We start from the raw sequence: 224709 nt of genomic DNA, 5'->3' as shown, positions 1-224709 counted from the left end.
GGAGGAGAAGTACGCGTACTCCGTGAAGGTCTCCTCCGGCTGGATCAGCGGCGGTATCTGGGCGAGCCAGCAGCTCGTGCAGACCCGCAGGTGCAGGGGGTAGGTGAGTTCGGGCTCGTCGAGCCGCTCCCTGGTGAGGAACAGCTCGCAGGGCGGCGTGGCACCGAGGTCGACCACGCTCGCCAGTTCGCCCGAGCCGCAGAGCCGGCAGACGGTCACCGGCCTCGGCCTCTTCCGCGCTGTAACCAACGAGCCATGGTCCCCTCCCGATGTGTGAAATTCAGTACGAACTACCGTTGGCTCGCTCCACGTGAGCCACGGCCTCCTTCTCGTACTCCGCCGACAGCTCCTCCGGGATGCGTGCCAGGTCCCCGGCGCGCATGAAGTCGCGCAGAGTGGTGCCCAGGCACGCCGCGTCCACGTTGGGCGCGCCCTTGCGTGATCTGACGTCGTCGATGTGGACGGTGCGGAAGTCGATGCTGAAGCGCGTCACGCCCGAGGTGTTGCGTACGGTCGAGTGCAGCTGGGCGCCCGAGAAGAGGAGCACCCCGCCCGGCTCCATGACGAACCTGAGCTCGCCGGACAGATCGAGGTCCTCTTCCGGCTTCGGCTGCTCGCGCGTGTCGCTGTAGATGTGCTGGGCGGCCGACGGGCGCTCCGTCCTGACCCACGAGGCGTAGTCGTAGCGGCCGCTGCCGTTGCGCACGGCCTGGGTGAAGTACTCCGGGTGCAGGGCGAAGACGTTCTCCGGCACCACGTCGTAGACGGGGATCCACCAGTTCACCTGGTTGAACGGCGCCGAGTACCAGCAGTCGCGGTGGGCGTGGTAGGCGTAGGAGATGCCCGAGTCGAGGTAGCCGTCGGAGGTCGAGGTCCGTAACCGCGGCACGTCGAAGTAGGTCTCGTCCGGCGCGAATCCCAGCTCGTCCAGCAGGACGGCGATGAGCTCCTTGCACCTCGGATGATGGATGAAGCGCGGCTTGACGTCGGCCAGCAGCGCGGCGAACCGCTCGACCGGCATGCTGTGCTGGGCGGTCGTGGGATCGGCGCCGCCGAAGGTCTCGGCGACCAGTTCGCGGGCGAAGGACACGAGCTCGCGGGACGCGGGCGAGGCCGTGTAGACGAAGACGTCGCCCTGGAAGATCCTCTCGCGTCGCGCCTCGTCGTTCATCGTGCTGCCGGTGAATACCGTGGTCATCTGGGCTTGCCCCTTACACGTGCATGGTGCGAGTCGAACCGATCTCCCCTCGTAGGTCTTGCGAGGCCGTGCGTGGGGCGGGATGGGTTGCAGGCTCCCGGAAACGTACTGATGGGGACGGTGATCCTGACCCCGCTCGGGATCACCTGCCTCAATCAACTGGCATTTCGCGACTGCCATATCCCGCGTTACACGCTCTGGTGGGAACGTTCCTGCTATGTCAGGATCCGGCTCATGGATCCCCTCGGTTTCGACGGCGCCTGGTTGTTCAGCCCGCGTATCCACAAGGACGGTCGCGGGCAGTTCCTGGAGTGGTTCAGGAGCGACGAGCTCGACCGCCCGCTGGACCTCGCCCAGGCCAACTGCTCGGTCTCGGCCAGGGGCGTGCTGCGCGGCCTCCACTACGCGGACGTGCCGCCCGGTCAGGCCAAGTACGTCACCTGTGTCTCCGGCAGCGTCCTCGACGTCGCGGTGGACCTCAGAACCGGCTCGCCCACCTTCGGCCAGTGGGCGGCGGTGCAACTGGACGACGTCTCGCGGCAGGCGGTCTACGTGGCCGAAGGGCTCGGCCACGCGTTCTTCACGCTCAGCGAGTCGGCCACCGTGATCTACCTGTGCTCCACCTCGTACGCCCCGCGGCGCGAGCACGGCATCCACCCGCTGGACCCGGCCCTCGGCATCGTCTGGCCGGAGGGCATCGAGCCGATCCTCTCGGACAAGGACGCCGCGGCACCCACGCTGGCGGAAGCCACCGAACAAGGTCTACTCCCCTCCTACGCCGACTGCCTGGCCCACTACGCGAGCTCCCCAGGCGCTCAGCAGAGCCGGCCAGGCCGCGTGTAGGGCGATGGACCACTCCCGCATCGGCGGCAGCCCGGCGGCCTGCCAGTTCCCGTGCGCCAGCACGCTGTTGGCGGGGCGTGGGGCGGGCCGGCGCAGGGCCGTGCTCGGGATGGGCTCGACCCGGCCGGGATCGGCCCCGAGCAGGGAGAAGAGCTCTCTCGCGTAGTCATACCAGCTGGTCCGCCCGGCGCTCGTCCCGTGGTAGACGCCGGGCGGGGCGTCCGCCCGGCCGAGCTGGACGATCCGCTCGGCCAGGTCACCGGTCCAGGTGGGCTGGCCGAACTGGTCGTCGACCACGGAGACGGTCGTCCGGGAGGCTTCGAGGCCGACCATCGTGCGGGCGAAGCTGCGGCCGTGGGCGCCGTAGAGCCAGGCCGTACGCACCACGTGGTGACCGTGCTCCAGGGCGGCGAGCTCGCCCGCGAGCTTGGTCCTGCCGTAGGCGTTGATGGGCCCCGTCGGGGCGTTCTCCCGGTACGGCCCGACCCCGGCGCCGTCGAAGACGTAGTCGGTGGAGAGCTGGATCAGCCGGGCACCCAGGTCGGCGGCGACCCGGGCGAGGACGGACACGGCCGTCCCGTTGATCGCCAGGGCCTCCTCCTCGCGCGTCTCGGCGTCGTCGACGGCCGTCCACGCGGCACAGTTGACCACCACGTCGGGCCTGGCCGCGCGCAGCACCCAGGCGACGGCACCGGCGTCGCACAGGTCCAGCTCGGACCGGGTGAACGGGCGGACCCGCATGCCCGGCATGGTCCGCAACAGCTCCGTCAGGTCGGTGCCGAGCATGCCGCCCACACCCGTGATCACCCACCTCATGCGCGCCGCCTCAACACCAGGTCGGTGACCGTGGCGCGATGGTCGGTCCGCGGGAGGGCGAGCGTCTCGAACGAGCGCACGGCCACCCCCTCGGAGGCCAGCACGTGGTCGATGGCGACCTTGGGGACGAGGGCGGAGCGCCCGTAGTACGGCCAGGTCATGACAAGTCCCTTCCCGGTGACGGACGCGGCGTCCTGATAGCCGGTGGCGATCAGCTCCCTCAGCACCGCGTGGTCGAGCGTGGAGTTGAAGTCGCCGGCCAGGACGCGCGGCCGCTTGGCCACCGCAGGCGGCAGGACCCGGATGCTCTGCGCCCAGCACCCCGCCAGCCAGCCGCCGGCCGGCGCGCAGGCGTGCACGCCGACGACGTCCACCTCCGAACCGTCGGGCAGCGTCAGCAGGCCGCCGACGTGCTGCCACTGGCCCGCCGCGAAGCCGAGCCCCGGACGCAGCGGGAAGCGCGAGTAGACGGCCGTGCCCAGCTGTTCCAGGTGGTACGGCAGCAGAGCGCGCAGGCCGCCCCGGTCGAGTCGCGCAGCGAGGTCCGGCGTGAGCTCCTGGAGGGTGAGCACGTCGGGGCGGCTCCGCTCGACCGCGCCGATCAGGGCCTCGGCGGGCACCGAGCCCACGCGCAGGTTCGCGGTCATGACGCGCAGCGGCTGCCCCTCCGCCTCGGGCGCGCCCTTCGGCACCGCGCGCGGCAGCACCACCGAGGCCAGCAGCCCGCCCACCACCAGCGCGGCGTACGTGGCGGGCCGGTTGCGCAGCGCCAGAGCGAGCGCCAGCGGCACCAGCGAACCCGCGGCGGCGTAGGGGGTGAACGACACGAGCTGGGACCACCTGAGCTTGGGCTCCCAACCGGCCACGCGGAGCACCGCCCAGCCGGCGAACGGCGACAGCAGTGCCCAGAGCGCGGAGGTGAGCAAGGTGTTCTGCTTCAAGCTCTCCACCACGCCGCGTTGCTCGCGTACCAGCTGACGGTGTCCTTGAGCCCCTGCTCGAACGGGATCTCCGGCCGGTAGCCGAGCGCGCGCAGCTTGGTGTCGTCGAGCGAGTAGCGGCGGTCATGGCCCTTGCGGTCCTCGACGGGCTCGACCATGCTCCAGTCCCGGCCGCACGCCTCAAGGAGCCGCTCGGTCAGCTCCCTGTTGGTCAGCTCGGCGGTGCCCGCGATGTGGTAGACCTCGCCCGGCGCGCCCTTCTCGGCCACCAGGCGGATGCCCGCGCAGTGGTCGCCGACGTGGATCCAGTCGCGGACGTTCCCGCCGTCGCCGTAGAGCGGGACCCGCTCGCCGCGCAGCAGGTTCGTGACGAACAGCGGGATGACCTTCTCCGGGTACTGCCTCGGGCCGTAGTTGTTGCCGCACCGGGTGATCGACACGTCGAGGCCGTACGTGATCGCGTACGCGCGGGCGACCAGGTCGCCGCCCGCCTTCGACGCGGCGTACGGGGAGCGCGGCACGAGCGGCGCGGATTCGTCCCATGAGCCGTGGTCGATGGAGCCGTAGACCTCGTCGGTCGACACGTGCACCACCTTCGGCACCCCGGCCTCCAGGCACGCCTGCAAGAGCGTCTGGGTGCCGAGCACGTTGGTGCGCGTGAACTCGGCCGGGCCGTCGATCGACCGGTCGACGTGCGACTCGGCGGCGAAGTTGACCACCAGGTCGTGGCCAGGCACCACCTCGCCGAGCAGCTCGGCGTCGCAGATGTCACCGTGGACGAAGGTGTGCGGCCTCCCTTCGAGGTTGGCCCGGTTGCCGGCATAGGTGAGCTTGTCGAGCACGGTCACGTCCGCGTCGGCCAGCCCGTGGACGAAGTGCGAGCCGATGAAGCCGGCCCCACCCGTCACCAGAATCCTTGTCATGAACTGATCTGCACCTTGCTGTGATCGCCCAGCACGAGGCGGTGGGCTTTGGGGGTGTCCGGAGCGGGGGTCACCTCGACGTCGTGGCCGATGAGCGACGACTCGATCCGGCCGACACCCTGGATGGAGGCTCGGGGCAGCACGATCGAGTATTCGATCTCGCTGCGGCCGATCGCGCAGTCGGCGCCGATCGAGGTGAACGGGCCGACATAGCTGTCCTGTACCCGCGCGCCGGGGCCGATGATCACCGGGCCCACGACGCGCGAGCGTTCGACCACGGCGCCCGGCTCCACCACGACCCGCCCGATCAGCTCGCTGGCCTGGTCCACCAGGCCGCTCACCCGACGGTCGAGCGACTCCAGCACGAGCCTGTTCACCTCCAGCATGTCGGTGACGTTGCCGGTGTCCTTCCAGTAGCCGGAGATCACCGAGGACTCGACGCGCAGCCCCGCCTCGATCAGCCATTGGATCGCGTCGGTGATCTCCAGCTCGCCGCGCCCCGACGGCTTGAGCTCGGCCACGGCGGCGTGGATGGCCGGGCTGAAGAGATAGACGCCGACCAGCGCGAGATCGCTCTTGGGCCGGTCGGGCTTCTCCTCCAGGCCGACCACCCGGCCGGCGGCGTCGAGCTCGGCGACCCCGAACTGGCGCGGATCGCCGACCCTGGTGAGCATGATCTGGGCGGTGGGCCGCTCCCTGGCGAACCGGTCCACCAGGCCGTTGATGCCGCCCACGATGAAGTTGTCGCCCAGGTACATGACGAAGTCGTCGTCACCGAGGAAGTCGCGGGCGATCAGCACGCCGTGGGCCAGGCCCAGCGGCGCCTCCTGGCGCAGGTAGGTCACCTGCAGCCCGAACGCCGAGCCGTCGCCGACGGCCGCCTCGATCTCGGCCTGCGTGTCGCCCACGACCAGTCCGAGCTCCCTGATCCCCGCCTCGGCGATCGCCTCCAGGCCGTAGAACAGCACCGGCTTGTTGGCGACGGGCACGAGTTGCTTGGCCGAGGTGTGGGTGATGGGCCGTAGCCGTGTGCCCGACCCTCCGGCCAGCACGAGTGCTTTCACCGCTAATAAGCCCCTTCTCCACGGGTGACGACGGACCAGGTCTTCCAGAGGATCTGGAGGTCGAGGATGAGGGACCAGTTCTCTACGTACCTCAGGTCGAGGCGTACGGACTCTTCCCAGCTCAGGTTCGAGCGACCGCTGACCTGCCAGAGTCCCGTCATGCCCGGCTTGACGACCAGGCGGCGGCGGACGTCGCTGCCGTACTTGGCGACCTCCTCCGGGAGCGGCGGCCGGGGGCCGACGAGCGACATGTCGCCGCGCATGACATTGACCAGTTGGGGGAGCTCGTCCAGCGAGTATTTGCGGAGGAAAGCGCCTACCGGCGTGATCCTTGGATCGTTCCTAATTTTGAAGAGCACCCCGTCCAGTTCGTTGGCATCGAGGAGCGCGCCTCTGAGCTTCTCGGCGTCCTCCACCATGGTCCGAAATTTCAGGACACGGAACTCTTTGCCGCGTTTACCGACCCGGGTCTGGGTGAACAGCGCGGGGCCCGGACTGGTGAGGCGGATCAGCAGCACGATCGCCAGCAGCGGCACGGCCATGAGCAGCAACGCGGCTCCCGCTACGAGCCGGTCGAAGACGGTCTTGACGATCTGCCTGGCACCGTCGAACTCGGGATGCCCCACGTGCAGGAGCGGCATCCCCGCCACCGGCCTGATGCTGATCCGCGGGCCGGCGACCTCCATGAGCGCGGGCGCGACGAACAGGTCGGTGCGCGCGGTCTCCAGGCTCCACGCCAGCCGCCGCAGCGCCGACCCGTCGAACTCCGGGCAGGCCGTGACGGCGACCGCGTCGGCTCCCATCCGGTACACCACCTCGGCGACGTCACCGAACGAGCCCAGCACCGGGATGCCGTCGAGGTCGACGTCCATCCGGTCCGGCGGCAGGCAGGCGCCTATGACCCGCATGCCGTGGTACGGCTGACGGCGGAACTGCATGACCAGGTCGAGGATGGATTCGCGATGGCCGACGGCGATGACCTCGCGCATGTAGTCGCCGACCACTCTCCGGCTGTGCAGCCGTTTTCGCAGCTTGTAGCGGAAGTACAACGCGGACAGAAGCGCCAGCGGCAGCATCGCCATCACGAAGCTGCGCGCGACGACGGTCTGCGTGGCGTAGGCGCCGATCGCGACCGTGGCCATCAACCCGGCGCCACCGTTGAAGACGGCCCTGAACTCCTCAGTGCCCTCGCCGTGCGCGCGCTGCCGGTACGCGCCACCCATCGCCAACGCGAAGGGCCAGGCGATGACCAGGCTCACTCCTAGAACGAATTCGGCCAACGGAACGTACGCGCCGGACAAAAGGCGGATGCCCAGCACGCAAACGCACGCGACCAGCGCGCACGCCGTGTCGCCACCCCACAGAAGCCGTAAGTACGCACGCGTCCAGATACTTGACGCGTGACGTGGTACAGCCTTGAGGAGTACGACATCGGACTCCTCAGTCCCCACCCTCATAGCACCACCCTGAAAACTTTTGTGCACCGCAAGAACATGACGTTCCTTGAACCTCATGGGTTGACAAGTCCCCCATGCACAATCAAGGGCGGCGGCCCCCACTAAAGAGTAAAGATCCACTCCGACAAGCGATATACCGTTAAATGTCCACAACCGGACGGAACTCGGGGCGGGGAAGGGGTTGACGGAACGATCCAAAAGTGCTGATCGACATGTCGGCAAATGTGAGGTTTATGGCAACATTTCAGCAGGTTGCCGGAATATTACGCCGCTAGTCATATTCCAGATCCGGCAGTGCGGATGGCGGGTCGGGGCTCCGCCAGACGACCACGACTCCGTCATGTGCCGACTCGGCGGCGATGTGCAACCGGTCGAGGTCGAAGTCGGGCAGGTAGCGCAGACGCGCCAGAAACGTGGCGTCGGTGGCCGACCTGGGTACCACGCAGCCTTCGCCGTCGCGGTCGAGCAGGATATAGAGGACGTCCTCTCCTGACTCGGTCACCACACGGACCTCGACCACGTCCTCCCAGGCAAGGGCTTCGACGCTCCCGTCCGCATAGTGACGGGTCACGCCCTCTTCCGTGACGTACACGTAGGAGTCCGGCATCGGGTTGCCGTGCATGGCCGCGATTCTTGCGACTCCTGGGGTCCCGCCGCAAGGGTTCGCGATATTGGGTGCGGATCTCCATCGCGAGATCGGCGCGGCAGAGGGTCAGGAGGGGCTCGGGAGCGGTCTCGTTACGGGCGGTCGGTCTCGGCTCGGGGGGATGCGTCGCCGCCCCACGTGTGGCCGAGGTGGGCGGCCACCGCGGCCCGCGCCGCATCGGCCGGGCCGTCGGCGATGGCGTCAAGCAGCTCCCGATGCTCGTGTACGAGCACCTCCCTGTCCTCGTAGACCTCACGCAGCCGGACGAGGCCGAGCCGGGTCTCCGCGGCCAGCGCGCCGTAGAGCCGTTCGAGCCGCGGGCTGCCCACGGCCTCGATCAGCGCCTGGTGCAGCGCCATGTGCTCGGCCACCGACTCCGACCACGGGGCGTCGGCGGGCAGCGCGTCCATCCGGGCCAGCGCCGCCTCCGCCTCCGGCACCCGCCGCCCCGCCACCGCCGTGGCCATCAGACCCTCCAGCGGCCGGCGTACGTACATGAGATCGTCGAGGTCCGCGATCGTCACCTCGGGGACATAGGCGCTGCGATTACGCTCACGCCTGAGCAGCCCTTCGTGCACCAGCACAGCCAGGGCCTCCCGGACCGTGGGCCTGGCCACCCCGTAGGTGGCGGCGAGCTCCTGCTCGGGCAGCGCCGTACCCGGCCCGATCTCGCCGGAGAGCACCCTGCGGCGCAGCGCGTCGGCGAGCGCGCCGACCGCGGAGACGGGTCTGAGCGGCAACGTCACGGCTGCGACTCTAACGCCTCATCGGGACACACCGTTTCCCCCCGCGACCGCCCGCGCCTCCTCAGACGCCGACCTCTCCGCGAGCGGCCTTTCGGATGGCCGCTTTTCTGGTACGGCCACGACCACCAGACTGATCGCCAGCAGGACGAGACCGGCGATGGACACCGGGGTCAGTCGCTCACCGAGCACCACCAGCCCGAGCAGCGCGGCGACCGCCGGCTCGGCCAGGGCGAGCGTGGCGGCCGTGGCCACGGGTGTGGTGCGCAGCCCTCGGCCGTACAGGAAGTAGGACAGAGCGGTGGCGCCGACGCCGAGGTACAGGGCGGCGAGCAGCCCGCGCGGCTCGGCCAACCACTCGGTACCCCGCCAGAGCAGGACCGGCACCATGATGGCGGCGGCGCCGCCGAACAGCACGCCCATGACCGCGTTCGACGAGGAGCCCGTGCTGATCGCCCGAGCGGCGGTGACGGCGTAGAACGCGTACAGCAGCCCGCCGAGCAGCGCGAACAGCACCCCGGACACCATCTGCCCACCCGCCTGCGCACCACCACCCACGATCAGGGCGGCGCACCCGCAGACCGCGGCGGCGGTGGCCATGGCCCACCGCCGGCTCGGCCGCTCACCGTGCAGCAACCAGGAGAGCACCCCGGTGAAGACGGGCCCGCTGCCGATCGCGACGACTGTGCCGATGGCCACGCCGGTGCGGGCGACCGCGGCGAAGAAGCACAACTGGTACATGGCGACGGCAACGGCGGCGGCCGGCAACGCGGGAGTCACCGGAAACCTGAGGGCCAGAGGCAGCCTGGGGGTGACCAACGGGCCCCGCCCAACTCCCGATCCGGCTCCCGATCCGGCTCCCGATCCGGCGAAGAGGCCGACCAGGGCGAGCGCTGTGCCGCCGATGACCAGCCGGGCGGCGGCCAGGGCGATCGAGTCGGCCGAGACGAGCAGCCCCGCCGTACCGGCCGTCCCCCAGAGCACGGAGGCACCGATGACGGCGAAAGGTCCGTTCTTCATGCCTACCATTGTCAGACAGTTAGACAATATTGTCCAACTGCTGGTCGATGAGCTGCCCGGCCGGGGCGGCCAGCTCGCCCGCATAGTCGTCGAGTACGGCGAGCCCGTCGTGGATGCTGGACATGGTCTTGCGCGGCAGCCCCAGCAGTACGTCACCCTCGACGGAGATCACCCCGTCGACGTGGAACTCGCCGTTGGCGGCGGAGATGGAGACGGCGAAGCTGAGCTCACGGCCGTCGGGGAGGGTGAACGCGGTCCCGGTACGTACGCCGGCGGGCGGAAAGAAATAGGAGAAGGGCTGGCTCCGGACGAACGGGTGCTGTAAATCGGCGAGAATCTCCGCCGCCCGGCTCAGTGCCGCCAGCAGGCCGGCCGCGGCCGAGCTCTCGCTGTCCACCCCCCGAGCCTAGATCAGCTCGCCCACCCATGACCAGGCGCGAGCTGTTCGGCACTCTCCGTCCCACATACCCAGCCGTCCGCAATGGGTGATGGCAGACAGTCAGTTGGCAGGTCAGTCCCGCAACAGGTCAGCGACCGTGCCGCATCGGTGTTGGCGGCAGGTCAGTCGGTGGCGAGGCGGGCGTGGCGTTCGACGTCGTAGCGGCGGCCGTCATAGCGGAGCTTCTGGCGTTCGATGCCCTCCGGACGGAAGCCCGCCTTGGTGGCCACGCGGCATGAGGCCGGGTTGTTGATGCGGTGGCCCAGCTCCAGCCGGTAGAGGCCGCGCTCGCGGAAGGCCCAGCGGGTCAGCTCGACCACAGCCGCCGCCGCGACACCACGACCCCTGGCCTCGGGCACTGTCCAGTAGGAGACCCAGCCGTTGTCGTGGCCGTCGATGCCCGTCACCGCGACGTTGCCCACGACCTGGCCGGAGAGCGTGACGGCGAACGCGTGGCCCGCACCGGGCCAGGACGCGATCCAGCCCACCGCGTCCTGGAGTGAGACGATCGGCCACGACGCCTGACCGGCCATGTCCGGCGCCTGGAACGCGCGCAGCACGATAGGAGCGTCGTCCGCGCACCACTCGCGCAGCTCGATGTCCATATCTGTCACGGTGCCTGATCCTAACCGCGACTTCCAACTGTTTTACGCCCTATTGCCCGATTTTATGAGCAGCCTCGAAGGGGGCGACCAGTTCCTTGGGTGCCGTCAAGCACCATGCCTCGGCGACCAGCTCGAACAGCTCGTCAGCGTCGATCCGCTTCAGGTGCACCACCACCCACCCGAACCGGCCGGCGGTGAACTGGATCTCGAACACATCGGGCCGTTCGGCGACGAGCGCCATCTGCTCCTCGATCGTCGCCTTGAGCCCAACGGTCTCGGTCTCTTCCCACAGATAACCGAAGCCCTTGTCACGCACCTTGAGGCTGACCCAGGTGCCACCGTGATCGCCCAAGCGCGCCTCGGGCAACCGGTCCAGCAGCTTGAGGAACTCGTCGACGCTCACACCCATGCCGTCTTGTGTAGCAAATCGCGCCGACAGTTTGCGCCCGGTCCCGTCCTAGCCTCAGTTGTAGTAGCGGGCTTCGATCACGTTCCCGTCGAGGTCGGAGAAGTAGATCACGCCCGGCGCGATGCCCCTGGCGCCGAACGAGTTGGAGCCGGTGCCGGTGACCTCCACGCCGTTGCGGGTCAGCCTGGCTTCGAGCGCGTCGAAGTCGTCCCGGCCGAGCGCCAGGCAGAAGTGGTTGATGGGATGACCGGCGCTGCCGCTGACGCCGGTGCCCTCGTCGACGCGGTTCGCCGCGTTCTGGGGCATCAGGTCGATGATCGTGTCACCGGAGACCCGTACGCTGGGGAACGGCGCCTTGCCGTCCCTGAACTCCTCAGCACGTACCCCCGGCAGGCCGATGACCTGCTCGTAGAAGTCGAGCGCGCGAAGCTGGTCCGAGACCCAGCAGACGAGATGGTCCAGACGCACGTCCATACAGACCTCCGGTGTGGGGGATGTTAACCCCGTCCAATATGAGTTGCCCGCTATATCGCTGTCCACTTGTCGGTTTGTGAGAGAGCCGTTCGTCGGTGGGGTGAAAACGACGAGCAGAAGGAGTCATCTGGTGAAATATCTGCTGCTGATCTGCGCGGATCCGTCCATCGAGGTGAGCGCGGACGAGGGCGGGGCCGAAGAGTGGGTCGAGGAGATGGACCGGCGCCGGATCCGGCTGGAAGGACACGCGCTGCGGCCCGCTTCGGAAGGGCGGTCCGTACGCGTGCGCGATGGGCGCGTACTCGTCGGCGACGGGCCGTTCGTGGAGACGAAGGAGCAGGTCGGCGGCTTCGACATCCTCGAGTGCGCGAGCCTGGAGGAGGCGGTGGAAGTGGCGGCCAAGCATCCGGCGGCCAGGTTCGGGACCGTGGAAGTGCGGGCGTTCCAGGCCGATTACGCCGTGACGGGAGCCACCACGGAGGTCGTGGTCCGGGTCGACAACTCGCCCGAGGAGGTGTGGGAGCTGATCACGGACGTCTCGCGCATCGGCGAGTGGAGCCCGGAATGCACGGGCGCGACCTGGCTCGACGATGGGGACGGCCCCGCGGTCGGCAGGAGGTTCGAGGGGCGTAACCGGTTCCCCAACGGCCAGACGGGGGTCGTGACGTGCGAGGTCACGGAGGTGGAGCCGGTCAGGCGGTTCGCCTGGGCGGTGCTCGACGGCCAGCGGTGGCGGGCCTCGTTGTGGAGCTACGACCTGACCCCCGACTCCGGACAAACCATCATCAAGCACACGTTCGTCCACGCGTACGGGAACAGTGGGCTGCGTCAGGCCGTACTCAACAATCCGGGGGACGCGAGCGCCATCATCGAGGGGCGGCTGGCCCAGCTGCGGACGCACATGGCCGAGACCATCAGTGCGATGACCAAGACAGAAGCTGATTAACCGTCCAGAAACCCTTCAGTCTGTCCCTATACGCTCGACGGCATGGGACGACCGCCTCGCCATGACGTTGACCGATTGCTCGACGCGGCCGCCGAACTGGTGGCCGCGAGCGGCCCGAGCACCGTGACCGTGGCGGCGGTCGCCCGTGCCGCCCGCGCGCCGAGCGGCTCGATCTACCACCGCTTCCCCAGCCGCTCCTCCATGCTCGCCACCCTGTGGCTGCGCACGGTCGACCGCTTCCAGGACGGCTTCCTGTCCGCGCTCAACACCGAGCCCGCCGCGCGGGCCGCCCCCGCCGCCGCGCGCCACGTGGTCGCCTGGAGCCGGGCGCATCCGCACGAAGCTCACATCCTGCTGTACGGCCCGGCGGACTTCGACGAACCCAACTGGCCGTCGGAGGCCCGCGAACGCCTGGAACGCAGCGACCGCCGGGTCCGCAACGCCGTCCGCGCCCTGGCCGAACGGCTGGACAGGCGCGAGCCGCAGGAGGTCGAGCAGTTGTTCCTGGCCACGGTCGACCTGCCGTACGCCACGGTCCGCCGCCACCAGAGCTTGGGCCGCCCGATTCCCGCCTACGCGGAGGACCTCGTCACCAGCTGCGCCGCCACGCTTGTGGGGTAGCCGGGTCAGCCCTTGATCGCGGTGCCCTGGGCGGAGGTGAGGCGCCAGGAACCGTGGGAGTCGGTGGCGTACACGTGGGTGTAGCGGCTCCCGGCACTGAACGTGGCGCCTTCGGGGCTGGTGAAGTTCATGCCGGTACGTCCGACGACGATGCCCACCTCCCCATGGAAACGGACGATCGCCTCGCCGGGAAACGAGTCGATCCGCGGAAACCGGAGGGACCCGGACGCCACCAGGTCGAGGATGACCTGCTTGGTGGCGACCGCCCCATCTTCGACCCCCACCAGGAGGAAGTCGTCCGCCAGCAACTCCGTCAGCCGGTCGAGGTCGTTGGCCACCAAGGCGTCGAAGAAGCTCTGGTCGTACTCGAGAAGAGTGTCGCGGTCCGTGCTCATGCGAGGCGTCCGTTCGTCGGCGGTCGGGGATCGACGATAAACGTTGACGCTGGTGACAAGGTCAAATGATGGCGGCACGCCCGCGGGTCTGGCGTTACGCGGGTCCGGGAATACGGAGACTGCCATGGCTGACATCGATGCCGCGATGAAGGGTTGGCGATCATGTCCGCTGCGATTCGTTCCAGAAGTGCGCCCCGTCTGGTGATCGGGCTCGTGGCCGCCGCGCTGACGCTGACAACGGTCGGCGCGGGTACGACTGCGGCTCGCGATACGTCTGTCACCGTGACCGAGCGGGAGTTCTCTCTCACGCTCTCGACGACCGACTTCAAGGCAGGGGCCTACACCTTCACGATCCACAATGCGGGGACCGCTTCGCATGGCCTGTCGATCAAGGGGCCCGGGGTCGACTCGACCTCCAGCATCGTCCCAGCCGGAAAGACGACGAAGCTCTCCGTCACGCTGAAGAAGGGGACGTACGACCTGTGGTGCCCGGTGGACAATCACCGCGCGATGGGAATGATGACGAAGATCAGCGTGAAATAGCGAGCCCCTAGCGGCGGTAGCGCAGGCCGTCCATCAGCAGGTCGAGCAGGCGGCCCGTCCGGTCGCGCTGCTCGTGCTCGCCGACGACCAGCGCCACGCCGCCCAGGCTGGCGAGCACGTCGTCCGGCTCGACGTCCGAACGCACGGTCCCCGCGGCGGCCCCGGCGGCCAGCAGCGACCCGATCGCGCCGACCATCCGGTCACGGCTCTCCGAGAACGGGTTGCCGCCGGACGCGATGACCGCGCGCAGCGCGTCGGCCATGCCGCGCTTGGTCGTCATGTAGTCGACGAAGCGATCCATCCAGGCGCGGGTCGCCTGGTCGGGCGGCATCGTGCGCAGCAGGCTCGCCGCGGCCTCGCACAGCCTGGTGAGCTCGTTGCGGTACGCGGCCTCGACGAGCGCCTCGCGGGTGGGGAAATGCCGGTAAAGCGTACCGATGCCGACGCCCGCGTCCTTGGCGATCGCGTCGAGCGTCACCTCGGGGCCTTCATTCGAGAAGGCGCGTACGGCGGCGTCGAGCAGCCGATCGCGGTTGCGGCGCGCGTCGGCGCGCAGCGGTCGGGATCCGGCCTGCACGGTGACTCCTGTGGATTTTCGGGGGCGAGATTTGCCAAACGGAGGAGACTCCGAATACAGTCGGAGTTAATTGGAGGCTCCTCCGTTTCACATCTTACCGTTTGGGGCTCTCCTACCGCATCCCTGACAGGACTGGGAATCATGACTGCGAACACCCGCATCACCACCCCGTTCACCGCCCGATCCACCGCGGCCGAGGTGCTGGAAGGCGTCGATCTCAGCGGCCGGCGGGCCATCGTCACCGGCGGGGCGTCCGGCATCGGCGTCGAGACCGCCCGCGCGCTCGCCGCGGCGGGCGCGGAGGTGACCCTCGCCGTGCGTAACCTCGACGCGGGCGCCGCGACCGCCGCCGACATCACCGCGACCACCGGCAACAAGCAGATCTTCGTCGCCCCGCTGGACCTCGCCGACCGCGGCACGGTCACGTCGTTCGTGGCCGCCTGGGAAGGCCCGCTGCACATGCTGGTCAACAACGCCGGCGTGATGGCCTGCCCCGAGGCGCACACCCCGGACGGCTGGGAGCTCCAGTTCGCCACGAACCATCTCGGCCACTTCGCCCTGGCCACCGGCCTGCACGCCGCGCTCGCGGCGGCCGACGGCGCCCGGGTGGTCTCGGTCAGCTCCACCGCGCACCTGCGCTCCCCGGTCGTCTTCGAGGACATCAACTTCCGTGAGCGCGCCTATGAGCCGTGGTCGGCGTACGGGCAGTCCAAGACGGCGAACGTGCTGTTCGCGGTGGAGGCGGCACGGCGCTGGGCGGACGACGGGATCACCGTCAACGCGCTGATGCCGGGCGGCATCCGCACGAACCTCCAGCGGTACGTCTCCGACGAGGAGCTCGACCGGCTGCGCGCCGCCGCCGCTACCTCCGGCGCGGACGTCACGTGGAAGACGACGGAGCAGGGGGCGGCCACCTCGGTGCTCGCCGCCGCGTCGCCGCTGCTCGACGGCGTCACCGGCCGCTACTTCGAGGACTGCAACGAGGCGCTGCCGAACGACACGCACTCGGCCCGCCACGGAGTCGCCTCCTACGCCCTCGACCCGGCGGCCGCGGCGCGTCTGTGGGAGCTCTCCGTCAACGCCTGACCTGGATCCCCGCCTGCTAAAGTATCTACTGGATCGATCGATCCCCGGCGCCGGTGAGTCTCCCCGCGCACTTCACTCCCCCACTGTTCCTGGTAGTCCGGTGCAGAGTCCCTTTTATGGATACCAACGGATTTCCACGTCAATTCGCCCGTACCCAGCGGTTCTCGCTCGGGGTGCCCCGGGCCTTCACTCTGTCGCCCGATGGCCGTCGGGTCGTGTTCCTCCGGACTCGCGGGGGTGAGGATCGGGGCAGCTGTCTGTGGGTCGCCGACGAGATGGGTGAGCGGCTGGTCGTGGCGCCGGAGACGCTCGGCGCGGACGGGGCCGTTCCGGAGGCGGAGCGGATTCGGCGGGAACGGGCTCGGGAGCGGGCGACCGGGGTCGTCGCCTATGCGGCCGATGCCGCCGTACGTACCATCGCCTTCGCCGTTGACGGGCGGTTGTGGGCGGTGCACATCGACGGCGGCGAGGCGCGGCCCGTGCCCACCGCCGGGCCGGTGGTCGATCCCCGGCCCGACCCCACCGGGAGCCGGGTCGCCTACGTGACTGGTGGCGCGCTGCACGTCGTCGAACTGGCCGACGGGCGTGACCGGCGGCTGGCCGTACCCGAGCACCCGGAGGTGGTCTGGGGGCTGGCCGAGCATGTGGCGGCCGAATCAATGAACAGGACGCGCGGCTACTGGTGGTCGCCCGAAGGCACCCGGCTGCTGGCCGCCAGGGTCGACAACCGTCCCGTACAGCGATGGTGGATCGCCGATCCCGCCAACCCGTCCCGGCCGCCGCGCGAGATCGCCTACCCGGCGGCCGGTACGGCCAACGCCGAGGTCACGCTGCACGTGCTCGACCTCGACGGCGGCTCCGTGGAGGTGCGCTGGGACCGGGCCGCGTACGAGTACGTGGCCACCGCCGGCTGGGACGCGCACGGCCCGCTGATCGGCGTGCAGAGCCGGGACCAGCGCACGCTGCTGGTGCTGGCCGCCGATCCGGACACGGGCCGGACGAAGCCGCTCCACGAGCAGCGCGATGCCGCCTGGGTCCAGCTCATCGAGGGCACGCCCGCACGTACGGCGTCCGGTGCGCTGGTGCACACCGCTGACCTGGACGGGACCCGGCGGCTGCTCGTGGACGGGCGTCCGGTCACCCCTGAAGGGCTGCAGATCCGCTCGGTCGTGGACGTCTCCGGCGAATCTATGCTCTTCACCGCGAATGACGAACCCACCGAACAACACCTGTGGACGTATGACGCGGAGCGCGGTCCCGTACGGCTGAGCGACGGGCCAGGGCTGCACACCGGCCGGCGGGCGAGCGACGCGCCGGCCGGTGTGGAGACGGGCGGCGCGCTGGTGCTCGCTTCCCATACCGAGGCCGGTCACTCGTTCCGCGTGGTGCGTGACGGGCGGCCCGACGTGGAGATCGCCTCGCTCCAGGCCGAGCCGCTGATCGTCCCGCGTGTCACGTGGTTGCGGGCGGGCGAGCGGGAGATCCGTACCGCGTTGCTGCTGCCCTCCTGGCACCGGCCGGGCTCCGGTCCGCTGCCGGTGCTGATGGCGCCGTACGCGGGACCGGCGATGCAGTTGGTGACCCGGGCCCGGCACTGGTGGCTGGCCGAGTCGCAGTGGTTCGCCGAGCACGGGTTCGCGGTGGTGACGGCGGACGGCCGTGGCACTCCGGGACGCGGTCCCGCCTGGGACAAGACCGTCCATGGCGACACGCTCACCGCGCCGCTCGAAGACCAGGTCGTGGCGCTGCGGGCGGCCGCCGAGCACTGCCCCGACCTCGACCTGGGCCGGGTGGGCATCCGCGGCTGGAGCTACGGTGGCACGCTCGCGGCGGCGGCGGTGCTGCGCATGCCGGAGGTATTCCACGCCGCCGTCTCGGGGGCGGCGCCGAGCGACCAGCGGCTGTACGACACCCACTGGCGGGAGCGGTTCCTGGGCCACCCGGACAAGGAACCGGAGAACTACGAGCGCTCCTCGCCCATCGGCGACGCGGCCCGGCTGCGCCGCCCGTTGCTGCTGGTGCACGGCCTGGCGGACGACAACGTGGTGGCCGCGCACACCCTGCGGATGTCGGCGGCGCTGCTGGCGGCGGGCCGCCCGCACCAGGTGCTCCCGCTGTCGGGGGCCACGCACATGCCGACCGCCGAGGCGGCTGTGGAGGGGCTGCTGCGGCACCAGCTGGAGTTCCTGCGTACGGCGTTGAACGTCTCTTCCGCCTGACCGCACGACCTGCGGCCGGGTCCGAAGCCCGGCCGCGGGCCCGCCACCAGTGACGTGACAGCGGGACAACAGCGACCTACCAGCGGGCGGGGCCATCGTCGGAGGACGACTTCCTCCGAAAGGACAGCTCATGACATCGACCGACAGCATCCGGATGGGCGTGGTCCGCAGCATCCAGTACGGCCTGGTCGCCAAGCCCGACACGTTCGCCCCGCAGGCCCGCGACCTCGGCGCCGGACTGCTGCGCGTGTTCTTCTACTGGTCCCAGCTCGAACCCGAACCGGGCCAGTACGACTGGAGCGCGGTGGACGCGGTCCTGGACCAGGTCGACAACGACACCGAGCTGTGGTTCATGCTCTGCGCGGCCTCACCCTGGGGCTCGACCAGATCGACCGACCTGCTCCCCGGCTCACCGCCCGCCGACCCCGCCGCGTACGAGGCGATGCTGCGCGCCCTGGTGACGCACTGCGCGGGCCGCGTGCGCTATTGGCAGTGCGAGAACGAGCCGTGCATCCCGCTGTTCTGGGGCGGCACCGCCACCGAATATCTCGACCTGCTGGCCCTCTTCCACCGGGCGGTCAAGAGCGCCGACCCACGGGCCGACGTCGTGCTCGGCGGCTGCCCGCCCGGTGTCTTCCCCGCCCCCGAGACCCCTGATGAGGAGCGGGACTTCTTCCTGCGGCTCGTCGCCGAGGGCGCTTACGACGTCTTCGACATCCATCTGTACGGCGACCCGTACCTGATTCCCGACACCATCGACGACATCCGCACCGTGATGCGCTCGTACGGCCCCGAGAAGCCCATCCTGGCCGGCGAGTACAACGGCCCCCTCCTCCTCCAATATCCGGAGGTGATGGAGCACCTGGCCGACGTCATGAACTCCGGCGCCATGACCCCTTGGCACACGTTCACGACCGAGGACTTCAGGTCAGGCCGGGTGTCGGCCGCGCCCGCCCGTGAGGCGATGGAGCGGCTGTACGCGCGGATGAGCGAACTGCCGCCCACCCTGCAGATGTTCATGACGGGCTGCCCGCCGGAGCTGGAGGCCGAGCGGCATCGGATCAACGCGCGGGACCTCGTGGTGCGCAACCTCCTGGCGATGTCCTGCGGCGTGCGGCGCACGGTCTGCTGGCAGCTCGGCCCCGACCCGTGCGAGCCCGCGGACCATCTCGAGTTGCTGCAGTTGATGTTCTCGAAGTTCGTGCTGCTGGAGTCCGACGGCGAGACGCTCGGTGCCCGTCATCCGAGCGCGGACGCCTTCGCCGAGCTGGCCGCGCGCCTCGACGGCGCCGAGAGCGTCCGGCGGGTCGACGTGCCGGACGCCTATCTGTTCGAGGTGACCCGGCCCGGCCGCCCATCGCTTTACGTGACCTGGGTACGCGGCGCGGAACAGGACATCGAATGGCGAACCGCCCCTCACGGAAGCAGCAGCCCCCAGTAGAGGGCCCACGGGAGGAACACCGCCCCACCGGCGAGCAGGAGGCCGAGCCGTACCCTCTCTCCTCTCGCCACAGTGGCGCGGGCCCGGCGCCAGGCCAGCGCCGTACGGACGGTGGCGACCACGCAGGCCACCGCGAGAAGCTGCAGCACCAGCCAGATCACCGGGTGACCCGCGACCATGGGCCCGGGAGCGGCCAGCTTGCCACCGGTCATGACCACGTAGAACAGGTAGGAGAACGCCCCGAGCACCACCCCGAACCCGCCCGCGCTCACCAGCCGGGCGGCCCTGGAGACCGGCGCCTGGGAAGCCCGGCGAAGCCGCCGCGCCAGCGCGACCACCGGATAGGCGCCGAACCCGACCAGGAATACCAGCAAGGCCACGACCTGCATAAAGGCCGACTCCCACCAGGCCGGAGGATCCATCGGAATGGTCAGCGACGCCTGCGTGGGGGCCGGTCCATTCGTCTGAGCTGTGGGCAGCTTGCCGCCGGTCACGTCCTTCACCCAGGAGCCGACCAGATCGGCGTAGCCGGGGGCGAGCTCCTTCAGCCGGGTGACGCCGCCGTCAGGGGTCTGGTGGGCGGCATGATCGGCATCGGGGAAGAACTGGAAGGTGTAGTGCCGATTCCCGCCCGCTTCGAGCGCCCTGGCGAACACCGGCGGGGTTTCCTTGGGCGGGGTCAGCAGGTCGTTCGTGCCCCAGATGCCGAGGACGGGCTGGCCTACCTTGGCGATGGTCGGCGCGGGATCGTAGTAGGGCTCGGGAAACATGCCGCCGTCGGCGATCACCGTGTACAGCTTGGGCTCGGCCCGCTCGACGAGCGACCCCGACACCCCCGCCTTCCGCAGCCCGGCCGCCACCGCCCAGGTCTGCTGCCGCAACGGCGCCAGCCCGTTGGCGCCCACGAGCACGATGAAGGCGACCTCCTTCGAGCGAGAGGCCGCGATCGGCACCACCCAGCCGCCCTCGCTGAGCCCCCACAGCCCGACTTTCGCCGGATCCACGCCCGGCCGCGTACGCAGCGCGGCCACGGCGCCGAGCGCGTCGTCGGCCAACTGCGAGTAGGACCGGGTGAAGAGCGAGTAGCCCTCGGACCGCTTGTCGTAGATCAGCACGGACAGCCCCCGGCGGGCGAACTCGACCGCCTCCCCCAGGAGCTGCTTGCGGGGCGTTCCGGTGCCCGCGCCGTGCACCAGCACGATCCCCGGCCGGTCGGCCTTCGCCCCAGCCGGGGTCAGCACCGTGCCGTGCAGGGCGAGCCCGCCGCCACCCCGGAAGCTCACCTCGGCCGCGCTCAGATCAGGGGGTACGGCGAGCGGGGATGGTTCGGTCACCGCGACAGCCGGCGGGACGAGCAGGCACAGGGCCATGGCCGCTGCCGCCGCTCCAGCAAGAATCCGTCTCATATGCCGAAGCTACTCTGCAGAGACATCTCGGCAAAGGCTTCTCTGCAGATATCGTTCGGCAGGAGGATAGGCTGCTCCTCATGAAGGATGACGAGGCGTTCACGCTCGACGACCCGGCGCGGCTCAAGGCCCTCGCCCATCCGATGCGCCGGCTCATGCTGCGCCACCTCAACGTGCACGGCCCCGCCACCTCGACCACCCTCGGCGAGCTCCTCGACGCCAAGACCGGAACGACCAGCTACCACCTGCGCCAGCTGGAGAAGTACGGCTTCATCGAGGAGATCCCCGAACGCTCGACCGGCCGGGAGCGCTGGTGGCGCCGCGCCCCCGACGCCCCGAGGGACATGCGCGTGCCCACTTCGGACCAACTCGCCCCCGAGGACCGCCCGGTGCTGGCCGAATTCCACCGGATCGGCATGGACGAGGACCGCGTGCTCTTCGAACGCTTCCCCGCCGCCTACCAACGCGACCCGGACTGGGCGAAGGCATCACGCGGCCTGGGCCGAATGACGAAGCAGGAATTCGCCGAGTTCTACGAGGAGTACATAGCCCTGCTCCTGAGGTACAGCCACCGCGCCGAGGACGCACCCCCAGACGCCCGCCCTCTGTACATCCGCCTCTTCGCCCTCCCCGCAGACGAGGATTGACCAAGTCCTCGCCAAGACAACTCACCTGCGGGCACGACGTGGCGGCATGTGCTTGTCGTACCTGGGGCTGATCCGGAGTGGCACCGGCTCTCGTACCATGACCCTGTGCGCGGTCTCATTCGTTCGGTGTGGGACGAGCCCCGCCCTCCCAACCCCGCGCCGCGGGGGTGGCGGGACTGGGCGCTGGTAGGGGTGTTGGTGGCGGTCGCGGTGCTCGAAGGAGTGCTGCGGCCGGATCTTCCGTGGCGGGCCCTCTCGGTGATCGTCACTGTCGGGCTGGCGACGACGTTGTTGTGGCGCCGCAGCAGACCGTTGCTGACGATCGTGATCGCCTTCGGTGCCATGACCCCGGTCCCCTTACTGACGGGCGGCTACTCGCCAGAGACGTACACCATGGCGTTTCTGCTGTTGCTGGCCTACTCGTTGTTCCGGTGGGGGTCCGGACGCGAGGCGGTAATCGGGTCGACGATCATCCTGGTCAAGATCTGCTTCTCGATGGTCTCCGACTACCCCGGTCCCAGCGATGCCGTCGGTGGGGTCACCGTGGTGTTCCTGGTCGGCGCCCTGGGCGTGGCCTTCCGCTATCGGGCCAAGGCCAGGATGCGCGAGCTCGACCAGGTCAAGCTGCTCGAACGCGAACAGCTGGCCCGCGACCTGCACGACACCATCGCTCATCACGTCTCGGCGATGGCCATCCGCGCGCAGGCCGGCCTGGCCACCTCGGCGTCGCGGCCGAGCGCCGCGACCGAGGCGCTGCAGGTGATCGAGGCGGAGGCGGCGCGCGCCTTGGCCGAGATGAGCGCCATGGTGCGCGTCTTACGCCGCGACCAGCCGGCCGGCCTGGCGCCCGGGCGGCGCGTCGCCGATCTCCGACAGCTCGCCGGTCCAGGCGGCTCCGGTCCCTCCGTTGACGTGGAGATCTCGGGCGATGTCGACGATCTGCCCCCCTCGGTCGGTGCCGCGATCTACCGCCTGGCCCAGGAGTCGGTCACCAACGCCCGGCGCCACGCGCGTCACGCCACCCGCATTCAGGTCCGCCTGACCGCCGACGACACCTCGGTGCACCTGCGCGTCAGCGACGACGGCGACGGTAGCCTCATCCGCCCGGCCGCGTCGCCGGGTTACGGACTCATCGGCATGATCGAACGCGCCGACCTGCTCGGCGGCACCTGTGTCGCCGGCCCGAACCCCGATCGGGGCTGGAGCGTGACCGCCGTACTCCCTCGAACCGGATCGGCCCCATGAGCATCCGCGTGATCGTCGCCGACGACCAGGAGATCGTCCGCACCGGCCTCATGATGATCCTCGACGCCCAGCCGGACATCGAGGTCATCGGCCAGGCCGCCGACGGGCGGCGAGCCGTCGAGCTCGCCCGGCGCCTACGCCCTGACGTGTGCTTGTTCGACATCCGCATGCCCGTCCTTGACGGCATCGAAGCCACCCGGTCCCTGGCCGGCCCGACCGTCGAGGACCCCCTGGCGGTCGTCGTCATCACCACGTTCGACCTGGACGAGTACGTCTACGCCGCCCTGAGAGCCGGTGCCCGGGGTTTTCTGCTCAAGAACGCCGGCGCCGACCTGCTCTCCCAGGCCGTTCACGCCGCCGCCAACGGCGACGCGCTCATCGCCCCCAGCATCACCGCACGACTGCTCGGAGCCTTCACCCGCGCCGGGCCCGCCGCACCACCGGTCCACCCCATCGAGGCGCTCACCGAGCGAGAAGAACAGATCCTGACCACCGTGGCACGTGGCCGGACCAACAGCGAGATCGCCGACCAGCTGCATATTTCCCTCAGCACCGTCAAATCCCACATCGCTAGCCTGATGGCCAAACTCGGCGCCCGCAATCGCGTCGAGATCGCCATGTGGGCGTATGAGACCAACCGCATCAAGAACTAACTCGGCGTGGATCGGCCGCTCGCCTACGGATGATCCATTCGGCCACGGCGACGTTGATCACCCATCCAGCGCCCATGAGCAGTCCTCTGGGCAGCTCGCCAGGTGTGCCGAAGAACAGGAACCACGGCAAGTGGGTCAGCGCCTGCGTCCCCGCGCCCAGGGCGATCGCATACCCGCGTATCATCCAGGCGCGGTGCCGGGCGAAGTCCCGCCGCCGGATCGCGGCGAGGCCGAGGCTGAGGCACAGGAACATGGCCGTGCCGAACACGAGCCGGAAGCCGGTGACGAGATCGCCATCCCCCTCAGGGCGGGGATAGAACAGGGTCATCCACAGGCCCGTCAGCGCTACGACGAATCCGCATGGCACCAGCACCCGCCCGGCGACGCGATGCCATCCCGGCCTCCGGCGGCGGAACCCGGAGGCGAACTGGAAAGCCCCCAGAAGGCTGTACACACTGACGCTGATGATGTGCAGCACCACGGGCAGGGGCATCGCGAAGAACCGAGCGTTCTCCGACGTGATCGCCGCACCGCCGGCCAACTGGGTCAGGCGGAAGGCACCGGCGGCTATGGGAATGGCGCTGAGCAAGATCAGCCCGGCGGGCACGAGCCATCCTGCCCGCCTGGCTCTGCGCCGATCATCCGTCGGCCTGCTGCCTTGAGAGGATTGCCGGAACGGGGGGCGTACCGTCGTGATCTCGTCGCTCATAACCCCGATTGTGCGGACTGAGGCGGTGGCGGCTCATCGATAGAACGGCCCGTTCTGAGCTGGCCGATCGTCCGGAAATCAGGCGTACTTTCGGCTGATTGGCGGGCCCGGGGTGCGGCACGTGTCCGCGCCGCACCCCCAAGCGCCTGCCCCCGCAGGCTAGGCGCGGCCCCCGTCCTTGATGGACACGATCGAAGCGGTCTGGAACCTCTTGTGGCCCTTCCCATCGGACTTGACCACCGCTGTGTAGTTCTTGTACGTCCAGCCGAGGCTGTACTTGATCTTCAGCTTGCGCTTGTTGCCGCACCGGTTGTGCCAGTACACCGTCACGGAGGTGTTGCCGTCTCCCCAGGACCAGGCGAAGCAGCCACTGACACCGCGATGGACGTCCGCCGCAGCCGGAGCGGCGCCAAGGCCGACGCCGAGTCCGGCGACGACGACGGATGAGGCGGCGACGACGGCGACTCGGGTACGCAGGCTCGCCATACGAGAACTGGTGGACATGAGAAATCTCCTCCTCTGGAATGATGCGGTCACTTCGCTGAGGCGAGGCAGCTGAGGACGACGCGCTTAGGAGAGATGCGCTTGGGGGGGCGCCGGTGCCGCGCGGGTGTGTTCGCCGAGGAACCTCCGCCACGATGCCATCAGGGGGACGGGGCCAGCCAGCGATCTTTGTCCAAGGCTGCTCCACGGGGCCGACGCTGGACATTGGACAAATCACGCCCGGACGTCGACCTGCGGTGATCTGAACTGATCGTTGACTTGTCGCGTCAGATAATTTGGGAGGGCACTGCCAGATGCGGAGGAATCGGCAGTGTCACGAGTGAACGGAGGGAAGAGTGAACGGGGGGAAGTGGGGCCGGGGTGCAGGCTCAGGATCGTAAGCGTCGAGGACGGCAGCCGATACGTCCTGATCCGGATTCGGGTGCGGTGGGCGCCTTCGCCGACCGGCTCCTGAAGCTGAAAGAGGAAGCCGGCGATCCCTCGTACGCCGAGATGTCCGCTCGGCTCGGCGCGGCGGCCTCGAAGTCGTCGCTGGCCAGCGCGGCCCAGGGGCGGAAGTTGCCGAGTTGGGAGACCGCGTGGGAGTTCGTCCGGGTCCTCGCGGTTGATCGACTGGGGCGTGATCCCGAGGAGACCGAACGGGAGTGGCGGGAGCTCTGGGAGCGCGCGAAGGCGGTCCCTTCGCCTGACGACACCGACACCGACACCGTCGACGGAGCGGCGGCCCCCATGGCGCACGACGACACAGCGGAGGCCGGCACGGCGCACGACGACGGAGCAAAGGCCAGCACGGCGCACGACGACGAGCCCGCGCCAGCGCCGCCGACCACCGCAGCCGAAGCCGTCAAAGCTCCAGCGCCGTCCGCGCGGCGGAACCGCGTCCTCGTCAGTGCCATGATCGCGGCTGCGATCATCTTGGTCGGCCTGACCGGCTTCTACCTGGCGACGACCACGGGCCAGGATGATCCCCCGGCGCGCACGCCCGCGAAGGATGACTCCGCATTCGTGGGTGACATCACGTACCCGGACGGCTCGGAAGTGCGGCCGGGCTCGTCGTTCAAGAAGGTATGGCGGATCCGCAACATCGGGACCACGTCCTGGGCGGGCAGGCGTCTGGCTCGTATCAACACCGGGCCCTGCCGATCCCCCGAAACGGTGCCCATCCCGCCGACCGCACCGGGCCAGACCGCGGACATCTCGGTACAGGTCCGCGCTCCGGACAAACCCGGCAACTGCCGCATCTACTGGAAGATGACCGATGCGCAGGGCCAGGAGCTGTTCCCGGACAAGCGGCCGGTGTTCCTGGACGTTCGGGTGAGCGCGCCCTGACTGACCTGCCGGTAAGGCGCTCTCAGCCGTCGACCGGCTGCCACTCGACCGGACGGTCGATACTCATCACACTCGGGGTGCGCGCTCTGACGTGGAACACGGTTTCGAGGCCGCTGCCCCATGGCGGCGCCGGTGAGGAGAGACGCATGCCAAGCCGCCACATCCATCTCGTCGGCAGCTATCCGGCAGCCGACACGCGCCAGGCCATGACGATCGTGGCGGACGTGGCGGGCCCGTATCTACGGGCGTTGGCGGACGGGGAGGTCGGTGCCCGCCGCAACTGGATCACGCACATCATCGACGGCCTCCGCGAGCATCCGGACATCGAACTGCGGACCGACGGCAACTGGTCCGGCTACGACAACCGCCCTGTCTTCAGGGTGAAGCGCGGACACCGGCTCACCTCCGGCTCTATGCGCCTCGGCCACGCGGCCGCCGCTGGGGAAGGCTACGAGGTGTTCAAGGAGATCCGCGCGTCACACCGTCTTGACGGTGTGTCGTTCCAGGTCGGGATCCCCGGCGACCTGGACCTCGCGCTCTTCGCCTTCGGCCCGGCGAGGGCGTTCACCCGCCGCCGGACTTTCCGGGAGGCGCTCGCCCGTGAGATCCGGGAGATCGCCGGGTGGGGCGGCCACGACGTACTGTTCCAGCTTGAGGTGCCCGTCGAGCTGGTCATGGTGGCGGGCGTTCCGAAGCCGCTGCGGACGGCGACCGCGCGCTCGCTGGTCCACGGCATGGTGAAGCAGGTCGCTACCGCGCCGCCTAACGCTCGCTTCGGCGTCCACCTGTGCGTCGGCGACCTCAACAACAAGGCGCTGAAGCGATTACCCACCGTGACGCCGGTGGTGTCCATACTCAACGCGCTTCTACGGGCCTGGCCGCAAGGCCGCCCGCTGGAGTACGTCCACGTCCCGCTCGCGGCGGGCGACCAGCCGCCGCCGCTGGAACCTGGCTTCTACCAAGATCTGGAATCCCTCGCCGCGTTGCCTCCGGACACCAGGTTCGCCGCCGGCCTCGTCCACGAGGCTCAGGAAGTGGACGACCAGCGGAAGATCCTCCGCATGGTGGAGAGCATCCTGTCTCGTACGGTGGACGTCTCCCCCGCCTGTGGCCTGGGCAGACGTTCGCCGCAGGATGCCCGGCGCGTCCTGGAAAGGGCGGTCGCACTGGCCGAATCATGATTCCGTGGTGGAAGGGATGCCCCGCCTTCCGCATCGCCGCCCCCGAACCGGCACTTTCCGACTTTTCCGGTGGCTGGATGAACCTACGAGCCCCGCGCCGCCGTACCCCTTTCTGAGCGGGCCGGTTCATCCCACGGCCCGCACCTCCCCCCGCACCCGATAACTGCCCGATCGAGTGTCCCGACCGAGGTGTCGACTCCGTCCACGGATGCCCCAACCGGCGGCATCCCACGCGGCCCACATCCCATGCCGCACAGACGAGTCGACGCCGACCGAGGGACGCCGGCATCGGGCGATCGGGGGCGGGGGTTCACGCGCTAGCCCTGCGGCTGAGCCACCGGCGTTGTGGGCCGAGAGCGGATCTTCGCCAGTGCCCGGGTGAGGTCCCGCGAGGACAGGTAGAGCTTGAACATGATCGCGGCCTCGAAGACCAGTAGGAGGGCCGCCGTGCCGACGGTCACCGGCACGATCCACCCGGTGAGCGGGCCGACGATGAACACCGCCATCTGGAACTCGATGCCGCTGATCAGATGAGCTCGGACGCGGTGGTCGCGCAGCCAGTCGCGGATGCGGATGTACCAGGCGAAGTGCGCGCGGAAGTTCTGCTGCAGGTCGACCGAGTCGGCGGAGCGGATCTCTCCCGATTCGAGACCCGTCTCCTCCAGGTCCGGACTCTCCAAGCGGACGGCCGGGACGCCGGTGACCTGCTCGATCGCGTCGTCCAGTTTGCGGCGCATCTGGCGGCGTACCTTCGCGATCTGGAGCGCGTCAACGTACCGGAGCATGTCGAGGAAGACGACGAGCATGCCGAGGACGAGGTAGAACTCCTCACCGGTGCTCTCGAAGCGCCCCCACATGAGCGCCAGGGCGCAGGTGAGCACCCGGATGCGGTCGAAGACGTAGTCGAGCCAGCCGCCCAGCACGGTGCCGGTGCCCTTGAGCCGGGCGATCTTGCCGTCCACGCAGTCCAGCACGAAGCTCAGGTGATACAGGACGGCGCCGGCGGCCAGCCATGCCCAACCGTCGGCCATCAGGAAGCAGCCCGCCGAGCCGAGCCCGAGTAAGAAGGCGCCCCAGGTGATCTGGTTCGGCGTGATGGCGGTACGGTTCGCCAGGCCGACCACCAGACGACCGGCGAGCGGATCGACCAGGAACACCGTCCACCAGGCGTCCCGCGCCTTGTAGGTCAGCGTGCGCACGTCGTCCAAAGTGAAGGTTGTCACTGTGCGGGCCCTTCGTCCGTCCATCCGATTTGCTGATATGCGATGAAAGAGCCAATTTCGACGTCCCGGCCGTCGGCCACCCGGCTGACGCTCCTCGTCTCCGTGGCCAGCGGCAGTCCGCTCTCCGCGTCGATGACGAGCCGTTCGTCGCTGAGGCGGCCGTCCCTCATCACCTGGTAGCTCAGGGCCTGACCGGCCCGGCCGAGCGGGTCGGTGACCGCGCCCTCCGGCTTCATGCCGGGCATCGAGGCCAGGATCTCGTACGCCGAGGCGCGCACCTCGGGCGAGACCGGCAGCCCGGTGATGATCTCCAGGCAGCTCTCGCGCAGCTCGGCCTCCATCTCGCGCCCGACATACGCGCCGTTCTCCCGGGCGATGTGGGTCACGAGGAAGGCGCGCAGCGCCGTGGGGTCGCTCGGGATCGTACTCAGGGCCGTCCAGCTGACCAGTTGCTTGGTCAGGATGCCGTCCGCGTTCCGCCACCCGACGCGGTGCGGTCCGCCCTGCGGCGGACCGGGCGCCGCCTCCACCAGCGCCTGCGGGGAGACGCGGCCCAGGCCGGTCACGTCCACCGGGTACTGCCAGCGGCTCGGCGACCCGGCCGTTCGCCAGGCAGCCTCGTCCTGGGGTGTCGCCGGTCGCGCGCCGAGGTACCGGCCGGTCCAGCGATCCTGCGCGCTGTTCTTCCTGGTGAGCCAGGTCTGACGGGTGGACTGGCGCTTGACGACGTACCGGCGGTCGGGAGAGAGGATCAGCTGCCCGGTCACGACGCTGGTGCGCCAGTAGGCGCCGTCGGAGGGTGCCGTGGCCATCGCGATCGCGGCGGCGAGCAGGATCTGCCTGGCGGTCGGCGGAGCGGAGGCGGACACGGCGGGAACGGGCGAGAGGTCGATCAGCGAGTTCGAGGGCACGGCCACGGCGAGCGCCAGCGCGACCGCCGACGCCGCCCCGATCAACCCGTTACGGACCGGCGCCCACCACCGCGACCGTCCTGCTCTTCGCGTAGTTCGAACCGGTAGGCGTTGCGGAGCTTCCGGTACGCGCTGAGGGGCTTGAGGTGGCGCGGCCAGCGCCGCCTGCAGCCTGGCCCGGCCCGAGTCGACGACCTCGGAGGAAGGCCCGGGCATCGAAAGGAGATCGCGTACGGCGGCCAGCTCGTCCGGGCGGTCGTTCAGCTCATCCATCGAACCCTCCGATCATCGGATTGACGCCGCCCAGGGCTCTGCGGAGCTTCTTACGCACCCGGTTGAGCCGGGAGCCGACGGTCCCGAACGGAATGCCGAGCGTCTGCGCGACCTCCTCATAGGTGAGGTCGGCGAGCGCGACGAGGAGGAGCACGTCGCGATCACCGGCGGAGAGACGTCCAAGCGCTGTCGCGAGCCGCCCCTGTGCGTTCGCGGCGGCTACTCTCGCCGTCACCCTGTCCTCGTGCCCGTCGTCTGCCACTTCGCCGGCAGGTGCCCGCTGAAAAGCCTCCAGCCTGCGCGTTTCGCTCCTTCGATGCTGAGCGAGCAGGTTGGTGGCGATCCCGTACAGCCAAGGCCGTACGGCACCGCGAGCGGAGTCGAACGTCTGCCGTTTCCTGAACGCCACCAGGAACGTCTCGGCGGCCAGATCATCCGCGATCTGAGTGCCGAGCCGTCCGGAGACGTACCGGTGTATCTCTTCGAAGTAGCGGTCGTAGAGCACGGCGAACGCTTCCGGGTGGTGCCATGACCGCTCGATGAGCGCGGCGTCATCGTCTGTCACGGGCACGTCCGGGGGAGCGGCCATTCGCATGGTGTCCCTTCTGTGGGGTACACCTCTATTCCGCCGAAGCCCCGCCTCCTCTTCACACTTCTTTCAAAATCAACACGAAGTTTCCCGAAATATCCCCTGGCGTCCCTTAAATGCCTGTACGGCGGGCCCCGCTCCGCAGCTCGGACTTTTACCCGCGCTTGCCGATCGAGCGGTAGGCCGGGCGACAGCGCGGTCCTATGGTCGCGTCCATGGCCTCTCCTGAAGAGAACGAGCGGGAGCTGATCCTGCGGGTGGCGACCAGGCTGTTCGCCGCGCTCGGCCACGACGGCGTCTCCATCGGTCAAATCGGTGAGGCCGCCGGGCTGACCACGGCCGCCATCACCCCGCTTTTCCCCACCAAACGCCACCTCTATCTGGCGGTCATGGAGCGCGCTCAGCAGCTCCTCTCGGCCGTCATCTACAAGAGAGCCGGCGAGCTGAAGGCCGCCGCACCCGAGGAGCGGCCGACCGCCCTCCACCGGTTCATCGACGGTTACATCGACCTGTGCGTCGAGCATCCCGAGGTTCCCGCGCTGTGGATGCACCGATGGCTCTCCGACGCCAGCGACATCGAAGAGCTGGAGTCACTCTCCGCTCAGCCGCTGGCCCAGTACGCCGTCGACAGCATCACCGCCCTGGCGGCGCCCGTGCACGCCGACGCGCAGTTCACCATGTACACGATGGTCTGGTGCATCCAGGGGTTCTCAGTGAGCGGGATCCTCGACACGACAGGACAACGCCGCCACCCCGACGACCCCGACGCACTGCGGCGCTTCCGCGCTCACATGCACCAGCTGCTCGACCGCCTTCTCGACCTCACGCCTTCCGCCGAGTCACCGTCCGACAGCTGATCCGGCCGAAGCTCATTAGGCTGACCGTGTGACACCGAAGGCCGCCGGACAGGGGACAGCGTTGCGCGCGGACGCCGCGCGCAATCGCGCACGGGTGCTGCGAGTCGCCCGCGAGCAACTGGCCGCAGGTGACGACTCACTCCAACTCAACACCATCGCCCGGCTCGCGGGGGTGGGCGTCGGGACCGTGTACCGGCATTTCCCCAACCGGCACGCGCTGCTGGAGGCGCTGTCGGCCGAACGCTTCCAGCAACTCGTCACCGAAGCGCAGAACGCGGCGGCCGACGAGGATGTCCTCGCAGGCCTGCACCGCTTGCTGCGGTTCACTCTTGGACGCGCGCTGGACGACGCCGGGTTCGCGGCCGTGCTCGAATCCGCCGGCGACGCCGGGGCACAGACCTCGGAGATGAAGATCGAGCTTGACCGGGCCCTTGAGGAACTGCTCGATCGCGCCCGCGCCGCCGGCGCCGTCCGGCATGGCCTGGAGGCGGACGACATCCGCCGCCTGCTCTGCGGCGTCCAGCACGCGGTCCGCTCCGGTGACGGCGACCCCAAGTACGCCGAGCTCTACCTCGACGTCCTCCTCCAGGGCCTGCGCCCGTCACGCTGACGGCCCGTTCCCCTCCCCTAACCGGATAACTATCCGCTTGTGCTACGGTACGCGAAGAGAAACGGATAGCTATCCGATTAGGCGATGAGGGGTGGGACCGTGGACCGACGGGCGGTAGTGACGGCGGGGACCGGCGGAATCGGCTTGGAGACCGCGATCGGGCTGGCGGCGGCCGGTTACGCGGTCACGGTGGTCGGCCGGAGCGCCGAGCGCGGCGCCCAAGCGATCAAGCGAATCGGCGCCGCGGCGCCCGGAGCGGAGGCGAGGTTCGTGGCGGCCGACCTCGCATCGCTCGACGCCGTACGAGCGCTCGCCGCCCGACTGGCGGCGGAGGGACCGCTGAGCGTTCTGATCAACAACGTCGGGGCGATGTTCGCCGACCGGCAGCAGACGACGGACCGGATCGAAGCGACGTTCGCCGTCAACCACCTCTCCCCCTACCTGCTGACCGAGCTGCTGCTGGCACCACTCCAGGCCGGCGGGCCGAGCCGAATCGTGAACGTCACCTCCGGCTCTATCAGGGTCGCCAAGCGCACCTTCGCGGCGGTCGAGCCGCCTGGCGGCTACTACGGCTTTCACTGGTACGGCCGGGCGAAGCTCGCCAACCTCGCGTACACGCTGGACCTGGCCGAGCGACTGCGAGGCACGGGCGTCTCGGTCTTCGCGGCCGATCCAGGCGGCGCCGCCACCGACATGACCGACGGCACCATGAGCTCACCCAAGATCGTCTCGCCGGGCCTGCGCCTGCTCTGGCCGCTGGTCCGCCGCACCTTCGAACGCGCCACCTCCGGCCCCGCGTCCGTGGCGGCCCGGCCATCGATCCTCGCCGCGACCGACGCCTCACTAGACGGGCAGACAGGCCTGGTGATCGGACCCGACACCCGACCCGTCGCCCCCTTCCGCGCCAGCCGCGACCCCCGGACGGTCCAGGCCGTCCTCAGACTCAGCCGGCAACTGGCTCCCCTCACCTGAGCTTCGCGACCTTGCCCCTCCGCCGAACTCGTCTGGCAAAGGGCGTCCTGCCAGACTGCGGGCGCCGGCTATCCGTCGCCCGCGCGCAGCACCTCGCTCAGCCGCCGACGGCGCCGCAGCGCCGACTCGATCGGCACCACGACGGCGACCGCCACCAGCAACGCCATGGCCACCAGGCCGAGCCGCCACCACGGCAGCACCAGGGCCGGGTCAGCAGCCTGCCCCGTGAGCAGCCGCAGCGCGAGCGAGCCGAGCATCAGGCGGGCGAGCAGCACCCCGAGCAGTGGACCGACCACGGCGGCGACCATCACCGGCGGCAGCAACTCCCCCGCGGCGATCCACCGGGCGTCCCGTGGCCGCAGACCGAGGGTGCGCAGCCGGGTCAGGGTCTGCCATCGCTCCGGCGCGCTCGCGGAAGCGCCGAGAGCCAGACCCAGCAGCCCCAGGGCCAGCAGAGTCGCGGCCGAGACCCACGCCAACGCCAGCAGCCCTGATGTCAGCGGCGCCGCGCGGCGGGCGCGCAGCACGTCCTCGCGCAGCACGGTGTGCGCGTCGACGCCGCTCGCGGCGACCGCCCGCGCCGCTCCCGGGCCGGTCACCCACACCGTGTTGGGTACGGAGGGCATGCCCGCGGCCTGGAGGGTGGCGGCGTCCACGAGGACGACGTCACCGGCGTCGCCGATGGCGGGTGCCGTACCGACGGCGGTGAGCCGGATGGCCGGAGCACCGTCCCGGAGCAATTCCAGCCGCATGCCTGGCCGCAGACCGCCGTCGCCGGAGCGCACCAGGGCGGGCACGTCCCCGTGACCGGTCGCCCCGAGCCGGGCGAGCGCCGGCGCGTCCGGCAGCGGGGTGGCGGCGAGCAGCCGCCGGAACGCGGAGGCGTCCACGATCACCAGACGCGGAGCGACGACCAGTGAGTCGGCGACGACCCGCGCCCGGTCGGTGACCTGCGCGGCGACGGCCTGCCGGACTCCCGGAGCGGCGGCGATGCGCCGGGACAGGGCGGGCGTGGAGGCCGCCGCGGCGGGGACGACGTCGAGGCGGGCATCGGCGCCGACGGTACGCCACGCGCCCTCGGCCAGGCCGTCGCCGGCGGTGGCGTCCAGGGTGAACGCGAACGACGCCAAGGCGGCGGAGGTCACCAGGACCAGAAGCGGCAGCGCACGCGCGGACGTCGCGACCGCCCGCGCGGTGCCGAACACCGCCAACGGACGGCGTGAGCGCAAGGCCCGCTTGAGCACCAGGCCCAGCCCTGCGGGGAGTAGCCGCAGCAGGACGAGCGTGCCGGCGAGAACGCCAAGAACGGGCGCGCTCGCGGGCAGCGGCCCGCCATCCCCCAGCCCGAGCCCCGGACCGGCCACGTCGCCGCCGGGAGCGGGGGCGGCCGGGAGGATCCCGCGCTGGTGCAGCGCCACGAAGGCGGCCACCGCGGCGATCAGTACCGCGGCCTCAAGGGCGGCGCGGCGCAGTTGGACGGTGTGACGGGCCCAGCGGCGCGCGGTCCGGTTGGCCGGGACCCGCCGGTCGCGGGTGGCGCGGGCGGCGGCGAGCGTACCGAACACCGGGCCGGCGACGACGGCGGTGAGCACCACGGGGACCACCCACTCCCAGGAGGCGCCCGGGACGACCGCGCGGGACAGCGCGAGCCCGGCCGCGGCGGCCGTCAGCGCCACCACGGCGGACTCGACCAGCAGCTCGGCACCGAGCGTCGGCAGGGCCGCCCCCCGTTGCCGTGCGGCCTCCAGCGCCGGGGCGCGGCGGCGCACCAGCAGGTCGGCGGCGAGCAGCAGGACCAGGACCGCGACGGCCAGCACGCCGGTGAGCAGGACCGACGCCTGCGCGGACGCGGCGCCGACCTGGGTTCGGATGTTCCGCAATACGCCGTCGAGCCCCGTCTCCCACTTCAGGGAGCCGTCGAGGGCGCCGGAGGAGCCGGAGGTCGCCTTGAGCGCGACCACCTTCGCGGAGACCACCTGGGCGGAGTCCCAGGTGATCCGGTTCGGGTCGGGGGTGAACCGGACGACGCGCCGTAGCGCGTCCTGGTCGAAGGCGAGGCGGGCGTCGGGCAGGGAGTCGGGTGACAGCAGGCCGGCGAATCGGGTGGAGCCCACACCATCCGCGCCGGAGACGGGACGCAGCAGCGCGGGAGCCGTCCGCCAGGCGGGATCGGTACTGTCCGTCGCCCGGAAGATGCCGCTGACCAGGACCTTCTTGACGGCTCCCGCGTCGTCCTTGAGTGGGATGCGCGCGCCGGGACGCAGCTTGAGCGCGTCGGCGTCCGCTTCCGAGAGACCGACCTGCACCGGCCAGGGCGCCCCCGTGACGGGAACCTCGGCGTGGTTGTCCGCCTCGCGGACGACGGACCGGGGCGGTCCGCCCGCGATCCAGGTCACCTGCGGCCCGCTGCCGATGCCGTTCCGGTGCGAGCCGCCGTCGGCGCCGTTCACGTGCGGGCCGCCGTCGGCGCCACCGCCCTTCGCCAGGTAGGCGAGCTGGAAGGTGCGCAGCACGCTGCCATCAGTGATCTTGAGCGTGGGGCTGATGACGGTGGCGACGGGCGGACGCAGCGCGGCCCGCAGGCCGGGTCCGAGTTCGTCCGTCGCCCTGTCGCGGAAGTCGCCGACCTCCTCGGCGAGCCGGGGAGCGCGGACGCGTCCGCCGTTGGGCCCGTCATCGCGTTCCATGCGGGCCTCTACAAGGACGTCGCCGTCGCCACCGGCGCGGCGGACCCCGTCCTGTACGGCCTCGTCGGCGGTCGCGCGCAGCAGCGGCGGTACGACGCCGGCGAGCAGAGTGACGGCCGCCACGACCGCGGCGGCCAGGAGCAGCGACCCGATGTCGGCACGGGCACGCCCACGGACGCTGGGCCAGTGCAGGGCGGGCGGCCACCAGCGACCGACCGGCCACAGGCCGGCGCGCCATCTCACGGCACCACTCGCGGATGCCTCCCGAGGCCGTGCCCGCATGCGCCTCATGACACCACCCGCAGATGCTTCACGACCCGTGTCCGCATGTGCTTCACGACGCCACCCGCAGGTACGCGACGTCGACGCGGCGGGCCTGTACGACGACCACGGCGGTCACCGCGAGCGTGCACCCGGCCAGCAACAGGGCGAGCAAGCCGACCTCGGTGACCCACGGCCAGACGGGCAGGGCGGCAGGCACGGGGACGGCGCCTGTCTCGGAGCGGACGAGCAGAGGCGCGACGACGCGGGTGGCGAGTGCGCCGACGGCCGCGCCTGCCGCGAGCAGGGGCAGCAGGACGCCGACGTGCTGGCCGAGCAGTACGGCACGTACCTCGCGCCGGGTCATCCCCAGGCCCCGCAGCCGCGCCACCTCGAGCGCCCGGGTCCGGAGGTCGAAGGTCACATGCAGGACGACGCCGGCGAGCAGCAACAGGACCGTGGCCGGGACGAGCAGCCGCAGCGCGGCCGGCAGTCCGGCGCGCAGGGGGCCCCCGGTGAGGCGGGCGGTCTCGGACGCGCGCGTGGTGACGGCGCCGAGGCGGAGGGCGGCGACGCGTACGGCGGCATCGGCCCGGGTGGGGTTGCCGACCCACCAGGCGTCCACGGGGAAGTCGAGGTTGCCGCTGACGACGAGGGCGCGGGAGAGGACGTCCGAGTCGGCCAGGATCGCCGCGGCGCCCGGGGCGGCTGGAACCGTGGGCAGCACCTCGGTCACCCTGACCGGGACGGGGGTGAGTCCGACGGTGAGATTGAGCCGGGAGCCGCGACGGGCACCGACCTCGTCGGCGAAACGGGTGGAGACGGCGACGGGCACCGGCCCCGTGGCCGGGAAGGCGGTGGCGACCAGGGTTCGGGCGGCGTCCGGGGGGCCTTTGAGTCCGACGGTGGTCGTCATTTTCAGCTGAACACCGGCCGGGGTACGGGCGAGGGCGACGGCCGGATCGCCGAGTTGGCCGGGGGCGGGCTCGACGGAGGTGGCGCTCCACGGTGACCCGGACGCCACACCGGTGGAGGCTGGGGCCTCGGGCACGGTGAGGGTGACGGCGACGCGGCTGTCGCCGGCCCCGGCCGGCAGCTCGGCCAGGGCATCGGAGTAGCCGAAGCCGACGTTCCCCAGATCGGGCGCGAACGGGAGAGACACCGCGACCAGCCGCAGCCCTTCGACGGTCGCGCAGGCTGGCAGCTGATGCGCCTTGCCGTCGAGCGGGATGGGCGCGCCGTCGCAGGGTGTCCGTAAGCCGGTGGCGTCCTGCAGCAGCAGCCGCGGGGTGACGGTGAGCGGGGTCGTGCTGGTCGCCTTTCCAGTGCCGGTCGCCTTCCCACCGCCGGTCGCCTTTCCGGCGAGGGTGAGCACGGCGCCTTTCGGGACGGGGACGCCGGTGGCGCGGGTCGGCGGCGCGAGCGCGGCGCCCACGTCCGTCCACCTGCGGCCATCGTTCAGCCGACCGCGCAGCAAGTACTCGGCGCGGGTGGTGTCGACGGCGACCAGCCGCGGTACGTCGCCGGCGTTGCCGAGCCACTGCCCGACGGCGACGCCACGGTTGGTGGCCGGGCTCACCGCGCCTCCGGTGGCCGCGCCGACAGCCGCGCCCTGTCCGGCCTCCGGCTGCGCGGAGAGGGTGAGAGCGAGATCGGTGCCGACGGCCAAGTCGGCCTGGTCATGCTGGGAGCGCTGCCACGTGGCGTCGAAGCCGACCCCGAACGTGGCGGCCGCGCAGGCCAGGCCGATCAGCAGCCCCGCGGCCACCGCCTGCGGCCGACGGGCGGCTTCGAACGCGGCCAGCGGGAGCGTCAGCCCACGGGCGCGGCGCGCCAGCCGCTCGACGCCGCGCAGCGCGGGCACCACCAGGCGCAGCGCCAGCGCGGAGCCGGCGGTGAGCAGCAGCGCGGGAGTGAGCACGCGGATGGCGTCGACGGAGGACCCGGAGCCGGTGGGCTGATCGCGCAGCTGCCACCAGCCGGCGACGGCGAACGCCACGAGCAGCACATCGGCCCCGGAGCGGGCCAGCAGTTCGCGCCGGTGGCGACGGTCGCCGACCACGGGCGTGGGCCGCACCGAGAGAGCGACGAGCACCGCCGCGAGCGCCAGCGCGCCACCGGCGACCGCGAGCACATGGACGCCGGTCACGACCGGATGGACGGCGAGCCCGGCCTCCGCCAGCGGCGGCAGGTGAGTCAGACCGGCGTGCAGGACAGAAGAGGCGGGGATCGCGAGCGCGGCGGCCAGAACGGCAAGTGCGCCGGCCTCGACGACGGCGGCGGCGGCGAACTGCCCTCGGCTGACGCCCAGCGCCGACAGCAGAGCGGTCTCGTCAGCGCGCACGCCGGCGGTGAGCCGCCCGGCGAGGGCGAGGGCGGTCGCGGTCAGGACGATGCCGAGGACAGCGACGGTGAGTACGGCCGCAGCGGTGACCTGCTGCTGGTCGCGGGCGGACAGCAGGGTCGACGGCAACCGGGAGGCGACGCGTTCGATCCGCACCCGGTCGCCGAGAGTACGCGCCAATATGCGGTCGGCGCCGAGAACCGCCTCGGCGACGGTGTCGAGGCCGCGGCGGGTGGGGGCGGACAGGTCGGGATGGGCGGTGATCTCCAGCCGGTCGATGGTGGAGCCGCCGGCGAGCAAGGCGGCGAGATCGACGATGAACGGCCCGTACGCGTGGACCGGCCGCACGGAGCGACCGTCGCGGTAGGCGAGGTCGTAGCCGGTGGCGGCGAGGGGGTCGCGGTCCCAGCCGGTACCCGGCAGCGGGCGTACGACGCCGACGATGGTTACGTCGACCGTCCGGGCGGGGTCGTCGCCCAGCTCCGCACCGAGGCGGACGCGTCTGCCGAGGGTGAGGCCGAGCAGCCGCGCGGTGGGCTCAAGCACGACGGCCTCCAGCGGCACGACACGGCGGACCGCGTCGGCCTTCGGCGGCACGGCGGGGTGCGCCGCGTCGGCCGCGCCCCGCGGCCAGCGTCCCGTGACCAACGCGGCGCGAGCCGGCAGATCCTCCACGCTCGACAGGTAGGTCTCAGCGGGTACGCCGTCGCCACCCGCCCGCGTCGTCGGCAGCGACCGCATCACCGACGACGCGCGCGCGGCCGTCGTCGCGGCGAACGGAGCCAGCGCCGAGGTCAGCACGCGGCGGGTGTCGGCGGCGACGGATCGCGCGTCCGGTCCGCGGATGGTGACGGTGTAGGCGGTGACGTCGACCTGGTCGGGAGTTGCGCGGGACGCGGCGGCCTCCAGCGCCTGCTCGGCGGTGCGGGTAACGAGGAGTGCGCAGGCGCCCAGCAGCGTGGGGCCCACCATGGCGACCGCCAGGAGGGCGGCCAGCAGCGGCCACTGCGCGCGGGCTCGGTGGGCGAGCAGCCTCAGCACGTGCGGCTCTGGACGATCACGAGGCTTCCTGCCCGTCCAACGGCCCACGTTCCTGGACGATCATGAGGCTTCCCGCCCGTCCAGCCGCCCGTCGTTGATCTGGATCACCCGGTCCGCCAGCGCGAGCATCGTCGGGTCGTGCGTGGACACCAGCGCCGTCACGCCCTCGGACTCCACGACTCCGCGCAACAGCGCCATCACCGACAGACCCGTCTCGGCGTCCAGCTGCCCGGTCGGCTCGTCGGCGATCAGCAGCCGGGGAGAGGCGGCCAGGGCCCGGGCGATCGCCACCCGCTGCTGCTGACCGCCGGACAGCTCACCCGGACGCTGCTGGGCGTGGTCGGCCAGGCCCACCAGCTCCAGCAAGAGCTCGACCCGACGCTCGCGTTCCGCCGCCGGGAGGCGCGCCAGCCGTAATGGGGCGCCGACGTTCTCCGCGGCCGACAGCACCGGGATCAGGCCGAACGTCTGGAACACGTAGGAGACCTTCTCCCGCCGTAACCGGGACAGGCCGTCCTCGTCGAGGGCTGTCACGTCGGTACCGTCGACGAGTACGGTCCCGGAGTCCGGACGGTCCAGACCGCCGATGACGTTCAGCAATGTGGTCTTCCCGGATCCGGACCGGCCGATGAGGGCCACCATGGTGCCCGCGGCGAGGTCGAACGACACGTCCCGCAGAGCGTGGACGGCGGTCGGCCCGCTGCCGAAGCGCCGATGGACGCCACGCACGGCGAGCAGCGGCCTGTCGGCCGGACCGGCGCTCACGCGGATCCATCGAGGTCAGGGCGGATCGCGACGTGATCGGCCGCGTCGAGATCAGGGCGGACCACATCGCGATCGGGTCCGTCGAAGTCGGGGCGGATCGCGACATGATCGGCCTCCAGCGCCAGTCGGACCCGTCTGGTCAGCGCCAATGCCTCCCGATAGTCGCGCGGCACCTGGACCCGTCCGGCACGGTCCATCACGGCGTACTCCTCGGCGATCATGTGCGTGTCGCCGTCGGCGCCGGTGGCGGTGCGGCGTAGTACCTCGCTGCTGGTGCGTCCATCGCGGATCGCCACGGTCCGCTCGACCTGGCCGCTGACCGCGGAGTCATGGGTCACGATGACGACGGTGACGCCGAGCCGGCGGTTGACCTCTCGTAACGTCCCGAAGACCTCGGCGGAGGTGGCGGTGTCCAGCTCGCCGGTCGGCTCGTCGGCCAGCAGGACGCGCGGCTCGTTGGCGAGGGCCACCGCGATGGCGACCCGCATCTGCTGCCCGCCGGACAGCTGCGCGGGACGCCGGTCGGCGCAGTCGGCGACGCCGAGGGCGCTCAGCAGTTCGGCGGCGCGGGCCCGGCGCCTGCGGGCCGGTGTGCGGGCCGCCGTCATCGGCAGGTCGACCATCTGCCGCGCGGTCAGGTAGGGCACGAGGTTGCTGGCCGTCTGCTGCCGGACGAATCCGACAGTACGCCGCCGGTAGTGCACACGATCGGCCCGGGACATCGCCAGCAGGTTCCACCGGTCGACGCGCGCCCGCCCGGCGGTGGGGGCGTCGACCCCGGCGAGGATGGACAGCAACGTCGACTTGCCCGACCCCGACGCCCCGACGACGGCGACCATCTCGCCACTGTCAACGAGCAGGTCCAGCCCTTGTAACGCCTGCACCTCGACCGACCCGGACTGGTAGATCCGCACCAGGCTCTCGCAGACGATCAGCGCGTCCCGCCCGAACTCCGGCGCCTTCTGAGGTGGCTGCGGCAGGGACAGCGGCTTGATGGACATCCCCCTCCTCCGGACCGGAGTCGCGCTCATCTCTGGCCAGACTCTATAGAGTCCCCATCCGCCCGGCCAACAGGCTCTCGTGAGCGCTCACGCCCCGCGAAGGAGCCGTGACGGGTTGCCCCGAACCGCGGTCCCCAATCGTGCACCCGACATCACTACTGCTACTTTTGTGCCCTTTAGTCCCATAGTGGTTAGAGGTACGGAAAGTGCGACGGTACGGCTGGACGATCAGCGCAGTCACGGCAGGGTGTCTGCTCGCAGGATGCTCCGCCCTGCCCGCCCTGCCGGGCATGGGCGGCACGAAGGCGGACCCTGCCGCGACGGGCGAACCCAGCGCGAGCAGTGCCCCGAAGCCGGCTCGGGCCGTCTCGGACCAGGAGGCCACCTCGGTCCTCGCGGACTACGTCAAGCGCAACAACGCCGCCAACAAGGCCCGGAGCGACGAACTCCTGGCCGGCTACGAGGGCGGCTCCAGCTTCGCCATCGACAAGGCCAGCTACGCCTCCAGCCGCATCCTGCGCAAGACCATCAAGTACCAGCCGTTCGGCTACACGGGCGCCGCGTTCCGCGCGCCGGCCGCCGGGCAGCAGCCCTGGTTCCTGGCCACGGCACACTGGCAGCGCAAGCCGACGACCTCGAAGGAGCCGACGTACCTGCTCTTCGCCCGGCAGGGGGACGGCTGGCGGCAGATGTACTCCCCCGACACCTTCGACGGCACCACCACCGATGAACTGCCCGCGATCGCCGCTGACGCCTCGGGCGTCGCCACGGCGGTCGGCCCCACGGACGGAACCGGCCTGCTGATGTCGCCCGCCGACTTCGCGAAGAAGTACGCCGCCCACATGGTCGGCAAGGGCACCGCCGCCGACAAGAGCCTCTTCGCCGCCGACAGCATCACCACCGGGGCGGCGAAGACTCGCCAGAGGATGAACCAGTACGCGCGCATCTCGTCCACCGCCCGCCCGGCCACCCGCTATCCGTCGTACACGCTGCGCACCACCGACGGCGGAGCGCTGACCTTCACCACGATCGAGCGCACGATCCGCTACGACGTGCGGCAGGGCCCGGAGCGTAACTACGTCTTCCAGAAGGACAGCGGAATCCTGCGCGGCAAGTACTACACGTACATGACGATCACCGATCTGTTCCAGGTCGCCGCCCACATCCCCGCGAAGAGCGGCAAACCAGACCAGGTCAAGGTGCTCGCCAACTACTCCGGCCTCGTAGCGGGCAGCGGCCGCTGACCCCCGGTCAAGCCTCGGCTCGCCGCTGTGAAGGCCCGGCCGGTGAGCCACGCGATGCCGGTGAAACGCTCACGGAAGCTCGCGGAGCGTCGGCACGTTGTCTGAGACATGCAGATCGGCGAAGCCGCCAGCGCCAGCGGCGTGAGTGTGCGGTCGTTGCGGTACTACGAGGATGAAGGCTTGATCGTCCCTGGTCGGTGCAGTAACGGATACCGCGACTACTGCCAGTCGACCATCGACCGCGTCCACGCTATTCGCTCGCTGCTGGAGTCCGGGCTGCCCGTACGGCTGGTCAAGGCAGCCCTGCCCCACCTCACCGACGGACCGGAAGCTGACCCGGATCCGCTTTTCCTGCATGAGGTGGAGAGCTATCGTGATCGGCTCACCGCTCGCATCGCCGCTCTCACCGCCCAGCAGTCGGCACTCGACGCCTACCTGCGCGAGGCCCGCCGGTGACCATGGCTTGACCCTCACGCCAGTGTGAGGCTCCTACGTTTCGGCGTATGGAGACCAACCACCAGACGATGCGGGCACTGCTTCAGCGGTCGCACCGCGGGCCGAAGGATCTGATCCTCACCAGCGACCGTCGTCGCCCCACCCCGGGCCCGGGCGAGTACTTGATCCGAGTCGGCGCGGCCGGGGTCAACTTCGCCGACGTCATGCAGACCCGTGGAACCTACGGAGGAGGGCCTCAGGCGCCCTACGTCGCGGGATTCGAGGCCGCCGGTGAGATCGTGGGCGTCGGACCTGACGTCGAGGCCCCACTTCCGCTCGGTACCCACGTCATCGGAGCCGGCCCTGGCGCCTTCGCGCAGTACATGGCGCTGCCGGCCGCAGAGGTGCTGCCCGTCCCGTCCGGCTGGACGGACGCCGAAGCCCTCGGAATGGTGCTGAACTGGGCGACCGCTTTGGCGGCGCTGAGGCCGCTGGGTGAGATCAAGCCAGGTGACACGGTACTCATCCACGCGGCGGCAGGAGGAGTGGGGCAGGCCGCGGTGCGCCTCGCCCGCCACTACGGTGCGCGGGTGATCGCCACGGCCTCACCGGCCAAGCACGACGTCGTTCGAGCGCTCGACGCCGACGAGGTTCTGGACACTGCACGCCCCGACCTGGCCGAGGAGATCACCCGTTTGACCGGCGGAGTCGACCTGGTCCTTGAATCGGTAGGACAGGCCACGTTCAAGACCAGTCTGTCGGTCGCCAAACCCTTCATCGGGCGCGTCGTCGTGTTCGGCGCCGCTTCCGGCGACGCCAGTCTGACCACGCACGACCTGGTCTTCACCCACCACGCGCAGGTGAAGGGCTTGCACATCGGTGCGCTGGCGAGCGCCGCCCCATCGATCTACCGATCGCTGTTCACGGAGATCGGGGCGCTCATCGCCCACGGCGTGTACCCGCCCGGCACCCCCCAGGTCCACCCCCTGGGCGACGGGCCGGCGGTGCTTCAGGAACTCGAAGCAGGCCGGACCCGTGGCAAGCACGCCCTTGATCCTTGGCGCTAGGAACCGAACTGCTTCTTGACCGCCGCCACCCTGTCCGGCAGCACGCCCGGAGCGATCAGCACACACTCGTACCCGAGTGAGGCATAGGCGTCCTGATGGACCCGCTCGAACCGCAGCGACTCCTCGAACGTGATCAGCCGCGCGTCGGTCGGCGTGACGAATCCGAGGTTCTGTACGAAGAGCACCTTCTTCTCGTAGATCTGCTGCGCTTCGATGCGTTCCAGTTCGCGGGTCAGCGCCGGCGAGACGGAGTGGCCGAGATAAGTGGCCAGGGCGTAGGTGCAGACCGGCGATCGATCGTAGATCTGCACCTCGCCGGGGAGGGCCGCGGCCTGTTCCTGCCGTCGGCGCTGCAAGGTGACGATCGCCTCAACGAAGGACGGCTTCGTCCACGGCTCGGACTCGCCCTGGGCCTGCCGCAGGGCGATGACATCTGTCGCCGCCTCCTCGACGACGGTGTAGCCGTCGCACTCCAGCCAACGCAGGATGGCGGTCTTCCCGGCTCCAGGCGTGCCGGTCAGGATGTAGCGCTTCATGAATCACTTCCCGTACATCCCGGATCTGGGCATGGGATGGGTTGATCTGCGGGCTGTCCGTCAGGTCTGGACGGATCTCCAGGACTCCACAGTCGCTTCGGCGATGGCTTCGATGTGGCGTCCGTACGCCAGATGCCCATCGGACACGAAGCTGCCACCCTTGACGGGCAAGCCGCAGAACGTAGCGCGGAAGCGCCCGGGAGATCCGCCCTGCGGGAGCGGCGCGTACTCCTCGAGCGGCGCCATGTCGTAGCCCGACCGTACCCCATGCTTGTTCCGCGCCACCTGATGAGCCGCCACGCGAAGCAGCGCGTCGAGGCCCTTGTCCACGTACAACTGCAGCTGGCGGAACTGGCCGTCCAGGTACTTCTCATTGGCTCTGGAAGGATGCTGCAGGAGGTACGCGCACACCACGGGCGCGTGCCACCTGTACATCTGCGGATCGGCCTGCTCTTCAGCCAGGATCGCGTGGTAGTAGTCGACGCACACACCCAGCGGGCCGGCACTCGCACCGCAGTCGCACTGGCGCATGCTGGGGCTGTCTGTCACGGTCCGCACCATAGGCGGTCGGCAACGGCCTTGTCGACGACATTTCGGCCCGACAGCCCTCACTCCACCCAACGTCGAAACCCGCCCTCAGAATTGATCACCTGCCCGGTGATCCAGGCGGCATCGTCCGAGGCGAGCCAACGGACCACCTTGGCGACCTCATCTGGCCTGCCCCACCGGCCCGAAGGCAGGGAACGGCCGATGTGCCGGGCGAGCTCGGGACCGGCCCAGCCGGTGTCCACCGGCCCAGGGTTGACCGTGTTGACGGTGATGCCTCGATCAGCGAGCGCGTCGGAGAGGCTGGCCGTCATCTGATGGATCGCACCCTTGCTGATCGGCATCGTGTGCGGTCCACGACTGCGCCACCACCTTCGCCCCGGCGCTCAGCAGTTCACGGGCCAGGGCGAAGCCGATCCCGGCCCGGCGACTCACTCCGGTCACCACCGCTACCCTGCCCGCCAGAGGCCCCTGTGCGCTCATGTCGATTCCCATCTGGAAATCTTCGCAAATCAGGTCCTTTGCTGTCCTCGCCCACGAGAAGCCCAGGTCACACCGCTGACCTGGGCTTCCAGGGACCGGGCGGGCCAGGCTAGATCGGCTTGAGCGCCCAGAAGTGGTTGGCGTTGTTGCCGGCCAGGACCTGCTGGTCCAGGGCGGACGACGTACCGGTCGTCATGTTGAGCACGCGTTGGCTGTGGACGTTGACGAGGACGTACGTGCCGTCAGCCGCACGCCGTACAGTCCACATCTGCGTGTTGCTCGCAGTGCAGGTCGACTGGACGATCTGAGTTCCGGCCGCGTCGCTCGGCGTCTTCAGGTCCAGGCACAGGCCGCTGTTGACGTTGACGAGGCGGGCGGGGAAGGTGTCCGAGGCGGCCTTGCGCAACGTCCACTGCTGGCGCGTGGCGCCGGAGTGCGCCTTATGCGTGACCACCGCTCCGGAGGTCAGCGCGCCGTTGAGCACCTCGGCGTTCTCGCGGTTGCCGATGCCTGTCAGGTAGTACTTCGCGCCGTCCTGCGGGCCGGGATCCGTGATCCGGTTGAACTTCCACCGCTGGTTGGTCGCCCCGGTGTAGGGCCGCTGCTCCAGCGGGGCCGGGTACGCGCCCGTGACCGTCAGGGCCAGACCGGACAGCCAGTTGATGATCGCGTAGCTGCCGTCCGCCTGCGGCAGGTACGCCCACCGCATGCCGTCCTGGCCGTTGCAGCCGTACTGCAGGACCTGGGTTCCCGAGGTGGTGCCGCTGTAGGCGCTGTCCACGCACATCCGGCTGTTCGCGTTGATGAACTGCAGGCCGGTCTTGTAACCCATGATCCACTTTTGGCTCGTCCCGTTGGTCCGGGCGCGCTGACTGAGCCTGACCAGTCCGGTCGTGGAGCCGTCGATCGGCTCGATGGCCCCGCCGGTGGACACGCTGGTGATCGCGTACGTGAAGCCGACCGTGGGATGGCCTACGACGTCGGCGGCGGCGCCCTTGATGAGGAAGTCGCTGTCCGCGCTGTTCCAATGGGTGGCTAGATAGCTGTCCGCCTCCGGGCTGACGTTGAAGTAGTCGTCGCGGTTGCAGTCGGGAACCCGGTAGTCGTTCCACTCCACGCAGTCCCAGGACGGCGTACCGCCGTAGCACATGAGGTCGAACTGGTCCGTGCAGTGCCCGCTGTAGGAGTGCGGCGCGCTCGGCTGCACCGCGCCGAACGTGTGGCCCAGCTCGTGGGCGATCGCGTTGGCGCCGAAACAGTTGGGTATCGCGTCGACCCGCGCGTAGGTGGTGCGATTGTTGTAGTTGGCGGCGTCGGGACGATCGTCGTTGTACCGCCCGCCCCGCCCGCATTCGACGGTCGCCTCGGTGAGCATGAGGTACTTGCGGTCCGCCTTGTCGTATCCCAGCGCCTTCACCGCGGTGATGCCACTGTCGAAGGTGGCCAGCGAGTCGGCGGGCACCGTGACCTGGCGTACCGCGACCTGGCAACCCCCGGAGACCGCCTCCGTCACATAGCGGATGTGCCGGCTCTGGCCGCCCTCTGCGGCGGCGTCGTTGTACGCGTCGTCGGCGTTGGCGAGCCACGCCTGGAACATCGGCATGAGCTGGGTGAAACGGTCGGGCATGCTGGACTCGCGGACGTACAGGACCTCGACGCGCTTGCCGCTCTCCCCGTCGCCATCGCAGAGGACCTTGGCCGTCGCCGCCTCCGCCGCCGCGTCGGCCTGGTCCGCCGTGAGCCGGGCCCCGTTCGCCTGGGGGCCCGTCCGTAACCCGAGCCGCGCGCCGGGGAAGAGGTCCGATGGCGCGCCGCAGCTCAGCGGCTCGGACGACACCGCCCGTACCGGAACATGGATCGAGCGATTCCGCCGCCACGGGACGGGCATCGAGCCCGTTGGCGACGAGAACCCCCGCCGCGACATAGAGGACAAGGCGTTTGAGAAGCATTCGGCGACCCCCGGATCGTGAACATCGCTCACCTTGACGATGAGGAAGATCAACGTACTGGGCCCGACCGGAATAGCCAATCCAGGCGTAATACGCGCTTCCCCCAGGCCACGCGAGGGGCGGGGGGTGCGACCTCGGGGCCGGGGAAGCGTCCAGAGCTCTCAGTCAGAGGCTGCGGGCGGTGATGTCGCCGCTGGAGGTGGTGGCGTGGATGTCGAGCTCGGCGGTGCCGTCGTTCTTGAGGGTGTTGGCGATGCGGCCGTGGGTGGTGCCGGCGTCGAGGGAGGCCGAGACGCCGGCGGCGGCGCTGATCGAGATGTCGCCGGACTCGGTGCGGAGCACGACCTTGCCGCCGGTGGCCTCGGCGATCCGAATGTCGCCCCGTGCGGTGCTGATCTCCGCGGCGCCGCCCAGCCGGCCGACCTCGACGTCGCCGTCGGTCGCGGTGAGGCGCAGGCTTGCGGTCTCGTCCAGCTTGATCTGGTGGTAGGCGCCTTCGAAGGTGACGTCGCCGAGGCGGCCGACGGCCCGGAGTTCGGCGCTGCCCGACTTCGCCTCGACGCGGGAACCGGTGGGCAGCTGGATCGTCACCTCGATCGCTCCGGTGGGGCCGAGGTACTGGTTCTTCTGCGCGGTCTCGATCCGCAGGACGCCGTCGGCGTATTCGACCGTGGTCTGCTCGGCGGCCTTGACGTCGCGGCCCTTGGAGGCGTTGGCGGGCAGCACCTCGACAGTGGTGTCGGCCCGGTCGGCCGCGATGAACTGGACGCGCCCGGCGGGGATGTCCAGGACGGTGGTGATCGCGGCGGGGGTGTCGAACTTCTGCATCGTGTGCTCCTGTTGAATCTGAGTTCGGCGTGGCCCAGTTCGCAAGCGCTGGACCGTTCATGGGATGAGCATCGCCGACCGTGCTGATACCGGGCCGTCGCCGTCCTGACGCGACCACTGACACACCACCCGCACGCTCGGCGTTGAGCCCGAGGGCGTCCATGCGGGGTTCGGTGGCGGGGTGGTGGAAATTCGCGATGAGCCGCCACGGCGGGGTCGGGGCGGACCCTATTCTGATCTTGGTAAGGCTTCCTTCCGACAGCCAGGAGAGATCACATGCTCGGCCGTTTCGTGTCCAGCCTGGTGAGCGCACTGGTGCTCACCACCGCCACAGCCGCCGCCACCGCCGCCTCGGCCGTCGCGCCCCCGCCTCAGCCGACCCGGGGCCCGTTACCTGGCGTAACGGAACAGACGGGAGATGGCCAGTTCGGCAAGGGTCAGGCCGCGGTCGTCGCCGACCTGAACGGCCGCCCTGTCCAGCTCACGTCGTACACCACCGTCGACATGCAAAACCACGGGGGCCTGTTCGCGCTGTGGGCATGGCAGCCGGACCGGCGGCGGTTCATCAAGAGCGACTATGGGGATTTCGCGGTCTCCCCCGACGGTCGCTGGACGGTCGGGCGACTGGAGTCGCGGGAAGAGCCAGCCAAGAGCCGCCTGCGGATCCTCGACCGGACCACCGGCAAGAGCCGAGACGTCGCGATCCAGCTCACCGACTACACCCCCGCCGACACCGAGAACGGCGGCACCCAGTATCCCCAGATGCGCTGGCCCAGGTGGTCACCGGACGGCAAGAGGCTGCTGTTCACCGTCAGCTTGGCCCGCCAGGGCGACCGCTCGGCAGGAGTCCTGATCCTCGACGTGCCTGACCTCACGCCCCGCTTCGTCAAGATCTACAAGGCGCTGGTCACCGTCGGCGGTTTCGAGTGGAACAACGACGGCACCCGCTTCCTGGTCAGACACGGCAGGCTCGGCAGCACAACCGTCCGGCTGTACGACCTCCAGGGCAAGGCCACCAAGGAATACCAGGTACGAGGCCGGCCGGGCGGCGACGGACGCGGCGGCTTCTCCCCCTCCGGCAAGCGGTTCGTCACCGCCTGCCTGCCACTGGAGAAGGCTGCCTGCGTGTGGGACGCGGCAACCGGCAAGGCCGTGACGAGACTGCCCATCGCCTCCAGCGGGCGGGCCACCACCCTCGGCTGGTACGACGAGAAGCACCTGCTCATCACCACCAAGGCCGGCGTCGGGATCGTCGACTTGAAGGGCCGGGTGACGGAGACGCTGCTCAAGCTCGGCAAGAAGTCCGAGATCTTCCCGCACTTCAGCGCGCTGAAATGATCAGTCGGCATGCGGATGTGGTCCACAAGATCGGGCTGGCAATGCCTCTAACCGGCTCGTAGGGCAGCGACCGACTCGACGAGGCCTGCCGTCTCCAATGCATCGAGCACGTCGTCCACAGTTTCCGGCGGGTTGGTACGCGAGTCCGCGATCTGCTGCACGCAAGCCCACACGACTCTCCCGTCGTGGTCAATTTGGTCCAGCACGAAGTCATCGGGCGATTTGGCCTCAATGCCCCATGGGGCCAAGTCCTCTGCCGGAAAGTCCTTGAGGTTCGACGTCACGATGATCTGTGCCCCTGCCTTGATCGCCGCCGCCAGCACATGCCGGTCATCCGAGTCGGGAAGCTTCAGCCCCTCAATCAGCGGCTCATACCCCTCAATCAGGGAATCCCGGACAGCCGAGTTCATCAGGAGCCGGAGTTTGCCAAACTTCTCTTCCGAAATATCGGGACGGTTGGCAAGCAGGTTGCGTTGCATCTCGTCGAGAATCCCGTTGGTCCATTTGGCCTGCGTCCGCCCCACCATGGCAAGGCGGATGAGCAGGTCGCGCAGCGTGTTGCCGTACAGCACGTTCGCGTCGTAGACCACCACGAAGGCCATGTTCAGATGCCCAGCTCTTGCCCCAGTGCAGCAAGTTGATCAGCAGCCGTCCGGCGCTTGACGTCGTCACGGCGCTTGTACTCCTGGAGGTCCTCATAGGTGATACGCCGATGCTTACCGATCAACCGGAAGGGCATCTCACCCGCTTCCAGAAGCTTGATCAGATAGGGTCGCGAGACGTTCAGCATGTCCGCTGCTTGCTGCGTGGTTAGCTCGGCATGGGACGGTATGACCGTTACTCCGCGCCCTTCAGCCGCCTGAGCGAGGACGAAGGCGAGCAGGCTCACAGCCTCGCGAGGCAGGATCAACGGGTTCTCGCCACCATGCTCGCCGTCGACGCGAATGGTCGACTGCTCGGGATACCGCATGAGGTAATCCTTGATCCGCCGCACCGCGCGACTGGCGAGCTCGGCGTCGATGATCCCGGGCTGAACACGTTTGGCCTGGACGTCTGTCATGACAACACCTCCCTATCGCAGTATCCGCAATAAACGAAACAATCGCAAGCACCCCTACGAGACCCCCTTGGGTAGCGATACCGCGCTCGGGCTGGCCGCTTTCCACCTCGCGCGACCTCGGAGAGCGCGAAAGACCACCGTCGGACGACGGCGACGACCAAGCGCGCGTCAGGAGCCGGACCGGGCCGAGCCGCCTGATCGTTCTGCAGGCTGAGCGTTCAACTCGTTCCACTTGTGCAGCAGCTGGGGGACCTCGCTCCGGAGAAACGCGAAGAAGCGCCGAGTCTCGTCCATCCGGGCGCCCGCGGGCGTGTCCGTACCGAGCACCTCGGCTCCGTCGCGCGCGCCCTCCTCGAAACGACGGAAAACCTCGTCACTCGACGCCGCCGCCCTGTACCACGCCGCCTGGTCGACGCGGTAATGATCACGGCGCTCACCGGGGTCCCGCTCGCGGGTCACCATCCCGACCCGCATCAGATATTTCACCGCGCCCGAGACCGCCGACGGGCCGACGTGCAGTACGTCGGCGAGTTCGCCGGCGGTGCGCCGGCCGTCGTCGGCGATGAGCAGCGCCGCGAGCACGCGGGCCGCCATACGCGGGTAACCCGAGTCGGACATGATCACGGCGAACCGTTCGAGGAACCGCAGCGCGTCGGCCGTGCGCACGTCCCCGGTTCTCTTGGTCATGCCGGTCTCGTCGTCGGCTCTCTCGGTCATGCACACCCTCTGCGCGTCGGCTCTGATGGCCACAGGCTACAGACTAACTGATGTTTCACGAATTTCGTGAAATTCATGTAGTGTCCGAAGTATGGCAAACATGATCTCCGCGTCCGGTCTGGTCAAGACCTTCGGCCGGACCCGGGCACTCGACGGTCTGGACCTGACGGTCCGGGCCGGTGAGGTGCACGGATTCCTCGGGCCGAACGGGGCAGGTAAATCCACGACCATCCGGATCCTGCTCGGCCTACTGCGTCAGGACTCCGGGACCGCTCGGCTGCTGGACGGCGATCCGTGGCGAGACGCGACCGCCTTGCACCGGCGGCTGGCGTACGTACCCGGTGATGTGACCCTGTGGCCGACCCTGTCCGGTGGCGAGGCGATCGACCTGCTCGGCCGGATGCGCGGCCGGATCGACCCCCGGCGCCGGGCCGAACTGCTCGACCGCTTCGAACTGGATCCACGCAAGAAGGGGCGGGCCTACTCCAAGGGCAACCGGCAGAAGGTGGCCCTGGTCGCGGCGCTGTCCTCGGATGCCGACCTGCTCATCCTGGACGAGCCCACCTCCGGCCTCGACCCGCTGATGGAGGCGGTCTTCCAGGAGAGCATCCAGGAAGAGCGGCGCAAGGGCCGTACCGTGCTGCTGTCCAGCCACATCCTCGCCGAGGTCGAGGCCCTGTGCGACAGGGTGAGCATCATCCGGCACGGCCGCACGGTGGAAACGGGCACGCTCACCGAACTGCGCCACCTCACCCGCACCTCGATCACGGCCGAGCTCGCCGGGCCCATCCCCCAGCTCGCCGGATCAGCGGGCGTACACAGCTTGTGGACACAGGGCAACCGGCTGCGCTGCCAGGTCGACGGCGACGCGCTGGACGCGCTGCTGCGTGAGCTGGTGAAGGTAGGTGTGCGGAGCCTGGTCAGCCAGCCGCCGACGCTGGAGGAAATGTTCCTGCGCCACTACGAAGACGATCTGTCCGGCGCGGGCTCGAACGGAAAGCACGCGGTGGCACAGCGATGAACACTCTCACCGGCACCGGCGGACTGATCCGGCTCATCCTGCGGCGCGACCGGGTGCGGTTACCGGTCTGGTACGGGCTCGTGGCGCTGCTCGTGATCGGCGTGGCCGGCTCGGTGGCCGCCGCGTTTCCCACGGAGGAGGCGCGCCAGACGTTCCTCCACACGACCAACGGCGACCCGACACAGCTCATGATGATCGGCCCGATCTATGACTCGTCCGCCGCAGGGCTCGCCGCGTGGCGAGTACGGGGGCAGGCCGCCCTGCTGATCGCACTGGCGAGCCTGTTCCTGGTGATCCGCAGCACTCGCGGAGAGGAGGAAGCGGGCCGTAGCGAACTGCTGGGCTCGACCGTGGTCGGCAGGCACGCGGCACTGACGGCCGCGCTGACCGTGGCGTTCGCCGCCGGGCTGATCACCGCCCTTGTCGTGGCACTGGGGCTCATGGGCCAGGGGCTGCCTGCACAGGGCGCCCTGGTGATGGGGCTGTCGGTCGCCGCCGTCGGCTGGGTCTTCGCCGCGCTCGCGGGCCTGGCAGCCCAGCTGACCGAAAGCTCCCGTACCGCCGCCGGCCTCGCCGCCACCGCGATGGCCATCCTGTACGCGGTGCGCGCGGTCGCGGACCTCGAGCAGAGTTCCTGGGTGTCCTGGCTGTCGCCGTTCGGCTGGACCCAGCGCATGCGTCCCTTCGCCGGTGACCACTACTGGCCGCTGCTGCCGGTCATCGGTCTGACCCTGCTGCTGGTGGCCGGCGCGTACCGGATGTCCGCGCGCCGGGACCTGGGGGCCGGCATCCTCCCATCCCGGCTCGGCCCCGCCGAGGCGGCGCCGGGCCTGCGTACCTCGTTTGCCCTGGCCTGGCGGCTGCAGCGGGGCACGCTGCTGTCCTGGGCCGTCGCGTCCACCGCGTTCGGCGCCGGTTTGGGCGGCGTGGCGCGGAGCGCCGCCGAGCAACTGAACGCGAGCGAGGCTCTCAGGGGCCTGATCGAGCGGATGGGTGGCGGCGGCCGTCCCGCCGACGGCTTCTTCGCCTTCGTCATCTACCTGATGAGCCAGGTCATCACGGTCTACGCGATTCAGGCGACCCTGCGCTTGCGTGCGGAGGAGACCTCCGGCCATGCCGACGTCATCCTGACCGGCCCGATCGGCAGGCTGCGCTGGGCAGGCGGTCACCTGGCCGTCGTCGCGGCCGGGTCGGCGATCGTGCTCGCCGGGCTCGGCCTCGGGATGGGTCTGGTCTATGGGCTCTCCACGGGAGACGCGGGCGGCGAGATCGCCCGGCTGTTGGGGGCGAGCCTGACACGGCTTCCTTCGGTCCTGGTGCTGTCCGCCATTCCGGTGCTGGTGTACGGCCTGCTGCCGCGGCTCGCCGCGATCGTCGCCTATGTCGCGCTCGGGTTGTGTTTCGTGCTCGAGTTCGCGGTGGAACTGCTGCACGCCGACCCGTCGATCTTGACGGTGTCGCCGTTCGCGCAGACCCCCGGGCTTCCGGTTGCCGAATTCACCATGACGCCGCTGATCCTGCTGACCGTCGTCGCCACCTCGTTCACTGCCGTGGGGCTGGCCGCGCTCCGCCGACGTGACCTCGGATAGCGCGACCGGCGCGGACCTCAGAGCGTGCGAATGACCCCCTCAGCGATGGCCCGAAGTTTGTCCGGGTTAGCGATGTTATGGAGGGCGGTGATGCGCCCGTCAGCATCGAAATCAAAGGTGACAGTGGCGATGACGCGCCCCAGACCGCTGAACACCATGCCCGGCCCGCCGTTGATCTCGACCAGTTCGGCGTTCATGTCGCCGGGCTCGACACCCTGGTACGTGACCTTCCCGATGGCGCCGAACCAGGCGGCAACCGTCTCGGCGCCCACGACCGGAAGCAGGGCCTGCCGAACCTTGCCTCCCCCGTCGGTCCACAGAGTGACGTCCGGAGACAGCAGTTCCATGAGGGTGTTGATGTCGCCTCCGGTCGCGGCGGCGAGAAACCGCTCCGTGACATCGCGCTGCCGCGACCGGTCGGCGGCGAAGCGCGGCCGCCGGGCCCGTACGTGCTCGCGAGCGCGGTGCGCGGCCTGGCGTACCGCCGTCTCGGAACGCTCCACCGCCTGCGCGATCTCGGCATGACTGAAGTCGAAGACCTCCTTCAGTACGAACACCGCGCGCTCAAGCGGACTCAGGGTTTCCAGCACCACCAGCATCGCCGTCGACACCGACTCGGCGCTCGTGATGTCATCGGCGGTGTCGCCGCTGGTGAGGATGGGCTCGGGCAGCCACGGCCCCACATAGGTCTCGCGCTGGTACCGGGTCGAGCGCAGCCGTTGCAGGGTCAGATTCGACACGATCCGTGCCAGATAGGCCTTGGGGTCGGCCACCTGCGAACGGTCGTCGGCCGACCACTTGATCCAGGCATCCTGTACCGCGTCCTCGGCGTCGGCCACGGTGCCGAGGACACGATAGGCCACCGAGAACAGCAGATTGCGATGCTGGTTGAACACCTGCTGGTCGTGCTCCCCGTACGGGCTGGTCATCGCACACCTCGGACACGGGTGAAGCGGCCGCCACGGGGCCAGAACGCACCTGAGGCCGGCATCTTCTTCATACGGCCGTACGTCGGCCAGGGCGAAGCGGTCACCGCCTCCTTATACCGTGCCGCCGTGCGGCCGGTCAGATGCACCCGTCGAGGGCTGTCGTCGGGGTGGGTGAACTGGACGACCGCATCGTGCCGTCCCAGGCTCACCGGCGTGTGGTAGTAGCCGAAGCGGAACGGCTTGGTCCGCTTCCCGTCCAACGCACGGACGATCGACACCGCAGCGTGTACACCGGTCGGCATGCCGCCCTGGCAGGTGCCATGCATGACGCCGTAGCCCTGGCGAATCGCGGCCGCGTCGCCCACGGCGTACACATCCGGGTGCGACACCGACCGTAGCGTCGCGTCGGTGACAATACGGCCGCGCTCGTCGACGGTCAGATCGGCGGCGGCCGCCAGCGGCGACACCCGCGTACCGCTCGTCCACAGGACGACGTCGGCGGCGACGCTCTCCCCGCCCGCCAGTTCGACGGAGTCGGGCAGCACCTTCGCCACCTCGATCCCGCTACGCACCTGGACACCCAGGCGCGTGAGCGCGGACCGCAGATAGGCCTGCGGCTTGGGGCTCATGGCCGCGCCGGGCTCCTGCCGGCCCAGCAGCACGACGGTCAGCTCGGGGTGCCGCTCAGCGATCTCCGCGGCCGACTCGACACCGGTCAACCCGCTGCCGCCGACCACGACCGTACCGCGACCGAGCCGAGCCAGCCGCTCGGCCAGCACCTCGGCGTCGTGGGCGCTGTTGAGGGTGTACGCGTACTCCTCCACACCCGGCACCGTCACCGTGTCGGCCACGCTCCCCAGCCCGTACACCAGCGTGTCGTAGCGCAGCACGCGGTCGTCGTCGATCCGCACGACCTTGGCGTCTGCCTCGATCGCCGTCACCCAGCCGCGCACGAACCGCGCGCCCGTACCCTCCAGCAACTCCGGGATGTTCATCTCGGCGACCTGCTGCCCGGTCGCCGAGATGTGCAGCCGCAACCGCTCGGTGAACCGCTCCTGCGGATTCACCAGAGTCACCTGTACGTCTTCGCGCCCCTTGGTCCGAGCGGCCAGTTGGATCGCCGCGGCCATGCCCGCGTACCCCGCCCCCAGAATCAGAACGCGGTGCGGAGCTGCCATGCCGGTTTCGTATCGCGTGGTCATTTTTGTACCTTTCGCTTGGTAGACAACCACGGGATGCAAGCAGCCCGCCGATCCGTGACATGCGATCGGTGTGACACGCGCCACAGACGCTCACTTCGAAAGGCAACCCATCCGGTGCGCGCGTTCTAGAGCCGGGCCGTACAGCTCCGGCACTTGGGAGGCGCCACCGGCCGCACATCGCTCCAGCCCGCCTTCCTGATGATCTCGGCTTCCCACGCAACGCCCTCGGGACTCAGCCCCTGTATCCCGAGCAACTGTCCAGTCCTGGGGTCGATCACCAGCTGACCTCCCTGGTACTGGAGAGCCAGCCCGTTGAGCCCAAACGTGCCGGGTACCTCGTCGACCACCTTGATGCCCGGCGCCTTCGCCAGGAGAAGGTAAGCGGCGGCCCTGGTGCCGGGCGTCGCCGGTGAATTGATGAGCCGCTTGACGGCCCCCGCGAGCCACGGCTCGCGCTCAGCGGCCCCCTGAGGGTCGTAACTTGCCAGCAGCCGCGCCCTGAGCGCCGCCGGCTCTTTGGGGAGGTTCCGCAGTTCCGTCATCGTCGGCTTCAACCCCTCGGCGAGCTCCAGCCCCAGCTTCAGGTCCGTCGAGGAGTACGCGGGCATGTTCTTGTCGCACCCCCGTGCGGGGCACAGCTTGGGCGAGCCGTCCCGTCGCCACGCCTTCAGGCCCTTGGCCGTGTACGGCTTCGACGACACCGGCTCGCGCCAGCCATAGACCTCGCGGCTGGGCCCGAAGGCGAGCACCTCCATGGCCCGTTCCTCCACCTCCATGGCCCGTATCTCGGCCTTGTAGTTGTACTCGGTCTTCGTCCGCATGACCTCCTCGGTGTCACGTCGCCAAAAACGACCCTTCGCCTCCGGTGTCGCCGCCAGCCTGGCGGCCGCGGCTTCCAGCTTCTGCATGGGCGTGACCGCGACAGGCTGCACCGCAGGCCGAGGTACGAGAACCGTCACGGCGCCGACCACGAGCGCCACGGCCGCCGCCACGAGCGCCATGCCCGTCCACGACCTCCTGCGCACCCGTGCCCTGGACGCAGGAGGAATCGGTGCGGCTGCGAATACCCGCGCCCGCGCCGCCGCCAGTTGGCCGGCCGACGGGGTCGGCGTGTCGGGCATCAGCGAGTCGATGACCTGGAACTCGTTCATTCCAACCCCTCACGAAGCTTGGTCCTGGCCCTGCTCAACCGGGACGCGACCGTCCCCGGGGCGATTCCGAGCGCCGCCGCCACCTCGTCGTACCTCAGCCCGGCGTACGCGATGAGCAGCACCACATCGCGCTCCCCCTGTGACAGCCGCGCCAGCGCCCCCGCCAGCCGGTCGACCGTCACCTTCGCGGTGAGCCAGTCCACGATCCGCTGATCGTGTCCTTCGTCGTCAGGTGGCGGCCCCGTCCGGGCTATGGCACGGTACCTCCGCACCTCGGCACGCCGATGCCGGCCGATGAGGTTGGTGGCGATGCCGTACAGCCACGGCCTGACCTCGCCTACGGCCGAGTCGAAGCGGTCGCGCTGTCTGAAGGCGATGAGGAACGTCTCCGCCGCCAGGTCTTCGGCTACGTCGAGGGCGAGCCTGCGGCCGATGTAGCGCCAGATCTCCTCGTAATGGGCTTCGAAGATGGCCTCGAAGACGCCAGGAGCAGTGATCACACCCTTGCTTGCCCGCAAGCGTGCGATTCTTCCAGAAAATCTTGAGTTGGCGTCGCAGAGGGATGGCGTCCCGGAAACACAGGCCAAGCCAAACGTTGACTTAATCTCCGTTGAGGACCTGCGTCATCCACTCCAGCGATCCCGTGCTGAGCACCTCGTCCGCGAGGCGCTTCGCGGAGGTCACACCCGGCTGGACTGGCGACGTCCGCACCAGGCTCTCGAACGGGTACGTCATGTGGCCTGGACCTGTTCTTGCCGGGCCACGGTGCACGAGCTGTGCGAGGGCGGCGGGCAGGCGTTCATCCGGCGGACCGTCCAACTCGACGGCACCCCCGAGGTCCGCAAGACCTCGCCGTGCTCGATCCATGAAGCTGGGGCGATCTGGACGGCGTTGCTGTCCGGGCAAGCCCGATAAACCGGGCGTGGCGGCGTGGGATCTGGAGGGACGGCGCCGCCACGCCCGCCAGAGGTCACGGGGTCACCCCGCGAATCCTCGGCCTATTCCTCCCCGGCGCTTGGGCGGTACGTGCTGGTCGGGACCGTGGCAAAGAGCCGCAGCGCGGTCCAACGACCGCCCGACGCGCAGCGGGCGCCCGTCGGCGGGCACGCCCTCGATCATGTAGAAAAAGTCGTCGCTGTAGCTACTAGCGACACCACCCCGGGGGTAGATCGTTCGGCCCTCGAGTCCACCACCATCGGGTCTCGTTCCCCTCCGCGAGGGGCCGCCAGTACCGTGCGAGCTGAGCGCCGCCGTCCTCGTGCGTCACGGCGCGATAGCGCTCGTCGAGGCGATCCAGCGTGCGGGTGAGCTTCGTGTGAGCCGTTCCTTGCAGAGCCTCGCAATACTCTTCCAGACCATCCCGGACAGTCAGGTCATTGAGGTACGTGTAGACAAAGTCCTGGCCTGGCCACCCATCCTCCATGTCGTTGATCAAGTCCTCCCATATCGCGAAAGAGGAGAGAACGCCGTAGATTGGATCCTTTGCCTGCGCCGCCTGTTCGGGCGTCCGGCCCTCCTTCTTCACGGCGAGGCGCTGAAGATCGAGGACCCTGATCATCTGACGTTCGTCGGGAGTGAGGCTTCCGGCCAGAGCCTCCGTCTCACTGCCACGCCGCGTAAGGCGAATCATTACTCCCCGTCGCTGATTGTCAGACCGACGGGGCAGGTCACGCCCGTCCCGCCGATCCCGCAGTAGCCGTTTTGCCGCAATATCCCAACGAGTCACTCATATTGGACCGACCCCAGTTAGGTGCGCCGCGAACCAATCACCATTCTCCTGGCAGGTGGGATCGCGAAGAGCAGGCCAACTGCTGCGGCCCACACGAGGAGAATGAAGATCGGATTACTACCGAACACGAGTCCCACAGCGTAGAAGACGACGAAGTAGAGGACGACTGCGGCGATAACCCCACGTAGAAACCGCACGACATCAACCCTACGTCGAGAAGAGGGAAACGGGCCGTGTCCAGAATCTCAGCCGCCTGCCGGATCAGGTGTCATGGGTGATCACAGGGACTTCAGGCCCCGCATGATCAGGTCGGTGGCGTGACGCCAGGAAGCCACAGCCTCCTCCTCTGACCGGCCCAGGCTGTGGCTGGCGAGCCCGGTCGCCTGGACGGCTCCCATCAGCGCGCCCACCGCGGCCGCGCGGCCAGCATGATCCCGCGCGTGAACCGCTCGATCCGCAGGTCGGACAGCTGCCGGTCGCCCGAGGCGATCAGCACGCCGAGGAGGTGTCACCCCCGTAGGTGAGCAAGAAGCTCGTCTCCAACGGGATATGAGCGTTCCTGGGGCAGCAGCCGGGCGGCGGAGTCCAGGTCACCGCCGCTGACGAGGGCGTGTATCTCGTGGGCGAGCGGGGTCATGTCGCGGATGGCGACCGTCCATTCGTCGGCGTAGCGTCGTACGGCCTCGCCCGAGAGGCCGAGTTGCAGGGATCGGTAGGGAAGAGGCTGCAAACGCAGGCCCCGCTCGGGGTCCCACTGCACGCGGGCGGGGGCGCGCTTCAACTGAAGCTGCCAGGTTTCGCGGTCGGGGTGTACGCCGCGCACGTAGGTCGACAGACACGCGTGCCGCAGCGCCCATTCGAAGCCGTCACGGTTGATCTCGACGGCGAGAACGGTCTCCTGCCCCGGCTTGGCGCCCCAGCCGCACCGGTACATCATCCACAGGAACGACGGCTTGATCCACGTCATCCTGTTCCGTTTCCACGCGGCAGGGAAACGGCCGTCGCGGATGGCGGGCAGGCCGATTTCCGGGTCGTACGCCTGGTAGACGGTGATCGTTGAGTCCGAATAGGCGGCACGGATCCCGCGTTGCGGTTGTTCCATGGGGTACAAGCGTGAGGGCGGACGGCTCAGACGGCCAGCGAATTTTCGGATGGCCGTTCACCGTGACGGAGAGACCGTGCGGATTGCCGGTGCCGCGACCCACCGCGCCGGCTCCTTGTCCGTGGCTTGCGGCCGCGCGGGCACGGAATCGCTCGGAACCCTCGCGCGTTGAGAAGAGCGGGCAGGCATGGGATGCCGGTGGTGCCCAAGCGACCGAGCTGAGAGATCGTGGAGGGGGTCGTCATGGCTACGCAGACGCAGAGGGCCGTGCTGGCAGGCGGATGCTTCTGGGGGATGGAAGAGCTGATCCGCCGCCTTCCGGGTGTGACGGCGACCCGGGTCGGATACACCGGGGGTGACGTGCCGAACGCGACGTACCGTAACCACGGGACGCACGCGGAGGCCATCGAGATCCTCTTCGACCCCGAGACGACCGATTACCGCGCGATCCTGGAGTTCTTCTTCCAGATCCACGACCCGAGCACCAAGAATCGCCAGGGCAACGACATCGGTCTCAGCTACCGTTCGGCGATCTACTACGTGGACGACGAGCAGAAGCGGATCGCCGAGGACACGATCGCCGATGTGGACGCCTCCGGACTCTGGCCGGGCAAGGTCGTCACCGAGGTGGAGCCGGTCGGCCCCTTCTGGGAGGCCGAGCCCGAGCACCAGGACTACCTGCAGCATTACCCGAACGGCTACACCTGCCACTTCCCGCGTCCGGGATGGCGGCTGCCCGCCCGCACGGAGGGCTGACCCCGTTCAGCCGTCGGTCGTGGTGCGCAGATACCGCCGGCCCAGAACCCCGGATCAGATCATGATGGGCATGTGGAGCGCGTGCCCGAGCTGTTCCAGTGCCCCCGTAGGGCCGTCGGTCCCTGTAGGCGTCGGCTGGGGCGGCCAGCTGAGTCAGTGCCAGGTTTCCGGCGTCATGAAGCAGACCGGTCAGCCCGGCGCCGGCCAGCGTGACCAGATACGGCCTTGACGTCTCGGCCGGGCGAGCGGCCATCACCAGCCCGGCCGCGGCTCGGCCTGCCACTGCGCCAGATCGCCGATCTGCTGGACGCTCCCGAGCCGCAGCTGCGGCAGGCGCTGACCGAGATCGTGGCGAACATCAGGCGTGACATCGCCACGCTGGCCGCGACCGCGGCTCACGCCGAGGACCACCTCGCCGTGCCGATGTCGATCCTGCCTCAGCGGACCGCAGCGAATTCGCGTCGACTCCGCGTCCGCCGCATGCGTCTCAACCATCCCGACGAACTGGCCGCCGTCTGCCCGGCGCCACCGGCGACCCTACTGACCAGAGGTCAATCTACGTGGGGGTAGGCGCGCTCTAGGTAGTCGTTGAGCTGTCGCCATTGCGTGGGGTGGATGTCCAGCGAATGAAGATCACCAGGGGCCACCCAGCGCACGTCGCTGGCCTCATCGTTGGCCCCCGGCCGACCACCGACCGGGCGGGCGATCAGCATCACCTCGTACTCCTGCCGGATCTCGCCATCGGTGTAGGCCACGATGTGACCAGGGTCGGAGTAGATGCCCAGGATGCCCACCGGCTCGACGCGGACGCCAGTCTCCTCTTCGGTCTCCCGCACGGCGCACTGAGACGGTGTCTCCCCGATCTCCATCTTGCCCATGGGCAGAGCCCACTGACCGGTGTCGCGTCGGCACTGCATCAGGATGCGCCCCGCGTCGTCCACCGTGACCGTCCCGCAGGCGGGTACCAGGCTGTTCGCCTTCGGCGCGTCCGGGTCGTTCCAGTGCTCGACTCGCCCCATGAGCTGCCTTTCAGATCTTCGCGCCGGACCACGGCACTGCCTCGGCCCAGACGCGCTCGAACGATGACATGTAGTGGTCCGCTATCGTCCCGCCGTCGAGGCGGCGAAAGTGGAAGGTCGGGTTGGCCGACGCTGGTTCACCGCACGCGTGTGGGTTGACCAGGATGTCGTCGTCGTAGCGGAACAGTGAGGCATACAACGTGGTGGAGTGCAGCCGCATCTCGCAGCCATCCAGGTCGGGCAGCGCCCGGTAGTAGGTCAGGGATGAGCGTATCTTGGCGGCCAGCGTCCCCCCGAGACCCTCTTCATGGTCACGCGTGTCGACGGGCTGAGCGTTGGGATCACCGAAGCACAACCTGATCGCGACACCACGTTCCACCGTCTCTCTGAGCAACCGTGCGATCTTGGGCTGCGTCTGGGCGTAGAACGTCCCTGAGAAGACCAGCACGTCCACCTTCTCCTGAGCATCGCTGAGAAGTCGCAGCCACAGTTCGCGTGGCACGCTGGCGCGATCGGGGAAGACCTCGACCAGCTCCGACCGGTTCGCCCTGCCTCGGCGCTCCTGGCTGCTTTCCAGCACGTCGGGCCACAGGTAGGTCTCGTCGGCAGTAAGCAACTTCGCAGCCGCCCACCGGTGCCGGCGGTGCGGGACCCGACCGGTGTTGATCCACCGCTCCACCGTCTTCGGCTCGACGCCACACGTCTCAGCCAGGTCTTCCATGCCCACACCATGACGGAGCATCGCTGTGCGTAGTCGCTCGTTCACGCACTCCAGTGGACGCGAACACCCCGGGACGTTTCAAGTCCATCCAGGGACGTTTCTCGGTAACCCAACACGTCCCGACGATGGGCTCCGGCGCAGTTCAAAGGTCCCGTCCGCCCGGCTTCACTTGGACTCACTGGTACCGCCGTCACTGGAGGTAGGTGGATGTACCCACAGCACGCGCTGTCCGACCCTGAGGTCGCCACATCGCTGGACGCTGCCGAGCAGTTGCGGCGGGAGTTGAGGCACCTCAACATCCTTAGCGACGTACACGACGGCTACGGGATCGCACTCGTCTCGGTGTGGGTCGGACTCATCGTCTGGTGCCACCATGACGGGTTCTGGTGGCGTACAGGCTGGGAACCGAACCGGAAGCGCGCCGTCTACGCCTGCCACCCACTCCTGGAGCCCGGAAGAGCAGCCCACCGCGTCGCCTTCCGCTACGCAGAGGTGCGCAGGTCTCACCCACTCTCACCGATGATCGATGGAGCACAGCCGTGCCGGTGACCTTGGAGCAGGTGGTCAGGCGCTTCCCTGGGTGGCAGATCTATGACCTGGCCGGTGGTTGGACGGCCATCCGCGTGAGCCTGGTCCCACAGAGCAGCAACCTCAACAACGTTCGCTGCGGAAAGACTATGGAAGAGCTGGTTAGGCACCTGGAGGCCGAGATCAGGGCAACGAACGCCGGCAAAATGGCTTGAAACCTCCCCCGTAACCATTTGCGCAGCAGCACCGGGCGAGCGCATTAGACGACCACTCCCTCGATCTCCCCATAGTCGCCACTCGTAAAACCGCCAAAAAGGCTGCCCTATAACACTAGGCACGGTCTCCGTAAAGTAAGGAGAGCGTTCTGCCGAGCGCCATTTTGCTAGCCCTCTGCTGCCTGCCGGCTAATTCTGTCGGAGCCGCCGCTTAACCTCGCTCCATGGTTTCCGTCAGATCGCATTGGCGATATCTCAAAAGCGGCAAGCGGACACGAGTGAGGGCTCACACTCGAAACTCCCCCACCGCCGACACCACCGACTCCGACTCCTCAGGCGCGATCGTGCTCGTAGCTCTGATCATCGGCTTTGTTCTCCTATCAGGCGGTGTCGCGGCCGTCGCGGGCTCCTCCCGCGCAGAGGGGAACACAGACAACGCACCCCGCCCGGTAGCCTCCAATCCGATCACGCTCCCGCCAGGCCCCAAGGGGCAACTCGCGGAGGCACTTCGCAGCGCTCGACCAAAAAGCGGGCTGTCGATAAACCAGGTTAGTGCGCGAACGGGAATATCCACATGGGCGCTTGAGGGGTTTGAACGAGCGCAGGTTATTCCCAATGCGAGCGATCTCAAGGATCTCACTCCGCTCTACGGGCTGACCGGCGAGCAATGGACCATACTCGAGGCCACAAGATCCGATATCGTTCGCCGACCATAGAATCTGTCCATGAACAGGGCCGCTTACCGGAGATCGCGCTTCGCGGCGACGCAGACGCGGAAGCATCCGTGGCGATCTCGCCGTAGCCCGGCCTCTTCAGGACCTCCTGGTACGCCTCCCGCGACGCCTCCGCCGCCTTCTGCTGCTCCGGCGAGCGCCAGTAGATCGCCGAGCGGTACTGGGTGCCGGCGTCGTTGCCCTGGCGCATGCTCTGCGTCGGGTCGTGAACCTGCCAGAAGACGCGCTCGGCGCCCCAGAAGCAGCCCAGGCCGAAGTCGGCGATCTCCGTGCCCACGGGGTACGTCGGGGCCAGGGGCGCGTCCAGGATCGCGTGTCGCGCCGGGACCGGCATCTCCGTGGAACGCCCGGTCAGAGCGTCAGCGGGACTGACCATCGATGTCTTGTCGCCGCCGAACAGCCAACCCACCGAGCCACCCCCGGACAGCCCCGCTACCTTTTAGCAGTCCTACATATTTCCGTACAGCAATACGCATTTGTGTTTAAAGGTGGTAATGCCCGAAACTGGACTACATGCCTGACCTGAGGCGCGGTGTGCTGTTCGGGGCTGCCGCCTACACGATGTGGGGATTGTTCCCCCTGTACTGGCCGCTGCTCAAGCCGTCAGGAGCCGTTGAGATCCTCGCGCACCGCATGGCCTGGTCACTGGTCGCGGTCCTGGTGGTGCTGGCCGTGCGGCGCCACTGGTCCTGGATGAGAGAGCTGCTCAAGGAGCCCAGGAAGCTCGCGCTGCTGACGCTGGCCGCCGTGATCGTCACCGTCAACTGGGGCGTGTACATCTATGCCGTCAACGCCGGTCAGGTGGTCGAGAGCGCCCTGGGGTACTTCATCAATCCGCTGATCAGCGTGTTGTTCGGGGTTGTGCTGCTCAAGGAGCGCCTCAGGCGGCTGCAGTGGGTGGCGGTGGGGTTCGGGACACTCGCCGTGCTCGTGCTGACCATCGACTACGGCCGGCCGCCGTGGATCGCGCTCGCGCTGGCCGTCAGCTTCGGTCTGTACGGGCTGGTCAAGAAGCAGGCGAACGTGGGCGCGGCCGAGAGCCTCACCGTCGAGACCCTGGTGCTGCTCACCCCCGCGCTGGGCTACATCCTCTATCTCAGCCTGACCGGGCAGTCCACGTTCGGAACCGAGGGGCTCGGCCACGCGGCGCTCCTGGTCGGGGCGGGCGTGATCACGGCGGTGCCGCTGCTGTGCTTCACCGCCGCCGCCATTCGGGTGCCGCTCAGCACGATCGGCTTGCTTCAGTACATCGCGCCGGTCCTGCAGTTCCTGTGCGGGGTGCTGGTGGCGAAGGAGACGATGCCGGCCAGCCGCTGGATCGGGTTCTCGATCGTGTGGCTGGCCCTGGCCGTCTTCACTTACGACAGCATCCGTACGGCCCGCGCCACACGGGCCGCGATCCGGAGATCACCCAGAACGCTCGACAACGTAGTCACATAGCGCCAAAAATGCGTTCTTGGCGGGGATGTCTGGGAGGCTGGAAAGGTCGGTACGAGCCCGGTTCACCCAGGCATCCAGCTCGGCCCGCGCCTGTCCCATGGCCGGGTGCGCCCGCAGCAGCGTCAGCGCCTCGTCCAGGTCCGACTCGGCCACCGGCCCCGACAGCAACTCCGCCAGCCGCGAGGACGGGTCCGAGGCCAGAGCGTAGAGCACCGGCAGCGTCCGGATACCCTCCCGAAGATCCGTCCCAGGCGTCTTGCCCGACTCCGTCGAGGTGGACGCCACGTCGAGCAGGTCGTCCCCCAGTTGCCAGGCCACCCCGACGGCCTCGCACGCCCGGCTGAGCCGCTCCTCGACGTCGGAAGGCGCCCCGGACAGCAGCGCCCCGAACCGGCCGGAGGCCGCGATCAGGGACCCCGTCTTGTCCGCGAGCACGCTGATGTAGTGCGCCACCGGGTCCTCTTCGCCGCGCGGCCCGATGGTCTCGCGGATCTGACCCTGCACGAGGCGGGAGAAGGTCTGGGCCTGTACGCGGATGAGCTCCGGCCCGAGGTCGGCCAGGAGGTCGGACGCCTGGGCGAACAGATAGTCACCGGTGAGGATGGCCACGGTGTTGTCCCACCGGGCGTTGGCCGACGGCGAACCCCGGCGTACCGGAGCCTCGTCCATGACGTCGTCGTGGTAGAGCGACCCGAGATGGGTCAGCTCGATGACCACGGCGCCGGGCACGACACCCGGCGCCGACGGATCCCCGAACTGGGCCGCCAGCAGCACCATCAGCGTACGGAAGCGCTTGCCCCCGGCCTCGATGAGGTGCTTGGACGCCTCCGTGACGAAGGCGTCCTCGCTCTCCACCGACGAACGCAGCAGCTTCTCGACGGCGGCCAGTCCGTTGGCCACGTCCTGCGCCAACCGTTCGTCCTCAATGGGAAGGTCAACCACGGGAGGCGCGGACATACAGATCCCCTTATCTGATGAACAGGCCGGATGCAGCCTGGTTGGCGAGGTCGAGCATGGGCTGCGGGAAGAGCCCGACTCCTACCGTAATCAGCAGCGCGATGGCGATGACGGCCACGGTCCCCATACTGGGCACCGCGATCGAGGGGCCGTCGGCCGCCGGGTCGCTGAAGAACATCAGGACGATGACGCGCACGTAGAAGAACGCGGCGATCGCGGAGGCGACGACGCCCAGCACGACCAGCCCGGTCATCCAGCCCCCGAGCGAGTCACCGGCCTCGGACCCACTGGCCAGCGCGGCGGCGAACACGGCGTACTTGCCGAAGAAGCCGCTGGTCAGCGGGATGCCGGCGAAGGCCAGCAGGAAGAACGCGAAGATGCCCGCCAGGATCGGCGAGCGCTTGCCCAGCCCGGCCCAGCGCGACAGGTGGCCCGCCTCGCCGCCGGGGTCGCGGACCATCGTGACCACCGCGAAGGCGCCGACCGTGGTGATGCTGTAGACGAGCAGGTAGAACATGATCGCTGACAGCGACTTGGCGTTCTGCGCGCTCTTGTCGAACGTGGCCATGACGCCGATCAGCAGGAAGCCCGCGTGCGCGATCGAGGAGTAGGCCAGCATGCGCTTGATGTCGGTCTGCGTGATCGCCAGGATCGCGCCGACCACCATCGTCAGAGCCGCCACGGCCCACATGACCGGACGCCAGTCCCAGTCCAGGTTGCCCAGCGCCACCCAGAACACCCGCAGCACGGCGCCCACGGCCGCGACCAGCGTGCCGGAGGCCATGAGCGCGGTGATGGGCGTCGGAGCGCCCTGGTAGACGTCCGGCTTCCACGCCTGGAACGGCGCCGCGCCGATCTTGAACAGCAGGCCGACGCCGAGCAGCGAGACTCCGAGCAGCAGGATCGGGTCGAGCAGCGAGCCGGTGGCCAGAGCCTTGTTGATGCCGGTGAACGACACGGTCCCGGCGTAGCCGTAGATCATGGCCGTGCCGTACAGGAAGAAGGCCGAGGAGAACGCGCCGAGCAGGAAGTACTTCATCGACGCCTCCTGCGACAGCAGGCGGCGCCGGCGGGCCAGGCCGCACAGCAGGTACAGCGGCAGCGACATGACCTCAAGGCCGACGAACATGGTCAGCAGGTCGTGCGAGGCGGGGAAGAGCAGCATGCCGCCCACCGCGAACAGGACCAGCGGGTAGACCTCGGTGTGCGAGCCACCGGCGGCCTCGGCCTCCTCCTCGTCGGCGCTGCCCGGCACGGCCGCCGCCGAGGCGACGAAGTGGCCCTCGTCGTTGATCATCAGCACGCAGACGAACGACAGGACGAGGATGACGCCCCAGATGAACAGCGAGGGTCCGTCGACCGCGACCGCGCCCATGGCGACCGGCGCCGTCGGCACGGCGCCCTTGAGCACCTGCACGATGACCAGCGCGAACGCGCCGGCCAGGGACAGCAGGGTGAGGGGTACGTGGATCGACTTGCGCATGTAGCGCGGCGCGAACGCCTCTACGAGCACACCGACGACGGCCGCGCCGAAGACCAGCAGCATCGGCGCCAGCGTGCCGTATTCGATGGTCGGCGCCACGACAGCGTCGTTCACTGGCCGGCCCCCTTCTCAGCGATAGCCGGGTTGTCCACTTTCACGTTGACCAGCGTCTGGGTGACCGTGGGGTTGATCACGTCGAGCAGCGGCTTGGGGAAGAAGCCGAAGCCGATGATCAGCGCGATGAGCGGCGCCAGGACGACGATCTCGCGCACGTTCAGGTCCTTGAAGGCCTTCACCGGCTCGGCGGTCGGCCCGTTGAGCGCCCGCTGCACCATCCACAGGATGTAGACGGCGGCCAGGATCACGGCCAGCGCCGAGACGATCGCCGCGACCGCGAGCGCACCGGACCCGAAGGCGGAGCTGGTGTAGGTGCCGATCATCACCATGAACTCGCTGACGAACGACGACAGCCCCGGCAGCGAGAGCCCGGCCAGACCGGCGATCAGGAAGAAGCCCGCGAGCAGCGGGGCGACCTTCTGGACGCCTCCGTAGTCGGCGATGTGCGGCGAGCCGCGCCGGGCGATGAGGAACCCGGCGGCCAGGAACAGCGCGCCGGTGGCGAAGCCGTGGTTGACCATGTAGAGCGCGGCACCGGACTGCGACACCTGCGACATGGCGAACACGCCCATCACGATGAAGCCGAAGTGCGAGATCGACGTGTAGGCGATGAGCCGCTTCATGTCGGTCTGCCCGATGGCCACGATCGCGCCGTAGATGATGCTGATGACCGCGAGGACCACGATCGGCATCGTGAACGCCTTGGCCGCGTCGGGGAACAGCTCCAGGCAGAAGCGGAGCATGCCGAACGTACCGACCTTGTCGAGCACGCCCACGAGCAGCACGGCGGCGCCGGCCGGAGCCTGCGCGGCCGCGTCGGGCAGCCAGGTGTGCACCGGCCAGAGCGGCGCCTTGATCGCGAAGGCGATGAAGAAGCCGGCGAACAGCCACTTCTGCGTCGCGGGGTCCTGGATGACGCCGACGAGCTCGGGGAACATGAACGTGCCCTTGCCCGCGACCACGTACAGCGCGATGACCGCGACCAGCATGAGCAGGCCGCCGAACAGCGAGTACAGCAGGAACTTGACGGCCGCGTACGACCGCTGCACGCCGCCGTACGACCCGATCATGAAGTACATCGGGATCAGCATGGCTTCGAAGAAGACGTAGAACAGGAAGATGTCGGTCGCCGCGAAGACACCGATCATCATCGCTTCCAGCACCAGCAGCAGCGAGAAGTACGTCTTGACCGACCGCTTCGGGGTGATCAGCGTGCCGTCGGCGCTCTGCGTGCCGTCGGCGTCGTGCCAGGAGGCGAGCACCACGATCGGCACCAGCACCGCCGACAGCGCGATCAGCACGAGCGCGATGCCGTCGACGCCGACCCCGAACTTCACGCCGAAGCTCGGGATCCAGTCGTAGACCGCCTGGAACTGGAACCTGGGGCCGCCCGTCTTGAACTGGACCGCCATCACGAGCGTCAGCGCCAGCACGACCAGGGACACCAGCAGCGTGGCCTGCTTGGCCAGCTTGTCACTGCCCTTGGGAAGCAGGGCCACCACGATGGCGCCCAGGACGGGCACCGCCATGAGTATCGGGAGCCAGGGTGACATCAGATGTTCCCAACGAGGAGCAGGGCGCCTGCCAGGAGGGCAGCACCGAACAGGATGGACAGCGCGTAGGATCTGGCGAAGCCCGTCTGGATCCGCCTGAGACGCCCCGAGGTCCCGCCGATGCCCGCCGCCAGGCCGTTGACCAGCCCGTCGATGCCGCGGTTGTCGAAGTACACCGCGAAGCGGGTCAGCCACTGGCCGGGGCGCATGAACAGGGACTCGTTGAGCGCGTCGCCGTAGAGGTCACGACGGGCGAACGTGGTGAGGAAGGAGCCGCGCGGCGCCACGGCGGGCACCTCGGCCCTGCCGTACCTGACCCACGCGAAGCCCGCCCCGACAGCGACCAGCGCCAGCGTGGCGAGACCGGGGACGCTGGTCCAGTGGAAGGTCGGCAGCTCCTCGGGCAGACCCACGGCCGGACCCAAGAACTTCATCAGCGTGTTGCTGAGGATCAGGTAGCCACCCAGGAAGATCGAGCCGATCGACAGGATGATCAGCGGCCAGGTCATGACGGCTGGCGACTCGTGCGGGTGCGCATCCTTCTCCCAGCGCTTCTCCCCGAAGAAGGTCATGAAGACCATCCGCGACATGTAGAAGCCGGTGATGCCCGCCCCCAGCACGGCCAGCCAGCCAAGCACCTGGTTGTGTTCCACGGCGGTCTCGATGATGCCGTCCTTCGTGAAATATCCGGACAGCAGCGGGAACCCGATGATCGCCAGGTAGCCGATGAAGAACGTCACGAAGGTCACCGGCATGTACTTGCGCAGCCCGCCGTACTTCCGCATGTTCACTTCGTCGTTCATGCCATGCATGACCGAACCGGCACCAAGGAACATGTCGGCCTTGAAGAAGCCGTGCGTGATCAGGTGCCCGATCGCGAAGGCGTAGCCCGCCGGGCCGAGGCCCGCGCCGAGCATCATGTAGCCGATCTGCGACATCGTCGAGCCGGCCAGGCCCTTCTTGATGTCGTCCTTCGCGCAACCGATGATGGCACCGGCCAGCAGCGTGGCCGCGCCGACGATCGAGACTGCGAGCGCCTGCGCCGAGTCCGGCGGGAAGAAGAACGCACCGGAGCGGACCACCAGGTAGACCCCGGCGGTGACCATGGTCGCGGCGTGGATGAGGGCCGAGACCGGGGTCGGGCCCTCCATCGCGTCCAGCAACCACGACTGCAGCGGGAGCTGCGCCGACTTACCGCAGGCGCCGAGGAGCAGTAGCAGGCCGATCGCGGTGATCGCGCCGCCGGACGGCGGGCTCTTGGCGATCTGCGCGCCCAAGTCGCTGAAGGTCAGCGTGTGGAACGTGGCCAGGATGATGAACATCCCGACCAGCAGGCCGAAGTCACCGACGCGGTTGACGACGAACGCCTTCTTGGCCGCGACCGCCGCCGAGGGCTTGAACTGCCAGAACCCGATGAGCAGGTACGAGGCCAGGCCCACGCCCTCCCAGCCGATGAACAGCCCGACGTAGTTGTCGGCCAGCACCAGCAGGAGCATCGCGGCGACGAAGAGGTTCAGATAGGAGAAGAACCGGCGCCGCTCGGCGTCGTGCGACATGTAGCCGATCGAGTAGATGTGGATCAGCGATCCGACACCGGTGATCAGCAGCGCGAAGCTGATCGACAGCGGGTCGATCAGCAACCCCATGTCGACCATGCCGGGAATGAACTCATACAGATGTACGGCCTGACGGCGCTGTTCAGCCGGTAGGCCGATGATCTCAAGGAAGGTCAGCACCGCCACGACGAACGAGGCGAGGGACATGGCCACGCCCAGCAGATGGCCCCACCGGTTCGTCATGCGTCCGAGGATCAGCAGGATCGCCGCACCCAGCAACGGGAAGGCGATCATCAGCCAAGAGGCCCCGATCATGCCGCCGGCGGTGTGCTGGACGATCTCAACAGGAGATTCCACCAGTCACCTCTAGTACTTCAGCAGGTTGGCGTCGTCTACCGACGCGGACCTGCGGGTTCGGAAGATCGTCACGATGATGGCCAGGCCGACCACGACCTCGGCCGCGGCCACCACCATCACGAAGAACGCGATGATCTGGCCCTCGAGGTTGCCGTTCTGCCTGGCGAAGGCGACGAACGCGAGGTTGCAGGCGTTGAGCATGAGCTCGACGCACATGAACACCACGATCGCGTTGCGCCGGATCAGCACGCCCATCGCGCCGATGGCGAACAGCAGGCCCGACAGGACGAGGTAATGAGTGGTCACTTGGACTCCTCCTCAGCCGACTCGACGGCGGCCCTGTGCTTGATGGCCTCGGCGAGCTTCGGATCCTCGGGCAGATGACCCTGCTCGACGTCGAACCGCGCGATGTAGCGGTTGACCGAGCTCTCCGCGACCGAGCCGTCGGGCAGCAGCGCCGGCATGTCGATGGCGTTGCTCCTGGCGTAGGTGCCGGGTCCGGGCAGCGGCGACGGGCGATCGCCGAGGAACCGGGCGCGGGACAGGTCCTTCTGCGAAGGCCGTACGGTCAGCCGCTCGCGGTGTGCCAGCACCATCGCACCGAGCGCGGCGGTGATCAGCAGCGCCGAGGTGATCTCGAAGGCGAAGACGTACTTCGTGAAGAGCAGCAGCGCCAGCGAGCGGATGTAACCGGCCTGCCCGATCGCCGAGGCCAGCCCGGCCTCCTTGGCGAAGACGGCGTTGCCGATGGCCAGGATGACCAGCGCGGCGAAGCCGACGGCGGCGATCGCGGCCCAGAAGCGCTGGCCCCGCAGCGTCTCCACCAGCGAGTCGGACGAGTCGACGCCGACCAGCATGAGCACGAACAGGAAGAGCATCATGACGGCGCCGGTGTAGACGATGATCTGCACCGCGGCCAGGAAGGGCGCGTCCTGCACCGCGTAGAGGACCGCGAGGCAGAGCATCACGGTGCCGAGCATCAGCGCCGAGTAGACGGCCTTCCGGTTGAACACCATGCCGAGTGCCGCACCGACGGATACGACGGCGAGCACCCAGAAGGTAATGGTCTCACCCATTGGTCCGTCCCAGCCGGTAGTAGTCCTCTTCGGTGTCCCCGAGCCGCATGGGGTGCGGAGGCTGCTCCATCCCCTGGGTCAGGGGCGCGAGAAGCATCTCCTTGGTGAAGATGAGGCTCTCGCGGTTGGTGTCGGCCAGCTCGTACTCGTTGGTCATCGTGAGGGCCCGGGTCGGGCACGCCTCGATGCACAGACCGCAGAGAATGCACCGCAGATAGTTGATCTGGTAGGTGCGGCCGTAACGCTCACCCGGCGAGAAGCGCTCCGCGTCGGTGTTGTCGGCACCTTCCACGTAGATGGCGTCGGCCGGGCACGCCCAGGCGCACAGCTCGCAGCCGACGCACTTCTCCAGCCCGTCAGGCCAGCGGTTGAGCTGGTGCCGCCCGTGGAAGCGAGGCGCCGTAGGCCTCTTCTCCTCCGGGTAGTTCACCGTGACGGGCTTCTTGAACATCGTGTGGAAGGTGACCCCGAAGCCCTTGACGGGGTTCAGCCAATCAGTTAGTCCCACTGGGAATCTCCTTGTGCTGCACCCCGTGGTAGTGCGGCAGGTCGAGCGGCGGCACAGGGAAGCCACCGGCCGTTGGCTCGTTGGACAGCTCCTCGAACTCCGCCTCGACCTCCGCCTTCTTCGCTTCCTTGCGGCGCTGGTTCACGGTGTCGAACCGGGCCCAGATGGCGAGCGCGCCGACGATGACGACCACCGCGACCACCATGACGGGTGCCAGGCTGCCCTGGAAGCCGGCTTCGCCGTTCTTGACGTACATGACGGTCCGGATCGTGGCGACCAGCATGATCCACGCCAGGTTGACCGGGATGAGAACCTTCCACCCCAGCGACATGAGCTGGTCGTAGCGGACGCGCGGCAGCGAGGCCCGCACCCACACCACGAAGCAGAAGACCAGCACGAACTTGACGAAGAACCACAGCAGCGGCCACCAGCCCTCGTTCGCGCCGGCCCAGAACCACGTGATCGGGAACGGTGCCCGCCAGCCGCCGAGGAACAGCGTGATGGCCATCGCCGAGGCGACGAAGGTGTGCAGGTATTCGCCCATCATGATCAGCGCGAACTTCAGCGACGAGGAGTACTCGGTCTGGAAGCCGCCGACCAGCTCGCCCTCGCCCTCGGGCAGGTCGAACGGGATACGCGCGGCCTCACCGAAGGCGCAGAACACGTAGATCAGGAACGACGGCAGCAGCAGGACGACGTACCAGGAGGGCATCGACATGCCCCACAGCTCGCCGCCGGTCGCCTGCGACTTGACGATCTCCGATGTCGACAGCGTCCCCGCGAACAGGAACACGCCGACGAACGACAGACCCATCGCGATCTCGTACGAGACCACCTGCGCCGCCGACCGGAGCCCGCCCAGCAGCGCGTACGGCGAGCGCGACGACCAGCCGGCCAGCACCACGCCGTAGACCGAGATGGCACCCATGGCCAGCATGAACAGCACGGCCACCGGCAGGTCGACCAGCTGCAGCGGCGTCCGCACGCCGAACAGGTTGACCATCGGCCCGAACGGGGTGATCGAGAAGGCCAGGAAGGCCGGGATCACCATGATGACCGGGGCCATCAGGTAGAGCAGCTTGTCGACGGTCCGCGGGAAGAGGTCTTCCTTCAGGCCCATCTTGATGCCGTCGGCCACCGACTGGAGCAGGCCGAACTTGCCCGCCCGGTTGGGGCCGAAGCGGTTCTGCATCCTGGAGATCAGCTTCCGTTCGAACCAGACGCCGAACAGGATGCAGAGCATCAGGAAGGCGAACAGCATCACTGCCTTGATGATGGTGATCCAGAGCGGATCCTTGCCGAAATCGGCAAGAGTCGGATCAGTCAGGAGAACAGGGATCATGAGGCGCTCCCGATCGTGACGATGTCGCCGGCCGCCGCGCCGAGATCGCGCGTGACCGAGCAGCCGCCGGAGTTCGCCGGCACCCAGACCACCCGGTCCGGCAGGTCGGCGACGCGCACCGGCAACGTGACCGCGTTGGGTCCTTGACCGCCGACGACCAGCTTGCCGCCGTCGACGACGCCGATCTCCGCCGCGGTGGCCTCCGAGACCAGCGCTTCAGCCGGCCGGGCGGTGCCCGCGAGGTACGGCTCGCCGTCCTGCAGGCGGCCGTCGTCGAGCAGCAGGTGCCAGCTGGCCAGCAGCGCCTCGCCGGTCCGCGGCGCGAGCTGCGAGCGGGTGGCGGTGCTGGGGGCGGCGACGCGCGTGCCGCGCCAGGAGCCCATCGCGCTCAGCTCGCGGCGGGCGGCCGCGGCGTCGGGCAGGCCCAGGTGGACGTCCATCCGGTCGGCCAGGTTGCTGATCACGGCCAGGTCGCTCTGCAGGCCGGGCACCCTGAGCGGGGCCCCGAACGAGCGGCCCCTGCCCTCCCAGTTGACGAACGTGCCGCCCTTCTCCTGCACGGCGGCGACCGGCAGGACCACGTCGGCCCGGTCGGTGACCGCACTGGCGCGGATCTCCAGGCTGACGATGAACGGGGTGTTCTCCAGCGCGGCCAGCGCCGCGGCGGGATCGGCCAGGTCGTAGGGGTCGACACCGGCCACGACCAGCGCGTCGAGCTTGCCCTCCAGCGCCGCGAGGAGCATGCCCGTGGTGTCGCGACCCGGCGCGTCGGGCAGCGAGCCGACGTTCCACGCCCTGGCGACCTCGGCCCTGGCGATCTCGTCGCCGACCGGGCGGCCGATGGGCAGCAGGTTCGGCAGCGCGCCCGCCTCGATCGCGCCCCGCTCGCCGGCCCTGCGCGGAACCCAGGCGAGCTTGGCGCCCGACGCGGTGCTGAGGCGTACGAGGGCGGACAGGGCACCCGGAACAGTGGCCAGCCGCTCACCGGCGAGCACGATCGTGCCCTCGGCCAGCGAGCCGACCAGCTCGCCGATCGCGTCGGCCTCCGCGCCCGGCGCGGTGCGGATGAGCGTGCCGCCCATCTTGGCCAGGCCGTTGGTGGCGAACGGAGCGATCGCCGTGACCTTCAGGCCCTTCTTCATCCACGCCTTGCGCAGGCGCAGGAAGACGATCGGCGACTCGTCCTCGGGCTCGAACCCGACGAGCAGCACGGCAGGGGCGCTCTCGAGGTCACTGTAGGAAACCTCGATGCCCCTGCCGGCCACGGCGTGGGCCAGGAACTGCGCCTCCTCGGCGGAGTGCGGCCTGGCGCGGAAATCGATGTCGTTGCTGCCGAGGGCGACCCGGGCGAACTTGGCGTAGGCGTAGGCGTCCTCGACCGTGACCCGGCCGCCCACCAGCACCCCGGCCCTGCCGCGCGCGGCGGCCAGGCCGCGGGCCGCGACGCTGAGCGCCTCGGGCCACGAGGCGGGTTCGAGCACGCCGTCCTGGTTGCGTACCAGCGGCGTCTTGAGCCGGTCGGGCTGCGTGGCGTAGGAGAACGCCCAGCGGCCCTTGTCGCAGTTCCATTCCTCGTTGACCTGCGGGTCGTTGCCGGCCAGGCGGCGGGTGACCCGGCCGCGCCGGTGGTCGGTGCGCAGGCTGCAGCCGGAGGCGCAGTGCTCGCACGCGCTCGGCGTGGAGACCAGGTCGAACGGCCTGGCCCGGAACCGGTAGGCGGCACCGGTCAGCGCGCCGACCGGGCAGATCTGCACCGTGTTACCGGAGAAGTAGGAGTCGAACGGCTTGCCGTCGGCGACACCCACCTGCTCCTTGGCCCCGCGCTCGAAGAAGTCGATGAACGGGTCGCCGGCGATCTGGTCGGAGAAGCGGATGCAGCGGGCGCACTGGACGCAGCGCTCGCGGTCGAGCAGGACCTGCGAGGACAGCGGCAGCGGCTTGGGGAAGGTCCGCTTCTGCTCCTGGAACCTGGACTCGCCCTGGCCGTTGGACATCGCCTGGTTCTGCAGGGGGCACTCGCCGCCCTTGTCGCAGACCGGGCAGTCCAGCGGGTGGTTCATGAGCAGCAGCTCCATCGCCCCGCGCTGCGCCTTCTCGGCGACCGGCGAGGTGAGCTGGGTCTGCACCACCATGCCCTCGGCGACCTCGATCGCGCAGGACGGCTGCGGCTTGGGGAAGCCGCGGCCGTTGCCGGCGTCGGGGATGTCGACCAGGCACTGGCGGCAGTTGGCCGCCGGGTCGAGCAGCGGGTGGTCGCAGAAGCGCGGGATCTGGATGCCCAGCAGCTCTGCCGCCCTGATGATCAGGGTGCCCTTCGGGACGCTGACCTGGAACCCGTCGATGCTCAGGGTCACCAGGCTGGTCTCTACGGCGGTTGTTGTCACTGGTCACCCCAGAGAGTGGACTTCTTCGCGTCGAACGGGCAGCCGCCGACCTCGAAGTGCTTGAGGTACTCGTCGCGGAAGTACTTCACCGAGGAGTGGATCGGGCTCGTCGCGCCGTCACCGAGCGCGCAGAACGAGCGGCCCAGGATGTTGTCCGCGATGTCGGTGATCGTGGACAGGTCCTCCTCGGTGCCCTGGCCCTTCTCCAGGCGCTTGAGCACCTGCTTGAGCCAGTAGGTGCCCTCGCGGCACGGCGTGCACTTGCCGCACGACTCGTGGGCGTAGAACTCCGTCCAGCGCAGCACCGTACGGACCACGCAGGTCGTCTCGTCGAAGATCTGCAACGCGCGGGTGCCGAGCATGGAGCCCTTGGCGCCGACCGACTCGAAGTCGAGCGGCACGTCCAGGTGCTCGTCGGTGAAGATCGGGGTGGACGAGCCGCCCGGGGTCCAGAACTTGATCTCGTGGCCCTCGCGGATCCCGCCCGCCATGTCGAGCAGCTCGCGCAGCGTGATGCCGAGCGGCGCCTCGTACTGGCCGGGCCGGGTGACGTGGCCGCTCAGCGAGAAGATGCCGAAGCCCTTGGACTTCTCGGTGCCCATCCCGGCGAACCAGTCGGCCCCGTTGGTCACAATTGAGGGAACACTGGCCACGGACTCCACGTTGTTCACAACAGTAGGCGAGGCATACAGGCCCGCCACGGCCGGGAACGGGGGCTTGAGCCGCGGTTGACCTCTGAAGCCTTCGAGCGAGTCGAGCAGCGCCGTCTCCTCGCCACAGATGTACGCCCCGGCGCCGCTGTGCACGACGAGTTCGAGGTCGTAGCCGGAGCCGAGGATGTCGGTGCCGAGGTAGCCCTTCTCGTACGCCTCGCGCACGGCCGCGTGCAGCCGCCGGATGACGTGCAGCACCTCGCCCCGTACGTAGATGAAGGCGTGGTTGGCCCGGATCGCGTAGGCGGTGATGATGACGCCCTCGACCAGCGAGTGCGGGTTGGCCATCATCAGCGGGATGTCCTTGCAGGTGCCCGGCTCCGACTCGTCGGCGTTGACGACGAGATAGTGCGGCTTGCCGTCACCCTGGGGGATGAAGCCCCACTTCATGCCGGTCGGGAAGCCCGCGCCGCCGCGGCCGCGCAGGCCCGAGTCCTTGACGGCCTGGATGACCGCGTCGGGGTCCATCCCCAGCGCCTTCTTGGCCGCCTCATACTCGCCGTAGCCGGCGAGGGTGAAGGAGTTGGCCTGGTCCCAGTTCGCGGTCAGGACCGGGGTGAGAGTCGTGCTCATGCCTCTGGGGCCTTCCATCCGTTGGCCTTGGCGACCTTGAGGCCCTCCAGCGAGGGGCCCGCGGCCGACGGGCCGTCGCCCGCCAGGTCGTCGGGCAGGCCCGCGAGCACCCGCGAGGCCTCCTTGAAGGTGCAGAGCTTCTTCGGCCCCCTGGTCGGCCGGACGTCCTTGCCGTCGCGCAGGTCGTCGACGAGCTGCTTGGCCGACTCTGGCGTCTGGTTGTCGAAGAACTCCCAGTTGACCATCATGACCGGGGCGAAGTCACAGGCCGCGTTGCACTCGAGGCGCTCGAGCGAGACCTTGCCGTCGGCGGTGGTCTCCTCGTGGCCGACGCCGGTGTGCTCCGACAGCTCTTCCCAGATCTGGTCGCCGCCCATGACGGCGCACAGCGCGTTGATGCAGACGCCGACGTGGTAGTCACCGGCCGGCTTGCGCTTGTACATGGTGTAGAACGTCGCGACGCCGACGACCTCGGCCTTGCTGAGGCCCAGCATCTCCGCGCAGAACTCCTGCCCGTCGTCGGAGACGTGACCGTCTTCGGACTGCACGAGGTGGAGCAGCGGCAGCAGTGCCGACCGCGTCTTCGGATAGCGTCCGATGATCTCCTTGGCGTCTCGTTCGAGACGCTCTCGGACTTCCGGTGAGTAAGTCACCGGTCCACACCTCCCATGACGGGGTCGATAGATGCCACCGCGGCGATCACGTCCGCGACCTGGCCGCCCTCCGCCATGGCGGGGAAGCCCTGCAGGTTGCAGAAGGACGGCTCGCGGAAGTGGACGCGGTAGGGGCGGGTGCCGCCGTCGCTCACCACGTGCGCGCCGAGCTCGCCCTTGGGCGACTCGATCGAGGCGTACGCCTGCCCGGCCGGCACCCGGAATCCCTCGGTCACCAGCTTGAAGTGGTGGATGAGGGCTTCCATGGAGCTGCCCATGATGTGCGCGATGTGATCGGGCGAGTTGCCGAAGCCGTCGGGGCCCAGCGCGAGCTGCGCGGGCCAGCCGATCTTCTTGTCCTCGATCATCACGGGGTCGCCCTTGAGCGGCCCGGCGATGCGGTCGAGAGCCTGCTCGACGATCTTGAGCGACTCCTCCATCTCCCGCATGCGGACCAGGTAGCGGGAGAACACGTCACAGCCGCGCTCGGTCGCCACCTCGAAGTCGTAGGTCTCGTAGCCGCAGTAGGGCTGCGACTTGCGCAGGTCCCACGGCAGTCCGGCCGAGCGGAGGATCGGCCCGGTGATACCCAGGGCCATGCAGCCGGTCAGGTCGAGGTAGCCCACGTCCTTGGTGCGGCGCAGGTAGACGGGGTTCTCGTCGAGCAGCTTGCGGATGTCCTTGATCCGCTGTGGCATGATCTTGAGGAACTCGCCGATCTTGTCGACCGCACCCGCCGGCAGGTCCACGCTGACGCCGCCGGGGCGGACGTAGGCGTGGTTCATGCGCAGCCCGGTGATGTACTCGAACAGGTCCATGATCAGCTCGCGGTCGCGGTAGCCGAACAGGAAGGGCGTGGTCGCGCCGAGCTCCATGCCGAACGTGCCCATCGCCACCAGGTGCGAGGAGATCCGGTTGAGCTCCATCATCATCACGCGGATGGCCTGCGCCCGGTCCGGGACGCGGTCCTCGATGCCGAGCAGCTTCTCGACGCCCAGGCAGTAGGCGGTCTCGTTGAAGATCGGCGAGAGGTAGTCCATGCGGGTGACGAACGTGGTGCCCTGCGTCCACGTGCGGTATTCGAGGTTCTTCTCGATGCCGGTGTGCAGGTAGCCGATGACGCCGCGCGCCTCGGTGACCGTCTCACCGTCGAGGGTCAGGACCAGCCTCAGCACGCCGTGCGTGGACGGGTGCTGCGGGCCCATGTTGATGACCAGCCGCTCGTCGTCGGACTCACGGACGCCGCTGACGACCTCGTCCCAGTCCGCGCCGGTGACCGAGTAGACCTTGCCCTCGGTCGCCTCGTCATATCCGGTGCTCACGAGTGAACCTCACTTCGTCCTGGCTCGATGTCACTCACGCGTACGACCTCCTCTGGTCGGGCGCGGGGATCGTGGCGCCGCGGTATTCGACCGGGATGCCGCCGAGCGGGTAGTCCTTGCGCTGCGGGTGACCTTCCCAGTCGTCCGGCATCATGATGCGGGTCAGGCCGGGGTGGCCGTCGAAGACGATCCCGAAGAAGTCGTACGCCTCGCGCTCGTGCCAGTCGTGGCCCGGGAAGACGCCGACGGTCGAGGGGATGTGCGGGTCCTCGTCGGGGGCGCTCACCTCGACGCGGACGCGCCGGTTGTGGGTGATCGAGCAGAGGTGGATGACCGCGTGCAGCTCCTCACCCTTCAGGTGCGGGTAGTGCACCCCGGAGACGCCGAGCGAGAGCTCGAAGCGCAGGGCCGGTTCGTCACGGAGCTTCTGGCAGACCTCGACGAGCCGCTCCCGCTTCACGTGCAGGGTGAGCTCGCCCCGGTCCACGACCACGCGCTCGATGGCGTCGTCGAGGGCCAGCGTGTCGACCAGCTCGTCGAAGTAGCCGCCGTAGGGGCGGGACGTGGACAGCTGAGGGGCCCGCCGTACGACGAGACCGCCGTAGCCGGAGGTGTCACCCGAGTCGGTCGTGCCGAACATGCCGCGCCGGGCGACGGGCGGCTCCACGACCGCCGGAACCTCGGGGAGGTTGTCGGGCGAGGTCACTTCGCGGCCCCCTGGTCGATCAGCGGCAGCGTACGCAGCGCCTGCAGTTCGAGCTCGTCGATCTGCTTGGCGCGGTGGGCGCCGAACTTCATGTTCTGGATCTTGTCGTGCAGCTTCACGATCGCGTCGATCAGCATCTCCGGCCGCGGCGGGCAGCCGGGCAGGTAGATGTCGACCGGGACGATGTGGTCCACGCCCTGCACGATGGCGTAGTTGTTGAACATGCCGCCGCTTGAGGCGCACACGCCCATCGAGATGACCCACTTGGGCTCGGCCATCTGGTCGTAGATCTGCCGCAGGACGGGAGCCATCTTCTGCGACACGCGGCCGGCGACGATCATCAGGTCGGCCTGCCGGGGAGACGCCGAAGCGCGCTCCATGCCGAAGCGCGCCAGGTCGTAGTGGGGGCCGCCGGTGGCCATCAGCTCGATGGCGCAACAGGCGAGGCCGAATGTGGCCGGCCATACGGAGTTCTTGCGCGCCCAGCCGGCGGCCTGTTCGACCGTGCTGAGGATGAACCCGCTGGGGAGTTTCTCTTCAAGTCCCATTTCTAGTCCCAGTCCAGACCCTTGCGGCGCCACACGTACGCGTAGGCGACGAGCACGGTGACGATGAACAGCAGCATCTCGACAAGCGCGAACACCCCGAGGCCCGAGGAGAGCACGCTGCCCGCGTCGTTCTTCAGCGGCGCGAAGGAGACTGCCCAGGGGTAAAGGAAAATGATCTCGATGTCGAACACGATGAAGAGCATCGCGGTGATCATGTATTTCAGCGGGAACCGTCCGCCACCGACCGGCTGGGGCGTCGGCTCGATGCCGCATTCGTAGGCGTCAAGCTTGGCGCGGTTCCAGCGCTTGGGACCGGTGAAGGGAGCGATGGCGACCGAGAAGATCGCGAAGCCCCCCGCGAGAACGGCGAGCACCAGGATGGGCACGTAAAGGTCCATCGCTACGCCTCCTCTGGAGTCGCCACGCGCGCGGGCGCGCAGCCTGATCTATGGGTGAGTCTGAGGTTCATGCTGGTGGCGCGACCTTCGAGAGTGCATTGATGATCTTGTCCGACGCATCCCCTCGCCGGTCGGTGAGATTACCAAGGAGTTTGAGCGCGAAGCGCATCAGCCTCGGGTGTGGCAACCCATGCCGCGTTCCGAAGCTCATGACTCCCGGCTTCCCAATCGCCTGGACGAACCACCTGCCAAGCGTGAAATATCCGCCGTAGGCGTCCTTCAACACCTGAGGATAGGTGCGCAGGATGCGTTCCTGTTGCGCGGGGGTGGTCTGGCGCAGCGCCTTGACGATGATCTCGGCGGCGATCTCGCCGGTCTCCATGGCGTAGGCGATGCCCTCGCCGTTGAACGGGTTGATCGCGCCGCCGGAGTCACCGACGAGGACGAGGCCGCGGGTGTAGTGAGGCTGGCGGTTGAAGGCCATCGGGAGCGCGGCGCCGCGGATCGGGCCCCGCATGTTCTCCTCGGTGAAGCCCCACTCGGCGGGCATCGCCTTGCACCACCGCTTGAGCAGGTCGCGGTAGTCGATGTTCTTGAACTGGTCGCTGGTGTTGAGCAGGCCCAGTCCGACGTTCGCGGTGCCGTCGCCCACGCCGAACACCCAGCCGTAGCCGGGCAGCAGCGTGTTGTCGTCCCACAGCTCCAGCCACGTCTCCAGGTAGTCGTCGTCGTGACGCGGGCTCTCGAAGTAGGTGCGTACGGCCACGCCCATCGGGCGGTCCTCACGCTTGTGGAGTCCCATCCCCAGGGCCAGCCGGGTGCTGTTGCCGTCGGCGGCCACCACCAGACGGCTGCGGTAGGTCGGCCCGTCCTTGGTCGTCACTCCGACCACGTGCCCGCTGCGGTCGTCGAGGACAGGCCCGGTGACGTTCACGCCTTCCATCAGCCGCGCCCCGGCCTTGACGGCGTTGGCGGCGACGATCTGGTCGAAGTCCTTGCGCGTGCGCACGAGGCCGAAGTCGGGGAAGCGCTCCAGCTGCGGCCAGTCGAGCTCGAAGCGGTGCCCGCCCCCCACGACCCGCAGGCCCTTGTTCCTGATCCAGCCGGGCGCGTCAATGTCGACGCCCATGTTGAGCAGCTGCTTGACCGCTCGGGGGGTCAGGCCGTCGCCGCAGACCTTCTCCCGGGGGAACCTGGTCTTCTCCAGGAGCAGCACGTCGAGGCCGGCCTGAGCGAGGTAAAAAGCGGTTGCGGAACCGGCGGGACCGGCGCCGACGACGATGACATCGGCGTCAGCCTGTGTGGCTGGTGGCTCGGTCACTGGACTGTCCTGTCCTACACGCTCGAAGGCCTCGGGGTGTGGCGCCTTCGTTCCTTTGTGAACCCCTTCACAAACTTGTCGGCCCGCAGTCTAACCCTTTTCTTGGACAAAGTGGCAGTCGGGGGCCGGTCTTCGCACAAACGAAAGCCCTCCGTCCGAGACGAAGGGCCCTGCGTCGTCGCCACGAGGAGATCAGACCGCGAACTCGCGGCGGCGCACACCCTCGATGAAGGCGCGCCACTCATCAGGCGTGAAGCAGAGCATCGGGCCCACCGGGCAGACTCCTTCGTAGCGTCACGGTTATATCCGAGCCTATCGCGAGAAATGTGACGCGGGTTACAGCAGTGCGGTCACGCTCCGTAAGCAAAACGCTACACCAGTACGGCCGGGAATTAGTCGAGAACCATCCTCGCCCAGCGCCGCGTTGCCGAACCCGCCGTAGGTCGGCCCGCCCCCACGGATAATTCCCGCGATAAACGATATCTCCGGACACGGAACCCCGGCCGGATCGCGGACTTGACGGCGTGAATGGCATCTCGCCTAATCGAGCCGCGCGGAACGGGGTTACGCGCGGCACAGAACGGGCTATCGAGCAGCACTGAACGGGCTTACGCGGGCTTGAATCCCCGGTGGATCGCGACGATGCCCATGGTGAGATTGCGCCAGGCGACCCGCTGCCAGCCGGCCTCCTGGATGGTGCGCGCGAGTGTCGGCTGGTCGGGCCAGTCCCGGATCGACTCGGCCAGATAGGCATAGGAGTCGTCATTGGACCCGAAGACCGTGGCCACTCGCGGCAGCAGCTTCATCAGATATTCGCGGTAGACCAGATCGAAGGCGTTGACCTTCACGTGCGAGAACTCCAGGATCACCAGCCGCCCGCCCGGCCGCGTCACGCGCAGCATCTCCCGCAGCGCCTGCGAGGTGTCGTGCACGTTACGCAGCGCCACCGAGATCGTCACGGCGTCGAAGGCGTCGTCGGCGAACGGCAGCCGCAGCGCGTCACCCGCGATGAACGGGACTCCGTCACCGCTCAGCGCGTTGCCGCCGTGCCGGCGCACGCCCGTGCGCAGCATGCCGAGGGAGAAGTCGGAGGCGATCGCGCGGGCGCCCAGCGTGGTGAACGCGTCGGTGGAGGTGCCGGTGCCCGCCCCCAGGTCGAGCACGATCTCGCCGGGCCCGGCGTCGACGGCGGCGGCCACCGCCTTGCGCCAGAAGCGCACCTGTCCCAGGGAGATCACATCGTTGACCAAGTCGTAGCGCCGGGCCGTGCGATCGAACATCGCGGCGACCTGATCCGGCTGCTTGTCCAGCTGAGCACGCGTCATGGCCCAAGCCTATGACCATCGCGACAATCAACAGAAAGTAGCCGCGTGATTACCCAATGTCTGCTAGAAGTTTGCGAATGCTGGTACGTGTCGCCCTTGCGGCGATCCTCGCGACGACCCCGGTCGCTCATTCGCGCGTCGTCTCGGCCGACCCGGTCGACACCACTCCGCACGTGCTCGACGGGATCGTCAACTCCATCACCCTGGTCGGCGGCACGGTCGTCGTCGGCGGCTCGTTCAGCGAGGTCGCCGACGCCTCACGGACCCACACCTACACCCGGGACAACGTCTTCGCCTACAGCCTCGCGACGGGGCACATCCTGCGTTACTTCGCGCCGCAGGTCGGCGGGCCCGTCTACAGCCTGGCCCCCGGCGACGGCGGCACGGTCTACGTAGGCGGCGACTTCCCCGCGGTCAACGGGACGCCGACCAGGGCGCTGGCCAGGCTCAACCTCTTCGATGGCTCGGCCGTACGGGACTTCAGGCCCGGCGTCTCCGGCGGGATGGTGACCACGCTGGCCAGGCGTGGCGCGCAGCTCTACGCGGGCGGCGACTTCACCAGGCCGCGCGCGGCGCTGGCCAGGCTCGACGCGACGACCGGCGCGACCGACCCGGCGTTCGCGATCACGCCGGGGGCGCCGCTGACGCCGACGCTGCGGGTCTACGCACTGGCCCTGACCGCCGAACGGCTCGCGGTCGACGGCAACTTCACCACGCTGGACGGGCTGTCGAGGCCGCAGCTGGGGCTGATCGACGTACGCGGCGGCGGCGCCAAGGTGGCCGACTGGCGTACCGAGGCGTACGTCCCCACCTGCATGGACGCCTTCCCCTCCTACGTACGCGGCCTGGACTTCGCGCCCGACGGCAGCTACTTCGCCGTCGTCACCACCGGCGGACCGGTGCGCGGGAAGCGGCTGTGCGACAGCACGGCCAGGTTCGAGACGTACAGCAGGGGCGAGCGGATCACGCCCACCTGGGTCAACAAGACCGGCGGAGACTCACTCTACGCAGTGGCGGTGACCGGCGCGGCGGTCTACGTCGGCGGCCACCAGCGATGGCTGAACAATCCGCTGGGCCACGACTCGGCCGGGCCTGGAGCGGTGCCCCGCGAGGGCATCGCCGCCATTCATCCAGTCACCGGAATGGCGCTGACTTGGAATCCTGGCAGGGAGCGCGGGATCGGGGTCAAGGCATTTCTGGCGTACAGCGGCGGACTACTCGTTGGTAGCGACACAACGAGACTCGGACGGGAGTACCATGCCCGGATTGGCATGTTCCCCCTGCCCTAGTCGCTCTGCGGCTTGGGCCGGTCGATCTTGTCGCTGATGCGAGTGCTAAGAGCGTCACGCTGCTTCGAGAGCAAGACGTAGCTGGCGATGCCGCTGATCAAGAAAGACACGATGATCAGTAGCATCGGGTTTTGCAGGCCAAGCAGTCGCAGGACGCCGAGTGTCACGACAAACAGGCCGATCCGCGACGCGGTGTATACGAGAACGGGATGCACAGATCGAGGTTACTCGCCCTGTGTGACACGGTCGCTCTTCGCATCGGGCGCCAGCACTGCTAGTGTCCCAGTTAGGGTGTTTCGTAAAGAAACACCCACGAGAGCCCCAAAGAGGCTCTATCATATAACAATCGGGCAGTCAGCTGATAACAACCCGTGATCTTTGTCGAAAACCACGGATAAATCAGGCTTCGCTCGACACACTGGTTACCTGTCCGCCCGCTGGCAGGAAGCGGGATGCGAGGGGGAGAGATTGGTGGAGAGTAGCAGCGAGCGTCTGCTGACCCCAGGAGAGGTTGCCGCCCTCTTCCGGGTAGACCCAAAGACGGTTACACGCTGGGCCGCGGCAGGTCGCATCAGCAGTATCCGCACCCCCGGGGGGCATCGTCGGTTCCGCGAGTCGGAAGTGCATGCCCTTCTTCGAGGCGAGGACGTTCTAACGGCCGACAGGTCGGGCGAGTCCCCGCGTGTTTGACGTTCCATCAGACGGTGATCCTGCCCGCAGGGTCGCCGTCTCCCCCTGTCTGTAAACGTCATCAGCGGCCCCTCGACCTCTGACCCGGGCCGGCCTAGGCGTCTTCCTGCTCCGCCTTGAAGGCCAAGAACTCCTGCTCCAGGTCGTCGTTCTCGATCAGCCAGCGCTCCCGGCGATCCGCCGCCTCCTCCTCCGTCAGGGACTCCGGAAGCCACGTGTCGTAGTCGGGGTCGCCAGGTTCGAGTTCCACGTACGCGTTGCCGATGAGACGCCCGTCTTCGCTGGTCAGGCTCTGCGGCACGCGCAGGGTCCCGTCAGCGAGCCGGATGACGTACATGGCTCATCACCTAGATTCCGTAGCGCCGGTTGAAGAACAGCATGACGTTGAGCGCCGCGCGGGTGTCGCCGCCCAGCATGTCGACGAGGGCCGGTCGCTGGCGCGAGGCGATCGCGGCGAACGCGTCGGCGAAGAACTCCTTGCGCCCCAGCCCGTCCCCCTGGCGGTGGAACGCGGAGACCAGGAGCGGCGTGATGTCCTCGTACAGCTTCGCGAATTCCCGCGAATCGGAAACCCAATCGCCGTAAGCCGAGTCGACGTCGTCGATGGCGTGCCCGACCTCGTGCATCATCACGTCGGGCGTGGGTGAGGGGCGGTCACCCACCACGATCTTCCCGTCGCCGTAGGCTCCGGCGCAGATGTCCCATGAGGCCCGGCCGGACGGCAGGGGGGCGCCGCGCAGGTAGCCCATGTCGTCCAGATCCGGTACGCCGCCCGGGCCCACGTAGATGCCTTCGAGGCCCGCGGCGAGCTTCTCCTTCAGCAGGTCGGGCAGCATGGCCAGACTCTCGACGGCCCGCACCACCTCCGGCGACGGCGGCCCCTCCCGGGCGTCCCACTGACGGTGCAGGATGGTCTCCAGCTTCCCGCAGTGCCGCAGGCCGTCGCCGAGCGAGGGAGCGTCGGGGCGGTTGGGTCGCGCCCGGAGCACCACGTCGTCGAGCTCGAAGTCGTGCCACGTGTACTGGGGGCGGTCCACCACGGCGGCCGACAGCCGCTCCCCTGCCTCCCACCGCCGCGGCTCTCCGGCTTCGGCTGCATCCCAGCGCCGCGGTTCTCCGGCTTCAGCGGCCTCCCAACGCTGCGACTGCCCGGCTTCGGCGGCGTCCCACTGCCGGAACTCCTCCGCCTGCCGGAACCTCTCCTGTCGGTGGAACTCCTCCTGCTGGCGGAACTCTTCCTGCTGGCGGAAGTCCTCCTGTTGGCGGCGCCCCGCCCAGGGCCACCCCTCGGAACCGTCTCCGCCGGCCTGGCGCCGCTCGCGACCCCGCCAACCGAACAGCGCGAAACTCCCCTCACTCCCGATCGAGTCCCGTTCGGCTGGCTCCCGGCCCGGCCACATGCGTCCTGGCCAATCCCGATCGGCTCGCTTGCGCTCCACGTACTCGCGGTCCGACCGCTCGTGATCCGGCCGCTCGGACGCCAGGCGGTCGCGACGCTTGGCCCCGCCCTCGGAACCGGGCCACCCGCGCCTGTCCCCGCCGCTTCTGTCCCCGCCGCGCTTGTCGCCGCCGGGCCACCCGTGCCTGTCCCCGCCGGCGCCGGGCCGCCACGGCCAGCCCAGCCGTCCCGCGCGGTCTTCGCGGCCCCGGTCCGGCCGTCCGGCAGGGCTGAGTCTGCCGGGAGGCGCACTCCGATCGTTCGTCCAGAAGGAGCGATCCGCATCGGGGGGCGCCTCACTGCGGCGGGAGAAGAGATACGACCCGCGCCGCCACCAACGACCCCGCCGATGGCGGCCCTTGTCGTTAGAAAAGGCCATCGCACCCCTCAACGCCGTGGGACGCCCGCGCGCATGGCACCCGGCCGCCCCGAACGGCGGTCCCAGCGGGCGGACGCCGCTGAATCGAGTCCACCGTACGACGTAGGTCTCGCTGGAGTCACCTGAAATGGGACAACGGGAAAACACGATCACGACGCGAATGGCTTACAGTTCGGACATGGTAGGTGTCGTTATCGGCTTGGCGCTGCTGGCCTTCTGGCTCTACTCGTTGTTCGACGTCATCACCACGCCGGAGGAAGAGGTAAGGAACGTACCAAAACCGCTCTGGGTGCTCGTCGTCGCGCTGGTTCCCCTGGTGGGCGGGGCCGTCTGGATGATCCGCGGCCGCCCCCAGAAGCCCCGCGAGACCTGGCCGGTCCCCCCGCGACCGGGCTCCCGCCGCCACTCGGCCCCCAAGGGCCCGGACGACGACCCCGAATTCCTCCGCGACCTCGACCGCCGCATGCGCGGCGACGACAGCTAGAGCGGCGTCCCCGACCGTCCGCTCTCCGTCGCCCATGACGGGGGCGTCCCTCCATGGGCCCTTGCCACAACGGGGTACCCCTCCAAGCAACCCCAGCACCACGGACCAGCTACTCCCGCTCCCCGGACGGGGCAACCTCCAAGGGCCACCACGGATCGTCTTCTCCCTCTCCTCCGGAGGAGGCATCCTCCAGGGGCCCTAACCACGACGGACCGACTTCTTCCGCGCCCGAAGGGGCATCCCCACAGGGCCATCAGCCACAAGGGGCCGCCCGCTTCCCTGCCCCCGAAGGGGGTATCCCCTCAGGGACCCCAGCCACCACGGACCGTCACACGAAAGGAGACGGCCGTGGCACAGACGATCACCCCGACGACACATCCGCGTAGCTGTGCAGCCCCGAGATGAACATGTTGACTCCCACCAGGTTGAACAGCAGGCACCCGAACGCCAAGAGCTGCACGATCGTCGCCGCTCGCCCGCGCCATCCGGCGGTGACCCGAGCGTGGAGGTAGGCGGCGTAAGCCACCCACGTGATGAAGGCCCAGACCTCCTTGGGGTCCCAGCCCCAGTAACGGCCCCAAGCCTTGTCGGCCCAGAGAGCACCGGCGATGACGGCGAAGGTCCACACCGGGAAGGCGAAGACGATCGCGCGGTGGGCCGCCCGCTCCAGGTCGGCCCGCGACGGCAGCCGTGACATCCCATCGCCGCGGATCAGGTAGAGGATGCCCGCCACACCGGCCACGATGAACAGGCCGCTCGCCAGGATCGCCGCCGTCACGTGGATGGCCACCCAGTACGAGTTGAGCGCCGGCACGACCGGACCCGCCGCCGTGTAGAGGACCTTGACCGCGAAGCCGAGCCCCAGTGCGGCCGTCACCATGACGAAGGCACCGAGGAAGCGGACGTTCTGCCGGAGCTGGGTGCCGAGGAAGGCGGTGACCGCGGCGAAGCAGATGGCCACCACGAACTCGTACATGTTGCCCCAGGGCCACCGGTCCACGGCCAGGCCCCGGGTGACGATGGCGGCCAGGTTCGCGGCCCAGCCGAGCCAGCCGAGCGTCATGGCCGCCCAGCCGGCCTTGCCCGCCCAGGCCGGCGGCTCGACGACTGTCTCCGGAACGACAGGGCCGTCCGAAGCGGCAGGGGCGTCTGAGGAGCCGCCCGCCGAGCCGACTCCGGCTCCCACGGGCTGCCTGGCGGGTACGGCGGCCGAGTCGGCCTTGGAGCGACCGAAGGCCAGCTCCAGCGCGAACCCGATCATGGCGGCCAGATAGAGCAGGACGGCGGCGACGACGAAGAGGTCGCTCACCCCGGCCAGTTGCTGCTCAGCGGGCATCCTTGCCTCCAGCTGATAGGACCTTGACGATGTCGGCGAACTCCTCGGTGAAGCCCGCCGCGGACCCTTCGGTACGGGTAAGACCGCCGACCTCGGCCACGCCGTCCTTGACCCGCACCCACACCCGGCGGCGGCGGATCATCAGCGACAGCGCGATGGCGACCACGGCCGTGCCCGCGGCGATCAGGGCGGGCAGCCGCCCCGGGTCATAGGCGATCTGGAGCGTCATCCACTCCTTGACCCCGGTGAACTCCAGCTTTCCCGCCCCCTTGGGCAGGGGGAGCGACCCCCCGACCGCGAGTGGTGCCTGGCCGGTGCCCATGACCAGCGGGGTGAGCTTGCGCATCACCTCGGGCGGCGCGAGCTCGTAGACGGACTGCGGCCGCCCGGAGCGTACGCCCAGGTCACCGGAGAAGGCCCCGAGGAGCTGGACCTGGGGGTTGAGCGCGCCGGGGAACAGAGAGGCCCCCGCGCCGTCACCCGTGGGCAGGAAGCGCAGCAGGAACCCGAGCTGCGACGGCTGGGCGTCGGGCACCTTGACCACGCAGCCCGAGGTGAGCGTGAGCTTGATCTCGATCAGGCAGGGGACGGGCCCTTCGAAGGCGACCTGCCCCTTGCCGTCGGTGACCTTGAACACGGGCGCGTAGCCGTGGCCGAGGAGGTAGGTCTGCGTGCCGTTGACCTCCAGCGGCTCGTTGACCTTGAGCGTGTAGTCGCGCGTGGGCGCCCCGGGCGCGTCGTTGACCTTCATGTAGGCGGAGTAGTCGAGCTCCTGCCCCCTCTTGGGGCCCTCGACCTGGTAGGTGGTCTGGAAGTCCGTGAGCGTGAACGAGAACGGCTCCAGCGACTCCGCCGACACCTGATTGCCCGGGATGAACCGGTCGTAGGCGGCGACCGTGTTGGCGAAGCCGTCGCCCTCGACCACCAGCACGTTGCCGCGGTAGCCGTACAGGGAACCGAACCCGATCGCGACGAGCAGGGCGAGCAGGGATACGTGGAAGAGCAGGTTGCCCGTCTCGCGCAGGTAGCCCTTCTCCGCGGCCACCCAGCCGTCGCCGACCTCGACGCGGAAGCGGAGCCGGCGCAGCCGCCCGGCGGCCTCCTCGACCGTCAGCGGGTCGTCCAGCCGCGAGAAGTGCGGCAGGCGCGACAGGTTGCGCGGCGCGGCCGGTGGGCGGCGGCGCAACTCGCGCACGTAGGTGGCGGTGCGCGGCAGTACGCAGCCGATCAGCGAGGTGAACAGCAGCAGGTAGATCGCGGCGAACCAGGCCGAGGTGAAGACGTCGAACAGCTGGAAGCGGTCGTACCACTCGGCGAGCGTCGGGTCGTTCTGGAAGAGCGCCGCCACCTTGTCGGGATCGACGCCGCGCTGCGGCACCAGCGAGCCGGGCACGGACGCCAGCGCGAACAGGAACAGCAGGATCAGCGCCGTCTTCATCGAGGTGAGCGTGCGCCAGCCCCAGCGCAGCCAGCCCATGGGCCCCATGCCGGCGGGCCGCGCCCGCTCCTTCTCGAGCTCGTCGACGGTCATCAGATCACCGGCCTGAAGGCGCCGATCAGACCCTGCATGGTCGCGATCATCTCTCCCCAGAGGCCGGTCACCAGCATGATGCCGACGGCCACCATCATGCCGCCGCCGATCCGGGTGATCAGCTGTGAGTGCTTGCGGATCGCGCGGAACGTACGCAGGGCCTTGCTGTAGGCGAGGGCGGCGGCCACGAAGGGCAGTCCGAGGCCCAGCGCGTACGCCACGGCGAGCAGCGCGCCACGCGAGGCGCTGCCCTCGTTCAGTCCGAGCGCGAGCACGACGGCCAGCGTGGGCCCGATGCACGGCGTCCAGCCCAGCCCGAACACCACGCCCAGCAGCGGCGCCCCGGCCAGCCCAGCGGCGGGCAGCTTGTGGATGCGTACGTCGCGCATCAGGCCGGGCAGCACGCCCAGGAAGGCCAGGCCGAGCAGGATCGTCAGCACGCCGAGCACCCGCGTGATGATCTCCGCGTTGCCCAGCATGACCGCGCCGAGGCCGCCGAACAGCGCGCCGCTGAGCACGAACACCAGCGCGAAGCCGGCCACGAACAGCACCGTGCCGAACACCAGCCGCCCCCGCTTGGGGTCCTCGCTCATGCCCGTCACGTACGACAGGTAGCCCGGTACGAGGGGCAGCACGCACGGCGACAGGAACGACACCACCCCGGCCAGCACCGCGATGGGCACGGCCAGGAGCAGCGAGCCCGAGGCGACGACGTCATTCATCGCGCACCTTGGTCACCGCGTCCATCAGGTCGGTGTACTTGACCGCGCCCAGCGCCCTGGCGGCGACCCTGCCCTGCGCGTCGATGATCAGCGTGGACGGGATGGCCGCGGGCGGCACCGTGCCCTGGAAGCGCAGCGCGACCTGCCCCGGCTGGTCGAAGATGCTCGGGTAGCCGGTCTGCTCGGTGCGTTCGAACGCCTGCGCGTCGGCCTTGCGGTCCTTGAAGTCGACGCCGAGGAACTCCACGCGGCCCTTGGTCTTGGCGGCGACCTCCTTCAGCACCGGCGCCTCCGCCCGGCACGGGCCGCACCACGACGCCCAGAAGTTGAGCACCACGACCTTGCCCTTGTGGGCGGCGAGCGAGGCGGTCGCGCCGTCGAGGGTCTGCCCGCCGATCTCGGGGGCGGCCTGGCGGTCGGCGACGTCGAACACCTGCATCTTCCCGTCGCCCGCGACGAAACGGGTGTCGCCCGCCTGCGGCTGGCCTGACTGGTTGGCGCCCGCGCAGCCCGCGAGGCCGCCCGCGACCAGGACGGCCGAGAGGACGAGGGAGATGGATTTGGCGCGCACGGAGGAAGATCTCCTTGTACTACGACCGGTAGAGCTTGCAACTCTACCGGCGAGGTCAGGCGCCCGGCACGCTGGGGCCCGTCGCCAGTGATCCGGCGGGCTCGCTGTAGCCGACGCTGACCAGACGATCGCCGTCGAAGGTGAGCGTGGTGAGGCTGGCCAGATTGCACTGCCTGCGCCGGGGGTCATGCCAGAGCCGGCGACCCTCGGCCGCCATCCTGATCGACCAGATCGGCAGCTGGTGGCTGACCAGCAGCGCCTCGTGCCCGCGCGCCTCCGCCCTGACCTCCTCGATGATCGAGCGCATCCGCTTGACGATCGCCGGATAAGGCTCGCCCCAGGACGGGCGCAGCGGGTTCCAGAAGTAGCGGTAGTTCTTGGGATCGCGCAGGACCGCCAGGCCCTGGCCGACCTTGCGGCCCTGGAGCATGTTGGCGGCCTCGATCAGCCGCTCGTCGGTCTGCACCGGCAGCTCCAGCAGCGCGGCCAGGGGCGCGATGGTCTCCTGCGCGCGTTCGAGCGGCGAGCTGTAGAGGGTGACGATGTCACGGCCCGCCACCGACTTGGCCACCGTCTCGGCCATCAGCCGGCCGGTCTCGGACAGGTGGTAGCCGGGCAGCCTGCCGTACAGGACGCCTTCGGGATTGTGCACCTCACCGTGGCGCATCAGGTGAACTACGGTGGTTTCAGCCATGGTGTGCCACAGCCTATCCCGCTCTGCCCGTTCCGCGATCTCAGGCGCCCCGGACGCTAGGCGACCGCCCAGGCGTTCTCCTTCGTACGGCTGGCGTCGGCGAGCGCCTCGACCGCGGCCCGGATCGCCGGCCGCCGGGCCGCGTCGCTGCGCCAGATGACGTAGATGCGGCGCGACTGCCGAGGCCGCAGCGGCACCACGGCCACCCCGTCGGGCACGCAGTCGCGTCCCAGCCGGGGGATGATCGCGCAGCCGAGCCCGGCCGCCACCAGCGCCATCTGGGTCGGATATTCGTCGGCCATGCAGGAGATCTCGGGCTCCAGCTGGGCGTTACGCAGCGTGTAGACCAGCCAGTCGTGACAGACGGTGCCGGGCGAGGAGCTGATCCACCGCTCGTTCGCGGGCAACGCCGCCAGCTCGACCTCCTTGTTGCCGGCCAACGGATGGTCCGCGGGCAGCAGGAGGTCGGCGATGTCGTCGAGCAGCGTGGACCGGGACAACCCTTCGGGCAGGGCGATCGGCCGGTTGAGCCAGTCCTGGATGACACCTAGGTCGAGCTCACCCCTGGCCACGTCGCGCACGATGCGCTCCGGCTCGCGCTCGTGCATCTGAACGTGCAGGTCGGGATGGCGCCGCTTGAGCGCGGTCAGGGCGGAGGGCATCAGCCCGCGCGCCGCCGTCGGAAACGCGGACATGTTCAGCCGCCCCACGACCTCGCCGCGCAGCGCCTCGAAGTCCGCCTCGGCGGTCTCCACCAGGGCCAGGATCCGCTCGGCGTGGTCGGCGAGCAGCCCGGCGGCGTCTGTCAGCCGCACCCCGCGCCCGTTGCGCTCCATGAGCCGGGCACCGGTCTCGCGCTCCAGCTTGGCGATCTGCTGCGACACGGCCGACGGCGTCACCATGAGCGCGTCGGCCGCGGCACCCACCGAGCCGTAGATGTGCACAGCGTGAAGGGCCTTGAGACGGTTCAAGTCCAACATGTAAGCCAGTCTAAAGGGTTTAGCGTAGAAAGTCTCGCTTGTCCTTCACTCTGTAGCAGGAGAAAATATATGCATGAGAAACAACAAGGCGCAGAAGCAGCAGACGACCACCATCTCCTACCTCAAGACCCTCGCCGAGCAGGCTCGGGACCAGCGCGTCCGCTACCAGAAGCCGGCCGCCAAGTAACCGAGCGTCAAGTAACCGAGCAAGTAGCCGATCAGAGGACCGCCGCGGCAGCCTTGGCGGCTGCCGGCAGGGCGTCGGCGATCTGACCGAGCGCCTCGTCGTCGTGAGCGGCCGAGAGGAACCAGGCCTCGTACGCGGACGGCGGCAGATAGACCCCGCGATCCAGCATCGCGTGGAAGAAGGCGGTGTACGCCGCGGTGTTCTGGGCCCGCGCACCGTCGAAGTCCGTCACCGGCGCATCCGCGAAGAACACCGAGAACAGGCTCCCCGCCCGCTGCAACCGGTGCGGCACACCCGCCGCGGCGAGGGCGTCGGAAGCGGCCTGGCCGACCGCCAGCGCCGCCGCGTCCACCTTGGCGTAGGAGCCGGCGTCGAGCGCGCGTAGCGTGGCAAGTCCGGCGGCGCAGGCCAGCGGGTTTCCCGACAGTGTGCCCGCCTGGTAGACCGGCCCTTCCGGTGCCAGGCAGGACATGACGTCGGCCCGCCCGCCGAAGGCCGCCGCCGGCAACCCGCCGCCCATGACCTTGCCGAAGGTCATCAGATCGGCGTCGACCGGGTCCAGCCCGTACCAGCCCGAGGGCGAGACCCGGAAGCCCGTCAGCACCTCGTCCATGATCAGCAGCGCGCCGTTGGCCGTGCACAGCTCGCGCAGGCGGGCGTTGAAGCCGGCGAGCGGCGGCACCACGCCCATGTTGGCCGGGCACGCCTCGGTGATGACACAGGCGATCTCAGCCGACGCGAACGCCTGCTCCACCGCGCTGATGTCGTTGTACGGCAGCACGATGGTGTCGGCCGCCGACGCCCCCGTCACGCCAGGCGTGTCCGGCAGTCCGAACGTGACCACGCCCGACCCCGCCGAGGCCAGCAGCGCGTCCACGTGACCGTGGTAGCACCCGGCGAACTTGACCACCTTCGACCGCCCGGTGAACCCGCGGGCCAGCCGCACCGCGCTCATCGTCGCCTCGGTGCCCGAGCTGACCAGCCGGAGTTTGTCCACGGGCGCCACCCTGGCGACGATCTCCTCGGCCAGCTCGACCTCGCCCGGCGTGGCGGTGCCGTACGAGAGGCTGTGGGAGAGCGCCGACGAGACGGCCTCGACGACGGCGGGGTGGCGGTGGCCGAGGATCATCGGCCCCCACGAGCAGACCAGGTCGACGTAGCGGTTGCCGTCGACGTCGGTGAGATAGGGGCCCTGCCCGGAGGCCATGAAGCGCGGCGTGCCGCCGACCGCGCCGAACGCGCGGACCGGGGAGTTGACGCCACCCGGCACGATGGCACGGGCGCGGGCGAACAGGTCCTCGGAGTTCTGTGTACGGCTCACGCGCTCCAGGTTAGTCCTGGGCCACGGCGGTCTAGTCGGCGAGCCAGTCGAGGATGCGCAGCGGATCGGGCAGCGGACGGCCGTCCGGCGGGCGCAGCCAGGAGACGGGCTGGCCGGTGGGCAGCGTGGAGGGCGGGGCCAGGACGTAGCTGTCGCGGCAGTGCCAGCGCAGGCCCGGATTGTCCTCGATGGTGCCGGGCTCGCAGTCGAGCTGGCAGGACCACCACTCGTCCTCGTCGTCGGGATTGCCACGCGTGGCCACATAGAACAGGACCCGGTCACCGTTGGCGGCGACCGGGCCCGAGTGCGCCGAGGCGCCATCGATGCGGGTGAGGGCCGACAGGCCCGTGTCGAGCGGTACGTCGAAGACGTCGAACACCCGGCCGGTGGGCAGAATCACATTGGCGTCGGGGTCCATCCGCCACCAGCGCGTGAGCTGCGTGGCGTCCGTCGTGGCCTGTAGGTGCCAGGCGGGAGACAGCGGATGCGCGCCCGGGTCGGGGCAGCCGAGGCGGTCACAGGAGCAGGAGCGGGCGCCCTGACGCAGCGGATGGGCACCCGGCACGCTCGGCCAGCCGAGAGCGGCATAGCCCAGGACGGTATCGATCCGTGTCGGGCGCGGCCGTTTCTTGGTACGCCGAGCGAGTGGTACCCCCACCATGGTGTCTCCCGTCGATCCAAGCGCCTGAAGAGGCCCCGGCTCCTGGCTGCAAAGCACACGCGGGACACACCAGCACTTGTTATTGCACTCTAACGCACAGGCCTCAGCGATCGACGGGAAACCCCCTGGTTCACAGGCGGCGCGCCACCTCGGTGGCCCAGTACGTCAGGATCAGGTCGGCGCCCGCGCGCTTGATCGCGACCAGCGACTCCATGATCATCCGGTCGCGGTCGATCCAGCCATTGGCCGCGGCGGCTTCGATCATCGCGTACTCGCCGCTCACCTGGTAGGCCGCCACCGGCACGTCGGCCTCGTCGCGGAAGCGCCTGATGACGTCCAGATAGGCCATCGCGGGCTTGACCATGACGGCGTCGGCGCCCTCCGCGAGGTCGAGGCGTAGCTCGCGCATCGCGTCCCCCAGCGGCCCGGCCGGGTCCTGCTGGTGGGTGCTGCGGTCGCCGAACTGCGGCGCGCACTCTGCGGCCTCGCGAAAGGGGCCGAAGAAGGCGGAGGCGTACTTGGCGGTGTAGGCGAGGATCGGCAGGTCACTGAAGCCGTCGGCGTCGAGCGCCGCCCTGATGGCTCCGACCTGGCCGTCCATCATGCCGCTCGGCGCGATCATCTGGGATCCGGCCCTGGCCTGGGCGACCGCGATCGACGCGTAGCGCTCCAGCGTCGCGTCGTTGTCGACGTCGCCGGAGGCGGTCAGCACGCCGCAGTGGCCGTGGTCGGTGAACTCGTCGAGGCAGGTGTCGGCCATGACCACCACCGCGTCGCCCACCTCGGCGCTCACGTCGCGCAGCGCGACCTGCAGGATGCCTTCGGGGTCGTCGGCCGCCGAGCCCCGCGCGTCCTTGACGGCGGGGATGCCGAACAGGATCACCCCGGACACCCCGGCGTCGGCGGCCTCGTGGGCGGCCTTGCGCAGCGAGTCGCGGGTGTGCTGGAACACGCCGGGCATCGAGGCGACCGGCTGCGGCTGGTCGATGCCCTCCTTGACGAACAGCGGCAGGATCAGGTCCGCGGGGTGCAGTCTGGTGCCCGCCACCATGCGCCGGATCGCGGGGCTGCGGCGGAGCCTGCGCGGCCGGGCGACCGGGTAGTCAGCACTCACTTGGCTCTCCTTCTGGCGCCTCTGCGGTTCTGCGACGGCCGCCGCGGGCTGTCGCCGGCGGCGAGGGCCGCCTGGCGTTGCTTGGCACCGTACGCGGCCAGCGCGGCGGCCAAGGCGGACGCCGACGGCCGGTCGGCCATGACGTCGACGCGCAGCCCGAACTCCTCGGCGGTCTTCGCGGTCTGCGGCCCGATCACCGCGATCACGGTGACGTTGTGCGGCTTGCCGGCGATGCCCACGAGGTTGCGGACGGTCGAGGAGGAGGTGAAGAGCACCGCGTCGAACCCGCCGCCCTTGATCGCCTCGCGGATCGGGGCGGGGGGCGGTGCGGCTCGTACGGTGCGGTAGGCCGTGACGTCGTCGCACTCCCAGCCTAGCTCTGTCAGACCGGCCACGAGGGTATCTGTGGAAATGTCCGCCCGCGGCAGAAGCACTCGGTTGATCGGGTCGAGCATCGAGTCGTACGGCGGCCACTCGGCCACCAGGCCCTCCGACGACTGCTCGCCCGAGGGCAGCAGGTCGGGCTTGACGCCGAACTCGACCAGCGCCCGCGCGGTGGCGTCGCCCACGGCGGCCACCTTCAGCCCGGCGAAGGCGCGGGCGTCGAGGCCGTACTCCTCGAACTTCTCGCGCACCGCCTTGACCGCGTTGGAGCTGGTGAACGCCACCCACTCGTAGCGGCCGGTGACCAGGCCCTTGATCGCGCGGTCCATCTGCTGCGGCGTGCGCGGCGGCTCGACGGAGATGGTCGGCACCTCTTCCGGCACGGCGCCGTAGGAGGTGAGCTGCTCGGACAGCCTCTCGGACTGCTCCTTGGTGCGCGGCACCAGCACCCGCCAGCCGAACAGCGGCTTGGTCTCGAACCACGACAGCTTGTCGCGCTGCCCGACCGCGTCGCCGACGACGATCAGCGCGGGCTCGGTGAAGCCCGCGTGCTTGATGTCGGCCTGCAGCCTGGCCAGAGTCGAGACGACGGTGTACTGCTCGGTGGTGGTGCCGCTACTGCTGACCGCCACGGGCGTGCTGTCGGGCTTGCCACCGGCCACCAGCGCCTTGCCGATCGCCACGGCCCCGGCGAGGCCGTTGTAGATGACCAGCGTGCCCTGGCAGGCGGCGTGGGCGGCCCAGTCCTGCTCGTGCGCGGCGTCGACGATCCGGAACTCCGGCACGTCGGCCGCCGGCGGGATGCCCGCGTAGGTGAGCACCGCGGTCGCGGGCGGCACGCCGGGCACGATCTCGAAGTCCACCTCCGCCGCGGCACAGGCCGCGACCTCCTCCTCGATCGACCGGGCGATCGAGGAGAACAGCATCGGGTCGCCCTCGCACAGGCGTACGACGAACTGCCCGGCCTTGGCGCGCTTGACGAGGTCGCCGGACGCGATCTCCACGCCTTCGCGGCAGTGGCGCAGGAACGAGCCGAACAGCTCCTCGTCGAGGGCGACCGCGTCGGCCTTGGCCAGTAGTTCGGCGCCGCGGAGCGTGAGAAGGTTCGGATCGCCGGGGCCCGCGCCCACGAACGCGAGGAAACCGGAGGTTGGACTATCGGAGCTCAACGGGATTGCTCCCCCATCAATCTGTCGGCCCCTTCGGAGATCATCTCGGCCGCGAGGAGCTGGCCGAGTTTCACAGACTCGGAAGGAGAGCCGGCGGCGGACTTGCGCACCGCCTGCTGGCCGTCGATAGAGACGACCATGGCGGTGAGGTTCAGGGTCTGTCCGTCATCGACGGCGAAGGCACCCACGGGGGATGAGCAGCCGGCCTCGAGAGCGGACAGGACGGAGCGCTCGGCCGACACTGCGGAGCGCGTCCGCGGGTCGTCGAGCACACCGAGGAAGGAGATCAGGTCGGCGTTGTCGGAGAGACACTCCACGGCCAGGGCGCCCTGCCCTGGCGCGGGCAGCAGCTCCTCGACCTCGAAGATCTGCGCGATCTCCACGTCCCGGCCGATCCTGGTCAGGCCCGCCGAGGCGAGCACGACCGCGTCGACCTCGCCGGCGGCGATCTTGCCGATCCGGGTGTCGGCGTTGCCGCGGATCGGGACGTACTCGAGATCGGGACGCAGCGCCCTGAGCATGGCGATCCGGCGCAGCGAGCCGGTGCCGATCCTGGCCCCGGTGGGCAGGTCGGCGAACTTCGCCGGGCCGACCAGCGCGTCGCGGTGATCGTGCCGGGCCACGATGGCGGCCAGTGTCACCCGCGGGTCCGGCTTGGTCGGCAGGTCTTTCAGCGAGTGGACGGCGAAGTCGATCTCGCCTTCGATCAACTTGTCACGCAGCGCGCTGACCCACACGCCCGTGCCACCGAGCTGCGCCACCTGAGCCTTGGTCACGTCACCGAACGTGGTGACGCCGACCAGCTCGATGGCGCGCCCGGTCCGTTCGGTGTAGGAGTCGGCGACCATCTGCGACTGCGTGGTCGCCATCAGGCTGCGCCGGGTGCCCAAGCGCAGTGTCACAACTCCACCTCCCTCACGGCTTCGGGCATCTTCGGATCCAGGTCGAACAACTCGCGCAGCGCTTCGGCATAATGATCGCCTCCCGGGCTGGTGGCGAGCTGTTTGACACGCACGGTGGGCTCGTGAAGCAGCTTGTCGACGACCCGCTGCACAGTCTGCGCCACCTCGTCCCTGGCCTTGCCGTCGAGCTGGGGCATGCGCATCAGGAGCCGGCCCAGCTCAGCCTCGACCACGGACGCCGCCTTGCTGCGCAGCGCCACCACGGTCGGAGTGACCTTGGCGGCCCGCTCGGCGGTGAGGAAGGCGGCCAGCTCCTCGGCGACGAGCCTGCGCACCGAGTCGACGGTGTCGCCCTCCCTTGAGCCTATGCCCGATTCCTGGATGGTCTCCAGGTCGACCAGCGTGACGCCGGGCACCTCGCGGACAGCGGGGTCGATGTCGTGCGGCAGTGCCAGGTCCAGCAGGAACGCGCCTGGGGAGACGATGTCGGGGGTGATGACGTGCCGGCCGCCGCCCGTGCAGGAGATGACGATGTCGGCCGTCGCGAGCTCTCGGGGAACCGCGGCGAACTCCACCGCCCTGCCGCCTACGGACGCCGCCAGGCGTACGCCTCGTTCGAAGGTGCGGTTGGCGACCACGATGTCGGTCACGCCCGCGCGGGCCAGCGTGGTGGCGGCCAGCGAGCTCATCGAGCCCGCGCCGACCACCAGCGCCCGACGCCCGGTGAGGTCGCCCGCCAGCGCCAGTCCGGCGGTGACGAGGGAGGCGCCCGCCTTGTCGATGTCGGTGTCGGCGTGGGCGCGCTTGCCGACCCGCAGCGCCTGCTGCACCAGCTCGTTGAGGGTGGCGCCGATGGTGCCCTGCTTCTGCGCCAGGGTGAGCGCCCGGCGAACCTGGCCGAGGATCTGCCCTTCGCCCACGACCATCGAGTCGAGGCCGCAGGCCATCGCGAACAGGTGCTCGACGGCCTGGTCTTCGTAGTGGACGTAGAGGTGCGGCTGCAACTCTTCCACGGGGACGCCCGAGTGGACGCCCAGCAAGCGACTGATCGCGGTGACGGCGCCGTGGAAACGGTCGACGGCCGCGTAAACCTCTACTCTGTTGCACGTCGAGACCACCATGGCCTCGGCGACGCACACGTCCTGCTGCACGTCGTGCAGGAGCTTGACGAGCGCCTCGCCGGACACCGAAACGCGCTCGAGCATGGCCACCGGAGCTGTCCGGTGGCTGAGTCCGATGGTGAGAAGACTCATTGACTGTCCACGGCCATAAGTGGCCCCCCTGCTTTGCGCTGCTCATGGAACGCAAGGATCTGCAGTTCTATTGATAGGTCGACTTTACGGACATCCACGCCATCTGGTACAGAAAGCACTACGGGCGCGAAGTTCAGGATGCTGGTGACCCCGGCCGCCACCACACGATCGCAGACTTCCTGCGCCGCTATCGCGGGTGTCGCCAGAACCACGATCGAGACTCCACGCCGTTCGATGACGGCTTCCAGGACGTCTATGTGCTCAACATTCAACCCCGCTATATCGTCGCCCACGACTTCGGGGTCGGCGTCGAGAAGCCCGGCCACACGGAAGCCCCTGGAGACGAAACCACCGTAATTGGCCAGTGCCCGGCCCAGATTACCCACTCCTACGATGGCCACGGCCCAGTCTTGGGTCAGGCCCAGCTCGCGGGAGATCTGGTAGACGAGGTATTCGACGTCGTAGCCGACGCCTCGCGTGCCGTACGAGCCCAGATGGGACAGGTCCTTGCGGAGCTTCGCGGAGTTGACGCCCGCGGCCATGGCCAGATCTTCGGAGCTGACGGTCGCGATGCCGCGTTCGGCCATCCCGTTCAACGCCCGCAGGTACAACGGGAGCCGGGCGACCGTTGCCTCGGGGATCCCGCGGTCACGGGACTGGGACGGGCTCTTCACGTGCCGGAGCTCCAGGGGACGAGCGGCCTGCCGGCCGCGTGAATGAAATCGAACCGCCTTTCAGGTTAATCCCTTTGTGAAGCGATGCACAAAGTCGGCACGATACGGTTGGGTGCATGCACCGCATCACGCTGCTCGGCAGGCCGGGCTGCCACCTCTGCGACGACGCGCGCGAGGTCGTCTCCCGCGTGGCAGGAGACCTGGGTGTGCCGTGGGAGGAGGTCGACATCGACTCCTCCGAGGAGTTGCGGGAGAAATACTGGGAGATGATCCCGGTCACTCTGGTCGACGGAGTCCAGCACGACTTCTGGCGGGTCTCCGAAGACCGGCTACGCGCCGCGCTGAGCGGCTAGTAGGACCCTGAGCAGCTAGAACATCGCGGTCGGGAGCGGTACGACCTTGGCGGCGTTGACGTTCAGCTCGATGATGTTGGTCGCCAGCACCATGGCCTGGCGCTCGTTGACGAACCGCTCGACGTGCGGCTGCCGCTGGTGGTCGCGGTAGGCCACCTCGTCGCGGTAGAGCTCATAGACGATGCGCTGCAGCGGGGCCGATTTGACCGCGTGGCAGGCGTAGATGAGCGTGTCGGGCTCGCCCCGTCGTACGGCCTCGACAGTGAGCTCCGCCAGGCGGTCGAACGCCTCGCCTGAGCCGTCCATGAGGGTGAAGACCGTCAGCATGCCGTAGATGCTCGGTGAGGGCCTGCTGGAGGCCGCCTGCTGCTGAGGCTGGGCCTGCGGGGCCGGCGTCCGCACGGGCTGAGCCTGAGGGGGCTGGCCCTGAGGGGGCTGCTGGGCCGCGCGGGAGCCGGTGGCGAACAACTCGGCCCCCGGGTAGACCGCGCCCGTGCCGGGCATCCCGAAGTCCTGGGGACCGGTCTGCGGCCCGGCGCCGTGCCCGCCGTTCATGATGTAGCCGGTCGAGGGGCCCTGGTCGGGCGGCGGCGCCATCCGGGCGGCGTAGTCGACCGGCTGGTCGCCCGCCCGGTATTCGGCCACCAGATCACCCAGGCCCGACCGGCGGGGCTGACCGGGAGGCGGCTGCTGCTGTTGCTGGGGCGGCCCCTGCATCGGCATGTCGGCGAGCGGCTGGGGGAAGGGCTCCGACCGAGGGAAGGAGTCCGAGGGGAGGAACGGCTCCGAGTGGGGGAAGGAGTCCGGCTGGGGGAAGGGGTCCCGATCCCGCATGGCCCGGCGGCCATGAGAGGACCGCTCAGCCGACCGCTCGCCGGACCGCTCGCCGCGGTGGCCCTCGAGCTCGTCGTCCTCGTCGTCGTCCTCGTACGGCGCCAGGGGGCGCAGCACGGCGTACCAGATGCCCGCGGCGGCCACCACGAACAGCGCGGTGGCGAAGAAGCCCGGCACCGCGAACCTCATCGCCCCGATGATCGCGATGCCCGAGGGCGCGATGACCATGACCGCGTGCAGGTTGTCGGTGTCGAGTTCGTCACCGTTGCGCCAGCGCAGCGCCGCGATCACCACGGCCGCCAGCATGATCAGCCCGGCGATGGAGTGCGCGCCGATCAGCAGGTAGTTCGGGATGAGGTTCCAGTGCCCCTCGGCCGCGGGGAGCAGCTTGCCCATCTCGTCGGCCCTGCTCACCGGGTCGAAGATGAGCACCACGGTGGCGACGATGGTGAACGCGATCCCGAGCAGCCAGCCGGCGAATTTCGGCGGCACCTTCTCCGACAGGAGTTGGACCAGTCCGATGGCCAGCCAGAAGGGCGCGAGGAGGGATCCGGTCAGTTGGTAGACCTTGAAGGTGACGTCCCCGAATCCCATCAGGTAGCCGACGCCGATCGCACCGAGCGCCAGGCAGAGCGCGACGGCTGAAACGGTCCAGGCGATCAACCACCCCTCCACCTCGTCACGCAGGCGCCGGACCAGGGCGACTGCGCCGATCGCGGCGAGGAGGGCACCGACAAAGGCTAGGACAGCAACGAGGATCTCCATGGTGACTCCAATGCTGCCGGACTATGCCTCCCAGCCGGTAGCCGAAGAGGGAACGGGTCGGTCCACACGGTATCGGCCGATTACGGCTAGTCATGCCTTCACGAAGCGGATTGTGGAATTTCCGGTTGATTTCTAGAGTGTTCGAGCACGCCGCACCCCTTACCCCTAGGGATACCGGATGCCTGACTCGTGGCCGTTCGCCGGGCTGCTCCCACCAGCGGTCGCTGGTCCCGCCCGGACGAGCGAGCTTGCCGTGCGCGAAGAGATTCCCGATGACCTCCGCATGCTGGTGCTGCACGCCAAGACCGGAGACTCGGATGCCTTTGGCACGCTCTATGACCGATACGTGGATCTTGTCTATCGCTATATCTACTTCCGCGTCGGCTCGCATCCGCTGGCCGAGGATCTCACCAGCGAGACCTTTCTCCGCGCGCTTCGCCGGATCACCGACTTCACCTGGCAGGGCCGTGACTTCGGCGCCTGGCTGGTCACCATCGCCAGGAACCTGGTCACCGATCACTTCAAGTCCGGCCGCTATCGCCTGGAAATCCCGACCGGGGAGGTGATCGACGTCCCGCTCGACGGCCCGCACATCCCGGAGAACGCCGTCGTCACGGCCATCATCAACGACCGGATGCTCCGCGCCGTCCAGGATCTGAATCCCGAGCAGCAGGAATGCGTGGTTCTGCGGTTCCTGCACGGCCTGTCGCTCGCCGAGACCGCGTTGATCATGGGGAAGAAGAGTGGAGCGATCAAAGCCCTGCAGTTCCGAGCGATCCGGGCCCTGGCCAGGGCGCTCAAGCACGACCTGGCGTAACCTCCACCAGCGGCACGTCGTTAGGCAGATGTCACGATCGGATTCCCCGGCGGCGTCAGGGAGCTGTCATGGGTAGGGCGCGCAGATCGCGCGAGCGCGTGCTCGAACACCTCACAGAGCTGCGACGGCTCCCGCTGGGCGGGGGTCCGGCCGCCGCCTTCCGCGAACGTCTCCGCGCCGAGCTCCTATGCGCACAGCGCCTCCCCGAGCCCGTACGGGCCCGCCGTTCCCATCGCCGTCCGGGGCGGCGGCTCTCCTGGCTCTCCCAGGCCGCCACGTTCGGCCTGGCGGCGGCCATGATGCTGTCGGCCTTCGCCACCTACCACGCACTGCCCGGCGACACGCTTTACCCGCTCAAGCGCGCCGCGGAGAGCACGCTGGTCCGGCTCAGCACCGACGACGTGCAGCGGGCCGAGCGCGAGCTGGTCTCGGCCAAGACCCGGGCGGCCGAAGTCGCCCAGTTGCTCGGCTCGTCCGGCGACGGACCGCTGGTCACCAAGACGCTCAAGGAGATGGAGGACTCGACCCGGTCCGGCATCAGGAGGCTGGAGCGGGCCGAGCCGCGCTCACCGAAGATCAACCGGTTCGCGCGCGACCAGAAAAACATGGTCGAACCAATGCTCGAACGGATGGACGGGGATCAACAGGACAAGGCGACGGGCTACCTCGACTATATAGACGGGCTTGTGGCCCCGCGCTAGTTGACCTGCTCTCCGCTCTAAAGGGACGGAGGTTCCCGTGCCGCTTACGCGGCAGCTCATGCTCCTTGCGCGGCTCGTGCTGTGGAACGGGGTGCTTGACGCTTCACGGACCCGGATGGGTCTCCACGCCCTGGAACGACCAGCCCGGCCGCCCGATATTTGGCCAACGTGTTCTTCGCCCCGACGATGTCGGCGTGCTCGGTGTGCCCGCAGGCCTGCGCCGCACGCTGGTGGTCATGCCGTCGATGTTGAGGTTCTCCAGGACCACGATGGCGTAGCGGTGGGTGAGGCGGTGCGCAGTCTGGGCGTTGAAATCCGCGCGACGCCACCGGACGCGGCGCATCATGTCGCCCATCGCCGCGACGACATGTTCACGCTGCCGGGAGCCCTTCTTCGACCGGGCAAGCCGCCGCTGAAGCCGCAGATAGCGTTCCGCCTCGCCCGGAGTGAGGAACCCCAGATCGGGCTGCCTGTCCTGTTTGCACTCAGGGGGTGGCACCAGACTGGACAAACTACCGGTTCCGGCGTGGCGGCGGTCGAAGAACTCCCCGTCGGAGGTGACCGCGGCCGTGACCACACCCCGGTCCACCCCGGCGTGCGCATCGAGATGAAGGTGGTGTTCAACCCGAGTGAGGCCGTCCTGCACCAGGAACGAGATGAACCAGTGCCTGCCGTCGCGCGAGACGGTCGCGGACTTCACCGTCCCCCCAGAGGGCGTGACATCCGGAACTTCACCCACCCGAATTTCGGCAGCAGCACCCGGCCCCACCCGTCCTTGATCCGCTCGACGGGGATGTGTTTCGCGGTGGGGAACCGAAACGACGGCTTCCACTTCGTCCGCGACTTCCAACGCACCTTCCAGGTGCCGTGCTGTCGGCACGCCTGGTCCAGGTCCTTCAGCGTCTGCTGGATGACCTGGGCGGGAGCGTCGGCGAGCCAGTCGCAGTACGGATCCTTCTCCGCCTCGGCGAGTTGTGCGCACTGCTCCTCGTAACTGAGGTAGGCGCCTCACCCCCGGTATTCGCGGCCGGTGTTCCACACGCTGCGGCAGATCCCGCCCAGCCGCTCGGCGAACATCTGTTGCCCGAAGTCGAACTCCAGCCGGTACCTGCGACCCGCCAACACGACCTGACCGCTTCCGGGTCCGCGCTACTTACCCCGGGCTGTCCCGCCTCCGGCGGGCCATCTGACAGGACCGCATTCATCCCCGGCCCGAACCGAAGGCCGAGGCTTTCAGCGGACCTTCGATAAGCTGAGGCGCATGTGGCGGCTAATGCGACGACAGCGCGAGGCGGAGGCGGAGCTCGCCGGCGAGGCCGCAGCGGCGGCCGCGGTGACGGTGACCCCTACGGAGCCCGACCAGCAGGCGGCCGCCTTCTTCGACGTCGACAACACGATGATGCGCGGCGCCTCCATCTACCACTTTGCCAGGGGCCTGGCGACGCGCGGCCTGTTCACCACCTCTGACCTGTTCAAGTTCGCCGTCGGCCAGGCGGTGTTCCGGCTGCGCGGCAACGAGAACCCCGAGCACATCGCGGTGGCCCGCGAGACCGCGCTGGCGTTCGTCGCGGGCGCGAAGGTCGACGACGTGATCCGGCTGGGCGAGGAGATCTACGACGAGGTCATGTCCGACCGCATCTGGGGCGGCACCCGAGCGCTCGCGCAGAGCCACCTCGACCGCGGCCAGCGCGTCTGGCTGGTCACGGCCACGCCCGTCGAGCTGGCCAGGGTCATCGCCCAGCGCCTCGGCCTGACCGGCGCGCTCGGCACCGTGGCCGAGACCACCAACGGCGTCTACACCGGTCGGCTGGTCGGCGACCTGCTGCACGGCCCGGCCAAGGCCGAGGCGGTGCGGGCGCTGGCCCGCCGGGAGGGCCTCGACCTCACCCGGTGCACCGCCTACAGCGACTCGGCCAACGACCTGCCCATGCTGTCGCTGGTCGGCAAGCCGGTGGCCATCAACCCCGACAGCGAACTGCGCGAGCACGCCAAGAAGCACGACTGGCCGATCAAGGACTTCCGCACCGGCAGAAAGGCGACACTGACCGCCCTGCCGATCGCCGCGGGCGTCGGAGCGGTGGCCGGCGGCATCGCCGCCGGCATCGCCCTCCGCAAGCACTACCGCTCAACGCAGTAGCCGACCCGGGCATCCCCTCCAGGAGACCTCGGCCACGACGGACCGGCTGCTCCCTCTCCCCGGAGGGGCATCCCAACAGTGCCCCAGCCACGACGACCCGGTTCCTCCTCCTCTCCCCGGAGGGGCGTCCCCAAAGGCCCCCAGCCACGACGGACCGGCTGCTTCCCTCCTCCGGAGGGGTATCCGTCCAAGGGACCCGAGCCACCACAAACCGGCTTCTTCCGCCCCCGGAGGGGGTGTCCCTCCCAAGGACCTCAACCACCACGGACCGTCGCAGGGATCGAGACGGTCATGTGGACGAACCCCCAGGGGCAACTACCGCAAGCTGGCGAAGAGCTGCTCCGCCTCCGGTTGCTTCCACACGATCCGGTTCCGGTCGTCGGGATCGGGCTCCCAGGGGACCATGACGAAGGGCATCTTGGTCTTCTCCAGCGTCCCGGCGATGCCGATCATGGTGTCGAGGTCGAACTCCGGGTCGGTCTTGAACGACTTGCCGGCCGTGGTGAGGAAGGAGCGCAGGGCCGCCGGATCCTTCAGCCGCTGCTTGGCCTTCTTCAGCATCGACATCATGAGCACCTGCTGGCGCTTGATGCGCTGGATGTCCGACCCGTCGCCGTAGTGACGCAACCGGATGTAGCCCAGCGCCTGCTTGCCGTTGAGCAAGTGCTTGCCCGCAGAGAGCCTCAGCTTCGTGTTCTTGTCATCCACCGCCTGCGGCAACGTGACCTCGACCCCGCCGAGGGCGTTCACGATGGCCTCCACGCCCGAGAACTCGACCTCCATCATGTGGTCGACACGCACCTTCGTCAGCGTCTCGACCGTCTTCACCGAACAGGCGAGACCGCCGATACGGAACGCCTGATTGATCATGTCTTTCCTGGCCGGCTGGGACCCGCAGGCGGGGATCCGCACCATCGAGTCCCTGGGGAAGGAGATGATCGTGGCCTTCGTCCGGTCGGCCGGCAGATGCAGCAGCAGGAGCGTGTCGGAGCGGGCTCCGTTGTCGAACCTGTCCGAACCTCCCTGGCTGTCGCTGCCGACCAGGAGCACGTTCAGCACGCCGCTCGTGTTGGCTGGGCGGGCACCTGCCGGTTGTGGCACGGTCTGGCGGCCCGCCAGCATCAGCGTGGGCACGGCGACGGTGGCCACGGTGGCCATCGTGGCCACCGCGACGAGACCCGTCAGCAGCCACGTCAACCGCCTGCGCCGCGGTCTGGCCTGGAGCAGGCGCTGCCGCTGGCGGACCAGCGTCGCCGGAGGCTGGTGTTCGAGCTCCCTGCCGAGGTCGCGGAGCATCTTCAGGTCGTCCATCGTCACTCCTCCTCAAGCATCGGGTTGGTGTCGCCGAGCGCCGCGCGTACCTTCCGCCTGCCCCTGTTGAGGCGGGAGCGTACGGTGCCGATCGGGATGCCGAGCGCCCGCGCGACCTCGTCGTACGTCAGATCGCCCCACGCGATCAGCAGGAGCACGTCGCGGTCCTTGGCGGGCAGGGCGGCCAGCGCGCTGGCCAGCTCGGGGCGCGACGCCTGCGCGGTCACCCCGGCGGCCACGCGGTCGGCCGGGGACTCCACGTCGGCGTCGACAGGGGCGCGCTGCAGGGCGCGGTAGCGGGCCGCCTCGGTGCGGTGATGCCGGGAGACGAGCTTGGTCAGGATGCCGAAGAGCCACGGCCGGGCGTCTGGATAGCTCGGGTCGTAGCTCTTCCTGCGGGAGAAGGCGACCAGGAACGTCTCGCCGACGATGTCCTCGGCGGGCTCGGGGCCCAGCCGTTTGGAGACGTACCTGTAGAGCATGGCGGAGTAGCGGTCGAAGAGCTCGGCGAACACTTCAGGATCGGTCAGCGAAGCGTGCACGAGCTCTGCGTCCGCACCCCTGGTGGCGGGTTGCGTGATCATCTCCGCCCTTCTGCGGGGGGAAGTCGGTCAGGGATGTATCACCACAACCCGCCATTCAGGTTCACGGTGGTCCACGTTCAGCGGGCCGCCGCAAGCCGCGGAGTTCGCGCTCACACCTCCTTGACGCAACCTCCGTCGATCACGAGGTCGGCGCCCGCCGTGCTGCCAGAGCGGGGCGAGACCAGGAGCGCGATCGCGTCGGCGACCTCCTGCGGGGTGACCAGGCGGCCGGTGGTCAGCTTCATCATCTCCGGGGCCACCTTGGTGATCACGCTGTCCCGGTCGGCGCCGACCATGCCCCCGAAGACGTCAGCCGCGCCGCCCTCGTCGGTCCACCAGGGGGTGAGCACGGGCCCGGGAGAGACGGTGTTGACCCTGATGCCCTGCGGGCCGTACTCCTCGTCGACCGCCTTGCTGACGAAGGTGAGGGCCGACTTGGCCGCGCCGTAGTCCATGTTCACCGCCGAAGGCTGCCGGGCGGTGACGGAGGAGACGTTGACGATCGAGCCGCCGCCGCCCTCCAGCATCACCGGTACGGCGGAGCGGATCATCCGGATGACCGAGAACAGGTTGAACTCGAACATCCCCCGCCAGGTGTCGTCGTCCGAGGTCATGAACCCGGCGTGCGGCAGCGTCACGCCGGGCGGCGGGCCGCCGGCGTTGTTGACCAGGATGTCCACCCGCCCGAACTCCTCGACCGCGCGGGCGACCACCTCGGCGGGCGCCTGCGGGTCCATCAGGTCTACCGGCACGTGCACCGCCTTGCCGGGCAGCTCGGGGGTGCGGGTCCTGGAGGCCGCGACGACGTGGGCGCCCTCCTCGATCAGGGTCTGTGTCACGGCCAGGCCGATGCCCTTGGACGCCCCGGTGACGATGGCGACGCGGCCGGTAAGTTGCAGATCCATAGTTTTCCTTCGCTTCCGGTGTGCTCTCAGTCGGAGAACACCGGCGGCCTCCTACTGGTTGCAGGTGCAGCGGGGACCGTCGAGGAAGTGCAGCTCACCGTGGGCGAAGTCCAGGTGGGCGCGGCGGTTGAGCGTGGGGCACTCGGACGTGGCGATGTACTGGACGATGTCGTGCACGGCCCAGGCCGCGATGACCGTGTTGGTGGCGCCGAACGACCACGGCGTGGGACCGTGGCCGCCCTCCAGCCGCCGCTCGCGCGACAGCCCGGCCTCACGGGCGTGCTCGAAGCAGATGTGGCAGTGTCCCTCGCGGGGCGACAGCAGCGGGCCCCAGTGGCCGTGCTCGTGGGCGACCGCCGCACGGCTCATGGCCACATCCCGTTCGCGGCACCACCGCCAGACCGTGTCGGCCAGCTCGGCGGGCTCGTCGGCGCCGATGAGGACGAGATCCACGTGCGGCAGGCCGTCAAGGTCGGCCGCACTGGCGACACGCCGCCGTACGGACAGCACCTCGGTCTCGGGCGCGAAGTCACGCAGCCGCGCGCTGAGCGCGTCGACCTTGGGCACGCCCACGTCCCTTGTCGTGTACGGCAGCTGCCTGTTGAGGTTGTGCAGCTCGACCACGTCGGGATCGACGGCCACGATGCGGCCGACCCCGGCGGCGCCCAGGTGCTGGGCCGCGACCGCGCCGATGCCGCCCACGCCGAGGAGCATGATCGTGCAGGTGGCGATCCGCGACTGGAGCTCGCGCGCGTCGGGGGCGAAAAGTGTCAGGTAGCCGTGCTGGCGGGCGAGCCGGCCCGTGGACTCGGCCGCCGACTGCGGCGGCTCCGAGGTGAGCCACCCCATGTGCGTCAGCGCCGCCACCAGGTCGGCCAGCAGCCGGTCCGCGTGGATCTCACTGTCGTCGACGCCGTCCCGCAGCAGCGTGACCGCCTGCTCGACGCGGTCGAGGTCGCCCCGCAGCGATAATCCGTCACGTGAGCCGGTCGACAGGATCACCTGGTCGCCGGCGTTCGTGACGAGCACGGAGTCGACGAGCCGTCTCATGCACGCTCCCTAGGTGTCGAACCCATGGGTGTCCAGCCGCCGTCTTGCCTTGCTCGGTTTCCCCATCCTTGATGGCTTGACCGATCATGTCAAGATTCTGTTGAGTTCAGAAGAATGGCGGAAAGGCGGGGCCGCGGCGCAGCCTCAGCTCGTTGAGCATCTGCTGGATGATCTCGCGGATGTGATCGGTGAGGTTGAACACCAGCACCGGATCGTCGGCGTCCGCCGCGTCGTACTCGTCGGTACGGATGGGCTCCCCGAACTGGATCATCCACTTCGACGGCAGCGGCACCAGGCCGAGCGGGCCGAGCAGCGGGAAGAGCGGGGTGATCGGCAGATAGGGCAGGCCGAGCAGCCTGGCCAGCGACGGCAGATCGCCGATCTTGGGGTAGATCTCCTCGGCGCCCACGATGGCGGTGGGCAGGATCGGCACCCCGGCGCGGATCGCCGACGCGACGAACCCGCCGCGGCCGAAGCGCTGCAGCTTGTAGCGTTCGGAGAACGGCTTGCCGACGCCCTTGAACCCCTCGGGGAACACCCCGACGAGCTCGCCCTTGCGCAGCAGCCGGTCGGCGTCCTCGCGGCAGGCCAGCGTGTGGCCGGTCTTGCGCGACAGGTGGGCGAGCATCGGAAGCTGGTAGACCAGGTCGGCGCCGAGCAGCCGCAGCGGCCGGTCGGCCTCGTCGTGCAGCGCCACCTGCATCATCAGCGCGTCGACCGGCAGCGTGCCGGAGTGGTTGGCCACGACCAGCGCGCCGCCCTCATCGGGCACGTTCTTCAGATCGACCGTCTCGACCCTGAACCAGTGGTGGTAGAGGGGCCTGATCAGCTCCAGCAGCACCTTGTCCGTCAGCTCGGCGTCATAGCCGAACTCGTCGACCTCGTAGTCGCCGGTGATGCGCCGGCGGATGAAGGCCAGCAGCCTGGCCAGCGGCTCCGGCTCCTCGAAGGAGGGTGCCGAGCTGATGGGGATCACGCGGGCCTCGTCGTCCGGAACGCTCAATGCCGCACACCTCCGAGCGGGTGCAGCCCCCGCGAGCGCAGAAAGTCGTCGAAGGCCGCTCCGGTGGTGAACTTGGGCTTCCAGCCCAGCTCGGCCTCCAGCCTGGAGCAGTCGACCGCCCGGCCATGGCTCATCAGCCGGACCTGCTCGGGCGAGTAGTCGACCAGTCCGGCGCGGCGCGCGGCATCGCCCAGCAGACGGAAGGCGGGCGCGAACAGCGGCAGCGACGGCCGCCCAGCCCGGCGCGCGCACTGCGACAGCAGCAACACGCCTGCCCCGGCCACGTTGTACGTGCCGGGGTGATCTTCGGTCGCCATCCGCCGCAGCACCTCGACGGCGTCGTCCTCATGGACGAACTGCAGCCGCGGGTCGAAGCCGAACACGGTCGGCAGCACCGGCTGGGTGAAGTAGCGGGTGAGCGGCGAGTCGACGCCGGGACCCATGAAGTTGGCGAAGCGCAGCAGCGAGACCGCCATGTCGGGCCGACGACGCGCGAAACCGCGCACGTAGCCCTCCACCTCGACGGCGTCCTTGGCGTAGCCGTGGCTCGGGCCGTCGTGCGGCTCCAGGTCCTCCGTGAACACCGCCGGATCCCGTGGCGACGAACCGTAGACGGCGGTGGTCGAACGGACCACCACGCGCCGCACGGTCGCCGACCGCTGGCAGGCACCGAGCAACTGCATGGTGCCGATGACGTTGTGCTCCTTCATCACGGCCCTGCCCGCGCCCCGCGACGGAGCGCTGACCAGGCTCATGTGCACAACGGTGTCGATGTCGGCAGCCGCGATCACCTGAGCGATGTCGGGGCTGCGCAGATCGACCCGGACGAACTCCGTCCGGCCGAGGGAGATGCCGCCATCTCGCGTCAGCGAGGGGGGCGGCACGGTGTCCACTCCGATGACGCGACTGATGTCCGGGTCGGCGGCGAGCACGCTCGCCATCCGAGCGCCCACGTGGCGCGAGACCCCGGTGACGAGCACGGTGTGGGTCATCAGCGCCTCGCAGCTGCGTCTGTTACTTCTTGTTGCGCCGCTGGATGCGCGTCTTCTTGAGCAGCTTGCGGTGCTTCTTCTTGGCCATCCGCTTGCGGCGCTTCTTGATCACAGAGCCCACGGGACCCCCAGGTACTGATAGCAGATCTGAACCGATGCGCGAGCGCACACCGGATCACAGCCTACCGGCGATCGGCTGTGGATCGCCCCCAGGGGGTGAGCCCGGCCGCTCGGTGGCGGCCGGGCGTCTCCCACGACGGCATTCACGGCGTGTGGCATACGCCGCTACCTCAAGATCTACCCTGCCTCGATGTAGGCCTCCCGCAGATAGTCGTGGACCGCCTGCTCGGGCACCCTGAACGACCGGCCGACTCGGATGGCCGGCAGCTCGCCAGAGTGCACCAGGCGGTACACCGTCATCTTGGACACCCGCATGACCGTGGCCACTTCCGCCACCGTCAGGAACTTCACCTCACTGAGAGGTCTTTCGCCTGCACCCATCGGACGCCTCTTCCGCACGTGTTTACGGGTTATCCCCACTGGTGCCACTGCTCACGCACGTGTACTGCCGTCAGCGTAAGTCGGGACTCCGACAGCGCAAACCCCCTATTTTCTCAGCTGACGGAGCTACCTGTCAGCCAAACCAGCAAAATCGCTGGTTAACCACCGGCTTGAGCACCTCGCCTGGACGTTGGAACTGTCCAACTTGTCACACATAAGAGTCGCCCAGGCCCCCTCAAAAGTTGGCAAAGGGACTGCGAGCCTCTTGGAATGCAGGCGCGAAAAGACAGTATGGGGATGACCGAATTGAACTCAAAGGGCCTGTGAGGCTCGTGTGACCAGATGGGCGATCAGCGGCTCGTAGTAGCGCGGTAGCACATTGTCGTCGAGGGGTACGACCACATCGATCTTGCCCTCGGCCTCGCCGAGGAAGAGTCCTGGGTCGTTGCTGTCGGCGAACGCCACCGTCGGCACACCCGCCTCTCCAGCCGCTCCCGCCCAGCCGTGGTCGGCGATGACGAGGTCCGGCGTGACCTCGCCCAGGACGGTCAGCATCCGCTCCATCGGGGCGGAGTCGTGGGTGTGCACGAATCCGCCCTTGTCATCGAGCATGGCGATGTCCTGGAGGTAGCGGATCTTACGCGCGCGTCCGAAACCCGATCCGGAGTAGGTCCAGCCCTCGGCCGGCGTCAGCAGCGTCGCCCCGCGCTCCACGGCGAACCGGGCGAGCGCCAGGTGGACGACGAGCAGGCCCGTGGGGTGCCCGGTGGCGAACAGCAGCCGCGGCTTGTCCCGCGACAGCACGCCGGCGATCCGGTCGGCCATGGCGTCGAGCGCGTCGATCGTCAGATCGGGGTCGATGGTGTCCTGGCCCCAGCGGTGTCCCGCGTCGGCCTGCACGCCCGCCGCCTTGACCATCTGCGCGAGGACGTCACGGAACGACCACGGCTGTTCCAGGGTGAGTCCCAGCATGTAATAGGGATCGCGGTTGGCCACCGAGCTGTAGTGGTCGAGATTGTTCTCGCGCGACGTGGCGACCTCGCCGGCGATCCGGGTGCGGACCAGGTGTTCGCGGAATTGGTCGCGGCTGAGCACAACTCTCCCTAAGGCATCGGGTCGAGGCCGTGCAGGGGGAAGACCGCCTGTCGGGTCGCCATGACCGCACGGTCGATGGGGTCTGCTGGGTCATAACCACCAGCTAGGTCGCGAAATTCCGGATTTCTGCCGTCCGTCATGGTCAGCGGGGGCGTCTCGCCCGTCCGCTCCCGTACGAACGCCCGCCAGGCCGGGGGTGTCTGGGTGGCCGGGTCGAGCGGATGCCCGGACAGCTCGGCCATCAGGTGCGTCCAGGCCCGCGGCACCACCTGGACCAACTCGTAGCCGCCCCCGCCCGTCGCGAGCCACCGGCCGCCGGCCGTCTCGTGCGCCAGCCGGTGCAGGGCGGAGTAGGCGGTGCGCTGACCGTCGAGGCTGAGCATCAGGTTGGCGAGCGGGTCGAGCGCGTGGCTGTCGCAGCCGTGCTGGGTCACCAGGATCTCCGGCCGGAACTCGCGCAGCAGCGGCGGCACGACCGAGTCGAAGGCCCGCAGCCAGCCCTCGTCTCCGCAGCCCGCGGGCAGCGCCACGTTGACCGCCGTGCCCTCCGCGCCCGTCTCCCCCGGGTAGCCGGTGCCGGGGAACAGCGTGCGCGGGCTCTCGTGCAGGCTGATCGTCAGCACCCGGGGATCGTCGTAGAACAGCGCCTGCACGCCGTCGCCGTGGTGCACGTCGACGTCCACATAGGCGATGCGGCCGACCCCCTGCGCGAGCAGCCAGGCGATGGCCAGCGCCGGATCGTTGTAGACGCAGAAGCCGCTGGCGTTACCGGCCATCGCGTGGTGCAGACCGCCGGAGATGTTGACCGCGTGCTCGGCCGTGCCCTCCCAGACCGCGCGGGCGGCCGCGAGCGTCGCGCCCGCGATGAGCGCCGAGGCATCGTGTACGCCCTTGAAGGCCGGATTGTCGGACGTGCCGAGCCCCACGGACAGGTCGGCCCCGCCGGAGGCGGAGACGCGCTTGACGGCCTCGATGTAGTCGCGCCGGTGCACCAGGGCCAGTTCGTCGTCGGTGGCGGGCACACAGCCGACCACCTCGATCTTGTCCAGCACGCCGAGCTCACGGGCGAGCGCCATCGTCAGCTCCACCCTGACGGGCGCCAGCGGATGACTCGGCCCGAAATCGTAGGAAGTGAGAGCATCGTCCCAGATGGCCCGTGCCGTAGAACTCATTCTTGCTCCCGTCCCTCGCCCTTGAAGCGACGTTACCGCAGCGTCAACTGGCCGCGTCCAGACGGTGACGGGGGCTGTTCCGGCGAAATATCGCCGCTTTTCAATAACTGCCACATAGGGTTGGATCATGCGCTTCATGCGACGCGTCACGGCCGCATGGCGCTTCTTCAAGCGTCCGCGCGTCTTCGACATCACGCTGGTGACCGTGCTCGTCGGGGCCGCGAGCGTCGGCCTGGTCTCCGTGCTGCGCCAGGGCTACCCGGACGTCGCCATGGGCGCCGGCCTCTTCATTCTCAGCACGTTCCCGCTGCTGTTACGGCGGACCCGGCCCGTCACGGTCGCCGCGATCGAGACCGCCGGTGAGGTCTTCGGCATGGCCGCCGGCATCATGGCGTCGGCCAACATCTCCTCGACGATCGCCTTCTACAGCGTGGGCCGCTACACCCCGGGCAGGACCGCCGCGCTCACCGCCGTCGGCGGGGGCGTGGTCTACGCTCTGGCCAACCACCTGACCAGGCCGGTACCCGGCGCTTGGATGATCGGGTTGTACCCGCTGGCCCCCATAGTCGTCGGCCAGTTCGTCAGAGTCCGCGCCGAGCTCAGGGAGCGCGGCCAGCGGGAGGCCACCGAGAGCGCGGTCCGCGCCGAGCGGCGGCGCATCGCCAGGGAACTGCACGATGTCGTGGCCCACCACATCAGCGTCATCAACGTGCTGGTCGGCGGCGCCAGGGCCACCCTGCCGCCGAGCGAGGACGCCGCCCATGACGCCCTGGCCGGGGCGGAGCGGACCGCGCGTCAGGCACTGGCGGAGATGCGCCAGCTCCTCAACGTGCTCAGGGCCGACGACCCGGTCGGAGCCGGCGGCGTGTTCACCACGGACGGGCTGCTCAGGGTCGAGGGGGGCGCCGACGCCGCGACCGGGGTGGGCGCCGCCCGGCTGCCGGCGCTGGTCCAGGAGGCCGCGACCGCCGGACTGCCCACGAGCCTGACCGTGATCGGCGAGCCCGTCACGCTGCCGACGACCGTCGACCACGCCGTCTACCGGATCGTGCAGGAGGCGCTGACCAACACCCGCAAGCACACCGTGGGGGCGCGGGCCAGCGTCCGGCTGGCGTACGAGAGCGGGGCGGTCGAGGTGGAGGTCATCGACGACGGCCTGCCCGCGGCGGGCAGCCGGAACGCCCCGGCTCCGGGGTTCGGGCTGGACGGGATGGCCGAGCGCGTCACGCTGTGCGGCGGCCTCCTGAGTACGGGCCCCCGTTTGGAGGGCGGCTTCCTGGTACGCGCCCGCATTCCCCTGGAGACGACATGATCACCGTACTGCTGGCCGACGACCACGCGCTGGTGCGCAAGGGCTTCCAGCTCATGCTCGACGCCCAGCCGGACATGCGCGTGGTGGGCCAGGCGGCCGACGGCGCGGAGGCGGTCGCGCTGTGCGAGCGGCTGCGCCCGGACGTGGTGCTGATGGACCTGCACATGCCGGGCCTCGACGGGGTTCGCGCGACCGAACGGATCACCGTGGAGTCGCCCGGTGTGCGGGTGCTCGCGCTGAGCACGTTCGACCTGGACGAGAACGTGGTGGCGGCCCTGCGGGCGGGCGCCGCCGGGTTCCTGCCCAAGGACGTCTCCCCCGAGGAGCTGGTCGAGGGCGTCCGCGTGGTGCACCGCGGCGAGTCCGCCGTGGCGCCGCGCCTGCTGACCCGCCTGATCGGCACGTTCGTACGGGCGGCGCGACCGCGCCGCCGGGCGGCTCCCACGAAGCTGGACGGGCTGACCGAGCGCGAGCGCGAGACGCTCGTCCTGATCGCCCGCGGCAGGTCCAACGCGGAGATCGCCGAGGAGCTGGACGTCTCCCCCTCGACCGTCAAGAACCACGTGACGAGCCTGTTCGCCAAGATCGGCGTCCGGGACCGGGCCCAAGCGGTGATCGTGGCCTACGAGGCGGCGCTGATCACCCCTGGAGAGTAGGAGCAGGGTCCCAGAGACCGCGCCCACGAACGGTCCTCCAGCAGGACGAAATCCCGTTCCCGCCCGGCCACGCTTGGATCATGACCGCGATCCGGGCAACGAACCTGAGCAAGCGCTACGGCGGCACCGTGGCCGTGGCGGACCTGTCCTTCGACGTCGAACCCGGCCAGGTGACCGGGTTCCTGGGACCGAACGGCGCCGGGAAGTCGACGACCATGCGCATGATCCTCGGCCTGGACCACCCGTCGGGCGGGTCGGTCCTCGTGGACGGCAGGCCGTACGGGGAGCTGCGGCACCCGCTGCGCAAGGTCGGCGCGCTGCTCGACGCCAAGGCCGTGCACGGCGGGCGCAGCGCCCGCAACCACCTGCTGGCCATCGCCCAGACCAACGCCATCCCGGCGAGCAGGGTGGAGGAGGTGCTGGAGGAGGTCGGCCTGACCAAGGTGGCCAAGCGGCGGGTCGGCGGGTTCTCGCTCGGCATGTCGCAGCGGCTCGGCATCGCCGCCGCACTGCTCGGCGATCCGGAGATCCTGCTCTTCGACGAGCCCGTCAACGGGCTGGACCCGGACGGCATCCTGTGGATCCGCACGTTCATGCGGAAGCTGGCGGCCGAGGGGCGCACGGTGTTCGTCTCCAGCCACCTGATGAGCGAGATGGCGCAGACGGCCGACCACCTGGTGGTGATCGGCAAGGGCGCGCTGATCGCCGACACGAGCATGTCGGAGTTCATCGGGCGCAGCTCTCAGTCGTACGTACGGGTGCGCTCGCCCCGCCTGGCCGAGGTGGCCGATCTGATCAAGGTCGGTGACCTGCACGCCGACCACCTGAGGGTGACCGGAGTGACGCCGCTGGAGATCGGCACGATCACGGCGCGGGCCGGGTTGCCGCTGGAGGAACTGACGTTCGTCCAGCCCTCGCTCGAAGCGGCCTACATGGAGCTCACCAAGGACAGCCTGGAGTACTCATCATGATCGACATTTTCCGGTCCGAATGGACCAAGATCCGCTCTGTCCGCTCGACGGTGTGGACCCTGGCCACCACCGCCGTGCTGATGCTGGGCTTCTCCGTCCTCCTCAACGCCTCGGCCAAGGGCATGGCCAAGGGGCCGGTCCCGGGCTCGGAGGCGATCATGTTGAGCCTGACCGGGGCGATGATGGCCTCGATCTCCATGGCCACCCTGGGCGTTCTGGTGATCTCCAGCGAATACCGCACCGGGGGGATCCGCACCTCGCTCATGGCAGTGCCCCAGCGCATGCGCCTGCTGACCGGCAAGATCGTGGTGTTCGTCGCGGTGTCGCTCGTCGTGTGCCTGGTCGCGTCGGCCGTCGCGGTGGGCGTCGGCTTGGCGATCGCCCAGCCACCGTCCATCGAGATGGGGGAGGTGGCGCGGGCTACGCTCGGGTCCGGTCTCTACCTGACCGCGTGTGGGCTGTTCGGGCTGGGACTGGGCACACTGATCAGGCACACGCCGGGCGCGATCGTGTCGGCCATCTCACTGATCCTGGTACTGCCCAGCGTCGCGATCCAGCTCCCGGGCGAGTGGGGCAGGACCGTGGCCGCATACTTCACCACGAACGCCGGCTTGCTGGTCGTGTCCGGCGACAGCCGCGGCTCCCTGGGCCCGTGGAGCGGGTTCGCGGTCTACCTCGCCTGGGTGGCGGTCGCGGTGATCGCGGGCGCCGTGCTGATGCGGCGCCGCGACGCGTAATCGCCGTTGATCCCGTTACTCGGCGCGGAGGGCGATGACCGGGTCCAACCGGCCGGCCCTCCGCGCGGGCGCGACGCCGAAGAACACGCCCACCGCCGCCGAGACACCGAACGCCAGCGCGATCGACCACCAGGTGATCGAGGCGGGCACCGGCGTGAGCGCCTGGATGGCGAGGGCGCCGCCGACGCCGAGCAGGATCCCGATGACGCCGCCGATCGTCGTCAGCAGCACCGCCTCGATCAGGAACTGGGTCAGCACGTCGCGCTGCCTGGCCCCGAGCGCCTTGCGCAGCCCGATCTCACGGGTCCGCTCCCGGACGCTGACCAGCATGATGTTGGACACGCCCACGCCGCCCACCAGCAGCGAGATGCCGGCGATCGCGGCCAGCACGCCGGTGAGCATGCCGAGCACGCTGCCGATCGTGCCGAGCAGCTGGGTCTGCGTGACGGCCGAGAACTTCTCCCCCGGATACCTGTCGGTCAGCGCCGCCACGACCCGGCTCTGGAGCGGCTCGATCTCGTCGGGCCCCGACGCGCCCACCGCGATGCCGTTGACCCTGGCGATGCCGAGCAGCCGCTGGGCCGTCGTCACCGGGATGTGCACCTCCTGGTCGCGCGAGACCCCGAAGGTCTGGCCGATCTTGGCGTAGACGCCGACGACCCGGAACCGCGCCCCGGAGATCGTCAGCTGCCGCCCGATCGGATCGAGGTCGCCGAACAGCTTGTCGGCCACCTCGGAGCCGAGCACGGCGACCCGGCGCCGGGTGTCGACGTCGGTCCCGCTCAGGTGACGGCCCTTGTCGAGCGGGCGGTCGAAGATGTTGGTGAGGTTCTGGTCGGTGCCGACGACGGTGACGAACGCCTCGGTCCCGCCGACGCGTACGGTCTCGCCCGACTGCAGCGACACCGTCACCTTGGCCGGGTCGCCGACCACACGCCGCACGTACGCGACGTCGGCCAGGTTGAGCTTGCTCTGGGTCGGCGCCGCGCCCACAGTGAGCCGGCCAGGGACGACCAGGATGATGTTGGTGCCGAGGCCGGAGATCTCCTTCTCCACCGCGTCCTTCGCGCCGGTGCCGACGGCCACCAGGATCACCACGGCGAGCACGCCGATGACGACCCCGAGCATGGTCAGCACGCTGCGCATCCGGTTGACCCGCAGCGCCTCCAGCGCCATGCCGAACGCCTCTCGCCCCCTCACCCCGCGCCGCCGCCGTCCCTCTTCTCCCTTTCGCCCTGCTCGCTCCTTTTGCTCTGCTCGCTCTCCTTGCTCTGCTCGCTCTCCGCGCTCTCCTGGGCGCCGGTGTCCAGCTCGATCAGCCCATCGCGTACGTGGATCTGCCGCCGGGCGTGCCCCGCGACCTCCGGCTCGTGCGTGACCAGCACCACGGCCACCCCGCTGTCACTGTTGAGCCGGTCGAGTATGGCCATGACCTCGGCGCCGTTGCGAGTGTCGAGATTGCCCGTCGGCTCGTCGGCCAGCAGCACCTTCGGCTCGCCCACCAGCGCCCTGGCGATCGCCACGCGCTGCTGCTCGCCGCCGGACATCTGCGAGGGCCGGTGCTCCATCCGGTGCCCCAGACCCACCGCCTCCAGCGCGGCCCGCGCCCTGGCCCGGCGCTCGGCCTTCCCCACCCCCCGGTAGACCAGCGGCAGCGCCACGTTCTCCAGCGCCGAGGTCCTGGCCAGCAAGTGGAACGACTGGAACACGAACCCGATCGTCTTGTTGCGCAGCTCGGCCAGCTGGGTGTCGGACAGTTGCGACATCTCCACCCCGTTCACCCGGAGCCGCCCGGACGTGGGCCGGTCGAGGCAGCCGAGTAAGTGCATCAGCGTGGACTTGCCGGACCCGGACGGCCCGATGATGGCCACGAACTCGCCGCGGCCGATGCGCAGCGACACACCGCGCAACGCCTCCACGGCGACGCCGTCGAGCTGGTAGCGCCTGGTGAGATCGACGGCTTCCAATGCGGCGTCCGACGCGGCGGCGGTCATGGCAGTCGCTGCCCTTGCCGTACCGAGTCCGCGCCCTTGACCACGATCCGGTCACCGACCGACAGTCCGTTCAGCACCTCGACCACCGCCTCTCCCTGGGCGCCGAGCTTGACCACGCGGCGCTCCGCCGTACCGTTCCTGACCACCCAGACCACGCTCTCGCGCCCGCTGGAGACGATCGCCGAGGCCGGGGCCGCGATGGCGGCGGGCGACTCGCGGACCGTCAGCCGCGTCACCGCGCTCATACCCGGTTTGGGGGTGGGCGCCGCGGCGCCGTCGTCGAACCGGCCCGCGCCGAGCGTGAGCTGCACCGGGTAGCTGACGCCGCCCGTCGTGCCGGGCATCGGCGTCACGCCGACGCCCGTGACCCGCGCGGAGTAGGCCGCGCCGGGAACCGCGTCCAACTCGACCGTGGCCTTGGTGCCCTTCTTGACCAGCAGCACGTCGGTCTCGTCGATGTCGGCGGAGAGGGTGAGCTCCGAGACGTCCGTGACGGTGACGATCGGGTCGCCCACCGACACGGGAACACCGGTCGCCACCGGCGTGCCGCCGCTCGCCGAGCCGCCGGAGGTGTCGGCGGGCAGCTGCTGGCCGCCGGTGGGCAGCTGGCTGAGCAGGCCGTTCAGGCTGCTCGCGGCGCCGCCGCCCGAGGGCCGGCCGAGCGTGACCACCCCGCCGAACGGCGCCTTGACGGTGAGCGACTTCACCGCGCTCTCCGCCGCCCTGACCGCGGCCTTCGCCTGGGACCTGGAGGCCGCCTGCAACGACGCCATGGACGACGTCAGCCCGCCGAACCCGCTGGTGACCCCGGCCAGCACGCTGTTGATCGACCGGTTGAGCTGCGCGGTGATCGACTTCAGGGCCCTGGACTGCGCCTTGTGCTGGGCCTCGGCCAGGCCGATGGCGCTGAGCAGCTGCCTGCGGGCCTGAGCGTCGTCGATCTTCTTCGCCTCCCTGCGCGCCTTGGCGAAGTGCGCGGCCACCTTGCGGTCGAACGCGCCGGTGTCGAAGGAGGCGAGCCGGACGTTCGGGCGGCCCAGGCTCGGGGTCGCGGGCGCGGCCGACTTCGACGCCCGCCGGGCCTGCTTGAGCTGGTCCTGGGCCTGCGGCGAACGGATCTTGGCCACGATCTGGCCCTTGCGCACGTGGTCGCCCTCGCGTACGTACAGGTGAGCGATCGTGCCCTGGGCGGGCGAGCGGAGGGTGGCCGTGGCGCGGGCGCCGATGGTGGCGGGCGCCTCGACGACCTCGGTGACGGGGGCGCGCTTGACGTCGGCCAGTTGTACGGCGGCCGGTGCCTCGGCCGAGCAGCCGGTCAGCGCGAGCAGGACGAGCAGCGGGGGGATGCCGCGACGGATCGTCACCCGACCCATCGTAGGAGCAGGGTGCCCGGGGTGGCTTGGGCCTCCCGAACTCGGGCCGGACACAGCCCGGACTCACTCCGGCCCCAGCCCGAGGCCGGCTCGCGGCTCCGGTCGCGGGCGGCTCGCGGCTCCGGTCGCGGCTCAGCCTGAGGCCAGCTCGCGGCTCCGGTCGCGGGCGGCCTCGATGGCGGCCAGGAAGGCGGCGCGGACGCTGTGGCGTTCGAGCTCGGCGATCGCCGCGATCGTGGTGCCACCGGGCGAGGTGACCGCCTCGCGCAGGATCACCGGGTGCTCGCCCGAGTCGCGCAGCATCACGGCGGCGCCGACGATCGACTGGGTGACCATGTCGAGCGCGGCCGCCCTGGGCATGCCGAGCAGGATCCCCGCGTCGACCATGGCCTCGACCAGGTAGAAGAAGTAGGCGGGCCCGCTGCCCGACAGCGCGGTGGCCGCGTCCTGCTGCGACTCGGGGATGCGCAGCACCTTGCCGACCGGCTTGAGCAGGTCCTCGGTGTGCTGGAGGTGCTCCTCGCTCGCGTGGGCGCCCGCCGAGATCACGCTCATCGCCTCGTCGAAGCGGATCGGCGTGTTGGACATCACCCTGACGACCGGCACTTCGACGCCGAGACGCTGCTCGACGAAGGCGCTGGTGATGCCCGCGGCGGCGGTGATCACCAGTCGGTCGGCGGGGACATAGGGGGCGATCTCGGCCAGCAGCGCCGCCATGTCCTGCGGCTTGACCGCCAGGATGATCGTCTCCGCGGCCTTGGCGGCCTCGGTGTTGGTCACGGTCCGCACGCCGTAGGCCTCGCGCAGCGCCTGCGCCCGCTCCGGCCTGCGGGACGTCGCCATGATGTCGCCCGGATCGAACCCCGCTCGCAGCAGCCCGGACAGGAGGGCCTCGCCCATCTTGCCCGTGCCCAGAATCGCAATCACCCCAGTAGCCTACCGAGCCGCTGCCTGCTGACCGGCGACCCGGGCGACCCAGACGACCGGGCGACCCGGAAGACCCAGAAGACCCAGGCGACCGGGCGACCGGGCGACCGGGCGACCGGGCGACCGGGCGACCGGGCGAAGCTAGTGCCGGCTCAGCAGCGACCGGGCGAAGAAGGCCAGGTTGCGCGGGCGCTCGGCGAGGCGGCGCATGAGGTAGGCGTACCAGTCGGCGCCGTAGGGCACGTAGACGCGCACCTGCGCGCCGAGCCCGGCCAGCCGGGCCTGCTCGGCGGGCCGCACGCCGTACAGCATCTGATACTCGAAGCCCGTCGCGTCCCGCCCGGTGAGTACGGCCAGCGCCGAGGCGATCTCCACCAGCCGCGGGTCGTGCGTGGCGACCATGGGATAGCCGGTGCCCGCCATCAGCACCTTGAGGCAGCGCGCGAACGACCGGTCGATGTCGGCCCGGGAGGTGAGGGCGCCGGGCGCGCTGTAGGCGCCCTTGCAGAGCCGTACGCGGGCGCCGTCGAGCCGCTCGCAGCGCTCACGGGCGTCCGGCAGGTACGCCTGCACCACGATGCCCACGTCGGGATACTCCTTGCGCAGTGTGGCGTGCACGGAGTCGAGCCTGGGGATCGTGTCGTGTTCCTCGGCGTCGAGGGTGACCGTCACTCCCCCGGCCGCGGCGGCCTCGCAGACGGTGGCCGCGTTGTCGAGCGCGAGCTGCTCGGACAGCCGCAGCCCCAGCGCGGTCAGCTTGACCGACACGTCGGCGTCGCGAGGCAGCCGGCCGAGCAGCGTGAGGTAGCCCTGGACCGCACGCTCGACCTGCGCCCGGTCGGTGACGTCCTCGCCCAGGCAGGCGATGGTGACGAGCAGCCCGTCGCGGGTCAGCCGGGCGACGACCGCTTCGACGTCGTCGGCGACATAGCGCTTGACCACGTCTCTGGTCAGCGGCGAGGTGGTGACGACCCGCTCGACGAGGTCGCTCCTGGATACGGCTAGCAGGGCCTGACGCAGCACATATTCCACCCTAACTTCGCCGGCGCGAAACCCGCCGGATTCGGTAGCTGAACCTGCGAGCCGTCCCATTCGTCCAAGAGGTATGCGCACAATGACAGCGACTCTTCTGGCCGGATGTCTGGTGCTTGCGACGAGTTGCGGGGCCCCCGCGCCTGCCAAGCAGGCCACCGCCCCCGCCCCACAGACGCCGGTCACCACTGACCCCGTGGCGAGTGTTCCCGCTGAGACCACTCCCACGAAGGCTCCGAAACCGGTCAAGCCCACGGGCGACACCATCAACACGCACAAGGTCCGCTGGACCAAGGCGCAACCGACGTCCCACGGCCGCAAGCTCAAGCTCATCTGGTGGTCGGGCGTGGCCCCGTGCACCGTCCTGGACCGCGTGAAGGTCAAGGAGACGCGCAAGAGCGTCAAGGTCACCCTGTACGAGGGCACCGCCCCGAAGGCCAAGGACGTCGCCTGCATCATGATCGCGGTGGAGAAGACGACGACGGTCAAGCTCAAGACCCCGCTCGGCAAGCGCAAGGTGCTGGACGGCGCCAAGCCCTGAACCTCAACCAGACCCAGACCCCGGCACACGACCCTTGTAGCGCCAGGGTCCGCCAGTTTCGAGTGGGGGACTTTCGGGGGGAACGACCAGACCCCGGCACACGACCCTTGTAGCGCCAGGGTCCGCCAGTATCGGACGGGAGACTTTCAGGACGGAACGACCAGACCCCCGCACACGACCCCTGTCGCGCCGGGGTCTCGTCAGGGTTTGAGGGGGGAACTCTCAGGGGGAATACGGGTGCCCGGGGTCGGGTTGAGTCGAGTAGGCTCAAGCTGTTTGACAAACACCCCGGGCATTCGTACCTTGAGTCTGACCGACTCAACTTTAACTACAGGGACGTACTCATGGCACGTGCGGTAGGTATCGACCTTGGGACGACCAACTCCGTCGTCTCGATCCTCGAGGGCGGTGAGCCCACCGTCATCGCCAACGCGCAGGGCTCGCGGACCACGCCGTCCGTGGTCGCCTTCGCTAAGAACGGCGAAGTCCTGGTCGGCGAGGTCGCCAAGCGACAGGCCGTCACCAACGTGGACCGGACCATCCGCTCCGTCAAGCGGGAGATGGGCACCAACTGGTCCCAGGAGATCGACGGCAAGAAGTTCTCCCCCCAGCAGATCAGCGCCTTCGTGCTGCAGAAGCTGAAGCAGGACGCCGAGGCCTACCTGGGCGAGAAGATCACCGACGCGGTGGTCACCGTCCCGGCCTACTTCAACGACGCGCAGCGCCAGGCCACCAAGGAGGCCGGCACGGTCGCGGGCCTCAACGTGCTCCGCATCATCAACGAGCCCACCGCGGCGGCCCTCGCCTACGGGCTCGACAAGGAGCAGGACCAGACGATCCTGGTCTTCGACCTCGGCGGCGGCACCTTCGACGTGTCCCTGCTCGACGTCGGCCAGGAGGACGGCCACGGCTTCGTCGAGGTCAAGGCGACCTCCGGCGACAACCACCTCGGTGGTGACGACTGGGACCAGCGGGTCGTCGACGAGCTGGCCAACCGGTTCAAGAACGCCCACGGCGTCGACCTGTCCAAGGACAAGATGGCGCTCCAGCGCCTGCGTGAGGCCGCCGAGAAGGCCAAGATCGAGCTGTCCAGCCAGGCCGAGACCACCATCAACCTGCCCTACATCACCGCCTCCTCCGAGGGCCCGCTGCACCTCGACGAGAAGCTGACCAGGGCCGAGTTCCAGCGGCTGACCGCCGACCTGCTCGAGCGGACCAAGGGCCCGTTCCACCAGGTCATCAAGGACGCCGGCATCAAGATCTCCGACATCGCCCACGTGGTGCTCGTCGGCGGCTCGACCCGCATGCCCGCCGTCTCCGAGCTCGTCAAGGAGCTGACCGGCGGCAAGGAGCCCAACAAGGGCGTCAACCCGGACGAGGTCGTCGCCATCGGCGCCGCCCTGCAGGCCGGTGTGCTCAAGGGTGAGGTCAAGGACGTCCTGCTGCTCGACGTGACCCCGCTGTCGCTGGGCATCGAGACCAAGGGCGGCATCTTCACCAAGATCATCGAGCGCAACACGACGATCCCGACCAAGCGCTCCGAGGTCTTCACCACGGCCGAGGACAACCAGCCGTCGGTGCAGATCCAGGTCTACCAGGGCGAGCGCGAGATCGCTTCTTACAACAAGAAGCTGGCCACCTTCGAGCTGACCGGCATCGCCCCGGCGCCGCGCGGCATCCCGCAGATCGAGGTCACCTTCGACATCGACGCCAACGGCATCGTCAACGTCTCCGCCAAGGACCTGGGCACGGGCAAGGAGCAGACGATGACGATCACCGGCGGCTCCGCGCTGCCGAAGGACGACATCGAGCGGATGATGCGCGAGGCCGAGTCCTACGCCGACGAGGACAAGAAGCGCCGCGAGGAGGCCGAGGTCCGCAACAACGCCGACGGGCTCGCCTACCAGACGGAGAAGTTCCTCCGCGAGAACGACGACAAGGTCCCCGGCGAGATCAAGACCGAGGTCGAGGAGGCGCTCGCCGAGCTGAAGAAGGCTCTGGAGGGCACCGACACCGACGTCATCCGCAACTCGGCCGAGAAGCTCGCGACCGTCAGCCAGAAGATGGGCTCGGCGATCTACGCGCAGAGCCAGGCCCAGCAGCCCGGCGGCGAGGGCGCCCCGCAGGACGCCGCGGCCGGCGAGCAGCAGAAGGCCGATGACGACGTGGTCGAAGCCGAGATCGTCGACGAAGACCAGCCGAAGAAGGACAAGTGATGCCGACGCGTGACAACGGGCACGACGAGCCGGTGATCCGCGACAACCGCAAGATCGACCCGGAGACGGGCCAGGTGCGCGAACGACCGCAGGACCAGGACACTCCCCCTCCTCCCGCCGCCAGTGAGGCGGCGGCGCAGGACGGGGACCTGCTGGCCCAGCTCTCCGAGCGGACGTCCGACCTGCAGCGCCTCCAGGCGGAATACACCAACTACCGCAGGCGGGTCGAACGCGACCGCGGAGCCGTGCGGGAGCAGGCCGTCGCGAGCGCCCTCCAGGAGCTCCTGCCCGTGCTCGACGACATCGGCCGGGCACGTGATCACGGCGAGCTCACCGGTGGCTTCGCGAAAGTGGCAGAGTCACTGGAAGCGGCCGTCACCAAGCTCGGGCTCAACTCCTTCGGCCAGAAGGGCGACCCGTTCGACCCGACCGTCCACGAGGCGCTGATGCACAGCTACTCGCCGGACGTCACCGAGCCGACCGCGATCGAGGTGCTCCAGCCCGGTTACCGGATGGGTGACCGGGTGCTCCGCCCGGCGCGGGTGGCCGTGGCGGAGCCAGAAGACGCCCCCCCGGCGTCCGACGACGACAACTGACGAAGAACGAAGGGCGATAGATGAGCACCAAGGACTACCTGGAGAAGGACTACTACGCCGTCCTTGGTGTGCCCAAGTCAGCCACGGCCGAAGACATCAAGAAGGCCTACCGCAAGCTGGCCAGGCAGTACCACCCCGACACCAATCAGGGCGACGTGGCCAAGGAGACCAAGTTCAAGGAGATCTCCGAGGCCAACGACATCCTGTCCGACAGCAAGCGCCGCAAGGAATACGACGAGGCGCGCACGCTGTTCGGGTCCGGGGTGGGGGCCCAGCGTCCCGGCAGTGGCGGCTTCCCGTTCGACTTCGGCGACCTGTTCGGGGGCACCGCCAACCAGCAGCAGCAGGGCCACGGGGCGGGTGAGCGGCTCGGCGACCTGTTCGGCGGGCTGTTCAACCGCGGTGGCGGCGGCTCGGCCCGTACGACCAGCGCCACCAGGCCGCGGCGTGGCCAGGACGTCGAGTCCGAGGTCACGCTCACGTTCTCCGAAGCGGTCGAGGGCTCCACGGTGTCGCTCAGAATGACCAGCTCGGCCGCCTGCACGGCCTGTAGCGGCACCGGGGCCAAGGCCGGCACCACCCCACGGGTCTGCCCGACCTGTGAGGGCACGGGGGCGGCCAGCCGTAACCTGGGCAACTTCGCCTTCTCCGAGCCCTGCCGCGACTGCAAGGGCCGCGGCCTGCTCGTGGACGACCCCTGCCCCGTGTGCGAGGGCAGCGGCCGGGCCAAGAGCACCCGCAACATCCAGGCGCGCATCCCCGCGGGGGTGGCCGACGGACAGCGGGTCAAGCTCAAGGGCAAGGGCGCTCCGGGCGAGAACGGCGGCCCGGCCGGCGACCTCTACATCCTCACGCACGTCAAACCGCACGCCGTCTTCGGCAGGACGGGCGACAACCTGACCATCACGGTGCCGGTGACCTTCTCCGAGGCCGCGCTCGGCGCCGAGATCAAGGTGCCGATACTCAAGGGGCTGCCGGTCACGCTGCGCATCCCGACGGGCACGCCCAACGGCCGCACGTTCAGGATCCGTGGCAGAGGCGTCGCCCGCAAGGACGGCACCAAGGGCGACCTGCTCGCCACCGTCGAGGTGCTCGTCCCCAAGACACTGGACGACAAGTCCCGCGAGCTCCTCACGGAGTTCAACACCGCGACGGCGGGCGAGGACCCGCGGGCTGATCTCATACAGAGAGCCAGAAGCGAGTAGCCGATGGACGCCAACTATTTCGACCTGTCAGACGAGACTCCGGTCTATGTGATCTCGGTGGCCGCACAGCTGTCGGGCCTCCATCCGCAGACCTTGCGGCAGTACGACCGGCTCGGACTGGTCTGTCCAGGCCGCACGGCGGGGCGCGGCCGCCTCTACTCCACCCGCGACATCATCCAGCTCCGCGAGGTTCAGCGGCTCTCCCAGGAGGAGGGCATCAACCTCGCGGGCATCAAGCGGATTCTCGAGCTCGAGAACGAGGCTCTGCGGCTGCGTGAGGAGGTTCACCGCCTCCGCGCCGAGATGCAGATGGTCAGGGCGCTGATCCGCTACGAGCTGCCACCGGGGGCCTAGAACACATGGACTACAAGCTCACCCAGAAGAGCCAGGAAGCTCTCTCCGGGGCCATGCGGCGTGCCGCCGCGGAGGGCAATCCGGAGATCGCGCCCGCCCATCTGCTGACCACTCTGCTCGCCCAGACGGGCGGCACCGCCATTCCGCTGCTCGAAGCCGTCGGCGCCGACTGGAAGACGCTGCGCGCCAAGGCCGAGGAGCAGCTCGCCGGGCTGCCGAAGGCGCAGGGCTCCACCGTAAGCGCGCCGTCGAGCTCCCGCCAACTGCTCACCGTGATCAACACCGCGGCGCAACGGGCCAAGCGGCTCGAAGACGAGTACGTCTCCACCGAGCACCTGCTCGTCGGCCTGGCCACCGACGGCGGCCAGGCGGCCGAGCTGCTGAAGTCCCAGGGTGCGACGCCTCAGGCGCTGCTCGACGCCTTCGAGAAGGTACGCGGTCACGCCCGTGTCACCAGTGAGACGCCCGAGGACACCTACCAGGCGCTGGAGAAATACGGCGTCGACCTGACCGAGCGGGCCCGCAACGGCAAGCTCGACCCGGTCATCGGCCGCGACTCCGAGATCCGCCGGGTCGTGCAGGTGCTGTCGCGGCGCACCAAGAACAACCCGGTGCTGATCGGCGAGCCCGGCGTCGGCAAGACGGCCGTCGTCGAGGGCCTGGCCCAGCGCATCGTGGCCGGCGACGTGCCCGAGTCGCTGCGCAACAAGCGGCTCATCTCACTCGACCTCGGCGCGATGGTCGCGGGCGCCAAATACCGCGGCGAGTTCGAGGAGCGGCTCAAGGCCGTGCTCTCCGAGATCAAGGAGAGCGACGGGCAGATCGTCACGTTCATCGACGAGCTGCACACGGTCGTCGGGGCGGGCGCCGCCGAGGGCGCGATGGACGCGGGCAACATGCTCAAGCCCATGCTGGCCCGCGGCGAGCTGCGCATGATCGGCGCCACGACGCTCGACGAATACCGCGAGCGCATCGAGAAGGACCCCGCGCTGGAGCGCCGCTTCCAGCAGGTCTACGTCGGGGAGCCCACGGTCGAGGACACGATCGCGATCCTGCGCGGGCTCAAGGGCCGCTACGAGGCCCACCACCAGGTCCAGATCGCCGACAGCGCGCTGGTCGCCGCCGCCGCGCTCTCCGACCGCTACATCACCAACCGCTTCCTGCCCGACAAGGCCATCGACCTGGTCGACGAGGCCGCCTCCCGGCTGCGCATGGAGATCGACTCGCGTCCCGTCGAGATCGACCAGCTCCAGCGCAACGTCGACCGGATGAAGATGGAGGAGCTGGCCCTTTCCAAGGAGACCGACGAGGCCTCCATCCAGCGGCTCGAACGCCTGCGCAAGGAGCTGGCCGACCGCCAGGAGGAGCTCAACGCCCTCGTCGGCCGCTGGGAGCTGGAGAAGGCCGGTCTCAACAAGGTCGGCGAGCTGAAGAAGCAGCTCGACGAGGCCAGGAGCGGCGCTGAGCGGGCGCAGCGCGACGGCGACTTCGAGGCCGCCTCCCGGCTCATGTACGCCGAGGTGCCGCGCCTGGAGCAGGCTCTGCAAGCCGCCTCCGACGCCGCGACGCCCGACCACGCCATGGTCAAGGAGGAGGTCGGCGCCGACGACATCGCCGAGGTCATCTCCTCCTGGACGGGCATCCCGGCGGGGCGCCTGCTGGAGGCTGAGACGGCCAAACTGCTGCGGATGGAAGAGGAGCTGGGGCGGCGCCTCATCGGGCAGCAGCAGGCCGTACAGGCCGTCTCGGACGCCGTACGCCGGAGCCGGGCCGGGATCTCCGACCCCGACAGGCCCACGGGCTCGTTCCTGTTCCTCGGCCCGACGGGTGTCGGCAAGACCGAGCTGGCCAAGGCGCTGGCGGAGTTCCTGTTCGACGACGAGCGGGCGATGACCCGCATCGACATGAGCGAATACTCCGAGAAGCACAGCGTCGCCCGGCTCGTCGGCGCGCCTCCCGGCTACGTCGGCTACGAGGAGGGCGGCCAGCTCACCGAGGCCGTCCGGCGGCGGCCCTACACGGTCGTGCTGCTCGACGAGGTGGAGAAGGCCCATCCCGAGGTCTTCGACATCCTGCTGCAGGTGCTCGACGACGGCCGGCTGACCGACGGCCAGGGCCGTACCGTCGACTTCCGCAACACGATCCTGATCCTCACCTCCAACATCGGCTCGCAGTTCCTGGTCGACCCCAAACTGGCCAACGGCGCCAAGCGCGAGGCCGTGATGGGCGCGGTGCGCAGCTCGTTCAAGCCGGAGTTCCTCAACCGGCTCGACGACGTGATCCTGTTCGACGCGCTCGGCTCGGAAGAGCTGACGCGCATCGTCGACCTCCAGGTCGAACGCCTGGCCCAGCGGCTGGCCGACCGCAGGCTCACGCTGGAGGTCACCGACGCGGCCAGCGAGTGGCTGGCGCTCACCGGCTACGACCCTATGTACGGGGCGCGCCCGCTGCGCCGCCTGGTCCAGTCGGCGATCGGCGACAAGCTGGCCAAGGCGGTGCTGTCGGGCGAGGTCGTGGACGGCGACCGGGTGCTGGTGGACCTGGGCGACGACGAGCTGTCCATCGTCCGCGGCTGAGGTCTGATACGTGACGCCCGGGAACCGATCGGTTCCCGGGCGTCACGTATCACGGCAGGTGGGCAGGCTCACGCCACCACCGGGCCGGTCACCTCCGCCCTCTCGGGACGTCCCTGGTCAGGACACCAGGGCGTCGAGGTCGTCCTCCGGTAGGCCGAGGTCCACCCTGATGCGGTAGCGAGTGCGTAGCAGGGCCACGTGCTCGGGGTCGTCCTCGTCGCAGGCCAGCACCGCCTGGGTCGCCCACTCGTGCCCAGCCCGCAGGTCACCGTAGGCGACCAGGGTCTCGGCGATCGTGTGGGCGGTCGCCGTGGTGGCTCTGCCCTCCGCACGGATGGTCTCGATGACCTCCCTGGCCTCGTCCGGCCTGTCGAGCTCGAAGAGCGTGTCGGCGATGCCGGCTCGCGGGTCGATGCTCGACTCACCACCGTCCTCCATCGCACGCTGGAAACACTCCATCGCACGCGCGGGCTGTCCCGCCGCCCGCCATTCCTCGGCGGCCAGGACCAGGATGGATGCCCTGGAAACGTCGCCCGTCGAATAGCCGAGCGCGACGTCGTACAGCCGCTTGGCCAGCGAACCGTGGTCGTCGGCCAGCAGTGCCTGCTCTAGCAGGCGATCAAGGTGCTCACGGGTCACATGCGCCACACCGCGAGACTACCGAGCCGCTTGCGGTTTTGCCCGGTCAATACACATCGCGGATCTCGCACAGGTTCGGCAACGTAGCGTTAAAGTGTGCCTACAGTCAGCGTGTCTGTGCTGGTCGGAGGGGATATTACCGTCGCGCTCGTCCGCTAGTGGAGGGAGTCGCGATGGGCCTGTCCAGGCAGATGACCTTCATTTTGGTCTGCCTCGTCGTACTGTCCGCCGTGATTCCCGGGGCGGTCGGCTACCTTTCGGCCCGGCTGGAGGCCATCGAATCGGCGGAGCGAAACCTGCACGCGCTTGAGGCGAGGCTGCACACCAGGATGATCCGGGAGGCCCGCGACGCACGGTCGGTGACGTTCCTGACACCGTGCGCGCCGGGCACCGACACCTCTCGCACCCAGCCGCACCCGCCGCCCGCCTCCGCGCTCGTCCCGGAATCGGGCGACCGGCTCCAGTCCAGGTACGACCCTCGCGGCTCGACTCCCGCCTGGCTGCCGGAGCTCCTCAGAGAGCTGCACGCGGCCCACTGACGGCCCAGCAGCCCGGCGCGTGACCCTTCACGAGGGCTGTGACCCTTCATCGAGGGCCCGGGCGCCTCCCGAAGGCCACGACTTGAGCTGGCGGGACAGGAAGCCGCGGATCAGCTGTTTGGCCGCCTCGATGATCTCCGGCGCGCCGTCCGGATCGCGGCGGAAGGCCAGCTTCAGCACGGCGTCGCCCGCTTCGACCGCGACCAGCACGGCCATGTCGAGCTCCTGGCTGTCGGCCAGCCCGAACTCCTTCAGCAGCAGCCCGCGCAGCCGCCCGGCGATCACCATGTTGTTGTCGGAGTCGGAGTCGAGCAGGTTGAGGTCGACCACGTCGCCGAAGCGCAGATTCCTGAACCCGGGCACGCTCCGGTGCATGTCGACGAACTCGTCGATGATCGCGTCGACCGCCTCCCACCAGCCGCGGTAGTCCTCTTCGAGGAACCGGCGGCCGACCCGGGAGACGAACTGCTCGACGTTGCGCCGGGTCAGCTCCTGCGTGATGGCCCGCTTGTCGGGAAAGAACTGGTAGACCGACCCGATCGCGACGCCGGCTCTCTCGGCGATGCGGGTGGTGGAGAGCCCTTCGTAGCCGATCTCGTCGAGCAGCTCGGCGGTCGCGTCGAGCATCCGCTCGACGCGGCGGGCACTGCGGCGCTGCGTCGGCTGCCGCCGGAGCGGTTTGGGCGCCGCGCAGCCGTCTTCAATCATCGGGGAGGACACGTGCTCCATCTTCCCCCCAAGTGCACGATCGTTACCTGGCGAATGGCGGATTTCTCGTGACGCCGGTCACTCTCGCGAACCGGCGCAGCGCTCCCGGCGAGATCCTCGACAGCGCGTAACCGATCTTCCCTTCCGCGTTGACCGGCACAACGGCCTGGTCACGGTGTACGGCCCGGAGGATATGAGCGGCGACGCGCTCGGGCGGGTAGCCGCGGCGGGCCAGCCCTTGTTCGGCCGAGTCCCTCATGTCCGGTCCGACGTACGTGGCGTTGTGCGCGATGGGCGTGGACACGAAACCGGGGCAGATCACGCTGACCCCGATGCCCTGTCCGGCCAGCTCCGCTCTCAGGCAGTCGCTCAGCATCTTCACCGCCGCCTTCGAGGTCGAGTAGGCGGGCAGCAGCCGCGACGGTACGAACGCGGCCAGCGAGGCGATGTTGATGATGTGGCCGCCTTCTCCGCGTTCGACCATCTGGGCGGCGAACAGCCGGCAGCCGTGGATGACGCCCCACAGGTTGACGTCGAGGGTTCTGCGCCAGTCGTCGACCGAGTGGTCGAGGAACGGCCCGCTGACCGCGATCCCGGCATTGTTCACCACAATGTCCGGCACTCCATACTCAGTGCGGATATTTCTGGCGAAGTCTTCCATCTGGGTAGTGTCGGCGACATCGACTCGTACGGCGTGTGCCGTACCGCCGAAGTCCTTGGCGATGCCGTCAGCCGTACGAGCCGCCGCCTCGCGATCGAGGTCCGCGCAGACCACCTCGGCGCCGTGCGCCGCGAAGGCCCGCGCGGTGGCGCGCCCGATGCCGCTGCCCGCGCCGGTGATCACCACCAATTGCCCGTCGAACGCCTTGCGTCCCTCCTCGACGCGGGCCCCGCGCAGGCTCCTGGTGGGCGCGCCGCCATCGGCGTGGGTGGCGAACTCGGCGATCATCCTGGCGATGACGTCGGGGTGACTGCGCTGGACCCAGTGCCCGGCCGCGATCTTGCGATGCCAGAACCTGGGAACCCCCTCCCCCAGCGAGGCCAGCAGCGCCGGGCCGACGAACGGATCTCGCGTCGCCTCGATGAGCTGAACGGGCACGGCAACGTGGTCGGGCACGTCGCCGCTGGGATGGCCGCCCATGTTGCTCCGGTAGAGGTGCAGTCCGTTGCGGGCATCGCTTCTCAGGGTGTCGGCCGGGTGGCCCGGTCTGGGTTCGAGGCCCTCGTCCCGCCGCATCGACCGCTCCAGGACCCGGGGCATGAACGTGCTCCAGGCCAGCTCGGGCAGCACTGGGAGCCGGAAGGCGCCGATGTACCAGGACCTGACCGCCTGCGCCAGGACGTCGCGCCGCCTGCCGTGCCGCATGAAGTGGCGTGCCTGCGCGAGACCCGGACCGCCGAAGCTGGTGAAGGAGGCGATGCGATCCCGGATGCCGGGACGGGACACGGCGTCCCAGCCCTGCAGCGAGCCCCAGTCGTGCCCGACCAGGTGGACCCTGGGCTTGCCGATCGCGTCGAGCACCGCCGCCAGGTCGGCCGCCAGCCGGTGGAAGGCGTAGTCACCGGCATGGCGTGGGGCCGTCGAGGCGCCCGCACCGCGTACGTCATAGCGGACCACCTGGAAGCGGTCACGCAGCCGCTCGGCGACCTCGTCCCAGACCCGGTGCGTGTCCGGATAACCGTGGACGAGCACGATCGTGGGGTCGCCGGGATCGCCTTCCTCGAAGACCGCCAGCCGTACGTCATCGGACTCGACCCAGCGCATGGCGACCTCCTATTGGACGTGGAGTCCAATGATAGATCTCGTCAAGGGCGGGCTGCCAGCCCCGTACAGGATCGCAGGGCCCGCCAGTCGGCCACCGCCTGTGTCTTGGCCGTGCCCGTCATCGGGATCGGTATACCCCCCTGGATGGTGGCGGGCGTCCACTGGTCCTTGAGCACCTTGCGGCCCTTGATGGTGAGCGTCAGTACGCCGGTCCTGCCGGTGGTGCCGGGCGTGGAGTTGTAGAAGACGAAGTTGCCCAGGCCGTAGCTGACGTAGCCGTTGCCGATGTACCCGGCGCCGAGCAGGATGTGCGCGTGCCCGCCGACCACGACGTCGGCGCCCGCCTTGACCAGCTTCGGGCCGAGCGCGAGCTGCGCCGGGTTGGGGCACTTCTGCATCTCGGTGCCCCAGTGCAGGTGCACGATGACGGTGTCGGAGTTCTTGCGTGCCTGCCGTACGGCCTGGAGCAGGCGATCCTCGTCCTTGGCCGACGCGAGCCCGCCCTTGTCGGACGTAGCCGTCCAGGCCTGGACGAACTCGGCGTCGAGCACCTGCGTGGCCCCGATGATGGAGACGCGGTTGCCGTTGACGGTCTTCCTGTACGGCTTGTAGGCCTGGGTGGAGTTCGCCCCGATGCCCACGATCGGGAACTTGCTCCGCTTGATCGCCGCCAGCGAGTCGGCGAGCCCGGTCTCCATGTAGTCCATGCCGTGGTTGTTGGCCATCGACGCCACGTCGACGCCGGCGGCCTTCAGCGCGCCGAACGCCGTCTCGGGCGCCCGGAATGTGTACTGCTTGCCGGGTGCGGGCGTGCCACCCGTGGTGATCGCCGTCTCCAGGTTGACCATCGCCAGGTCGGACGAGCGCAGCACCTGCGCGATCGGTCCGAGCGCCGTGCGCGGCGCGGCGAGCCGGTTACGAAGCCCGCCCTCGAAGTGCACGTCCCCGCCGAACGAGATCGTGTACGGCTTCCGGGCGGGGGCGGCGGGGGTGGTTTTGACGGACGCGTCCTTCGGTTTCTCCGCCGCCTGTTCGCTCTTCGGCGGCTGCTCCGACTCGGCCGCCGAGCACGCGGCGGCCGAGGCCAGCATCACGGCGAGGGGCGCCGCGAGAAGGGGGCGGGGGACTCTCATGTGCGGCTACTTCCGCTCGATCCTGACTTTCAGCCATCGAGCATGCCATGAGCGGATGAATCGCGCGCGGCCTAGGGGCGCTGACCTTCGGTCATGAGGCCGGTCATGAGGCCGAGGCACCGCAGGGTCACGGCGAGGCAGCGCCGGCCGTAGAGCGGGGTCACGACATCGAGGCAGCGCCGGCCGTGGAGCGGGGTCACGACATCGAGGCAGCGCCGGCCATGAGGCGGGTCATGGCGTCGAGGCACCGCTGGTCCTGCGGCGAGTAGACGATCATGCGGGTCTCCGGCGCCGAGGAGAGGTGGAAGCTGGTCGTGCTGAAGCCGATCCGGCCCATCTCACGGTGCTCGTACGTCTTCACCCGCGGCCCGGGCTCGGCCACGTCCTGCCTGGCCCACAGCCTGGCGAACTCGGCGCTCTCCGCGGCGAGCCGCCGGACGAAGTCCTGCCAGCACGGGTCGTCGGTGTGGCGGCTGTAGGCACCCCTGAAGACGGCGACGGCGCGCGGCAGCTCATGGTCGCGGTTGACGAGCATGGTCGTCCATGAAGGGCTGACGAACGTCTGCCAGAGCGAGTTGCGCTCGCCCTCCGGGGCGTCGACGATCTCGGGGAAGATCGTCGCGTAGGCGGGGTTCCAGGCCAGCACGTCGCAGCGGCTGTTGGTGATGCACGCGGGCATGGCGCCGAGCTGGTCGAGTATGGCCTGCATCTCCGGCGTCACCGGGGTGGAGCCGGCCAGGACGGGTGTGCCCGGCTGGCCCGCCAGCCGGTAGAGATGCTCCCGCTCGGCGGTGTCGAGCCGGAGCGTACGCGAGATCGCGTCGAGCACCTGGCTGCTGGCGTTGATCGGCCGTCCCTGCTCCAGCCACGTGTACCAGGTGACGCCCACCCCGGCGAGCTGGGCGACCTCCTCACGGCGCAGGCCGGGAGTGCGCCTGCGGGGCCCGGGCGCCAGATCGACCATCTCGGGGGTGATCCGCTCGCGCCGGGTGCGCAGGAACGCCGACAAATCGGAGCGCCTTGCCTCTGTCACGGTCACCCCTTCACTATGGTGGAGCGGGCGTAAGCCATCCAGGTGCTGTTAATACCAGTATAAAGGGGCTCTCGTTACTGGTACTGGTTTGCCGCCAGACTCTATCTATGACCCAATCTGCCCATCTTGCTCCCCCGATCCCGGCCGTACAGCCGGAGAAGGGCAAGGCCAGCGGGCTGCTCCTCGCGATCATCCTCGTAGGACAGTTCCTGGCCATCCTGAACGTCAACATCGTCAACGTGGCCACCCCGACCATCGAGGCCGATCTGCACTCATCAGGTGCCGGGCTGCAGATGATCGTGGCGGGATACACCATCGTCTACGCCGTCCTGTTGATCACCGGCGCCCGGCTCGGCGACCTGCTCGGCTACCGCAAGGCCTTCCTCGCCGGGCTCGCCTTTTTCACGATCACCACGCTGGCCGCGGGGCTCGCGCCCACGACCGGCACGCTGGTCGCCGCCCGGCTCGCCCAGGGCGCCGGGGCCGCGCTGATGATGCCCCAGGTCATGACGCTGATCCAGCGAAACTACCAGGGCGCGGCCAGAGGCCGGGCGCTGGGCCTGTGGTCGGCGGTGGTGAGCGGTGGCATCGTGGTCGGCCAGGCGCTCGGCGGGATCCTGCTCGGGCTCGGCGCCGGCTGGCGGATCGTCTTCCTCGTGCTGGTGCCGATCGGCGCGCTGCTGTTGATCGCGGGGCTTCGGGTGCTCCCCGCCGACCATGGTGGCGGCCAGGGCGGGCTCGACCCGTGGGGCCTGGTGAGCCTGTCGGCCGCCGTGCTGCTGTTCGTGGTGCCGCTCGTGCTGGGCAGGGACCTCGGCTGGCCGCTGTGGGGCTGGGCCTCGATGACGCTGAGCGCGGTGGTCTTCGTGGCGTTCGTCCGTGTCGAGCGTTGGGTGACGGGCCGCGGCGGGCGCCCGCTGGTCAACGCGGGCGTGCTGCGCGCCCCCGGCATGCGGCCGGGGCTCGCCGTGCTACTGCTCGGGCCGGCCACCTGGGGCGCGTTCCTGTTCACCTCGGCGCTGCACCTCCAGGGTGACCTGCGCCTGTCGCCGCTGGCCTCGGGCATGATGCTGGTGCCGTGCGCGCTGGCGTTCGCGCTCGTGGGGCTCTGCTGGCCGCTGCTGCCGCCCGGTCTGCAGCGCTCGCTCGTGCCCTTCGGCTACGTGGTGGCCGCGCCGGCCTACCTGGGCCTCGGCCTCGCCTCCGGAGGCGGCATCCTGTACGCGGTCATGAGCGCGCTCATCGGCGCCGGGCTCGGCGTGCAGGTCGCGGTGACCAACATGGCGACCCAGCAGGTGGACGACGTCTACGCCGCCGACGCGAGCGGGGCGCTCCTCACGGTGATGCAGCTCGGTCAGGTGATCGGAGTGTCGACTGTCGGCACGCTGTTCATCTCCTTGAGCCAGGGCGGGGGCACCGGCTCCGCCTCGATGGCGACCGCCGTGGCGCTCGCGGCGCTGGCCGTACTGGCCGGGGTGAGCTCGATCTTCCTGGTACGGCGCCGCTGAGACTCTTCTTGGTACGGCCCGACCGAGACCTGTACCAGTCCTTTACTTGAATCATTCAGGTTTAGCACTAGCGTGTCCGGATATGGGGGACAACGACCTAATTCGCCAGGCAGGGCTGCGGGTGACCGCAGCCCGCTTGGCGATCATGCGGACCGTGCGCGAAGGCGACCACCTCGAGGTGGAAGCCGTTCACCGCGGCGTGCTCGACCGTGTGGGTCAGGTGTCCCTTCAGGCCGTCTACGACTCGCTGCACGCGCTGCACCAGGCCGGACTGCTCCGCAAGATCGAACCCATGGGCAGTCCGGCGCGCTACGAGGCCAGGGTGGGTGACAACCACCACCACCTGGTCTGCCGGCGCTGCGGTGCCATGACCGACGTCGACTGCGCGACCGGGCTCGCCCCGTGTCTGGTGCCCGTCGACGCGGCCGGATACGTCGTGGACGAAGCCGACGTCACCTACTGGGGCGTCTGCCCGAGCTGTCAACGATGATTTTCGGAGGACCGCGCTGATGACGAACAGGCCTATCTCCACCGACGACGCCGGCATTCCCGCGCCGAGCGACGAGCACTCGCTCTCCGTCGGCCCCAACGGCCCACTTCTTATGCAGGATCACTATCTGATCCAGAAAATGGCGCACTTCAACCGGGAACGTGTTCCCGAGCGCGTCGTACACGCCAAAGGCGGCGGCGCCCACGGTGTCATGCGGATCACCGAGGACGTCAGCCAGTTCACCAAGGCCGGCCTCTTCCAGAAGGGCAAGGAGACCCCGCTCTTCCTGCGCTTCTCGACCGTCGCCGGCGAACTCGGCAGCCCCGACACCGCCCGCGACCCACGCGGGTTCGCGATCAAGTTCTACACCGAAGAGGGCAACTACGACCTCGTCGGCAACAACACCCCGATCTTCTTCATCCGCGACCCGCAGAAGTTCTCCGACTTCATCCACAGCCAGAAGCGCCGGGCCGACACCCACCTGCGGGACAACAACATGCAGTGGGACTTCTGGACCCTGTCGCCGGAGTCGGCGCACCAGGTCACGTTCCTCATGACCGACCGCGGCATCCCCGCCTCGTGGCGGAACATGCATGGCTTCGGCTCGCACACCTTCCTCTGGTACAACGCCGGAGGTCAGAAGTTCTGGGTGAAGTACCACTTCAGGACCGAGCAGGGCATCAAGAACTACACGGGCGAAGAGGCGGCCGCGCTGCTCGTCGACCCCGACCACCACATCCGCGACCTGCACACGGCCATCGAGGCGGGCGACCATCCGTCGTGGAAGGTGAACGTGCAGATCATGCCGTTCGAGGCCGCGGCCGACTACCGCTTCAACCCGTTCGATCTGACCAAGGTGTGGCCGCACGAGGACTACCCCGAGATCACGATCGGCCGGTTCACCCTGAACCGCAACCCGCGCAACTACTTCGCGGAGGTGGAGCAGGCGGGCTTCGAGCCGTCGAACCTGGTGCCCGGCATCGGCGCCTCACCGGACAAGATGCTGCAGGGCCGCCTGTTCTCCTACCCCGACACGCACCGCTACCGGATCGGCCCCAACTACCTGCAGCTGCCGATCAACCAGCCGCGGGCCGCGGTCAATTCCTACAACTTCGACGGTCCGATGACCTTCAGCAACTCGCAGGACCCGGTGTACGCCCCCAATAGCGTCAACGGCCCGGCGGCGGACCCGGCGTTGTACGCGGGCGAGAACTACCAGGTGGCAGGCGAGATCATCCGGTCCGCGTACACCAAGCACGCGGAGGACGACGACTACGTCCAGCCGCGCGCCCTCTGGGAGAACGTGCTGTCAGAAACGGACCGCGCGCACCTGGTGAGCAACATCGTCGGGCACGCCTCGGCCCCCGAGGTCACCTCGGAGATGAAGCAGCGCGTCGTGGAGTACTGGAACAACATCCACAAGGACCTGGGCCAGGGCGTCTCCCACGGCCTCGGCCTCTCCTGACGCCGCACGTGAAACAGCCCGCGCCCATGTGCGGCGCGGGCTGTTCCCGTTGTGGGCGGTCCAAATGGAGGGCAGAGGGCTCTTCGGCTGGAGTCGTCAGACCGTACTCCGCGATTGAGGACTGATCCCCTGCTTCGAACCTGGTGTGGCTAGTTGATCTCCAACGCGGTTCAGGCCAAGATATGAAGATCTTCAGATCTCGCGTACAAGGTCGAACTGGAGTGCGTGGCGGCCCTGATGGTGTTGTGCCAGCAACCTGCCAGGGCCGTTTTTCATGAAGCGGTAGCGGCAAGCGAGGTCAGGTCGAACTCGCCATCGCGGACCCCGGCCGTAAAGGCGGCCCATTCACTCGGCGTGAAGACCAGGACGGGACCGTCCTGCTCCTTGCCGTCCCTCAAAGCGACGTTTCCGTCGGCAAGGGGTGCGACTTCGACGCAGCTGCTCGCGCCGTTGCAGAAGCTGCTCTTCTGCCAGGTCGCTACCACGGGATCGATGTACATTTTCTCCCCAAACGGGCGAAAGGGGCACCATTGCCCCTTGTTGTGATCTTTGTCGCTAGCCCCGCCACATCATGGCCTTGCGCTGGATGAGGACACGTGACTCGTCCTCGTCAAGCGCTTGGGACTCGATGTAGTCGAAGGCCGTCTCATATCCGGCTACACGTTCGAGGTCTTCGACGAAGTTGGCCGTGTAGAGCTGCTCCAGGTATACAACATCGTCGAATTCCGCGAACTTCAGATGGATGAACGCCCCCGTGTTGACGGGGTGCACCGCATCCGTCGCCAGTATCTGCACACTGACGTGCGGTAACAGCGACATCTCCAGGAGATGCTCCATCTGCGCACGCATGACCGAGGGCTCACCGAAACGACGCATCAGCGCCGGCTCGTCGAGCACGAAACGTAGCTGGGACGGCTGTGGGCGATGCAACACCCGCTGCTGCCGATCCAGGCGCGCCTCGACCCGGCTCCGGACACCGCTGTGCGTGATCCGTGAGATGCCACGGACGGAAAGGACGACCTCCCGTGCGTAGTCCTCAGTCTGGAGGAGACCAGGCACGATCTGGGGTTCCCAGTTGCGCTGGAAGGTCGCCTCCGCTTCCAGCCCGAGGAATCTTGTGTATTCCTCCGGGAGGGCGTCTTCGTAATCTTCCCACCACCCACGCTGATCCGCATCCCTCAGCAGGGCGAAGAGTTCGTCACGTTTCTCACTGTCGATCTTGTAGAGCTCTGCCAATGCCTTGATGTCCTCGGCACTTGGCATGGTCTTGGCCGCTTCGATCCGGCTGATCTTGCTGGGACTCCAGCCCAGATCGCCGGCCGCTCTGGCTCCCGTCAGCTTCCTTCGCTCGCGGAGGAGGCGTAGCTCCTGACCGAGTCTGAGCCTGCGAACAGTCGGACTGCCCTGCTGCGATGGCACCGTCCACTCTCCTCGTCGGGAATGAAGGTGAAGGTGAAACGGGGAAAGGTCACTTAGCCGTTCGGCCAATCTTACACTGCAACTTGCACGAGCACTGCCACTGAGGCTTGCCGTAAGGGTTTCACGGAGTGAGCTTAAGGGGCAAGAGGGGGCCCAACCCGGAGCGGGACGGCAGCCGACGACCTCCCTGAACCGCTCATGCGCCAGGAGCGCCTAACAGTTGACGTGCAAGTTGCACCGCAAAATATCAAGCAAGGTCCGAAGAAAACTAAATCTTCTCTTGCTGAATGTATTGCACCAGGCCCATCCGGGAGAGACGATCGAGCCCTGGAAGGTAACCGACGGATGGGGGGCCGAGATGACGACATGGCCTACCACACCGGGCCTACCGCTCTTCATCGCTGGCGGCCACGCGGGCCGCACCTCCGGCAACGTCGCCGTCCCGGATTTGAATCTCTGCCCCAGGGAGGCCGCTTGCCGGAAGGACCCCGCACGCATCTGACTGACCACAGCGCATGTCGCTCATTCGAGCGCGCAGAAACACCAAGAAGCCGGACCCAGGCTGACCACCTATTAGCCGCTCAAAAGGGCTGCCACCCTGCGGCGCCACCGGTCATCAGCCTGCGATCCGGCGAAAGAACCCACCTCGAGTAATGCCGCGAAAGAGGTGTTCCATGTACTCACAAGGTACCAAGGGACTCAGCCGAATCAAGACCCGGATCCGGGAACTCATGGCATGGGCGGATCGAGAAATCTGCATGGAGCCGGATGAGTTCGCCTACCGGCGCGGCTGGACCGTCGACAAGATCGGATTCGGCGCTCGTCGCTACCGCGACCCCCGATTCGACCAGCTCACGATCCCCTCCCGAATCGCCGAGGAGGTGTCCTGAGATGTCGAGGAACCCGCGCAACCAGATCTACCCCGCCAACGAGGACCTGCCGCCCACCCGTACCGGCCTGCTGGCCAGGCTCTGGCGGATTCGTACCGAGTTGCTGCTGATCGGGGCGCTCAGCCTGTTCGTGCTGACCCTCCTGGGCGCCACCCAGCAGGGCCGGTGGTGGCCGTTCATCATGCTGACCAGCGCGATCTCCGCGCCCGCGGTGACCAGGACCGGTCGCAACTGGGTGATGGCGCACTTCTGGTGCGTGGCGTCCAGGCACCGGCTGCAGAAGACCTGCCTGGAGACCACCATGCACACCCGCGCGGGCCGGATCCCGCTGGTGTTGTGGATCACGCCCACGCGTACGGGCGAGAAGGCCCTGGTGATGACCAGGGCGGGCATCTCCGCCGCGGAGTTCGAGGCGTACGCCGAGGAGATCGCGGCGGCGTGCTGGGCCAGGAGCGCCAACGTCTACCGGCACCGCAAATGGGCGCACCTGCTGATCGTGGAGATCGTCCGGCGTGAGGAGCTGCCCGGCGCCGTCTCCCCCGGACTCGACCGGCTCTACGGCCGCGCCTGGGCCTCTCTGAGGACCGACCTCGAGGAGCCCCCTGATCTGGCCAGGCCGTTCGCCCTGCCGCAGGTCGGCTGACTGCCTGCCCATGACCTGGGGAGTGGCGGCTCGGGCCTGGGCCGAACGCTCCCCAGTGCAAGCCCCGGAGACCGCGGGGGCTCCGGGGCTTCCCCATATGTGTCGTACGAGCAAAGATGAGTTCCACCGACGAACTCAGGAGCCGTGATGACGTCGACCGTTCACCGGACCTGTCCCCTGTGCGAGGCCGTGTGCGGCCTGACACTCACCCTCGACGAGGGCGGGCACGTGACGAGCGTGCGGGGCGACAAGGAGGACCCGTTCAGCAAGGGCTTCATCTGCCCCAAGGGCGCCAGCCTGGGCCGCCTGGACGAGGACCCCGACCGGCTGCGCAAGCCGCTGATCAGGGAGGGCGAGCTCTGGCGCGAGGTCGGCTGGGACGAGGCGTTCGCCGCCGTCAAGCAGGGCCTCGACCAGGTCACGGAGCGGCACGGCCGCCAGTCGGTCGGCGTCTATCTCGGCAACCCCAACGTGCACAACATGGCGGGCCAGCTCTACGGCACGCCGCTGCTCAAGTCCCTCGGCACCCGCAACATCTTCTCGGCCAGCACCGCCGACCAGATGCCCAAGCACGTCGCCAGCGGACTGATGTTCGGCCATCCGCTCGCCGTCCCGGTGCCGGACCTCGACCGGACCGACTACCTGCTCATGCTGGGCGCCAACCCGTTGGAGTCCAACGGCTCGCTGTGCACCGCGCCCGACTTCCCCGGCCGGCTCAAGGCGCTGCGCGCCCGCGGCGGCCGGCTCGTCGTGGTCGATCCCCGCCGCACCAGGACCGCCGGACTGGCCGACGAGCACGTGTTCGTACGTCCGGGCACCGACGCCTACCTGCTCTTCGGGATCACGCACACGCTCTTCGCCGAGGACCTGACCACGGTGTCCCATGAGGTCAACGGCCTGGAGGAGTTACGCGAAGCGGCCAAGCACTTCCCGCCCGAGGTGGTGTCCCGCCGCACCGGCGTGCCCGCCGAGGTGATCGTCCGGCTGGCCAGGGAGCTGGCGGCGGCCAGGACGGCGGCCGTCTACGCCAGGATCGGCACGTGTACGGCCGAGTTCGGCACGCTGGCCCAGTGGCTGGTGGACGTGCTCAACGTGCTGACCGGCAACCTCGACCGGCCCGGCGGCGCCATGTTCGCCAAACCCGCCACCGAGTTCGGCCTGGCCCGCCGCCCCTACACCGTGGGCCGGTGGAAGAGCCGGGTCAGGGGCCTGCCCGAGGCCAACGGCGAGTTGCCGGTCGCCACGCTCGCCGACGAGATCGAGACGCCCGGTGACGGGCAGATCCGGTTCCTCCTCACCGTGGCCGGCAATCCGGTGCTCTCCGCGCCACACGGCACCCGGCTCGACGCGGCCCTCGAGCGGCTCGACTTCATGATCAGCGTCGACCCCTACCTGAACGAGACCACCAAGCACGCGAACGTCATCCTGCCGCCGCCGCGGGCCCTCCAGTCGGGGCACTACGACTTCGCCCTGCTCAACTTCGCGGTGCGCAACTACGCCCGCTACTCGCCGCCGTCGCTGCCGCTGGACGGGCAGCCGTCGGAGGCGCAGATCCTGGCCCGGCTGACCATGATCGCCTCCGGGCTGGAAGGCGATCTCGACGAGTTCGTCCTCGACCAGATGCTGCGCAAGGCGGTCGGCCTGCCGGGCTCGGGCGTGGAGGGGCGCGACGTGGCCGAGCTGCGGGCCGCGCTCGAAGGCGATTGCGGGGCCGAGCGACGGCTCGACCTGATGCTCAAGCTGGGCCCGTACGGAGAGTGGACGGGCAAGGGCGACCTGTCGCTGCGCAAGCTGCTCGACAACCCGCACGGGCTGGATCTCGGGCCGCTGGAGCCCCGGCTGGGCGAGGTGCTGAGGACCGCCTCCGGGGTGATCGAGCTCGCGCCACCGCAGCTCATCGAGGACGTGGAGCGGCTGCGCGCCGGGCTGGAGCAGGAGCCGCCGGAGATCGTCCTGATCGGGCGGCGCCACCTGCGCTCCAACAACAGCTGGCTGCACAACGTGGGCCCGCTGGTCGGCGGCAGCAACACCTGCACGCTCCAGATCAACCCGGCCGACGTGGCCAGGCTCGGGCTGGACGGGGAGGCCCTGGTCCGCTCGGCCACGGGGGAGCTCAGAGTGCCGCTCGAACCCACCGACACGATCATGCCGGGCGTGGTCAGCCTGCCCCACGGCTGGGGACACGCGGGCAGCGCTCAGCTGATCGCCGCCGAACACGCCGGGGTGAGCGCGAACATACTGACCGATGAGTCGACAATCGACGTTCCGTCGGGAAATGCCGTGTTCAATGGGGTTCCGGTGACGATTTTGCCAACCGGGGTGATCACCGCACATTAAGGTGTCGCGCGTGACTATCGCACCAGAAGAGGACCGCCTGACCGCCCAGATCGCCTTCGCCGTCGAGATCGACAAGTTGAAGCGGATCATCCGCCGCAACCATCTCATGGACGGCTCACGGCGAGAGAACGACGCAGAGCACTCCTGGTACGTAGGCATGCTGGCCATGGTCCTAGCCGAGCACGCGCCACCCGACACCGACATCCAACGGGTGGTGTCCATGCTGCTCGTGCACGACCTGGTCGAGATCGACGCCGGTGACACCTTCATCTACGACACGGCCGCGGTGGCCGCCCAGCCCGCAGCGGAACGGGCCGCCGCGGACCGCATCTTCGCGTTGCTCCCGGGTGAGCAGGGGGCGGCGATGCGGGCACTCTGGGATGAGTTCGAGGCCAGGGAGACGCCGGAGGCGAAGTTCGCCCGAGCGCTCGACCGCTTCGCGCCGATCCTGGCCAACCATCACACGGAGGGCGGCACCTGGCCGCTGTTCAAGGTGACGGCCGCGCAGGTCAAGGAGAAGGTACGGCTCATCGAGGACGGCTCGCCGTCGCTCGGGGCGTACGCGCTCGAGCTGGTCGAGCTCTCCATCGCCAGGGGCCACCTGTCCGAGTGATGCCCTTATGGCCGGGGTAGGGGACTTGTCGTGAAAGAGAAAGTACGAGCGAGAAGGCGGCAGTCGCGGCGTTTCGTGGGGCCGGTCGACCTGGCCGACCGGCTCGAGAGGTCCAAAGCCATGGACGAGCCGATCCGAGTGCTGGCCAAGGCCATACGCAAGGGGATCCGGCCGGGACGGCTGCGCGACTGGCTGCACGGCGTGCCCACGGGCAAACCGCTGCACCCGCCGCTCGCCACCTTCAGCCTGGGCTGCTGGACGTCTACCGCGGTGCTCGACTGGACCAGCACCGATCCCCGGGCCGCGCGACTCCTGCTGGCCACGGGCATCGGCAGCGCGCTGCCCACCGCGGCCGCCGGCCTGACCGACTGGTCGTCTCTCCATCGCGAGCAGCAGCGTGTCGGGTTCGTCCACATGCTGTCGAACGTGACCGCGCTGGGGCTCTTCTCCGCCTCGCTCCTGGCCCGGCTGCGCGGGAACGAGCGCGCCGGCAAGATGCTGACCATCGCCGGTCTGAGCGTCGGCGGTCTCGGCGCCTACCTGGGCGGGAATCTGGCCTATCGGCAGGCGGCGGGCGCCAACCACGCGCCCCAGGTCACCCATCTCGTACCGTTGGGCTGGCACGACCTTTGCCTGGTCAACGACCTGCCTCAGGGTCGCCCCGTGTCGCGGCGGCTCGGTTACATCCAGCTCTTCGTGCTGCGGCACAGCTCGGGCGTCACCGTGCTCGCCGACCGGTGCTCGCACCTCGCGGGCCCCCTCCACCAGGGCCGGCTCGTCGTGGAGAACGGCGAGGCGTGCGTGGTCTGCCCCTGGCACGGCAGCACGTTCCGGCTGGTAGACGGGTCTGTCAAGCACGGTCCGGCGACCGCGCCCGCGCCGACTTTCGAGACCCGGATCCGCAGCGACGGCACGCTCCAGGTACGGCCGAGCATGACCTGAGCAGCTCTACGTACGGCCGAGCATGGCCTGGACACCGCTTGACCTGAACATTGGTTGAAGTTCTACGGTCCGTCCATGAGCAGAATTCTGGTGACCGGCGCGACCGGCAACGTAGGCAAGCACGTGGTCTCCCAACTGGCCGGGGCGGGCCTCCAGGTCCGCGCCCTGGTCCGCGACCCGGACCGGGCGAAACTCCCGGAAGGGGTCGAGGCGGTCAAGGGCGACCTGTCCGTCCCCGAGACCCTGGAACCGGCGCTGAAGGACGTCGAATCCGTTTTCCTGATCTGGCCCGGCTTCGCCGCCGAGACCGCCCGGGACGTGGTGGAGGTCATCGCCGCCCACGCGCGCCGGGTCGTCTACCTGTCGGCCGACGTCGAGGATCTGGCCGATGGTGAATCGCCGACGCTGTTCCACCAAGAGGTGGAACGCCTGATCAGGCACACCGGCCTGAGCTGGACGTTCCTCCGGCCCGTGGGTTTCGCGGCCAACACGCTCGGCTGGGCCGACCAGGTCAGGCAGGGCGTGGTGCGCTGGCCGTACGGGGAGGCGCGCAGGTCGTTGATCCACGAGAAGGACATCGCGGCGGTGGCCGTGCACGTGCTCACCTCGGCCGGGCACGGCGGGGGCAAGTACGTCCTCAGCGGGCCCGAACAGCTGTCACAGGCCGAACAGGCGCGGATCATCGGCGAGGCGGTCGGCCGGGAGGTCCGGTGGGTGGAGCTGCCGCTGGACGTCGCCCGCGAGCAACTGCTGGCCGCGTGGGGCGACGCCCGGTTCGTGGACGGCGCGCTCGCGGGCTGGGGCGCGTTCGTGGACACGCCGGAGCGGATCACGGACACGGTCCCGAAGCTCCTCGGCCGCCCCGCGCTGACCTTCCGTCAGTGGGCCACCGACCACGCAGACGACTTCCGCTGACTCAGCCCTCGTCGGCCGGATGTTCCACCAGGGCCAGGATCCGGCTGGACATGAACCGCGCCGTACGCACCGCGGTGCCGCTCCTGGTCACCTCACTGACCTCGACCAGCCCCCGCCGCGTGGCCACCTCGACACGGCGGCCCGCGCGGGTGGCGGCGATCTCGTAGGTGCGCGGGGATGAGTCGCCCGCGTCGATGACGATCTCCACCCGATCACCCTTCATGTACGGATTTATACCCAGAATGCCTGGTATTTATCCGTACACCAGTTTGATAATCGCCACGATCCCCACACACACGATGATGCCCCGCAGCACCGGAGCCGGGATGCGGCGACCGACCTTGGCCCCGACGAACCCACCCACCGTGGCGCCCAGCGCCACCGCCAGCACCGCCCACCAATCCACGTGGGCGATGAAGACGAACAGCACGGCCGCGGTGCCGTTGACGATCAGGGAGAGCACGTTCTTGGCCGCGTTCACCCGCTGCAGGGGTTCGGTCAGGAAGCTGCCGAGCAGCCCGATCAACAGCACGCCCTGGGCCGCGCCGAAGTAGCCGCCGTAGATTCCCGCCCCCAGCACGCCGAGCCAGAGCAGCACCCCGCCGTGGGGATCGTCGTTCTCGCGCCGGGCCGACAGCCAGCCGTTGAGCTTGGGCTGCACCACGACCAGTACGCAGGCCAGCCCGATCAGCACCGGGACCACGACCTGGAAGACCCTCGGGTCGAGGAACAGCAGCAGGATCCCGCCGATCAGCGAGCCGATCGCCGAGGCGGGCCCGAGGCGCAGCAGCCGTTCGCGCTGCCCGGCGAGCTCGGCGCGGTAGCCGTACGCGCCGGTGAAGGAGCCGGGCACCAGGCCGATGTTGTTGGAGACGTTCGCCACGACCGGGTCGATGCCGACGGCCACGAGCGTGGGAAAGGTGATCAGCGAGCCCGACCCGACCACCGCGTTGATGGCTCCGGCCGCGACCCCCGCCGCGAACACCGCGACCGCCTCCCACACTGTCATCCGACAGAGCTTAGAGGCGGATCCTTTCCCGGCTACCGGTCGGGGTCATCCTTGGGCGGCGAGAAGAGACCGCCCAGATTCTCCAGTGCCCGGCCCATCTCCGACGGGACGATCCAGATCTTGTTGGCGTCACCCTTGGCGATCTCGGGGAGCATCTGCAGGTATTGGTAGGCGAGCAGCCGCTGGTCCGGTTTGCCCTCGTGGATGGCCTTGAACACCATCCCGATCGCGTCGGCCTGCCCCTTGGCCCGCATGGCCTGAGCCTCAGCCTCCGCCTGGGCGCGCAGCACGGCAGCCTCCGCCTCGCCACGGGCGCGCAGGACTGCCGCCTGCTGCTCACCTTCGGCCGTCAGGATGGCCGCCTGCCGCTGCCCCTCCGCGGCCAGCACCGCGGCCCGCTTGTCGCGGTCGGCGCGCATCTGCTTCTCCATCGAGTCCTGGATGGAGGACGGCGGGTCGATGGCCTTGAGCTCGACCCGGTTGACCCGGATGCCCCACTTGCCGGTCGCCTCGTCGAGCACGCCGCGCAGCTCGGTGTTGATCTCCTCGCGGGAGGTCAGCGTGCTCTCCAGGTCCATGCCGCCGACCACGTTACGCAGCGTGGTGACGGTCAGCTGCTCGACGCCGACCAGGAAGTTGGCGATCTCGTACGTGGCCGCCTTCGGATTGGTCACCTGGAAGTAGATGACGGTGTCGATCGAGACCACCAGGTTGTCGGAGGTGATCACCGGCTGTGGCGGGAACGAGACGACCTGCTCGCGGAGGTCGATCAGATCCTTGATCCGGTCAACGAACGGCACCACCAGGTTGAGCCCCGGCTTCAGCGTGCGGTGATAGCGGCCGAGCCGCTCGATGATCGCCGCGGTCGCCTGGGGGATGATACGGACCGTCCGCGTCACCCCGAACCCCACCGCGGCGACGACGACGATGGCGACGATGAGCTGCTCCGTGGACATGCCAACGCTCCGAGGCCGAGGGAATCGCCTTCGTAAATGCTAATGGTCGTTCAGCGGATTGACGCGATCTAGTGCGCGCGGGCGTAGCAACGTCTAGTGCGCGCGGGCGTACCAGCGCCCTTCGGCGCTGCGATCGAGCGTCAGCGGCACCCCGAACGTCTGCGACAGGTTGTCGGCCGTCATCACGTGCTCCAGCGGCCCCTGGGCCACGACCGAGCCGTGCTTGAGCAGCAGCCCGTGGGTGAACCCGTTGGGCACCTCCTCCACGTGATGCGTGACCAGCACCAGCGTGGGTGAGCGGAGGTCGTTGGCGAGGACCGACAGCCGGCGTACGAGGTCCTCCCGGCCGCCCAGGTCGAGCCCGGCCGCCGGCTCGTCCAGCAGCAGCATCTCGGGATCGGGCATCAGCGCACGGGCGATCTGCACCCGTTTACGCTCACCCTCGGACAGAGTGCCGAACCTGCGCCTGATCAGATGCGCGGCACCCATCATGTCGATCAGCTCGACGGCCCTGGTGACATCGTTGGAGTCGTACTCCTCGGTCCAGCGGCCCATGATCGCGTAGGACGCCGTCAGGACCAGGTCGATGACCTTCTCCTCCGGCGGAATGCGCTCGGCCAGCGCGGCGCTCGCCAGGCCGATGCGGGGCCGCAGGTCGAAGACGTCGGCCTGACCCAGCCGCTCGCCGAGCACCTCCACGATCCCCTCGCTCGGATAGAGCAGCGTCGCCGCGACCTGCAACAAGGTCGTTTTGCCCGCTCCGTTCGGCCCGATGACGACCCAGCGCTCGTCCTCGTTGACCGTCCAGTCGATGCCGCGCAACAGGGCTGCTCCGTCGCGCCGGACGGCGACGTCCTGGAGCCGCAGCACCTGACCACCCATCCCCGTATCCCTCCTTTAGGAGTAACGCTCGGGACAAACCTATTGCAGGGCGAGCGCATATCGTGGATCGGTGCCTCCTGAATCACCTGTCTCTCCTCCGCTGGTCGCCTGGGGCAACGCCTGGCTCGCCGGTCACGTCGGTCTCGACGAGGCCGTGGACCGGGTCGAAGCCGCCGCAGGTCCAGCCGTCGTGGGCCCCGCCGCGAGCCCTGCCGTGGATCCCGTCGTGGGCCCCGTCGTGGGCGATCTGCCGTTGCGTGCCTACCTCGCCGAGCTGCGATCCGGCGGGCTGACCGAGCTCCGGCTCGCGCTGCCCGCACCCGGCGACCCGCTTGGGCTCTCCGGACCGCCCGCCTTCAACGCGGCCGCGGTGGAGGCCGGTCAGGCGGTCATCGCGGTGCTCTCCGGCCACTGCCTCGGGCTCGTGCCCTCGCCCGACCTGCGCGGGTCGTCCTATGTGGGGGTACGCCTGGCCGTACACCCCTCGGGGCCCGTACGCCTGGACCTGCCCTCGGTGGCCGAGGCGGAGCGGGAGCTGTCGATCGCGATGCGGTCGGCGACAGACGCGCTGGCCTCGGTCGACGGCCCCGCACCGGAGCGGCCCGACCGGCTGGGACGGCTCGGTGGCGAGCTGGCCCCCGGCTATCCGGGACGGGCGCACCGCGTCTCCACCCTGGCCACGCGGCTGGCCGCGGTGCTACGGGCGGCCGACGAGAGAGGGCTCACCTCGGGGCAGATCGCGGCGAGCGGCGAGGCCCTGCGGGAGCTCGACCGCGCGGTACGCCGCGCCCTCGTAGCGGCGCACCACTCCATCTTCGAGCCGGTCAGGCCATAGCCGCACGCGGGTTTCCGTAACGGTCAGGCGGCGGCCGTGACTTCCCTCACGCGAGACCTCCTCAGGTAGACCGCGAGGGCGCCCGCGCACAGGACGGCCAGCAGGAGCGTGGTCGGCAGGCCGGTGAAGGGTCCGGCCAGCGCCGCCTCCCCGGCCAGCGGGCTCGCCTTCGGCTGGCTCAGCAGGAGCACGGCCATGTCCGGCAGCCGCTGCCCTGGCACAGCCACCACGAAGGCGTAGGTGGCCAGCCAGAGCGGGGTCGCGTGGAACGCCATGGCCGCCCACAGACTGCGCCCGGTCAGCGTGAGCAGCGCCGCCAGCACCGACCAGAGCACCAGGTTGGTCGCGAGCACCCAGTGGAAGGTGTGCAGCGGCGCGATCAGCATCAGTGGCCCGACGAAGTGGAAGAGCGCGAACGCCGCGGACGACACGGCGATGCCCGCGGGCACACCCCACCGCGCGCCGGCGCTCTGCAGGATCCAGCCCCGGTAGAGGATCTCCTCGATGGCGATCATGACGACCCTGGCCAGGTAGGCCACGGGCAGCAGGTAGAGCAGGGCGAAGTTCCACCGCGATCCGTCCACGCGCAGGTTGCCCGTGGCGTACTGCAGGGCCAGCCAGCCCGCGATGAAGGCCGCGCCCAGGCCGAAGCCGATCAGGTGCTGCCGCCAGGCGCCGCGGCTCCAGGTGAGGCCGAGCGAGACGAACGGGCGCTTCTCGTAGAACCGCGTCCAGAGCCACAGCAGCACGAAGATCGGCGCGTGCTGGATCACGTTCGTCAGCAGCAGCAGGACCGCGAAGAGCGGGCCCGACTGCCTGCCGGGGAAGAGCATGCCGAGAGGCAGCAGGAGCGCCATTCCGATGACGATCCCCGCGGCGTAGATCAATTGCGCCAGCAGGACCGTCACGAGCGGATGGGTGCCGCGTTTCCCGGCCGTCGAAGCATTGACGAAAGCGTTGTTCATTTCACCGAACGTAAAGATCGGCCGAGCCGGGCGAATCCTGCCCCAGACCGATCACGGCCTGTCTTCGTATGTGTCGCAGGTCATGTTCGGCCGCCGGCCCCGAGGGCTTCGCCGTCCCCGCTGTTAGCGTGGAAGCGTGGCCGGAAGTGATCGTTGGACACATGGCACCGATGAGCGGGCCCCGTACATTCTGAGCGCCCTTTTCGGCGGCTCGGACCTGATCCTTCTCTGGTCCGCGCTCCAGATCGCGGCCGGTGACCACAGATTGTGGTTCTTCTGTGTGCCGCCCCTGGCGATGCTGGGCATGTGGCCGTTCCTGCGGTGGAATCGGGCGGCCTCGCGGACCCATGGAGCGGTCAGCCTCCTTTTCGTGCTGGCCGCGCTGGGTGGGATGGGCACCGGGAGCGCGATCACGACCATCCCCCTGGTGGTGGTGGTGCTCACGCACATCGTCTCCGTGTTCGGGTTCGGCGGCGGCGTGTGGTTCAGCGCGGTCGCGGTGGGTTTCACCCTGACCGCGAATCTGATGATGGGGCGAGATGCCTGGCGGTCGCTCGCCGAGACGATCGTGATGGCCGTGTTCACGGTGTGGGCGCTGATCGCCACCCGCGTGCTGCTGGGCGCCAGGCAGCGCGCCGCCGACAACGAACGGCTGCTGGCCGAGCTGACCGACGCCCACGCCAAGCTGCGGCGGTACGCGGCCAGGGTGGGCGAGCTCACAGTGGCCGAGGAGCGGGCTCGCATGTCGCGCGAGATGCACGACTCCGTCGGCCACTACCTCACGGTGATCAACCTCGGCCTGGAGAACGCCCAGCGCTACCGCGCGGCCCGCCCCGACGAGGCGTGGGCCGAGGTGCGGCAGGCCCAGCAGCTCACCGTGGAGGCCCTGGCCGACACCAGACGCTGGGTGCGGGCGCTCAAGCCGCTGGCGCTGGAGGGCAAGGCGGGCGCCACCGCGCTGGCCGAGCTGGCGCGCTCGTTCGAGGGCACCGGACTCGACGTCACGTTCCAGGCGGAGGGCGCGGGGCCGGCGCTTGACGAGGAGGCCGAACTGGTCATGTACCGGGCGTTGCAGGAGGGGCTGACCAATGCGGCGCGCCATTCCGGGGCGCGGCGTGTGGAGGTCGTGCTCGGCGCCTCGGACGGCCGCGTCGAGCTGGCCGTCACCGACGACGGGCGCGGCGCGGCGGACGAGGAGGTCTGCGGCGGGCACGGCCTGGCCGGGCTGCGCCAGCGGGTCACCGCGCTCGGCGGCTCGCTCCACGCGGGGAGCCGCGCGGAGGGCGGCTTCGCCTTACGGGTCTACCTGCCTGCCGGTACGGGGGCGGGCCTGTGATCGTCCGGGTGCTGATCGTCGACGATCAGGTGCTGATGCGCCAGGGCCTGCGCAAGCTCCTGGAGCTGGAGGAGGGCATCGAGGTCGTGGGCGAGGCCGCCGACGGGCTGGCCGCGCTCGACCTGCTCCCCTCTGCCAGGCCCGACGTGGCGCTGGTGGACGCGCGGATGCCGAGGATGGACGGGATCGAGCTGGTCGGCCGGCTCGACATTCCCGCGATCATCCTGACCACGTTCGACGACGACGACTACATCTTCGGCGGCCTGCGGGCCGGCGCCCGTGGCTACCTGCTCAAGGACACCCCGCCGGACGAGCTGGTGGCGGCCATCCGCAAGGCGGCCAGGGGCGAGACCGTGCTGGGCGGAGTCGCCGCCGAGCGGGTGGTCGCCGAGCTGCGCAGCGCCCCCGCCACGCCGGACCTCGCCGACCAGCTCTCCGAACGCGAGCACGAGGTGGCCGTTCTGGTCGGCGATGGCGCGACCAACCGGGAGATCGCCAGGCGGCTGTTCATCACCGAGGGCACGGTGAAGAACCACATCTCCAGCATCCTGCGCAAACTGCGGCTACGCGACCGCACTCAGCTGGCCATCCACATCGCGAGGTCATCCTGAATCGCGAGGTCAAGCTAACCCGTGGCGAACGGCGTACAGGGCGGCCTGGGTGCGGTCCTGGACGCCGAGCTTCATCAGCACGTTGGACACATGCGTCTTGACCGTCTTCTCGGCGACCGACAGGCTCCTGGCGATCTCCCGGTTGGAGTGGCCGGCCGCGATCAGCGCCAGCACCTCGCGCTCCCGTTCGGTCAGCGGCACCGGCCCCAGCGTCGGCGGCGAGCCGTTGGCGCCGGCCAGCATCGCCTCCGCCGCCTCGGGGGCGAGCAGCACCTGCCCTCCATGTACGGCCCGCACCGCCTGCACGAGCGCGTTCGGATCCACGTCCTTGTAGAGGAACCCGGAGGCGCCCGCCCGCATCGCCGGACCCACGTCGGACCGATCGCTCACCGAGGTCAGCACGATCACCCTGGGGAGCGTCCCCGAGAGCCGGGCCAGCGCGCCGAGCCCGTCGAGCACCGGCATCTTCAGATCGAGCAGCAGCACGTCGGGAACGAGTTCGTCGGCCAGCTCCACGGCCTGGGCCCCGTCGGCCGCCTCGCCGACGACCGTGATGTCCTCCTGGAGGTCGAGGAAGGTCCGCAGGCCCTGTCGTACCACTGGGTGATCGTCGGCGATCAGCACCCGGATCACACGCCCACCTCCACGCGGACCGTCGTCCCCTCGTCGCGGGCCGAGGCGACGGTCATGACGCCGCCCACGGACTCCGCCCTGTCCCTCATCGACACCAGGCCCAGGCCGCGCGACTCGGCCTGCTCGAAGCCCTTGCCGTCGTCGCGTACGGTCAGCACCAGCTTGCCGCCCTCGTCGGCCAGCCGCACTTCGACGTGGCCGGCGTCCGAGTGCCTGAGCGCGTTGTGCAGCGCCTCCTGCGCGACCCGCAGCACGGCCACCTCCACCGCCGACTCGAGCGGCGGCAGCTCGCCGCACTCGAAGGTGACGCTCGCGGGATGGAGCCGGTCGAGCAGGCGTACGTGCTTGCCCAGCGTCTCCGCCAGCCCGTGCCGGTCCAGCTCGGCCGGGCGCAGCTCGACGATCACCGCCCGGAGCTCGGCCAGCGCCTCGCCCGCCAGGCGCTGCACGCGTTCGAGCTCGGCGGCGGCCTGGTCGGGGGCGCTGGGCAGCAGGACGGCGGCGGACTGCGCGGTCAGCCTGAGCGAGAACAGCTTCTGGGTGACGGCGTCGTGCAGCTCGCGGGCCATCCGGTTGCGCTCTTCGAGCATGGCCAGCTCGCGGCCCCGCTCGTACAGCCTGGCGTTGGTCAGCGCGATGGCGGCGTGCGCGGCGAACAGGGTGAGCAGGTCCTGGTCCGCCTCCGTGAACCCGTCGGGCGAGCGCTTGTTGGCCAGGAAGATGATGCCGAGCACCTCCTCGCCGTCGCGGATCGGGGCGCCGAGGAAGTCCTTCATCACCGGGTGCGCCTTGGGCCACCACTCGAACCTGGGGTCCTCGCGCAGGTCGGGCAGGCGTACCGGAGCCCCGTCGCGGAGCATCGCGCCGAGCATGCCGTGCTGCCTGGGCAGCGGGCCGATCGCGTCCCACTGCTTGTCGGTGAGCCCTTCGGCGACGAACTCGGCGAACGAGCCGTCCTCGTCCGGCACGCCGAGCGCGGCGTACCGGGCGTCGAGCAGCCGCTGGGCCGAGCGGACGATGACCTGCAGCACCTCGCGCACCGAAAGGTGCCGGGTCACGGCGAGCACGGCGGTGCTCACCGCCTGCATGATCTCGTCCCTGTCGGAGGCCACGGCACCCACTCTATGGTCCCGGGCCCTCATGCCCGGGCGCCATTGGTCCTAGGTCCATATGCCCAGGCGGAGGCGGCCCCTCAGCCCGATGTACGGCCGGTTCCGCGCTCCTACCGTCAAGACATGACGAACACCGCACTGATCACCGGTGCCTCCCGCGGCCTCGGCCTGGCCTTGGCGACGACACTCGCCGGCGCCGGATGGGAGCTCCTGCTCACCGCCCGCGGCGCGGCGGATCTGGAGCGGGTCGCGGCCGAACTGGGCGCCACCGCCATCGCCGGTGACGTGAGCGACCCGGCACATGTCGAGCGGCTCGCGCGGGCCGTACCCCAGCTGGACCTGCTGGTCAACAACGCGAGCGGGCTGGGCGTGACCCCGCTGCCTCCGCTGTCGGTGTACCCGAGGGACGAGTTCAGGGCCCTGCTGGAGACCAACGTGATCGCTCCCCTGGCCCTCATCCAGGCGACGCTGCCCGCGCTGCGCGCCACGCGCGGCGCGATCGTGAACATCACCTCCGACGCCGCCACCGGCGCCTACGAGGGCTGGGGCGGCTACGGCGCCACCAAGGCCGCCCTGGAGCAGCTGTCCAACGTCCTGTCGGCCGAGGAACCCGACCTGGCCGTCTGGTGGGCCGACCCCGGCGAGATGAACACCCGCATGCTGGCCGACGCCGTCGGCGCGGAGGAGGCGGCCGGCGCGGCGGACCCCGCCAAGGTGGCCGCGGCACTGTACGACCTGGTCAGGGCCCGTCCGGCCAGCGGCCGGGTGAGCCTGCAATGACCGCCGCGCTCGACTTCGCGCTGCCGGACACCCTGTCGGCGCACGAGCCGCCCGAGGCCCGAGGGCTGACCCGCGACTCGGTACGGCTGCTGGTCTCGCGCGGCCATCTCCCGCCGGAGCACCGCCGCTTCACCGACCTGCCGGGGCTGCTCGACCCCGGCGACCTGATCGTGGTCAACAACTCGGCGACGCTGCCCGCCGCCATCAGGCTCGACCGGCTCGCCGTGCACTTCTCCACCGCGCGCGAGGACGGCACCTGGCTGGTCGAGCTGCGCCGCCGTACCTCGAAGTCCTCCGAGCCGTACGGCGGCGGCGAGCCGGGCGAATGGCTGCCGCTGCCCGGACGAGCGACGCTGCGGCTCATCGAACGCGAGACGCCGCGCCTGTGGCGAGCCAGGCTCGACCGTGACGTGGAGGCGTACCTGCGCGATCACGGCGTGCCCATCCGCTACTCCTACGTGTCGCGCGACTGGCCGCTCGACGCCTACCAGACCGTCTTCGCCACCGTGCCGGGCAGCGCGGAGATGCCGAGCGCGGCCCGGCCGTTCACCGCCGAGCTGGTCACGGCTCTGGTGGCGCGCGGCGTCGGGATCGCGCCGATCACCCTGCACACCGGCGTCGCCTCGCCGGAGAAGGACGAACCGCCCTACGCGGAGCGGTACGAGGTGCCCGCGGCCACGGCCCGCCTGGTCAACCTGACCACGGCGAACGGCGGCCGGGTGGTGGCCGCCGGCACCACCGTGGTGCGCGCGCTGGAGACGGCCGTCGGCGGCGACGGGCTGGTGGCCGCCTCGGCGGGCTGGACCAGGCACATCGTGACGCCAGACGTCGGGGTCAAGGCCGTGAGCGGGCTGCTCACCGGCCTGCATGAGCCCAGGTCAAGCCACCTGATGATGCTCACCGCGATCGCCGAGCGGGAGCCGCTCGCCCGCGCCTACGAGGCGGCGTTGCGGGAGGGCTACCTCTGGCACGAGTTCGGTGACACCCACTTGCTGCTGCGCCGATAGTGGCCCCTCGTGCTCATGTGTCAGGGTACGCCCAGTAGCCTGGCTCAATGTGGACCAGCGCACCCTCCTGATCACCCTGACCGGCCCGGACCGACCGGGCGTCACCTCGAGGCTCTTCTCAGTTCTGTCGGGTTTTCCGGTGACCGTGGCCGACATCGAGCAGGTCGTCATCCGCGGGCGGCTCACACTCGGCGTGCTCGTCGCCTACGCGGGCGGTCCGTCGACCGGCACCGGCAGCACACTCGGCGCCATGTGGACCGCCGTCGAACGGGTGGCTGAGGACCTCGGCCTGGAGCTGGAGCTCTCCACCGGCTCCCAGACCAAGGAGCAGCGCCGGCGCGGCCGCCTGTCGGTCAGCGTGCTGGGCGCGACGCTCCAGCCCGCCGCCATCGCGGGCATCGCCGGACGCATCGCCGCCGCCGGCGCCAACATCGACCGCATCGAACGCCTCGCCCAGTGGCCGGTCACCTGCATCGAGCTGTCGGTCTCCGGCGCCGACCCGAGCGCGCTCCGCGTCGAACTGGCCGCCGAGGCCGCCGCCCTGCACGTCGACGTGGCCGTGCAGCGCACCGGTCTGTCCCGGCGGGCCAAGCGGCTGGTCGTCATGGACGTCGACTCGACGCTCATCCAGGGCGAGGTCATCGAGCTGCTGGCCGGCCACGCGGGCTGCCTCGAAGAGGTCGCCCGGGTCACCGAGGAGGCCATGCGCGGCGAGCTCGATTTCGCCGAGTCCCTGCGCCGCCGGGTCGCGCTGCTCGAAGGGCTGCCGGCCGAGGTGTTCGAGCAGGTACGGCAGCAGGTCGTGCTCACCCCCGGCGCCCGTACGCTGGTCCGCACGCTCAAGCGGCTCGACTACCGCTTCGCCATCGTCAGCGGCGGCTTCACCCAGATCACCGACAGCCTGGTCGAGGACCTGGGCATCGACTACTCGGCGGCGAACGTGCTGGAGGTCGTCGACGGCAAGCTCACCGGCCGCGTCGTCGGCGAGATCGTCGACCGGCCGGGCAAGGCCCGCGCGCTGGAGCGGTTCGCCCGCGAGGCGGGGCTGCCGATCAGCCAGACGGTGGCCATCGGCGACGGGGCCAACGACCTCGACATGATCGCGGCGGCCGGGCTCGGGATCGCGTTCAACGCCAAGCCGGTCGTCCGGGAGGCGGCGGACACCGCGGTCAACACCCCCTACCTCGACTCGATCCTCTACCTGCTCGGGATCTCCCGGGACGAGGTGGAGGCGGCGGACGCCGAGGACGGCGTGCTCACCCGCTGACCTCTCCCTCCTTGGGGTCCCAGCGGGTGATCAGCTGCGCCTCGCCCGGCCACAGGTCCACCCAGTTCGCTTCCGTACGGATGACCGCGAACGACCCCGGCCGGAACCCGTAGTCGCCCCCGGCCAGCGAGATCGCCAGCTCGTGCACGCCCGGGTTGTGGCCGCACAGCACGACCGTCTCCAGCTCCGGATCGGTCAGTTTGACCAGCGCCAGCAGCTCCTCGGGGTATGCCTGGTAGACATCACGCTCGTAGCTGACCGCCACCTCGGGGAAGGCCAGCTCGGCGGTGCGCTTCGTACGCAGGGACGGGGAGCACAGCACCAGGTCGGGAGCCAGCCCGAGGGCCCGCACCTCGTCGCCGGCCCGCTTCGCGTCGCGTTCGCCCCGGTGCGTCAGCGGACGCTCACGGTCCTCCAGGCCGGGCACCTGCGCGGCCTTGGCGTGGCGGAGCACGATCAACGTACGCACGTGCTCATGTTCCTCTCGTCGCCCACACACCCAGCGCGACGATCACCGCGAGGATGGCCAGCATCGCCAGCAGAATGTAGGCCAGCGCCTTGCCGCCGCTGGGCCGCTTGTCTTCCATCCGCCCAGTTTCCCACCGGGGGCGGCGGGTGCCGCACCTGACCCGCGATCCTTCTCGTTTCTTGAAATGTGGAACGCCCGCTCCCCCAGACCTCGGAGGAGCGGGCGTCCGGACGGGGTCGCTAGGAAGCCACCGGCTGCTGCTCCCGGTTGTTGTCGTTGCTGGCCGACTCGCTGGTGACCGAGCGGCGCTTGAAGACGAGGATGGCGCCGACCACCACGCCCACGGCCACGACCGTGATCCCGATGCGCAGGGCCGGGTTGCCCGCGTACAGGACCACCGCGGGCGCCACCAGGAGCGCCACCAGGTTCATCACCTTGATCAGCGGGTTGATGGCCGGTCCGGCCGTGTCCTTGAACGGGTCGCCGACCGTGTCACCGATGATCGTGGCTTCGTGGGCCTCGGAGCCCTTGCCGCCGTGGTGCCCGTCCTCGACCAGTTTCTTGGCGTTGTCCCAGGCACCGCCCGAGTTGGACAGGAAGACCGCCATGAGCGTGCCGCAGGCGATGGCCCCGGCCAGGAACGCGCCCAGCGGCGCGTACCCGAGGGCGAACCCGACCGCGATCGGCGTCATGACCGCCAGCAGGCCGGGCGTGGCCAGCTCGCGCAGCGAGTCACGGGTGCAGATGTCGACGACGCGGCCGTACTCGGGCTTCTCGGTGCCGTCCATGATGCCCGGGTGGTTGCGGAACTGGTCGCGTACCTCGAAGACCACGCGCATCGCGGCCCGCCCGACCGCGCTGATCGCCAGCCCGGAGAACAGGAACACGACCGCCGCGCCGATGACCAGGCCGACGAGCACGTTGGGCTGGTCGATGCTCAGGCTGAAGGTGGAGAACGCGCCGAGCGCCTCCTTGGCCGCCTGGCTCGCCTTGCCGAGCTCCAGCTCCACGGCCGTGCGGAACGCGCCGAACAGCGCGGTCGCCGCGAGCACCGCCGTGGCGATCGCGATGCCCTTGGTGATGGCCTTCGTCGTGTTGCCGACGGCGTCGAGGCTGGTGAGCACGCGCGCGCCCTCACCCTCGACGTCACCGGACATCTCGGCGATGCCCTGCGCGTTGTCGGATACCGGGCCGAAGGTGTCCATCGAGACGATGACGCCGACGGTGGTCAGCAGGCCGGTGCCGGCGAGCGCCACCGCGAACAGCGCGATCGTCACGTTCCCGAAGCCCAGCAGGAACGCGCCGTAGACCGCGCCGGCGATGATCAGCGCCGAGTAGACCGCCGACTCGAGGCCGACGCTGATGCCCGCCAGGATGACGGTCGCCGGCCCGGTGGCCGAGCTCTCGCCGATCTCGCGGACCGGACGCCTGGTCGTCTCGGTGAAGTAGCCGGTCAGCAGCTGGATGGCGCCGGCCAGAACCAGACCGATGATCACCGCGCCGATGGCGATGAGCCGCGGGTTGGCGGTGGACTGCACGGCCGAGCCGGTCAGGTCGCTGAAGGTGCTGGGCAGGTACCAGAACGCCGCCGCCGCGACCAGCACGGCGGAGATCCCGGCCGAGATGAAGAAGCTGCGGTTGATGGCGGCCATGCCACTGCGGTCGCCGTCGCGCATCCGGGTGACGAAGATGCCGATGATCGCGGTGAGCACGCCGATCATGGGCACGATCAGCGGGAAGATCAGTCCCTGCTCGCCGAAGGCCACCTTGCCCAGGATGAGGCTGGCGACCAGCATGACCGCGTACGACTCGAACAGGTCGGCGGCCATGCCCGCGCAGTCGCCGACGTTGTCGCCCACGTTGTCGGCGATCGTCGCCGCGTTGCGCGGATCGTCTTCGGGAATGCCCTGCTCGACCTTGCCGACCAGGTCGGCGCCCACGTCGGCGGCCTTGGTGAAGATGCCGCCGCCGACTCGCATGAACATCGCCAGCAGCGCCGCGCCGAAACCGAAGCCCTCCAGGACACCGGGCGCGTCACCTTGGTAGACGAAGACGACGACGGCCGCACCGAGCAGGCCGAGGCCCACGGTGAACATGCCGGCCACGCCGCCCGTACGGAAGGCGATGCGCATGGCGCGCTTCTCGCCCGCCTCACGGGCGGCGGCCGCGACGCGTACGTTTCCGCGTACGGCCAGCCACATGCCCATGAAGCCGGTCAGCGCGGAGAATACCGCCCCGACCACGAAGAAGATCGAGCGGCCGATGCGCACATCGGTCTCACCCGGTAGCAGGAGCAGGAGGAAAGGGATCACGACGACGAAGACCGCCAACGTGCGGAACTGCCGCGCGAGATAGGCGGCGGCTCCCTCTTGTACGGCACGGGCGATGTCCTGCATGCGCTCCGTGCCGGGGTCGGCGGACAGCACCTCGCGCACCAAGCCGCCGGCGACGGCTAGGGCGATCAGTGCGACCGCGGCGACCACGATCACGATGGTGAGATTGTTACCGCTCAGGGCCAGATTGGACGCTGGCTCCACCGCCAGCATGTGCCTAAACATCGTTCTCCTCGGCAAGACCGGTCGTCCTGCCCGGGCGGTGCGCAAAGATCGGCGGGCTGGTGCGGCACCATCCGGGTTGTGGGTGCCGCTTCCGGTTGAGTCCGCAGTTTCGCCGGATCACCTTGGCCGGTGCCGGGAGTCTACGCACGGGCTGCGCGGATATGAAGGCTCTGCCGGTCGCTATTTGGCCACGCGTCCAGTAATCCCCCAGTAATCCCCAGCCAGCAAGGCGATTTGCCATCTGACAACCGATATTTCCCCGGGTTTACGGCCATGACAAGGTGCCCGATACGACACGCCCGAAACATGGGTTTGGGACATCCCAGAGGGACGACACGCCGAAGCCGAGCTGTGGGGCACGGCCCGCAACCGGCTGGGAGATGTCCTCAGCGGCCAACGGCCGGGATGACATGCCAGAGCCGGGCCATGGATACCCACGACCCGGCCGGTCACTAGGAAGGGACGGCGACGGCCCTACGGCTGTCGGCTGGTGCCCTTTGGCCGTCGGGTGGCTTGGTGCTCTCTGGCTGTTGGCTTGTGGAAGCCATGGGTGCCGTGCCTCGTATCGGTGCCCAGCCCCGTATCACCAGAGGAGCGTATCCCTGGACAGGGCTCAGCCACGGTCGGCGGGCGGGGCCCACCGTGCCGTGCCGTAAAAGAAAGATTGTCTTAAATTGGCGCGTGACCATTGGTGGCGGCGGGCCAGCTCATGCGGATGCGCATCCCCTTCGGGCTGGGGAACACCTCCACGTCGTCGGCCAGCCCCGCGATCACCGCGATGCCGAACCCCGACATGAACGAGTCAGAGAGCATGCCCAAATCGAGAGGTTGCTCCTGCTTGATCTCATCGCTGGGGGCCTGATCGCTGACCGTGACCTCGAACCGTCCCGAGTCGTCTTTCAGCTCGATGCGGATGGGCTCTCCCGGACAGTGCGCGCGATGCGCCTCAACCGCCCGGGAGCAGGCCTCACCGACGGCGAGCCTGACCTCGTCCAGCAGTGACTCCTCCACGCCGGTGCGCCGGGCGATCGCCGTCGCGACCAGCCGGGCGGTCCGCACATGCGCGGGGAGGGCGCTGAACGTCAGCTCGACGGTAGCCATGACTACTTGTCTTTGCCGTGAGCTTCCTTGGCCTCGTCGACCGAAGCGTAGATCCCGAAGACCTTGGTGAGTCCGGTGATCCGGAAGATCTTGAGGATGCGCTCCTGCGTGCACACCAGCTCGAGCGAACCGTCGTGCGCCCGAACCCGCTTGAGCCCCCCGACCAGGACACCGAGGCCCGTCGAGTCGAGGAAGTCGACCTTCTCCATGTTCACGAGAAGGTGGAAGTTGCCCTTGTTCACCAGGTCGATGAGGAGCTCACGCAATCTCGGCGCCGTGTAGACATCGATCTCACCCTCAACCTCGACGATGGTGAGTCGGTCCTCGTTGTGGTGATCCAACTTCAGATCCACAGATCCTCCAGCGCCTCGCCTGCGAAAGTACCCTTGCGGGCCTGGCAGTCTGGAACGGGGCTCCAGACCGTCTGACCCTGACGCGCGGCATTCAACCACGCGTCTGGCTTGTGTCTATACGAAATCACGATTCCCGGCGACTTTGCCCACGGATGCAGACTGGAAACAGTGACTTCCTCCGCTTCCTCCCCACACCGGCCAGGTCCACTCCTCGGTCACCTGCTCGGTGTTCCCGCACGTCATGAGCGCGTCACTCATGTGGAGCATGTTCCAGCACGTCAGGCGGGTCAAGTGGGTTGGCCGAAATGGGCGCCGGAACTCCTGGTTACGCGCTTGGCGAACCGCGGAATCCCGGGATTGTGGCCACACCAGTACGAAGCCGCTGATCTGGCCCATCGTGGCCGAAATGTGATCATTTCCACCGGAACGGCATCCGGGAAGTCGCTCGCGTACCTCACTCCGGCGGTCACTTCCTGCCTCGACGGCGGCACGGTCCTTTACCTCACGCCTACCAAGGCCCTGGCCGCCGACCAGCTCCGCGGCCTCCGCGAGCTCCGCATCACCCAGCTCCGCGCGGCCTGCTTCGACGGCGACACGCCGTTCGAGGAACGTACCTGGGTCCGGCAGCACGCCAACTACGTACTAACAAATCCCGACATGTTGCACCGCAGCATCCTGCCCCGGCACGCCCAGTGGTCGTCGTTCTTCCGGCGGCTGCGGATGGTCGTGGTGGACGAGTGCCACGGCTACCGCGGGGTGTTCGGCTCGCACGTGGCTCAGATCCTGCGCCGCCTGCGCCGCGTCTGCGCCCGCTACGGCTCGCAGCCCGTCTTCCTGCTGGCCTCAGCGACGGCCAGCGAGCCGGGGGCGTTCGCGATGCGGCTGACGGGGCTTGAGATGGCCGAGGTGACGTCGGACGGGTCTCCCAAGGGTGCGACGACCATCGCGCTCTGGGAGCCGCCCCTGACCGAGCTACGGGGCGAGAGGGGGGCTCCGGTGCGCCGCACGGCCACCGCGGAGGCCGCGGACCTCCTCACGGACCTCGTCCTGGCGAAGGTCCGCACCCTCGCCTTCGTCCGCTCCCGACGCGGCGCCGAGACAGTCGCCCTGACCGCCCGCGCCAAACTCGCCGACGTCGCCTTCTCCCTGGCCGGGACCCCGATTGGCGGCTCATCGAGTACGGCCTTCGCCCCGGCAGGAGGTAATCCCGGCGCGCTCCCCCTGTCTGGTGGCCACGCCATCCCCCCAGAGCGGGACATTTCCCCGCTCCCCTCTGCCCCTCACCCAGGGTCTCCAGACCACGACGTCCCCATGGCGTCCCGGGACCACCGCCCTTCCCTGTCATCCCCCACCCAGGACACTCACCCAGCGTTTTCCACCCCACCGCCCTCAGACCAGGGCACTCGGCCGGCACCCTCCACCCGCAGCACCACCACACCGCTCCCAGACCAGGGCACCGCTCCACCAGGCGCAGACCAGGGAACGCTGTCCTGGGGAGCGTCCGTGTCCGTGCCCGAGTCCGAGTCCGTGTCCGAGTCCGAGTCCGCCGACTGGGCCGACCTTCCAGACCGGATCGCCGCCTACCGGGCCGGATACCTCGCCGAAGACCGCAGGCTCCTGGAGAAGGCCCTCCGCTCGGGCTCCATCATGGGCCTGGCCACCACGAACGCCCTTGAGCTCGGCGTGGACGTCTCCGGCCTGGACGCCGTCCTGATCGCCGGCTGGCCGGGCACCCGCGCCTCCCTCTGGCAGCAGGCGGGCCGAGCCGGCCGCGACGGCCAGGAGGCACTCGCCGTACTCATCGCGAGGGACGACCCCCTCGACACCTACCTCGTACACCACCCCCAGGCCCTTTTCGGCCAGCCCGTAGAGGCGATCGTGCTCGACCCGGACAACCCGTACGTCCTCGGCCCCCACCTCTGCGCGGCCGCCGCGGAGATCCCGCTGACCGACGCCGACCTGCCCGTCTTCGGCCCCACCACCCCGAACGTCCTCGACGACCTGGTGACCGAGGGCCTGCTCAGAAAGCGCCCCGCAGGCTGGTTCTGGACCAGGCGCGAACGTGCCACCGACCTGGCCGATATCAGGGGCGGCGGAGGGGCGCCCATCCAGGTCGTGGAGTCCGCGACCGGCCGTCTCCTCGGCAGCGTGGACGAGCCGTCCGCCCACACCACCGTCCACACCGGCGCCGTCTACCTGCATCAGGGTGAGACGTACCTGGTGGAGCTCCTCGACCTCGAAGCCGGCGTCGCCCTGGTGGGCGGTGCGGAGCCCGACTACACGACGTTCGCGCGCGACGTGACGGAGATCTCGGTGCTCGCCTCCCTGCGTTCGCACGACCTCGGCCCCGGCAGCCTCCACTTCGGTGAGGTGGAGGTGACCAGGCAGGTGGTCTCGTACCTCAAACGCCGCCTCCAGTCCGGCGAGATGCTCGGCGACGAGCCCCTGGACCTCCCGCCGCGTACCCTCCGCACCCGCGCGGTCTGGTGGACGCTCCCCGCCTCAGAAGTCGCCACTCTGGCCCAGGAGGGCTTCGACCTGGGCGGCGCCGCCCACGCCGCCGAACACGCCGCCATCGGCCTGCTCCCCCTCTTCGCCACCTGCGACCGCTGGGACATCGGCGGCGTGTCCACGGAACTTCACGCGGACACGGGCCTGCTGACGGTGTTCGTGTACGACGGTCACGAGGGAGGCGCCGGATTCGCCGAACGCGGCTACGCCCGTGCCACCGACTGGCTCACGGCCACCCGCGAGGCCATCGCCTCCTGCGAATGCGAACGCGGCTGCCCATCCTGCATCCAGTCCCCCAAATGCGGCAACGGCAACGAGCCCCTGGACAAACGCGGTGCCATCCACCTGTTGGACACCTTGCTACGCTCCGCTTCCGCCGCAAGCTAGTCCGGTGTCGACGGACGTTCGCCGGGTGTCCACTCTCCCTCTCCCTCGAAGGGGGTATCCCGCCCGGGTGGCCCGGAGGTGCAACCCCTCCGGGCCACCCGGGCGGGGCAAACCTTCCAGGCCCCTGACACGACGGACTGTCGCAGGGACCGGACCAAACCCAGGGGCCACTGTGGCCACCGCACCAGGCAGCGCGCGACCGCCCGAACCTCGATAAGCCCAGGTGAGACCACCGGCTGACCGCTTCCTCCGGGTCCTTGGCGGGTTGGTCGAGGCAAGACCACCCGCTGACCGCTTCCTCCGGGTCCTTGGCGGGTTGGTCGAGGCGAGACCACCGGCTGACCACTTCCTTCAGGGTCCGTGGCGGGTTGGTCGCAAGACCACCCGCTGACCGCATTGCCAGACCCACTCGTAGAACACAACGATGCGCGCACTCACTCGAGGCGCAACCCCTGCAGGATCCGGGACAAGGCGGCCCACACGTCGTCCAGGTCGCCGGGATCTCCGGAGCCGGCCAGCCACAGGGCGGCCTCGTTCATCGCCCCCGACAGCAGGTGAGTCAGCGGGGCGACCGGCTGTCGTGCGATAACCCCTGCCTCGATGAGGCCGGAAAGCGCCTCGGCCAGATGGCGGGCGGAGGCGGCCTCGTCCAGCGCGCGCCACTCGCTCCAGCCCAGGACTGCGGGGGCGTCGATGAGCATGATCTGCTGGATGTCCGGCTCGGTGCAGGCTGTGAGGAACGCCCGGCACCCGGCCACCAGTTGCTCCCACGGGTCGTCCTGGACCTCGGCGGTCGCGGCCACCCTCTCGGCCACCTCCCCCTGCACCTGCTCCAGGACCGTACGGAACAGGTCGGCCTTGCTCTCGAAATGGTGGTACAGCGCGCCCTTGGTCACCCCGGCAGCGGCGACGATCTGCGACAGGCCCACCGCCCCGTAACCCCGGCTCGCGAACAACAGCCTGCCCTCGCGCACCAGAATCCGCCGGGTCTGCTCGCGCTGCTCGATCCTGCTGCCCTTGTGCATCGCGTCACCCCTGTTGACGTACCGATGGTATGCCAATAGCGTAGCTTGACATACCAACGGTATGCGAAGGAGCTTTCCGTAATGCTGACCAGCTTCTATCCGGTCCTCTGCACCTCCCTGCTGCAGGAGTCCCGGGACTTCTATGTCGGGTGGTTCGGGTTCGAGGCGACGTTCGAGGCGGACTGGTACGTGAGCCTGCGCCGGCCGGGGACCCCGCCGTACGAGCTCGCGCTTCTCGACCACCGCCATCCGACGCTTCCCGAGGGCCACCGCGCACACGTTCAGGGGCTGCTGCTCAACTTCGAGGTCGAGGACGTGGACGGGGAGTGGGAACGGCTCGTGGTACGGGGAGGTCTGCCGGCCGTGCTCGAACTGCGCAGCGAGGATTTCGGGCAGCGGCACTTCATCGTGGCCGACCCCAACGGAGTGCTCATCGACGTCATCACACCCACCGTTCCCACCGCCGAGTACGCCGGCCAGTACCAGACTCAGGATTCACAAGGATCCGCAGCCCTTTGACGCACAACAGAGCCCGTCCGGCCTCGGCTCAACAACGGCTTGCTCGCTGCGCCAGATGACCTCACCCACCACATCAGTGCCCATGCCAGGGACTCAAAGTCCGACGGCATACCGATGATCTCGGCAAGACCGGTCGCATCAGGCACGCCCTCGACACGGAGGAACCCGCCGAAGGGCTAGCGCCGGCCGAGGCAAGTGCTCCCCACCGGCCGACTCCTTCGGAGGGCTTGGTGGGTTGGTCGTGGGTTAGCTGTCGCCGCCGCGATGGCGGTGGCCCGCGAAGGCGTTCTCGTCGTCGTCAGCCGCCCAGAAGTCACCCGCTCCGGGCTGCGGACGCTCCCAGAAGCCACTGTCCTCCATCGCCCTGGGCGCAGGGGGCAGGTAGTCGTCCCAACGCTCCTCGATCCGTACTGCGGGCGGCGTGACGGCGGCGGCCGACTCGGGCACCTCGATCACGGCCGAGCTGGGCAGCGCGATCCGTACGGGCTCCTGACGGACCGTCCGACCGTCCAGCTCAGCACGCATCCGACCGGACTGGTCGAGAGGCTCTCGATCACCCTGAGCCGCTCCTCTCCAGCCGTCCTGATCAACGGAAACCAGGTCATATCGACCGGCATCCGCCCGGCCATCCCGCTCCCCAGACACCCACGAAACCTGCCCAGCGCCCGCCTGGCCATCCTGCTCGCCGGACAACCAGGAAGCCTGTCCAGCGCCCGCCTGGCCATCCTGCCCGCCGGACAACCAGGAAGCCTGCCCAGCGCCCGCCGGGCCATCCTGACCGCCGGACGCCCAGTCATCCGGATCAGCAGCCCCCATATCGGCGTCGCTGAGGTGCAGCGGGAGGGCGGCGCGTACCTGCGCACGAGCCTGCCCCGGCACCGGCCCGTTAGCCCGACCGGCACTCGGCCCCTCTGCGTGACGCCGTGCTGCGGACGGCGTGGCCAGCAGGCCAGACGCTGTCGAGTTGAAGCGATCGGACGACACCACACCGAGCTGTTCGGACCCACCCGAACCAAACCCGTCGGACCCACCCGAACCGAACCCATCGGACCCACCCGAACCGAACCTGTCGGAAACCCCCCGACCAGATCTGTCGGACATCTCCGGACCGAACTGGTCGGACGCCCCTGGAGCGAACCGATCGGAGCCGCCCGAACCGGCCACACCAGCAACCCCCTGACTAAACCGATCGGACACCCCCAGACCGGAAACCCCTGGAGTGGACCCTCCCAGGGTGGACGCTTCCAGCCCAGGTGCTCCCGGACCGGGCCGGTCGGACACCCCCGAAGTGGGTCGGTCGGACGCCGCCGAGCCAGGTTGTTCCAGCGCCTGCATGTGGGATTCCAGTGCCCGCATGCGAGACCGTGCGGGCGTCTGCGCACCGGAACGTCCTGGTGGCGTACGCGAGGCTCCGGGAGCCTGGGCGCCAAGCCGCTCTGACCCGCGCGAACGCTCAGACACCTGAGCACCCGACCGCTCCGGCGCGCGGGACTGTTCAGGGGACTGCGTACGAGGATGCTCACTGGCCGGTCGGACCTTGGCGACTGCCAGCACCACGGCAGGGCGTCGGGGGACCGAAGCGGTGGGCGGGACGCTATCCGTACTGGGTTGAGCGGAAATGCCGAGACTTGGCGAAGCGGCAGCCGAGTGCGGCACCGAACCCCCAGCACCAGCGGCGGCAAGAGACCGGCGACGCGCCCACGCGCCTCCGTGCGCGGCCAGCAGCAGCAAGACGAGCCCGCCTGCGACGTACAGGCCGTACTTGCCGATGCCTCCGGCGGCCGACTCCGACGACTGGGCCTTCACCTTGGAATCGATGGCAGCAGAGTCGGCGTCGCCTGTGGAGCCGTTCGGAGCGAGGCCGTCGGTCCTGCTCGAATCTCCGGTCGTGTCGGCGGTCGGGATCGGGAGATTGCCCTTGGGGTCGGTGTCGGGCATGGCAGGGAGCTTGTCGGTTTTCTTCGTCGTGGTCGCCTTGTGCGTGGGCGCGACCGTGGACTGCGCGTGCTTCTTGGCGGGCAGCGTAGGGAGGGTCTCGACGCCCTTCTTGGTGCCCGTGGTCTCCTGTTTCGTGGCCGTCTTCTTCGGCTGGGCGGCCGGCGGTGCGGGGATGGTCACGTACGCGGCGCCAGAATTGTCGGACTCGATCGACCCGCCATCGCCGTCGCCCCTGAACGCCTTCACGGTGAAGCCCACCCGCTGCCCGGCCGCCTTGGTCGGTACGGCGAGCACGGCCTTGCACGATGATCCGGAGCAGGCGCTGTCGGCGGGCAGCCTGCCCACAATGCCGGACTGGCTGGTTGCCACCTCGTACGACTGGAGGTCCGGCTCCGAGCCCTTGCTCCAGGTCACCACGATCTTCTCGGTCCCCTGCAGGGCCGCGGCGACGTTGTCCGGCGCGGCGGCGGGCCGCCTCAGCTTGAAAGTGCTCGTCGCGTAGGTGCTGCCGGTGATCTCACCCTTGAGGACCACGTTGAAGGTCCCGTTGGGTGCGCTGCCCGCGTCGAACGTCCCGGAAATCGTCTGGTTGGCACCCCCACCGGCGACCTTCTGCCTGGTGGTCGAGGGGCCCTCCACGTACACGCCCATGTTGAGCTGCATTAACCCGGTATGCGCTGAGATCGGCACGGATCCACTCGTGACCACCTGACCGTCGGACGGAGACGTGATCTCCCCCGGGCCCGCACCTTGCCGCGCCACCACGGCCGCCTGAGCGGACCCACCGAGCACGATGGTTCCCGCGACGACCGCCGTCGCGACTATCGCTCTGCCAACCGTCACGGCGCTTCCCTCCATAGAGAGCCTCGCGCCGCCTGACCGCCCTGGGGCGTTCACGCGACGACCGGAATGCAGTCCGCTTGGCCGATGTCGATCACCGACCGCCCCTGAACCCGCACCCTAACGGCTCAGGTCCGGGCTATCCCAGACTCCGGCCCCAGACGGCATGGACTCACGAGTAAGCGGCACCTTATGTGAGCTATCTAACTCTTGGACACTCTGTCTAAGAAGTCGTAATTCGATTGCGACCTAGCCCCGGCAGCCCCAGAAGCCGCATTGTTCGCAAAAGTGAAAAAAGGCCTCTGCTTTCACGAACAATGCGCTAAATAACGGCCCACCCCGCCCTGCGGGAGCGAGGCTCAGCCCTCAGCATGGGCCGGGGTCCACTCCCCGGCCCAGAACCAGGAGCCACCTAAACCAAGGCTCACAGCCCGCAGCCTCACAGCGCAGGTCGGGGCATACGAGGCGAGGACCCAGAATTGGGCCCTGGGACCGGGATCGGAACCCAGGGCCGGATCGGGGCCAGGGCCAGGACGAAGCCAGGGGCCAAGACGGAAGCACACCCACACCTCCGTCCACCTCAGCGCGTCGTCATACCGGCCGATCGATCTACCAAGAGGTGGGCCAGTGCTCCCGTCTTCAGGCGCGATGGTGTAGACCCGCGCGCCAGCGCCCTCTGGGGCGCGAGCGTGCAGTGCTTGGAACTGTTTGCGACGGCTCAATCACGTACGGTAAGGTTTCCGTGATCGAACGGGCAAGCGACAACCAAGCCGACCGTAAGATCACTTCCTGGATTCATCGGTACAACGAGGCCGCCGGACGGGCGGTGACAGGACATGGAGACTTGCCGATAGGCGGGTCAGTGAAGCGTCAAGCATCCCGTTCCACAGCTCGTGCTGCTTGCGCAGCATGGACTGCTGCGTGAGCAGCACGGGAATCTTCGCCGCTTCAGGGCGAGGAGCATGTCAAACTCCGCATCGTGACTGCTGCATCTCAGCGTGGTGGCTCCTTCTACGACTCACCCAAGATCTCCCAGAGGTATCGCGACCATCGGCACAGTGGAATAACGAGCCCAAACCACGTCATGGAGGAGCCAGCGCTACTGGATGCCCTTGGCACGGTCACCGATCTGCGCGTTTTGGATCTCGGCTGCGGGGATGCGGCCATCGGGCGGACTCTGCTGGACGCCGGCTGCCGTAGCTACCTGGGCCTGGATGGCTCGGCAGCCATGGTGGAGGCTGCCAGCGCGACCCTTCGAGGCACCTGTGGGCGAGCCGAGCGAGCGGACATAGAGGACTTTTCCGCCCCGCCGTCTTCGTTCGATCTGATCATTTCTCGTCTGGCCCTGCACTATGTCGAGGATCTGGAGGCGGTGCTGACGGCTTGCCACACATGCCTTTCGCCTGGTGGGCGGATCATTCTTTCGGTTGTTCATCCCGTTCTCAGCTCATATGACGCCGGGACGGGAAAGCCGCGCACGAACTGGATCGTCGATGACTACTTCCTCAAGGGGCCACGGCGGCGGAACTGGTTGGGCGGCAGTGTCGTCTGGTTTCACCGGACTGTTGAGGACTATGTAGATGCGCTGATGAACGCCGGGTTTGCACTGTCGGCTCTACGTGAGTGCGCCCCTCAGGAAGAGCGGTTCGACGGCGACTTGGCCGAACTGGCGCGCCGCCGCCGCGTGCCGCTCTTCCTGTTGCTCAGTGGCACAAGGATCTGACCGGCCAGGAGAACTGCCGGACAAGGTCTTCCCTCTCCGTATGCACGCGGTCATCAAGGAGGTCACCCCGGCCGAGCGGGTATAGAAGTCCCGTTCCGGCCGAGACAGGAACCGACATTCCTGTTCCGGCCGAGCAGGAACCGACGTCCCTGCCGACCGAGCTCCGTCCGGCTCACTCGCTCCTCACCCGCTCGCCCGCTCTTCGTTCACTTGGCCTGTCGGCCTTGCTCGTGCGCATCCCCACCAGGTCCACCCCGCCGCAGGCCGTCGCGTTCTACCGGGTCTGCACGCTTACTCCTGTCGTGAGTGCTCTATCGGGCCCACACCCTTCGGCCTTTGCCTGCTCTGTCTGGCCTGCGTTCCTGCTCCCGCTTGTTGCGCCCTGCCATGGCTCGCATCCCTTCTCCGGTCCGTGGGGTGCTCTGCACAGGCCGCACCCCCTCTCCGGTCGGTGGGGGCTCCGCACAGGCCGCATCCCTACTTCGGACTGTGTGCGCACCCTGCACAGGCCACATCCCTACTGCGATCTGTGGGGGTGCTCTGCCGAGGCCGGGTACTTGCTTGGGCCGGCGCGGGCCCTACCCGTCAGGGTTCGGGTTCCTAAGGCGGGCAGAGTGATGGTCAATGAGGTTCGGACATCCGCGATTTCACCTGTGAGCGTGCATTGAAGGAGGTGGGCGCCGTTTTTCGCGGCTACGGTCTTCGCTCTGTCGCAGGCTGCTTGGGGATCGAAGATTGCCAGCCTCGCCGCCGCAAGTGCGCTCAGGTCGGCTGCGTCGTGTACGTGATGGCGGGCGACGCGTACGGAGCCCACAGTAGCGAGGGCCGTGGCGACCGCCATGAGCAGGCCCATGAGCGCGACTCCCCACAATGTCGCGGAGCCCCGGTCTGCTCGCTTGACGAACGTTGCCGCTCGATCCTTCTTCGCCGAGGTGCGCCAGCGTGTCATGACTCCGTGTCGGCTGTCGCAGAGGCGGCCACTTGTACTGCGGGCAGGGACGCTCCCCATGCTGGTCGTACCTCCACCGAGATCTCTACTTTTGTGCTCTCCGGGCTACGGCTGATGTCCACCTGCGCGTTGGGGCGGGTGGCGGATCGTACGAGTTCGCGCACTTCGTCCAGTGGCTCGCCTCTGGCTGCGGCCCGGGCTGCGGCGCGAGCCGCGTCGACGCATTCCAACTGGACCCCGACTACTTGGATCGTCCACAATGCGGCGGCCAAGACGACCATGAGCGCGGGCAGGACCATAGCGGTCTCGGCGGTGACGGAGCCGCGCGACGTCGGCCGCCGCTTCAGCCGCGATGTCGGCCAATTACAACGCCATACGAATCGTTTCACGAGCGACACCGACCGCCTCGAACCTGATGTCGGCCAATTGCGACGCCATAGGCATCGCTTCGCGAGCGACACCGACCGCCTCGAACCTGATGTCGGCCGTTTACGACGCGCTACGGATCGCTTCGCGAGCGACACCGACCGCCTCGAACCTGATGTCGGCCGTTTCACGCGCTTGGAGGTCTCGGCTTGGGGCGCGGTCATCCGGCTGTGTTGAGCGCCTTGTCGATGAGTTTCGAGAGCATCTCATGCACCTCGGGACTGGTGACCACCTTGAACAGCAACGCCGCGAAGGCGCACGCGGCGATTGTGCCAACGGCATATTCGGCTGTGGACATGCCGCGCTCGCGGTGTGGTCCCGAACAACGGGCCCACCTGTCGGCGAGCCAGCCGTGGTGGCGGATGGCTGGGCTGGTTGCCTTGGCGGTCGGGGGGCCTTGTGGCGGTGTGGCGGTCGGCGGGTCTTGTGGCGGTGTGGCGGCGGCGTTCGGGGTGGTTGCCGCATGATGCATGGTGCCTCCAGGTGATCGGAGCCGGGTGTCGTCCGGCGCGGGTCCAACAGTGGCTCAAGGCTGCGTGCGTCGGATGAGCCGAACGACGTTCTGTGGAAAACGTTGGACTGCCCCATAAGCAGGGTGCTGACCTGGAGGTTTACGGGCACGCTGCCCGTCTTGCGACAGTTGGTCTCTCCGCGTGCTCCCGACGTCGATCCGGTACGTGTAGGTGCTCGGCAGCCCTCCCCCGCGCATGTCCATGCCTGTGTTAATGAGCGCGCAGGCGTTCATGAGCGCGCAGGCGTTCACGCATCCCAAACCGGCCATTGATTGGGACGCCCGGCGGCCTCAAAAGCGTGCAGGGCGGCCTTACGAGCCATGTGCGGGCCTTCCGAGTGCCGGTCGTCAGGGTGCGGGCCTTCCGAGTGCCGGTCGTCGGGGTGCGGGTCGTCGGGTGGAGCACAGCAAGGCAGGTCAGGCCGTGAGAGGCGTATCCGTCGCGTTAGCGGTGGACACAGTGGTGCTGTGCTCCTACGCGATGCGGTGGCGTCAGTAAGCGTCGAGGTCACCGCTGGCAACCGGGCACCGCGTAGGCGTCGAGGCCACCGCTGGCGATCGGGCGCCGCCAAGGCAAGACTAGGAGGAGCCGGCCGGGCCGGTCAGCGAAGACTGCCCTGTTCTTACGCCAGCTCGGATGGCCATCGAGGAATTCGGGGCTGAACGGCCGACGAGGCGCTCGCCGCGTTTTCCGCGCATGCGTGATCTTCAGCTCAACCGTGCATCCGTTTGCCCAAGGCGGTCTCGTAGGCACGCATCGTCCGCACGATCGTGGCGCGTTCGGACGGCGTGAGGTCGGACAGGACCTCGGTCCACGCCAGTGCGCTGCCCGACAGCCACTCGCGGATCGGCTCAACGTACTGCGGTGCGATCGCGACGACCCGCCGTCGCCGGTCGGCATCATCCTCTTCCCGTGTCAGGACGCCGCGGCGAGACAGATCACCCACCATGAGGCTGACGGTCGTCGGAGCGATCTCCAGTCGCTCCGCCAGCTGGCTCACCGTGAGAGACCCGTCGTACTGCAGATAGGCCAGCAGTGACAGGTGGCGGGGTGCGAGATCGAGCGTCCGCAGTGCCTCTGGGACGGGCAGCCGCTTGGCTCGCCCGACCATCCTGGGCATCAGCAGCAGCATGAACCGCACCGCCTGGTCAGTGGTCATGCCGTCCGCGTTGTTGACCATCTGGCGCTTCACCAATTACCTTTGAGATTAAAGCTAATTTAGGAACAAACAGGAGGTCCATCGTGCCACACCTGACGGTCCGGGTCCTGGAGTCACAGCTGCAGGGCAACGAAACGGCCCTGATTGCCGCGCTGACCGACGCGGTGGTCGACGTATACGGCGAGTGGGCGCGCGACATCGCGGTCATCCACCTCGACGGCGTACCCGCCGGACGACTGGGTCTGCGGGGCAAGCCAGTCGACGAGGCGCCACCCGCGATCATGTTCGGCATCCGCGAGGCGGCGTTCAACCGTCCCGACAGCGACGAGCTCATTGCCAAGCTTGTACGAACCGTCACCGATGCCGTCGCCGACGTCCTCGGAGCGCACTTGCGCGACACCATCACGGTCGAACTCATCGCCACCCCGGCCGGCCGCACTGCGCTCGGAGGTGTGATCGTCGACGGCTAGCCCCGTTTTCGCATGTGAGTGATCTTCAGCGGAGGTCTCGTCGATCGATGTCGAGCAGGTCCAGGCCAGTGGACTGCGGGATGCTCGGTGGTGACTGGCCGATCCCCAGGATCTGACGGATGCCGGCTGGCGGCTCCAGAATGAGCCGACCAGTGGGGACAGCAGTTTGACCGGCATACAAGCCGTCGGGCCTTGGTGACGCCTCGTGCGGTCAGTACTTGGCGAACCTGGCGTTCGACCAGCCAGAAGGCGGGCACCGAGCCAGGCAGATGACCGTGATCAGCGCGGCGATGCAGGCCCCGAACGCCGCGGCGTCGGGGTAACGGCGGCTGTCCAGCTCACGCTCCAGACGAGCCAGATCCGCGCGAGTACCTCCCACCATCGAAAAAGCGGCCAGCCTGATGAGTTCCGCGCCTGTAATCAATCAGGCCTTCCAGATTCGGTGGCCCTAGGTCGTCGGGCTGGTCAGGACGTCGATGAGGGTGGCGGCGAACTCGTCGGGCTGGGACCAGTAGCCGGTGTGGTCGCCCGGGAAATCGATCATGGGTTTCCCCAGCGGTCGGCCAGGGCGAGGCTGGGACGGTAGGGGAAGTGCTGGCGGGAGTCCCGGCCGCCGGCCAGCACGATCCGCTCCCGCTGGGCGTCCAGGGTGGCCAGGTCGGGACGGTAGCCGGGCGCCTGCCGTACTTCGTGATCAAGGAAGAAGCCGATATTGAGCGACAAGCGGCGGATCAGATCGCCTGGGGTGATGGCTGGGTCCGCCCACAGCACCTGGCAGACCTTCCCCCGTTGACACCTGACGCAAGTGCCTTGCTCGCGTCCAAGATCGACTACCTGTCCAACGTTCGGTGATGGGTCACTAGGTGTTAGGGGACGGTGATGGCGGTGGCGAGGCCCGCGACGACGGGGATGATGCCCAGGAGGACGAAGGCCGGTAGGAAGCAGAGGCCGAGGGGTGCTACCGCCTTCACGCCGACGCTCCTGGCTGCGGCCACAGACGTGGCGCGGGTGGATTGGCGGGCGTCGTCGGCAAGGCGCGTCAGGACGTCGGCAACCGGGGCGCCGGTCTGAGCCGCTCTGCTCATCGCTCGTGACAGTTGTGCCGTGGCGGGTTCTTGGGCGAGGAAGGCCCAGGTGGGGTCAGGGTCGGCGCCCAGTCGGAGTTGCCGGCTCACCCACGACAGGCGTTGGCCGAGCGGGCCGCCCAGCGCGCCAGCCGCTATCTCGGTGGCTGCGCTGACCGGCTGCCCGGCGAGGAGGCAAGCTGCCATCAGGTCGGCGGCGAACGGCAGGTCAGTGGTGATCTGTTTGCTGTCTCGGCGGGTTTCCGGGTCGACTTGTCTGTGCAGGATCACGCCGACGATGGGGGTGGCGAGTAGAGCGGCCATGAGTCCGGCTCCCCCGCCGATGAGTAGGCCGGTGATGAGGGCGGTCCCGAGTGCTCCGACCAGCGTGCGGCGGTTGATGCGGCGAGGTGAGGCCGCGGGGTGATCTAGCCAGGTCGGTGGGGCGAATGTGTCGGCATCCGGGTCCGTGGAGCCTGAGTTCGGGAGTCGGTGTGTTCCGGGTGAGTGTAGATGTCTTCCGGGTGGGTGCAGGTGTCTTCCGGTCGGGTGCAGGGGCATGCCTGCCCTCGGCCCGGGTTGGGGGGCGGCTTCTGGTGGTAGCAGGCGGGTCAGGCGTTCGGCCGGAGTTGTCGGGGGGATCCACAACCAGGTCGCCACGCAGGCACAGACTGCGGAGAGCAGCTCGAACATCGTCTGGGGTCCGTTCCGGTTGGTTGCGCCGCGCGATCATCTGAGGGAGCCGCGTGATCACCCGAGGTAGCGCCGTCATCGTCCGAGGTAGCGGCGTGATCGTCCGACGGAGATCCGGGCGGGCGACGGAGATCCGGGCGGGCGACGGAGATCCGGGCGGGCGGTGGTGGAGCGGGCGTCGCTATGAGTTTTCGGCGCGAGTTGCCATCTGGTGGGTCCAAAACAGGCCGCAGGCGTCGAGGGCGATTCCGGCCGTGAGGCAGGCGAGGCCGGGGAGGTTGCCGAAGAGGAAGGCGAGCGGGCGCATGCCCAGCGCACTTCCCATGAGGAGGCCCAGGGCAGGGAGCGCGGCCAGCATTCTCGCGGTGGTGCGTGGGCCTGCCAGTTGTGCCGTGACGTCCCGGCGGTGAGCTTGGGCTGAACGTAACGTGCTGCCGACGCGCTCGACGAGGGCTGCCAGTCCCGCGCCTACGGTCACGCTGACGTTCCAGCAAGCGGCCAGGCGGCGTAGTCCCTCGCCGCCCTGCTGGGGGGCCACTGACAGAAGGGCTGTGGACACGTCGCCGCCATCTCTTGCCGCCGCCACCACCGGGCGTAGGGCTTCCGGGTCGGGGAAGTCGACTGCGGTGATCGCTCTGGTGAGGGCTTCGCCCGGAGTACGGCCTGCGGTCAGTTCGGCTGAGAGGGCTTGGCAGAGTTCGATCGATGCCTGACGCCAGGCGTCGGCGCGACGGGCTGGGCTGGGGCGGGTGATCAGGTGCTTTATGGATCGCTGCGGGAATGGCTCGCGGACTGAGGTCAGCCTGTTGAGGCGGGCTGTGGCGGTGTTCGGGCCGGTCCACAGCCATACGGCGGCTGCTGTGGACAATGCGGCCACCAAGGCTGCGATCACGGCTTTGGGCCTCCGTTCGCTCGTCGCGGGTCTGCTCGGGTGAAGCTCACCGGTGGAAGTACAGGTGGATGGTGGGTGGAGGTACGGGTGGGTGGGTGGCGGCCCGCGTGCGGCTGGGTGGGATGGGTGGCGGCACGGGTGCGGGTGGGTGGGATGGGTGGCGGCAGGGTGCCGGTGGGTGGGATGGGTGGCGGCAGGGTGCCGGTGGGTGGGACGGGTGGCGGCACGGGTGCGGGTGGGTGGGATGGGTGGCGGCAGGGTGCCGGTGGGTGGGATGGGTGGCGGCAGGGTGCCGGTGGGTGGGACGGGTGGGGTTGGGGGCTGGTTTGGAGGGTGGTTACGGAGGCGTTCTCTGCGCCAGGGTGTTGTATCCCGGCCCGGTTTGGGGTCGGCCATGCGCGTCGAAGGTCAGGGCGGGCAAGGATTCGACGAAGCCGGTCGGGGTTCTCGACAGGAGGCAGATCTCCGCTACGCGGCGGCGGCCGTCGGAGTGGTTGCGGGTCAGGTGGATGACCACATCGAGGGCGGCGGCGAGTTGGCTGTGCACGGCCTCCCTGCTCAAGCCCGCCGCGCAGCCCAGCGCCTCCAGCCGTGGCGGTACGTCGGCGGCCGCGTTGGCGTGCAGGGTGCCGCAGCCGCCCTCGTGGCCGGTGTTCAGGGCGGCCAGCAGGTCCACCACCTCTGCGCCCCTGACCTCTCCGACCACGACTCGGTCGGGACGCATGCGCAGGGCCTGGCGTACCAGGTCTCGTAGGCCGACACCGCCGGCACCTTCGAGGTTTGACGGACGGGACTCCAGGCGTACGACGTGAGGGTGGAGCGGGCGGAGTTCGGCCGAGTCTTCCACGAGCAGTAGGCGTTCACCCGGATCGGCCAGTGACAGCAGCGCGGACAGAAGCGTTGTCTTGCCTGTGCCGGTGCCACCTGTGACCAGGAATGCCAGCCTGGCCGTCACGATGGCCGTCAGCAGCGGTACCGCCGACTGCGGGATCGTGCCCGCCGCCACGAGGTCGGGCAGCGTGAATGTACGTCTCGGTGGCAGGCGCAGTGACACGCAGGTGCCGCCTGAGGCGATGGGTGGGAGTACGGCGTGCAGGCGTACGCCTCCGGCCAGTCTGGCGTCCACGTACGGCGAGGCGTCGTCCAGGCGTCTGCCCGCGGCGGCGGCCAGGCGTTGGGCCAGTCTGCGGACGGCGCCGTCGTCGGCGAACGTCACTGGGGTTCTGCGCAAACCGTGGCCGTCGTCGACCCAGACCTCGCGAGAGCCGTTGACCAGGACGTCAGTGACGTCGGGCTCCGCCAGGAGGGGCTCCAGGGGGCCGGCTCCTATGAGGTCCGCGCAAAGGGATCGGGCAACGGCAAGGATCTCCGCGTCGCCGTAGACGGATTTTTCGGCTCGTAGGGCTACTGCCACCTGGGCGGCGCTGGGCTCGACGCCGGTCCGTGCCAGCCGTACGCGGACGGCCTCGATCAGCTCGGGTGACACGCCTCCTGCATTCATGGGCTCACCTCTGTTGTCCGCTCCAGCAGTTCCGGCAGCCCCAGCGCGAGTACAGAGATTGTTGAGGCGGGCACAGGCACGAACGCGGATGGGGGGCCGAGTACGGACCCGGACGCCCACGTCGGCAACGGCGTCGGCGCGAGGGTGGGAATGGGGGTGGGCGTCGGCGCCAGCGTGGGGGTGGGCGTGGGCACGGATGCGGACGTCACCGCGCTCCTCATTGCGGACAACTGAAGACCGTGCGCAGCGGACCTGTCAGGGCGTAGGGGGTGCTGGGGGTTCGTCTGGCTGGTCACGATGGGAGTAGGTCGCGTAGGAGGGAGGTGCAGAGGGCGCCGAGGACGGTGCGGGGGCCGAGTTTGGGGAGTTCGCCGCGATTGAGGGTGGTGGGGAGGCGGGGCTGCTCGGGTAGGTGGCCGGCGGAGGGGATGCCGAGGGAACTGGCCACCACGGCGTCGTCGAGGATTCCGGGACGGATGACCGCGCGAATGTCCGAGGTGTGCTGGTTTACCGCTGTGAGGACCTGGGCGGCCGCCAGCACGCCGCGTACGTCGGCCATGGCCACGAGCAGCGTGCCGCTCGCCCTGGTCAGTGCCTCGACGGCGGCGGGGTCGAGGTGGCGTGGGAGGTCGACGACCACCACGTCGAAGCCGCGGCGTCCGGCTTCCAGCACCGAGCGCATGGCCTGGGCGGGGATCGCCCGTACCTCTCCGCGGTGAAAGGACAGGACCGTCAGGTCGCCGAACGCGGGCAGCGCGGCCCGCAGGGCTGCCGAGCCGACCCGGCCTTCGCGGGCTACCAGGTCTCCCCAGCGCGCGCCGGTGGCCTCCTCCTGCCCCAGCAACGCGTCGATGCCGCCGCCCAGCGGGTCGGCGTCGATCAGCAGTGTGCGCAGGCGGTCGCCGGAGGCCCGCAGGGCCAGGCAGGCCGCCAGGAAACTCGCTCCCACCCCGCCCCGGCCGCCGATGACGCAGAGCACGACGCCGGAGCGGGGATCGGGCTCCATGGCGTCGGCGAACTCCTCCACCAGGCGCCGCTCACCTCCCGGCAGGTCGACGACGGCCTGGGCGCCCACGGCCACACATCGTCGCCAGCTGTCGGGATCTTCAGGGCCGCGGGTGACCAGGAGCACGCCGTCTCGGGCGGGTGGGGAGGTGGCGGCCACCGCGTCGGCCAGGTCGCCGCCTATCACCACCAGGGGCGCGAGGTTCCAGAAAGGGCGCGCGTGGGCTGGGGCGTGGGCCACGTCGAGCTGGGCTCCCGCTGCGGCAGCCATGCGGACGAGGTCGTCGAGCAGGTCGCGGTCTTCGGTGATGACGAGTGGGCGGTGCATGAGGGGCCTCCTGATCTGCGGATCGGGAGGTACACCATGCGTCGCGAGGGTGGGGCGGCGGGCCACCGAACGTGGTTCTGTGGATGAGAGGGCTGGAGGTGGGGAGTCCCTGTGGATAACAGACGACCGGCCTGAAGGCGCGAGTCCCTGTGCGACGACGCGCGGCCCTCAGGGCGGATCCAGGCGCAGAGGGACCCACCCGGAAACGGCCCCGGGCAGAAATGGGGCGACCCCCGCCGGGGGGGAGAGCGGGGGTCGCCTGATCGGTCCGGCTCCGGGGGGGTAGAGCCGGTCCCGTTTCAGAAGAAAGCTTTCATCACTTGACCGGAGCATGGCAAGAGACTGGCAGACCAAACCCATGCACAGTCGCCCCAGTTTCCGGAGATACCCCCGTATGCTGCCCGATCGACTCGAGTTTCGTCGAGGAGCAATCTCGCATTTTCGCCAAGTTTTTTTCGTGCCCCCATAACGATCACATAAAGCAGATCACTCTGCGTGATCGTCACAGGTTGATAACCGTAACAAAACCCACGGGCCCCCGAAATCTTCACCCCCGCAGAGCCCCGCACGGGTAAAGGTCTTGGTTCTAGGGGTTCCCATCAGGGCGGATCCGTCGTACAAAGGGGACACGGACCACTTGTCCGGGTGCGTCAACCAGGCACCCACGCGCGACCAGCCGCGGGAGGCGCGTCGTGACGGGCTTGTCCCGCTCCGACGAATAGAGGTGCACGCTTGGTAACCCGGTGTGACGTATCGGCAGACGGCGTCTCATGACTGAGACGCCGTCAGCTATGTCAGGACCCTTGCGGCGCCCCAAGATCGGCCCCTCCGCGGCACCGCGCAGGTCAGCGCCTCGCTGACCAGACCCTCTTGCAGCTCAACCCCTCTGCAGCGCCTCGCAGATCGCGGTCGTCTCGCGTACGCCGAGGGTGACCGCGGCGGCACAATGTCGTACCCACTCCGCCACCCCCTCGGGTGACCCCGTCAGGTACGACCGCAGGCCATCGGCATAAGCCAGCTCCAGATGCCCCACCTCGACGGCCACCAGCGACTTCGGGTCGAGCCCGTACTCCACCAGCGTGAGCCGTCCGGCCGAGCGCGCGACCACGCCGTCGGCCGTACCGAAAGGCCGCAGCACGGCCAGCTCCGCGTGAACGACGGCGGCCAGGACGAGCGCGGGCGCCTTCGTGGGCGCTTCGAGCAGCCCGAACAGGCTCTCCAGACGCGCCGCCAGCTCCTGGTCCTGGGTGCGCGGGCGGCCGAGTGCGTCCGTGAGACCGGCCGCGGCGAGCGTGTGCAAGCGGGCGAGCACCTGGCGGGGGGCCTTGCGCCAAGTGGCGCCCAACCGGCCCAGCTCCGCCGACGCTCGCAGGGCGCCCTGGACGACGGGGTCCTCGATCGAGCCCCGGCGCAGCTCGTCCAGAGGTACGTCGACGCCCTCGATGGCCGCCGACGCCCGCGCCCCGCGCAGGGACGACTCGGCCGAGACCGCCGGGCTCGCGCGGCGCAGGACGCGATGGCGATAGAGCCCGTCGACGGCCTTCCTGGCCTCCTCCACCGCCTCGGGAACGCCGGGAAGTGCCGCGATGACAGCCAGTGGATCACTCACGGCATTCCACCCTAGCGGGGGACCCAATAAACCCACCCATTGGCCCGTTCCATATTGGTGTGGTGCCAAAATGACAACAGTTCAATAGCAGTTGTTAGTCCCGTTGATAACCGGATCACCCTCGCGGCGCCACATGTACAGACCTGTCTAGACCTCTTGTGTGCGGAGCACGTGAGCTGGTGGAGTGGGACTCGACCTGTCCGATCTGGCCCTTGAAGGAGCACGAGGTGGCCCCGGAAACCCCTGGCAACGAGCCCCAGGCGTTGTCGAACCTGCTGCAGGAGAACCGCCGGTTCGCACCGCCGGCCGACCTGGCGGCCGCGGCGAATGTGACCTCCGCCGCGTACGCCGAGGCGTCGGCCGACCGGCTCGCGTTCTGGGAGAGTGCGGCCGACCGGCTGACCTGGGCCAAGCGGTGGGAGACCACGCTTGAGTGGAACGCGCCGTTCGCCAAATGGTTCGTCGGCGGCGAGCTGAACGTCGCCTACAACTGCGTGGACCGCCACGTCGAAGAGGGTCGCGGCGACAAGGTCGCCTATCACTGGGAGGGTGAGCCCGAGGGCGACACCCGCACCCTGACGTACAACGACTTGAAGTCCGAGGTCAGCAAGGCCGCCAACGCCCTGCTGGAGCTCGGCGTACGCAAGGGCGACCGGGTCGCCGTCTACATGCCGATGATCCCCGAACTGCCGATCGCGATGCTGGCCTGCGCCAGGATCGGCGCGGTGCACTCGGTGGTGTTCGGCGGGTTCTCGGCGACCGCGTTGAAGAGCCGCATCGACGACGCCGACGCCAAGGTGGTCATCACGGCCGACGGCGGCTACCGCCGCGGCGCCCCCTCGGCGCTCAAGCCGACCGTGGACGAGGCCGTCGCCGAGTGCCCGCAGGTCGAGCACGTCCTGGTCGTACGGCGTACCGGTCAGGACGTGGCGACGAACGACAAGGACGTGTGGTGGCACGACCTGGTCGAGCGGCAGAGCGACCAGCACACCGCCGAGCCGCACGACGCCGAGGACCCGCTGTACATCCTGTACACCAGCGGCACCACCGGCCGGCCCAAGGGCATCCTGCACACCTCGGGCGGATACCTGGCCCAGACGGCCTGGACGCACCACGCGGTCTTCGACCTCAAGCCGGAGACCGACATCTACTGGTGCACCGCCGACATCGGCTGGGTGACGGGACACTCCTACATCGTGTACGGCCCGCTCGCCAACGGCGCGACCAGCGTCATCTACGAGGGCACTCCGGATACCCCGCACCGGGGCCGGTTCTGGGAGATCGTGCAGAAGTACAAGATCACGATCCTCTACACCGCCCCCACGGCGATCCGGACGTTCATGAAGTGGGGCGACGACATCCCCGCCAAGTACGACATGTCCAGCCTGCGCATCCTCGGCTCGGTCGGCGAGCCCATCAACCCCGAGGCGTACGTCTGGTACCGCGAGCACATCGGCGACAACCGCTGCCCGGTCGTCGACACCTGGTGGCAGACCGAGACCGGCGCCATCATGATCAGCCCGCTGCCGGGCGTCACCAGCGGCAAGCCGGGCGCCGCGATGCGCCCGCTGCCGGGCATCAGCGCCGACGTGGTCGACGACCAGGGCAACAGCGTGCCCGACGGGGGCGGCGGCTTCCTCGTGGTACGCGAGCCGTGGCCGGCCATGCTCCGGACGATCTGGGGCGACGACCAGCGCTACATCGAGACGTACTGGAGCCGGTTCGAGGGGATGTACTTCCCCGGCGACGGCGCCAAGAAGGACTCCGACGGCGACCTGTGGCTGCTCGGCCGCGTCGACGACGTCATGCTCGTCTCGGGCCACAACATCTCCACGACGGAGGTGGAGAGCGCGCTGGTGAGCCACCCGAAGGTCGCCGAGGCGGCCGTCGTGGGCGCGACCGACCCGGTGACCGGGCAGGCCATCGTGTCGTTCGTGATCCTGCGCGGTGCCGCGGAGGAGGGTGCCGATATCGCCTCTGAGCTGCGGAATCACGTGGCAAAGGCGCTTGGGCCCATCGCCAAGCCGCGCCAGATCCTGGTGGTGCCTGAGCTGCCCAAGACCCGCTCGGGGAAGATCATGCGCCGGCTGCTCCGGGACGTCGCGGAGAACCGGAGCGTGGGCGATGTCACCACGCTGGCCGACAGCACGGTGATGGACCTCATCTCGGAGAAGCTCCCGTCGGCGAAGAGCGAAGACTGACGGGGGAAACGAAGGGCGAAGGCGAAACCCGCTCCTCTACAGGACGGCGATCTGAGGCCACCCGCCGTGGGTGGCGGGCGGCCTCAGATCTCGCACAGGGTCGGGCGCCGTGACGTGCGCATTCTTGGCCGGTTACCGGGTTAGGGTGGATATCGGTGTGCCGGGAAGTCGGGTCGGCGTCACGGGGAAGCGATCCTCGCGACAGCCGCCAAAGGAGACCTCGTGCGCCCAACCGCCGAAATGTGGCCTTTCCAACCGACCGTTCGCTACGCCCGTACCGTGGCCGAGGCGTTGCGTGCCGAGACGATCGGCGGCATCGTCATGCTGGCGGCCACGGTCGCCGCGCTGATCTGGGCGAACGTCGCTCATGAGGGCTACACCGCGCTCCAGCACACCGCGCTCGGCCCGATGGAGCTCTACGAGTGGGCGCAGCACGGCCTCCTGACGATCTTCTTCTTCGTGGCGGGGCTGGAGGTCAAGGAGGAGTTCGTCCACGGGGAGCTGGCCAACCTGCGCAAGGCCGTACTGCCCATCTTCGCCGCCCTCTGTGGCATGGCCGTGCCCGCGCTCGTGTACCTCGCGGTGAGCTGGGGAGCGCCGGGCGCGGCGCGTGGCTGGGCGATTCCCACCGCCACCGACATCGCCTTCGCGCTCGCCGTGCTGGCCGTGACCGCGAGCTCGATGCCTCCGGCGCTGCGGGCGTTCCTGCTGACCAGCGCGGTCGTCGACGACCTCGGCGCCATCACCATCATCGCCGCCTTCTACACCGCCCATCTGAACCTCCTCATGCTGCTGGCCGGCGCCGCCCTGATCGCCGTCTACTGGGTCCTGCAGCGCTCGGGCGCCGGACGGCTGTGGATGTACCTACCGCTGGCCGTAGGCGCCTGGTACGCGGTGGAGGCCAGCGGCGTACACGCGACCGTGGCCGGAGTGGCGCTCGGCCTGCTCACCCGCGTCACGACGCGAGAGCACGAGACCCGCTCCCCGGCGGAGGCCGCCGACCACTATCTCCGCCCCATCTCCGCGGGCCTCGCGGTGCCGGTCTTCGCGTTCCTGTCGGCGGGGGTGAAGCTCGACGGCTCCAGCATCGGCGGTATCTTCTCCGATCGGGTAGTTCTGGGAGTGATAGCCGGGCTCGTGATCGGGAAGTTTGTGGGTGTGTTCGGCGGTGCCTGGCTGTCCGTACGGCTTGGCCTGGCGAAACTGTCCAAAGAGCTCCACTGGCGGGACATGGCGGCGGTGTCGCTGCTGGCCGGGATCGGGTTCACGGTGTCGCTGCTGATCGGCGATCTGGCGTTCGGCGCCGACCGGGAGCGGGTCGACGCTGTGACGACCGGGATCCTGTTTGCCAGCCTCACCGCGTCCGTCCTGGCGGCGCTACTGCTTCACGTACGGATGCGCAAGCGGCGCATCGCGCTGGATGATGTTTGACACGGCCACCAGGCCTCGATAGGAGACGTTCATGCCCCAGACTCCCGAGGAAGAATCCCTGGGCTCGCTGGTCGCCCAGGCGAGCGATCAGATCTCGACCCTGATCCGCTCGGAGATCGAGCTGGCCAAGGCCGAGTTCAGGTTCGACGCCAAGCGGGTCGGCACGGCCGGCGGCCTGTTCGCCGCCGCCGCCTTCATGGCGCACCTGTGCCTGATCCTGGCCTCGTTCACGATCGCCTACGTGCTCGCCCAATGGTTGCCGAACTGGGTGGCCTTCCTCATCGTCACCGTCTTCTATCTACTGGTGGCCGGGCTGCTGGTGTTCATCGGAATCCGTAGGCTTAAGGGGCTGGCCGGGATGAAGCGTACGGCCAGGTCGATCAAGGGACTCAAGGAGATCGCCAGTCCGGAGAAGGAGATAGAGCCGGTGACCAGTGATGGCACCTGACGAGTCGGTCGTCCAGATCGAGGGACCGTGGAAGCACCGGCAGGTGCACGCCGGCGGCACCCGCTTCCACGTCGTGGAGGCAGGTGAGGGGCCGCTGGTCCTGCTGCTGCACGGGTTCCCGCAGTTCTGGTGGACATGGCGCAACCAGCTGCGGGCGCTGTCGGCGGCGGGATACCGCGCGGCCGCGGTGGACCTGCGTGGCTACGGCGGCAGCGACAAGCCGCCGCGCGGCTATGACCTGCCCACACTGGCCGGCGACGCCAGCGGCCTGATCCGGGCGCTCGGCGAGACCGGGGCCATCGTGGTCGGCCACGACTGGGGCGGGCTGCTCGCCTGGACGATGGCGGTGCTCGACCCCAAGTGCGTACACCGTCTGGTCACCGTGTCCGCGCCGCACCCCCTGCGGCTGCGCAGGTCGCTGCTGACCGACCCGCTCGGCCAGCTGAGGGCGACCAGCCCGGCGATCGGCTACCAGGTGCCGTTTCTGCCCGAACACCGGCTCACCCGTAACGGCGGCTCGCTGGTCAGCAAGATGCTCGACGCCTGGTCGGGGCCCGGCTGGCCGGACGAGCAGACCGCTGACGTCTATCGCGAGGCGATCCGCATCCCGACCGTCGCCCACTGCGCGCTGGAGTATCACCGCTGGTTCGGCCGCTCCCAGTTCCGCCCCGACGGCCTGCGTTTCGCCAGGACGATGCGCGCCGAGATCGAGGCCCCCACTCTGCACCTGCACGGCGCCCTCGACCGCCGGGTGCTGCCGCGTACGGCCCTCGGTTCGGGTCGCTACGTGGCCGCCCCATACCGGTGGCGGCTGATCGAGGGCGCAGGCCACTTCCCCCATGAGGAGACCCCTGACGTGTTCGACGCCGAGCTGATCGGCTGGCTGTCCGATTCGGAGCCTGGCCGATGAGAGACCGCGACCCCGAAGGCAAGCCGCGCAACGCCCGGCCACGCGACGCCTATGGCCGGCCGATGCCTTACGGCTCGACCGGTGTGGACCGAGTGCCCGACGACTACGCGCCCACCACGCCGCAGGCCCTGTCCGACGGGCGCCGCTTCCTGAGCGAGGGCCTGCCGTTCAACGCCCACGAGGTGTTCGAGGGCCGCTGGAAGTGCGCCCCCGACGACGAGCGCGAGCTGTGGCAGGGGCTGGCGCAGATCTGCGTCGGGCTGACGCACCTGCAGCGCGGCAACGGGCGCGGGGCGCTGACCCTCTTCAGCCGGGGTGCCGCGCGCGTGCAGTCGTACGGGGTGCCGTACGACTCGGTGGGACGGGCGGCGTCGGGCCTGAGCGACGACAGCGACCCGGCGCAGGCCATCGAGCTGATCCTCAGTCAGCTGCCTGGCTAGTCGCACTCCTGCGTGCCTGCCGGGGTGGTGTCGTTTCGGCCCTGGTCGGCGTCTGGCCTGACCTCGTTGGCCGTCAGTACGTACCCCGTGTCCTCCTGGCTGACCGCGGCGGCGAAGACGACGCCGAACACCTGGCCGTTGACGGTCAGGAGCGGGCCGCCGGAGTTGCCGGGGAGCACCTTGCCGCGGATCGCGTACACCTTCCTGGTGACGTTGCGGCTGCGGTAGATGTCGGGGCCCTCGGCGTTGAGCTGGCTGCGGATGCGGGCGGGCTCGGCCGTGAAGCCCTGGCCCTTGGGGAACCCGGCGACGATGGCGTTCTCGCCCTTCTCCGCCTCGCCGTCGAAGGAGAGCTGCGGCAGGCCCAGCCCCGGCACGTACAGGATGGCGATGTCGCGCTGCGGGTTGTAGCGCACGACGGTGGCCGGGTGACGCTTGTTGTCGTAGGCGAGGACCTGCAGGTCACGCGTCACACCGGCGACCACGTGCGCGTTGGTCATGATCCGGTCCTTGGCGTAGACGAAGCCGGTGCCCTCGATGAGCTTGTTGCAGCTCTCGGCGTTGCCCTGGACCTTGACGATGGCCCGTTGCGCCCGTTCGAGCTTGGCGCCCTGGAGGATGCTGCGCGCCGGCGGCGGCACGTCGACGAGTTGCCCCGCGCCGATGGCGTCGAACACCGGCGGGAACTCCGACCGGTCGATGAACTTCTTGAACGGCTGTTGCCAGTTGCGCGCGGTCTGCGGGATCGAGTCGTCGACCGTGGTGAGCAGCATGGAGTTCTTCACCTGGTCGACGAGCGGGGTGAAGGCCGTCGACACGATCAGCGAGCCGATCAGCCAGGCGATCACCAGCACGGACAGCGCGCTGGCGAACGTACCGCCGACCGCGTCCGCGACCTTGGCCGGCTCCCAGGTGACATGGCTGCGCACCACGGCGCCGATCGTCGAGGAGGCGAACTGGCCGATCGTCGCGGCCAGGAACACGATCACGATGGCCAGCAACGCCTGCGGCGTGTCACCGTCGACGACCGCCTTGGAGATGGGGGGCGCGATGAAGACCCCGAGCACCGCCCCGCCGACGAAGCCGACGAAGCTCATGGCACCGATGATGAAGCCCTGCCGGTAACCCGAGACGCCGAAGGCGATCACGAGGCCGATCAATATGAGGTCAAGCAGATCACCGCGCACGTTTCAAAGGTAACCAGCGATTCGGTCAAGTGTGCACGTCTTCCTCAGGACGGCGACACGCGCTGGTTACGTTGGGCGGCATGCCGCCCAACGACGAAACAGTGCGCGGCCTCATCGAAGCGGCTCTCGACGACGACGATCCCGACGGGGCGGTGCGCTGGCACGCGATCTCCGTACTACGGCAGCGCGGCGATCTTGAGTCCTTCATCGAGGCACGGCGGCTCTGCGCGGCGGACGACGTCACCCAGCGCCTGCTCGGGGTGGACATCCTGGGCATGCTCGAGGCGTACGTGGATCGGATCCTGCCCGTCCTGCGCTACCTGGCGGCCAGCGAGGACGACGTCATGGTGCTCTACTCGGTGCTCATCGCCTTCGGCCACCTGGCCGACCCCCGGTCGCTACCATCGGTGATGGATCTGGCCGGGCACGAGGACCCACGGGTCAGGTACGGCGCCGCGTACGCGCTCCAGCATGTGCTGGGCGACCCGCCGGACCGGGCCGGGCTGAACGCGCTGCGGGCGCTGGCAGCCGACAGCGACGCCGACGTGGCCGACTGGGCCTCGCTCGGTGTCGCCCTGGTCACAGGCGACCAGGACCGCCTGGACCCGCTCGTCTGAAGCGGGCCGCCACGGGAAGCGGGCCGCCCACAGCTCCGTCTGAAGCGGTGCTTCAGCCCCGTGAGGCCATGTCCAGGACGTCCGGCGGCATCTCCTCCACCCTCTCGGGATCCCACGGCCGTTCCAGCCCGCCTTCGCGCAGCACCCCGTCGAGCACCATCGCGGTGAACCCCCACACCAGCATCCCGCGCACCCGGAACGCGGGCCCGGCGTAGCCGCCCGGATGCCGCAGCGTGAACCGGTTGCCCGGATCGACCAGCTCGGCGATCGGCACCCGCTCCACGGACTCCACCTCGGCGGGCGAGGCCGCGTGCACCGCCGACGGGGTGCGCCACCAGCCGACGACCGGTGTGACCCGGTTGTCGCTGCGCCAGATGTAGAGCTCGGGCATCGTGCAGAGCACGGTCACGCCCCGCGGATCGAGACCGGTCTCCTCCTCGGCCTCGCGCAGCGCCGCCCCGACGGGCCCGCCGTCCTCCGGGTCCACGCCGCCGCCGGGGAAGGCCGGTTGGCCCGCGTGCCTGCGCCCGCGCGAGCTGCGCTGGATGAGCAGCACATCGGGCCCCAGCGGCCCCTCGCCGAACAGCAGCAGGACCGCCGCGGGCCGCCCACCCTCAGCGGGCGGGCGCAGCCCGGCGGGCACCGAAGTGAGTACGGCCTGCGCCGCGAGTGTGTCGAGCCAGTCGGGCACCTGAGTCACGCAATCTCCAACACACCAGGGGTTCGGGGACTTCCCTACTTAGGAAAACGGGCCCGGTCTGACGAGCTTCTGGGCCTTGACGGCGTCCGTGGGGCCGGTGCCGTACGAGGGGCAGAGGGCGGCCAGCGGGCAGACGCCGCAGGCCGGCGTACGCGCGTGGCAGATGCGGCGCCCGTGCCAGATGACCCGGTGCGAGAAGATCGTCCACTCGCGTTTGGGGATCAGCTCCCCCACCACGTGCTCGATCTTGACCGGGTCGGTCTCGTCGGTCCAGCCGAAGCGGCGGACCAGCCGCTGGAAGTGGGTGTCGACGGTGAGCCCGGGCACGCCGAAGGCGTTGCCGAGCACCACGTTGGCGGTCTTGCGGCCCACGCCGGGCAGCTTGACCAGGTCTTTCAGCTTGCCGGGCACCACCCCGCCGTGGTGCTCGCACACCGCCTGGGCCATGCCGATGATGCTGTTGGTCTTGGCGCGGAAGAACCCCGTCGAGCGGATGATCTCTTCCATCTCGGCTCGGTCGGCGCCCGCATAGTCATCCACCGTCGGGTACTTGGCGAAAAGTAGCGGAGTAACCATGTTGACCCTCTTGTCCGTACACTGCGCCGAGAGGATCGTCGCGACCAGCAGTTCGAGCGGGGTACCGAAGTCGAGCTCGCAATGAGCCTCGGGGTAGGTTTCCGCCAGGATGCGATTCATCCGGCGTGCGCGACGCACGAGGGCGAGCCTGGACTCAGTGGGCATTCCCATAGCCTACGTGCGCCGCCTGGAGTGGGGTGCGTCACAATGGCAGCAGAGGAGGCAGAGTGAACACCGAAGATGTGCTGGGCAAGGCCCCCCTGTTCGCCGCGCTTGACCGCGAGAGCGCCGCGGCGCTACGGACGAGCATCACCGAAGTCCAGCTGTCCAAGGGGCAGACGCTCTTCCACGAGAACGAGACGGGCGACCGGCTCTACGTCGTGCTCGAAGGCAAGATCAAACTGTCGCGCACCTCGCCCGACGGCCGCGAGAACCTGCTGAGCGTGCTCGGCCCGAGCGAGATGTTCGGCGAGCTGTCGCTGTTCGACCCGCGCCCCCGTACGGCCTCCGCGACCGCGCTGACCGACGTGCGCCTGGCCGGGCTGGGCCATGACGACCTGCGCCCCTGGCTCACCGGCCGTCCCGAGGTGGCGCTCCATCTGCTGCGGGCGCTGGCCCAGCGGCTGCGGCGCACCAACGACGTGCTGGCCGACCTGGTCTTCACCGATGTGCCCGGCCGGGTGGCCAAGCAGCTGCTCGACCTGGCCGAGCGGTTCGGCACCAAGACCGACGACGGGCTGCGCGTCCACCACGATCTCACCCAGGAGGAGCTGGCCCAGCTCGTCGGCGCCTCCCGCGAGACGGTCAACAAGGCCCTCGCCGACTTCGCGCAGCGCGGCTGGCTGCGCATCGAGGCCAAGGCCGTGGTCATCCTCGACATGGACCGCCTCTACAACCGCTCCAGGTAGCCGCTACAGGGAGTCGAGATAGTCCAGCTGGGCCCGTACCGACATCTCGGCCGCGGGCCACAGCGACGTGTCGACGTCGCTGTAGACGATCTCCACGATCTGGCGGGGCGTCTTGGCGCCCTGGCGCAGCGCCGCCCTGATCTGGTCGAGGCGCTGGCGCCGGTGCGCGATATAGCCGTCCAGTACGCCGATCGGGTCGGCCAGCACCGGTCCGTGGCCCGGCAGCAGTGCCGCCACGCCCAGCTCATCGGCCATGACCCTGAGCCGGTCGAGGCTGCGCAGGTAGTCGGCGAGGTCGCCGTCGGGGGCGATCACCGTGGTGCCGCGGCCGAGCACGGTGTCGCCGGTCAGCATGGCCTGGTCCTGGGGCAGCCAGAAGCAGAGCGAGTCGAACGAGTGCCCCGGCGTGCCGTACACGCGCACCTCGACGTCACCGGCGGTCACCACGTCGCCGTCGCCCAGCCCTTCATCGCCGAGCCGGTGCTTGGGGTCGAGCGCCCGCACGGGCGCGCCGACCAGCTCGGCGAAGCGCCGGGCACCGCCGCTGTGGTCGTGGTGGCCGTGGGTGAGCAGGATCCAGCTCACCCGGCGCTCGGCCAGATGGTCGGCGACCCGGCGCAGGTGCCTCTCGTCGTCGGGGCCCGGGTCTATGACGATGGTGTCCCGGTCGCCGATGATCCAGGTGTTGGTGCCGTCGAGGGTCATGGGCGACGGGTTGGGCGCGAGCAGGTTCTCGGCGTGGGTCGTACGGGATCCGTCGGGCGAGCCGGCCGGAATGTGCAGACCGCTCATGTCGTCACCAACTGGAACTCGCCGTCGACCTCCACGACCCTGGGCAGGATCGTGACGATCTCCCGCCGCGCGGCCAGGACGTCCGCCACGGAGTCGCAGGCGGCCAGCTCGGTCAGCGTGCGATAGGTGGGTGGCATCAGGAAGATCTTGCCCTCGTGCGCCAGCTCGAGGGCGTCGGCCGGGCGCTTCCAGTCGACCTGGTCGGCCTCGCCGCCGACGTCGCGGGTGCGCTGCCCCTCGGGGAGTACGGCGGCGAAGAAGCGGGTGTCGAAGCGCCGGGTCTCGATCTCCGGCGTGATCCAGTGCGCCCACGGCTTGAGCAGATCCGAGCGGAGCACCAGGCCGCGCTTGGCGAGGAAGTCGGCGAAGGACAGGCTCCGGTCGATCAGCGCGAGCCGGTCGGCCTCCCAGTCGTCTCCCGTGGTGTCGTCAACCACGGAATCGGGCCCCGGCCCCGCGAGCAGCACCCCCGACTCCTCGAACGTCTCCCGTACGGCCGCGCAGACCAGCCCGCGCGCGACCCCCTCGTCCGCGCCGAAGACCGTGCCCCAGTCCGCCGGAGACGGCCCGGCCCAGGCGACGGCGTGGTCGGTGTCACGGGGATCGACCGAGCCGCCGGGGAAGACGTACGCGCCCGCGGCGAAGGCCATCGTGGACTTGCGCCGGAGCAGATAGACCTCCGGCCCCTCACGCAGGATGACCACCGTGGCGGCGTCCCGCGCGGGGACCGGCTGGACGCGTCCGGCGAGGATGTCCCTCGCCCGCTCGGCGAGCTCGTCTGGGAGTTGCAGACCCGTCACATGACCTCCTTCTAGAACAACTCGGGCTTCTAGAACATCACTCGGGTCATCGTGACATATCCGGACTCTCAGGAGACCTCGGCGATCAGCTCCACTTCGACCGGGGCGTCGAGCGGCAGGGACGCGACGCCCACGGCGCTGCGGGCGTGCTTGCCCGCATCACCCAGCACCTCGGCGAGCAGCTCACTGGCCCCGTTGGCGACCTGGGGCTGCTGCGTGAAGGCCGGGTCGCTGGCCACGAACGCCACGACCTTGACGATCCGCACGACGTTGCCCAGCTCGCCGACCTCGGACTTCAGCGCGGCCAGCGCGTTGAGCGCGCAGATCCGGGCCAGCTCGCGGGCGTCGTCGAGGCCGACCTCGGCGCCGACCTTGCCGGTCTGCGCGAGCTTGCCGTCGACCATGGGCAGTTGGCCCGAGGTGTAGACGAGGTTGCCGGTCCGTACGGCCGGCACATAGGCGGCCAGCGGCGCGACGACCTCGGGCAGCGTCAGCCCGAGTTCGGTGATCTTCTCTTCGGGCGTCACTGCTTCTCCCTCTTGAAGTAGGCGACAAGCTGCTCGGGCGTGGCACCCTGCAGGATCTGGACCAGCTCCCAGCCATCGGCCCCGAAGTTGTCCAGGATCATCTTGGTGTTGTGGATCAGCACCGGAGCCGTCAGGTACTCCCATTTCTTCATGAGGGCCAGCGTAGGAGAAGCTCAACCCGCGGCGCACCGCACGCCACGATGTGAGCAATCTCAAAGGGTGGTCGTCGGCTTTCGACAAGTGACCGTTCGGTAGCCTCGAAACGTGGACTCTCGGGACACCGATTGGGACGGCGTGCGACTGCACGTGGTCACCGGCAAGGGCGGCACAGGCAAGACCACGGTCGCCGCGGCCCTCGCCCTGGCACTGGCCTCGGGCGGGCGCAAGGTGCTGCTCGTCGAGGTGGAGGGCAGGCAGGGCATCGCGCAGATCTTCGACCTGCCACCGCTGCCGTACGAGGAGCGCCGGATCGCCGTGGCCCCATCAGGCGGCGACGTCTACGCGCTGGCCATAGACCCTGAGGAGGCCATGCTCGAATACATGGAGATGTTCTACGGCATGCGCAGGGCGGGGCGGGCGCTGACCAAGATGGGCATCGTCGACTTCGCGACCACCGTCGCCCCCGGATTCCGCGACGTCCTCGTCACCGGCAAGACCTCCGAGGCCGTACGCAGGCGCGGCAAGAACGGCAAGCGGATCTATGACGCCGTCGTACTCGACGCGCCGCCGACCGGTCGCATCTCGCGCTTCCTGAACGTCACTCAGGAGGTCGCCGGGCTGGCCAGAGTCGGCCCGATCAAGAACCACTCCGATCTGGTGAGCAAGGTCGTGAAATCTCCGGAAACGGCGGTGCACTTCATCACCTTGCTGGAGGAGATGCCGGTTCAGGAGACGCTCGACGGCATCGCCGAATTGCGGTCGGCGGGGCTGCCGCCCGGCGGAATCTTCATCAACATGGTTCGTGAATCACTGCTTCCACAGGCCGCACTTGACAGTGCTGTCAAGGGCCGATTCGACGTCGCCGAGCTCACGCTCGGGCTCAAGGCGGCCGGTCTGTCCGACGGCGCCTCCACGGTTGCGGAGGCTCTGGCGGAAGAGGTCGCCGAGCATGCCCGCCGTACCGAGCTGGAGCGGGCCGAGCGCGCTTCTCTGGCGGAGGCGACGCTGCCGTCCTACGAGTTGCCGCTGCTGGCCGACGGTGTCGATCTGAGCGGCCTGTACGAGCTGGCCGAGGCCATCCGCACCCAGGGAGCAGCGTGAAGAAGCCCCCCGTACTCGATGTCGACGCCATTCTCGACGACCAGGGCACCCGGATCATCGTCTGCTGCGGCGCCGGCGGCGTGGGCAAGACCACGACGGCCGCCGCGCTGGGGCTGCGGGCCGCCGAGCGCGGCAGGTGCGCGGTCGTGCTGACCGTCGACCCCGCGCGGCGGCTGGCGCAGTCGATGGGGCTCACCGAGCTCGACAACACCCCGCGCCTGATCAGCTCACCCGAGGGCGGCGGCCAGCTGTTCGCGATGATGCTGGACATGAAGCGTACGTTCGACGAGATCATCGAGGCGCACGCCGACCCCGACCGGGCCCGCCAGATCCTGTCGAACCCCTTCTACCAGTCGCTGTCCTCCAGCTTCGCCGGCACCCAGGAATACATGGCGATGGAGAAGCTGGGCCAGCTGCGCCGCTCGGACGAGTGGGATCTGATCATCGTCGACACGCCGCCCTCGCGGTCGGCGCTCGACTTCCTCGACGCCCCTGAGCGGCTCGGCCGCTTCCTCGACGGAAGGTTCATCCGGCTGCTGACCGCGCCGGCCAAGGCGGGAGGGCGGAGCGCGTTCCGGCTGCTCAACGCCGGGTTCGGGATCATGGCGGGCGCGATGACCAAGCTGCTGGGCGCGCAGGTCATCAAGGACCTGCAGACGTTCGTGTCGGCGCTGGACGCGGTCTTCGGCGGGTTCAGGCAGCGCGCGGAGATGACCTATCGGCTGCTCCAGGCGCCGGGTACGGCTTTCGTGGTGGTGGCCGCGCCGGAGCGCGACGCGATGCGTGAGGCCTCCTACTTCGTCGAGCGGCTCGCTGAGGAGCGCATGCCCCTGGCCGGCCTGGTGGTCAACCGGGTGCACGAACCCACCGCAGCGGCGCTCTCGGCCGCGCGCAGCGCCGCCGCGGCGGAAGACCTGGAGTCGCGGGGCGAACACGAGTTGACCGCCGCCGTACTGCGGCTGCACACCGGCAGAATGCAACTCGCCGCCCGCGAACACCGGGAGCAGGACCATTTCCTGTCGGCCCACCCCACAGTGCCGGTCGTCCAGGTACGTGCGATGTCGGAGGATGTCCACGATCTAGCGGGTCTGCGCCGGATCGGGGAACTCCTCGCGAGCACATGAGAGTACGGCCGGTGCGAGCACCGGCCGTACGCCCGAGGCTAGGGTCAGCCTGCGATCAGCTCGTTAGTCCGTTCGTACTCTTCCTTGGCAGACTCGAGCAGCTCTCGCCATGAGTCCACGTCAGGACGCCGCCGTAGCAGAGCCCGTCGTTCCCGTTCCGTCATGCCGCCCCACACGCCAAACTCGATGCGGTTGTCCAGCGCATCGGCGAGGCATTCGGTACGGACCGGGCATCCTCGGCAGATCAGCTTCGCCCTGTTCTGGGCGGCTCCCTGGACGAACAGTGCGTCCGGGTCCGCTCCTCGACAGGCGGCACGGGAGGTCCAATCCGTGATCCACATTTCGACCCCACTCCCCTTAGGTGGTCAGTCGTCATTTGGGGCCGACGGGCGCGGGCGCCGAGCCTCCGTATTCAGTTGCCGCAGAGGAGAACGTACGCAACTAGACGTTCGGGCCGACAGACCCCAGAGGACCAATTTCTCGCTGGAGTCTTGACCGGGAATGACTAGTCACCCCCGTCAGTCAAGGCGAAATGGTGCCGAGTTACCGATAAGGTCACTCATTCGACGTACTCTTGGACTTGTGCAAGCTCAGGGCAAAGATCGTTCCTCGCCGATCTTGAACATCGTGCGGCTGATCGCCGCAGGCGCGGTCGCGGGAGTGCTCACGGCTGCCATAGCCCTTCCCGCGGTCGGTGGAGCGGGGATGTCCGCCAAATCCGCGATGACAGGGATCAACCTGAAGCCCGAGGACCTGGCCGAACCCCCGTTGCCCGAGCGCACGGAGCTGCTGGACGCCAACGGCAAGAAGATAGCCCAGTTCTTCTACGAGAACCGCGAATCGGTGAGTCTCGACAAGGTCGCCCCCATCATGCGGACGGCGCTGATCTCGATCGAGGACTTCCGGTTCTACCAGCACGGCCCGATCGACGTGGAGGGAACGGCCCGCGCCCTCGTCAAGAACCTCACCCAGGGCGGCGTGACCCAGGGTGGCTCGTCGATCACACAGCAGTACGTCAAGCAGGTGCTCCTCAACTCGGCCGAGACCAAAGAGGAGCAGGCCGCGGCCATCGAGACCAGCGTCGGCCGCAAGCTCAACGAACTGCGCTACGCCATGGCGGTCGAGAAGAAATACTCCAAGGACCAGATCCTTGAGAAATATCTGAACATCGCCTACTTCGGCGCCGGCGCGCACGGCATCCAGGCCGCCGCCAAGCGCTTCTTCGGCAAGCCGGCCTCCGCCCTCAACCTCGTCGAGGCGGCCACGCTCGCGGGCGCCGTCCAGAACCCCAACAGAACCGACCCGAACGTCAGCAAGGCGTCCAGGGAGCTGCTGAAGGCCCGCCGCAACGTCGTCCTCGACCGGATGGCCGAACTCGGCAAGATCACGCCGCAGGAGGCCGCCGAGGCCAAGGCCAAGAAGCTCGTCTTCAAGGACACCAAGGTCGAAGGCGGTTGCGAGGAGAGCAAGTACCCGTACTTCTGCCTCTACGTCCAGAACGAGATCCTCAACGACGAGGATTTCGGCAAGACCCCCAAGGAGCGCCTCAAGCTGCTCCAGCGCGGCGGTCTCACCATCAAGACCACGATCGACCCGAAGATGCAGAAAGCCGCCGACAAGGCCATCAAGGAGTACGTCAGCACCAAGGACAAGCCGGTGGCCTCGCAGGCGATGGTCGTGCCGGGCACCGGCGAGATCAAGGCGATGGCGGCCTCGCGCAAGTTCGGCGGCAGCAAGAAGAAGAACGAGATGAGCTACAACGTCGTCGCCGACGCCAAGCACGGCGGTGGCGGCGGCTTCCAGCAGGGCTCGACGGCGAAGGCCTACACGCTCGCCACAGCGCTCGAGGAGGGCCTGAAGTACGGCGACGGCTACCCGGCGCCGGCCGGCTTCACCGCGTCCGGCTACGGCGCGTTCAAGAACTGCGACGGCAAGCGGGTCGGCGACCCCACGCACGAGGTGCGCAACTCCAGCGAGGGCGGCGGCGGCTTCAAGACGCTGCAGACCGGCACCTGGGGCTCGGTCAACACCTTCTTCATGCGGCTGGAGGAGCGCGTCACGCTCTGCAAGGTGGTCAAGCTGGCCAAGCGGATCGGGCTCAAGCGGGCCGACGGCTCGAAGCTACGCGAGTTCGAGACGTTCACGCTCGGCATCAACGAGGTGGACCCGGTCACCGTCTCCAGCACCTACGCGGTCTTCGCCTCACGCGGCCAGTACTGCAAGCCACTGGCGATCACCGAGATCAAGGACCGCAACGGCAAGGCCACCCAGTACAAGCCCAAGTGCTCCAAGGTCATGGAGGAGGAGGTCGCCGACGCCGTCACCGGCATCCTCTCGGGCGTGTTCACCAAGGGCACGATGCAGGAGGTCGGCGGCATCGGCCGGGACGCGGCGGGCAAGACGGGCACCACCGACGGCTACACGGCCGCCTGGTTCGCCGGCTACACCCCGAACCTCGCCTCCGCCGTCAGCCTCGGCGACCCGCGCGGCGCCTTCACCCACCCGCTGATCGGCGTCACCATCGGCGGCCGCAGCTACGGCTACGTGTACGGGGCGACGATCTCGGGCCGCATCTGGAAGCAGGCGATGATGGGGGCGCTCAAGGGCGTCGAACCCACCGAGTTCACGCCGGTCAACCACGAGCGGTTCGGCGGCTGCGCCGACAACTGCGCCCCCAAGCCCAAGAAGGAGAAGAAGGACGACGAGCGGGGCGGCCCGCAGGACGACTTCTTCGACCAGTTCGACCAGTTCAACCGCGACGACAACGGCCGGGGACGCGGTCGCGGGCGCAACTGACCTGAGTGCCCTGGGTGCCCGCGATCGTGGCGGGCACCCGAGACCTGGTTAGGCGGACAGTCGCGCGCGAACGGCGGCGGCGACCCGTCCCCCCTCCGCGCGACCGGCGACCTTCGGGTTGACGACCTTCATGACCTGGCCCATCGCCTGGGGGCCGGCGGCGCCCGTCTCGGCGACGGCCTCGTCGACGAGGCGGCCGAGCTCCTCGTCGGAGAGCTGCGCCGGCAGGTATTCCTCCAGCACCGCCTGCTCGTCCAGCTCCGCCTGCGCCTGCTCCGCGCGCCCGGCGTTCCCGAACGCCTCGGCCGCCTCTCGGCGCTTCTTGGCCTCCTTGGTCAGCACCTTGATGATCTCGTCGTCGGAGAGCTCCCTGGCCGCCTTGCCGGCGACCTCCTCGACGTTGACCGCGGCCAGTGCCATACGAATCGTCCGGAGACGTACCTCGTCCCGGCTCTTCAGCGAGGCCGTGAGATCGGCCTTCAGCTTGTCCTTCAATGCGCTCATGCGGTCCATCTTGCCGCTTGTACGGACGGCTACGCGCTCACGTAGCCCCATCTCACGTACTCGGGACGCCTGGCGCCGGATGTCGGGCATCATGAATGGGTGAGGAAAGCTGCCGCCATACCACTGTCCATCCTCGGCCTCGGCCTGGCCGGTCTGGGTTACGCCTCCGTCGTCGAACGCAACTGGTTCCGGCTGCGCCGCTTCGACGTGCCCGTGCTGGAGCGCGGGCAGCGGCCCGTACGCATCCTCCACCTGTCCGACCTGCACCTGACGCCGGGCCGCAGGATGCTGATCAACTGGGTCCGCTCGCTGGGCTCCCTGGAGCCCGACCTGGTCGTCAACACGGGCGACTCGATCGCCCACCCTGAGGCCGTACCCGCGCTCCTGCACGCCCTGGAGCCCCTGCTGGCCCGCCCCGGCATGTTCGTGTACGGCTCCAACGACCTCTACGCGCCCAAGCCCAAGAACCCGGCCCGCTACCTCTGGCGCACCTCCAAGAACGAGCGCCGCCAGCACGTCCCGACCCTCCCCTGGGAGGAGCTCGGCGCCGGCATGGCGGCCGAGGGCTGGCTCGACATGAACAACACCACCGCCCGCCTCAAGATCGGCGACCTCGACGTGGCGGTGGCGGGCATCCACGACTCCCACATCGACCGCGACCGCTACGACCTGGTCGCCGGCCCCGCTCCGGCCGACGCCGACCTCCGCCTCGGCGTCATGCACTCCCCCGAGCCCCGCAACATGACCCGCTTCGCCGCCGACGGCTACCAACTCCTCCTGGCCGGCCACACGCACGGCGGCCAGCTGTGCATCCCGTTCTACGGCGCCCTGGTCACCAACTGCGGCATCGACCGACCTCGCGTCAAGGGCCTCAACCGCCACGACAACGCCTGGCTGCACGTCTCGGCCGGCCTCGGCACTTCGCCGTACGCCCCGGTCCGCTTCGCCTGCTTCCCGGAGGCCTCGTTGCTCACGCTGGTCCCGCGCCGATAAACGCGGTCACAAGCACCCGCGAAGTCAGCTAGACTTCTCAAGCACGCGCAAGAGGGCGTGCACCGGGGTGTAGCGCAGCTTGGCAGCGCGCTTCGTTCGGGACGAAGAGGCCGTGGGTTCAAATCCCGCCACCCCGACCCGCAGGTCAGAGGCCCTTTCCGGAGCAATCCGGGGAGGGCCTTTCACATGATCGTGCGTCACACATGCGTCAAGATCGCTAATTTGCGGTGTCGGCGGTACGCCGCGCCCACGACTTGATGACCTTCTCGTGCGCGTCCGGAGCGAGATGGCTGTAACGCATCGTGGTCTCAAAACTTTCGTGGCCGAGCAGCTCCTGAAGGATCTGTGCCCGACATGATCTTTCAGCGGTTGGTACTCGTGGTGGTGGATGCTGTCGTGAGCAAGTTCTGTTGATCAATCACTCCAAAATTCGTTGGACGTCTGCCGGGCATTCTGCGAGCATCCGCACGGTGACAGATGAAGCCGATCGCCAGATGTCGTTCCCCACCAGTCCGAAGCATGTGCGCTTTGTCGAGTTGTCGAGCACCGCGATGTCCGCCCTGCTCGATGGGGATCTGCCCACAGCCAGCAATACGACTGGGGTCGCTCTGACCGAGTACTTTGTGACAGACACGGCACGGGAGCTGTGGCGGTTTCGGATCGACCAGATGGCCGCCGATCCCGGCCACGCACAGTGGATGGTACGGCAGGCGGTAACCGGGCCTGAAGGTGTCGTCATCGGTCACGCCGGGTTTCACGGACCGCCCGATGAGGCGAGCATGATAGAGATCGGATACGCGGTTGCTCCCGACTTCCGTCGCCAGGGGTATGGCCGAGCCATCCTGATCGAGTTGCTGCGTCGGGCCGCGGACGAACCGGCGGTCAAGACCGTACGGGCGACGATTAGCCCCGATAACGTGGCGTCCCTGGCCACGATCGCCGGCTTCGGATTCGTCCAGGTCGGAGAAGACTGGGACGAACAACTCGGTCTCGGGCTCATCTTTGAAGTCCCTGCCAACCGCAGCTGCTAGGTGCAACCAGCCGGTGAAGGTTACCGGTCACAGCATTAACGACCAAGGGTCGGCATTGGCAGCGGACCGCGTGGGCTTGTCGTTGATCGCAGTTCGCCGCCAGCCAGCCAGCCAAGATCAAAGGCTTGGGATGATCCCCGACCTGATCCTCATCCCGAGCCCCGCTCTCATCCTGTTGCTTTCAGCGGTGAAGCTGGCTCGGCATACAGCTCCTAACACGGGAAAGGCCCCGCGATCACGTTAGTGATCACGGGGCCTTTCCCATTCGATCTACTTCGCCAACGGCGTCTTCCCTCAGGAGAGGCGGGGCGGCCCCATCTCTCACGGCTGGAGGGCTTCCAGGCGGGGCCTCCCCAACCCCACTCAAGGAGCTTTGAATGGACCTACAGATGGTGTTGAACACCGCAGCGACCAGCAGGGCTGCGAATGGGTCCATCGGGAGTCTCTCCCAGATTAAGTTCTGGAGTTACAGAGTTGCGTTCTTAATCCGGCTAGTTACGGGGCGAATCCGGCCCAGCTAACTGCCCCGCCGGGGTCCGGCCAGACCGACCACTTAGCGAAGTCGGGCTCGCGGTCGACAACCATGCTGGTGCTGTCGGTTATGGTGGCGGCATGGGTTGTTTCGCCGCTATGAACATCCGCGCCGCTGCTTAGCGGCGGTATCGCGGTTGCCTAAACCGCGGCCTCATTGCCTGCCCCGCTGGGGTCAGTGCCAGGGCGTACCGCCGGATCAGTGTCCCGCCGGCAGCCCAATCGCGTGTCTCGCTGTGCTGCCGGATCGTCCTGCGTGATCCGGGGAGCACATCCATGTCGCAGCAGTTCCATCCAACGCACCAAGATCCTTTCCCTCGTACGTCCGAGGCATCCCTCACCGTCGCCGACAAGCCGGCCGCAGCCACCGCGAAAGCGAAGCCGGACCATGACGTGCGGCCCGAACCCGCCAAGCTTCTCCTGATGGTCGGGCTCCCCGGCGCCGGAAAGACCACCCGGGCCGCAGAACTCGCCGCGGCGCACCGCGCGCTGCGGCTGACCCCGGACGAGTGGATGATCTCCCTGTTCGACGGGTCGCAGCCCGACGGCAAGCGCGACATGCTGGAAGGACGGCTCATCGCACTAGCCCTGCAAGCGCTGCGACTGGGCACCAACGTCGTGCTCGACTTCGGGCTCTGGAGCCGCGACGAACGGTCGGCACTGCGCTGGCTGGCAACATCGGCCGGGGCATCCTGCCAAGTCATCTACCTGCCTATCGACAAGGACGTCCAACGCGCCCGGATCGCACACCGCCAAGTCACCGCACCGCACACGACATTTCCGATGAGCGAGGCGGACATCGACAATTGGCGGAAGCAGTTCCAGGCACCAGATGCCGCCGAACTCGGCGGCGGCGACATCCCCGGCCCGCCACCGGGGTGGCTGGGCTGGCCGGAGTGGGCCGCGGACCGATGGCCCTCGCTTGCACACGGCAACGCCTCCGGGTTCCAACTGGAGGACGGGATCGCCGTCACCGAGCAGGGGTGGACGCGCGACCTCTAGGCCACCAGTTGAGCGGTCCGGCCAGGCGCATAAGGCTCGGCACCAGCACCGCCCTGATCACGGTCGCGTCCACCAGCACGGCCACCGCCATACCGACGCCCAGCATCTGCACGAACATCACCTGCGCGGTGGCGTACGCGGCGAAGGTGAGCGCCAGAATGCCGCCGGCCGCGGTGATCAGCGGAGCGCCCCGCTGCAGGCCGGCGGCCACCGCCTGCTCGGTGTCCCCGGTCCTGTCGTACTCCTCCTTGATCCGCGACAGCAGAAACACCTCGTAGTCCATCGACAGGCCGTAGGCCACACAGAGCATGAGGATGGGGATGCTGGGGTCGAGCGTGCCCGTCGGGGTGAAGCCGAGGAGACCCGACAGGTTGCCGTCCTGGAAGATCCAGACGATGGCGCCGAACATGACGCCGAGGCTGAGGACGTTCAGCAGGGTCGCCTTGATCGGGATGATCAGGCTGCGCGTCATGAGGAACAGGACCACGAATGTCACGCCCAGCATGAGCGCGAGCACCAGCGGCAGCCGTTCCACCACCGAGGCCCGGTAGTCGGACAGCTCGGCGGGATAGCCGCCGACCAGCACCTCGAAGGGCGGCGGCACCGCGCGTACGGCCTGGACGAGCCGCACGGGGTCGTCGGCCAGCGCCGCGGCCGACGGGACCACCGACAGCCACGTGCCCTCGCCCTGGAACCTGGACGGGTCCCCGTCACCCACCCGCTGCCCGCCGGCGAACGACCCGGCGGCAGAGTCCACCTGGGCCACGCCGGGCAGCCGGGACAGGCTTGTCGCGTACGCCGTGACGTCCGCCGTCACCGCCTCGCGCGAGACCAGCTGGATGGCGTCGGTCTCCTCGGCGGGGAACGACTGACGCACGACCTCCTGCGTCTGCCGGGAGGACGCCTCCAGAGGCAGGATGCGGTCGTCGGCCACGCCGAAGCGCAGGCCCAGGAAGGGCGAGGCCAGCACCAGCAGCAGCACGGTCGCCAGGCCGCCGAACACCAGTGGCCGGCGCATCACGCGGGTGGCCAGCCCGTGCCAGAACCCCGCCGCCCGCTCCGGCCGCTCCCGTCTGGGCAGCATCGTGCCGCCGATGGAGGCGAGTACGGCGGGCAGCACCAGCACGGCCGCGACCAGGCCGCCGATGACGACGGCGATGCCCGCGTACGCGAAAGAGCGCAGGAAGTCGAACGGCAACGCGAACAGCACGGCCAGTGACGTGGCCACGGTCAGGCCGCTGAACAACACGGTCCGGCCGGCGTGCTCGACCGCCCCCGCGACGGCCGCCGCCCGGTCCTTGCCGCCCCGCGTCTCCTCGCGGAAGCGCTGGATCACGAAGAGGCAGTAGTCGATGCCGAGGCCGAGCCCCATGGCCAGCGTGAGATTCAGAGCGAACGTCGAAATTTCAGTAAATGTCAGGACGCCACGGAGCAGCGCGAGCCCGATCATCATCGCGAACAGGCCGGCCAGGATCGGCACCAGGGCCGCCATCGCACGCCGCTGGTAGAGCCAGAGCAGCATGAACGCCAGCGGGAAGATGACCAGCTCGGCCCGGACGAAGTCCTGCCTGGCCAGCGGCACGGTCTCACGGAAGACCTCCTCCCCTCCCCCGGCCCGCACCTGCAGCAGGTCGGTGCCCCGGGTGATCTCGGGGATGAGCCTGGGCAGCACCTGTGCCCGCACGTGGTCGGCGTCCCCCGGGATGCGGACCACGATGAGCGCGTGCCTGCCATCCTCGCTGCGCATCGTGGCGGGTCTGCCGCGGGTCCAGTACGAGTCCGCCTCGGCGACGTCGGCCTCGTCCCCGATCCGGGCGGTCAGCTCCCTGCCCGCGGCCTCGACCGCCGGAGCGTCCACCGTCCCGCTCTTGGCGGTCACCAGGAAGATCATGTCGGGGTTGCCGGTGTCGAACCGCTCGACCAGCTCGGCCTGCGCCCGGTCGGACTCCGAGCCCGGGGCTTCGAACCTGGCCAGCGACAGCCGGGGCACCGCGCCCGCGGCGAGCACTCCGGCCGCGATCAGGCCGAGCAGGGCCAGCGTCAGGACGAGCCGACGGCGGCGTACCAGAAAGTAGCCGAGCCTGCGCAGCGGCGGCTCCGCGGTGGCCGCGTGGACGGGGCGGAGCCGCGCGCTGACCGTCATCGCGTGAGTCCCAGGGAGGTTCGCATGGGGTCTCCGATCAAAACTCGGTAAACTACTCGTGTTTGCTGTCCCGAACCAGAAATACAAGTAAATGCTCGTATTTGTCAACGAGGTGCCGCATGGCTGAACGCACGGTCCGCCGACAGGCGCGGGGTCTGAAGCGCATGGCGGAGATCCTCGACGCCGCCGAACTGGTGATCGCCGAGGTCGGCTACCCGGACATGACGACGAACCAGGTCGCCGCGCGGGCGGGGATGTCGCCGGGCTCGCTGTATCAGTTCTTCCGCAACAAGGAGGAGATCCTGGACGGGCTGGTGTCCCGCTACACCGACGACCGCCAGGAGTTCTGGGCCGCCAGGCTGGCCGAGGTCACCCCGGACGTCCCGCTGGAGGTGCTGGTGGGGCAGCTCGTGGACGAGAGCGTGCGGTTCAAGAGCCGCTCACCGGCATACTGGTCGCTGCTCTACGGCTCGGCCACGGGCGACAGGTTCGCCGGGGCCTCGCAGCGGCTGCACGAGGACATCGCCGGGCAGATCGCGGGCATGCTGCGCCGCCTGCGGCCGGGACTGTCCGAGCACCGGGCCCTGCTCATGGGCACGATGGTGTTGTCGATGGTGAAGGCGGTGATGCCTATGATCACCACCGGGTCGCCCGAGCGCAGCGCCGAGCTCGTGGACGAGCTCAAGCACATGCTCGTGAGCTACCTGAGCTAAGGGCCGTTTCCTGGGTTCTGTGACTACTCGACGGATTCTCAACAAATCCTCAACACCTGTAAACCTACATTTCCGGACATGAGATCCGTAGGAAAGATCGCCACGCTGGCCGTGGCGACCGCGCTCACCTCCGGCGTGCTGGTCTCCTCAGCGCACGCCACCAGCGCCACCGAAGGCGCCACCAAGGCCTCGGCCGCTCTGTGGCCCTGCGTCGTCCAGGCGAAGTGGGCGGTCAAGGTGCACAAGCGCCAGAGCCTCAGCTCCGGCTACCGGGTGGCCAAGAAGGGCACCAAGTTCCACGGCTACTGCTGGGACAACAAGCCCACCTGGAAGTGGACCGAAGTCTGGAACCTGGGCGGCGGGGGACACGGGTACGTCTGGCACACCGGGCTCAAGATGGTCCGCTAGGTCGAATCGCGCAGAGCAGCCCGCGACCGCCCGCCGGACGGGCCTGATCAGGCGTACTCGACTTATTGCCCAGAAGTGGAAGAAGCAGATGATCAATAGCTCTGAATCAGGCAGTCGCATGGCCACCTCACACGCCCTGGAAGATCACCTGGCGGAGTGGTCGCTGCAGACCGGGATCACCGTGGAGATATGGGCTCTGCCGGAACAACCGCTTCCCGCCCTCATCACCGAGATCGTCCATGGCACGATCCGTGACGTTCTGCAGGAAGTGGAACGGCAGGCACGGGCCCGTACCGTCTCCATCGCCCTCACCGTGGCTCCCGGCGGGCTGCGCTTGACCATCAGCGATGACGGCCTCGGCACGTCGGCCAAGGCATATGGGGCCAGCCTGAGCGGCAGACGGGACGAGCTCGCGGGAATAGGCGGCCGCCTCACCGTCAATGGCGTACCAGGAAATGGCACCACGGTGAGCGCCACAGTACCCCGAAGGGCCTTCGGCTAGCTTTGCGCTGGCGCGTCCGTCTCGATCCAAGGTCGTGGAAACAGAGCGGAGGGGCTCACCAAGGCCCTACTGGCTAGGGGCACATCGTGAATGGTTCGATGCCAGGCAGGTGGCGGGACCATTCACTGGCGGTGAGCGTACGACCGGCGCGCACGCACAGGGTCGCGGCCACGTGCCGCTCGTCCACGTCGAACACACGGATCGTGCCGTCGGGGGCGGCGGTGTGGAGTTTCGTGCCGTCCGCGGAGAATGCCACCCACCCGCCGTCGGCGCCGTCCGCCGCCTGCTTGCCGTCGAAGACGACGCCCAGCGGTCGCCGGCTCGGCACGTCCCAGAGACGTACGCGCAAGCCCTTCTCGTACGTCGCGATCGTGCGCCCATCAGGCGACCAGGCCAGCATGGTGACCTCGCTGCCCGGCACCGCGGGGAACTCGGCGATTCTGGTCCTGACGTCGCCGTCCCACAGAGTGAGCCGGCCGGGCCCGGAGAAGGCCACCTGCCGGCCGTCCGGGCTGAAGGCGAAGGCGCCGGCGAGCTGCCCGGTGCCCTGTTCGGGAGGCAGGGTGGCGTCCTTCTCCGGATCGATGAGCTGGAGCGGGTTTCCGGTCACGAGCAGCCGTCCGTCGGGGCGGAAGGCGAGGTCTTTCACGCCTGTCCCGGTCTCCGCTCGTCGAGATCCGCGTTCGAGGTCCCACAGTTCGACGCGACCGCGCTCCCCAGAGCGCGACACGGCCAGCGTGCGTCCGTCCGGACTGAACGCCAGCGCTTGGGCGCCCTGCTCGACACCGCCCCCCAGCTTGAGCCGGGCCGACACCTTATACCCGGGCAGATCCACAATGTGGACTGTGTCGTCGGCGGCCAGGGCGAGCCGGCGGCCGTCGGGGCTGAAAGCGGTCGCGCCGCCACCGCCCGACCGGCTGATCAGTTTCAGCAAAGCGCGGCCCGTCGCCGTGTCCCTGGCCTCTATCCGGTCCCCCCAGATCGCGGCCAGCACGTGCGCGGAGGGGGCCAGCCGTACGTTCCCGCTCTCGCTGCCGCCGCCGATCGGCCGGTCGAACACCATCGAGACGTCCTCGGTGTGGACGGCGCCATGTTCGTCCAGATAGCGGACGGCCCGGTCGGCGAGGTCGAAACGGAGCCCGCCGACGAAGGCGGGCATGGCCTGGCTGTACACCGAGTCAAAGAAGCTGGGCATGGCCTGGCTGTCCACCGTGTTAGGGGTGGAGCGCCGCTGCAAGGTCAGTCGCTCCCGGCCGCCCCAGTTGGCGATGAATGCGTCGCCGAAGACGAACCCGGCCTCCGGGCCCACCCCGCCCCCCGGGCCCGCCCCGCCCTCCTGGCCCATCACCCCCTCGCCGGACGGCAGCTCGAACATACGGATCCTGCTCGTCTCTCTCGAATTCACCAGCTCCGTGGTCATCATCATCTTGCCGTCGTCGCTGAAGGTGGTCTGGTTGATGACGCCCTTGTCCCGCTCGGGCGGGATCGGCGTCCTCTTGCCCCGGCGCAGGTCCCACAACTCCGCGTTATAGCCCTTCACCACGTAGCCGAAGCGGCCGTCGCGGCTGATCGCGTTGAGCGCGGCTCCCGAGGGAGCGGTGAGCCGCTTACGCTTGGCGACGTCCCACCATTCGGGCAGGGCCTTCGCTCCCCAGGGGATAGCGAGGTAGCGCCCGGAGCCGTCGAAGCTCAGTGTGCCGCCGCCCGATCGCCTGCCTTGACGGGCGATGGGGGCGCCGAGCGGTCTTCCGGTGCGCGTGTCCCACAGCCGTACCCCCTCCTGGTCGAGGAGGGCCAGGGTGCGCCCATCGGGGGCGAGCGCGGCTTGGAACACCCCCGCGCTCACCCCGGACAGCACGCCGATCCGCCGTTGGCCGGTGACATCCCAGATCCTGGCCGTCCCGCCGTCCACGGACACGAGCACACGGCCGTCCTGGCTGAGGTTCTGCACGGTCGCGGCCGTGTAGTCGGGGTCGAGGAAGACGGAGACCGCCGTCTGAGAGAGCGAGTCGTAGAGCGCGCCGCGGGTCTCGGGCAACTCCGGGCTCAACCGCCAGCCGGCCACGCTCAGCAGCTTCGCGACCTGAGGATCGCTCTGCCGCAGGTCGGCGGCTCGCAGCGCGAGCTCCCGCGCCAGCGCGTCGTCGCGCTGGCGGCTCGACTCCCTGCGCAGGTACTCCGCGGTGCCGAGCCCGCCGAGCGCGACCACGAGCAGTACGGCCAGGGCCGCCGCGACCAGACGGCGTCTCCTCGCCCTCGTACGGGCCAGGCTCACCGCCTCGTCGAGGAACTCGCGTTCGCGCCGTCCCAGCGTGAGGTCCTTGTGCGCGGTGGCGGCCCACTGCAGCGTCCGGTCGAGTGCCGAGCCGTGCAGCAGGTCGGCCGGTCTTCTGCCGTGCTCATTCCACAGCGCGGCCGCCTCGGCGAGTCGCCGGTGAACGGGCAGCCCTTCGCGGTTGCCCGCCACCCAATCGCGCAGCCGGGGCCAGGCGTGCAGGAGCCCGGGCGTGGCCAGCTCGTACGCGGCGCCGGACCGCGTGACCAGGCCCGCGGCGCCGAACACGGTGAGCATCGCGTCCACGGCCTGCGAGTCCGGCAGCTCGTCCCTGCCGACGGGCCGGAGTTCGTCGCCGTCGATCATCCGCAGGAACACCTCGGGCGCGGTCGCACGCTCGGCCTCGGTCAGCTCACCGTAGAGCTCCTCCGCGATCGCGCCCAGATCGGGCTCGGGCCGTCCGGTCAGTGCACCCGCCTGTGTAAGGCCGCGTTCGAGCAGGTCATCGCCGCGGCCGAGCGGCGCCTCACCGCCATGGCCCAACAGCCGCAGCAGCACCTCCCCGGCGGCCGGCCGCTCCGTGGGATCCCGGGCAAGCGCTGCGGCCACCAGCGCGTTCAGCGGTTCAGGCAGGCCGTACACGTCCGGCTCGAACTCCATCACCCGCCCAATGACGGCGGCCGGATCCCCCTCCTCAATCACGTCCTTGCCCCGGGCCGCGAACAGCACCACCATCGCCCACGCCCACAGGTCGGCCGCCTCGCTCGCGCCCCGCCCCGAGAACACCTCCGGCGGCATGTATCCGGGCGTGCCCATGATCGGCCCGCTCGTCGTCGGCCCCACCTCACGGGCCACACCGAAATCGATCAGGCGCGGTCCGTCCGGCCCCATGATGATGTTGTCCGGCTTGAGATCGCGATGCACAATCCCGCACTGGTGGATGGCGGTCAGCGCGGTCGCCACCCCGATCGCCAGCCGGCGCAGCGCGTCCTTCTCGTACGACCCCGACTCCGCCACCACCCGCCGCAGGCTCGGCCCTGGCACGAACTCGCTGACGATGTACAGCGGCGCTGAATTGACCTGTGCCTCGATCACCTTGGCGGTGCAGAACGAGGCCACCTGCTGGGCCGCCGCCGCCTCCTTCGCGAGTCTGGCGCGTGATTCGGCGCTGTCGTACCGGGGGACCTTGATCGCGACCCGCTCTCCCGCCTCCCCGTAGCCCTCGTAGACGACGCCTTGGCCACCCGCGCCCAGCCGGCCGGCCAGCCAGTAACGACCCAAACGCCGCGGGTCGGATGGGGTGAGAGGAGCTATTGAGCGTGCCATTTCGGGAAACTCCGGATGGGCTGAAGGTCAAGGACATCAACCGGGTGCTGAACACCGGCTGGAGCCCAAGCACGCCGAGAGCGTACGCGTGGTCGGCCAGGGCGTCCTCATCGAACCCGAATCAGGCCTCTCCATCCCGCGTCAGCCGCACGCATCATGCGGCGAGCATGTCGAGCGGTCCGCCGACAAGCACCAGAGCGAACGCCGCCCAGCGGAACAGATGCAGCGGCCGAGTGCGATGCAGAAGCGCGCCGAGAAGCATCTCGAGAACGCCCCCTACAGCCCACCACGCTGCCTTGGCGAGCGTGGGCGGTAATGCCCTTTTCGGGGTCGAGAAGGTCCAACACGATAGACAGCGCGGCGAAGTACAACATGACCTTCCCGACACGGCCCCACACCAGCATGCTCGTGGTCGAACGGCCGTCGAACCACGTGGCGATGACGTCAACCAGTTCGTTCACGGGCTGCCCCTTCGCGTGTGCGGCGGCCTTCACACAGATCCCAGTCTTCTCCCGGTACGCCCGCAGATCACCCGCTCCTGGACGACGATCCGAGTGGGAGAAGTGGTAACCGATCACCGGCTCGCTCCGGCCGCGCTACGGATCACCTGCGCCGGGCACGAGCCGTGCCCGGGCTCCTATCCGTGAGGTCACTTGGCATGTGGATAGGCGACCATGGTGTTTGTGGAGTCTTCCCAGAACAGACCGTATCCGGAGTAGTCGCCGAAGGGAGCCACGACGTAGTTGCCGAGCTGGACCTGGCCTGTGGCGAGGTCGATGGTGACCCGCGGGTCGGCCTGGTCGGCAGTCGAGGCGCCGATGCCGAAGGCGACGCCGTCATCGGTCACACCGGTCAGATGGACCGGCTTGTCGCGGTCGGTCTCCTCGAAGCAGTGGCCGGTGCCTTTGTCCAAGTCGAAGGCCGTGTGGCTGCGGACGAGATAGCGGCCGTCGGCAGACAGGGAGGCCCCCTTGGAGTCGTCGGCCGTCACGCCCTGATCCGGCGCGCAGTCGACCTTGGCGCGAGCCTTTCCCGTGGCGGGGTCCAGGACGGCCCACGTGTCGTTGGGCACGCCTTCATCGCGCCACTGCGCGACGAGGGAGTCCTTGACCGGGGCGATGAAGAGCTTGTGGTCGCTGTTGGTGGTGAGAGTTCCGCCTGACCAGGCTCCCGGCACCCAGTAGTGGCGGCGGGGCTGGGTGTTGGTAGCCAGCAGCGGCCCGCGAGGGGTGACCGCTACGGCCTTGGTCGAGCCGAAACACAGCTTGCACTCGCTGGCTGGGGGTTTCATCTTCCTCAGGTCGTACGTCTTCGTCGCGCCGGTGGCCGGATCCACGGTCACCACCACGTCGTTGTCCAGCCGCACCAGCAGTCCGCCACCGCCGTTGGTGACCGCACCCTCGCCGTCCAGTTCGAGATGGTGAGCCGGTTTGACGCCGTCTCCAGCGGCACGGGCCGGGAAGATGTCGATCGTCGTGACCTGCCGGCCCTTGCTGACCACGTCCGCGCCCTGAAAGCCGGACGCGGAGGCGACCAGGTAGTCCATTCCCCGCACGGTGACCGAGAACGCTGACATCAGGCCGGGGCCCTTCACCTCGCTCTTCCACAGACTTTGGCCGCTGGTCACATCGAGCACGGTGAAGGTGCCGTCGTTCTTGCCGCCCTGCCGGAAGACGGCGACCGCCCCGGAGTGCGGCAGGGTGAGCTGGTCCCCCGGCAGGTCCGACTCCCAGCCGCGGGAGGTGTCATAGAGGCTGGGCACCGACAGCTGTGTCTTCGGCGCGACACGCTCAGGAGAGGCGGACGAGGACGGCGTCGGCGTGCCGGTCCGGGGCCCGTGCGACTTTCCCGAATCATCGCTTCCCGCACCTCCTCCGCAGGAGGTGAGAAGACCTGCGGCCACCACTGCCACGATTACGCGCCTGGGCCGATTCACGCGAGTCCTCCATAAAAACAGAACGTATCGGGCGCCAATAGATGGGCATCCTTGATCCGGAGTCCCCGCCGGGGGCACCCTCTTTCAACGCCACTCGATTTTCAACGCCACTCGATGAACGCGGCAGTGTCGCCGAGCGTGGAGAACTAGTCTCCGAAGACCCCGACCGGTGTCTGCTTCCGGCCCGCGCTGTTCGCCGGTCGCTGAACTGGAAACGAGGCTTGCTGCCAGGACCAGTGAGAAAAGGGTCGCCGCTGCTCTCGACCCGAGGTTGCAGTGGAAGTAGATCGCCTGCCCCTGCCGAGCCTGGTCACGTTCCCGCACCGGTCCATGTAGGGCCCCTTCTTGAGGTTGTAGGAGCCCTTCATCACGCCGTAGCCGCCGTCCAAGTTGGAGATGGAGTCGTCGTACACGGCACATGGAGAGCCGACGCGGCCGGCCCGTTCACGAGTGTCGCCGCCATGATCGCGCCGGTCGTAACCAGCATGCCAACCGCCTTGGTCCCGAATCGCATGTTGCCCTCTTTGTCCTGTTGACCAGCTGGCGATCCACATGGTGCGCCGGACGGTGTTGAGAACTTGTTGAGGATTCGTTGAGGGGACCGGCATGGGGACGGGGCGCAGGCCGGCCCCGGGTCCAGCCGAGATACGGGTAGAACCGGCCATGAGGCCAGTTGGGGCGTTCGGCCGGTGGAAGGTCAGGTCCGGAAGTTGCGGATACGGCCGGAAGCCGAAGACCTCGGTCTCCCCTGTCCCTGCTGTCCCTCATCCACGCCTGACCTGCGGATGTGTGCGCCACGGGAGGAGGACATCTCAGGGACGTGATGTCTATCGCTGTCCTTGATCCACAGGACGCCGACATCGGCCCGCAGGCCATTTTCAGAGTTCGATCTGAGGGGTAGGTGCGAGCTGGCTACAGTGGCGACGGCCAGCAGTCAAATGGAGTTAAGGCTGGCCGAAATCCAGAGGAGAACAGGAATGCGAAGAACCTGGCCACTGGCGCTGATGGCCCTCGCCACGGTTGTCATGGGCGGCGCGACGCCGGCGAGTGGCGACGCGGTCGTCAAGGCAACGAATTCGACGACGGCGACGGCAGCGGTCTGCGGCAGCTCGTCGCTGAACGGCCCGACCACACCGCCCGCCGGCGCGGTCGTGGTCCCTGCGGGTGACAACAGCGGCGTGGACTTACGCAAGGCGAACACCACGTACTACTTCCAGACCGGCACGCACACGCTGGGCACCGACCAGTACTCCCAGATCATGCCCGGCAACGGCGCGACGTTCATCGGCGCGCCCGGCGCGGTGCTGGACGGGCAGCGGCTGAACCGGTACGCGTTCACCCAGCAGGCGACTGGCGTCACGATCCGGTACCTGACCATCACCGGGTTCGTCGCGCCGCGCGATCAGGGTGTGGTCAATCACGACTCCGGCGACGGCTGGATCGTGGAGCACAACACGATCCGCGACAACTCCGGCGCGGGGCTGATGGCCGGAGCCACGAACCAGATCCGTGGCAACTGCCTCAAGGACAACGGACAGTACGGCCTGAACGCGTACAAAGAGGGCAACACCATCACCGGCCTGGTTGTGGCGGACAACGAGTTCACCGGCAACAACACCGAGGACTGGGAGCACCAGGAGCCCGGGTGCGGATGTACCGGTGGCATGAAGTTCTGGGCGGTCAACGGCGCCGACGTGACCGGCAACTGGGTCCACGGCAACCACGGGCCGGGGGTCTGGGCGGACACCAACAACAACGACTTCCTCATCGAGAACAACCTCATCGAGGCCAACGACTCGCTCGCGATCTTCTACGAGATCAGCTACAACGCCGTGATCCGCAACAACACCATCCGCGGCAACGCCTGGGCCTCCGGTGCCGAGCGGGCAACGAAGGGCGACCCGTTCCCCGAAGCGGCGATCTACCTGTCCGAGGCGGATGGTGAGCCCCGCTTGAAGGCGCGGACCAGCAAGATCGAGATCACTGGCAACCGGCTCGAGAACAACTGGGGCGGGATCACCGCGTGGGCGAACGCCGACCGGTTCTGCAACAGCCCCGCCTCGACGACCCGCGACTGCACGCTGATCGTCGGGCCGACCAACACCTCACAGTGCTCGGCTCCCGCCATCGCCGGCGAGCCGCTCTACACCAACTGCCGCTGGTGGACGAAGAACGTCGACGTCCACCACAACACGTTCGCCTTCAACCCCAGTGCCGTCAACGGCGGCTGCCCAACGCAGTACTGCGGGCACATGGCCCTGCTGTCCAACTGGGGCACGTACCCGGACTGGTCCCCGTACAAGGGCGCCGTGATCCAGCAGTCGATCGTCCACGGGTCGAACAACTCCTGGCACGACAACACCTACACAGGACCGTGGCAGTTCAGGGTCACCGACATGGGCACCCGCATCGCGCCCGGCCAGTGGGTCGGCCCCCAGTACGGCCAGGACGCCGGCAGCACGTTCGACGGCGGCACGCCCGTCCCGCCGGCGATCACCGAGCAGGACTTCGAGTCCGGCTCGACGATCTCGCCCTACTCCCCGTGGTACGGGACCAGCGTCGCGCACCAGACCGGCGGCGCGCATGGTGGCACGGGCTCGCTGCAGATGACCAGCACCCAGTCGGGCGGCAGCGCGGTGGCGCTTGACAACTTCCCCGGCTACAGCGGTGTGGTCGCCGGTACGAGCTACCACGTGTCGCTGTGGTATCGGGAGGCTGTGGCGACCATGCCCGCCGTCACGTGGAACGTGCGGTGGCGCGACGAGTCCGGCACGGTGCTGCGTACCGACGCCATCTCCCTGGCCCAGAAGACCGCCTGGACCGAAGCGGCCGGCACGTTCACCGCGCCCGCGGGCACGACCCGCGTCGACTGGACCTTTGTCTGGAACGCGAGCACCGCCGGGCCCGCGTTCCAGATCGATGATGTGGCGATCCGTCCCGGGAATGCTTGAGCAAAAGACCCGGTAACGGCGCTTCGCCCGCCTTCCTGGCACGCTACGCGGAAAGAGCGGCTGCGACACGGAACCCCGCGTCGCAGCCGCTCTGAAAGCCATGCCGTTAGCGCTGCAGTGTCAGCACACCCGGCCGGTAGGGCAGGAGACCGTAGTCGCCGCCCGAGCTGGGGGCCCGTCCCTGGTAGAGCAACTGCAGATTGCAGGGATCAACGGTCATGGTCTGATCGGGGTTGGTGCGGACCAGATCGCCGTGGCTGATGTCGTTGGTCCAGGTGGCGCCGCTGTTGGCCTTGCCGGCGAAGGGATTGCCCTCGGTCGCGGCCTGCGGTGTCCACGTACCGCCCAGGCTGGTGGCCGTGAACGAGCGGAAGTAGCGACCCTGCGAGCCCATCGCCTCGACGAGCATGAGGTATCGGTTCTGGCCCTGGAGCTGGTAGACCTGAACTCCTTCGAACAGATTGTTCGTCGTGTCGCTCATGATCGTCGTCGAGGTCGCGCCGAAACTGCCCGGGAAATTTCCGATGGGCATGCTGGCCCGGTAGATCTTGCCGTTGTCGCCGGCGAAGAACAGGTACATGTTCGTGCTGTCACCGATGAGTGTCTGGTCGATGGGTCCTGTGCTGGAGCCGGAGATGCTGCCGGAGAAGAGCACCTGCTGCGCTGACCAGCCATTCGGATTGGTGGGGTCGCTGGAGGTCCGGTAGGAGAAGGCGGTCCCACCCCACTGGTAGGCGAGCACCCAGATGTTCTTCGGGGCGAAGTAGAAGAGCGTCGGCGCGACAGTGGAAATGGACATCGTGTTCTGGCCGGCCGAGGCCATGTCGGACCAGTTGCTGAAGAGGCCGAAGTTCATCGAACCCCACCTCGTCCCCGTGTCGTGCGTCGTCGCATAGACGAGATGCCTGCCGTTGTAGACGACGTTGGTGAAGTCCTTGAGCGAGACCCATCCCGACTTCGGGGTCGCCAGCGGGCCCGTCGATGTCCAGCGGTACGTCGATGGAAGAGCGCACGTGCCGGTCGGCGTCGGTGTGGGCGTCGGAGTCGGTGTGGGGGTGGGCGTGGGGGTGCCGGGGTTGCCGCAGGTCACGCCGTTCAGAGCGAACGACGTGGGCACCGGGTTGCTGCCGTTCCACGAGCCGTTGAACCCGAAGGTGGTGCTGCCGCCGGAGGGGATGGAGGCGTTGTAGGAGACGTTGGTGGCGGTCACCGACGAGCCGGACTGGGTCTGGGTGGCGTTCCAGATCTGGGTGATCTGCTGGCCGGCGCCGAAGGACCAGGTCAGCCGCCAGCCGTCGACCGCGTCACCGAGGTTGTTGATGGTGACGCCGGCACCGAAGCCACCCTGCCAGCTCGAACTGATCGTGTAGTCGACCCGGCAGGCCACGGCGGCCTGGGCGGGCTGTGTGATCAGCAGGCCGGCTCCGGCCAGCAGGACCGCGATGGCGCCGATCACCAGGCCGCGGCGCGAGACCCGCCGGGTCGGCGCCGCGGCCGTGACGGCGGAGGGGTGCGCTGGCCAGGGCAGACGCATCAGTATTCTCCTCATCATGTCCGGCCTCCGTCAGGGGCTGGTGCAGGTGGCGGTCGGGGTGGCCGCGGTGCCGTTCGCGGTGAACCCGAAGGTCGTGGAGCCGCCGGCGGCGATGGAGCCGTTGTAGGCGGCGTTGCGTACGGTGACGCTGGAGCCGGACACGCTCTGCTGGCCGTTCCACAGGCTGCTGATGCTCTGCCCGCCGGGCCAGGTCCACCGCACGGTCCATGCGCTGATCGCCGCGCCGCCCGCCTGGACGGTCACCGTCGACTGGAAGCCGCCCTGCCAGCTGTTGGTCGTCGTGATCGTCGCCGCGCACCCGTCCGGGACCGGTGTCGGTGTCGGAGTCGGGGTGGGCGTCGGGGTCGGAGTGGGGTCGGGGTCCGGCGAGGCGGAGTTGAGGGCGTTGAGGACCGCGTCGTAGGCGGGCTTCTTGTTGCCGCCGCTGAACAGCAGCGGGGTGTCACCCGACCGCCACGAGTCCTGGTCGCGTACCCCCCACACCGTGATGCCGGCGCAACGGGCCACCGCCAGGCAGTCGTTCACCACGGCGGCGTAGGTCTGCGGAGAGGCGCCCTGGATGTCCAGCTCGGTGATCTGCACGTCCACCCCGAGGGCGGCGAAGCTGGAGATGGTGGTGCGGTAGTTGCTGTTGTACGGGCTGCCGCTGTTGAAGTGCGACTGCAGGCCGACGCAGTCGATCGGCACGCCGCGGGCCTTGAAGTCCTTGACCATGTTGTAGACGCCCTGCGTCTTGGCCCAGGTCCAGTTGTCGATGTTGTAGTCGTTGTAGCAGAGCTTGGCGTTGGGGTCGGCGTTGCGGGCGGTGCGGAAGGCGACCTCGATCCAGTCGTTGCCGGTGCGCTGCAGGTTGGAGTCGCGCCGCCCGCCGCCGCTGTCGGCGTAGGCTTCGTTGACCACGTCCCAGGCGTAGATCTTGCCCTTGTAGTGGCCCATCACGCCGTTGATGTGGTCGATCATCGCCTGCCGCAGGCTGCCGCCCGACAGCGACTGCATCCAGCCGGGCTGCTGGCCGTGCCAGGCCAGCGTGTGCCCGCGCACCCGCTTGCCGTTCTGCACGGCCCAGTTGTAGACCCGGTCCCCGCTGGTGAAGTTGAACTGTCCCCGGTTCGGCTCGGTGGCGTCGATCTTCATCTCGTTCTCGGCCGTCACCATGTTGAACTCGCGGCCGGCGATCGTGGTGTACTGCGAGTCGCCGAGCCGGCCCGCGCTGATGGCGGTGCCGAAGTATCGCCCGCTCTGCGCGGCGGCCGCGCCGAGCGTACTCGCCGCCGCTCCGGCCGGCATGGTCGGTACGATCACCGCGGTGACCACGCCGAGGACGCCGACGGCGGCGGCGATCAGCACCCGCGGGCTCCTGAGAGGCCGCGGCGGAAGTATGGCTTTGATCCCCATGACTGGCTGCTCCAGACTGAATCACGAGAAAGCGGACACGCGGGGGTCATCCCGCACGATCGACGCCGCGTCCCGTGATCAGGGAACGCACACCACCAGGGCATCGCGAACGGCGGTCCTCGCCGCGCACCACCACGAGCAGGAGGAGGCCGCCTTGGGCCACAGTCTGGAAACCATCCCGAAATGTGTCAAGGTTTTGGCGAAAGTTTCAGAGTGACGCTCTCGCCGCCACGGGCGGCGACCCCCGATAACGCCTGATGAGCCGCACGCCCGTCCGCCGCCCCCTCGTGGGCGCGAAGTGCCGTCCTTGACGTCGCCTCTTCCTCTCGTATTGGCTCCGACCTGTCACCACGACCATCTGACAGAAAAGGAACCGCGACCAAGAAGAAGACGTGTGAGCGTTAACAGCCGACCTGGGGCCACCACCCAACGGCCATGATGCGGGGCGGTCCGGCGGACAGACACCACGTCCCCGGAGCCGCCTCTCGGAGAGTCACTGATGAGGAGGTTCATGACGGTCTTTCACCGTCAAGGTCGCGACCGCGCCGAGGGCGATGCCAGCGAGGGGGGTGATCGCCGGCCCCTACGTGCGGCCGTGTCCCCGTAGGGCGCGCTCTGGCTTTCCGGAGGTCATTTGCGGTAGCACTCCGTAAAGCCGTCCTGCGAGACGCCATCAGGCACCTCGACCTGTGCGGCCTGCCCTGGAGCGGGGTCTTTGACCTTGTACCCGTGATCGCGGAGGCACTGGAGGGTCTTGAGCTCTTTCTCCTTCGCTTCTTTGTCGGACATCTTCGGCTGGTCGTCAGAGGCCGTGGGCGGCTTGCCGATCTCCTTGATGCAGGCGTCCCTCGCTACCTCGTACGCGTCCTGCCGGTCGCCGAAGTCGATCTTTCCGGCCTCCTTCGGAAGCACGAAGCCCTTGTCGCTCAGGCACGACCGGAACTTGACCTCCCATTCGGTGTACTTCTGGTCGGCCGTACCGGCGGAAGCCGACGAGTTGTTCGGCGGCCCGCTCGACCCGTTGGCGTCGCCGCAACCGGCCAGCAGGCCCGCGAGGCAGGCGAAAGCCGCGAATGCGACGCGAGTACGAGGGAGGTGAAGTGTGTTGGGCATGGTTGGCCACCCTGCGCGGTGCGAGTGTCCGCGCTGTCGCGGTCGCGTATCCACGACCGCTTGGCTACGTATCGAGTGTGTGTCAGCCCCTGATACACCCCCAATACGTAGCCAAGCGGCCGCCGATACGTGACCGCCGCCGCATGGACACCTGTACCGCGCAGGGTGTCGCAAATGCGAAGTCGTCTTCTTCTCGTCGTCCCCGTGGCGCTGGCCGCGCTGGCGGCGACCGCGACTCCGTCGTTCGCCCTGCGCGGCGGCGTCGAGTCGGTACGGCCGTACTCGTTCATGGGCTCGTTACAACGCGCCGAGTCCCCGCGCGCGGACGGCCATGTCTGCGGAGTCACGCTGATCGCGCCGCAGTGGGTGGTCACCGCGAGCCACTGCGCCCGTACGCCCAATCAGGCGCCGGTCGGCACCCCTCGGGGCTGGCGGGTGCGCGTCGGCTCCCTGAGCGTGACCTCCGGCGGCGAACTGGCCGAGGTCGACAGGTTCTATCGGTACTCCACCGAGGTCTACGGCAAGGATCTCGCGCTGCTGCACCTGCGTACCCCGGTTCGGGCGAAGCCGGCGCGGATCGCGCCGGTCACGCCGGCCGACCGAACCGCCACCCGCATCATCGGCTGGGGCGTGACCTGTGACGAGCGCGCGCCGAAGTGCTATCCGGACCGCCTGCGCGAGGCCGACACCGTGGTGCAGCCCGACTCGAAATGTGAAGTGAGCGGCATCACCGCGAAGCGTGAGCTGTGCGTGGGCAGCCCGGACGGAAGCATCTCGGCCACCAACATGGATTCCGGCGGCCCGGCGCTGGTCCGCCGCAGTGGCAGCTGGCTGCTGGCCGGGGCGGTCAGCGGCAGCAACAGCAACGACACACCGACCGTGTACAGCGACGTGTCGGTGTATCGGAAGTGGATCCGGGGCATCGTCACGGGCAGCGCGGTTCCGCCGGAACCGCATATGCCGTCCCTGGAGGGTGCCGCGCAGTTCGGTGAATGTTCCGGCGCCGTGGTCCGCACCGGGAGCGACCGGGCGGAGGATCCGGCCCTGCTCCTCACCAACGGCCACTGCGTCCAGGGCACCCGCCCCGCGCCGGGGTCGGCGCTGGTCGATCAGCCGGCCGCCCAGCCGGTCACGATCACCGACCGCGAGGGCTACCCCAAGGTCGAGGCCAGGACGACCCGGCTGGTGTACGCCACCATGACCGGCACCGACATCGCCCTGTACCGCCTGAACCGGACCTACGCGGAGCTGGCCGCCGCCGACGCCAAGGTCTTCGACCTCACCACGACCCCGGCCGCGGCCGGTGACCGGGTGGACCTGTTGTCCGGCAACTGGGGCCGCCGCTGGAGCTGCGCGGTGCAGGCCGTGCTGCCGGGGCTGCGTGAGGGCGGGTACGAGCAGGAGAACGCGCTCACGTACACCAGCGCCTGCGAACCGGGGCATGGCGCCTCGGGGTCACCGCTGATCGCCCCGGACGGGCAGACCGTGGTCGGGCTGCACAGCACGAGCAACGACGACGGGAAGAGCTGCACGGAGAACAATCCGTGTGAAGTGGACGCGGCCGGCCACGTGACGGTGCGCAAGGGCGCCCATTATGGGCAGCAGGTCGCGGCCGTGCCCGCCTGCTTGGCACCCGGCTCGGTGCTGGACCTGTCCCTTCCCGACTGCACGCTGCCCCGCCCAGCCGCCTGACGGACGGCGCCTCGGACGCCGGCCGGATCCGCTCCTGAACAGCCTCGCGGCGCGATCACGACCACTGAGCACACCGAATCCCTCATCACCCGAGCACTCGCAGGAGATCGATCACGACCTCGCGCCCGACCGTTGCCGCTCCTTCTTCCTGGACCGTTCAGGCGCTCTGTGCCGCTGTGACACTGCACGTCGTCGCACTGCTGTTCCAGGCGGTGACGGCGGGAATCTTGCTGTCCTCACCCAGCGGCCGGGCGCTGCACATTCTCTTCCGCTCGGGGTACTGTTGTTCGGCGGCGGCGTCGCGCAGCCCTTCCGAGTCCTGGCGCGGCCAGGAGCCGCGTGAGGCCGAGGCGGCGGCCCTGCTGTCACCGGCGCGGCTGAAATCTCGATAGCGCGGACACAGCAGAGCCGACAGACTCGGCAATCAACGGAGATCCAGTTCTTCGACGGCTGGTTATGGAAGATCACCAGTTTTACTGGATCTCCGTCCCAAGTCCTGAGACCTCACGTGCTTGACAGCGCCACGAGCGCCTTAACTACCCGGCCTTGGGGCAGGGCCCGTGGCTTACGGGCGAACTGCGGGACCACTCGCACAACACAGCCCACCGAAGAATCGGGTTAAGCCGATGCGATCTTGCGTACGACCGCCAAGAAGACAGCACAAGCTAAAGACCGAAAACAACGCTAAACACCATCAAACGGATATTTTATTGGCGCCTTCCGCAAGGCGCGAGAGATCTGAACCGCCGCTGGTCGGAGGGCGTTGAGCAGCCCATCTGCTTCTTTGGGGCCCACCTCTATCAGGACGGCGACCGCAGCCAAGAGGATGTTTTCGCTTCCGTGCTGGAGAACAGGGACCGCGTACGAGTTTAGCCCAATCGTCCGTTCTTGATGACAGGCGGCATAGCCATATTTCCGAATATCGTTGAGCTCATCTTTCAAACACTGAGGAGAGGTGATCGTATAAGAAGTGTACGACGCAAGCTTGCTCTGGAGGATTCTTTTCCTGACCTCAGCAGGTGCATATGCGAGAATGGCCTTTCCCACGCACGTGGCGTGCAGCGGTAAACGACCGCCCACGCGGCCTACAGGCTGGACAGAAATGTTCTTGAGGAGCCGCTCCA

227 protein-coding genes, 1 tRNA gene and 1 pseudogene (2 of these 229 only partly in view) are annotated in these 224709 nt (G+C 69.0%); 86 read left to right on the top strand and 143 right to left on the bottom strand.

Annotation, left to right across the window (positions count from 1 at the left end; translation table 11 throughout):
* Positions 1-219 carry the beginning of a class I SAM-dependent methyltransferase gene (locus AB0B64_RS27470; RefSeq protein WP_358180567.1) on the bottom strand. 999 nt of this gene lie to the left of the window's left edge, so 219 of the gene's 1218 nt are visible here — the first part of the coding sequence; the start codon lies at positions 217-219; its stop codon lies off the left edge, out of view.
* A gap of 61 nt (positions 220-280) precedes the next feature.
* Entirely contained in the window at positions 281-1198 is a 918-nt protein-coding gene (locus AB0B64_RS27465) for a hypothetical protein (protein ID WP_357954835.1), read from the bottom strand.
* A 234-nt stretch (positions 1199-1432) separates the two neighbouring features.
* Here AB0B64_RS27465 and rfbC point away from each other — a divergent pair, with 234 nt between their 5' ends.
* Complete coding sequence (gene rfbC, locus AB0B64_RS27460; RefSeq protein WP_357954833.1) at positions 1433-2041, top strand: dTDP-4-dehydrorhamnose 3,5-epimerase; 609 nt, start codon at positions 1433-1435, stop codon at positions 2039-2041.
* Here rfbC and rfbD read toward each other — a convergent pair.
* The 12 genes from rfbD to AB0B64_RS27400 form a co-directional block, all read right to left on the bottom strand.
* Positions 1961-2857, bottom strand: a complete 897-nt coding sequence (gene rfbD / locus AB0B64_RS27455) for a dTDP-4-dehydrorhamnose reductase (RefSeq protein ID WP_358180564.1) — start codon at positions 2855-2857, stop codon at positions 1961-1963. The two genes, rfbC and rfbD, sit on opposite strands and share 81 nt — an antisense overlap.
* Positions 2854-3798 (bottom strand): endonuclease/exonuclease/phosphatase family protein, encoded by a 945-nt coding sequence (locus AB0B64_RS27450; RefSeq protein ID WP_358180561.1) that lies wholly within the window; start codon positions 3796-3798, stop codon positions 2854-2856. Before AB0B64_RS27450 ends, rfbD begins: the two co-directional genes overlap by 4 nt.
* A complete protein-coding gene (gene rfbB, locus AB0B64_RS27445) occupies positions 3795-4721 on the bottom strand; it encodes a dTDP-glucose 4,6-dehydratase (protein WP_358180558.1) in 927 nt (308 codons plus the stop codon). The genes AB0B64_RS27450 and rfbB overlap by 4 nt, the downstream gene beginning before the upstream one ends.
* The gene (locus tag AB0B64_RS27440) at positions 4718-5785 is read right to left on the bottom strand and encodes a glucose-1-phosphate thymidylyltransferase (protein WP_358180555.1); all 1068 of its coding nucleotides are present in this window, start codon (positions 5783-5785) and stop codon (positions 4718-4720) included. The genes rfbB and AB0B64_RS27440 overlap by 4 nt, the downstream gene beginning before the upstream one ends.
* A gap of 2 nt (positions 5786-5787) precedes the next feature.
* Positions 5788-7242 (bottom strand): sugar transferase, encoded by a 1455-nt coding sequence (locus AB0B64_RS27435; RefSeq protein ID WP_357954822.1) that lies wholly within the window; start codon positions 7240-7242, stop codon positions 5788-5790.
* 271 nt (positions 7243-7513) lie between these two features.
* A complete protein-coding gene (locus AB0B64_RS27430) occupies positions 7514-7864 on the bottom strand; it encodes a hypothetical protein (RefSeq protein ID WP_225298795.1) in 351 nt (116 codons plus the stop codon).
* Between the two features lie 116 nt (positions 7865-7980).
* A complete protein-coding gene (locus tag AB0B64_RS27425; RefSeq protein ID WP_358180552.1) occupies positions 7981-8634 on the bottom strand; it encodes a GntR family transcriptional regulator in 654 nt (217 codons plus the stop codon).
* 18 nt (positions 8635-8652) lie between these two features.
* Positions 8653-9651: an EamA family transporter gene (locus tag AB0B64_RS27420; protein ID WP_358180550.1), complete on the bottom strand. Its 999-nt coding sequence runs from the start codon at positions 9649-9651 to the stop codon at positions 8653-8655.
* A gap of 19 nt (positions 9652-9670) precedes the next feature.
* On the bottom strand, positions 9671-10048 hold the full coding sequence (locus AB0B64_RS27415; protein ID WP_358180547.1) for a hypothetical protein: 378 nt from the start codon (positions 10046-10048) through the stop codon (positions 9671-9673).
* 164 nt (positions 10049-10212) lie between these two features.
* Positions 10213-10695 (bottom strand): GNAT family protein, encoded by a 483-nt coding sequence (locus AB0B64_RS27410; protein WP_357955007.1) that lies wholly within the window; start codon positions 10693-10695, stop codon positions 10213-10215.
* Positions 10696-10744: 49 nt separating this feature from the next.
* Positions 10745-11104, bottom strand: coding sequence for an MmcQ/YjbR family DNA-binding protein (locus AB0B64_RS27405; RefSeq protein ID WP_357954814.1), 360 nt, complete (start codon positions 11102-11104; stop codon positions 10745-10747).
* Between the two features lie 54 nt (positions 11105-11158).
* Positions 11159-11578, bottom strand: coding sequence for a VOC family protein (locus AB0B64_RS27400; RefSeq protein ID WP_357954812.1), 420 nt, complete (start codon positions 11576-11578; stop codon positions 11159-11161).
* 130 nt (positions 11579-11708) lie between these two features.
* Between AB0B64_RS27400 and AB0B64_RS27395 the strand changes: the two genes are divergently transcribed.
* Together AB0B64_RS27395 and AB0B64_RS27390 are read left to right on the top strand one after the other, a co-directional pair.
* On the top strand, positions 11709-12524 hold the full coding sequence (locus AB0B64_RS27395) for an SRPBCC family protein (protein WP_358180544.1): 816 nt from the start codon (positions 11709-11711) through the stop codon (positions 12522-12524).
* Between the two features lie 42 nt (positions 12525-12566).
* Positions 12567-13145, top strand: coding sequence for a TetR/AcrR family transcriptional regulator (locus tag AB0B64_RS27390; RefSeq protein WP_357954808.1), 579 nt, complete (start codon positions 12567-12569; stop codon positions 13143-13145).
* A 5-nt stretch (positions 13146-13150) separates the two neighbouring features.
* On the opposite strand, the gene AB0B64_RS27385 is transcribed toward AB0B64_RS27390, so the two are convergent.
* Entirely contained in the window at positions 13151-13540 is a 390-nt protein-coding gene (locus tag AB0B64_RS27385; RefSeq protein WP_357954806.1) for a nuclear transport factor 2 family protein, read from the bottom strand.
* 162 nt (positions 13541-13702) lie between these two features.
* On the opposite strand from AB0B64_RS27385, the gene AB0B64_RS27380 reads away from it, so the two are divergent.
* Positions 13703-14083, top strand: coding sequence for a cupredoxin domain-containing protein (locus AB0B64_RS27380; protein ID WP_357955005.1), 381 nt, complete (start codon positions 13703-13705; stop codon positions 14081-14083).
* 7 nt (positions 14084-14090) lie between these two features.
* Here the strand turns inward: AB0B64_RS27380 and AB0B64_RS27375 are convergent, their stop codons facing one another.
* Entirely contained in the window at positions 14091-14660 is a 570-nt protein-coding gene (locus tag AB0B64_RS27375; RefSeq protein WP_357954804.1) for a helix-turn-helix domain-containing protein, read from the bottom strand.
* Positions 14661-14801: 141 nt separating this feature from the next.
* Between AB0B64_RS27375 and AB0B64_RS27370 the strand changes: the two genes are divergently transcribed.
* The 3 genes from AB0B64_RS27370 (at position 14802) to AB0B64_RS27360 (ending at position 19406) form a co-directional block, all read left to right on the top strand.
* Positions 14802-15746: an SDR family NAD(P)-dependent oxidoreductase gene (locus tag AB0B64_RS27370; protein WP_357954802.1), complete on the top strand. Its 945-nt coding sequence runs from the start codon at positions 14802-14804 to the stop codon at positions 15744-15746.
* Positions 15747-15862: 116 nt separating this feature from the next.
* Positions 15863-17965 carry a prolyl oligopeptidase family serine peptidase gene (locus tag AB0B64_RS27365; RefSeq protein WP_358180541.1) on the top strand — a complete coding sequence of 701 codons (2103 nt, stop codon included), beginning with the start codon at positions 15863-15865 and terminating at the stop codon, positions 17963-17965.
* Between the two features lie 130 nt (positions 17966-18095).
* On the top strand, positions 18096-19406 hold the full coding sequence (locus AB0B64_RS27360; RefSeq protein ID WP_358180538.1) for a hypothetical protein: 1311 nt from the start codon (positions 18096-18098) through the stop codon (positions 19404-19406).
* Here the strand turns inward: AB0B64_RS27360 and AB0B64_RS27355 are convergent.
* Positions 19382-20812 (bottom strand): prolyl oligopeptidase family serine peptidase, encoded by a 1431-nt coding sequence (locus AB0B64_RS27355; RefSeq protein WP_358180535.1) that lies wholly within the window; start codon positions 20810-20812, stop codon positions 19382-19384. The genes AB0B64_RS27360 and AB0B64_RS27355 overlap by 25 nt on opposite strands.
* A gap of 80 nt (positions 20813-20892) precedes the next feature.
* Here AB0B64_RS27355 and AB0B64_RS27350 point away from each other — a divergent pair, with 80 nt between their 5' ends.
* The 3 genes from AB0B64_RS27350 to AB0B64_RS27340 all read left to right on the top strand — a co-directional run bounded on the left by AB0B64_RS27350 (position 20893) and on the right by AB0B64_RS27340 (position 23357).
* A complete protein-coding gene (locus AB0B64_RS27350; protein ID WP_357954794.1) occupies positions 20893-21459 on the top strand; it encodes a helix-turn-helix domain-containing protein in 567 nt (188 codons plus the stop codon).
* Positions 21460-21564: 105 nt separating this feature from the next.
* Entirely contained in the window at positions 21565-22704 is a 1140-nt protein-coding gene (locus AB0B64_RS27345; protein WP_358180532.1) for a histidine kinase, read from the top strand.
* Complete coding sequence (locus AB0B64_RS27340) at positions 22701-23357, top strand: response regulator transcription factor (RefSeq protein ID WP_357954790.1); 657 nt, start codon at positions 22701-22703, stop codon at positions 23355-23357. The genes AB0B64_RS27345 and AB0B64_RS27340 overlap by 4 nt, the downstream gene beginning before the upstream one ends.
* Here AB0B64_RS27340 and AB0B64_RS27335 read toward each other — a convergent pair.
* Positions 23347-24066, bottom strand: a complete 720-nt coding sequence (locus tag AB0B64_RS27335; RefSeq protein ID WP_358180529.1) for a DUF2306 domain-containing protein — start codon at positions 24064-24066, stop codon at positions 23347-23349. The two genes, AB0B64_RS27340 and AB0B64_RS27335, sit on opposite strands and share 11 nt — an antisense overlap.
* Before the next feature lie 159 nt (positions 24067-24225).
* Positions 24226-24570, bottom strand: a complete 345-nt coding sequence (locus AB0B64_RS27330; protein WP_357954786.1) for a hypothetical protein — start codon at positions 24568-24570, stop codon at positions 24226-24228.
* A gap of 426 nt (positions 24571-24996) precedes the next feature.
* Between AB0B64_RS27330 and AB0B64_RS27325 the strand changes: the two genes are divergently transcribed.
* Entirely contained in the window at positions 24997-25899 is a 903-nt protein-coding gene (locus tag AB0B64_RS27325) for an NBR1-Ig-like domain-containing protein (RefSeq protein WP_358180526.1), read from the top strand.
* A 146-nt stretch (positions 25900-26045) separates the two neighbouring features.
* Positions 26046-27080 (top strand): hypothetical protein, encoded by a 1035-nt coding sequence (locus AB0B64_RS27320; RefSeq protein ID WP_358180523.1) that lies wholly within the window; start codon positions 26046-26048, stop codon positions 27078-27080.
* A 317-nt stretch (positions 27081-27397) separates the two neighbouring features.
* Here the strand turns inward: AB0B64_RS27320 and AB0B64_RS27315 are convergent, their stop codons facing one another.
* Genes AB0B64_RS27315 through AB0B64_RS27305 form a run of 3 tightly spaced genes read right to left on the bottom strand, consistent with a single transcriptional unit; the run spans position 27398 to position 30052 of the window.
* On the bottom strand, positions 27398-28303 hold the full coding sequence (locus AB0B64_RS27315; RefSeq protein ID WP_358180520.1) for a CDP-alcohol phosphatidyltransferase family protein: 906 nt from the start codon (positions 28301-28303) through the stop codon (positions 27398-27400).
* A complete protein-coding gene (locus AB0B64_RS27310; RefSeq protein ID WP_358180517.1) occupies positions 28300-29487 on the bottom strand; it encodes a CU044_5270 family protein in 1188 nt (395 codons plus the stop codon). Before AB0B64_RS27310 ends, AB0B64_RS27315 begins: the two co-directional genes overlap by 4 nt.
* Positions 29480-30052 carry an RNA polymerase sigma factor gene (locus tag AB0B64_RS27305; RefSeq protein ID WP_357954776.1) on the bottom strand — a complete coding sequence of 191 codons (573 nt, stop codon included), beginning with the start codon at positions 30050-30052 and terminating at the stop codon, positions 29480-29482. Before AB0B64_RS27305 ends, AB0B64_RS27310 begins: the two co-directional genes overlap by 8 nt.
* 239 nt (positions 30053-30291) lie before the next feature.
* On the opposite strand from AB0B64_RS27305, the gene AB0B64_RS27300 reads away from it, so the two are divergent.
* The 3 genes from AB0B64_RS27300 to AB0B64_RS27290 all read left to right on the top strand — a co-directional run bounded on the left by AB0B64_RS27300 (position 30292) and on the right by AB0B64_RS27290 (position 32515).
* Positions 30292-30933 carry a TetR/AcrR family transcriptional regulator gene (locus tag AB0B64_RS27300; protein WP_357954774.1) on the top strand — a complete coding sequence of 214 codons (642 nt, stop codon included), beginning with the start codon at positions 30292-30294 and terminating at the stop codon, positions 30931-30933.
* A 28-nt stretch (positions 30934-30961) separates the two neighbouring features.
* Positions 30962-31543, top strand: a complete 582-nt coding sequence (locus tag AB0B64_RS27295; protein ID WP_358180514.1) for a helix-turn-helix domain-containing protein — start codon at positions 30962-30964, stop codon at positions 31541-31543.
* 99 nt (positions 31544-31642) lie between these two features.
* Positions 31643-32515 (top strand): SDR family NAD(P)-dependent oxidoreductase, encoded by an 873-nt coding sequence (locus AB0B64_RS27290; protein WP_358180511.1) that lies wholly within the window; start codon positions 31643-31645, stop codon positions 32513-32515.
* 68 nt (positions 32516-32583) lie between these two features.
* Here AB0B64_RS27290 and AB0B64_RS27285 read toward each other — a convergent pair whose 3' ends face one another.
* The 4 genes from AB0B64_RS27285 to AB0B64_RS27270 all read right to left on the bottom strand — a co-directional run bounded on the left by AB0B64_RS27285 (position 32584) and on the right by AB0B64_RS27270 (position 40614).
* Positions 32584-35445: an ABC transporter permease gene (locus AB0B64_RS27285; RefSeq protein ID WP_358180508.1), complete on the bottom strand. Its 2862-nt coding sequence runs from the start codon at positions 35443-35445 to the stop codon at positions 32584-32586.
* A gap of 91 nt (positions 35446-35536) precedes the next feature.
* Entirely contained in the window at positions 35537-38848 is a 3312-nt protein-coding gene (locus tag AB0B64_RS27280) for an FtsX-like permease family protein (protein WP_358180505.1), read from the bottom strand.
* A 60-nt stretch (positions 38849-38908) separates the two neighbouring features.
* Entirely contained in the window at positions 38909-39613 is a 705-nt protein-coding gene (locus tag AB0B64_RS27275; protein WP_357954764.1) for an ABC transporter ATP-binding protein, read from the bottom strand.
* Positions 39610-40614, bottom strand: a complete 1005-nt coding sequence (locus tag AB0B64_RS27270; RefSeq protein ID WP_357954762.1) for an ABC transporter ATP-binding protein — start codon at positions 40612-40614, stop codon at positions 39610-39612. The genes AB0B64_RS27275 and AB0B64_RS27270 overlap by 4 nt, the downstream gene beginning before the upstream one ends.
* 206 nt (positions 40615-40820) lie before the next feature.
* Here AB0B64_RS27270 and AB0B64_RS27265 point away from each other — a divergent pair, with 206 nt between their 5' ends.
* The 3 genes from AB0B64_RS27265 (at position 40821) to AB0B64_RS27255 (ending at position 43360) form a co-directional block, all read left to right on the top strand.
* A complete protein-coding gene (locus AB0B64_RS27265) occupies positions 40821-41858 on the top strand; it encodes a hypothetical protein (RefSeq protein ID WP_357954760.1) in 1038 nt (345 codons plus the stop codon).
* A gap of 108 nt (positions 41859-41966) precedes the next feature.
* A complete protein-coding gene (locus tag AB0B64_RS27260) occupies positions 41967-42314 on the top strand; it encodes a MerR family transcriptional regulator (RefSeq protein ID WP_357954758.1) in 348 nt (115 codons plus the stop codon).
* Positions 42315-42361: 47 nt separating this feature from the next.
* Positions 42362-43360, top strand: a complete 999-nt coding sequence (locus AB0B64_RS27255) for an NADPH:quinone oxidoreductase family protein (protein ID WP_358180502.1) — start codon at positions 42362-42364, stop codon at positions 43358-43360.
* On the opposite strand, the gene AB0B64_RS27250 is transcribed toward AB0B64_RS27255, so the two are convergent.
* The 5 genes from AB0B64_RS27250 to AB0B64_RS27230 all read right to left on the bottom strand — a co-directional run bounded on the left by AB0B64_RS27250 (position 43357) and on the right by AB0B64_RS27230 (position 47702).
* On the bottom strand, positions 43357-43896 hold the full coding sequence (locus tag AB0B64_RS27250) for an AAA family ATPase (protein ID WP_357954753.1): 540 nt from the start codon (positions 43894-43896) through the stop codon (positions 43357-43359). The genes AB0B64_RS27255 and AB0B64_RS27250 overlap by 4 nt on opposite strands.
* 60 nt (positions 43897-43956) lie before the next feature.
* The gene (locus AB0B64_RS27245) at positions 43957-44445 is read right to left on the bottom strand and encodes a DUF5946 family protein (protein WP_358180499.1); all 489 of its coding nucleotides are present in this window, start codon (positions 44443-44445) and stop codon (positions 43957-43959) included.
* A 59-nt stretch (positions 44446-44504) separates the two neighbouring features.
* A complete protein-coding gene (locus AB0B64_RS27240; RefSeq protein WP_357954749.1) occupies positions 44505-44786 on the bottom strand; it encodes an SDR family oxidoreductase in 282 nt (93 codons plus the stop codon).
* Positions 44787-45034: 248 nt separating this feature from the next.
* Entirely contained in the window at positions 45035-46762 is a 1728-nt protein-coding gene (locus AB0B64_RS27235) for an RICIN domain-containing protein (RefSeq protein ID WP_358180496.1), read from the bottom strand.
* Positions 46763-47039: 277 nt separating this feature from the next.
* Positions 47040-47702: a DUF4097 family beta strand repeat-containing protein gene (locus tag AB0B64_RS27230; protein ID WP_358180493.1), complete on the bottom strand. Its 663-nt coding sequence runs from the start codon at positions 47700-47702 to the stop codon at positions 47040-47042.
* Positions 47703-47978: 276 nt separating this feature from the next.
* On the opposite strand from AB0B64_RS27230, the gene AB0B64_RS27225 reads away from it, so the two are divergent.
* Complete coding sequence (locus AB0B64_RS27225) at positions 47979-49040, top strand: hypothetical protein (RefSeq protein ID WP_357954743.1); 1062 nt, start codon at positions 47979-47981, stop codon at positions 49038-49040.
* A gap of 47 nt (positions 49041-49087) precedes the next feature.
* On the opposite strand, the gene AB0B64_RS27220 is transcribed toward AB0B64_RS27225, so the two are convergent.
* The 3 genes from AB0B64_RS27220 to AB0B64_RS27210 all read right to left on the bottom strand — a co-directional run bounded on the left by AB0B64_RS27220 (position 49088) and on the right by AB0B64_RS27210 (position 50817).
* Positions 49088-49642 carry a PIN domain-containing protein gene (locus AB0B64_RS27220; RefSeq protein ID WP_358180490.1) on the bottom strand — a complete coding sequence of 185 codons (555 nt, stop codon included), beginning with the start codon at positions 49640-49642 and terminating at the stop codon, positions 49088-49090.
* A gap of 2 nt (positions 49643-49644) precedes the next feature.
* Positions 49645-50100, bottom strand: a complete 456-nt coding sequence (locus tag AB0B64_RS27215) for a helix-turn-helix domain-containing protein (RefSeq protein ID WP_357954739.1) — start codon at positions 50098-50100, stop codon at positions 49645-49647.
* A gap of 168 nt (positions 50101-50268) precedes the next feature.
* Positions 50269-50817 (bottom strand): MarR family transcriptional regulator, encoded by a 549-nt coding sequence (locus AB0B64_RS27210; RefSeq protein ID WP_357954737.1) that lies wholly within the window; start codon positions 50815-50817, stop codon positions 50269-50271.
* A 91-nt stretch (positions 50818-50908) separates the two neighbouring features.
* On the opposite strand from AB0B64_RS27210, the gene AB0B64_RS27205 reads away from it, so the two are divergent.
* Together AB0B64_RS27205 and AB0B64_RS27200 are read left to right on the top strand one after the other, a co-directional pair.
* The gene (locus tag AB0B64_RS27205; protein WP_358180487.1) at positions 50909-51838 is read left to right on the top strand and encodes an ABC transporter ATP-binding protein; all 930 of its coding nucleotides are present in this window, start codon (positions 50909-50911) and stop codon (positions 51836-51838) included.
* A complete protein-coding gene (locus AB0B64_RS27200; protein ID WP_358180484.1) occupies positions 51835-53427 on the top strand; it encodes a hypothetical protein in 1593 nt (530 codons plus the stop codon). Before AB0B64_RS27205 ends, AB0B64_RS27200 begins: the two co-directional genes overlap by 4 nt.
* Before the next feature lie 17 nt (positions 53428-53444).
* Here AB0B64_RS27200 and AB0B64_RS27195 read toward each other — a convergent pair whose 3' ends face one another.
* The 4 genes from AB0B64_RS27195 to AB0B64_RS27180 form a co-directional block, all read right to left on the bottom strand.
* A complete protein-coding gene (locus AB0B64_RS27195) occupies positions 53445-54356 on the bottom strand; it encodes an RNA polymerase sigma-70 factor (protein WP_358180481.1) in 912 nt (303 codons plus the stop codon).
* Positions 54353-55558 carry an FAD-dependent oxidoreductase gene (locus tag AB0B64_RS27190; RefSeq protein ID WP_358180478.1) on the bottom strand — a complete coding sequence of 402 codons (1206 nt, stop codon included), beginning with the start codon at positions 55556-55558 and terminating at the stop codon, positions 54353-54355. The genes AB0B64_RS27195 and AB0B64_RS27190 overlap by 4 nt, the downstream gene beginning before the upstream one ends.
* A gap of 125 nt (positions 55559-55683) precedes the next feature.
* The gene (locus tag AB0B64_RS27185) at positions 55684-56709 is read right to left on the bottom strand and encodes a CU044_5270 family protein (RefSeq protein ID WP_357954726.1); all 1026 of its coding nucleotides are present in this window, start codon (positions 56707-56709) and stop codon (positions 55684-55686) included.
* Entirely contained in the window at positions 56706-57209 is a 504-nt protein-coding gene (locus tag AB0B64_RS27180; RefSeq protein ID WP_357954724.1) for an RNA polymerase sigma factor, read from the bottom strand. The genes AB0B64_RS27185 and AB0B64_RS27180 overlap by 4 nt, the downstream gene beginning before the upstream one ends.
* Here AB0B64_RS27180 and AB0B64_RS27175 point away from each other — a divergent pair.
* The gene (locus tag AB0B64_RS27175) at positions 57202-57624 is read left to right on the top strand and encodes a hypothetical protein (RefSeq protein ID WP_358180475.1); all 423 of its coding nucleotides are present in this window, start codon (positions 57202-57204) and stop codon (positions 57622-57624) included. The genes AB0B64_RS27180 and AB0B64_RS27175 overlap by 8 nt on opposite strands.
* Positions 57625-57853: 229 nt before the next feature.
* Here AB0B64_RS27175 and AB0B64_RS27170 read toward each other — a convergent pair whose 3' ends face one another.
* A complete protein-coding gene (locus tag AB0B64_RS27170) occupies positions 57854-58267 on the bottom strand; it encodes a hypothetical protein (RefSeq protein WP_358180472.1) in 414 nt (137 codons plus the stop codon).
* A gap of 679 nt (positions 58268-58946) precedes the next feature.
* Complete coding sequence (locus tag AB0B64_RS27165; RefSeq protein ID WP_358180469.1) at positions 58947-59540, bottom strand: DUF4291 domain-containing protein; 594 nt, start codon at positions 59538-59540, stop codon at positions 58947-58949.
* A gap of 243 nt (positions 59541-59783) precedes the next feature.
* On the opposite strand from AB0B64_RS27165, the gene msrA reads away from it, so the two are divergent.
* Together msrA and AB0B64_RS27155 are read left to right on the top strand one after the other, a co-directional pair.
* Positions 59784-60296: a peptide-methionine (S)-S-oxide reductase MsrA gene (gene msrA, locus AB0B64_RS27160; protein WP_357954715.1), complete on the top strand. Its 513-nt coding sequence runs from the start codon at positions 59784-59786 to the stop codon at positions 60294-60296.
* Positions 60297-60521: 225 nt separating this feature from the next.
* Complete coding sequence (locus AB0B64_RS27155; RefSeq protein ID WP_357954713.1) at positions 60522-60866, top strand: hypothetical protein; 345 nt, start codon at positions 60522-60524, stop codon at positions 60864-60866.
* On the opposite strand, the gene AB0B64_RS27150 is transcribed toward AB0B64_RS27155, so the two are convergent.
* Both AB0B64_RS27150 and AB0B64_RS27145 read right to left on the bottom strand, forming a co-directional pair.
* On the bottom strand, positions 60848-61315 hold the full coding sequence (locus tag AB0B64_RS27150) for an NUDIX domain-containing protein (RefSeq protein ID WP_358180466.1): 468 nt from the start codon (positions 61313-61315) through the stop codon (positions 60848-60850). The two genes, AB0B64_RS27155 and AB0B64_RS27150, sit on opposite strands and share 19 nt — an antisense overlap.
* Before the next feature lie 10 nt (positions 61316-61325).
* The gene (locus tag AB0B64_RS27145) at positions 61326-62036 is read right to left on the bottom strand and encodes an XRE family transcriptional regulator (RefSeq protein ID WP_358180463.1); all 711 of its coding nucleotides are present in this window, start codon (positions 62034-62036) and stop codon (positions 61326-61328) included.
* Positions 62037-62243: 207 nt separating this feature from the next.
* Here AB0B64_RS27145 and AB0B64_RS27140 point away from each other — a divergent pair, with 207 nt between their 5' ends.
* The 3 genes from AB0B64_RS27140 (at position 62244) to AB0B64_RS27130 (ending at position 63495) form a co-directional block, all read left to right on the top strand.
* Complete coding sequence (locus AB0B64_RS27140; RefSeq protein ID WP_357954707.1) at positions 62244-62585, top strand: hypothetical protein; 342 nt, start codon at positions 62244-62246, stop codon at positions 62583-62585.
* On the top strand, positions 62576-62779 hold the full coding sequence (locus tag AB0B64_RS27135) for a hypothetical protein (RefSeq protein WP_357954705.1): 204 nt from the start codon (positions 62576-62578) through the stop codon (positions 62777-62779). The genes AB0B64_RS27140 and AB0B64_RS27135 overlap by 10 nt, the downstream gene beginning before the upstream one ends.
* 224 nt (positions 62780-63003) lie before the next feature.
* Positions 63004-63495, top strand: a complete 492-nt coding sequence (locus AB0B64_RS27130) for a helix-turn-helix transcriptional regulator (protein ID WP_358180460.1) — start codon at positions 63004-63006, stop codon at positions 63493-63495.
* Here AB0B64_RS27130 and AB0B64_RS27125 read toward each other — a convergent pair.
* Complete coding sequence (locus AB0B64_RS27125; protein WP_358180457.1) at positions 63416-63922, bottom strand: peptide-methionine (S)-S-oxide reductase; 507 nt, start codon at positions 63920-63922, stop codon at positions 63416-63418. The two genes, AB0B64_RS27130 and AB0B64_RS27125, sit on opposite strands and share 80 nt — an antisense overlap.
* A 104-nt stretch (positions 63923-64026) precedes the next feature.
* Between AB0B64_RS27125 and rarD the strand changes: the two genes are divergently transcribed.
* On the top strand, positions 64027-64953 hold the full coding sequence (gene rarD / locus AB0B64_RS27120; RefSeq protein ID WP_357954701.1) for an EamA family transporter RarD: 927 nt from the start codon (positions 64027-64029) through the stop codon (positions 64951-64953).
* Here the strand turns inward: rarD and AB0B64_RS27115 are convergent.
* The 18 genes from AB0B64_RS27115 to AB0B64_RS27030 form a co-directional block, all read right to left on the bottom strand.
* A complete protein-coding gene (locus AB0B64_RS27115; protein WP_357954698.1) occupies positions 64921-65910 on the bottom strand; it encodes a polyprenyl synthetase family protein in 990 nt (329 codons plus the stop codon). The genes rarD and AB0B64_RS27115 overlap by 33 nt on opposite strands.
* A gap of 10 nt (positions 65911-65920) precedes the next feature.
* The gene (gene nuoN / locus AB0B64_RS27110; protein WP_357954695.1) at positions 65921-67507 is read right to left on the bottom strand and encodes an NADH-quinone oxidoreductase subunit NuoN; all 1587 of its coding nucleotides are present in this window, start codon (positions 67505-67507) and stop codon (positions 65921-65923) included.
* Positions 67504-69063, bottom strand: coding sequence for an NADH-quinone oxidoreductase subunit M (locus AB0B64_RS27105; protein WP_357954693.1), 1560 nt, complete (start codon positions 69061-69063; stop codon positions 67504-67506). The genes nuoN and AB0B64_RS27105 overlap by 4 nt, the downstream gene beginning before the upstream one ends.
* A complete protein-coding gene (gene nuoL, locus AB0B64_RS27100; RefSeq protein ID WP_358180690.1) occupies positions 69063-70934 on the bottom strand; it encodes an NADH-quinone oxidoreductase subunit L in 1872 nt (623 codons plus the stop codon). The genes AB0B64_RS27105 and nuoL overlap by 1 nt, the downstream gene beginning before the upstream one ends.
* A gap of 51 nt (positions 70935-70985) precedes the next feature.
* A complete protein-coding gene (gene nuoK, locus AB0B64_RS27095; protein ID WP_214640635.1) occupies positions 70986-71282 on the bottom strand; it encodes an NADH-quinone oxidoreductase subunit NuoK in 297 nt (98 codons plus the stop codon).
* The gene (locus tag AB0B64_RS27090) at positions 71279-72052 is read right to left on the bottom strand and encodes an NADH-quinone oxidoreductase subunit J (RefSeq protein WP_357954691.1); all 774 of its coding nucleotides are present in this window, start codon (positions 72050-72052) and stop codon (positions 71279-71281) included. Before AB0B64_RS27090 ends, nuoK begins: the two co-directional genes overlap by 4 nt.
* Positions 72045-72560 (bottom strand): NADH-quinone oxidoreductase subunit NuoI, encoded by a 516-nt coding sequence (gene nuoI, locus AB0B64_RS27085; protein WP_357654965.1) that lies wholly within the window; start codon positions 72558-72560, stop codon positions 72045-72047. Before nuoI ends, AB0B64_RS27090 begins: the two co-directional genes overlap by 8 nt.
* On the bottom strand, positions 72547-73902 hold the full coding sequence (gene nuoH, locus AB0B64_RS27080) for an NADH-quinone oxidoreductase subunit NuoH (RefSeq protein WP_357954689.1): 1356 nt from the start codon (positions 73900-73902) through the stop codon (positions 72547-72549). Before nuoH ends, nuoI begins: the two co-directional genes overlap by 14 nt.
* Positions 73899-76286, bottom strand: coding sequence for an NADH-quinone oxidoreductase subunit G (locus AB0B64_RS27075; RefSeq protein WP_358180454.1), 2388 nt, complete (start codon positions 76284-76286; stop codon positions 73899-73901). Before AB0B64_RS27075 ends, nuoH begins: the two co-directional genes overlap by 4 nt.
* A complete protein-coding gene (nuoF, locus tag AB0B64_RS27070; RefSeq protein WP_219529170.1) occupies positions 76283-77572 on the bottom strand; it encodes an NADH-quinone oxidoreductase subunit NuoF in 1290 nt (429 codons plus the stop codon). Before nuoF ends, AB0B64_RS27075 begins: the two co-directional genes overlap by 4 nt.
* Positions 77569-78225 (bottom strand): NADH-quinone oxidoreductase subunit NuoE, encoded by a 657-nt coding sequence (gene nuoE, locus AB0B64_RS27065; RefSeq protein ID WP_357954685.1) that lies wholly within the window; start codon positions 78223-78225, stop codon positions 77569-77571. Before nuoE ends, nuoF begins: the two co-directional genes overlap by 4 nt.
* Positions 78222-79547 carry an NADH-quinone oxidoreductase subunit D gene (locus tag AB0B64_RS27060; RefSeq protein WP_357954683.1) on the bottom strand — a complete coding sequence of 442 codons (1326 nt, stop codon included), beginning with the start codon at positions 79545-79547 and terminating at the stop codon, positions 78222-78224. Before AB0B64_RS27060 ends, nuoE begins: the two co-directional genes overlap by 4 nt.
* 34 nt (positions 79548-79581) lie before the next feature.
* Entirely contained in the window at positions 79582-80253 is a 672-nt protein-coding gene (locus AB0B64_RS27055) for an NADH-quinone oxidoreductase subunit C (protein WP_358180451.1), read from the bottom strand.
* A complete protein-coding gene (locus AB0B64_RS27050; protein ID WP_219529166.1) occupies positions 80250-80801 on the bottom strand; it encodes an NADH-quinone oxidoreductase subunit B in 552 nt (183 codons plus the stop codon). Before AB0B64_RS27050 ends, AB0B64_RS27055 begins: the two co-directional genes overlap by 4 nt.
* Before the next feature lie 2 nt (positions 80802-80803).
* The gene (locus tag AB0B64_RS27045; protein ID WP_214640645.1) at positions 80804-81199 is read right to left on the bottom strand and encodes an NADH-quinone oxidoreductase subunit A; all 396 of its coding nucleotides are present in this window, start codon (positions 81197-81199) and stop codon (positions 80804-80806) included.
* A gap of 67 nt (positions 81200-81266) precedes the next feature.
* The gene (locus tag AB0B64_RS27040) at positions 81267-82520 is read right to left on the bottom strand and encodes a geranylgeranyl reductase family protein (protein ID WP_358180448.1); all 1254 of its coding nucleotides are present in this window, start codon (positions 82518-82520) and stop codon (positions 81267-81269) included.
* A 192-nt stretch (positions 82521-82712) separates the two neighbouring features.
* Entirely contained in the window at positions 82713-82793 is an 81-nt protein-coding gene (locus AB0B64_RS27035) for a DUF397 domain-containing protein (protein ID WP_357955000.1), read from the bottom strand.
* Between the two features lie 335 nt (positions 82794-83128).
* On the bottom strand, positions 83129-83845 hold the full coding sequence (locus tag AB0B64_RS27030) for a demethylmenaquinone methyltransferase (protein WP_357954679.1): 717 nt from the start codon (positions 83843-83845) through the stop codon (positions 83129-83131).
* 77 nt (positions 83846-83922) lie between these two features.
* Between AB0B64_RS27030 and AB0B64_RS27025 the strand changes: the two genes are divergently transcribed.
* Entirely contained in the window at positions 83923-85134 is a 1212-nt protein-coding gene (locus AB0B64_RS27025) for a hypothetical protein (RefSeq protein WP_357954677.1), read from the top strand.
* Here AB0B64_RS27025 and AB0B64_RS27020 read toward each other — a convergent pair.
* Positions 85131-85349 (bottom strand): DUF4229 domain-containing protein, encoded by a 219-nt coding sequence (locus AB0B64_RS27020; RefSeq protein WP_357954675.1) that lies wholly within the window; start codon positions 85347-85349, stop codon positions 85131-85133. The genes AB0B64_RS27025 and AB0B64_RS27020 overlap by 4 nt on opposite strands.
* A 256-nt stretch (positions 85350-85605) precedes the next feature.
* On the opposite strand from AB0B64_RS27020, the gene AB0B64_RS27015 reads away from it, so the two are divergent.
* On the top strand, positions 85606-85824 hold the full coding sequence (locus AB0B64_RS27015) for a BldC family transcriptional regulator (RefSeq protein ID WP_225298932.1): 219 nt from the start codon (positions 85606-85608) through the stop codon (positions 85822-85824).
* Positions 85825-85918: 94 nt separating this feature from the next.
* Here the strand turns inward: AB0B64_RS27015 and AB0B64_RS27010 are convergent, their stop codons facing one another.
* Together AB0B64_RS27010 and AB0B64_RS27005 are read right to left on the bottom strand one after the other, a co-directional pair.
* On the bottom strand, positions 85919-86161 hold the full coding sequence (locus AB0B64_RS27010) for a hypothetical protein (RefSeq protein ID WP_225298934.1): 243 nt from the start codon (positions 86159-86161) through the stop codon (positions 85919-85921).
* 10 nt (positions 86162-86171) lie between these two features.
* A complete protein-coding gene (locus AB0B64_RS27005) occupies positions 86172-87263 on the bottom strand; it encodes a hypothetical protein (RefSeq protein WP_358180445.1) in 1092 nt (363 codons plus the stop codon).
* A gap of 556 nt (positions 87264-87819) precedes the next feature.
* Here AB0B64_RS27005 and AB0B64_RS27000 point away from each other — a divergent pair.
* The gene (locus tag AB0B64_RS27000; RefSeq protein ID WP_357954671.1) at positions 87820-88125 is read left to right on the top strand and encodes a PLDc N-terminal domain-containing protein; all 306 of its coding nucleotides are present in this window, start codon (positions 87820-87822) and stop codon (positions 88123-88125) included.
* A gap of 361 nt (positions 88126-88486) precedes the next feature.
* Here the strand turns inward: AB0B64_RS27000 and ccsA are convergent, their stop codons facing one another.
* From ccsA to AB0B64_RS26935, 13 genes are all read right to left on the bottom strand, one after another.
* On the bottom strand, positions 88487-89461 hold the full coding sequence (gene ccsA / locus AB0B64_RS26995; RefSeq protein ID WP_357954669.1) for a cytochrome c biogenesis protein CcsA: 975 nt from the start codon (positions 89459-89461) through the stop codon (positions 88487-88489).
* Positions 89451-90992: a cytochrome c biogenesis protein ResB gene (locus AB0B64_RS26990; RefSeq protein WP_358180442.1), complete on the bottom strand. Its 1542-nt coding sequence runs from the start codon at positions 90990-90992 to the stop codon at positions 89451-89453. The genes ccsA and AB0B64_RS26990 overlap by 11 nt, the downstream gene beginning before the upstream one ends.
* On the bottom strand, positions 90992-91714 hold the full coding sequence (locus AB0B64_RS26985) for a cytochrome c biogenesis protein CcdA (protein WP_358180439.1): 723 nt from the start codon (positions 91712-91714) through the stop codon (positions 90992-90994). The genes AB0B64_RS26990 and AB0B64_RS26985 overlap by 1 nt, the downstream gene beginning before the upstream one ends.
* Complete coding sequence (locus tag AB0B64_RS26980) at positions 91707-92285, bottom strand: TlpA disulfide reductase family protein (protein WP_358180436.1); 579 nt, start codon at positions 92283-92285, stop codon at positions 91707-91709. The genes AB0B64_RS26985 and AB0B64_RS26980 overlap by 8 nt, the downstream gene beginning before the upstream one ends.
* Positions 92286-92340: 55 nt before the next feature.
* Positions 92341-92979 (bottom strand): histidine phosphatase family protein, encoded by a 639-nt coding sequence (locus AB0B64_RS26975; protein ID WP_357954659.1) that lies wholly within the window; start codon positions 92977-92979, stop codon positions 92341-92343.
* Between the two features lie 56 nt (positions 92980-93035).
* Positions 93036-93959: a LysR substrate-binding domain-containing protein gene (locus tag AB0B64_RS26970; RefSeq protein WP_357954655.1), complete on the bottom strand. Its 924-nt coding sequence runs from the start codon at positions 93957-93959 to the stop codon at positions 93036-93038.
* A 218-nt stretch (positions 93960-94177) separates the two neighbouring features.
* Positions 94178-95467, bottom strand: a complete 1290-nt coding sequence (hemL, locus tag AB0B64_RS26965; RefSeq protein WP_358180433.1) for a glutamate-1-semialdehyde 2,1-aminomutase — start codon at positions 95465-95467, stop codon at positions 94178-94180.
* Between the two features lie 31 nt (positions 95468-95498).
* Positions 95499-96128: a bifunctional DNA primase/polymerase gene (locus tag AB0B64_RS26960; RefSeq protein WP_357954651.1), complete on the bottom strand. Its 630-nt coding sequence runs from the start codon at positions 96126-96128 to the stop codon at positions 95499-95501.
* 130 nt (positions 96129-96258) lie between these two features.
* Positions 96259-97242: a porphobilinogen synthase gene (hemB, locus tag AB0B64_RS26955; RefSeq protein WP_357954649.1), complete on the bottom strand. Its 984-nt coding sequence runs from the start codon at positions 97240-97242 to the stop codon at positions 96259-96261.
* On the bottom strand, positions 97239-98795 hold the full coding sequence (locus AB0B64_RS26950) for a bifunctional uroporphyrinogen-III C-methyltransferase/uroporphyrinogen-III synthase (protein ID WP_357954647.1): 1557 nt from the start codon (positions 98793-98795) through the stop codon (positions 97239-97241). Before AB0B64_RS26950 ends, hemB begins: the two co-directional genes overlap by 4 nt.
* Positions 98792-99697 carry a hydroxymethylbilane synthase gene (gene hemC, locus AB0B64_RS26945; protein WP_357954645.1) on the bottom strand — a complete coding sequence of 302 codons (906 nt, stop codon included), beginning with the start codon at positions 99695-99697 and terminating at the stop codon, positions 98792-98794. The genes AB0B64_RS26950 and hemC overlap by 4 nt, the downstream gene beginning before the upstream one ends.
* A complete protein-coding gene (locus tag AB0B64_RS26940; protein WP_358180430.1) occupies positions 99694-100950 on the bottom strand; it encodes a glutamyl-tRNA reductase in 1257 nt (418 codons plus the stop codon). Before AB0B64_RS26940 ends, hemC begins: the two co-directional genes overlap by 4 nt.
* Positions 100947-101624 (bottom strand): redox-sensing transcriptional repressor Rex, encoded by a 678-nt coding sequence (locus tag AB0B64_RS26935; RefSeq protein ID WP_357954641.1) that lies wholly within the window; start codon positions 101622-101624, stop codon positions 100947-100949. The genes AB0B64_RS26940 and AB0B64_RS26935 overlap by 4 nt, the downstream gene beginning before the upstream one ends.
* A 116-nt stretch (positions 101625-101740) precedes the next feature.
* Here AB0B64_RS26935 and AB0B64_RS26930 point away from each other — a divergent pair, with 116 nt between their 5' ends.
* Entirely contained in the window at positions 101741-101977 is a 237-nt protein-coding gene (locus tag AB0B64_RS26930; RefSeq protein ID WP_357954639.1) for a glutaredoxin family protein, read from the top strand.
* A 15-nt stretch (positions 101978-101992) separates the two neighbouring features.
* Here the strand turns inward: AB0B64_RS26930 and AB0B64_RS26925 are convergent, their stop codons facing one another.
* On the bottom strand, positions 101993-103576 hold the full coding sequence (locus tag AB0B64_RS26925) for an antibiotic biosynthesis monooxygenase (protein ID WP_357954637.1): 1584 nt from the start codon (positions 103574-103576) through the stop codon (positions 101993-101995).
* Positions 103577-103754: 178 nt separating this feature from the next.
* Here AB0B64_RS26925 and AB0B64_RS26920 point away from each other — a divergent pair, with 178 nt between their 5' ends.
* Together AB0B64_RS26920 and AB0B64_RS26915 are read left to right on the top strand one after the other, a co-directional pair.
* Positions 103755-104393, top strand: a complete 639-nt coding sequence (locus tag AB0B64_RS26920; protein WP_357655008.1) for a sigma-70 family RNA polymerase sigma factor — start codon at positions 103755-103757, stop codon at positions 104391-104393.
* 68 nt (positions 104394-104461) lie between these two features.
* Positions 104462-105094, top strand: a complete 633-nt coding sequence (locus AB0B64_RS26915) for a DUF5667 domain-containing protein (protein ID WP_358180427.1) — start codon at positions 104462-104464, stop codon at positions 105092-105094.
* 103 nt (positions 105095-105197) lie between these two features.
* On the opposite strand, the gene AB0B64_RS26910 is transcribed toward AB0B64_RS26915, so the two are convergent.
* On the bottom strand, positions 105198-105944 hold the full coding sequence (locus AB0B64_RS26910) for a transposase (RefSeq protein WP_358180424.1): 747 nt from the start codon (positions 105942-105944) through the stop codon (positions 105198-105200).
* A 158-nt stretch (positions 105945-106102) separates the two neighbouring features.
* Positions 106103-106216 (bottom strand): helix-turn-helix domain-containing protein, encoded by a 114-nt coding sequence (locus tag AB0B64_RS26905; protein ID WP_358180421.1) that lies wholly within the window; start codon positions 106214-106216, stop codon positions 106103-106105.
* A gap of 151 nt (positions 106217-106367) precedes the next feature.
* On the opposite strand from AB0B64_RS26905, the gene AB0B64_RS26900 reads away from it, so the two are divergent.
* Positions 106368-107231, top strand: coding sequence for an HAD-IB family hydrolase (locus AB0B64_RS26900; protein WP_358180418.1), 864 nt, complete (start codon positions 106368-106370; stop codon positions 107229-107231).
* A 315-nt stretch (positions 107232-107546) separates the two neighbouring features.
* Here the strand turns inward: AB0B64_RS26900 and AB0B64_RS26895 are convergent, their stop codons facing one another.
* From AB0B64_RS26895 to AB0B64_RS26850, 10 genes are all read right to left on the bottom strand, one after another.
* The gene (locus AB0B64_RS26895) at positions 107547-108542 is read right to left on the bottom strand and encodes an LCP family protein (RefSeq protein WP_358180415.1); all 996 of its coding nucleotides are present in this window, start codon (positions 108540-108542) and stop codon (positions 107547-107549) included.
* Between the two features lie 2 nt (positions 108543-108544).
* Complete coding sequence (locus AB0B64_RS26890; protein WP_358180412.1) at positions 108545-109126, bottom strand: sigma-70 family RNA polymerase sigma factor; 582 nt, start codon at positions 109124-109126, stop codon at positions 108545-108547.
* A 110-nt stretch (positions 109127-109236) separates the two neighbouring features.
* Positions 109237-110031 carry an SDR family NAD(P)-dependent oxidoreductase gene (locus AB0B64_RS26885; RefSeq protein WP_358180409.1) on the bottom strand — a complete coding sequence of 265 codons (795 nt, stop codon included), beginning with the start codon at positions 110029-110031 and terminating at the stop codon, positions 109237-109239.
* 51 nt (positions 110032-110082) lie between these two features.
* Positions 110083-111081, bottom strand: a complete 999-nt coding sequence (locus AB0B64_RS26880; protein WP_358180406.1) for a ThiF family adenylyltransferase — start codon at positions 111079-111081, stop codon at positions 110083-110085.
* Between the two features lie 106 nt (positions 111082-111187).
* Positions 111188-112057 (bottom strand): lysophospholipid acyltransferase family protein, encoded by an 870-nt coding sequence (locus tag AB0B64_RS26875; protein ID WP_358180687.1) that lies wholly within the window; start codon positions 112055-112057, stop codon positions 111188-111190.
* A 23-nt stretch (positions 112058-112080) separates the two neighbouring features.
* Positions 112081-113076 (bottom strand): NAD-dependent epimerase/dehydratase family protein, encoded by a 996-nt coding sequence (locus tag AB0B64_RS26870; RefSeq protein WP_357954619.1) that lies wholly within the window; start codon positions 113074-113076, stop codon positions 112081-112083.
* A gap of 22 nt (positions 113077-113098) precedes the next feature.
* Positions 113099-113197, bottom strand: coding sequence for an AURKAIP1/COX24 domain-containing protein (locus AB0B64_RS26865; RefSeq protein ID WP_018654693.1), 99 nt, complete (start codon positions 113195-113197; stop codon positions 113099-113101).
* Positions 113198-113373: 176 nt separating this feature from the next.
* On the bottom strand, positions 113374-113577 hold the full coding sequence (locus tag AB0B64_RS26860; protein WP_026214222.1) for a helix-turn-helix domain-containing protein: 204 nt from the start codon (positions 113575-113577) through the stop codon (positions 113374-113376).
* 312 nt (positions 113578-113889) lie between these two features.
* On the bottom strand, positions 113890-114672 hold the full coding sequence (locus AB0B64_RS26855; RefSeq protein WP_357954617.1) for a phosphatase: 783 nt from the start codon (positions 114670-114672) through the stop codon (positions 113890-113892).
* Positions 114673-114680: 8 nt separating this feature from the next.
* On the bottom strand, positions 114681-115844 hold the full coding sequence (locus AB0B64_RS26850) for an acetoin utilization protein AcuC (RefSeq protein WP_357954615.1): 1164 nt from the start codon (positions 115842-115844) through the stop codon (positions 114681-114683).
* 136 nt (positions 115845-115980) lie between these two features.
* Here AB0B64_RS26850 and AB0B64_RS26845 point away from each other — a divergent pair, with 136 nt between their 5' ends.
* The 4 genes from AB0B64_RS26845 to AB0B64_RS26830 all read left to right on the top strand — a co-directional run bounded on the left by AB0B64_RS26845 (position 115981) and on the right by AB0B64_RS26830 (position 119520).
* Positions 115981-117156: a histidine kinase gene (locus AB0B64_RS26845; RefSeq protein WP_358180403.1), complete on the top strand. Its 1176-nt coding sequence runs from the start codon at positions 115981-115983 to the stop codon at positions 117154-117156.
* The gene (locus AB0B64_RS26840) at positions 117153-117812 is read left to right on the top strand and encodes a response regulator transcription factor (protein WP_357954611.1); all 660 of its coding nucleotides are present in this window, start codon (positions 117153-117155) and stop codon (positions 117810-117812) included. The genes AB0B64_RS26845 and AB0B64_RS26840 overlap by 4 nt, the downstream gene beginning before the upstream one ends.
* Positions 117813-117892: 80 nt before the next feature.
* Positions 117893-118783, top strand: a complete 891-nt coding sequence (locus AB0B64_RS26835; protein ID WP_358180400.1) for an ABC transporter ATP-binding protein — start codon at positions 117893-117895, stop codon at positions 118781-118783.
* The gene (locus AB0B64_RS26830; RefSeq protein WP_358180397.1) at positions 118780-119520 is read left to right on the top strand and encodes an ABC transporter permease subunit; all 741 of its coding nucleotides are present in this window, start codon (positions 118780-118782) and stop codon (positions 119518-119520) included. Before AB0B64_RS26835 ends, AB0B64_RS26830 begins: the two co-directional genes overlap by 4 nt.
* 15 nt (positions 119521-119535) lie before the next feature.
* Here the strand turns inward: AB0B64_RS26830 and AB0B64_RS26825 are convergent, their stop codons facing one another.
* From AB0B64_RS26825 to AB0B64_RS26805, 5 genes are all read right to left on the bottom strand, one after another.
* Positions 119536-120720, bottom strand: coding sequence for an ABC transporter permease (locus tag AB0B64_RS26825; protein ID WP_358180394.1), 1185 nt, complete (start codon positions 120718-120720; stop codon positions 119536-119538).
* A complete protein-coding gene (locus AB0B64_RS26820; protein WP_358180391.1) occupies positions 120717-121514 on the bottom strand; it encodes an ABC transporter ATP-binding protein in 798 nt (265 codons plus the stop codon). The genes AB0B64_RS26825 and AB0B64_RS26820 overlap by 4 nt, the downstream gene beginning before the upstream one ends.
* Positions 121511-122878, bottom strand: coding sequence for an HlyD family efflux transporter periplasmic adaptor subunit (locus AB0B64_RS26815; RefSeq protein WP_358180388.1), 1368 nt, complete (start codon positions 122876-122878; stop codon positions 121511-121513). The genes AB0B64_RS26820 and AB0B64_RS26815 overlap by 4 nt, the downstream gene beginning before the upstream one ends.
* 141 nt (positions 122879-123019) lie before the next feature.
* On the bottom strand, positions 123020-123814 hold the full coding sequence (gene proC, locus AB0B64_RS26810; RefSeq protein WP_357954599.1) for a pyrroline-5-carboxylate reductase: 795 nt from the start codon (positions 123812-123814) through the stop codon (positions 123020-123022).
* 141 nt (positions 123815-123955) lie between these two features.
* Complete coding sequence (locus AB0B64_RS26805) at positions 123956-124837, bottom strand: proline dehydrogenase family protein (RefSeq protein ID WP_358180385.1); 882 nt, start codon at positions 124835-124837, stop codon at positions 123956-123958.
* A 91-nt stretch (positions 124838-124928) separates the two neighbouring features.
* On the opposite strand from AB0B64_RS26805, the gene AB0B64_RS26800 reads away from it, so the two are divergent.
* The 6 genes and pseudogenes from AB0B64_RS26800 (at position 124929) to clpB (ending at position 132334) form a co-directional block, all read left to right on the top strand.
* Entirely contained in the window at positions 124929-125387 is a 459-nt protein-coding gene (locus tag AB0B64_RS26800) for a hypothetical protein (RefSeq protein ID WP_357954595.1), read from the top strand.
* Between the two features lie 344 nt (positions 125388-125731).
* Positions 125732-127603, top strand: coding sequence for a molecular chaperone DnaK (dnaK, locus tag AB0B64_RS26795; RefSeq protein WP_357954593.1), 1872 nt, complete (start codon positions 125732-125734; stop codon positions 127601-127603).
* Positions 127603-128199 (top strand): nucleotide exchange factor GrpE, encoded by a 597-nt coding sequence (grpE, locus tag AB0B64_RS26790; RefSeq protein WP_357954591.1) that lies wholly within the window; start codon positions 127603-127605, stop codon positions 128197-128199. Before dnaK ends, grpE begins: the two co-directional genes overlap by 1 nt.
* Positions 128200-128219: 20 nt before the next feature.
* Positions 128220-129404 (top strand): molecular chaperone DnaJ, encoded by a 1185-nt coding sequence (gene dnaJ / locus AB0B64_RS26785; RefSeq protein ID WP_358180382.1) that lies wholly within the window; start codon positions 128220-128222, stop codon positions 129402-129404.
* Positions 129405-129407: 3 nt separating this feature from the next.
* Positions 129408-129713 (top strand): annotated as a pseudogene (locus AB0B64_RS26780) (helix-turn-helix transcriptional regulator); the annotation flags it as partial.
* Positions 129714-129763: 50 nt separating this feature from the next.
* Positions 129764-132334: an ATP-dependent chaperone ClpB gene (gene clpB, locus AB0B64_RS26775; protein WP_357954587.1), complete on the top strand. Its 2571-nt coding sequence runs from the start codon at positions 129764-129766 to the stop codon at positions 132332-132334.
* A gap of 117 nt (positions 132335-132451) precedes the next feature.
* On the opposite strand, the gene AB0B64_RS26770 is transcribed toward clpB, so the two are convergent.
* Positions 132452-132982, bottom strand: a complete 531-nt coding sequence (locus tag AB0B64_RS26770; protein ID WP_225299024.1) for a tetratricopeptide repeat protein — start codon at positions 132980-132982, stop codon at positions 132452-132454.
* Between the two features lie 164 nt (positions 132983-133146).
* Here AB0B64_RS26770 and AB0B64_RS26765 point away from each other — a divergent pair, with 164 nt between their 5' ends.
* On the top strand, positions 133147-133512 hold the full coding sequence (locus tag AB0B64_RS26765) for a hypothetical protein (protein ID WP_358180379.1): 366 nt from the start codon (positions 133147-133149) through the stop codon (positions 133510-133512).
* A gap of 27 nt (positions 133513-133539) precedes the next feature.
* Here the strand turns inward: AB0B64_RS26765 and AB0B64_RS26760 are convergent, their stop codons facing one another.
* The 4 genes from AB0B64_RS26760 to AB0B64_RS26745 form a co-directional block, all read right to left on the bottom strand.
* A complete protein-coding gene (locus tag AB0B64_RS26760) occupies positions 133540-134220 on the bottom strand; it encodes a TetR family transcriptional regulator (RefSeq protein WP_358180684.1) in 681 nt (226 codons plus the stop codon).
* Positions 134221-134263: 43 nt separating this feature from the next.
* Positions 134264-135985: an SDR family oxidoreductase gene (locus AB0B64_RS26755; RefSeq protein WP_357954583.1), complete on the bottom strand. Its 1722-nt coding sequence runs from the start codon at positions 135983-135985 to the stop codon at positions 134264-134266.
* A gap of 41 nt (positions 135986-136026) precedes the next feature.
* Positions 136027-137118 (bottom strand): CapA family protein, encoded by a 1092-nt coding sequence (locus AB0B64_RS26750; protein ID WP_358180376.1) that lies wholly within the window; start codon positions 137116-137118, stop codon positions 136027-136029.
* Between the two features lie 196 nt (positions 137119-137314).
* Positions 137315-138151, bottom strand: a complete 837-nt coding sequence (locus tag AB0B64_RS26745) for a helix-turn-helix transcriptional regulator (RefSeq protein ID WP_357954579.1) — start codon at positions 138149-138151, stop codon at positions 137315-137317.
* Between the two features lie 107 nt (positions 138152-138258).
* Here AB0B64_RS26745 and AB0B64_RS26740 point away from each other — a divergent pair, with 107 nt between their 5' ends.
* From AB0B64_RS26740 to AB0B64_RS26730, 3 genes are all read left to right on the top strand, one after another.
* A complete protein-coding gene (locus AB0B64_RS26740; RefSeq protein WP_358180373.1) occupies positions 138259-139659 on the top strand; it encodes an MFS transporter in 1401 nt (466 codons plus the stop codon).
* 82 nt (positions 139660-139741) lie between these two features.
* Positions 139742-140149, top strand: coding sequence for a Fur family transcriptional regulator (locus AB0B64_RS26735; RefSeq protein WP_357954575.1), 408 nt, complete (start codon positions 139742-139744; stop codon positions 140147-140149).
* A 19-nt stretch (positions 140150-140168) separates the two neighbouring features.
* A complete protein-coding gene (locus AB0B64_RS26730; RefSeq protein ID WP_357954573.1) occupies positions 140169-141614 on the top strand; it encodes a catalase in 1446 nt (481 codons plus the stop codon).
* 272 nt (positions 141615-141886) lie between these two features.
* On the opposite strand, the gene AB0B64_RS26725 is transcribed toward AB0B64_RS26730, so the two are convergent.
* Both AB0B64_RS26725 and AB0B64_RS26720 read right to left on the bottom strand, forming a co-directional pair.
* Complete coding sequence (locus AB0B64_RS26725) at positions 141887-142114, bottom strand: DUF397 domain-containing protein (RefSeq protein WP_357954571.1); 228 nt, start codon at positions 142112-142114, stop codon at positions 141887-141889.
* Between the two features lie 55 nt (positions 142115-142169).
* Entirely contained in the window at positions 142170-143033 is an 864-nt protein-coding gene (locus tag AB0B64_RS26720) for a helix-turn-helix transcriptional regulator (protein WP_357954569.1), read from the bottom strand.
* Between the two features lie 758 nt (positions 143034-143791).
* On the opposite strand from AB0B64_RS26720, the gene AB0B64_RS26715 reads away from it, so the two are divergent.
* The 6 genes from AB0B64_RS26715 to AB0B64_RS26690 all read left to right on the top strand — a co-directional run bounded on the left by AB0B64_RS26715 (position 143792) and on the right by AB0B64_RS26690 (position 149373).
* Positions 143792-143923, top strand: coding sequence for a hypothetical protein (locus AB0B64_RS26715; RefSeq protein ID WP_357954567.1), 132 nt, complete (start codon positions 143792-143794; stop codon positions 143921-143923).
* 1 nt (position 143924) lies between these two features.
* Complete coding sequence (locus tag AB0B64_RS26710; protein WP_357954565.1) at positions 143925-144566, top strand: hypothetical protein; 642 nt, start codon at positions 143925-143927, stop codon at positions 144564-144566.
* Between the two features lie 147 nt (positions 144567-144713).
* A complete protein-coding gene (locus AB0B64_RS26705) occupies positions 144714-146903 on the top strand; it encodes a molybdopterin-dependent oxidoreductase (RefSeq protein ID WP_358180370.1) in 2190 nt (729 codons plus the stop codon).
* A gap of 1 nt (position 146904) precedes the next feature.
* The gene (locus tag AB0B64_RS26700; RefSeq protein ID WP_357954561.1) at positions 146905-147516 is read left to right on the top strand and encodes an HD domain-containing protein; all 612 of its coding nucleotides are present in this window, start codon (positions 146905-146907) and stop codon (positions 147514-147516) included.
* Positions 147517-147636: 120 nt separating this feature from the next.
* A complete protein-coding gene (locus AB0B64_RS26695) occupies positions 147637-148458 on the top strand; it encodes a Rieske 2Fe-2S domain-containing protein (RefSeq protein WP_358180367.1) in 822 nt (273 codons plus the stop codon).
* Positions 148459-148533: 75 nt separating this feature from the next.
* Positions 148534-149373, top strand: a complete 840-nt coding sequence (locus AB0B64_RS26690) for an NAD(P)H-binding protein (RefSeq protein ID WP_358180364.1) — start codon at positions 148534-148536, stop codon at positions 149371-149373.
* Between the two features lies 1 nt (position 149374).
* On the opposite strand, the gene AB0B64_RS26685 is transcribed toward AB0B64_RS26690, so the two are convergent.
* From AB0B64_RS26685 to AB0B64_RS26670, 4 genes are all read right to left on the bottom strand, one after another.
* Positions 149375-149596: a hypothetical protein gene (locus tag AB0B64_RS26685; RefSeq protein ID WP_358180362.1), complete on the bottom strand. Its 222-nt coding sequence runs from the start codon at positions 149594-149596 to the stop codon at positions 149375-149377.
* A gap of 30 nt (positions 149597-149626) precedes the next feature.
* Positions 149627-150382, bottom strand: coding sequence for a sulfite exporter TauE/SafE family protein (locus AB0B64_RS26680; RefSeq protein WP_357954553.1), 756 nt, complete (start codon positions 150380-150382; stop codon positions 149627-149629).
* 32 nt (positions 150383-150414) lie between these two features.
* Positions 150415-151338, bottom strand: a complete 924-nt coding sequence (locus AB0B64_RS26675; RefSeq protein WP_357954550.1) for an SPFH domain-containing protein — start codon at positions 151336-151338, stop codon at positions 150415-150417.
* Between the two features lie 93 nt (positions 151339-151431).
* Positions 151432-152220, bottom strand: a complete 789-nt coding sequence (locus AB0B64_RS26670) for an ABC transporter ATP-binding protein (protein WP_225299059.1) — start codon at positions 152218-152220, stop codon at positions 151432-151434.
* Positions 152221-152290: 70 nt separating this feature from the next.
* Here AB0B64_RS26670 and AB0B64_RS26665 point away from each other — a divergent pair, with 70 nt between their 5' ends.
* Entirely contained in the window at positions 152291-153055 is a 765-nt protein-coding gene (locus tag AB0B64_RS26665) for a hypothetical protein (RefSeq protein WP_358180360.1), read from the top strand.
* Positions 153056-153078: 23 nt separating this feature from the next.
* On the opposite strand, the gene AB0B64_RS26660 is transcribed toward AB0B64_RS26665, so the two are convergent.
* On the bottom strand, positions 153079-154020 hold the full coding sequence (locus AB0B64_RS26660) for a CPBP family intramembrane glutamic endopeptidase (protein WP_358180357.1): 942 nt from the start codon (positions 154018-154020) through the stop codon (positions 153079-153081).
* A 136-nt stretch (positions 154021-154156) separates the two neighbouring features.
* On the opposite strand from AB0B64_RS26660, the gene AB0B64_RS26655 reads away from it, so the two are divergent.
* A complete protein-coding gene (locus AB0B64_RS26655) occupies positions 154157-155356 on the top strand; it encodes a sensor histidine kinase (protein ID WP_358180354.1) in 1200 nt (399 codons plus the stop codon).
* Positions 155353-155967 carry a response regulator transcription factor gene (locus AB0B64_RS26650; RefSeq protein WP_225299067.1) on the top strand — a complete coding sequence of 205 codons (615 nt, stop codon included), beginning with the start codon at positions 155353-155355 and terminating at the stop codon, positions 155965-155967. The genes AB0B64_RS26655 and AB0B64_RS26650 overlap by 4 nt, the downstream gene beginning before the upstream one ends.
* A gap of 9 nt (positions 155968-155976) precedes the next feature.
* On the opposite strand, the gene AB0B64_RS26645 is transcribed toward AB0B64_RS26650, so the two are convergent.
* Positions 155977-156600 (bottom strand): response regulator transcription factor, encoded by a 624-nt coding sequence (locus AB0B64_RS26645; RefSeq protein ID WP_358180351.1) that lies wholly within the window; start codon positions 156598-156600, stop codon positions 155977-155979.
* Positions 156597-157712 (bottom strand): GAF domain-containing sensor histidine kinase, encoded by a 1116-nt coding sequence (locus AB0B64_RS26640; protein WP_358180348.1) that lies wholly within the window; start codon positions 157710-157712, stop codon positions 156597-156599. Before AB0B64_RS26640 ends, AB0B64_RS26645 begins: the two co-directional genes overlap by 4 nt.
* Before the next feature lie 123 nt (positions 157713-157835).
* Here AB0B64_RS26640 and AB0B64_RS26635 point away from each other — a divergent pair, with 123 nt between their 5' ends.
* The 3 genes from AB0B64_RS26635 to serB are packed head-to-tail and all read left to right on the top strand — an operon-like array spanning position 157836 to position 160766.
* Positions 157836-158492, top strand: coding sequence for an SDR family NAD(P)-dependent oxidoreductase (locus tag AB0B64_RS26635; RefSeq protein ID WP_357954536.1), 657 nt, complete (start codon positions 157836-157838; stop codon positions 158490-158492).
* Positions 158489-159499 carry an S-adenosylmethionine:tRNA ribosyltransferase-isomerase gene (locus tag AB0B64_RS26630; protein ID WP_358180345.1) on the top strand — a complete coding sequence of 337 codons (1011 nt, stop codon included), beginning with the start codon at positions 158489-158491 and terminating at the stop codon, positions 159497-159499. Before AB0B64_RS26635 ends, AB0B64_RS26630 begins: the two co-directional genes overlap by 4 nt.
* Before the next feature lie 49 nt (positions 159500-159548).
* The gene (gene serB / locus AB0B64_RS26625; RefSeq protein WP_357954532.1) at positions 159549-160766 is read left to right on the top strand and encodes a phosphoserine phosphatase SerB; all 1218 of its coding nucleotides are present in this window, start codon (positions 159549-159551) and stop codon (positions 160764-160766) included.
* On the opposite strand, the gene AB0B64_RS26620 is transcribed toward serB, so the two are convergent.
* The 4 genes from AB0B64_RS26620 to AB0B64_RS26605 form a co-directional block, all read right to left on the bottom strand.
* Positions 160756-161235 carry a histidine phosphatase family protein gene (locus AB0B64_RS26620; protein WP_357954530.1) on the bottom strand — a complete coding sequence of 160 codons (480 nt, stop codon included), beginning with the start codon at positions 161233-161235 and terminating at the stop codon, positions 160756-160758. The two genes, serB and AB0B64_RS26620, sit on opposite strands and share 11 nt — an antisense overlap.
* A 239-nt stretch (positions 161236-161474) precedes the next feature.
* Complete coding sequence (locus AB0B64_RS26615; protein ID WP_358180342.1) at positions 161475-163793, bottom strand: sodium-translocating pyrophosphatase; 2319 nt, start codon at positions 163791-163793, stop codon at positions 161475-161477.
* 669 nt (positions 163794-164462) lie between these two features.
* Complete coding sequence (locus tag AB0B64_RS26610; RefSeq protein ID WP_225299083.1) at positions 164463-164894, bottom strand: ATP-binding protein; 432 nt, start codon at positions 164892-164894, stop codon at positions 164463-164465.
* Positions 164895-164896: 2 nt separating this feature from the next.
* A complete protein-coding gene (locus AB0B64_RS26605; RefSeq protein WP_020542579.1) occupies positions 164897-165247 on the bottom strand; it encodes an STAS domain-containing protein in 351 nt (116 codons plus the stop codon).
* 408 nt (positions 165248-165655) lie between these two features.
* Between AB0B64_RS26605 and AB0B64_RS26600 the strand changes: the two genes are divergently transcribed.
* On the top strand, positions 165656-168145 hold the full coding sequence (locus AB0B64_RS26600; protein WP_358180339.1) for a DEAD/DEAH box helicase: 2490 nt from the start codon (positions 165656-165658) through the stop codon (positions 168143-168145).
* 434 nt (positions 168146-168579) lie between these two features.
* Here AB0B64_RS26600 and AB0B64_RS26595 read toward each other — a convergent pair whose 3' ends face one another.
* A complete protein-coding gene (locus AB0B64_RS26595) occupies positions 168580-169170 on the bottom strand; it encodes a TetR/AcrR family transcriptional regulator (RefSeq protein ID WP_358180681.1) in 591 nt (196 codons plus the stop codon).
* An 81-nt stretch (positions 169171-169251) separates the two neighbouring features.
* Between AB0B64_RS26595 and AB0B64_RS26590 the strand changes: the two genes are divergently transcribed.
* A complete protein-coding gene (locus tag AB0B64_RS26590) occupies positions 169252-169689 on the top strand; it encodes a VOC family protein (RefSeq protein WP_357954524.1) in 438 nt (145 codons plus the stop codon).
* Between the two features lie 246 nt (positions 169690-169935).
* On the opposite strand, the gene AB0B64_RS26585 is transcribed toward AB0B64_RS26590, so the two are convergent.
* Positions 169936-172470, bottom strand: coding sequence for a hypothetical protein (locus AB0B64_RS26585; protein WP_358180336.1), 2535 nt, complete (start codon positions 172468-172470; stop codon positions 169936-169938).
* Between the two features lie 1081 nt (positions 172471-173551).
* On the opposite strand from AB0B64_RS26585, the gene AB0B64_RS26580 reads away from it, so the two are divergent.
* Complete coding sequence (locus tag AB0B64_RS26580) at positions 173552-174190, top strand: class I SAM-dependent methyltransferase (protein ID WP_357954520.1); 639 nt, start codon at positions 173552-173554, stop codon at positions 174188-174190.
* 517 nt (positions 174191-174707) lie between these two features.
* On the opposite strand, the gene AB0B64_RS26575 is transcribed toward AB0B64_RS26580, so the two are convergent.
* Entirely contained in the window at positions 174708-175139 is a 432-nt protein-coding gene (locus tag AB0B64_RS26575; protein WP_358180333.1) for an Rv3654c family TadE-like protein, read from the bottom strand.
* Positions 175136-175438, bottom strand: a complete 303-nt coding sequence (locus tag AB0B64_RS26570; RefSeq protein WP_358180330.1) for a TadE family type IV pilus minor pilin — start codon at positions 175436-175438, stop codon at positions 175136-175138. Before AB0B64_RS26570 ends, AB0B64_RS26575 begins: the two co-directional genes overlap by 4 nt.
* A gap of 13 nt (positions 175439-175451) precedes the next feature.
* Between AB0B64_RS26570 and AB0B64_RS26565 the strand changes: the two genes are divergently transcribed.
* A complete protein-coding gene (locus tag AB0B64_RS26565) occupies positions 175452-175742 on the top strand; it encodes a hypothetical protein (RefSeq protein ID WP_358180327.1) in 291 nt (96 codons plus the stop codon).
* Here the strand turns inward: AB0B64_RS26565 and AB0B64_RS26560 are convergent.
* Together AB0B64_RS26560 and AB0B64_RS26555 are read right to left on the bottom strand one after the other, a co-directional pair.
* A complete protein-coding gene (locus AB0B64_RS26560; RefSeq protein ID WP_357954516.1) occupies positions 175726-175863 on the bottom strand; it encodes a DUF4244 domain-containing protein in 138 nt (45 codons plus the stop codon). The two genes, AB0B64_RS26565 and AB0B64_RS26560, sit on opposite strands and share 17 nt — an antisense overlap.
* A 926-nt stretch (positions 175864-176789) precedes the next feature.
* The gene (locus AB0B64_RS26555) at positions 176790-177269 is read right to left on the bottom strand and encodes a helix-turn-helix domain-containing protein (protein WP_357954513.1); all 480 of its coding nucleotides are present in this window, start codon (positions 177267-177269) and stop codon (positions 176790-176792) included.
* Between the two features lie 50 nt (positions 177270-177319).
* Here AB0B64_RS26555 and AB0B64_RS26550 point away from each other — a divergent pair, with 50 nt between their 5' ends.
* Entirely contained in the window at positions 177320-177706 is a 387-nt protein-coding gene (locus tag AB0B64_RS26550) for a tautomerase family protein (protein ID WP_358180324.1), read from the top strand.
* 211 nt (positions 177707-177917) lie between these two features.
* On the opposite strand, the gene AB0B64_RS26545 is transcribed toward AB0B64_RS26550, so the two are convergent.
* The 8 genes from AB0B64_RS26545 to AB0B64_RS26510 all read right to left on the bottom strand — a co-directional run bounded on the left by AB0B64_RS26545 (position 177918) and on the right by AB0B64_RS26510 (position 184798).
* Positions 177918-178088 carry a hypothetical protein gene (locus tag AB0B64_RS26545; RefSeq protein WP_357954508.1) on the bottom strand — a complete coding sequence of 57 codons (171 nt, stop codon included), beginning with the start codon at positions 178086-178088 and terminating at the stop codon, positions 177918-177920.
* 158 nt (positions 178089-178246) lie between these two features.
* Positions 178247-178429, bottom strand: a complete 183-nt coding sequence (locus AB0B64_RS26540) for a hypothetical protein (RefSeq protein ID WP_358180321.1) — start codon at positions 178427-178429, stop codon at positions 178247-178249.
* Between the two features lie 143 nt (positions 178430-178572).
* Positions 178573-179094 carry a type II secretion system F family protein gene (locus tag AB0B64_RS26535; protein WP_358180318.1) on the bottom strand — a complete coding sequence of 174 codons (522 nt, stop codon included), beginning with the start codon at positions 179092-179094 and terminating at the stop codon, positions 178573-178575.
* 550 nt (positions 179095-179644) lie between these two features.
* Entirely contained in the window at positions 179645-180355 is a 711-nt protein-coding gene (locus AB0B64_RS26530) for a type II secretion system F family protein (protein ID WP_358180315.1), read from the bottom strand.
* A 337-nt stretch (positions 180356-180692) separates the two neighbouring features.
* On the bottom strand, positions 180693-181856 hold the full coding sequence (locus tag AB0B64_RS26525) for a TadA family conjugal transfer-associated ATPase (RefSeq protein ID WP_358180312.1): 1164 nt from the start codon (positions 181854-181856) through the stop codon (positions 180693-180695).
* On the bottom strand, positions 181853-182065 hold the full coding sequence (locus AB0B64_RS26520) for a hypothetical protein (RefSeq protein WP_358180309.1): 213 nt from the start codon (positions 182063-182065) through the stop codon (positions 181853-181855). The genes AB0B64_RS26525 and AB0B64_RS26520 overlap by 4 nt, the downstream gene beginning before the upstream one ends.
* A gap of 83 nt (positions 182066-182148) precedes the next feature.
* Positions 182149-183189, bottom strand: a complete 1041-nt coding sequence (ssd, locus tag AB0B64_RS26515) for a septum site-determining protein Ssd (RefSeq protein ID WP_357954497.1) — start codon at positions 183187-183189, stop codon at positions 182149-182151.
* A gap of 877 nt (positions 183190-184066) precedes the next feature.
* The gene (locus AB0B64_RS26510) at positions 184067-184798 is read right to left on the bottom strand and encodes an oxidoreductase (protein WP_358180306.1); all 732 of its coding nucleotides are present in this window, start codon (positions 184796-184798) and stop codon (positions 184067-184069) included.
* A gap of 227 nt (positions 184799-185025) precedes the next feature.
* On the opposite strand from AB0B64_RS26510, the gene acs reads away from it, so the two are divergent.
* The 5 genes from acs (at position 185026) to AB0B64_RS26485 (ending at position 190228) form a co-directional block, all read left to right on the top strand.
* The gene (acs, locus tag AB0B64_RS26505; RefSeq protein WP_357954493.1) at positions 185026-186999 is read left to right on the top strand and encodes an acetate--CoA ligase; all 1974 of its coding nucleotides are present in this window, start codon (positions 185026-185028) and stop codon (positions 186997-186999) included.
* A 222-nt stretch (positions 187000-187221) separates the two neighbouring features.
* Positions 187222-188430: a Na+/H+ antiporter NhaA gene (gene nhaA, locus AB0B64_RS26500; protein WP_358180303.1), complete on the top strand. Its 1209-nt coding sequence runs from the start codon at positions 187222-187224 to the stop codon at positions 188428-188430.
* A 31-nt stretch (positions 188431-188461) separates the two neighbouring features.
* Positions 188462-188878, top strand: coding sequence for a phage holin family protein (locus tag AB0B64_RS26495; protein WP_357954489.1), 417 nt, complete (start codon positions 188462-188464; stop codon positions 188876-188878).
* The gene (locus tag AB0B64_RS26490) at positions 188868-189788 is read left to right on the top strand and encodes an alpha/beta hydrolase (protein WP_357954487.1); all 921 of its coding nucleotides are present in this window, start codon (positions 188868-188870) and stop codon (positions 189786-189788) included. The genes AB0B64_RS26495 and AB0B64_RS26490 overlap by 11 nt, the downstream gene beginning before the upstream one ends.
* Positions 189785-190228: a DUF309 domain-containing protein gene (locus AB0B64_RS26485; RefSeq protein ID WP_357954485.1), complete on the top strand. Its 444-nt coding sequence runs from the start codon at positions 189785-189787 to the stop codon at positions 190226-190228. Before AB0B64_RS26490 ends, AB0B64_RS26485 begins: the two co-directional genes overlap by 4 nt.
* On the opposite strand, the gene AB0B64_RS26480 is transcribed toward AB0B64_RS26485, so the two are convergent.
* Positions 190225-191415: a MarP family serine protease gene (locus AB0B64_RS26480; protein WP_357653652.1), complete on the bottom strand. Its 1191-nt coding sequence runs from the start codon at positions 191413-191415 to the stop codon at positions 190225-190227. The genes AB0B64_RS26485 and AB0B64_RS26480 overlap by 4 nt on opposite strands.
* A gap of 80 nt (positions 191416-191495) precedes the next feature.
* On the opposite strand from AB0B64_RS26480, the gene AB0B64_RS26475 reads away from it, so the two are divergent.
* Positions 191496-192032: a HEAT repeat domain-containing protein gene (locus AB0B64_RS26475; RefSeq protein WP_358180300.1), complete on the top strand. Its 537-nt coding sequence runs from the start codon at positions 191496-191498 to the stop codon at positions 192030-192032.
* Positions 192033-192084: 52 nt separating this feature from the next.
* On the opposite strand, the gene AB0B64_RS26470 is transcribed toward AB0B64_RS26475, so the two are convergent.
* Complete coding sequence (locus tag AB0B64_RS26470) at positions 192085-192732, bottom strand: CoA pyrophosphatase (RefSeq protein ID WP_358180297.1); 648 nt, start codon at positions 192730-192732, stop codon at positions 192085-192087.
* Between the two features lie 39 nt (positions 192733-192771).
* The gene (gene nth, locus AB0B64_RS26465) at positions 192772-193473 is read right to left on the bottom strand and encodes an endonuclease III (RefSeq protein ID WP_357954477.1); all 702 of its coding nucleotides are present in this window, start codon (positions 193471-193473) and stop codon (positions 192772-192774) included.
* Positions 193474-193535: 62 nt separating this feature from the next.
* Between nth and AB0B64_RS26460 the strand changes: the two genes are divergently transcribed.
* On the top strand, positions 193536-194216 hold the full coding sequence (locus AB0B64_RS26460; protein WP_185069893.1) for a Crp/Fnr family transcriptional regulator: 681 nt from the start codon (positions 193536-193538) through the stop codon (positions 194214-194216).
* Between the two features lie 3 nt (positions 194217-194219).
* Here AB0B64_RS26460 and AB0B64_RS26455 read toward each other — a convergent pair whose 3' ends face one another.
* The 4 genes from AB0B64_RS26455 to AB0B64_RS26440 all read right to left on the bottom strand — a co-directional run bounded on the left by AB0B64_RS26455 (position 194220) and on the right by AB0B64_RS26440 (position 196487).
* Complete coding sequence (locus tag AB0B64_RS26455; protein ID WP_358180294.1) at positions 194220-195008, bottom strand: MBL fold metallo-hydrolase; 789 nt, start codon at positions 195006-195008, stop codon at positions 194220-194222.
* Positions 195005-195808, bottom strand: coding sequence for an NUDIX hydrolase (locus tag AB0B64_RS26450; RefSeq protein WP_357954473.1), 804 nt, complete (start codon positions 195806-195808; stop codon positions 195005-195007). Before AB0B64_RS26450 ends, AB0B64_RS26455 begins: the two co-directional genes overlap by 4 nt.
* Positions 195809-195876: 68 nt before the next feature.
* Positions 195877-196335, bottom strand: a complete 459-nt coding sequence (locus AB0B64_RS26445) for a RidA family protein (RefSeq protein ID WP_357954471.1) — start codon at positions 196333-196335, stop codon at positions 195877-195879.
* Positions 196332-196487, bottom strand: a complete 156-nt coding sequence (locus AB0B64_RS26440) for a hypothetical protein (protein ID WP_165959776.1) — start codon at positions 196485-196487, stop codon at positions 196332-196334. Before AB0B64_RS26440 ends, AB0B64_RS26445 begins: the two co-directional genes overlap by 4 nt.
* Positions 196488-196599: 112 nt before the next feature.
* Here AB0B64_RS26440 and AB0B64_RS26435 point away from each other — a divergent pair, with 112 nt between their 5' ends.
* Both AB0B64_RS26435 and AB0B64_RS26430 read left to right on the top strand, forming a co-directional pair.
* Positions 196600-197595 (top strand): ArsA-related P-loop ATPase, encoded by a 996-nt coding sequence (locus tag AB0B64_RS26435; RefSeq protein WP_358180291.1) that lies wholly within the window; start codon positions 196600-196602, stop codon positions 197593-197595.
* A complete protein-coding gene (locus AB0B64_RS26430) occupies positions 197592-198719 on the top strand; it encodes an ArsA family ATPase (protein ID WP_357954467.1) in 1128 nt (375 codons plus the stop codon). The genes AB0B64_RS26435 and AB0B64_RS26430 overlap by 4 nt, the downstream gene beginning before the upstream one ends.
* A 44-nt stretch (positions 198720-198763) precedes the next feature.
* On the opposite strand, the gene AB0B64_RS26425 is transcribed toward AB0B64_RS26430, so the two are convergent.
* Positions 198764-199060 carry a WhiB family transcriptional regulator gene (locus AB0B64_RS26425; RefSeq protein ID WP_148036282.1) on the bottom strand — a complete coding sequence of 99 codons (297 nt, stop codon included), beginning with the start codon at positions 199058-199060 and terminating at the stop codon, positions 198764-198766.
* Positions 199061-199424: 364 nt separating this feature from the next.
* On the opposite strand from AB0B64_RS26425, the gene AB0B64_RS26420 reads away from it, so the two are divergent.
* The gene (locus AB0B64_RS26420; RefSeq protein WP_357954465.1) at positions 199425-201515 is read left to right on the top strand and encodes a transglycosylase domain-containing protein; all 2091 of its coding nucleotides are present in this window, start codon (positions 199425-199427) and stop codon (positions 201513-201515) included.
* 48 nt (positions 201516-201563) lie between these two features.
* Here the strand turns inward: AB0B64_RS26420 and AB0B64_RS26415 are convergent, their stop codons facing one another.
* Positions 201564-202019, bottom strand: a complete 456-nt coding sequence (locus tag AB0B64_RS26415) for a GatB/YqeY domain-containing protein (protein WP_358180288.1) — start codon at positions 202017-202019, stop codon at positions 201564-201566.
* Positions 202020-202118: 99 nt separating this feature from the next.
* On the opposite strand from AB0B64_RS26415, the gene AB0B64_RS26410 reads away from it, so the two are divergent.
* The 4 genes from AB0B64_RS26410 to AB0B64_RS26395 all read left to right on the top strand — a co-directional run bounded on the left by AB0B64_RS26410 (position 202119) and on the right by AB0B64_RS26395 (position 205576).
* A complete protein-coding gene (locus AB0B64_RS26410; RefSeq protein ID WP_357954461.1) occupies positions 202119-203012 on the top strand; it encodes a metallophosphoesterase in 894 nt (297 codons plus the stop codon).
* 63 nt (positions 203013-203075) lie between these two features.
* Positions 203076-203149: transfer RNA gene (locus AB0B64_RS26405), tRNA-Pro, on the top strand.
* 333 nt (positions 203150-203482) lie between these two features.
* Positions 203483-204043, top strand: coding sequence for a GNAT family protein (locus AB0B64_RS26400; protein WP_358180285.1), 561 nt, complete (start codon positions 203483-203485; stop codon positions 204041-204043).
* Positions 204044-204850: 807 nt separating this feature from the next.
* On the top strand, positions 204851-205576 hold the full coding sequence (locus AB0B64_RS26395) for an ATP-binding protein (protein ID WP_358180282.1): 726 nt from the start codon (positions 204851-204853) through the stop codon (positions 205574-205576).
* On the opposite strand, the gene AB0B64_RS26390 is transcribed toward AB0B64_RS26395, so the two are convergent.
* Positions 205545-207719 carry an MMPL family transporter gene (locus AB0B64_RS26390; RefSeq protein ID WP_358180279.1) on the bottom strand — a complete coding sequence of 725 codons (2175 nt, stop codon included), beginning with the start codon at positions 207717-207719 and terminating at the stop codon, positions 205545-205547. The two genes, AB0B64_RS26395 and AB0B64_RS26390, sit on opposite strands and share 32 nt — an antisense overlap.
* A 119-nt stretch (positions 207720-207838) precedes the next feature.
* Here AB0B64_RS26390 and AB0B64_RS26385 point away from each other — a divergent pair, with 119 nt between their 5' ends.
* From AB0B64_RS26385 to AB0B64_RS26375, 3 genes are all read left to right on the top strand, one after another.
* Entirely contained in the window at positions 207839-208432 is a 594-nt protein-coding gene (locus AB0B64_RS26385; RefSeq protein ID WP_357954449.1) for a TetR/AcrR family transcriptional regulator, read from the top strand.
* 78 nt (positions 208433-208510) lie between these two features.
* Positions 208511-208840: a hypothetical protein gene (locus tag AB0B64_RS26380; RefSeq protein WP_357954447.1), complete on the top strand. Its 330-nt coding sequence runs from the start codon at positions 208511-208513 to the stop codon at positions 208838-208840.
* A gap of 118 nt (positions 208841-208958) precedes the next feature.
* The gene (locus tag AB0B64_RS26375) at positions 208959-209342 is read left to right on the top strand and encodes a hypothetical protein (RefSeq protein WP_358180276.1); all 384 of its coding nucleotides are present in this window, start codon (positions 208959-208961) and stop codon (positions 209340-209342) included.
* A gap of 73 nt (positions 209343-209415) precedes the next feature.
* On the opposite strand, the gene AB0B64_RS26370 is transcribed toward AB0B64_RS26375, so the two are convergent.
* The gene (locus AB0B64_RS26370) at positions 209416-212898 is read right to left on the bottom strand and encodes a WD40 repeat domain-containing serine/threonine-protein kinase (protein WP_358180274.1); all 3483 of its coding nucleotides are present in this window, start codon (positions 212896-212898) and stop codon (positions 209416-209418) included.
* Positions 212899-213592: 694 nt separating this feature from the next.
* Complete coding sequence (locus tag AB0B64_RS26365; protein ID WP_358180271.1) at positions 213593-214705, bottom strand: hypothetical protein; 1113 nt, start codon at positions 214703-214705, stop codon at positions 213593-213595.
* A gap of 1151 nt (positions 214706-215856) precedes the next feature.
* Here AB0B64_RS26365 and AB0B64_RS26360 point away from each other — a divergent pair.
* Positions 215857-217830, top strand: a complete 1974-nt coding sequence (locus tag AB0B64_RS26360) for a right-handed parallel beta-helix repeat-containing protein (protein WP_357954437.1) — start codon at positions 215857-215859, stop codon at positions 217828-217830.
* A gap of 106 nt (positions 217831-217936) precedes the next feature.
* On the opposite strand, the gene AB0B64_RS26355 is transcribed toward AB0B64_RS26360, so the two are convergent.
* From AB0B64_RS26355 to AB0B64_RS26345, 3 genes are all read right to left on the bottom strand, one after another.
* Complete coding sequence (locus AB0B64_RS26355; protein ID WP_358180268.1) at positions 217937-219364, bottom strand: non-reducing end alpha-L-arabinofuranosidase family hydrolase; 1428 nt, start codon at positions 219362-219364, stop codon at positions 217937-217939.
* 30 nt (positions 219365-219394) lie between these two features.
* Complete coding sequence (locus AB0B64_RS26350; protein WP_358180265.1) at positions 219395-220732, bottom strand: endo-1,4-beta-xylanase; 1338 nt, start codon at positions 220730-220732, stop codon at positions 219395-219397.
* A gap of 678 nt (positions 220733-221410) precedes the next feature.
* Positions 221411-221893, bottom strand: coding sequence for a hypothetical protein (locus tag AB0B64_RS26345; RefSeq protein WP_358180262.1), 483 nt, complete (start codon positions 221891-221893; stop codon positions 221411-221413).
* Between the two features lie 174 nt (positions 221894-222067).
* Between AB0B64_RS26345 and AB0B64_RS26340 the strand changes: the two genes are divergently transcribed.
* Complete coding sequence (locus tag AB0B64_RS26340) at positions 222068-223585, top strand: trypsin-like serine protease (protein ID WP_357957391.1); 1518 nt, start codon at positions 222068-222070, stop codon at positions 223583-223585.
* Between the two features lie 176 nt (positions 223586-223761).
* The gene (locus tag AB0B64_RS26335; protein WP_357957392.1) at positions 223762-223977 is read left to right on the top strand and encodes a hypothetical protein; all 216 of its coding nucleotides are present in this window, start codon (positions 223762-223764) and stop codon (positions 223975-223977) included.
* Between the two features lie 292 nt (positions 223978-224269).
* On the opposite strand, the gene AB0B64_RS26330 is transcribed toward AB0B64_RS26335, so the two are convergent.
* Positions 224270-224709, bottom strand: the 3' portion of a protein-coding gene (locus AB0B64_RS26330; RefSeq protein WP_357957394.1) for an IclR family transcriptional regulator. 352 nt of this gene lie beyond the right edge of the window; only the last 440 of its 792 coding nucleotides appear in the window; its start codon lies beyond the right edge, outside the window; the stop codon is at positions 224270-224272.

The sequence above is a fragment of the Nonomuraea sp. NPDC049129 genome, assembly GCF_040648495.1.
Classification (GTDB): Bacteria; Actinomycetota; Actinomycetes; order Streptosporangiales; family Streptosporangiaceae; genus Nonomuraea.
The sequence above is the reverse complement of the archived record's forward strand: the minus strand, read 5'-3'. Positions and strand labels throughout refer to the sequence as shown.

Bases quoted from the DNA above. Each gene is read 5' to 3' on its own strand.
- AB0B64_RS27465 (WP_357954835.1), bottom strand. From the start codon at position 1,198: ATGACCACGGTATTCACCGGCAGCACGATGAACGACGAGGCGCGACGC.
- rfbC (WP_357954833.1), top strand. From the start codon at position 1,433: ATGGATCCCCTCGGTTTCGACGGCGCCTGGTTGTTCAGCCCGCGTATC.
- rfbD (WP_358180564.1), bottom strand. From the start codon at position 2,857: ATGAGGTGGGTGATCACGGGTGTGGGCGGCATGCTCGGCACCGACCTG.
- rfbB (WP_358180558.1), bottom strand. From the start codon at position 4,721: ATGACAAGGATTCTGGTGACGGGTGGGGCCGGCTTCATCGGCTCGCAC.
- AB0B64_RS27435 (WP_357954822.1), bottom strand. From the start codon at position 7,242: ATGAGGGTGGGGACTGAGGAGTCCGATGTCGTACTCCTCAAGGCTGTA.
- AB0B64_RS27430 (WP_225298795.1), bottom strand. From the start codon at position 7,864: ATGCACGGCAACCCGATGCCGGACTCCTACGTGTACGTCACGGAAGAG.
- AB0B64_RS27420 (WP_358180550.1), bottom strand. From the start codon at position 9,651: ATGAAGAACGGACCTTTCGCCGTCATCGGTGCCTCCGTGCTCTGGGGG.
- AB0B64_RS27410 (WP_357955007.1), bottom strand. From the start codon at position 10,695: ATGGACATCGAGCTGCGCGAGTGGTGCGCGGACGACGCTCCTATCGTG.
- AB0B64_RS27405 (WP_357954814.1), bottom strand. From the start codon at position 11,104: ATGGGTGTGAGCGTCGACGAGTTCCTCAAGCTGCTGGACCGGTTGCCC.
- AB0B64_RS27400 (WP_357954812.1), bottom strand. From the start codon at position 11,578: ATGGACGTGCGTCTGGACCATCTCGTCTGCTGGGTCTCGGACCAGCTT.
- AB0B64_RS27390 (WP_357954808.1), top strand. From the start codon at position 12,567: ATGGGACGACCGCCTCGCCATGACGTTGACCGATTGCTCGACGCGGCC.
- AB0B64_RS27385 (WP_357954806.1), bottom strand. From the start codon at position 13,540: ATGAGCACGGACCGCGACACTCTTCTCGAGTACGACCAGAGCTTCTTC.
- AB0B64_RS27380 (WP_357955005.1), top strand. From the start codon at position 13,703: ATGTCCGCTGCGATTCGTTCCAGAAGTGCGCCCCGTCTGGTGATCGGG.
- AB0B64_RS27370 (WP_357954802.1), top strand. From the start codon at position 14,802: ATGACTGCGAACACCCGCATCACCACCCCGTTCACCGCCCGATCCACC.
- AB0B64_RS27365 (WP_358180541.1), top strand. From the start codon at position 15,863: ATGGATACCAACGGATTTCCACGTCAATTCGCCCGTACCCAGCGGTTC.
- AB0B64_RS27360 (WP_358180538.1), top strand. From the start codon at position 18,096: ATGACATCGACCGACAGCATCCGGATGGGCGTGGTCCGCAGCATCCAG.
- AB0B64_RS27355 (WP_358180535.1), bottom strand. From the start codon at position 20,812: ATGAGACGGATTCTTGCTGGAGCGGCGGCAGCGGCCATGGCCCTGTGC.
- AB0B64_RS27350 (WP_357954794.1), top strand. From the start codon at position 20,893: ATGAAGGATGACGAGGCGTTCACGCTCGACGACCCGGCGCGGCTCAAG.
- AB0B64_RS27340 (WP_357954790.1), top strand. From the start codon at position 22,701: ATGAGCATCCGCGTGATCGTCGCCGACGACCAGGAGATCGTCCGCACC.
- AB0B64_RS27335 (WP_358180529.1), bottom strand. From the start codon at position 24,066: ATGAGCGACGAGATCACGACGGTACGCCCCCCGTTCCGGCAATCCTCT.
- AB0B64_RS27330 (WP_357954786.1), bottom strand. From the start codon at position 24,570: ATGTCCACCAGTTCTCGTATGGCGAGCCTGCGTACCCGAGTCGCCGTC.
- AB0B64_RS27320 (WP_358180523.1), top strand. From the start codon at position 26,046: ATGCCAAGCCGCCACATCCATCTCGTCGGCAGCTATCCGGCAGCCGAC.
- AB0B64_RS27310 (WP_358180517.1), bottom strand. From the start codon at position 29,487: ATGGATGAGCTGAACGACCGCCCGGACGAGCTGGCCGCCGTACGCGAT.
- AB0B64_RS27300 (WP_357954774.1), top strand. From the start codon at position 30,292: ATGGCCTCTCCTGAAGAGAACGAGCGGGAGCTGATCCTGCGGGTGGCG.
- AB0B64_RS27270 (WP_357954762.1), bottom strand. From the start codon at position 40,614: ATGTCCATCAAGCCGCTGTCCCTGCCGCAGCCACCTCAGAAGGCGCCG.
- AB0B64_RS27260 (WP_357954758.1), top strand. From the start codon at position 41,967: ATGCAGATCGGCGAAGCCGCCAGCGCCAGCGGCGTGAGTGTGCGGTCG.
- AB0B64_RS27255 (WP_358180502.1), top strand. From the start codon at position 42,362: ATGGAGACCAACCACCAGACGATGCGGGCACTGCTTCAGCGGTCGCAC.
- AB0B64_RS27250 (WP_357954753.1), bottom strand. From the start codon at position 43,896: ATGAAGCGCTACATCCTGACCGGCACGCCTGGAGCCGGGAAGACCGCC.
- AB0B64_RS27240 (WP_357954749.1), bottom strand. From the start codon at position 44,786: ATGCCGATCAGCAAGGGTGCGATCCATCAGATGACGGCCAGCCTCTCC.
- AB0B64_RS27230 (WP_358180493.1), bottom strand. From the start codon at position 47,702: ATGCAGAAGTTCGACACCCCCGCCGCGATCACCACCGTCCTGGACATC.
- AB0B64_RS27225 (WP_357954743.1), top strand. From the start codon at position 47,979: ATGCTCGGCCGTTTCGTGTCCAGCCTGGTGAGCGCACTGGTGCTCACC.
- AB0B64_RS27220 (WP_358180490.1), bottom strand. From the start codon at position 49,642: ATGGCCTTCGTGGTGGTCTACGACGCGAACGTGCTGTACGGCAACACG.
- AB0B64_RS27215 (WP_357954739.1), bottom strand. From the start codon at position 50,100: ATGACAGACGTCCAGGCCAAACGTGTTCAGCCCGGGATCATCGACGCC.
- AB0B64_RS27210 (WP_357954737.1), bottom strand. From the start codon at position 50,817: ATGACCGAGAGAGCCGACGACGAGACCGGCATGACCAAGAGAACCGGG.
- AB0B64_RS27205 (WP_358180487.1), top strand. From the start codon at position 50,909: ATGGCAAACATGATCTCCGCGTCCGGTCTGGTCAAGACCTTCGGCCGG.
- AB0B64_RS27200 (WP_358180484.1), top strand. From the start codon at position 51,835: ATGAACACTCTCACCGGCACCGGCGGACTGATCCGGCTCATCCTGCGG.
- AB0B64_RS27195 (WP_358180481.1), bottom strand. From the start codon at position 54,356: ATGACCAGCCCGTACGGGGAGCACGACCAGCAGGTGTTCAACCAGCAT.
- AB0B64_RS27190 (WP_358180478.1), bottom strand. From the start codon at position 55,558: ATGACCACGCGATACGAAACCGGCATGGCAGCTCCGCACCGCGTTCTG.
- AB0B64_RS27185 (WP_357954726.1), bottom strand. From the start codon at position 56,709: ATGAACGAGTTCCAGGTCATCGACTCGCTGATGCCCGACACGCCGACC.
- AB0B64_RS27170 (WP_358180472.1), bottom strand. From the start codon at position 58,267: ATGATCAGGGTCCTCGATCTTCAGCGCCTCGCCGTGAAGAAGGAGGGC.
- AB0B64_RS27165 (WP_358180469.1), bottom strand. From the start codon at position 59,540: ATGGAACAACCGCAACGCGGGATCCGTGCCGCCTATTCGGACTCAACG.
- msrA (WP_357954715.1), top strand. From the start codon at position 59,784: ATGGCTACGCAGACGCAGAGGGCCGTGCTGGCAGGCGGATGCTTCTGG.
- AB0B64_RS27150 (WP_358180466.1), bottom strand. From the start codon at position 61,315: ATGGGGCGAGTCGAGCACTGGAACGACCCGGACGCGCCGAAGGCGAAC.
- AB0B64_RS27145 (WP_358180463.1), bottom strand. From the start codon at position 62,036: ATGGAAGACCTGGCTGAGACGTGTGGCGTCGAGCCGAAGACGGTGGAG.
- AB0B64_RS27140 (WP_357954707.1), top strand. From the start codon at position 62,244: ATGTACCCACAGCACGCGCTGTCCGACCCTGAGGTCGCCACATCGCTG.
- AB0B64_RS27130 (WP_358180460.1), top strand. From the start codon at position 63,004: ATGGTTTCCGTCAGATCGCATTGGCGATATCTCAAAAGCGGCAAGCGG.
- rarD (WP_357954701.1), top strand. From the start codon at position 64,027: ATGCCTGACCTGAGGCGCGGTGTGCTGTTCGGGGCTGCCGCCTACACG.
- AB0B64_RS27115 (WP_357954698.1), bottom strand. From the start codon at position 65,910: ATGTCCGCGCCTCCCGTGGTTGACCTTCCCATTGAGGACGAACGGTTG.
- AB0B64_RS27105 (WP_357954693.1), bottom strand. From the start codon at position 69,063: ATGTCACCCTGGCTCCCGATACTCATGGCGGTGCCCGTCCTGGGCGCC.
- nuoL (WP_358180690.1), bottom strand. From the start codon at position 70,934: ATGATCGGGGCCTCTTGGCTGATGATCGCCTTCCCGTTGCTGGGTGCG.
- AB0B64_RS27090 (WP_357954691.1), bottom strand. From the start codon at position 72,052: ATGGGTGAGACCATTACCTTCTGGGTGCTCGCCGTCGTATCCGTCGGT.
- nuoH (WP_357954689.1), bottom strand. From the start codon at position 73,902: ATGATCCCTGTTCTCCTGACTGATCCGACTCTTGCCGATTTCGGCAAG.
- nuoF (WP_219529170.1), bottom strand. From the start codon at position 77,572: ATGAGCACGACTCTCACCCCGGTCCTGACCGCGAACTGGGACCAGGCC.
- AB0B64_RS27050 (WP_219529166.1), bottom strand. From the start codon at position 80,801: ATGGGACTTGAAGAGAAACTCCCCAGCGGGTTCATCCTCAGCACGGTC.
- AB0B64_RS27045 (WP_214640645.1), bottom strand. From the start codon at position 81,199: ATGGACCTTTACGTGCCCATCCTGGTGCTCGCCGTTCTCGCGGGGGGC.
- AB0B64_RS27030 (WP_357954679.1), bottom strand. From the start codon at position 83,845: ATGACGCGTGCTCAGCTGGACAAGCAGCCGGATCAGGTCGCCGCGATG.
- AB0B64_RS27025 (WP_357954677.1), top strand. From the start codon at position 83,923: ATGCTGGTACGTGTCGCCCTTGCGGCGATCCTCGCGACGACCCCGGTC.
- AB0B64_RS27010 (WP_225298934.1), bottom strand. From the start codon at position 86,161: ATGTACGTCATCCGGCTCGCTGACGGGACCCTGCGCGTGCCGCAGAGC.
- AB0B64_RS27000 (WP_357954671.1), top strand. From the start codon at position 87,820: ATGGTAGGTGTCGTTATCGGCTTGGCGCTGCTGGCCTTCTGGCTCTAC.
- ccsA (WP_357954669.1), bottom strand. From the start codon at position 89,461: ATGCCCGCTGAGCAGCAACTGGCCGGGGTGAGCGACCTCTTCGTCGTC.
- AB0B64_RS26990 (WP_358180442.1), bottom strand. From the start codon at position 90,992: ATGACCGTCGACGAGCTCGAGAAGGAGCGGGCGCGGCCCGCCGGCATG.
- AB0B64_RS26985 (WP_358180439.1), bottom strand. From the start codon at position 91,714: ATGAATGACGTCGTCGCCTCGGGCTCGCTGCTCCTGGCCGTGCCCATC.
- AB0B64_RS26975 (WP_357954659.1), bottom strand. From the start codon at position 92,979: ATGGCTGAAACCACCGTAGTTCACCTGATGCGCCACGGTGAGGTGCAC.
- AB0B64_RS26970 (WP_357954655.1), bottom strand. From the start codon at position 93,959: ATGTTGGACTTGAACCGTCTCAAGGCCCTTCACGCTGTGCACATCTAC.
- AB0B64_RS26960 (WP_357954651.1), bottom strand. From the start codon at position 96,128: ATGGTGGGGGTACCACTCGCTCGGCGTACCAAGAAACGGCCGCGCCCG.
- AB0B64_RS26940 (WP_358180430.1), bottom strand. From the start codon at position 100,950: ATGAGTCTTCTCACCATCGGACTCAGCCACCGGACAGCTCCGGTGGCC.
- AB0B64_RS26930 (WP_357954639.1), top strand. From the start codon at position 101,741: ATGCACCGCATCACGCTGCTCGGCAGGCCGGGCTGCCACCTCTGCGAC.
- AB0B64_RS26925 (WP_357954637.1), bottom strand. From the start codon at position 103,576: ATGGAGATCCTCGTTGCTGTCCTAGCCTTTGTCGGTGCCCTCCTCGCC.
- AB0B64_RS26920 (WP_357655008.1), top strand. From the start codon at position 103,755: ATGCCTGACTCGTGGCCGTTCGCCGGGCTGCTCCCACCAGCGGTCGCT.
- AB0B64_RS26915 (WP_358180427.1), top strand. From the start codon at position 104,462: ATGGGTAGGGCGCGCAGATCGCGCGAGCGCGTGCTCGAACACCTCACA.
- AB0B64_RS26900 (WP_358180418.1), top strand. From the start codon at position 106,368: ATGCGACGACAGCGCGAGGCGGAGGCGGAGCTCGCCGGCGAGGCCGCA.
- AB0B64_RS26895 (WP_358180415.1), bottom strand. From the start codon at position 108,542: ATGGACGACCTGAAGATGCTCCGCGACCTCGGCAGGGAGCTCGAACAC.
- AB0B64_RS26890 (WP_358180412.1), bottom strand. From the start codon at position 109,126: ATGATCACGCAACCCGCCACCAGGGGTGCGGACGCAGAGCTCGTGCAC.
- AB0B64_RS26885 (WP_358180409.1), bottom strand. From the start codon at position 110,031: ATGGATCTGCAACTTACCGGCCGCGTCGCCATCGTCACCGGGGCGTCC.
- AB0B64_RS26880 (WP_358180406.1), bottom strand. From the start codon at position 111,081: ATGAGACGGCTCGTCGACTCCGTGCTCGTCACGAACGCCGGCGACCAG.
- AB0B64_RS26870 (WP_357954619.1), bottom strand. From the start codon at position 113,076: ATGACCCACACCGTGCTCGTCACCGGGGTCTCGCGCCACGTGGGCGCT.
- AB0B64_RS26860 (WP_026214222.1), bottom strand. From the start codon at position 113,577: ATGGGTGCAGGCGAAAGACCTCTCAGTGAGGTGAAGTTCCTGACGGTG.
- AB0B64_RS26850 (WP_357954615.1), bottom strand. From the start codon at position 115,844: ATGAGTTCTACGGCACGGGCCATCTGGGACGATGCTCTCACTTCCTAC.
- AB0B64_RS26845 (WP_358180403.1), top strand. From the start codon at position 115,981: ATGCGACGCGTCACGGCCGCATGGCGCTTCTTCAAGCGTCCGCGCGTC.
- AB0B64_RS26840 (WP_357954611.1), top strand. From the start codon at position 117,153: ATGATCACCGTACTGCTGGCCGACGACCACGCGCTGGTGCGCAAGGGC.
- AB0B64_RS26835 (WP_358180400.1), top strand. From the start codon at position 117,893: ATGACCGCGATCCGGGCAACGAACCTGAGCAAGCGCTACGGCGGCACC.
- AB0B64_RS26830 (WP_358180397.1), top strand. From the start codon at position 118,780: ATGATCGACATTTTCCGGTCCGAATGGACCAAGATCCGCTCTGTCCGC.
- AB0B64_RS26820 (WP_358180391.1), bottom strand. From the start codon at position 121,514: ATGACCGCCGCCGCGTCGGACGCCGCATTGGAAGCCGTCGATCTCACC.
- AB0B64_RS26800 (WP_357954595.1), top strand. From the start codon at position 124,929: ATGACAGCGACTCTTCTGGCCGGATGTCTGGTGCTTGCGACGAGTTGC.
- dnaK (WP_357954593.1), top strand. From the start codon at position 125,732: ATGGCACGTGCGGTAGGTATCGACCTTGGGACGACCAACTCCGTCGTC.
- grpE (WP_357954591.1), top strand. From the start codon at position 127,603: ATGCCGACGCGTGACAACGGGCACGACGAGCCGGTGATCCGCGACAAC.
- dnaJ (WP_358180382.1), top strand. From the start codon at position 128,220: ATGAGCACCAAGGACTACCTGGAGAAGGACTACTACGCCGTCCTTGGT.
- clpB (WP_357954587.1), top strand. From the start codon at position 129,764: ATGGACTACAAGCTCACCCAGAAGAGCCAGGAAGCTCTCTCCGGGGCC.
- AB0B64_RS26765 (WP_358180379.1), top strand. From the start codon at position 133,147: ATGGGCCTGTCCAGGCAGATGACCTTCATTTTGGTCTGCCTCGTCGTA.
- AB0B64_RS26760 (WP_358180684.1), bottom strand. From the start codon at position 134,220: ATGATTGAAGACGGCTGCGCGGCGCCCAAACCGCTCCGGCGGCAGCCG.
- AB0B64_RS26755 (WP_357954583.1), bottom strand. From the start codon at position 135,985: ATGCGCTGGGTCGAGTCCGATGACGTACGGCTGGCGGTCTTCGAGGAA.
- AB0B64_RS26750 (WP_358180376.1), bottom strand. From the start codon at position 137,118: ATGAGAGTCCCCCGCCCCCTTCTCGCGGCGCCCCTCGCCGTGATGCTG.
- AB0B64_RS26740 (WP_358180373.1), top strand. From the start codon at position 138,259: ATGACCCAATCTGCCCATCTTGCTCCCCCGATCCCGGCCGTACAGCCG.
- AB0B64_RS26735 (WP_357954575.1), top strand. From the start codon at position 139,742: ATGGGGGACAACGACCTAATTCGCCAGGCAGGGCTGCGGGTGACCGCA.
- AB0B64_RS26730 (WP_357954573.1), top strand. From the start codon at position 140,169: ATGACGAACAGGCCTATCTCCACCGACGACGCCGGCATTCCCGCGCCG.
- AB0B64_RS26725 (WP_357954571.1), bottom strand. From the start codon at position 142,114: ATGTACATCGATCCCGTGGTAGCGACCTGGCAGAAGAGCAGCTTCTGC.
- AB0B64_RS26715 (WP_357954567.1), top strand. From the start codon at position 143,792: ATGGAGCCGGATGAGTTCGCCTACCGGCGCGGCTGGACCGTCGACAAG.
- AB0B64_RS26710 (WP_357954565.1), top strand. From the start codon at position 143,925: ATGTCGAGGAACCCGCGCAACCAGATCTACCCCGCCAACGAGGACCTG.
- AB0B64_RS26705 (WP_358180370.1), top strand. From the start codon at position 144,714: ATGACGTCGACCGTTCACCGGACCTGTCCCCTGTGCGAGGCCGTGTGC.
- AB0B64_RS26695 (WP_358180367.1), top strand. From the start codon at position 147,637: ATGGACGAGCCGATCCGAGTGCTGGCCAAGGCCATACGCAAGGGGATC.
- AB0B64_RS26690 (WP_358180364.1), top strand. From the start codon at position 148,534: ATGAGCAGAATTCTGGTGACCGGCGCGACCGGCAACGTAGGCAAGCAC.
- AB0B64_RS26685 (WP_358180362.1), bottom strand. From the start codon at position 149,596: ATGAAGGGTGATCGGGTGGAGATCGTCATCGACGCGGGCGACTCATCC.
- AB0B64_RS26680 (WP_357954553.1), bottom strand. From the start codon at position 150,382: ATGACAGTGTGGGAGGCGGTCGCGGTGTTCGCGGCGGGGGTCGCGGCC.
- AB0B64_RS26675 (WP_357954550.1), bottom strand. From the start codon at position 151,338: ATGTCCACGGAGCAGCTCATCGTCGCCATCGTCGTCGTCGCCGCGGTG.
- AB0B64_RS26670 (WP_225299059.1), bottom strand. From the start codon at position 152,220: ATGGGTGGTCAGGTGCTGCGGCTCCAGGACGTCGCCGTCCGGCGCGAC.
- AB0B64_RS26660 (WP_358180357.1), bottom strand. From the start codon at position 154,020: ATGAACAACGCTTTCGTCAATGCTTCGACGGCCGGGAAACGCGGCACC.
- AB0B64_RS26635 (WP_357954536.1), top strand. From the start codon at position 157,836: ATGACGAACACCGCACTGATCACCGGTGCCTCCCGCGGCCTCGGCCTG.
- AB0B64_RS26630 (WP_358180345.1), top strand. From the start codon at position 158,489: ATGACCGCCGCGCTCGACTTCGCGCTGCCGGACACCCTGTCGGCGCAC.
- AB0B64_RS26615 (WP_358180342.1), bottom strand. From the start codon at position 163,793: ATGTTTAGGCACATGCTGGCGGTGGAGCCAGCGTCCAATCTGGCCCTG.
- AB0B64_RS26610 (WP_225299083.1), bottom strand. From the start codon at position 164,894: ATGGCTACCGTCGAGCTGACGTTCAGCGCCCTCCCCGCGCATGTGCGG.
- AB0B64_RS26595 (WP_358180681.1), bottom strand. From the start codon at position 169,170: ATGCACAAGGGCAGCAGGATCGAGCAGCGCGAGCAGACCCGGCGGATT.
- AB0B64_RS26590 (WP_357954524.1), top strand. From the start codon at position 169,252: ATGCTGACCAGCTTCTATCCGGTCCTCTGCACCTCCCTGCTGCAGGAG.
- AB0B64_RS26580 (WP_357954520.1), top strand. From the start codon at position 173,552: ATGGAGGAGCCAGCGCTACTGGATGCCCTTGGCACGGTCACCGATCTG.
- AB0B64_RS26575 (WP_358180333.1), bottom strand. From the start codon at position 175,139: ATGACACGCTGGCGCACCTCGGCGAAGAAGGATCGAGCGGCAACGTTC.
- AB0B64_RS26570 (WP_358180330.1), bottom strand. From the start codon at position 175,438: ATGGTCCTGCCCGCGCTCATGGTCGTCTTGGCCGCCGCATTGTGGACG.
- AB0B64_RS26560 (WP_357954516.1), bottom strand. From the start codon at position 175,863: ATGTCCACAGCCGAATATGCCGTTGGCACAATCGCCGCGTGCGCCTTC.
- AB0B64_RS26545 (WP_357954508.1), bottom strand. From the start codon at position 178,088: ATGGTGGGAGGTACTCGCGCGGATCTGGCTCGTCTGGAGCGTGAGCTG.
- AB0B64_RS26535 (WP_358180318.1), bottom strand. From the start codon at position 179,094: ATGGCCGCTCTACTCGCCACCCCCATCGTCGGCGTGATCCTGCACAGA.
- AB0B64_RS26525 (WP_358180312.1), bottom strand. From the start codon at position 181,856: ATGAATGCAGGAGGCGTGTCACCCGAGCTGATCGAGGCCGTCCGCGTA.
- ssd (WP_357954497.1), bottom strand. From the start codon at position 183,189: ATGCACCGCCCACTCGTCATCACCGAAGACCGCGACCTGCTCGACGAC.
- AB0B64_RS26495 (WP_357954489.1), top strand. From the start codon at position 188,462: ATGCCCCAGACTCCCGAGGAAGAATCCCTGGGCTCGCTGGTCGCCCAG.
- AB0B64_RS26490 (WP_357954487.1), top strand. From the start codon at position 188,868: ATGGCACCTGACGAGTCGGTCGTCCAGATCGAGGGACCGTGGAAGCAC.
- AB0B64_RS26485 (WP_357954485.1), top strand. From the start codon at position 189,785: ATGAGAGACCGCGACCCCGAAGGCAAGCCGCGCAACGCCCGGCCACGC.
- AB0B64_RS26475 (WP_358180300.1), top strand. From the start codon at position 191,496: ATGCCGCCCAACGACGAAACAGTGCGCGGCCTCATCGAAGCGGCTCTC.
- nth (WP_357954477.1), bottom strand. From the start codon at position 193,473: ATGCCCACTGAGTCCAGGCTCGCCCTCGTGCGTCGCGCACGCCGGATG.
- AB0B64_RS26455 (WP_358180294.1), bottom strand. From the start codon at position 195,008: ATGAGCGGTCTGCACATTCCGGCCGGCTCGCCCGACGGATCCCGTACG.
- AB0B64_RS26440 (WP_165959776.1), bottom strand. From the start codon at position 196,487: ATGAAGAAATGGGAGTACCTGACGGCTCCGGTGCTGATCCACAACACC.
- AB0B64_RS26425 (WP_148036282.1), bottom strand. From the start codon at position 199,060: ATGTGGATCACGGATTGGACCTCCCGTGCCGCCTGTCGAGGAGCGGAC.
- AB0B64_RS26420 (WP_357954465.1), top strand. From the start codon at position 199,425: ATGTCCGCCAAATCCGCGATGACAGGGATCAACCTGAAGCCCGAGGAC.
- AB0B64_RS26415 (WP_358180288.1), bottom strand. From the start codon at position 202,019: ATGAGCGCATTGAAGGACAAGCTGAAGGCCGATCTCACGGCCTCGCTG.
- AB0B64_RS26395 (WP_358180282.1), top strand. From the start codon at position 204,851: ATGTCGCAGCAGTTCCATCCAACGCACCAAGATCCTTTCCCTCGTACG.
- AB0B64_RS26390 (WP_358180279.1), bottom strand. From the start codon at position 207,719: ATGACGGTCAGCGCGCGGCTCCGCCCCGTCCACGCGGCCACCGCGGAG.
- AB0B64_RS26385 (WP_357954449.1), top strand. From the start codon at position 207,839: ATGGCTGAACGCACGGTCCGCCGACAGGCGCGGGGTCTGAAGCGCATG.
- AB0B64_RS26380 (WP_357954447.1), top strand. From the start codon at position 208,511: ATGAGATCCGTAGGAAAGATCGCCACGCTGGCCGTGGCGACCGCGCTC.
- AB0B64_RS26375 (WP_358180276.1), top strand. From the start codon at position 208,959: ATGGCCACCTCACACGCCCTGGAAGATCACCTGGCGGAGTGGTCGCTG.
- AB0B64_RS26360 (WP_357954437.1), top strand. From the start codon at position 215,857: ATGCGAAGAACCTGGCCACTGGCGCTGATGGCCCTCGCCACGGTTGTC.
- AB0B64_RS26355 (WP_358180268.1), bottom strand. From the start codon at position 219,364: ATGCGTCTGCCCTGGCCAGCGCACCCCTCCGCCGTCACGGCCGCGGCG.
- AB0B64_RS26345 (WP_358180262.1), bottom strand. From the start codon at position 221,893: ATGCCCAACACACTTCACCTCCCTCGTACTCGCGTCGCATTCGCGGCT.
- AB0B64_RS26340 (WP_357957391.1), top strand. From the start codon at position 222,068: ATGCGAAGTCGTCTTCTTCTCGTCGTCCCCGTGGCGCTGGCCGCGCTG.